This is a genomic window from Kribbella sp. NPDC050241 (assembly GCF_044459685.1).
In the GTDB taxonomy this organism is placed as follows: domain Bacteria; phylum Actinomycetota; class Actinomycetes; order Propionibacteriales; family Kribbellaceae; genus Kribbella.
On the sequence record NZ_JBITJE010000003.1, the window covers coordinates 169787 to 395224 of the forward strand.

Here is a 225438-nt window from a genome sequence, read left to right on the forward strand (position 1 = left end):
CGGCTCACTCATCTCCTCTTTCTGATGCTGCCGTTGCTGACGTCGCCGCACGCAGCGTGGTGTCGTCGGTGTACAGGCCGTACGTGTAGAGCTCGAGCGTCGGCAGCGCCAGCCGACGCAGGACGTCCGGCCCGAATTCCTCGTGACCCAACGCTCGCGCGAGGGCCGGCGGCATGGTCAACGTGGCGAGACTGAGCAGCACATTCAGTACGGCGAGCGCCCGCGGATCCGATGACTCGCGCATGCTGCCGTCGTCCACACCGGCCCGATGGACCGCCTCCGACTCGTCGACGATCTGCTCGACGAAGGTCCGCGCCGCTGGTGAGTCCTCCGCCATCGCGCGCGTCATGTACTGGACGTGCAGCCGGTACTCCTCCGGGTCCGCGAGGTACTCCCGCAACAGATCCGGCGTACCCGCGCCCTGAGCCCGGCGGGTCAGCACCTGCAGGACGAACTCGTCGCAGGCCGCGCGCAGCCCGTCCTTGCTGCCGAAGTGGTGGACAACCAGCCCGGCACTGACACCCGCGGCCGCCGCGATCGCGCGGAGGTTCGTCTTCTGGAAGCCGTCGCGGGCGAACAACTCGACGGCGGCGTTCCGGATCTTCGCCGTCGCCGTGAGGTCCGCAGTGTCGATTGACCGCATGTTCAATATGCTAAACACTTGTTCAATCTCAGGCAAGCAGAAGCGTCGCCCCGGCGGTCAGCGCTAGCGGGCGAGTTGGGCTTCCGCGGACGCCAGCAACTCGACCACCCGGACCCCGAAGGCGACATCGACCGGGTGCGACTCCCCTGATTCCGCCGCTTGGACCAGCTCCTCGACAGCCACCTGGTACACCTCGAGCGGCGGCGTGTACCTCTCCGGCATCAGCCTCGTACCGGCCTCTCCCCAGACGCCTGTCTCGAAGCTGGAGCCGGACGGCGGCGCGGACAGCGTCAGGCTGGCGGTGCTCGTCGCAGCGGATTCGTGGGTGGCGACCAAGTGGACCAGCCCACCCGCGCCGCCGACAGCGCTCAGCTCAACGATCGGTCCGAGCATCGCGGACAGGTTGGACAGTGCGTGCGGCCCGACGTCCCAGAGCGCTCCACGCTCCTCACGCCGCCAGGGCGACTCGGCATTCGGGTCCATCGCGGCCAGCATGCGGGCCCAGCCGCCCTTCCAGCCCTCCTGCGCCTGCACTTCCGCGAAGAACTGCCGCATGATCGGATCGAACCGGCCGGTGAAGAACACCAGAGTCGCGATCCCCTCGTCGGTCGCCTCGTCAGCCAGCGCGCGGGCGTCGTCGAGGGAGTCTGCCACAGGCTTGTCCAGCAGCAGATGCTTGCCGACAGCAGCGGCCTCGAGCGCCATCGACGCCTGCACCTTCGGCGGTACGGCGAACGCGACCGCATCCACTGTCTCCAGTAACTCCGCGTAGTCGCCGTACGCCGGAACCTCCAACTCGGCCGCGAACTCGGCGGTTTTCGCCGCGTTCCGGCCCCAGACGCCGGCCAGCTCGGCCCCGGAGGCGGCTCGCAGCCCTGGTCCGTGCGCCAGACGAGCCCAGGGACCGGTGCCGACGAGACCGAACCGCATGGTGTTCCTCCCGAGCCGGAAAATGTGACCTGCACCGCAATTTCATCGATGGGATTCGATGCCCGACGCACCCATCGAAGCGGTCAGGTGACGAGCCGATATCGCTTTGGCCACGACCCTATCCGGGAACCCCGGATCGGTCGGCTGAGGCCTCCACCGGGTGCGAGACTCCTTAGCCATGGACCTGCGCGACCAGTGGAATCGCCTGCTGCCGCACGCGCAGCCGTTGGGCGACGATCTGCTGGCTCGTTACGCAGAGCAACACCGTCATTATCACGACCAGAGGCACCTGACCGAGGTGCTGCAGACCGTCGACCTCCTGGCCGGCGCCGCGGACGACTCGGACACGGTCCGGCTCGCGGCCTGGTTCCATGATGCGATCTACGACCCGCAGGCCGACCCCGGCGAGAACGAGGAGGTCTCGGCCCAGCTGGCCGAGCTCGAACTGGCCGCCTACGGCGTCCACGCCGAGCGGGTCGAGGAGGTCGGCCGGCTGATCCGGCTGACCGCCAAGCACGACTGCGAGCCGGGCGACGCGAACGGCGCAGTCCTGTGCGACGCCGACCTGCGCATCCTGAGCATGTCGCCGCAGCGGTACGACGAGTACGCCGCGGGTATCCGGCAGGAGTACGGGCACATCGGCGAGCGGGACTTCGCGCGCGGCCGGATGTCGTTCCTGCAGAGCCTGGCCGAGACCCGGCTGTACGCGACCGACCGCGGCCACACCGACTGGGAGCAGACTGCCCGGGAGAACCTCCATCGGGAGGTCGAGTCGTTGGGCCCTAAGGCGGCCCGGCCGATCGGCGGGTTGATCCCGATCGTGTACTTCGGTGCTGCCCTCGGAGTCATCGTCGCCGCCTCGGTCCTGCTCGGCCGTGGCCTGGGCGCGGCCGCCAAGTGGCCGGCCGGTCCGGACGACGCGGCCGGCTTCCCGGTCTGGACACCGATCGCGGGTACGGCGCTCGCCGCCGGACTGTCGTGTGCGTGGTTCCGGCGGACGCAGCAGCGTCTCGTCACCGTCCCGGCTCTGGTCTTCGGAGTGGTCGGGCTGATCGCCGTCGGCATCTGCTGGTGGCGTTGGCCCGCCGCACAGCCCGGCGCGGCGATGTCGGAGCGCTGGCCGTACCTGATGCTCGCGTCCGCCGCGCTGGTGGTCGCCGGTGCACTGCTGGCCTTGGCGAGACGTCTGCGGCGTGCGCCGCCGTACTCACAAGCTCCACCGCGACTGCTCGGCATCGGTGCGACCGTGGTGTGTGGCGCGATGCTGGCCTGGATCGTGGTGTCGGCCGGCGAGCCGTTCGTGCAGGCCCGGCTGGAGACCGCCAACACGGTCAGCACGACGACTACGACCAAGCCCGACCAGATGCCGGTGCAGCTCGACGGAACCCTCGCCTGGAGCCGTGAGGTCCCCGCAGCCGGTGCCATCGCCGGTACTGCGGGTGGCATCGCCGAACTGCGACCGGACGGCGTGGTCATGTCCGACGCCACCACTGGCCAGATCCGATGGCGGTACTCGCGGGCCGACGTCAACGACGCCGCCTCCAGCGGTTCCAAGGGGCTCCTGATCTCCGGCGACGGGCGGACCATCGCCGCGCATCTCCCGTACGCCGGCAACCGTGCACCGGCGGGCATCGACCTGCCGACGTACGCCGTACTCGACGCGGTCAGCGGAGAGGTGCTGACCGAGGTCCACACGGACGGCGTGGCTCTCGCGGTCGACGCGAACCAGTTGCTGGTGGCGGAGGGGAACTACGTGGTGGCCCACGGCGTGAGCAGTCCGACGCACTGGCGCACGCAACTGCAGTGCAAGGTGACGCAGGGCGAGCTCATCGGCGACCTGGCCGTGGTCGTGGACGCGTGCGGTGGGAACGGTGCCGTCGTACGCGGACTGGACCTGAAGGACGGCGACCAGCGGTGGGAGGTCGACCTGGGTCTGCGGTTCGACCTGAGTGCCGAGCTGGACCCGGCCGCCTGGGTCGGCGACCTGGTCGCCGTACCGGACACACGAGAGGTCTCCGGACTGATCTGGACCGGCGCTGCGGGCGGCACGCTCTTCCAGTGGTCCGTCGACGTCGGCGAGGGCCGCGTCATCTGGACGACCCCAGTGCCGGGTACGCCGCGGCCTCGACTCGGGCCGGCCTCGTGCGACGCACAGCTCGCCGCCACCCATGCATCGCTGGTGCTGATCACCTGCCGGAACGCGACCGACCCCGGCCAGCCTCAGACGTACGACGTGTCCGCGGTGAGCCCAGCGGACGGCACACCGCAGTGGCACCACCTCCTGCAGGTCCCACCGAGACTGCAGCAGCCGGAGTACCCGCTTGACGGCTTCGGACTGCTGCCGGACGGGCGTGTCGTCACACTGATGCCGCAACCGAACGGCAGCTGCTCCCCCGTCCTGATCGGCACCACCGGCGTCCAGCCCCGCCCGATCCTCGCCGGCCCCACCGCCACCTCGGTCGCAGCCTCCGAAGAGGTCACCTGCAACAAACCGGCCGTCACCGTAGCCGGTGCCCGCCCCGCCTTCTCCGACGGCACCCGCCTCTTCGCCCTGAACTAGACCCCGGGAATTCTGTTGCCCGAGGCAGCGTTCCTGTTTACCGTGATGCGCATGTTCCGCGTGGTTCTCGAGTACGACCTGTCAGGCACCGGCCTGACGGGCGCTCCCACGTGGGCTGCGTCAGTCGATTCAGCAGCCTTTACCGGCACGCACTGCGTTGCCGACGAGCGAGGGCGACCCTCCTCCTGCTGAGCAGGACCCGCGGAGGAGGGTGGACCGCTCACCGGCCCCCTCCCGTGCGGTGACAGCTGCGGGAGGCCTGCCGGAGGGTCCTGGCTCTTCGAATCTTCTGACCAGCAAAGGAAAACTCATGGCCAAGAGCCAGTTCGTGCGGACCAAGCCGCACCTCAACATCGGAACGATGGGTCACGTCGACCACGGCAAGACCACTCTGACCGCCGCGATCACCAAGGTGCTCGCCGAGCGCGACCCGGCCGTCAACCGGTTCGTCGCGTTCGACGGCATCGACCGGGCGCCGGAGGAGGTCGCGCGCGGGGTCACGATCAACATCTCGCACGTCGAGTACGAGACCGCGACCCGGCACTACGCGCACGTCGACATGCCCGGGCACGCCGACTACGTGAAGAACATGATCACCGGTGCCGCCCAGGTGGACGCCGCGATCCTGGTCGTCTCCGCGCAGGACGGCGCCATGCCGCAGACGCGTGAGCACGTGCTGCTCGCGCGCCGGGTGGGTGTGCCGTACCTGGTGGTCGCGCTGAACAAGGCGGACACCGTCGATGACCCCGAGCTGCTCGACCTGGTCGAGCTGGAGGTCCGTGAACTCCTGTCGGAGTACGGCTTCCCGGGCGACGACGTACCGGTCGTGCGTGTCTCCGGACTGCGGGCGCTGGAGGGCGACCCGCGCTGGACCGCCGCGATCGGTGAGCTGCTGGACGCGGTGGACACCTACGTCCCGGTGCCGGACCGTGAGCTGGGCGAGCCGTTCCTGATGCCGATCGAGAACGTCCTCACCATCAGCGGCCGCGGCACTGTGGTCACCGGTGCGGTCGAGCGCGGTTCGCTGAAGCTCGGCGACCCGGTCGAGGTGGTCGGTCTCGGTCCGACAGTCACCAGTACGGCGATCGGTCTCGAGACGTTCGGCAAGTCGCTGGAGTCCGCGGACGCGGGCGACAACGCGGCCGTGCTGCTGCGTGGCATCAAGCGCGACGAGGTCCGTCGCGGCCAGGTCGTAGCGCTGCCGGGCACAGTGCACCCGCACCGGAAGTTCCGGGCAACCCTGCACGCCCTGTCCACAGCTGAAGGCGGCCGCCACAGCCCCTTCGGAGCGGACTACCGCCCGCAGTTCTACTTCCGCACCACCGACGTCTCCGGCGGCATCGACCTGGGCGAAATCACCCTCGTCATGCCAGGCGACACCATCGACCTGACCGTAGAACTGGAGAAGCCCATCGCCATGAACACCGGCCTGGGCTTCGCAGTCCGAGAAGGCGGCCACACCGTAGCCGCCGGCACCGTAACCGAACTACTCGACTGACCAACGGCCCCCAACCGCACAACGGTTGGGGGCCGCTCTGCTGCTTGTGCTGGACTGTTTGGGTCAGGGGCGTTTGCGGTGGCGGAGGCCTGCTGTGGTTAGGCGGCGGACCAGTTCTCGGCTGGAGACTGGTACTGCGCCGGCGGCGATGAGAGCTTCGTATTGGTCGCTGGGGACGTCGTAGTGGTCTCGGTCGAAGCCTCTCGCGGGGATGCCGGCGGCTTTGGCGAAGGCGTGGAGTTCTTCGTAGGACTCGTCGCTGACGAGATGGGACCAGATGCGGTTCCAGGCCGGCCAGGCCGGTGGGTCGATGAGGATCATTCGCGCGGATCCACGGCGTCAAGATCACGATCGTTCTGGTGGCCGCGGGCGTCTTGGGCGTCCAACAGGTTGCGCCAGGATCGGACGAAGCCGGGGTTGACGTAGGCCTTGGTCCAAGAGCCGTCCTGCCGGACCGAGGAGCCGACGTGGAAGCGCCGTACGCCGGACTGGTGGAGCCACGGGACGTGCTCCGGACGGAGTGAGCCGCCGGCCATCATGACGCCGGCGATCGCGGGGTCTTCTTTGGCGAGCTTGCACAGGTCGTCGAGGCCGTGCGTAACACCAAGAGACGATCCGGCCGTGAGTACGCAGTCCAAACCGGGCAGCGATCGCAATGCGCGCCACGCCTGAGCTTGCTCCAGTACGGCGTCAATCGCGCGATGGAAGGTCCACGGCGTACTGGCGAAGGTGCTCGCCAACGCCGCCACAGACTCGACGTCCACCTGGTTGTCCGGGGTCAGGAAGCCCAGCACGAATCCGTCGGCACCGGCCGCCAGGTAGGACTGCGCCGACGCGGTCAGACGATTGAGTTCGGCGCCGTTGGTGACGAAGGAGTCGGACAGCCGCAGCATCACCCGCAGCGGGAGATCGGTCGACCGCCGGATCGCGCTGACCGTGGACACCGACGGGGACAAGCCATCGGCCTCCATCGACGCGCACAGTTCCAGCCGGTCCGCCCCGCCCTCCTGCGCCGCCTCCGCATCCGCCGGATGCAGCGCGATCACCTCCAGCAACGAACCCATGCCCGCCATCATCCCGCACCCGGGACGACAGGCCGGGATGGACACAGGCAACGAGCGCCAAGGACAGGAGGTCGGCAGCGCGAGAAAAGGGTGTTGCACTCTCGCGGAGCCTTCTGTATCGTTTTTCTAGAACGATCTAGAAGAACGATACAGAAGACTGTCACCAGGCAGTCCACGACCAGGAGGCGGAGAGATGGCGGGAGTCACGCTCAAGACGGTGGCCAAGGCCGTCGGCGTATCACCGTCGACTGTGTCCAACGCTTACAACAAGCCGGATCAGCTGTCCGTCGCCCTGCGTGAGCGGATCCTGGACACCGCCCGGGAGCTGGGGTACTCCGGACCCGACGCGTCTGCACGGGCTCTGCGCAGCGGCAAGGCGGGGGCAGTCGGGGTGCTGTTCACCGACAAGCTCGCCTACGCGTTCTCGGACCCGTACGCGGTCGGCTTCCTGGCCGGTCTGGCCGAGGTCGCCGAGGAGTTCAGCACCAGCCTGCTGCTGATGCCGCTCAGCTCGACCGACATCGCCGGCGGCAGCAACGCAGTGCAGCAGGCGGCCATCGACGCGGCGGCGATCTTCTGCGTGCCCGGCGGCCACCCGGCGCTGGACATCCTCGCGAACCGCGGCATCCCAGCCGTGTCCACCGACCGAGGCGACCACCCGGATCTGTCCTGGGTCGCCATCGACGAGGTGGAAGCGGCCGCCCAGCTGGGCGAGCACCTGGCCCGGCTCGGCCACCGCGACGTGGTCGTGCTGGTCGACAACGCCGAGGCGGCCGGCGGCAATCCGGTCGAGCTCAGCGTGGACGAGGTCGGCTACACAGACTGCGAGCTGCGGATCCAAGGCCTGCAGAAGGCGATGCCCGATGCCAGGCTGCGGATCGTGTCCGGCGGTCACAACGCGTTCAGTTCCGGCCGCACGGGCGCCGAATGGGTGCTCGACTCACAGGACCGGCCGACCGCGATCGTCGGACTGAGTGACGTTCAGGCGCTCGGCGCACTGGAGGCGATGAGGGTACGCGGACTGATCCCGGGCCGGGACCTGACGCTGGCCGGATTCGACGACATCCCGGCGGCCGAAGCGGCTGGACTGACCACGGTCCACCAACCGATCAGGGAGAAAGGCCGTGCGGTCGGCAGGATCCTGCTGGACCCGGCGGTCACCGAGCGACAGCTCCTGATGCCGACAGAGCTGATCGTCCGCGCCAGTAGCGGACCAGCCCCGAAGGCCTGACAACCACACATCACCACCCAGGACCCACGAGGGTTCCCGGGCCGATACCGCACGATTTCCGACGGCCGCCCGGCCGCCGGCCGACCCAACACGCTCTCAGGAAGGGAGCAGAACCATGACGTACTTCGTCGCCGGCAACACCGCAGTCGAGAACGCCCGCGCCCTGGCGCAGTCAGCACTCCCGAACGCTCCCCAGCAGCCGTACGACGAGCCGGTCGCACGCCACCGCATCACGGTCCGGCTCAGCGCAGTACTTCGGTCCGCCGCCCAGCGCCAGCTCGGTCTCGCGGAGCGCCTCGACCCAACCCCGACTTGCCCGACCACTGGCTGACCCGGACCTGCAGCACTCACCAAGCAGGCACGCCGCGGGCGGTTCACGCTCATCGCGGGCCTTGCACAGCCCGGACAGCCGGGTTGGTGAGTGCTGCAGGTCCGCCATCACGAAACCCCACGCCCGGCACCGGGCGTGGGGTTTTGTCGGTGCGGTCTGGCACTCTGTAGGGCGATGAGTGAGCCAGGGGTGTTGCTGACCGCCCGTGCCATGGTCCTGCATGACCTGGCCGTGCGGGGGTTCGACGACGCGGTGATGGTGTCGGTGCTCGAGGACGCCGTGGCCGGCCGCCAGTGGTGGCTGGACCAGTGGCCGGACGGCGCCGAGCACATCGCCGGCCTGGTCGCGCAGGACGTGCAGGACCGCCTGGTCGACTCCGGTGTGCGCTGGCCGCGTTGTACGGCGTGCGACGACCTGCACGATCACGAGCTCCGGATCGAGCCCGAGCTCGGCCCCGACCCGCACTGGGTCTGCGAGCGCGCCGGCATCTCGGTCGCGCCCCTCGGCCACCTCACCTGACCCCGATCCGTCCAGCGAAGGCACGCTGACCGGTCATATTCCCCTTGACCTCAAGAATCCTTGAGGTTTGACGGTGAGGTCCATGACTTCACCTGATCACACCCAGAGCGGCACCCCAGGGATATACCTGATTGCACTACATGTAGACAGACTACTATTGTCTGTCGACATGAAGGCTCTTGTCCCTCTCCGGCTGGTCGCCGGCCTGCAGGCCGTCGCGATCTGCCTGCAGCCCGTCCTGGCCGGCGCCTACCTCAACGGCGAAGGTCCCGCGTTACGAATGCATGAGCCGATCGGTCTCTCCCTCGCCGGCCTCGGACTCCTCCAGTTGCTCATAGCAACGGCCTGGTGGCGCACCGGCGGCCGTGGGATCGCGCCCGTGGTGGCCCTGCTGATCCTGGCCGGTGAGGTGCTCCAGATCGCGATGGGCTACAGCCGCCAACTGGCCGTCCACATCCCACTTGGCGTCGCCCTGGTGGCCGGCACGGTCGCGTTCGCCGTCTGGATCAACCGGCAGCGAACCCCGGCCCGCCGCCGCACCGAGCAGACGGAGGTCAACGCGTGACCACGCTCGTCACCGAGAAGCCGGTACGGCGTCCCGGCGCGACTCTGTGGACCCTCCGGATCACACTCGTCCTGCACGCGGCACTCGCGATCGCCCAGCCGATCTTCGCCGGCTACTTCCTGTCCGGCGACGTCGATGCGATCACCACGCACGCCGCGATCGGCGGGACCATCTGGATGGTGGCGATGATCCAGATCGTCGTCGCGGTCCTCTACTGGCGCCCCGGCGGCGGGCGGCTCTGGCCGACCTGGTTCACGGTCCTGCTGTTCTTCGCCGAGTTCGCGCAGGCCATCTTCGGCTACCAGCAGAACTTCTCCCTCCACGTCCCACTCGGCACCGCCATCGTCATCAGCATCGTCTGGATGGCCGTCTGGTCGTTCCGCCCCACCGCACGCCTGAGTCGCCAGGAGGCCAAGAAGTGAAGCTGTCCCGCCGTGGTTTCCTGGCCGTTGCCGGCGGCACCGGTGCTGCCCTGACGCTGACCAGCTGCGGCCTCGAGGCAAGCCCTGGGCAAGCGGGCGAACTCCTCCGCAGCAAGGCACCGCTCCCCGAGCCGTTCCAGGTCCCGCTCCCGATCCCGCCGGTGAAGAAGCCGGTCCGCAGCGACGCCCGCGCCGACTACTACCGCGTCGTACAGAAGAAGGCGAGCGTCGAGATCCTGCCCGGTCTCAAGACCGAGGTGATGGGGTACGACGGCCTCCTGCCCGGGCCGACGTTCGACGTGCGGAGCGGCCGGACCACTGTGATCGAGCAGGTCAACGAACTCGACGTGTCGACCGTCGTCCACCTGCATGGCGGTCACACCCCGGCCGCGAGCGACGGCTGGCCCCTCGATCTCCTGATGCCGACCGGAGGCCAAGGGGAACACGCCGGGCACCACACCATGACTGGTGGTGACATGAAGATGGGCAGCCGGACGTACACGTACCCGAACACGCAACGCGCCGCCATGCTCTGGTACCACGACCACACGATGGACTACACCGCTCCACAGGTGTACCGCGGCCTGTTCGGACTGCACATCGTGCGCGACGACGAAGAGGACCGTTTGCCCTTACCCAGAGGCGATCGCGAGATCTCGCTGGTGATCGCGGACCGCGCGTTCGACGACAACGGCGCGTTCCTCTACCCCGTGGCCAAGGACGGCGTCGGCGTCGAATCGCAGTACATGGAAGGTGTCATCGGCGACGTGACGCTGGTGAACGGTGCGCCGTGGCCGGTGCACGAGGTGGACGCGGTCCGCTACCGGCTGCGCTTTCTCAACGCGAGCAACGCCCGTCGCTACGAGCTCGCCTTCGACAACGGACCGGCGAAGTTCGTACAGATCGGCAGCGACGGTGGACTGCTGGACAAGCCGGTCGAACACAAGACGCTGGTGATCGCGCCCGCGGAACGCTTCGACGTGATCGTGGACTTCTCGCAGTACCAGCCGGGCGACGACGTCACGCTGGTGAACAAACTCGACGGCAGTACGAACGTGATGCGGTTCAAGGTCGCCCGCAAGGCCGCCGACGAGAGCCGCCTCCCGGACAAGCTCTCCTCGTACGCCGCTGTCCCCGAACCGGCCGGCCTGACCAAGCGGCTGTGGCGGTTCCGGCGCGGTGACGCGGGCGGGCACAAGGGGTGGACGATCAACGGCAAGGCGTTCGACCCGAAGGTGATGCAGGCGCAGGTGAAGCTCGACCAGTACGAGGTGTGGTCGTTCGTCACCGACGTTCACCACCCGGTCCACGTCCACCTCGCGCCGTTCCAGGTACTGCGGCGTGGCGGCAGCGACCCCGGCGAGTACGACGGCGGCTGGAAGGACACCGTCGACATCCGGCCCGCCGAGGTGGTCGACGTACTGGTCAAGTTCACCGCCCACAAGGGCAAGTACCTGATCCACTGCCACAACCTCGAGCACGAGGACATGGCGATGATGGCCGCCTTCGAGACGATCTAGCTGCCTCGGCCGGGACGTTGGTCAGCTGCGGGCACTTAGTGGTCGCCTGCGGCGAGGGCTTCGGCGGCGCGGGTGCGGAGGGAGGCGCGGTCGACGCCGGCGGCCTGGAGCGCACGGGCGACCCGGCCGCGTTCGGTGTCGAGGATGCCGACCAGGATGCGCAGAGGGCCGAGCCGGCCGGCCAGCTTCGGGGGTGCGTCCATGGCGCGCTTGAGCAGCAGCCGGGTGGAGTCGCCGATGTGCGGGTTGCGACTCTCATCTGGCGTTGCCTCGGGCAACAAACCGATCCGGACCGCGATCCCGGCGACGGCCAGGCTCTGCTCCCACTCGCGGTCCAGGGCGGCCCGGATCGTCTCCTCGGTCAGACCGGCCTCGGCCAGCATCCGGGCCGCGGACGTGGTCCGGGTCGCGGCCAGCGCGAGCAGCACATGCTCGGCCTCGATCGACCGGGAACCGTCCCGCCGCGCCACCGTGCGGGCTTCGCGCACCAGCAGCGCGCGCACGTCTTTCGCATCCGACGCCATCAACGCCTCCTCAGGGCGACGCCCGCGGCGACCAGCCGCCGGGCGTGTTTCTTGTGCACGGCCTGCCGGGTGACCCCCAGCACCTCGGCCACGTCGGACCAGCTCCAGCCGGCCCGCATCGCCTGCTCCACCTGGCTGTCCTCGAGCCGGTCGGCCAGCCGGCGCAACGCGACCACCGCGGCAAGACCTGCCGCGGGGTCCTCGGGATCCACCAACTCGGTCATATAAGCAACTTAGGTTGACACCTTCGATCTGTCAACCAAAGTTGCTAAAACCTGGCCCTTGACGCCCGGCGCCGATCGTCCCTATATTCAACACATCAGTTGATCAAAGGAACGGTTGATAAAGATGTCAGTTGACGACGAGCAACTCGACCGGGCGTTCACCGCCCTCGGTGACCCGGTCCGGCGAGCGATGATCGCGCGACTGTCCCGCGGTCCGGCCACCGTGAACGAACTGGCCGAACCGTTCCCGATCACCAAGCAGGCGGTGTCGCGCCACATCCAGGTGCTGGAGACCGCCGGGCTGATCACCCGGACCCGGGACGGTCAGCGCCGTCCCTGCCACCTGGTGCCGGCCGCCCTCGAAGCACTGACGAGCTGGATCGACGAGTACCGGTTGGAGACCGAACGTCGCTTCCGCCGGATGGACGCCTTGCTCCAGACAGTGCGAGAGCAGGAGCAGTGAGGAAAGCAAAGAGAAGTGATGAGAGCGAACCGCAAAGGAGCAGGAAAGATGAGCACCACGATCAACACCCCCGCAGGCACCCCGTTCGTCGAGGTCACCCGCGAGTTCGACGCCACGCCGGCGCAGCTGTTCAAGATCAGCACCGACCCGGACCTGGTCGCCCAGTGGATGGGCCCGCGCAACCTCGAGATGACCGTCGAGAAGTACGACGTACGCCCCGGCGGCAGCTACCGCTACATCCACCGCGACGACTCCGGTGAGTACGCCTTCCGCGGTGTCTTCCACACCGTCGAGCAGGACAAGCTGGTCATCCAGACCTTCGAGTGGGAAGGCGCTCCCGGCGAGGTCTGCCTCGAGAAGATGACCTTGGAGCCGACCGAGACCGGCGTGCGGCTGCACCAGCAGTCGGTGTTCCCTTCGGTCGAGGCCCGCGACCAGTCGATCGAGTACGGCATGGAGCACGGCATCCGCGACTCGATGGACCGGCTGGCCGAACTGCTCGCGAAGGAGGCCTGACCGATGAGCCAGGTCGTCATCGACATCTCGGTGTCCCTGGACGGCTACGTCACCGGGCCCAATGTCGGCATCGACAACGGGCTCGGCGACGGCGGCGAGGCCCTGCACCACTGGGTCTTCCAGGGCAACGCCGAGGACAACGCCGTACTGGACGCCGCGTTCGAGGCCACCGGTGCGGTCATCCAGGGCCGGAACCTGTTCGACGTCATCGACGCTCCGAAGGGCTGGAGCGACGAGATGGGGTACGGCGCGAAGCCCACGGGCGAGGTCAATCCGCCGGTCTTCGTCGTCACCCACTCCGCGCCGGCCAAGACCCGGCTGGGTGACCGGTTCCGCTTCGTCGGTAGTCCGGAGGAAGCCGTCGCACAGGCCAAGGAAGTTGCCGGGGACAAGGATGTCTTCGTGATGGGCGGCGGGCAGGTCTGTTACGAGGTCCTCGCCGCCGGGCTGGCCGACGTACTGCGGTTGCACGTGGCATCTGTCGTGCTGGGCGGCGGGACCAGGTTGTTCCCGGCCGAGCCGACTCAGGCCGTCGAGGTCGAGCTGGTCGAAGCGGTGTCCACGCCGGCCGCACAGCACCTCACCTACCGAGTCCTGAAGGGAAAGTAGCCATGGGCAACGTCATTGCCTCCGCCGTGGTGTCACTGGACGGGTTCGTCGCGGACACCGAGGACGGCGTCGGGCCGTTGTTCGACTGGTACAACAACGGTCCGGTCGAGATCTACGGCACCGACCCGGGGCGGCCGTTCCACGTCAGCCAGGCCAGCGCGGACTACATGAAGTCGACCTGGCCGAACATCGCGTCGTGCGTGATCGGGCGACGCCTGTTCGACATCACGAACGGCTGGAACGGCGTACCGGCGGTCGGCGACCACGTCTTCGTGGTCACCCACGAGCCGCCGACCGACTGGCCCTTCCCGGACGCGCCGTTCACCTTCGTCAACGGGATCGAGAACGCGATCGCGCAGGCCAAGGAACACGCCGGTGACCGCGACGTCAGCGTGACCGCCGGCAACCTCACCGGCCAGGCGATCACGGCCGGACTGGTCGACGAGATCGCCTACAGCCTCGTCCCGGTGCTGTTCGGCACCGGCCGCAAGTTCTTCGGCGACTACATCGGCCCGCAGGTCATGCTCGACGATCCGCGCGTGGTCCAGGGCGACCGCGTCACCCACCTGCACTACCGCGTGAGCAAGGGATGATCCGCGATGACGGTCCGGGACCCGGGCTCCACTTCAGTGAAGCCCGCGTCCTGGACCACCGGTAGTCCACTGGCCAGCAAGCTCTCCCACTGCGCAGCGCTCGCAGTGCGCACCGCCAGCGCGAAGTCCGCAGCAGCCCAGGCCTTCCGCCCCACCGTCGACAGCGCCCACCAGGCGAGCTGCGCACCATGACCGCACTGCGCCATCGCCTTGCCGCTGGACATCTCCAGTTCCGGATTGATCCACAGGACGGGTACGCCGGGCTCGGGCGCCGTTGGGTCCTCGGGGTCCTCGAAGTCGGTGCCACTCACCTGCAGGTTGGCAAGCTCCGACGGTACGGCGTCCAGCGGGGTCGGCGGGAAGACACGGACTTCCGCGGTCACACCGGTCACGGTGATGCCGGGAACGGATTCGGCCCGGCGCCACTCGACACCACGGCACCGTTTGACGATCTTCCGGATCCGATCGTCCTGCCAGGCGGTCATCGCCTCGGCCCACTCCCCCTCACCGGTCGAGCGGTCGTCAGCCAAGATCGCCAGGACCGCGCGCGCCGCCGTCTCCAGCGCGTCGGTCTGCGCCGGCCGAGCGTTCTTCTCCACTCGAACCACCAGCGTCATCACATGCTCCACGCTGTGAGTCTTTCAAACTTCTTGCCGGTCGATCAGGGTAGGTTGGCGGCATGCAGCAGTACCTGGATCTTCTACGGCACGTGCTGGACAACGGGGTGCAGAAGGGCGACCGGACCGGGACCGGCACGCTGAGCGTGTTCGGCTACCAGTCGCGCTACGACCTCCGCGCCGGATTCCCGGCGGTGACGACGAAGAAGCTGCATCTGCGGTCGGTGATCGGCGAGCTGATCTGGTTCCTCAGTGGCTCGACCAACGTCAAGTGGCTGCACGAGAACAACATCTCGATCTGGGACGAATGGGCCGACGCCGACGGCGAGCTGGGACCGGTGTACGGCTACCAGTGGCGGTCCTGGCCGACGCCGGACGGCCGGCACGTCGACCAGATCGCCGGCGTGATCGAGGCGATCAAGAAGAACCCGGACTCCCGCCGGCACATCGTGAACGCGTGGAATGTCGCGGACGTGGACAGCATGGCGTTGCCGCCCTGTCACACCATGTTCCAGTTCTACGTCGCCGACGGCCGGCTGTCCTGCCAGCTCTACCAACGCTCCGCCGACATCTTCCTCGGGGTGCCGTTCAACATCGCGTCGTACGCGCTGCTGACCCACATGGTGGCCCAGCAGACCGGGCTCGAGGTCGGCGACTTCGTCCACACGCTCGGTGACGCACACCTGTACCTGAACCACCTGGACCAGGCCCGCCTGCAGCTGACCCGGGAGCCCCGCGCGCTGCCGACCTTGAAGCTGACGCCACGCGACTCGATCGACTCCTACGAGATCGCCGATATCGAGCTGACCGGCTACGACCCGCACCCCGGCATCAAGGCCCCGATCGCCGTCTGACCAGGTCGTTGAGCCGTCAGCGACAACGACTACGCAACGGGACCGTCACTTGGGCCTGGAACCGCGTAGATTGTGTGCGCGTCACGGAGGTGACAGTGCGCGCGGGTGACGGGGACGCCGCGCGGAGGCCACCGGAGGGGAACGACGATGACCGAAGCCGACAACACACCAGGTACGCCGGCAGCCGCGGCCGCCGCACAGCCGGCGATGTCGCCGCTGCAGCCGCCGACCGCGACCGCGCCGGGGCTGATACTGACCGCGCCGCCGCCGTCACAGCCGGTTGCCGCGACGGCCGCACCGAGCCTGGCGCCGGCCGTTGACGCTGCCGCCCTGCCCGGCCTCGATGCGAAGGTGGACACCTTCCTGACCGCGCTGATGTCGGCCGAGCCGCGCTCGCCGGAGTTCGCGGCCAAGGCCAGTGACGTCCGCAGCATGGGCGATGTCGACATTCGCGCCGCCGCCGACAGCTCGAACCGGCTGCTCAAGTCGCCGGTGCGGGCGCTGCAGGAGGGCGGCCTGTCCGAGGGTTCGACCGTCGGCAAGACGCTGCTCGAACTGCGCCGTACGGTCGAGGACCTGGACCCGAAGGACGCGACCGGGCCGAAGAAGCTGCTCGGGATGATTCCGTTCGGCGACAAGATCGAGAACTACTTCCGCAAGTACCAGAGCGCGCAGAGCCACCTCGAGGGCATCCTGCACGCGCTGCGCAACGGCCAGGACGAGCTCGGCAAGGACAACGCCGCGCTGAACCTGGAGAAGCAGCAACTCTGGGACGCGATGACCCGGCTGAACCAGTACGTGTACGTCGCCGAGCGGCTGGACGCGAGGCTGTCCGCGGCCATCGCCGAGCTGGATGCGACCAACCCAGACAAGGCGAAGGCGTTCCGCGAGGACGTGCTGTTCTACGTCCGGCAGAAGCACCAGGACCTGCTCACCCAGCTGGCCGTGTCGATCCAGAACTACCTGGCCATCGACATCGTGATCAAGAACAACATCGAGCTGATCAAGGGTGTCGACCGCGCGTCGACCACCACCGTCTCGGCGCTGCGTACGGCGGTCATCGTGGCGCAGGCCCTGAGCAACCAGAAGCTGGTGCTGGACCAGATCAGTGCGCTGAACACGACCACCAGCAACATGATCGAGCGCACTTCGCAGATGATGAAGGACAACTCGGTCGCGATCCAGCAGCAGGCCGCGTCGGCGACGATCGGGCTGCCACAGCTGCAGGCCGCGTTCGCGAACATCTACGCGACCATGGACGCGATCGACACGTTCAAGGTGGAGGCGCTGGACAACATGGCCGCCACCATCGGCACGCTGGAGACCGAGGTGACCAAGTCCAGGAGCTACCTGGAGCGGGTCGCCCAGCAGGACCAGCGGGTCGTTCACGGCAGCCTCGATCTCGACCTCGGCCGCTGAGTCGCGGCCGCCGGGGACGACAGCTAGCGAGGGGACTGCATGGCGCTCGGTGACTTCTTGGCGCGGCTGACCGGCCGCAAGCAGGAGCCCGAGCCTGCCCCGACCCCCCGCGCACCGACGAACGACGACCTGCTGGTGGCGCTGGTCCGCGTCGAGCAGTTGGTTGCGGACGGCGCCGTACCAGCTGTGGTCGCGTCGCGGGTCGGACGGGTGGTCCGAGTGGTGCGGGAGACGATCCCGCGGCTGGGGAACCTCGGCGGGAGCGCCCAGGCGTACTCCGTGATGGCGACCGCGACGGACTACCTGCCGGAGGCGATCGGCGGCTACCTACGACTGCCACGGCAGTGGGCGGACACGCGGCCGGTGGACCGGGGCAAGACGTCGCTGATGATCCTGATCGACCAGTTGGACCTCCTGGGCGCAACGATGGACAAGGTGTTCGACGCGGTGAACCGGGCCGACGCGGCGGCGCTGATCGCCCATGGCCGGTTCCTGCAGGAGAAGTTCGGCACCGGCTCCACCGGCGGCGGCCTGGCCCTCGGTCCGACGGCCTCGACCCCGCCACCTGACATCACCGGACCACTACAACCACCATCCGGACGAGGAGAGGCATGAGCGGCGAGGGGGGACTCCGCGAGGCGCTGACCGAGCTGCTGGCCGTGGCCGGCCGGGCCGGTGTCGCCGAGGACCGCGCCCGCTCCGAGGCGCTGTCGCTCGCGGCCGCGCTGGCCGAGTCGGCGCCGGGCGCACCGGCTGACTGGGGCAAGGTGGTCGAGGGCGCGACGACGCAGGACTTCTTCGACGCCGCCGTCCGCGGTCGTCGCTGGCGCGGTGCGCCGACCGGCGCGCTGAGCGAGCTGATCGCCGACGGCTCGGCAGAGAAGGTCGCCTACGCGAAGGCACTCGCGGAGGTGGCATCAGCCGCGTGCACGCTGGGCGAGCCGACGATGCGGGTCGTGGGCAACGCCTCGGTCGCGGCGGCAGCACAGCTGCAGGCTGCTGGTGCCCGACCGCTGCAGGTTGGCACGGCGCCGTCCACTCCACCGACCGGCAATCCGACGTCGCCCGCCGCGGGCCAGGCACAGGCAACTGCGCAGACGGCGACGCAACCGGCTGTGGAGGAGGCCGAGCCGCCGAAGACAGTGGAAGAACTGCTGGCTGAGCTGGACGAGTTGACCGGTCTCGAGCGGGTCAAGCGGGAGGTGCACCGGCAGGTCGCCGTACTGCGAGTGGAGAAGCTGCGGACCGAGGCAGGACTGAAGAGTCCGACCATCACGCGGCATCTGGTGTTCGTCGGCAACCCTGGCACGGGCAAGACCACGGTGGCGCGGCTGGTGAGCGGGATCTACAAGGCGCTGGGCCTGCTGTCGAAGGGGCAGCTGGTCGAGGTCGACCGGTCCGAGCTGGTCGCCGGGTACCTGGGCCAGACCGCGACGAAGACCGCCGAGGTGGTCGCGTCCGCAGCCGGCGGGGTGCTCTTCATCGACGAGGCGTACAGCCTGACCGCAGGAGACACCGGCGCCGATCAGTACGGGCGTGAGGCGGTCGACACGCTGGTCAAGGAGATGGAGGACCGGCGCGACGACCTGGTCGTGATCGTTGCCGGTTACCCCGAGCCGATGGAGACCTTCATCGCCGCGAACCCCGGACTGGCCAGCCGGTTCCGGACCACGATCGCGTTCGACGACTACAGCGACGACGAGCTGACCGACATCCTGACCGGGCTGTCGGAGGGCGCCGACTACGAGTTGGTGCCGCAAGCACTCGAACGGTTCCGGGAGATCCTGGCCGGCACGCCGCGGGATCGCTCGTTCGGCAACGGGCGGTTCGCCCGGAACGTGCTGGAGGCCGCGATCGGCAGGCATGCCTGGCGGCTGCGCGACGTGACGGCACCTACCAAGGACCAACTGCGTCAGATCCTCGCCGAGGACCTCAGCGACGAAGCCGAGGACCACACCGACGTACCTGAGCAGGTCGAGCAGGACGAGCAAGGAGACGAGGCGTGACCCAGACACAGAGTGCGCCGCAGCCCGCGACCTGGTCGCCGCCGGCCCAGCAGTCCGGTACGCCGGCTGTGCAGCCGCCGGCCTCTCAGACCGCGAGCCGGCGGAACGCGATCGCCCGGTGGTTCGACGGCACGCCCGGCCGGATGCGCGCCATCTTGATCCTGGCCGCGGTCATCAGCGTCGTCTTCGGCTTGTGCGCGGCGCAGGGGTTCCGTCAGTCCGACGGTGCCCTGAAGCGCGCCGAGGAGAACGCTGCCCAACTCGTCCGGATCCAGGAGATCCACACCAACCTGGTCAGCGCCAACGCCGACGCGACGAACGCCTTCCTGGTCGGCGGCCTCGAGCCACCGGCGCAGCGCCAGCACTTCGTCGACTCGATGGCGTCGGCCGCGGGCCTGATCGCCGAGGCTGCCACCGCGCAACCCGCGGACCAGGAGGCGCTCGGCGCGCTCAACAAGACGCTGCTGACGTACCAGGGTCTGATCGAGCAGGCGCGGGCGAACAACCGCCAGGGTCTCCCGATCGGATCGCAGTACCTGAGGGACGCGAACGCGGTCCTGCAGAACGACTCGCTCCCGCTGGTCCAGGCGCTGGTCCAGGCCAACGAGGACCGGACCGCCGACGAGTTCGGCGCCGTCAGCGACGGCACCATCTGGGTCCTCGTGAGCGGCGTCCTCACGCTCCTCGTGTTCGGCCTCACTCTCCGCTGGCTGGCCCGGCGTACGCACCGCTACATCAACGTGCCGATCGCGGCCGGCGCCCTCCTCGTCCTGGTGACCGTGATCGTCGGCAGCGTCGCCCTGTCCTCCGCGGCCGGCGACGCCTCCGACACCGAGGCCGATGCCTACGCCGACACCCTGGCGATGTCCCGGGCCCGGATCGCGGCGTACGACGCCCGCTCGAACGAGAGCCTCACGTTGATCGCCCGCGGCTCGGGTGATGCCTTCGACAAGGCGTACCAGGCCGCGGCCGGCCGGGTCGAGGAGCAACTGAGCAAGCTCTCGGGTACGGCGGCCGACGGCATCCGCACCGACTGGGATGCCTACCGGGCTGTCCACGCCGAGGTCCGGAAGCGGGACACGGCCGGCCAGTGGGACAGCGCCGTGGACCTGGCCATCGGTACGTCGAAGGACCCGACGAACTCGGTCAAGACGTTCCAGGCATTCGACCAGGGCTCGGCCGACGAACTGACGAACACCAGTGCGGCGGTCACGTCCAACCTGTCCGACTCCCGCAACGGCCTGCCGCCGATCGGCTGGCTCGGCCTGCCGATCGGCATCGCGGCCGCGCTGCTGGTCGCGTGGGGCATGTCGCAGCGACTGGAGGAGTACCGATGAAGAAACTCACCCCGGTCGCCGTCGTGGCCGCTCTCCTCCTGACCGCCTGCAGCTCAGGCAACTACGACGCCACCCAGATCCCCGCCGAGCCCGCCCCGAAGGCCACCACCGCCGCACCGCCCGCGGAGCCCAAGCCGTGCGCAGACGGCCAGGATCCCTTGGCGTCGTACGCACCGGACGCCAACGTGCCCGCACCCGGAAGCGCGATGCCGGCCGGGACGATCCTGGAGAAGATCCAGAAACGCGGTCGCCTGATCGCCGGAGTGTCCGCGGACAGCCTGAACCTCGGCTCGCGGAACCCGATCACCGGGCAGATCGAGGGCTTCGACATCGACATGATCAACATGGTCGCGGACGCGATCTTCGGCGCACCCGCGCCGGGCGAGCCGCACAAGGTCGAACTGCGGGTGATCTCCAGCCCGCAGCGAATCCCGTTGCTGATGGACGGTGCGGTCGACATCGTCGCCCGGAACATGACCATCAACTGCGCGCGCTGGGACCAGATCGCCTTCTCCGCCGAGTACTACCGCTCCGGCCAGAAGACGCTGGTGCAGTCCGACTCGACGGCGAAGAGCGTTGCCGATCTGTCCGGCAAGACGATCTGCGCGCCGGCAGGGTCGACCAGTCTGGACAACCTGAAGCGCAAGAACCCCGCGGTCAAGCCGATCACCGCCGACTCCGACACCGGCTGCCTGGTGCTGTTCCAGCAGGGCAAGGCGGCCGGGATCTCCGGCGACGACACGGTGCTGGCCGGCGATGCGGCACAGGACCCGTACGCCAAGATTCTCCCGGAGCGGTTCAGCGACGAGCCGTACGGTCTCGGCTTCCAGAAGGGGCACCCCGAGTTCGTCAGGCTGGTGAACAAGGCGCTGGCGGACATGAAGGCCGACGGCCGCTGGCAAACCTCGTACACCAAGTGGCTCGGCAAGCTGGGCAAGACGAATCCGCCGGCACCGATCTACGGCCGGACCCAGGGCCTGTCATGACCGTTCGTACGCCGACTGCCTCGGCGCCGGCGCCGCCGGGGAAGATGGGGAGCAGCGTTCCGGCGACGGAGCTGCTCTCGTTCCTCGACGCGCTGGGGACGTGGCGCGACCGACGCAAGGCCGAGCTGGATGAGCTCGACCAGGCCGCGCTGCACTCCCCCGAGTCCGACGCGCTGAGTGCGGACGTCGTACTCGCGATGGCGGTCTGGAAGGCGGTGTCGGATCGGTACGAGCTGATCCTGATCACCTGGGACTCCGGCCGGGTCGGGTCGAAGGAGACCGAGCGGATCAGCACCTTGATCTGGGGCGGCCTGGACACCGGCGGCGCGGGCGGGTCACTCGCGGTTTCGTTGCCCGAGGCATGTAAGTTGTCGGATGCGCTGGCGTCCAGTCTGCGGGCCAAGCTCGCGCTGGAGCCGGGTGACGCCGACCTGGCCGCCCGGCTGCGGCAGTTGCGCGCCCAGGTCGAGCGGATCAACGACCTCGTCAAGCTCGAACCGGCCGGCACCCGCAACGCCGCGATCGCGGAGCACCACGACCTCGATCGCCGGGTGACCGACCTGGCCGATCGGAACAAGCGCGGCGCGGACATCGGCGGGCTGATCGGCCCGCTGGAGATCGACCTGGCCCGGAGCGAGCGGGACCTCATCGTCGGTGCGGCGACCCGCAAGGAGCGCGCGGCCGACGTCGCGCGTGCACGGTCGCTGCGCAGCGAACTGGAGGCACAGGGCCAGGCGGTGCGGAGTCTCGCCGACAAAGCGGTCGCCACGGTCATGCCGGCCCCGCGTCTCGCCGTACCTGATGTGACTGCGCTCGGACCGGTGCCGAACACGCCGTCCGAGCTGGAGAAGTACCTGGCCCGGCTGGACGCCGTACGTCGTGCGCTCGGTCAGGCACAGGCGGCGTACGGCGCCGTACTGGAGCGTCGGGACGAGCTGGCCGCCCGGCTGGACGCGTACCAGGTGAAGGCGGCGAGTATTGCTCCAGGCAATGAAGATCTCGCCGAGCTGTACCGGCGCGGCCGTGCGGTGATCGAGTCGGAACCGGTGGAGCTGGCCCGGCTGGGTGCACTGGTGACGGCTTACCAGGCCTACCTGGAAGCCACAGGAGGGACGAAATGACGACGACCATTGCCTGTACGCAGCCCGGCTGCACCGGGAGCATCCAGGACGGGTACTGCGACGTGTGCGGCTCGCCCGCGTCTACAGCCGCGACCAGTCCATCGACCGGTCCGAGCCCATCGACCGGTGCCTGCACGCAGCCCGGCTGCACCGGCACGTTCGTGGACGGCTACTGCGACGTCTGTGGCACACCGGCGCCCTCTGGTGCGGTCAGCCCGTCCGCTGTTGCCGGAGCCGCTAGCGTCACCACGCCTGACATGCCGGACCCGATCAGCAGCCCTTCAACGGTCTCGCGCGCATCCAACCGGCTCGCATCAACCCCGCTCGGCTCGGCCCGCGCGGGCGCGGCCGGTTCGAAGCTGACCCGCAAACTGGGTACGTCGTCCACGCGACTGCGCGGAGCGCGGCTCGGCGCCGGCCTGACCCAGGTGCCGTCGATCCCCGCGATCGACGCCAGCAAAGCGATCCTGGTCAACCCTATGGTTCCCGAGGACCGCCGGAACTGTCCGAGCTGCGGCCATGAGGTCGGCCGCGCCCGCGGCGACCAGCCCGGCCGGACCGAGGGTTTCTGCCCGACGTGCCGCAGCAAGTTCTCGTTCTCGCCGAAGCTGCACGCGGGTGACCTGGTCGGCGGCCAGTACCAGGTGGCCGGCTGCCTGGCGCACGGCGGCTTCGGCTGGATCTACCTGGCCCGGGACAAGAACGTGTCCGACCGGTGGGTGGTGCTGAAGGGCCTGCTCAACTCCGAGGACCCGGACGCGGTCGCCGCCGCGATCGCCGAGCAGCAGTTCCTGGCCCGCGTCGAGCACCCGCTGATCGTCGAGATCTACAACTTCGTCACCCACGACGGCGCCGGCTACATCGTGATGGAGTACGTCGGCGGCACCTCGCTGAAGACGTTGCTCAAGCAACGGATGGCCGCGAACCACGGGCAGTACGACGCGCTGCCGATCGACCAGGCGATCGCGTACCTCCTCGAGATCCTGCCCGCGTTCTCGTACCTGCACGACCTCGAACTGCTGTACTGCGACTTCAAGCCGGACAACATCATCCAGGTCGGCGACGCGGTCAAGCTGATCGACCTCGGCGGGGTCCGGCGGATCGACGACCTCGACTCGGCGATCTACGGCACGGTCGGTTTCCAGGCCCCCGAGGTGGCCGAGGTCGGCCCGTCGGTCGCGTCCGACATCTTCACGCTCGGCCGGACGTTGTGCGTGCTGGCGATGGAGTTCCGCGGCTACCAGTCGCGGTACGTCGATTCGCTGCCGCCGGTGAACGACGTACCGCTGTTCCAGAAGTACGACTCGGTGTACCGGCTGCTGGCCAAGGCCTGCGCGAAGGACCCGGCGGACCGGTTCCAGTCGGCGGACGAGTTCCGCGTGCAGCTGCTCGGCGTACTGCGGGAGGTCGTCGCGGACAAGCAGGGCGACAAGGCGGCGCAGCACTCGGCGTCGTCGCTGCTGTTCGGCACGCCTGGTGACAAGTTGGCAGGGCTGGTAGACCAGGCTGAGCCCTGGCAGCAGTTGCCATCGCTGGCGCCGGACGACAGCGACAAGATGGCCGGCTGGCTGAAGACTGTGAGCGTTCCAGACGCCGCCAAGCGGCTCGAAGTGCTGGTGGACGCGCCGGAGTCGTCGGCACAGATCCTGCTGGAGATTGCGGAGGCGGCGCTCGAGGTGGGCGAGGAGCGCTACGACATGGTCGACACCGCGGTGTCCGACCTGCTCGCCGAGGACCCGTGGGAGTGGCGGGCGGTCTGGATGGCCGGACTGGTCGCTCTGGCCCGCGGCGACGCGCCCGGTGCGCAGTCGGCTTTCAACGCCGTTTACGGCCAGGTACCGGGTGAGCTCGGGCCGAAGCTGGCGCTGGCGATCGCCTGCGAGCAGAGCGGCGAGTACGACGTTGCCGAGGGCCTTTACCTCACCTGCGCCCGCACGGACGCCAACTACATCGCGCCCTCGGCGTTCGGTCTGGCCGCCATCCGCACACAGCGGAACGACCTCGACGGAGCCCTGGCCGCACTCGACCTGGTGCCGCGAACCAGCGGCGCGTACGTGCGGGCCCGTCGCCAGCGAGCCGGTCTGCTGGCAGGATCGGGGCGTGGCCTGCCCGCGCTTGCTCAGGCGATGGACAGCATCGACGCGCTGACCATCGACCCGGTCGACCGGGCCAACCTGGCCGCGGACGTGTTCCGGACCGCGCTGGCCGAGGTCCAGCAGTCCGGTCCGCAGGAAGGACTGCGGATCGACGGACGGGAGGCGACCGAGCCGGACCTGCGGGACGGGCTCGAGGCCACCTACCGGCAATTGGCCGACCAGGCCGAGAGCCGGCCGGAACGGATCGCCCTGGTCGACCAGGCCAACGAGGTTCGAGGATGGACGTTGCGATGACGAGTACGACCCAGACGGTCTGCCCCAGCTGTGGCGGGCAAGTGTCCGAGGCCGATCGCTTCTGCGAGGCCTGCGGCGCCGAGCTCAACCCGACGGCCGCCCCCGCCAGTCCTGCCTTGGACACCGACACCGAGCCCACGGTCGAGATCAGCACCGCCCCTGCGGCCGAGCCGGTCGGGCCGTGCCGGTCCTGTGGTGGTGCGATCGGCGCCGAGGGCTACTGCGAGACCTGCGGCACGAAGGCGAGCAAACCGCGCGACCACTTCGACGAGCACCCCGCACCGTGGGTGGCCGGAGTGTGCGACCGCGGCATCCGGCACAGCCGCAACGAGGACGCACTGGCCATCGCAGCCGACGCGGAGCCGGGCAGCCGGGCGCTACTGGTCGTCTGTGACGGTGTGAGCTCGTCACTCGACTCAGACGTCGCCAGTCTGGCCGCAGCACGCGCCGCACGCGAGGTGCTGGTGGCTGGGCACGCCCAGGGCATCGGCACCGAGTCGTCGCACAGCAATGCGATCGTGGCCAGGCTCAAAGCGGCTGCCGACGCCGCCAATGACGCCGTACTGGACAACACGAGTCCTGACAGTCCGAACCCGGCGTCGTGCACGTTCGTGGCGGCCGTGCTGGAGGACGGTCTGCTGGTGGCCGGTGCGGTCGGGGACAGCCGCGCGTACTGGTTCCCGGACGAGGACGAAGCGGTGCCACTGACCGTGGACGACTCGTGGGCCGCGGAGCTGATCGCGACCGGTATCCCCCGCGCCGAGGCCGAATCCGGACCGCACGCACACGCGATCACCCGCTGGCTCGGCAAGGACGCACCGGACCACACCCCCCGGACCACCACGCTCCGCCCGGCCGGACCGGGCTGGATCCTGGTCTGCTCGGACGGGTTGTGGAACTACTGCTCCGAGGCGGCACCGCTGGCCGACCTCGTACGTCAGACCGCTGCGGCGCACGGTGGCGAGCCGCTGGCCACCGCGTCCGCCCTGGTCGACTGGGCCAACGCCCAGGGCGGTCAGGACAACATCACCGTCGCGCTTGCACGGATCTAAGGAAAGGACGCCGAGATGGCAGAGTTCTCCGCCACCGTCTACCAGAACGAGTTCCTGCCCGACGGCGGAACCGACGTACACGCGATCGTCACGGTGAACTGCAGCGGCGCCGGTGCGGCCGGGCAGTCCGGCAGCGGTGACGCCGGCGAGATCATCATCGTCGACACCTCCGGCTCGATGGGCGCCGATGGCGTCCGGGCCGCCGGGTTCGCCGCGCAGACCGCGCTCGACCAGATCCTCGACGGTGTCTGGTTCGCGGTGATCTCCGGCAACGACCGGGCCCAGCTGGCGTTCCCGCCGTCGCCGGAGCCGGTGATGGTGAAGATGGACCAGTTCACCCGGCAGGCGGCCAAGGACGCGGTGGCCCGGTTCTACGCCGACGGCGGGACCGCGATGGGCACCTGGCTGCGACTCGCGTCGCGGTTGTTCGCGACCGTACCGTCGCTGACCCAGAAGCACGCGATCCTGCTCACTGACGGCGAGAACCAGCACGAGACGCCCGAGGTACTGACCGAGACGATCAAGGCGGTCACCGGCCAGTTCCAGTGCGACACCCGCGGTGTCGGCGTGGCCTGGCAGGTCGACGAGGTACGGCGGATCGCTCAAGCGCTGCTCGGCACGGTCGACATCATCCCGGCGCCGGACCAGCTCGCGGCCGAGTTCTCCAAGCTGATCCAGAACGCGATGAGCCGCGGTGTCGCACAGGCCGACCTGCGGGTCTGGGCTCCGCAAGGTGCCGAGGTGCTCTTCGTCCGGCAGGTCGCGCCGACCGTCGAGGACCTGACGTCACGCCGTACGGCGATCAATCCGCTCACCGGGTCGTACCCGACCGGTTCGTGGGGTGACGAGTCGCGTGACTACCACGTGGCGATCCGGCTGGCCGCCAAGGGGATCGGGCAGGAGCAGCTGGCCGCCCGCGTGCAGCTGGTGATCGGTGACGACGTGGTCGCACAGGGCCTGGTCAAAGCGCTGTGGTCCGCGGACGAGGCGCTCACCACGCGGATCAGCCCGGAGGTCGCGCACTACACCGGGCAGACCGAGCTGGCCGACGCGATCCAGGAAGGCCTGGCCGCGAAGGCCGCCGGCGACACCGAGACGGCGACCACCAAGCTCGGCCGGGCAGTCCAATTGGCGGCGCAGACCGGCAACGAGGAAGCGACCACCCGGCTGCGCAAGGTGGTCGACATCGACGACCAGGAGGCCGGGACTGTGCGGCTGAAGCGGACCGTCGAGAAGGCCGACGAGATGGCACTCGATACGGCCTCCACCAAGACCACCCGGGTGAAGAAATGACGACGGTCACCTGTCCGAGCGGACACCCGTCCACCTCGAGCGACTACTGCGACGTCTGCGGCCTGCCGATCGGCACCGCGGCAACCCCGGCGGCCGCCTCGGTGCCGGCACCGGCCGTCGCCGCGCCGGCGCCTGCGCCCGCTCAGGCCGCCCAGACCTGCCCGAACTGCTCGGAGCCGGCCGCCACCGACGCCTTGTTCTGCGAGAGCTGCGGCTACGACTTCACCACCGGCACCATGCCGCGCGCTGCCTCCTCACTCGACCTGTCCGCGCCTGGCGCGCCGGTCCCGCCTATGCCCCCGGCACCGGCTGCCGAGGTCGCCGAATGGGTCGTTGAGCGGTGGGTCGATCCGGACTGGTACGCCGTACAGCAGAGCGACGACCCGTGTCCGTCGCCCGGCCTGCCGGTTGTGATCCCGCTGAACGACAAGAGCGTGCTGGTCGGCCGCCCATCCCGCAGCCGCGGCATCACGCCCGAGGTCGACTGCGGAGACGACACCGGCGTCAGCCGCCGGCAAGCGCAACTCACGACCGACGGTCAGCGTTGGTGGGTCGAGGACCTCCAGTCCTCGAACGGGACCTACGTAGGGCCTGCGTCCGGGCCGCTTCCCGAGGACCCGATCTCCCCTGGGCAGCGACGTGAGCTGAACCCGGACGACCGCGTGTACGTCGGCGCCTGGACCCGTCTCGTCGTCCGCAAGTCCACCCCGGAAGAACAAGCCGGCCAAGCCTGAGGGTGCTCGCCTGGCTTGTCGGGTGCGGCGGGTGGGTGGTGTTGTGAACGCATGAGTGAATTCGAGCGCTTCCTGGCTCAGCTCCCGGCGGCCGAGGCGGCGCGCGGTCGCGAGGTGTTCCGGCCTGCGCGGGTCGAACGGGGTGAGCTGATGGTCCGGGCCGGCGACCGGCCCGACCGGGTCGGATTCGTCGAGCGTGGGCTCTTCCGGCTGTATGCCACCGACCCGGCGGGGACCGAGCGGACGATGGGATTCCGTGCGGAGGGCGAGCTTGTCTGCGCCTACAGCGCGGCGCTGCGCAAGGAGGCCTCGCAGCTCACGATCGAGGCGCTCGAGCCGGCCGAGCTCATGGTCGCCCCGCGGTCCGGATACGACGCGATGGTCGCGGCGAACCCGGGCTGGCAGCGGCTCGTCGCCCGGCTCACCGAGGAGCTCTATCTTCGCGTCGAACAGCGGCAGAGCGAACTGCTGCTGACCGACGCGACCGCACGGTACCGGCAGTTCCTGGCCGACCACGGCGCCCTCGCGACCCGGCTGACCCAGCGCCAGATCGCGTCGTACGTCGGTGTCACACCCGAGGCCCTGAGCCGGATCCGGCGACGATTGATCTCGATCAACGACGACCGGCCCGACAGTGCCTACGGTCGGGAACATGACGACGATGCGCGTGATGGCGACCGATCGAGTCGGCCCCGGAGCGGCCCTTCGGCCGCACGCCCTTCCGGTGAGGCGACCGGCTGACGGCGAGGTCCTGATCAAGGTCATGGCCGCGGCGGTCAACCAGGCCGACCTCGGCATGGTGGCCGGGAACTACCGCTGGTACGACGAACTCCGGCTGCCGCTCGTCCCCGGGTACGACGTGGCCGGCGTGGTCGAGGCGGGCGACTGGGAGGCCGGGGCCGCGGTGATCGCGAGCACCGGTCATTCCCGGACGCAGGTCGGCGGCTATGCGGAGTACGTGACGCTCCCGGCAGGCCACGTGGCCGCGGCGCCGGCGAACCTCGACTGGGTCGAGGCCGCCACGCTGCCGCTGGCCGCACTCACCGCCCACCAGGCGCTGGACCTCCTCGATCTCGGAGCCGGCCAGACGCTCTTGGTCAACGGAGCGCGTGGTGCGGTCGGACGGTTCGCGGCCGAACTCGCTGTCGCTCGGGGAATCACCGTCCTCACGCCGGACTCGACGACCACGCCCGCGCCCGCCTCGGCCGACGCCGCCCTGGACGTCGTCGGCGGCCCGCGGGCCCGTGCGGCGTTCGCCGCTGTCCGCGACAGTGGCAGGTATGTCACGGCAGTCCCGGAGTTCTGGGTCCCCGGCGGTCAATTCACCCCGGCGCGTGGCATCGAGCCCACGATCGTCCGGGCCGAGCCCGACGGCCGGCGCCTGGATGAGATCGCGCGCGCCGCCGAGGCCGGCCGCATCACCACGACCGTCGCCAAGACCCTCGCCCTCACCGAAGCCGCCGCTGCCCTTGACCTGCTGAGAGCAGGAGGCGTCCGCGGCAAGCTGGTCCTGATCCCCTGACCTTCTTCCTCAGAAAGTCTTCCATTGCGGAAGGGAACTCGCCGCAATGGTTCATAGCGTGTGGGTATGACGACGAACACGGACATCAGGCCCTTCCGGATCGAGATTTCGCAGGCGGAGGTGGATGACCTCAAGGCGCGGCTGACCAACGCACGATGGCCCGCGACGCCGCCGCTGGACGACTGGAGCCGCGGGGTTCCTGTCAGCTACCTGAAGGAGCTGGCCGAGTACTGGGCCAACGACTACGACTGGCGGGCCGCTGAGGCCGCGCTGAACGAGATTCCGCAGTTCACGACCGAGATCAACGGTCAGCGGATCCACTTCTTCCACCAGCGGTCCGCGTCGCCGGACGCGTTGCCGCTGATCCTGACCCACGGGTGGCCGGGGTCGCCGGTGGAGTTCCAGCAGATGATCGGGCGACTGACCGATCCGGCGGCGTACGGCGGTGATCCGGCTGACGCCTTCCACGTCGTCGTACCGTCGCTGCCTGGCTACGGGTTCTCCACTCCCCTGGGATCCGGTGGATTCAACCTGTTCGGGGTGGCGCAGATGTGGGCCGAGCTGATGAGCCGGCTTGGGTACGAGCGGTACGCCGCCCATGGCACGGATGCCGGATCGGGTGTGGCGGGGATGCTGGCGATGGTGGATCCGGCGCACGTGGTCGGCGTACACCTGGCGGGAGTGACTGCGGGTACGCCGTTCGGGGATCCGTTGCCGCTGGACGGGTTGTCGGAGTCGGATCGGGCGCGGGCTGAGCGGTTCAACACGATGCTGGACGAGGGCTTCGGTTACCTGGTGCTGCAGTCGACGCGGCCGCAGACGCTGGCGTATTCGCTGAACGACTCGCCGATCGGGCAGCTCGCTTGGATCGTGGAGAAGTTCGCGGAGTGGACCGACCCGATCCACCCACTGCCGACCGAGGCGGTCGACCGGGATCAGTTGCTGACCAACATCAGCCTGTACTGGTTCACCGGTTCCGGCGCATCGTCGGCGCATGCGGTGTACGACGGTATGCGGGCCTGGAAGGCGATGGTCGCGCAGCAGGGACAGGGTGACTCCGAAGGCTGGGGCGGCCACGAGGTCAGCGGGCCTCCGACCGGAGTGGCGGTGTTCGGTGCCGAGAGCGCGATCCGCAGCCTGGCGGACCCGGCCGGCAAGATCGAGCACTGGAACGAGTACGAGCGCGGCGGCCACTTCGCCGCGATGGAGGTCCCCGACCTCCTGGCCTCCGACCTGCGATCCTTCTTCACACCACTTCGCTGAGACCCCTAGTTGCCGGGCTGGGCCTCGTGGGTCCAGTCCGGCGACGGCTTGAAGCAGAGCCATTCGACGACGGCGGAGCCGACCACGATCGGGATCACCCAGGACCAGGCCTGATGCGGCAGGCTCACCACCACAATCGCTGTCCACAAGGCGATCCAGCCACCGCCGTAGCCGCGCAGCACACCGCGGTACCACAGACCGCCGGGTGCTTCGGCGGCCCGCTGGCCGAGGTACACGAACAGGTACGTCGCGACCGAGATCGGCCAGAACACCCACAACTGCGCCCAGTCGTACGGCACCAGCACGAGGGCAGTCAGGCAGACGAGTGCGATCGCCCAGTGGTAGACCTCACCGGCCCAGGTCAGCCCGTGCCGCCGCAACGTGAGCACGATCGCGAGCGGTCCGAACACCACCGCCACCACTCCCGCGACGACGTGCAGGACGAGCGCGACGTCACGCATCGCCGGGCCTCCCCGACTCCGGGCAGGCACCGGAGCTCTCTGACATGTCACGGAGCATAGGGGCCGGAACGGCGGCCGTCTGCCCCTCGGCTCACCCAATTGGGAGCGCCGAGGGGCAGTGCTCAGACCTCCGGGAAGGACAGGACTCTGCGGACCGCGAAGTTCCGGTATCCCAAGCGTTCGAAGCTCTTGGCCATCGGGACGTTGCCGAAGTCGGTGTCCGCGCGGATGTGTTCGGCACCGGTCTCGGCCAGCAGGTGGGTGATCTCGGCAAGCAAGTCGTCGATGTACCCGTGCCCGCGGTGCTCGGGCACCACACCCAGGTAGCCGACGACCGGGCCGCCGGCATTGGCCGACGGGATCGCGAACCCGATCAGCTTGCCGTCGGCGTCGTACGCGAGCCGCCACCAACTCCGGTCACCCGGCATCGACTTGTACACGGCGAGGTCGTCGCGGGCCGCGCCCTCGACCCCGAGGCGGGCGATCTCCCGCGCAGTCGCGGCGTCCAGGCTGCCCTCACTGACGCGGGCGAACACCTGGACGAACGTCTCGTCATCCGCCGGTTCGAACCGCACTCGGGTGGACCGCTCAGGCAGTCCGTACTCCGGCTTCCACTCGTACCGCAGCCGGTCGGTGATCTGAGTCAGCCCGAGCGCGGCGACCGCACGCGAGCGCGGCTCGAGCGCGGCGACGACGTCGGGCTGGTCCTGCCAGTCGCTGTCCAGGAAGAAGTGGTACTCCGGCGGCTCGGCGTCGGCCGGCCGCGCCTTGATAGCTTGCTCGATCAGCGCCGTCCAGACCGGCACCGGGTCGCCGTCGCCGGCGTAGTACAAGCCGTCGATGCTGAACGGGTGGTCCTCGTCGGGCGCGCCCCACCAGATGGCGAGCGCCTGGATCTCGCCGTTCTCCTCGGCGACCCAGGTCCAGTCGTCGCGATACATGCCCTCGGCAACGTACTCGCCGTAGCGCTCGGCCGTCACGGTGTTGACGGACTTCTGCTCGATCAGAGTGCGGATGGTGTCGAGGTCGGCCTCGACGATGGTGCGGATGGTCACAGATCCTCCAGCAGGAGGCGCGCTTCCGCTCAGTGCGAGCTGTGCGAGCGGATCGGTCGCGCCGGGAAACAAGTCAGTGTGCTCATCGGTCGCTCCTTCCGCTCCGGAATGTACTCTCGCCGGGCCAGACACTAGAGCCTGTCCGGGGTCATAGTCCAACTGTTATTCACAGTTGGGATGTACCGCGGTCGCCTGAGCAGGGAAGCCTCCGGGCATGAGAACCCTCATCGCCGCCCTCACCCTCGTCGCCGCGACCACCCTCGGCTCCACGGCGTACGCCGTACCGACGCACTCCCAGACCATCCCTGCGCAGTCCGTCGCCGCCATTGCGGACTGTGCGCTCAGTTCGTTGCCTTCGCAGGCCTCCGACACGCTCGAACTCATCCACTCCGGTGGGCCGTTCCCGTACTCCCAGGACGGCACCGTGTTCCAGAACCGGGAGGCATCCTGCCGGACGAGTCGACCGGCTACTACCACGAGTACACCGTCAAGACGCCTGGATCGCCCGACCGCGGCGCGCGCCGGCTGATCGGCGGCGGCGCGACCACCGACCCCGCGCATGTCTACGACACCGCCGACCACTACGCGTCGTTCTGCGAGGTCGACGAAGAGAGCTAGTCCCCACTCCGACGGTAGTGTCATCGACACGTTGAGTAACCATCCCGCCCTTGACGGAAGGACTCATCCACGATGTCGACCCTGCGCACGGTCGTGATCGGCCTGCTCGCCGTCGGACTGGTCGCCGGCGGCCGGCCCGCACCCGGGCTGGCCGTTGCGACCGGCAACCCACTGAAGCTGACCAGCGGTTTCTACGTCGATCCGGATTCCAGCGCGGCCAGCTACGTACGGCGGCACCCGGGTGCGACCGAGATCAAGACCAAGATCGCGGACCAGGCGGGTGCGCGGTGGTTCGGTCGTACGAGCGGTGACGTCAAGCAGGCTGTGACGGCGTACACCGCGGCCGCCGACAGGCTGGACAAGCTGCCGGTGCTTGTCGCGGGCAACATCTCGGGCCGCGACTGCGGTGGTCGCTGGAGTGGCGGGGCCGAGTCGCCATCGGCGTACCGGACCTGGATCAGCCAGTTCTCCGACGGGATCGGTGCCCGGCCGGCGATCGTGGTGATCGAGCCTGACGCGCTGGCACGGCTCGACTGTCTGCCGGCGAAGGACCGGCCGGCGCGGATCGCGCTGCTCAAGTACGCCGCCAACCAGTTCGCGACGCAGAACCCGAACACCTGGGCCTACATGGACGCCGGTACGGCGACCACGCTCGAGACCAAGGAGATGGCACGGCGGCTGCGGCTGGTCGACATCGGCAAGATCCGCGGCTTTGCGCTGAACACGTCGAACTACTACACGACCGAGGAATCTGCGGCGAAGGGCACCGCGATCAAGGCGGCGCTTGGCGGCGCCGGTGAGTTCGTCATCGACACCAGCCGCAATGGCAACGGCTCCAACGGCACGTGGTGCAACCCCACCGGCCGAAAGCTGGGCGCCCCGACTCAGGTTGGCGCCGCACCAGACGAGTCCACCCCCACAACCAGCACACCCGCCGATCTGCTGCTCTGGCTCACCACACCCGGAACCTCCGACGGGCTCTGCGGACTCACCCCGACCGTCCCTCTCGGCACCTTCTCCCCCGTCCTCGCCACCCACCTGATCACCGGCACCTGACACACAACCCCCCACCGACAACGGAAAGCGGTCCCGGGTGGGGACCCGGGACCGCTTTTGTCCTGCTTATATGCCGTCGGACTTCCTAGCTCAGAAGTCCATGCCGCCCATGTCGGGCGCGCCACCCGGAGCGGCCGAGGCCTTCTCCGGCTTGTCGGCGATGACGGCCTCGGTGGTGAGGAACAGGGCCGCGATCGACGCCGCGTTCTGCAGCGCCGAGCGAGTCACCTTGGCCGGGTCGATGATGCCGGTCGCGATCAGGTCGACGTACTCGCCGGTCGCGGCGTTCAGGCCGTGTCCGGTCGGGAGGTTGCGGACCTTCTCCACCACGACGCCGCCCTCGAGGCCGGCGTTGATCGCGATCTGCTTCAGCGGGGCCTCGACGGCGTGGCGCACGATCTGCGCTCCGGTCGCCTCGTCACCCTCGAGCTCCAGCTTCTCGAACGCCGCCACGGACGCCTGCAGCAGAGCCACGCCGCCACCGGCGACGATGCCCTCCTCGACGGCCGCCTTCGCGTTGCGAACAGCGTCCTCGATGCGGTGCTTGCGCTCCTTCAGCTCGACCTCGGTGGCCGCGCCGACCTTGATCACCGCAACGCCACCGGCCAGCTTGGCCAGCCGCTCCTGCAGCTTCTCGCGGTCGTAGTCGGAGTCCGACTTCTCGATCTCGGCGCGGATCTGGTTCACCCGGCCGGAGATCTGGTCGGCGTCACCCTCGCCCTCGACGATGGTCGTCTCGTCCTTGGTGACGACGATCTTGCGGGCCTGGCCGAGCAGCTCCAGGTCGACGGAGTCCAGCTTGAGGCCGACCTCCTCCGAGATGACCTCGCCGCCGGTGAGGACGGCGATGTCGACCAGCATGGCCTTGCGGCGGTCACCGAAGCCCGGCGCCTTGACGGCGACGGCCTTGAAGGTGCCCTTGATCTTGTTGACGACCAGGGTGGCCAGCGCCTCGCCCTCGATGTCCTCGGCGATGATGGCCAGGGCCTTGCCGGTCTGCATGACCTTCTCCAGCACCGGGACCAGGTCCTTGATGCTCGAGATCTTGCTGTTGACGATCAGGATGTACGGGTCGTCCAGGACCGCTTCCATCCGCTCCGTGTCAGTCACGAAGTACGGCGAGATGTAGCCCTTGTCGAAGCGCATACCCTCGGTGAGCTCGAGCTCGAGGCCGAAGGTGTTGCTCTCCTCGACGGTGATGACGCCTTCCTTGCCGACCTTGTCCATCGCCTCGGCGATGATCTGGCCGACCTGGTTGTCAGCGGCCGAGATGGACGCGGTCGACGCGATCTGCTCGCGGGTCTCGACGTCCTTGGCCAGCTTGAGCAGCTGCTCGCTGACCGCCTCGGTCGCCTTCTCGATGCCCTTCTTCAGGCCCATCGGGTTGGCGCCGGCGGCGACGTTGCGCAGTCCCTCGCGGACGAGAGCCTGAGCCAGCACGGTGGCGGTGGTAGTGCCGTCACCCGCGACGTCGTCGGTCTTCTTGGCAACTTCCTTGACGAGCTCGGCCCCGATCTTCTCGTACGGGTCCTCGAGCTCGATCTCCTTGGCGATCGAGACACCGTCGTTGGTGATCGTGGGGGCGCCCCACTTCTTCTCCAGGACGACGTTGCGGCCCTTCGGGCCAAGCGTCACCTTGACGGCATCGGCGAGGGTGTTCATACCCCGCTCGAGGCCGCGGCGCGCCTCTTCGTTGAAAGAAATCAGCTTGGGCATTCTCCGCGAGTCCTCCCGCGTCGAGTCTTGGTGGTTCAGCCGGCCGGATGCCCGCGACGGACGGCACCGGCAGCGTGGCGGTCACGTCCCGCCACAGTCCCAGCACCTCATCGAGGCCGTCTTCTGTCCCACTCCACGAGCACGAGCCTTATCACTCTCACCCATGGAGTGCTAACCAAGTATTAGCACTCGCCCCAAACGAGTGCAAGCCAGCCCCTCGCTACCGTAAGCGCATGGTGGAGGTGCGACCGGCGGGTCCGGACTCGTGGCGGGACGTGGCAACGGTGATGGGTGAGCGCGGCGATCCGTCGCGCTGCCTGTGCCAGTATTTCCGTCTCCGCGGCCGTGCCTGGTCCGACGCCACCCCGGACGAGAATCGCCAGGGCTTGCGCTCCCAGGTATGTCACGGTGAGCGACCACCCGGCGTCCTTGCGTACGACGGCGATACGCCGATCGGCTGGTGTGCAGTCGCCCGACGTACGTCGTACCCACGGGTCCTGGCCTCACCCCACTGGCGGACGGATCACCCCGACTCGTGGGTGATCACCTGCTTCGTCGTACCGGTCGGGAAGCGCCGGAAGGGCGTTGCGGGTGAACTGGCGGCCGGCGCCGTCGCCATGGCCCGCGAGTACGCCGCTCCGTCCGTGGAGGGCTGCGCGGTCGACACCACACTGGCCGGCCGCACTCCGTCAGCGGATCTCTACCGCGGCCCGCTGTCCGTCTTCCTGGACGCCGGCTTCACCGAGGTGAGCCGCACCAGCCCGCAGTGGGTCCTGGTCCGCAAGCTCCTCGACTAGACCCTGGACTCGAGTCGACTAGACCTTGGACTCGAGTTGGGCGACCAGGAACTTCGGTGCGGTCAGGCGCCAGGCCTCGGTGATCAACTCCTGCACCTCGTCGTCGTCAGCGGCGGCCAGGTCGATCTCCAGCCAGGCGAACCGGCCGCCCTCCCAGGAAGGTGAGTAGACCTCTGGGTTCTCCGCGACCAGCGCCTGTTGCTCCTCGCGGAGCGCCTTGAGCATCAGCCTGCTCTCGTCCTCGGACATGTAGGCGAAACCCTTCTTGCGGACCTTGAAGGCCGGCTGGCCGGCCCAGCCCTCATGCTCCTCCGCCCCCGGCAACCCCTGCATCACCTTCAGCACCGTCTGCGCGTCCATCCCCCGACGGTAAATGCGGCCACCGACAGTCCGAAGGTCCGCTGATCCGGGCCGAAAGTGGTAAGGGCCGCCGGGTCAGGGACACCGGGGTCAGGCCAGGGGTCGGGTCGGTACCGATCCTGATGTGGCGGACCGCCTCCGGGCGGGAGAGTAGAGCCATGACGAACTCCAACGCACCGTTCCAGAACCTCTCCGGCAAGGTCCTCCGCCGGTCCAAGTCCCAGCGGATGCTGTCGGGTGTCTCCGGCGGGCTCGCGGAGTACTTCAACATCGACGTGACCCTGGTCCGCCTCGCCATCGTCGGCCTGACCCTGATCACCGGCGGCACCGCGCTGCTCGGCTACGCGGTCGCGTGGATCGTGATCCCCGAGGCCGACGGCAAGGCGGTCTGGCAGAACGTCCAGCAGTCCGTGAACCAGCCCAACTCCCCCGAGGCCGACATCGCCTCCCGCATCTACGACGACAACAACAGCAAGCCCCCGGCGGCGTGACCACCCCTGCGCCGTACCCCGGCGCAGCCACCCCCGGACCCAGCGCGGCAGGGTGACCACAACCACCGTCACCCTGCCGCCCTGCATCGGCGACCGACTCCCGTCATGACGAGTTCTCGCCAGCCGGATCGATTGCCGGTATCCCTCCGGGCTCCTTACGTTCCAAAGCGTGCTCCCACGACTACTTCCCGCCGTCGCCCTCGCCGGATCGCTGGCCCTCGCACCAGTGACAGCAACCGGCAGCGCCGCGACCGCGCCAACCGCCGCGTACGAACAATCGGCCGCCGTCACCAAGACTGACCTGGTCACACTCGTGACCGGTGACGTCGTACGCCTCGACACCCTGGCAGACGGTAAGCAGCAAGCCACCGTCGTCACCACCACGCCCGGCAGCTCCAACGCCGGCACCCACATCTATCTCCAGGACGGCGACGTGTACGTCGAGCCGGCCTCGGCGCTGGACCTGATGGCCGCCGGCAAACTCGACCGGCGGCTCTTCGACGTCAGCGCCCTCGTGCGCCAGGGGTACGGCGACAACGACCGGAGCACGCTTCCGCTGATCGTCTCGTACCGCACCGGCGCGACCTTCAAGGCCGTCAGCCAGCCGAAGGACGCCAAGACCGGCTTCCTCGCCGATATCCAGAAGCGGTCCGACGTCGAGAAGGTCTGGCTGGACGCCCGCACGCGGCCGGTCGGCACGCAGCTCACCGAAGGCACCAAGGACTCTGCTGCAACGAAGACCACCAGCGCGTACGACGGAACGGGTTCCCTGGTCGCAGTCCTGGACACCGGCATCGACGCGTCTCACCCGGACTTCGCCGGCCGGATCGACCTGACCCGCGACTTCACCGGCGGCAACGACACCACCGATCGGTTCGGCAGTGGCACACACTCCGCATCGCTCGCCGCCGGCAGCGGCGCCGCGTCCGACGGACAGTACGCCGGTGCCGCCCCGGGCGCTCACCTCGCGGTCGGCAAGGTCTTCGACGACACCGGTGCCGGCTACGAGTCCTGGGCCATCGCCGGGTTGCAGTGGGCAGTGGACTCGGGGGCCGACGTCATCGACGTCAACGTCGCCGGCAGCATCACCCGTGGCGAGGATCCGCTGACCCAGGCGGTCGACGACCTCGGCCGGCAGTCCGACGCCCTGTTCGTCGTACCGACGAGCTCCAAGAGCTATGCCGAACCAGGTACGACGAACGTGGTCGCACCCGGTGCGGCTCCAGCCGCCCTCACCGTCGGCGGCACCAATCGTGGCAACTGGTGGGACCAGGCGAGGCACGGCGTCATGGCGGACCGCGGGGCCATCAAGCCTGAGCTCGTCGCACCCGCATTCGGCGTCATCGGCGCCTACCCCGGTGGCGGTTACGCGTCTGCTGTCAGCACCTCTGCCTCTGCTGCGTACGCCGCCGGTGCGGCTGCCGTCCTTCACCAGGAGCACCCGGAGTGGTCGCCGGGCTTGCTCAAGGCAACCCTTGCCTCCACCGCCGACCCGGTCGAGGGCAGCACGGCCTTCACCGTCGGCGCAGGAGCGGTCGACCTCGCTCGGGCCACCGCCCAGCAGGTCAGTGTCGACCAAGGCGTGATGAGCTTCGGGCACATCACTCGGCCCTACCGCGCCGACCAACTGCGGCAGCAGAAGACGCTGACCTATCAGAACCACTCCGAGACTGCGGTGACCCTCGATCTGGCCACCGAGCTGGCCGGCGTGACCGTCACACCAACCACGACCACCATCGCGGCGGGCGCATCGGCCGACGTCACGCTGACGCTGGATGCGACCGCACTGGAGGCCGACGAGTACAGCGGACGGGTCACCGCGACCGGTCCCGGCGTAGAGCTCGCAACGACCGTCGGCTTCGTCAAACAGGACGACACGGTCGACGTGACCATCCGCATGCTCGACCGGAACGGCAAGCCGGCGAGCGGCCGGGCCCGCATCGCGCCGTACCAGGAGAGCGACGGACGGTACTACGCGGAGGAGCTGCTGTTCTCACCGAACCAGACGGAGTGGACGCTGCGGCTGCCTGAGGGCAACTACAACGTCTTCGGCCTCATCACCACACCGGACGGCTCCGGCGACACGACGTCAGAGATCAGCATCGTCGGACTGCCCAAGATGTCCGCCCACGCGCCGAACTACACCGTCACCCTCGATGCCCGCACGGCGAGGCCGATGACTCTGACGACCTCGAAGCCGTCGGCACCGCACTCCGTCTCGGTGCGGTGGAACCGGGGCGATCCGGGCGACACCCATGCGATCTATGACGAGTGGGCGACCGACATGACCACGGGCACGCCGCTGCGGCTGTCCATGTCACCGACCGAGCGGGTCACGGATGCGGGCTTCTCGGTCATGACGACGTGGGACTCCGGCGTGCCGCTGTTGCAGGCGCGGTCCGGTGGAGGGCGGGTGAGCGCGTCGTACGCCGGAGGTCCACTCACCGACGGGAAGCGGCGGTACCGGCTGGTCGACGCCGACGCCCAACCGAAGCAGGTGGCCGGGGCGGTGGCGCTGGTCCAGCAGCCCGGAGACCGGTCGGTCGATGAGGTGGTCCAGCAGTTGGCCGACGCCGGGGCGGTCGCTGTGGCCGTCTATCCCGCGAAGAGCGGAGACCTGGTTCCGCATCTGTACGGTCCTGGTGTCGTGACGATGGCGCTGTCGCGGTCCGACGGTCTCGAGTTGCGGTCCGAAGCCCGCAGCCCATGGGCGTGGATGGAGCTGACCGAGACACCGCGTTCGCCGTACGCCTACGACGTGAGCTTCGTCGAGAAGGGTCAGGTCGGGCGCGATCTGACCTACCGCTCGTCCGACCTGGCGACGGTCACGACCCGGATCTATTCCTCCGGGACCGGCGAAGCGGGAGCCGGCTGGGTCCTGAACCAGCACTCGGACGCGTCCTGCGGCTGTTCCACGTCGCCTGTCGGGGACTGGGTTCCGACGACCGGTTACACGCGGACCCAGTACGTGACGGCCGACCGGGACGTGAAGGCGACGACGGCCTGGGAGTTCTACGCCAAGAAGACCCTGGTCCGGCCGCGGGTGTTCCCGACGTACCGCCCGGGTGAGCACGCCGATCTGGAGTTCCTCAAGGCGCCGTACTCACCCGGGGTCGCAGCCGGCGCCCGGAACGACAGCCAGGGCACGACCAACCGGCGGGGCGACGTCATCAACTTCGACTACGCGCCGTTCACCGACGCCGCCGGGAACTGGGCGCGGTCGCTGCCTGGCACCTCGGTGAACACCACGCTGTACGCCGACGACACCGAGGTCTACAACAGCGGCTTCACGGTCGGCAACGTGCCGGTCCCGGCAACCTCCAGCCGCTATCGGCTCGTGTCCGACGTGGCCAACAACCGGAGTGTCGTCGGACTGACGACCAACGCCCACACCGAGTGGACGTTCGGCTCGACAACCGTCGCAGCGGGCAGCAAGGTCCTACCGCTGCTCGACGTCGACTACACCGATGTCACCGACGCCCGCTCCGGCCACACCGCCCTCGACCTCGCCAACACCGCACGCCTCGGTCAGCGCGTCTCGCTCAACCTGTCGGTCGGCCACCAGCCCGGCGCCACCGCAGGCCCGATCCGCTCCCTGACCGTCGAAATCTCCACCGACGAGGGCGCCACCTGGCAACCCACCTCGATCCGCAACCTCCCCAACGGCCGCTACCAGGCCACCTACACCCACCCCCACAAGGGCCAGTCCGTCTCCCTACGCATCAACTCCACCGACACCGACAACAACGCCATCACCCAGACCCTCACCAACTCCTACAACCTCCGCTGACCCCCCCGACCAGGCGGCAGGGTGAGAGCCCCCACCCTGCCGCCTCCCCTCTGCTAGACGTTCAACGCTGTTTGTTTGAGGGTGGCGGTGGCTATGTCGGGGTGGTCGGCGAAGACGCCTTGGATGCCCAGGGCGGCGAAGCGGCAGAGTTCGGCGGGGAGGTCGAGGGCTGTGGGGAGGAAGCGGCGTTCGGCCCGGAAGGTCCAGATCTGGACGTTCAGGCCGACGCGGTGGGACTGGTCGACCAGTCGGGTCGGCTCACCCAGATTGCCCGCCGCGGTGCGCGGGATGACCAGGTCCTTGTGCGGCGCCAGCACCTGAGCGTACGTCGACACCTCGCGCAGCCCAGCCGGCTCGATCAGGTCCGCGAAGGTGCGGCCGTCGCCGGTACGGCGGAAGTCGTTCGGGGCACCGTCGGCATCCACCAGCTGCACCAGCGGGACCCGGGTCATCACCGACAACCGCCTCAGGCTGGTCGGCTCGAAGGACTGCACCATGATCTCGTCGTCGCGCAGCCGCAGGGCCAGGATCCGCTCGGTCAGCAGCTCCTCCAGTGGCAGTCCGAGCCGCCGGAAGTACGCCGGGTGCTTGATCTCCGGGATCACGCCGATCGGTCGTCCGTACCGGAGCGACTCCTCCCGGGCCAGCGCCACCACGTCGTCGAGCGTGGGGATCTCCTCGTGCCCGTCGTACGCCGTGTTGGCCGCACGCAGCCCGGGCATCCGCTCCCGCGTCCGCAGCGTCCGGAGCTCGTCGTAGGTGAAGTCCTCCACGAACCAGCCGGTCACGGCGGTCCCATCGACGATCTTGGTGATCCTCCGGTCCGCGAACACCGGGTGGTCCGCGACGTCCGTCGTACCCGAGATCTCGTTCTCGTGCCGGCAGACCAGGACGCCGTCGAGAGTGGCGACCAGGTCGGGTTCCAGATAGTCGGCCCCCTGGGCCGCAGCCAGGCGGTACGCCGCCGGCGTGTGTTCCGGGCGGTAGCCACTCGCTCCCCGATGCGCGATCACCAGCATGGATCCAGGACAGGCGGCGGACATGGCCCGTCGGGAACTCGTTGCCCAACGCAAGGTGAAGGTCTTTTGATGCGCGGGCAGATACGAAAGCCGTACCGACCGTCACCATTCCAGCGGGCTGGTGCCAACCGTGCCAGCCGTACGCGACCAATCAGGCCGCTCCTTCGCATCCTCCGATGGCGTCGCCCGCGGGGTTCATACCTGCGATTAATTCGCATGCGGCTGTCGGTGGCGACGCCTAGCCTGAAAGCGCTATGAGACAACTTCCTGTCGCCGATCCGGGCGTCCCCGATCACCGCTCGCCGACCCGCTATCTGTTGTGGGTCGCGCGCGGTCAGTCCCGCACGCTCGCGGGCGGTATGGTGTTCGGCATTCTCTGGATGGGCGCGCAGGCGTTCATCCCGGCGATCCTCGGCCTCGCGATCGACGAGGGCATCGCGGCGGGCGACGGCAAGCGGCTGCTCCAGTGGACCGCGGTGCTGTTCGTGGTCGGCGTGGTGCAGGCGCTGGCCGGCATCATGCGGCACCGGTTCGCGGTGACGAACTGGCTGACCGCCGCGTACCGCACGGTCCAGGTGATCACGCGGAAGTCCGCCGACCTCGGCGCGACGCTACCGAAGCATCTGGCCACCGGTGAGGTGGTCAGCATCGGCGCCGGCGACCTGTCCTACATCGGCAACCTGATGGAGATCTCGGCCCGCTTCACGGGCTCGATCGTCGCCTTCGTCGTGGTCGCGTCGATCCTGCTCTCCTCGTCGACCACGCTCGGGCTGGTGGTGCTGATCGGCGTACCGGTGATGCTGTTCTGCCTCGGCCCGATGCTGCGGCCGCTGCACAAGCGGCAGTCCGCGCAACGTGAGGCGGTCGGTGAGCTGAACTCGCTGGGCTCCGACATCGTGGCCGGTCTGCGGGTGCTGCGCGGCATCGGTGGCGAGGACTCCTTCTCGCGCCGGTATCGCGGCGAGTCGCAGCAGGTCCGGCAGGCCGGTGTTCGGGTCGCGCGGATCCAGTCCGTGCTGGATGCCGCACAGGTTCTGCTGCCGGGCATCTTCGTCGTGCTCGTGGTCGGCCTCGGCGCGCACTTCGCGCTGCGCGGTGACCTCAGTGCGGGCTCACTGGTCGCCTTCTACGGCTATGCGACGTTCCTCGTACTGCCGCTGCGCACCGCCACCGAGTTCGCCAACCAGCTGATGCGCGGTCTGGTCGCGGCGGGACGGGTGATCCGAGTGCTGGAACTGCGGTCCGACATCACCGAGCCGAAGACGGCGGTGCACCTGCCCGACCACGGCGACTTGGTCGACCCGGTGTCCGGCATCCGCGCCCGCGACGGCCTGCTCACCGCGATCGTCTCCGCCGAGGCGGACAGCAACGGCGAGCTTGCCGACCGCCTCGGCCGGTACGACGACACCAGCGAGGTCCGGTACGGCGGGGTCACCCTGGCCAGTGCGACGCGCGAGGACGTGCGTGCGCGCATCCTGGTCAGCGACACCGGCTCACAGCTGTTCACCGGCACACTGCGCCAGGAGCTCGACCCGGACAACCGTCGTACCGACGAGGAAGTGATGGCGGCGATGCGGACGGCGTCGGCCGAGGACGTCCTGGTCGCGCTGTCCGACGGGCTCGACTCCGAGGTCGAGGAGAAGGGCCGGTCGTTCTCCGGTGGGCAGCGGCAGCGACTGGTGCTGGTGCGTGCACTGCTGGCCGACCCGTCTGTACTGGTGCTGGTCGAGCCGACGTCCGCGGTCGACGCACACACCGAGGCGCGGATCGCGGAGCGGTTGCGTGATCAGCGTGCCGGCCGCAGCACGGTCGTGCTGACCGCGAGTCCGCTGCTGCTGGACCACGTCGACGAGGTCATCTTCGTCGCCGCCGGCCGAGTGGTTGCTTCCGGCAAGCACCGCGAGCTGCTCGCGACCGAACCGCAGTACCGCAGGACAGTGACCAGGCAGACGGAAGAAGAGGAGGTGCTCGCATGAGGCAGATCCTGCCTGTGGCGGGCCCGACCGAGATCCGTCGGCACGCGCGCCGGCTGGCCCGGCAGCATCCGCGCACCCTGTCGGTCGCGCTGCTGCTGCACGGGCTGGCGGCGATCAGCGGTCTGGCCGCGCCGCGGCTGATCGGCGGCCTGGTCGAGGACGTCCAGAACGGCACGACCGTGGCCAAGGTCAACCAGGTGATCCTGGTGATCGCGGTGTTCATCGTGGCGCAGTCGCTGCTGACCCGGTGGGCCCGGTTCAAGTCGTTCGCACTCGGCGAGCAGGTGCTCGCCGAGCTGCGTGAGGACTTCGTCGACAACGCGCTCGCGCTGCCGATCGGCACGGTCGAGCGGGCCGGCACGGGTGACCTGCTGTCCCGCACCTCGCGTGACGTCGACACGCTGTCGCGGACGGTGCGCTTCGCCGTACCGGAGACGATCATCGCGTTCGTCACGGTGCTGTTCACGGTCGTGGCGACGGTGCTGGTCGGCGTCTGGGTGCTGGTGCCGCTGCTCGCGATGACTCCGCTGCTCTGGCTCAGCACGAAGTGGTATCTGCGCCGCGCCAAAGACGGATACCTGCGTGAGAACGCGGCGTACGCGCAGATGACCAGCTCATTGGCCGAGACGGTCGAGGGCGCCCGGACGGTCGAGGCACTACAGCGGTACGACGAACGGGTCCGCCGCGGCGACGCGGACATCCGGGGCTCCTACCTGGCTGAGCGGTACACGCTGTTCCTCCGGACGGTCTACTTCCCGGTCGCCGAGGTCAGCTACCTGGTGCCGGTCGTCGGGACCTTGCTGTTCGGCGGCTGGCTGCACCTCAACGGGCACGTCTCGCTGGGTGCCATCACAGCTGCGGTGCTGTACGTCAACCAGCTGATCGATCCGGTCGACCGGTTGCTCTCCTGGCTGGACGAGTTGCAGTCCGGTGGCGCCGCGTTCGCCCGCTTGCTGGGGATCAGCGACGTACCGGACGACCGCACGCCGTCGGGCCGGATGCCGTCCGGCGACCTGGTCGAGGCGCGCGACGTACGGTTCTCGTACGTCGACGGCCGCGACGTACTGCACGGTGTCGATCTCACGGTCCAGCCCGGCGAGCGGATCGCCATGGTCGGGCCGTCCGGTGCCGGGAAGTCGACGCTGGGCCGGCTGGTCGCGGGCATCCATCCACCACGGACGGGTTCGGTGACGGTCGGCGGCGTCGGGATGACCGAGCTGCCGCTGGACGAGCTGCGCAAGCAGGTCGCGCTGGTCACCCAGGAGCACCACGTGTTCGTCGGGACGTTACGCGACAACCTGTCGATGGCACGCCCCGGCGCGTCGGACGCGGAGTTGCTGGACGCTCTGGCTGCCGTTGACGCGCGGGAGTGGGCGGATGCGTTACCTGACGGTCTGGACACGCGAGTCGGCTCCGGTCAGCTCGCGCTGACGCCGGCGCAGGCGCAGCAGTTGGCGCTGGCCAGGTTGGTGCTGGCGGACCCGCACACCTTGGTACTGGACGAGGCGACGTCGTTGATCGACCCACGGGCCGCGCGGCACATGGAGCGCTCGCTTGCCGCCGTACTCGAGGGCCGGACGGTGATCGCCATCGCCCACCGCCTCTACACCGCGCACGACGCCGACCGCATCGCGGTGGTCGAGGACGGCCGTATCAGTGAGCTCGGCAGCCACGACGAGCTGGTCGCCCGGCAGGGCTCGTACGCGGCGCTCTGGACCTCCTGGCACGGGTGACAGTTGCTGACAGCAAAGACCCCTTGCCGGTCACCTCTGACCGGCAAGGGGTCTGCCCTTTCTACCGTTTGCGCAGCAGCAGTACTGCGGAGTCGACCTGCGGAGGTGGGGTGAAGGCCTTGCGGGGAAGACGTAAGCCGATCGACAGGTCGTAGTGCCGGAACCACCGGTTCGCCCCCGGTGCGTCGCCACGGATCCACCGGTTCGCCACCTGCCGCTGCAGCACGAGATCGGCCGACACCAGGCGGGATCCTGGCGCCAGCAAACGCTTCAGCAGTGCGGTGGAGACGTTGTACGGCGGACTCGACACCACCCGGAACGGCCGGGACGGCAACCGCAGATCAGCGGCATCGGTCCGGACCACCGTCACCGGTGCGTCCGCGAACCTCCGCCGCAAGCGGTCGGCCCGACCAGGGTGGAGTTCGACAGCGACCACCCGGGCTCCGGCCCGGACCAGCGGAGCGGTCAGCGCACCGAGTCCGGCTCCGATGTCGAGAACGAGTTCGCCGGGCTGCACCCCGGCTGCGTCCACGACCCGTTGGGCCCAACGACTATCGAGCGGATGCCATCCCCAGGCACCCCTCGCCTGCCCGGAGCCGGGCACGACGGACCATCACAAAGTACGTAATCATGCGGCCGACCATAGACCCTCGTACCGCAAGCCCTCAAAGCATTTTCGTCACCGTGCGACCGAACCCGGTACGCGGCCGTCGTACTTCGCGACCAGCGGGTACGACGGTCGCCTGGTAACCGTCGTACCCGCGTCCCGGAGGTCGCACGCGCGCCTCCCTGCCACCCAGGCGCGGTGGCCGTTGGCGCTCACTATTCCAGTGCCTCCGGAGCAGGCAAGCCTTTCAACCGAGATGGAAATATCGTTGTCTCATAGGCTTCTCGGGCTCGCACCGAGTGATCGGACAGTCATCGACGTACGGCGCTCAGCCAGCTCGAGGCGCTCCCTGCGGGCTGCTGTCACACCGTCCTTGGCGAGTTCACGGCGTACGTCGAGAACGCGGACAGGCAGCGCATCGGTCATCAGCAACGGCGCGTACTCGGCCTGGTCGGTGTTCCAGCGGTCGCCGTCGCGGGTGAAGGTGAAGCGGACCAGGAGGCCTTCGGCCTTGGTGCTGTTGGGTTCGCGATGCGCGGCGACGAGGTTCCCGAGGCCGTACGCGACCCACTTGCCGTTGTGCTGCTCCATCGGCTGCACCACGTGGGCATGGTGTCCGATCAGCAGGTCGATGTTGCTGTCGGCAAGCAGTTGCGGCGCGACCTCACGCTGCTGGTCGTTGAGCTTCGGCGAGTACTCCGTGCCCCAGTGGCAGCTGACCACGACGATCTCGGCGCCGCGGTCGCGGGCGTCCTGGGCGCGCAGTGTGATCGTGGGAACGCTGATCTTGCCGGCTCGCCAGGTCTCACCGTTCGGATACGGCAGGCCGTTGAAGCCGAACGTGAAGCTCAGGAACGCGACCTTCACCCCGTGGACGTCGACGATCGTGGGCGTCTCGGCCTCGGCCCGGGAGCGGGCAGTGCCGGCGTGCTCGAGGCCGGCCTGCTCGAGGGTCTTCAGGGTGCGATCCACGCCGGGCGCGCCGCCATCGAAACTGTGATTGCTCGCCGTGGTGCAGACGTCGTACCCAGTCTGTTTGAGGGCGGCGGCCATCTGCGGCGGGCCTTGGAAGAGTGGGTAGCCGTGGTACGGGCCGCCGAGCGGCGCCAGTGGCGTCTCGAGGTGTGCGACCGCGATGTCGGCCTGTTGGACGAGCGGCTTGACGCTGCCCATCAGCGGGGCGAAGTCCCAGGCGCCGTCGCGGCCATCGCGGCGGGCTGTTGTCCAGAGGCGCTCGTGCAGCAGTACGTCGCCTGTGGCGACCAGGGTGATCCGGTCGGGTCCGTCTGTCGGCTTCGCCTTCTGTGGCGGCGCCTCGACACCACTGCTCTCGCCTTGGCCGCTGTCTTGGCCGCTGCCAGCGCCTTGGCCTGTGTCCGCTGCCGTATCGGCGATGCAGCCCGCTGTTGCCACCGCTCCGGCTCCGGCCAGCATCGCGCCGAGCACCGTCCGCCGTCGTACCGCCATCGCAACCCCCAAGCCCTCAACCCCAGTCGGACAGGAGACGCCTCCACCCCAGGTTTGGTTGCCGCATGGGCTCGATCGTGTTCTACGTCATCTCCGGCGCCAACTGCCGGTGGCTCTAGGCGATCAGGTTGTTGCTGTCCGGGCGATCGGCCTCGGCCGCCGGGCTGTCCTGGCAGGCGCCGACGAGTGCGTCGAGGGACAGGTCGAGGGTGGCCGCGACGGCGGCGACCGTGAAGAGGGCCGGCGTCGGGATGCGGCCGGTCTCGATCTTGCGGAGAGTATCGACGGAGACCCCACAGGCCGCCGCGACGTCGACCATGCTGCGCTCGCCCCGGGCTTCGCGGAGCAGGCGGCCGAGCTGCCGGCCGCGTTCGCGATCCCAGCTGGAAAGAGGTGGTCGGACCATAAGCGTGATAATAGTACCGGTATAACTATCCGGGAAGACGAAGGAAGCATCCGATGGTCGAGCTGAAGACGCCCGCGGAGATCGAACACATGCGCGCGGCCGGCCGAGTCGTCGCGAACGCACTCGCCGCAGTGAAGAAGGAGGCCGCGGTCGGGGTCTCGCTGCGCGAGCTGGACGAGGTCGCACGCGACGTACTGCGATCCGCCGGAGCGGTGTCGCTGTTCGAGGGCTACCAGCCCGGGTTCGCCGGCAGCCCGTTCAGCGGCGTCATCTGTACGTCGGTCAACGACGCGGTGCTGCACGGACTCCCCAACGACCAGAAACTCTCCGACGGTGACCTCCTGAACGTCGACTGCGGCGCCTCGATCGAAGGCTGGTGCGCTGACGCCGCCACCAGCTTCTGCGTCGGCACACCGCGACCCGAAGACCTGGAACTCATCGCCACCACTGAACAGGCCCTCGCAGCCGGCATCGCCGCCGCCGTCCCCGGCAACCGCCTCGGCGACGTCGGCGCCGCCATCGGCCGCATCGGCCGCGCCGCCAACCTCGGCACCAACCTCGACTTCGGCGGCCACGGCATCGGCCGCCGCATGCACGAAGACCCGCACATCCCCAACGGCGGCCGTCCCGGCCGAGGCCTCAAACTCCGCGCCGGCCACGTGTTCGCCATCGAGCCTTGGTTCTGGTCAGGCCCCGGCACCACCTACGTCATCGACGAAGACGGCTGGACCCTCCGCTCCGCCGACCAAACCCGAGGAGCCCACGCCGAACACACCGTGGCCCTCACCGGCAACGGCCCCGAAATCCTCACCCTCCCGTAGCGACGGTGGTTGCTAGTCTCTTCGGGATGTCCGCCGAAGAGAACGCCGCGTTGGCGGAGATCGCACGGCGCTTGGTGCGGACGACGCTCGGGGAGCGCGCGACCGAGCCACGCGCGCTGGCGTCGGGCGAATGGTCCCAGGCGTTCGAGTTGACCCTCGACGGCGCGGAGGCGGTGCTGCGCATAGGTGCCTACGGCACGGACTTCGCGAAAGACGAGCTGGCCGCGCGCTTCGCCGGACCCAATCTCCCCGTTCCGGCGGTGCTGGCGAGAGGGATGGTCGAGGGCTGGCACTATGCGATCTCGGCGCGCGCGCCCGGGACCGGGCTCGACGATCTGTCCGCCACCGACGTCGCGCCGGCGCTTCCAAGTCTGCTGACCGCGATCGACGACATCGGCAGGATCGACGTTACGGACACCGTGGGCTACGGCATCTGGACAGCTGATCGGCGAGCGCCGTACAGCTCCTGGGTGGACGCACTCGTGGCTATCGGCACCGAGACCGCGCGGGTACCTGGCTGGCGGGCGGCGCTGGCCGACTCCGACATCGGACTGGGACCGGTAGAGGCCGGACTGACCGCGATCGCCGCGCTCGCGCCGTACCTGCCTGCCGAGCGTCGCATGATCCACGGGGACCTGCTCAGCCGCAACGTGCTTGTTGCCAGCAGCAACGTCAGCGCCGTGCTGGACTGGGGCAACGCGATGTACGGCGACAGCCTGTACGACGCCGCTTGGCTCATCTACTGGTGGCCTTGGTACCCAGACTGGCGAGCCATCGACATCAACGCCGCCCTGCTGGCCCACTGGCGCGCCAACGGACCGCTCCCGGCCAATCTCCGCGAGCGGTTGCACGCCTACCTCATCCATATCGGCCTCGATGCCATCGCCTACTGCACCTTCCAGCGTCGCTGGGACGAGGTACGGACGAACGCCGAGAGCGTGGTCGCGCTGGCCAAGAGCGCGCCGGGCGAGATCGGCCTCGAGTAGCGCCACCCGACGGGTGAGGTGAGGCTGGGCGGGAGTTGGACTTCGTGGCGAACATGTGTTCGACTGTAGTGCATGAGGTGGGCAGGTCAGCAAATCGATGTGGAGACTCCGGGGACGTTGCCGGGGCTCGGGTCGATCGCGGGTCTGGTTCGGTCGGTGACGACGCCGGAGTTCCGCGGGATCACGTTCCATGAGGTGCTCGCGCGGTCCGCGCTGAACTCGGTGCCGGGGACGATGCTGCCGTTCAACTGGACGATCAACCCGTACCGCGGCTGCACACACGCCTGCCGGTACTGCTTCGCCCGCCCGACACACGAGTATCTGGAGCTCGACCAGGGCGAGGACTTCGATCAGCAGATCGTGGTGAAGACCAACGTCGCGGACGTACTGCGACGTGAACTCGCGCGACCGTCGTGGACCCACGAGCAAGTTGCCCTGGGCACCAATACCGACCCGTACCAGCGCGCCGAGGGGCGCTATCGCCTGATGCCCGGGATCATCGAGGCGCTCGCAGGTTCGGGTACGCCGCTGTCCGTGCTGACCAAGGGCACGCTGCTGCGGCGCGATCTCGATCTCCTGACAGCGGCCGCCGAGCAGGTGCACGTCGGCGTCGCGATCTCCCTTGCACTGCTGGACGAGGAGCTGCGGAAGACGCTCGAGCCCGGCGTGCCGTCAGTGCGCGGACGTCTCGACCTCATCCGTGCGGTGCGCGACGCCGGCCTACCGTGCGGGGTGATGGTCGCTCCGGTCCTGCCGTGGCTGACGGACTCGTCCGAGCAGTTGGATCAGCTGTTCGCCGAGCTCTCCGCAGCCGGCGCGACCGGCGTCACTCCGCTCGTCCTTCACCTCCGCCCGGGTGTGAAGGAATGGTTCATGGACTGGCTGGCGCGCGAGCATCCCGAGCTGGTCGCCCGCTACGAGTCCCTGTACGGCCACGGCACCAACGCGTCCCCCAGCTACCGCAATGCCTTCGAATCCAAGGTCCGCCCGCTACTCAACAAACACGGCTTCGGCCGCACGTCGAGCCACAGGTCTCACGAGCCGAGCCGCCCACCGCGACGTACCACCAAACGATCCGACACTCAGCAGGAGGCTTTGTTCTAGCCATCCCGGAGTGTGGCCGTGCGCCTGTTCGTCGCGGGCCGATTGAGATACTTCGGCAGTGGATGGTGAGGCGATGGAGGTTGGAGTGCGGTCGGACGTGCTGCCTGGGCGGAGTGCGTTGGCGGACGGCTCCGGATGGGTGTTGCGGGCTGCGGTGCTTGAGGACGTCGAGGCGATCGCGGAGTTGCGGGCCGAGGTGATGCGCCCGGACCTGGAACGCCTTGGGCGCTACGACGAGCACCGCGTACGGCAGCGGTTTCGGGACTCCTTCTCAGCGCAGTACACGTCGATCATCGTGATCGATCACGAACTCGCCGGATGCATCACGCTCCGGACCGCCGAAGGTCGGCTGTGGCTGGAGCACTTCTACCTCGCACCGCGAGTTCAGGGGCGAGGTCTTGGGTCCGCTGTCTTGCGCGCGGCACTGGACGAGGCCGACGCCCAGGGCGCGACCGTTGCCTTGAACGTCTTGCAGGGCAGTAATGCACGTCGCCTCTACGAGCGCCACGGATTCGTCCTGGAATCCGAGGACCCGATCGACGTCTTCATGATCCGCCCGCCGGTGAACTCGACCTAGCCGTCGAGTCGTGGGCTGGATTCAGCGGAAGGTGTTGGCGTTGGCGCGGGCCCATTCGCGGTAGGGCAGGCGGGGCGGCCGAGAATTTGAGCGACTGTGGGCTCGGGGGTCATGGGGTGTTCCGCCATCATGCGGAAGCCGTCCAGTAGCCACCGGGCTGTCTCGAGGCCGATCAGCGGAGCGAGGCGATCGAGGTAGGCCTGAGGAGTCAGCTCCTCGTACTTGAGCTCCCGACCGATCGCCGCGGAGATGTGCTCGACCTGCTCGGGTGCGGTCAGACCTTCAGGTCCGCTCATCATCAGCTTCTGGCCAGTGAAGGTCTCGTCGAGGAGTACGACGCGCGCCACCGCGGCGATGTCGCCGAGGTCGATCGGTGTCTGCACTGCACCGGCGTACGGCGTCCGGACCACGCCTGAGGTCTTGATCGACTCCGCCCAGTCGAGCGTGTTGTTCATGAACTGGCCCGGCCGCAGGAAGGTCCACTCGAAGCCGCCGGCCTCGATCGCGCGCTCGATCCGGTAGTAGTGCCACGTCGACGGATCCCCGTGCGCCTCGTACTCCGCAGGTTCACCGGACAGTACGACGACCCGCCGTACGCCGGCGTCCTGCGCGCAGCGGACGAAGTCGTCCACGTACGCCGGAAGCGGCGCGAGGTAGACGCTGTCGACACCAGCCAGCGCGGCAGGCAATGTCGCCGGCTTCCCCAGGTACCCGTGAGCGATCTCGACCCCGTCGGGCAGCGCCGCCCGGGCCGGGTGGTTGGTGAGCGCCCGCACCGGAGCGCCGGCCGTCAGCAGTTCGTCCACCAGCAGCCGCCCCACACTCCCGGTCGCGCCGGTCACCAGGATGGTCACGCCGTTCTCCTCACCTCCGAACCCAATTTCCGTAGGGTATACGAGAATTGTGCGGAGCGCCTATGGTTGGCCTGTGACGGAGCGGCGAAGCGGTGAGGGACAGCCAGAGCGAACCCTGGCGCTGCTGTGGCGGAACCACCGCAAATCCGCCGCGGACAAGCAGCCGACCGTCCTTCGCGGACGCGGCGCCGGACGACGGCCGTCGCTCGACGTCAACGGAGTCGTCGCGGCGGCGATCCGGCTGGCGGACACGCAAGGTCTGGCGTCGATGGGTGGGGTCGCGAAGGAACTCGACGTCGGCACGATGACGCTCTACACCTACGTGCCGTCCAAGGAGGAGCTGCTCGACCTGATGGTCGACCAGGTGCTGGGGGAACGTGAACTCCCCGGCCCCGGCGCGCCCAGGCCGCACGACTGGCGCGAGCAGGTGGAGATCTACTCCGACCAGACGCGCGCGATGTTCCAGCGCCACCCCTGGCTGTCGCAGGTGTCCACGATCCGCCCGCCGGTGGGCCCGAGCATGCTGGCCGGACGCGAGTACCTGCTGTCCGCGCTGCTCGAGATCGGACTCACCCCCCGCGGGACCAACCTGGCCGCGCTCGCCATCACGACGTACGTCGACTCGGCCGCCGGGCTGGAGGCGGAGAGTGAACTGATCGAGCAGTCGACCGGCCGGACGAACGACGCCTGGTGGTACGAGCGCAACGACCTCTGGGAGACGTACTTCGACGTCGATCAGCACCCCGCGATGACGGCGATCTGGAATGCGAACGGCTACCAGGGCACGACCCGCGAGGCGGCAACCGAGTCATACCGCTACGGCCTCGACCGCCTCCTGGACGGCATCCAGGCGACGGCCCTCGAGAGCTGAGGCAGCGCCGGGGTTCAGCGGCGGCGGAAGATGCTCCTTCGTTTCTTGGGAGGTTCCGCGGGCTGCTCTTCAGGTACGTCGTCGTCCGCACTGAGGATGTCGCGGGCCAGGCCCGCGACGTCCGGGTTGAGACCGGGCGTGGCCAGCGTGATGGTCGCCAGCGATCCCAGGATGGTCACCGGCCGCTCCCGCTGCGCCTCGACCGCTGCCAGCAAACGCCAGCCCATCAACTCGGCGACGTCAGCCCGCGCCGACGGATCGACCCAGGCAGTGGTCGCCAACGCGAACAGAGCCGACTCGGTGATCCAGTCCTCCGGCCCGTAAGCGAGGTCAGCCAGCACCTGTCGCCGAACCGACTGCGCCCACAGCTGGTCGGTCCGGTGATGCGCGATCCCCAGACAGGCCCACGTCTGCACAGCCCGGATCCACCCCGGCCAGTCCCCCGCCGCTCCGGTCGGCGACGCCGGCGGATGCACCAAGACACCCAGCAGGTCTTCCAGCGGAGTGCTCGCCAACAGCACCGCATGGTCGTAAGCAGCCGGCACGCTCGCCCACCCGGAACGAGCCCTGACGCCGGACGACTCACCGAAATCGGCAACGCGAGCGACCGCCGCAGCACCCTCCGCACTTGGCGGAGCGACTGCGGGTCGCGCGGCGCTGCCGTCGTACTGCCAGACGACGGTCTCGACCGGCCGGTACTGAGAGCCCTGCAGAGACACCGGGAGCCGCGGGTCCGGCGGAAGGATCTCGCTGACCATCACCTCAGAGCCCGGCACCGCCAGGCCGAAGGCGAGCAAAGCACTCGGCGGCTCGATCGCGGACACAGTCAGCGATGCGCCCTGAGCAGAGATACCCTCCGCCAGCATCTGGTCGAGGACGTTGATGACAGCCTCGGTCGGGTCCGGGATGCCGCCGAGCCAGACCTGCCGTGACCGGTCGGTCAACTCGCCGGCGGCGTGCTGCTGCTCGTGGCTGCCAGGCTCCGCCGAGCGGAGCAGGTCGGCGATCGCGACGAGGTCGTCGACAGCACCGTCCCGCCGGAACAGCAGACTGTGCCGCTCAACCAACGAACAGTCGTGGACGGGGTCGATCGCGAGGCTCCGCTCGGCCCACGAGATCCCCTCGTCAAGCCGGCCCGCATCGCCCAGCATCCCGGCGATGTCGGCGTACACCGCGACGTTGCCGGGCTGATAGCCGAGCGCGCGTTCCAGCGCGGCCAGTGCCTCGTCGGTGCGGCCCTGGCTCCGCAGGGCGTAGCCGACCGCGATGGCCGCGCGGTCGGTCGGTTCGACCCGTTCCGACTCGATCGCGTGCGACGTCGCCTCGTCGAGCAATCCGAGTCGCCGGGTCAGGACCGACGCCAGCCAGAGCAGGTTCCCGGAGCCCGGATACGCGGCGACCAGGTTCCGCACCAGCTGGACGTACGGCGCGAATGCCGGAGCCAGCTCCTCCGGGCACGGATCGGGGACGGCCTTGAGCAGCTGGATGAACACGTTCAGCAGCTCGTCCGGATCGAGTTTGGCCGCCAGCTCGGAGTCGAGCACCCACGGCACATCGGCCCACGCCATGCCTGGTTCGTGCTCTTGGACCGAGACCAGCAGGCTGAGGGCTTCGGCGTACTCACCGCGGAAGGCGAGAGCGTGCGCACGCGCCACCGCAGTGCCGAGGTACACGTCGCCATCCAGCGTCCACAGATCGACGCCGCCCTCGGGATGGGCCAGCAAGGTCGCCAGGACCGCATGCGCGTCCGGCAGCGACGGTGCCGTCGCCAGTGCGGTCGCCACGTGGTCGGCCGCGTGACCGACCTCGTTGTCGTCCAGCGCCAGCCGGGCCAGACTCAGTTCACCCTCGGCCGCCAGCCGCGGATCTCCCACCCCTTCATTCATCGCGCCAGTATTGTGACCCTCCGGGGTCATTCCCACTCGATGGTGCCCGGCGGCTTGCTGGTGATGTCGACGGTGACGCGGTTGATCTCGTCGACCTCGTTGGTGATCCGGGTCGAGATCCGCTCCAGTACGTCGTACGGCAGCCGGGCCCAGTCGGCCGTCATCGCGTCCTCACTGGTGACCGGACGCAGTACGACGGGGTGGCCGTAGGTCCGGCCGTCGCCCTGGACGCCGACCGAGCGAACGTCGGCGAGCAGTACCACCGGGAACTGCCAGATGTCGCGATCCAGGCCGGCCGCGGTCAGCTCGGTGCGGGCGATCAGGTCGGCGGCGCGCAGGATGTCGAGGCGCTCCTTGGTGACCTCGCCGATGATCCGGATGCTCAGGCCGGGGCCCGGGAACGGGTGCCGGTAGACCATGGTCTCGGGGAGCCCGACCGCCAGGCCGAGCTCGCGGACCTCGTCCTTGAACAGCGTCCGCAGCGGCTCGATCAGGCTGAACTGCAGGTCGTCGGGCAGACCGCCGACGTTGTGGTGCGACTTGATGTTCGCCGCCCCCGCGCCGCCGCCGGACTCGACCACGTCCGGGTAGAGCGTGCCCTGGACCAGGAACTCGATGTGCCGCTCGGCGTCCACCTTGCGCGCGGTCGCCTCGAAGGTCCGGATGAACTCGCGGCCGACGATCTTCCGCTTCTGCTCCGGGTCGGTCACCCCGGCCAGCGCGGACAGGAACTGGTCCTCGGCGTCGACCACCTCGAGCCGGATCCCGGTCGCGGCGACGAAGTCCTTCTCGATCTGCTCCGACTCACCCGACCGCTGGAGGCCGTGGTCGACGTACACGCAGGTCAACTGGTCGCCGATCGCCTTGTGCACCAGGGCCGCGGCGACCGCGGAGTCGACACCGCCGGACAGCGCGCACAGCACCTGCTTGTCGCCGACCTGCTGCCGGATCAGCTCGACCTGCTCGTCGACGACGTTCGTGGTGGTCCAGTCGCCCGAGCAGCCCGCGATGTCGTAGAGGAAGTGCTCCAGCACCGCCTGCCCGGCCTGCGAGTGCAGCACCTCCGGGTGCCACTGCACGCCGGCCAACTTCCGGTCCAGGTCCTCGAACGCCGCCACCGGCGCGCCGCCGGAGGCCGCGAGTACGGCGAAACCGGCGGGCGGCGCGTGCACCGCGTCACCGTGGGACATCCAGACGTTGAGGTCCTCCGGGATCCCGGCCAGCAGCGTCCCGGCCGAGCTCACCGTCACCGGCGTACGACCGAACTCGCGCAGCCCGGTCCGGCGTACCTCGCCACCGAGCGTCTGCGCCATCGCTTGGAAGCCGTAGCAGATCCCGAACGCCGGTACGCCGGCATCGAACAGCCCGGACTCGACTCGCGGCGCGCCCTCGGCGTACACCGACTGCGGACCGCCGGACAGGATGATCGCCTTCGGGCCCCGCGCCAGCATCTCCTCGACCGGCATCGAGTGCGGCACGATCTCGGAGTACACCTTGGCCTCGCGAACCCGGCGCGCGATCAACTGCGCGTACTGCGCCCCGAAGTCGACGACCAGGACCAACTCATGCTCAGTCACCTGCAAAGGGTATCGGTGCAGGTCAGCCGGGCTGTAATCCGACCAGCAACCGTTTCGGCGCGCGGAACGACAGGAGCTCGATCATCGGCGGCTTCTCCACCAGCCTGACGGTCGCCAGCAGGTCCGCCGCACACTCCAGCGCTACCCTCGCCTCCAGCCGAGCCAGCCCGGCCCCCAGACAACGGTGGATCCCGATCCCGAACGCCAGGTCCGCCGGTCCACCATGTCCCGTCAACCCCAGCAGCACCGGCGCTCCCGCCGGGACCTCAACGTCACCGATGACCGCAGGCCTGGAGGTCACCCGCCGCCAGGTCGGCACCGACGAGGCCTCCCGCAGCACCGCCTCCACACCATCTGCCGAACGCCTGCCGATAGTGCGGTGGAAGGCAGTGGAAATCAGTTGGGTGGTGGTCTCCTGGCCCGCGATCAGCAGGAAGTACGCGACCGCGCACACCTCCTCATCGGTCAGCCCCAGCCCAACCAGTACGCCGAACAGGTCATCCCCAGTCGCCTGGACGACCCGCTTCCTCAGCCAGCCGTAGAACTCCGCGGCACTGTGCGCGAGTTCCAACTGCCGATCCTCGTCGGGCCAACCCCAGAACAGCTCCAGCGAATCCAGACTCCACGCCTTCAACGCCGGTACGTCGACATCCGCCAACCCAAGCATTTCGAGCACCACCTGCGCCGGCGGCTCTGCGGCCACCGCCTGCACGAGATCGACGTGCTCACCGTCAGCGAGGGCTGTGGTCGCAGCAGCCACCCGCGCAGCCGTCAGCTCTCGGGCGAGGGGCTCGACGGCGGCCACTCGTGCCGGGCTGAAGAAGCGAGCGACCGCGGCCCGGATCGGGCGGTGCGACTCCCCCGCGTTGTTGGCCAACGTCGGCGGCAACGCGAACCCGACCGCCGACAGCACCCGCAACGCCTTCACGGACAGCGGTGTGTGAGCCAGTACGGCGTTGTCCGGCCGGAACGTCGCCGGATCCAGCAGCACCTCACGCGCCTCGGCCGGATTGTCGACAACCCAGTACCCGAGCTCCTCGTCGTACCGCGCCGGGCAACCGCTCATCCGAACCAGCCGGGCGCGGCGGCCGTGAACGCCTCCCGGTCCAGTCGCCCCGCGCCGGCCGGAATCCGCCCGATCACTGGCACCCCGGTGGTCACCGGAAGGTCCTCCAGGTTGCACTGCTCAGCCAGGTCAGGCTCCGCAGGCCAGGACCCGATGATCAGTCCCTGGATGGGAAGCCCGCGGCTCCGGAGCGCCTCGACCGTCAGTCCGGTGTGATTCAGCGTGCCCAGACCCGAGCGAGCAACCACCACAAACGTGAAGGGCATGGTGAGGTGGGAAGCCAGGTCGGCCAGGTCATGGCCCGCGTCGTCGAGCCCAACCAGAAGCCCACCGGCCCCTTCCACCAGAACGGTGTCCCAAGTCGCGGCGAGGTCGTCGATGGACTTGGCCTGCGACTCCACGGATGGGAGGGGCACCTGTGCGCGGCGCGCCGCTGTCGTGGGAGCGAGCGGATCGCGCAGGCGGACCCCCTCGTGCAACTCGGTGAGCCCGGTCAACCGGCGAACCTCGGCCAGGTCGCCCGGCTCATCCGGCCCAACCCCGGTCTGGGCCGGCTTGACCACCGCGACAGACCCGGTAACCCGGGCAGCCAGGGCGGCGGTGGTGATGGTCTTGCCTACTTCTGTGTCCGTGCCGGTGATGAGGATGATCATGAGACCTGGCCGATCGCGGCGAGGATGACGGCGCAGGCGCGGTCCAGGTCTTCGTCGGACAAGCCTGCGTGGGCAGTGAGGCGGAGGCGGCTGATCCCGTCGGGGACAGTCGGCGGACGAAAGCTCCCGACGCGTACGCCGTTGTCCAAGCAGAGCTCGGCGGCACGGACCGCCTCACGTGGACCAGGCATCGGGACGGAGACAACCGCACCGGACGAGGGCGGCACACCACAAGCTGACGCCAACCGGGCTGCCGCGGAGTGGATCGCGGACGGCCGATCGGGCTGGTCCTGAAGTACCCGCAGAGCAGCAAGGGCAGCAGCACACGCCGCCGGGTTCAGACCGGTGTCGTAGATGAAGGGCCGCGACCGGTTGATCAGATGATCGCGAAGAAGCGCAGGCCCGAGCACAACGCCCCCTTGCGCGGCCAGCGCCTTGGACAGCGTCATCGTGACGATCACATGCTCCAGACCAGCCAGACCAGCGGCATGCACCGAACCACGCCCACCACCGGTCACCCCGAGCCCATGCGCCTCGTCCACCAGCAGTACGGCGTCCTGCTCGCGGGCAACCGCAGCCAACTCGACCAACGGCGCCTCGTCGCTCAGCACGCTGAAGACCGACTCCGTCAGCACCAGGGCATGCGGTTCGTTGCGCTCAGCAAGCACCTTGCCGACAGCATCCACGTCATTGTGCGGAACGACCTCGACCCGCGACCGCGACAGCCGGCTCCCGTCGATGAGCGACGCGTGCACGTGATCGTCCGACACCACGAGCGTCCCTGGCCCACCGAGCGCCGTGACCACACCGAGGTTGGCGAGATAGCCGGACGAGAACACGAGTGCCGTCTCCTGGCCGACGTACGCCGCCAGCGACGACTCGAGTTCCTCGTGCAGGGCCGTCGTACCAGTGACCAAGCGGGACGCGGTGGATCCGGTCCCCCATCGGCAGACGGCATCGGCTGCGGCCTCGATCACCCGCGGATCGGACGCCAGGCCGAGATAGTCGTTGCCGGCAAGATCGATCAGCCGCTCGTCGGCCGCGCGAACCCGGAGCCGGCGGGTCAGACCGCGAGCCTCCAACGCAGCCGCTTTGGGGCCGAGCCAGTCTTCGAGCATCAGCCGACCTCCTCCACTGCCCCGGTGATCGCGGCCGCGATGGTGGCGATCTCCTCGTCGGTGCAGACGTACGGCGGCATCGTGTAAACGAGATCGCGGAACGGCCGCACCCACACCCCGCGCCGCAGCGCCGCCTCGGTCATCCGCGGCAGGTCGACCGGCCCACCCAGCTGTACGACGCCGACCGCACCGATCACGCGGACGTCCTTGACCCCAGGCAACGAGGCCGCCGGCGCAAGTCCCGCTGACAATCCTGCCGAGATCTGAGCGACTCGGCCGGCCCAGTCCTGGGACAGCAGGAGGTCGATCGACGCGAGGGCGGCCGAGCACGCCAGGGGGTTCGCCATGAAGGTCGGGCCGTGCATCAGCGCACCGCCGGGTCCGTTCGACACCGTGTGCGCGACATCCGTCGTACACAAAGTGGCGGCCAACGACAGGTAGCCGCCGGTCAGCGCCTTGCCGACGCAGAGGATGTCCGGGTCGATGCCCGCGTGCTCGGAGGCGAAGAGCGTGCCGGTCCGGCCGAAGCCGGTGGCGATCTCGTCCAGGATCAGCAGGAACCCGTGCCGGTCCGCGATCTCCCGCAGTACGCGCAGACAGGCTGGGCTGTAGGGGTACATGCCGCCCGCACCCTGCAGGATCGGCTCGACGATGATGCCGGCGATCTCAGCAGCGTGCCGCTCCGCCAACGCCGACACGGAAGCGGCCCACGCAAGGAACTCCGGATCGTCGTCCGGGCGGTCGAAACCGGCCGGCGGCTGCGGGCCGAAAACCTGCTCCTTCAGTGCGCCCGTGAACAGCGAGTGCATCCCGTTCACCGGGTCGCAGACGCTCATCGGCGCGAACGTGTCGCCGTGGTACCCACCACGGACCGTCAACATCCGGGTCCGGCCGTTGTTGCCTCGGGCAACCTGGTACTGGAGCGCGAGCTTGATCGCGACCTCGACCGACACCGAGCCCGAGTCGCAGAAGAAGACGTGCCGCAACGGTTCGGGGCTGATCTCCACCAGCCGGTCGGCCAGCCGGATCGCCGGCTCGTGGGTCAGCCCGCCGAACATGACATGGCTGAAGTCGTCCACCTGGCTCTTCACCGCCGCGTCCAGCACCGGGTTGCGGTAGCCGTGGATCATGCACCACCAGGACGCCATCGCGTCGATCGCCTCGACGCTGCCGCCGTCCCCGTCGTCCAGGTGCAGACGTACGCCGGACGCGCCCCGGACCATCCGCACCGGTGACGGATCGCTGAGGGAGGAGTACGGATGCCACAGCAGCTCCGCGTCACGCGCCAACATCCCGGACATCAGGACGAGACCTCACCGTGCACCGAGCACCTGGCGGTCCAGCCCATCGGGTGGACCTGGACGATCATCCGACGGTGGCACTGGTCGCAGTACCGGGGCGGCTCCAGCGTCAGCGCTTGGCGGCAGGCGTCGTGGTGTCCGTCAGCGGCCTCGCGGCCGCAGCGACCGCAGTAGACGAGTGTGGTCATAGCGTCTTCTGGAGCTCTTTGACCGGCATCTTGAGCTCGGCCAGCAGGTCGAGGTCCGCGGTCGCCGGGCGGCCCAGCGTGGTCAGGTAGTTGCCGACGATGACGGCATTGATCCCGCCGAGCAGACCATCGCGGGTGCCCAGGTCTCCCAGGGTCAGCTCGCGGCCGCCGGCGTACCGCAGGACCGTGCGCGGCATCGCGAGCCGGAACGCGGCGATGGTCCGGAGCGCATCCTTGCCGGCCATCACCTCCATGTCGCCGAACGGCGTCCCCGGGCGCGGGTTGAGGAAGTTCAGCGGTACCTCGTGCGGGTCCAGCTCGGCCAGCTGCGCGGCCAGCTCGGCGCGCTGCTCCAGCGTCTCGCCCATCCCGACCAGCCCGCCGCAGCACAGCTCCATGCCGGACTCCCTGATCATCTGGCAGGTGTCCCAGCGCTCCTCGAAGGAATGGGTGGTGACGACGTCACCGAAGTACGAGCGGGCCGACTCGAGGTTGTGGTTGTAGCGGTGCACGCCCATCGCCTTGAGCTCGTCCACCTGCTCCTGCGTCAGCATGCCGAGCGAGCAGGCGATGTTGATGTCGACCTCGGCGTTGATCGCCTCGATGCCGGCCTTCACCTGCGCCATCAGCCGCTGGTCCGGGCCGCGGACGGCGGCCACGATGCAGAACTCGGTCGCACCGGTCTTCGCGGTCTCCTTGGCCGCCTCGACCAGCTCCGGGATGTTCAGCCAGACCGAGCGCACCGGCGAGGTGAACTGACCGGACTGGGAGCAGAAGTGACAGTCCTCCGGGCAGCCGCCGGTCTTCAGCGAGATGATGCCCTCGACCTCGACCTCCTCGCCGCACCACTTCACCCGTACGTCGTGGGCGAGTGCGAGCAGCTCGGGCAGCCGGTCGTCGGGCGACCGGAGAACCGCGACCAGTTGTTCCTGGCCCAGACCGACGCCCTGTTCCAGAACCTGCTCACGTGCCACGTCCAGGATGTCGCCCATGGTTCTCCCTGCCTCATCGAACGGTCGGCTCACAGTAGGACAGCCCAGTACGTCGGCACTGCGGTGGGCGTCACGTGAAACACCTGGGGGCGACCTGCCTCAGCCACTCTCCGCACACCCGGGGAAACTTTTTGGATTTTTCTCCGGAACCTCGTAACCCCCTGTAGAAGGGCTCGTTGATGTGTACAGAGGCGGTTACCGCAAGGAAGACCGCCACTCGATTACAGGCAGCGACGAAAAGCTGATCATTACGATCAGCACGCAGAGTGGTCACAACCACTCGCGACAGCTCGAAACTCCTGGAATCGGATGTAGAGTGGGGTACCAAGAGCTCGGGTCGCCAGCTGTGGCTGGTGACCCGATCCCAAAGCGCCGGGCGCCTCACCCCGGCTTGAGTGGGTCCCTCGGGAAACGATTTGGGCGGAAACGTTCCCGAGGGACCTGCTCCCTTTTCCGGGCCTTTTCGCCGAGCCTCAGCACGGACAGTGCTGAGGCTTTCTCATTTCCTTGGGCTCACTGCGGTGGGTTACGCGGGCGCCTTCTGGGGACCTTGACCAAGAACCGGGGGCCTTGAACAGGCAATTCCCTGTCCGAGGTCCCGAGTTCCCGTCCGAGGTCCCGAGTTCCCGTCCGAGGTCCCGAGTTCCCGTCCGAGGTCCCGAGTTCCCGTCCGAGGTCCCGAGTTCCCGTCCGAGGCCCCGATTCTTCGCCGGGGCCGCGTGGTCGGTGTCCTGGGCAGCGCCGACGGCGGGCGCGGGGACTGCGCCGGCCATTGTCGTGTTTGCGTTACGGCTCCGTCACAGACTGCTTCGGTACGATCGGCAGCCGTAGAGCCCCGGGCGCCTCCGCCGGTACGACGGGATGCGCCGGCCGGACCGGCTGGATCCGCTGGTACGCCGATCCGGGGGCCGGCCGGGCGTCGTCCTCACCCTTGTTCGGCCAGAACGCCAGCGCCCGCTCCGCCTGGGCCGTGATCGTCAGCGACGGGTTGACGCCCAGGTTCGCCGAGATCGCCGACCCGTCCAGGATGTGCAGGCCGTCGTACCCGTAGACCCGGTGGTACGGGTCGACCACGCCGGTCTCCGCGGAGTCGCCGATCGCGCAGCCGCCGATGAAGTGCGCGGTCATCGGCACGTTGAACGGCTCGCCGATGGTGCCGCCCGGCGTACCGCGCATCAGTGTCGCCATCCGCCGGACCACCTGGTTCGCGACCGGGATCCACGACGGGTTCGGGGCGCCGTGGCCCTGCTTCGAGGTCAGGCGCCACCGGCCCAGCCGGTCCCGCTTGCCGAACGTGGTGATCGAGTTGTCCGCGGTCTGCATCACCAGCGCGATCACGGTCCGCTCCGACCAGTGCTTCAGGTCGTACAGCCGGCGGATGTTCTTCCGCTGCACGCGGAGCTCCCGCAACCAGGTCCGCCAGCGCGGCCGGTCGCCGTCGCCGTCGGTCAGCACGGTCTGCAGCAGCGACATCACGTTGCTGCCCTTGCCGTACCGGACCGGTTCGATGTGGGTAATGTCGTCCGGGTGGAACGACGACGTGATCGCGACGCCACGGCTGTAGTCGACGTCACGGTCCCTCGCGATTGCCCCCAGCAACGACTCCGAGTTGGTCCGGGTGAGCACACCGAGCCGGTCGGACAGTCGCGGCAGTTTGCCCTCGTCGCGCAATCGGTGCAGCAGTTTCGCCGTACCCAGGGCCGACGCGGCGAACACCACCTGCTGGGCCGTGAAGCGCTTGGTCTGCTTGCGATTCGAGGTACGCCGTACGTCGACGGCGTACCCACCACCTGGAAGCGGCTCGACCGAGGTCACCGTGGTCATCGGATGGACCACGGCGCCGGCCTTCTCGGCCAGGTAGAGGTAGTTCTTGGTCAGCGTGTTCTTCGCGTTGTGCCGGCAGCCGGTCATGCACTCGCCGCAGTCGATACAGCCGGTACGCCGCGGGCCCGCACCACCGAAGTACGGGTCGTCGACCTCGACGCCGGGCTCGCCGAAGAAGACGCCGACCGGGGTCGGGTGGAACGTCTCCCCCACGCCCATGTCGTCGGCGACCTGCTTCATCACCTTGTCGGCCGGGGTGAAACCGGGGTAGGTGGTGACGCCGAGCATCCGCTTGGCCTGGTCGTAGTACGGCGCGAGCTCGGCCTTCCAGTCGGTGATGTGCGCCCACTGGCGGTCGGTGTAGAACGCCGGCAGCGGCTCGTACAGCGTGTTGGCATAGACCAGGCTGCCGCCACCGACGCCGGCTCCGGACAAGATGATCACGTCGCGGAGCGCGCTGATCCGCTGGATGCCGTACCAGCCGAGCTGCGGCGCGAACAGGAACCGCTTCGTGTCCCACGAGTTCTTCGCGAACCCGGCGTCGTCGAACCGCGCGCCGGCTTCGAGTACGGCGACCTTGTATCCCTTCTCGGTCAGCCGCAGCGCGCTGACGCTGCCGCCGAAACCCGACCCGATGATCAGGACGTCGTAGTCGTAACTCATGCACGGCCCAGTTTCTTGAGCACGCGCAGGGCGCCGGTCATCAGTTCGGCGTACGTCTGGTCGGACAGCCCGTGCGAGGCCGCGATCGGCAGGACCCGCTGGGTCGCGATCGCCTGCGAGTCGACGTACCGGCGGATGCCCTCGACGCCCTGGCGGCGCCCGAGCCCGGAGGACCGCATGCCGCCCATCGGGGTGTCGATCGAGCCGAACGTCGCCGCGTAGCCCTCGTTCACGTTGACCGATCCGGCCGTCAACTGGGCCGCGACCGCGCGGCCACGCTTGCCGTCCCGGGTCCAGACGCTCGCGTTCAGGCCGTACTCGCCTTCGTTCGCGCGCTGGATCGCCTCGGACTCGTCGGAGAACCGGTAGATCGACACCACCGGGCCGAAGGTCTCGTTGTCGAAGCACTGCATCTCCGGCGTCACCCCGGACAGCACGGTCGGCTCGTAGAACAGCGGGCCGATGTCCGGCCGCGCCTTGCCACCGGCCAGTACGACGGCGCCCCTGGCCCGCGCGTCCTCGACGTGCCGGGTCACGGTCTCCAGCTGAGCCTTCGAGATCAGCGAACCCATGTCGACGTCCCAGCCGGTCCCCGCGGACAGCCGGATCTTCTTCACCCGGTCCAGGAACGCCGTCACGAACGCGTCGTACACCTGGTCGGCGACGTAGAGGCGCTCCATCGAGACGCACAGCTGCCCGGCGCTGGCGAAGCACGCCCGGACGGCGCCGTCCGCCGCACGGTGCACGTCGGCATCACGCAGTACGAGCATCGGGTTCTTGCCACCGAGCTCGAGGCTGCAGCCGATCAGCCGCTCGCCTGCCTGCCGAGCCACCAGCCGGCCCGTCTTGGTCGAGCCGGTGAAGCAGATGTAGTCGGCGTTCTGGATGATCGCGCCGCCGACGGTCGGGCCGTCACCGTTGACCGGCTGCCACGCCTCCCGCGGCAGACCCGCCTCGTAGAGCAGTTCGATCGCCCGGAGCGCAGTCAGCGGGGTCTGGCTGTCCGGCTTGTGTACGACGGTGTTGCCCGCGAGCACGGCCGGCAGACCATCGGCCATCGCCATGCTGAGCGGGTAGTTCCACGGCGAAATGATGCCGACGACACCCTTCGGCACGAACCGCTGCTCGGCCCGGGTCAGGACCGGGAACATGCCCAGCTTGCGCTGCGGCTCGAGCAACTCGGCCGCCTTGCGCCCGTAGTACCGAGCGGTCAGCGCGACGTGCGCAACCTCCTCGAACGCCTGCTTGCGCGCCTTGCCCGACTCGCGGATCACCAGATCCACCAGCTCGTGCCGGTGGTCGAGGACCAGATCGTGGTACCTCAGCAGGATCGCGGCCCGCTCGGCCAGCGGCACCCGCCGCCAGGTCTGCTGGGTCCTCCGCGCCGACCGGACGGCGGCTTCCACGTCGTCCGGGGCAGACAGGGGCAGATCCGCGATCGGCTGACCGGTCGCCGGCGCGTACGACGTCCGGGTGCCGGCGGTGGCCCGCAACAGCCCCGAAAGCCGCCGGATCACCGACTGATCGGTCGCGTACGACGCAGTCGGATCGAGCTCGGGATCCGCCGGAATCGAGGTCTGCTCACTCATTCATCCAGGCTACCTGCCGGTAATAGCCGTGTCAGCCCTAGGGAATTCCCTCGTGTCTGCCCTGCATCTGCACGTGCATCGCCCAGTAGGGTGATCCGTTGAACCTGCGAAGGGGTGGAACGTCAAGATGGTTGACAGCGGGGGGCTTTGGACGCCTCCTGAGGACGAGCTCGGCGAGGCTCTGCAGACTGCGCAGTTGCTGATCGAGGAGGGCCGCGCCGACGAGGCCGGGCCGTATCAGCAACGCGTCATCGAGCTGGCCAGGGAGCGGGCCGGGGAACACCCGGACCACTACGAGGCCAAGCACCTGATGGCGGCGACGCAGTACGAGTTGGCCGGCTCCCTGAACGCATCCGGCCGGCACGAGGAAGCGCTTGCCGCCTTGCACGAGGCCCAACTCGGCTACACCGAGCTCAGCGACGCAGGCGTCCTCGACGCGACGTCGTTCCTGGCCGACGTGCGCGCGCGGCGGGCGATGACCCAGGCGCATCGCGGTCACGGCGCGACCGCCGTACTGGAGATGGACGGCGCGGTGATCGCGTACGGGCAGCTGGTTAGCGGCCCGGACGGGCCGAAGTATCAGCCGGACTTCGCCCGGGTGCTCGCGATGAACGCGCTGATCCTGCGGCGGTACGGCGATCCCGCGCTCGCGGTCGCCTCGGCGGACGCGGCGACCCAGCTCTTCCTGCAGCTGGCCGATCAGATCAACGACAGCCCCCAGTCGCTGTCGTACGCGCGGTACCTCTGCTCGGCGACCGCGGTCTCGGCCGACGTGCACGCCGCGGAGGGCAGGCTCGACCTCGCGCTCGAGGCGGACGAGATCGGCCTGACCACGGCCGACACCCTCGCGGACTCCGAGTCGGCGACGGACCTGCGCACGCTCGTCGCCGCACTGACCCGGAAGGGCAAGCACCTCGGCATCGTCGGCCGGATCATGGACGGTGAGGCCTGCCTGCGTACGGCGTTCGACACCGACGCGGAGACGGCCGCGCGGGTGACCGAGGAACTGGACCGTGGTCTCCCGCTGAATCTGGTCTCGGCGCTGGAGAACGCGGAGATCAAGCTCGGGCCGTTCGAGCAGTACCACCGGCTGGTGGCGCTGAGCGAGCCTGCGCCGGGGATGACGCTGGCAACGGTGTCCGGGCGGACCGATCCCGACTCGGCCGCCGTACGGGCGAGTGAGCTGGCTGAGCTGGTCGGGCCGTTGTTGCTGCAGGATGTGGACGCGGCGCTGACGCTGGGCTTGGAGTCTCACTACCTGTTCGCGATCTCGTCAGAGCGCGAGTCGCTCCGGATGCGGTACGAGACGAGCACCTATGCGCCGATCTGGGCGAAGGTGCTGCTCGACATCTCGGCGGCGTACCACCAGGCGGGCCGGAGCGAGATGGCCCTCGACCTGGCCGGCTGGTGCGCGGAGGTCGCGACCGCGCTGATTCCGTTCACCGACGACGACACGGTGATGAAGGACCTGGCCGGCTCCTGCTACCGGCATCACGGCGACCTGCTGGCCGCCACCGGCGACCTGATGGCCTCCCAGCACGCCCACGACGCCGCCGAGCAACTCCAGTTGGGCCTGTAACCGCCGGGTCATTGACGGCCCATCTCCCCGGGCGGACGCTGACGCTTAGTGCTCCGTCACGGAGTACTCAAAGGGGGAGATGGTCATGGATGTGGTGGAACTGCACCGGCGGACGACCGACAACTTCGTCCGGCTGGTCAACGAGGTCGGGGCAGATCAGTGGACCGCACCGACGCCGTGCGAGGACTGGGACGTGCGGACACTGGTCAATCACGTCGTCGGTGAGGCGCGCTGGACCGTACCGCTGATGGAGGGCCAGACGATCGCCGAGGTCGGCGACTCGCTGGACGGCGACCTGCTCGGCGACGATCCCGTCGCGGCCGCCACTGCTGCCGCCCGGGCCGCCAAGAGCGCCGCGAACCGGCCGATCGACAAGGTGCACCTCTCGTACGGCGAGGAGGATTCGTCGGAGTACCTGCGCCAACTGGCTGCCGACTACCTCGTGCACGGCTGGGACCTGGCCGCGGCGCTCGGTACGGACGCTCAACTCGATGCCGAGGCGGTCGACGACGTCGCCACCTGGTTCGCGGAGCGCGAGGACATCTACCGCTCGTCCGGCGCGATCGCCGACCGGGTGGAGGGGTTCACCGAGCCGGCCGACGTACTGATCGGCGCGTTCGGGCGCGATCCGCGCTGGTCGACGGCCGGCGGCACCATCGCTCGCTTCGGCGCGGCGTTCGACCAGCAGGACCTGGAGGCGGTGATGGCTCTCGTGACCGACGACTGTGTGTTCGAGTCCACCTCGCCGTCGCCGGATGGCGCGCGGTTCGAGGGAGCGGCCGCCGTACGGGCGGAGTGGGAGAAGCTGTTCGCCGGGACCGAGGATCCGCGGTTCGAGACCGAGGAGACGGTGGTTCTCGGCAATCGTGCCGTGGTGCGGTGGCGGTACTCGTGGCGGGAGGCGTCCGGTGAGCGCGGTCATGTGCGCGGGGTCGACGTACTGCGGCTCCGGGACGGGAAGGTGGCGGAGAAGCTGTCCTACGTGAAGGGCTAGCTGTCCTGGATTTCGGTTTTCAGGGCGCCGACGAACAGGCCGGCTTCGAGTTCGGTCATGCCGGTCTCGGAGACGACCAGCGCAGTCGCCTGGTGGAGTTCACCTGCGGCCTTGAGGGCGCGGGTGCGCTCGGCCAGGTTCGTGCCCGGCCTGCGGACGAGCGGCGTCCCGGTGGTGGGCGGCACGTACCGGCCGAGGCGGATGTCGTCGACGAGTTCCTTGGCTGCTTTCAGGTCCAGGCCGGTTCGGTCCCGGATCAGTTTGACCGCGTGCACCGTCTTCTTGGTGGTGATCAGGAAGCGCACCTGGTCCACATCGTCTGCGGAGAGTCTGGCCCGCGCGGCGGCGAGGGCAACGTTGTCTGCGTCCTGGCTGCTCCGTCGGCTGAACCATCCCATGCGGCAATCCTTCCAGAACTCCCCAACCAACGAGCACCCGACGCACGTCGGCCTACCCGGCGAGCGTTCTCCTGATCTCGGGCCAGGCGAGGGCTCCGAGTTGGCGGTCGGCCTCGACCGTTCCGCCACGGGCCATCCGTTGCCCGCCGGTCTTGGCCTGCTCGCCGGGGAACAACGGCCGGTGCCCGGCTCGCGCCGCGAACACGGTGCGCGTACCGAGTTCGCCGCGCGACCTCGCGATCTGCTCGGCGAACTCCACCGACGGCCAGACCTTGTCGTCCCCGCCAGCAACCAGCAGCACCTCGCCCCGGATCCGTTCCACTGGAATCCGGGCCGCCTCCGCCTCAGCGGCGTACCGCTTGAGACTCCCGCGGTACCAGCCGACGAAGCTCGGCGGGTCGTCGTCCGTCTGCCAGTCCGGGTCGTACGGCACGAACGGCAGCGGTTCGCCCCGCCAGGTCCACGCTGACGTCTGCCGACCGGCATCGTTCCAGCCCCAGACGTAGGCGCTCGGCGACAACCCGATCACTGCGTCGATCCGCTCGTCGCGCGCACCGAGCAGCAGCGCTGCCTCCGCCCCGCGGGACACGCCCATCACGACGAGCCGGTCGTTGCGGGCCGCCAGTTCGTCCAGCGGGAACGACTCCAGCGCGATCTCGCTGATCGGTCCGTCGAACCACTGCGGCGCCAGTACGTCGTACCCCTCGGCCTCGAGGATCCGGGCGCGCCCGAGGTCCGGTGTACCGCTGGATCCGTGCAGGAGCAGGACGCCCGTACTCAACCGACGACGACCTCGACCCGCTGGAACTCCTTGAGCTCCGTGTAGCCGGTGGTGGCCATCGCGCGCTTGAGCGCGCCGACCAGGTTCATCGTGCCGTCCGGCACCCAGGAAGGGCCGAACAGGATCTGCTCGAGCGTCCCGGTGACGCCGACCTCGACCCGCTCGCCGCGGGGCAGGTCCGCGTGCCAGGCCTCGGCACCCCAGTGGAAACCGCCGCCCGGTGCGTCGCTCGCCCGGGCCAGCGGCGAACCGACCATGACCGCGTCGGCACCACAGGCGATCGCCTTCGCCACGTCGCCGGACCGGCCGACTGACCCGTCCGCGATCACGTGCACGTAGCGACCGCCGGACTCGTCCATGTAGTCGCGCCGCGCGGCCGCGACGTCAGCCACCGCGGATGCCATCGGCACGGCGACACCGAGCACCTTGCGCGTGGTGTGGGCCGCACCGCCACCGAAGCCGACCAGTACGCCGGCTGCCCCGGTCCGCATCAGGTGCAACGCAGCCTGGTGCGTCGCGCACCCGCCCACGATCACCGGTACGTCGAGGTCGTAGATGAACTGCTTCAGGTTCAGCGGCTCCGCCTGGCCCGACACATGCTCGGCGGAGACCGTCGTACCGCGGATGACGAACAGGTCGACGCCCGCATCCACGACATGCTTGGCGAACTGCTTGGTCCGCTGCGGCGACAGCGCGCCGGCCACGGTGACACCGGAATCGCGGATCTCCTGCACTCGCTGCGAGATCAGCTCGGGCTTGATCGGCGCCGAGTAGATCTCCTGCAACCGGGTGGTCGCCTGCTGCAGGCTGATCGAGGTGATCTCCTCGAGCAGGCTGGTCGGGTCCTCGTACCGGGTCCAGAGGCCCTCGAGGTTCAGTACGCCGAGGCCGCCGGCCTTGCCGATCGCGATCGCGCTGGCCGGCGACATCACCGAGTCCATCGGCGCGGCCAGGATCGGCAACTCGAACCGGTACGCGTCGATCTGCCAGGCCACCGAGACCTCCTCGGGGTCCCGCGTCCGCCGCGACGGCACGATCGCGATGTCGTCGAACGCGTACGCCTGCCGCCCCCGCTTCGCGCGGCCGATCTCGATCTCGGTCATGCCCGCAGCCTACCGGCCGCCCCACCCCAGGTCAGGACGCGCCCAGCCCCGGCCCCCCGGTGGCCGCCTACGAGCGACCCTCTCCACGTCGGCTCTCACGCGGTCGGCTCCGGCGGCGGGTCAGGCCAGCTGCGCTGCCGCTCCAGCTCCGCTCGCAGCTTGGGACCGAGGAGGCTCTCAATCTCCGCGCCGCGGTCGCCTCGGTTCGGCAGCATTTCGACGAACGACACCGCGATCACGTTGTCGACATCCGCATCAGCGCCGTACTCCGCCTCCAGAAAATCGAGGAGTGGCCGGACGACCTGACCACGGCCGGAGGCGACGAGGTCGGCAGCCTCCAACACGATCTCGCCCATGAACGCGTGCGGCAGCGGGCGCCCCCGGTGTTCCTCCGCATGCGATACGACTCGACTACGGAGTCCTGGGACGGCGTCACCCAGCCGGTAGAGAAAGTCCACCGTAGCCGCAGGTACCGACTGGATATCGGCTTGGAACCGACGCAGGCGAGCCGCTCGGAGCCGGGGCCCGAGGAGCTCGAGAACGCGCGCGTATCTGCTATCCGGCTCCGGAAGATTCGCCAGAAAGGTCGTTTCGATCAACTCGTCGATCTCAGGATCGTGCCCGAACTCCGACTCGAGGAATGCGAAGAGCTGACGCATGGTCGCGACATCCTCAGGAGGGCCCTCCATCGCACGTCGTCCGCAGTCCAGCGCGAGATCCAGCAGGAATCCTTGGAGGTCCGGTGCTTCGAGTCCAAGTTCGGCGTACTCCTGAGCGTTGGTCTGCCGAAACAACTCCATTTCACCGTGGAGACTCGGCACCGCCGAGTACAGTCGTTGTTCCAGTGCATCCTCGGCTACGGACATCAGTTCGGCCTCTTCGTATTCAGTGCGTTGGTCAATCGCTTCATCAAAGCCCGGGCGATCCTGATGTCACGAGCGGAGGCATCGGGATGCCGCTCGACCCAGTTCGCCAGGTCTCTCTTGGTCTGCTCAGCCTTCTGGATATGACGCGTCCAATGGGTCCGGCGACCGGTCAGGAGCTCGTTCCGTACGGCGTCCATTGTGGTGCCATCACCCGTCCGTTTCGGATTGGCGGTCCCTTTGTAGAGGTTCTTGATGATGTCCTGGAGCTTGCCGTCGGCTACGACAGGCATCTCGGCCGGCGGCTGCTGCTCGAGCCCGCTCGGCTCGCTCTCAGGTTGTCGAGACGATCCGCTGGAGCTGCCGCTGGTGGTGCGGCTTCGGGCGCCGGCGGTCATGAGGAGGATGCCGGAGAGGCCTAGGGCGGTGGCGGCTTCGGTGGTGATGGCTGTCGTGGCGATGCCGCCGGTGGCCAGGGCCAGGGCGCCGGGCGGGAAGAGGGCGAAGAGGGCCAGGACGGTGAGCGTGAAGCCGACGATCAGGAGTACGTCGTCCAGTGCGTCCAGGAGATGGGCGTTGAGGGCCACGTGGTCGTCGAGTTCGGTGCCGGTGAGGCGGAGGTAGAGGAGGAGGGTGCCGATGGAGAGCCCGCCCAGAGCCACCAGGACGCGGAAGCGGGCTGCGGCGATCAGGTCGCCGCGAGGCGACTTGGCGGTACGGCGTACTTCGAACAAGCCTGCGATGAGTCGCCAGAGGATCCAGACGAGGGCAACGACTGCGGACCCGAGCATCAGCTTGGCGCCAACGCCCGTGGCGAACGATTGCTGGAGGCCTGCTCTGGAGGGGGAGGATCCGACGATCGCGAGTAGCAGGGCTGGGATCATCAGGGCCAGCCAGACGATGACCAGTAGTGCTCGGCGTTTCCACCTGATGGCCGCGAGGAGGGTCTGCCGGACGTGGAGGCCGCGCCAGGCCCGACGATCCCCCGCTGCTTGCATCTCGGTGACGATCTCGCTGACGACTCCACGGAGCGGCTCGGCCGTGGCGGGTGTGGTTCGAGCGGCGAGGAACCACAGCGATCGGCGTACGAGGATGAAGCGCAACGCGATCCAGCCGGTCCACGGGAGGGCGGTCAGGCTGAAGCGGAGTATGGCGAGTCGACCGCCAGGGAGCAGGGGTACGGCGGACTTGACCCAGCGGAAGGTCTTCAGATCAAGGGCCATCGCGATCGCGAGACCGGTAAGAGGCACCAGCCAGAGCACGTTCTCCAGCGCGCTGTTGAAGGGCTCGGCCGACGACTTCGAGTTGACCGCCACGTAGTTGTGCAGGGTGTGCAGACCGCACGCGACGCCGATCGGAAGTAGACCGAGCAGCTTGGCCCAACGTCGCCCCCGGAGCAGGAGCCCAACGCCCAGGGCGGCGAGCGCTGACCACGCCAGATGGATGCTCGTTCCTGACGAAAGAGAGCTGAGCTTCATCAGGTCGGAGACGTCGAGCGAGCCGGCCGGGGCTGGGAACGCCGTCGACAGGACCTGCCTGATCCCTGGGATGTACGGCGAGCTGAAGCCCGGCAGGATCCAGCCGCCGCCCGAGATCGGGATGGCCTGATCAGAGTCTGTCCCGAAGCGGCCGAAGGCTTCGAGCAAGCCGAAGCCTGCACCCAGGGCGGCGCCGAGGACGACGTAGTCGGTCAGGCCATGCTGGAGACGCGAGCGGACGTTGATGCCGATCAGCAGCAGCGGCACGATCTTGACCAGCTCTTCGATGGTCGGATCGATCGTGTAGCTCGCCTGCCGGATCGCGTCCGACAGTTGCACGTCAGAGCTGGCCGCGAGGCTGTGCGCCGCAAGTAGTTCGAGCGCGAGCCCCAGGGCGCCGCATGCGTACACGCCAACTGCGACGGCCAGGAATGCTGTCGGAAGTCGGACTGTGCGCGTAGGCCAGGCGAGGACGAGGAGTTGGAGGACGCCGTACAGCGTGGCGGCCAGCATCAGCAGAACCATGGAGCCCCAGCCATCCGGTACGCAGAGTCGCCGGAACATAACCGACTGAAGGGTCAGTGGACGCGGAACAGCCCCACACGGTCTGTGTGGGGCTGTTCGGGGTTGGTCAGTGGCCGGAGTAGTTGGGGGCTTCGACTGTCATTTGGATGTCGTGGGGGTGGGACTCCTGGAGGCCGGCTGAGGTGATGCGGACGAAGCGGCCCTTCTCCTGGAGCTCCGGGACGGTGCGGGAGCCGCAGTACCACATCGACTGGCGGAGGCCGCCGACGAGCTGGTGGGCGACGGCCGCGAGCGGGCCGCGGTACGGGACCTGGCCCTCGACTCCCTCGGCGATCAGCTTCTCGTCGCTGCCGACGTCGCTCTGGAAGTAGCGGTCCTTGGAGTACGACTTGCGCAGGCCGCCGGACTGCATCGCGCCGAGCGAACCCATCCCGCGGTACGCCTTGAACTGCTTGCCGTTGATGAAGACCAGGTCGCCCGGGGACTCCTCGCAGCCGGCCAGCAGCGAACCCAGCATCACGGTGTCCGCGCCGGCAACGAGCGCCTTGGCGATGTCACCGGAGTACTGCAGGCCGCCGTCCCCGATCACCGGTACGCCGGCCGGCTTGCACGCCAGCGAGGCCTCGTAGATCGCGGTGACCTGCGGTACGCCGACGCCGGACACGACCCGCGTCGTACAGATCGACCCCGGTCCGACGCCGACCTTGACGCCGTCCGCGCCCGCGTCGACCAGCGCCTGGGCGCCGGCCCGGGTCCCGACGTTGCCGCCGACGACGTCGACGCCGCGGGTGGCCGGGTCGGCCTTGAGTTTGCGGATGATCTCCAACTGGGCCTGGGAGTGACCGTGCGCGGTGTCCACGACAAGCACGTCGACGCCGGCCTCGACGAGCGTCATCGCCCGCTTGTAGGCCTCACCGAAGAAGCCGATCGCGCCACCGACCCGCAGCCGGCCCGAATCGTCCTTGGTGGACAGCGGGAACTTGTCGCGCTTGACGAAGTCCTTCAGCGTGATCAGGCCGGTCAGCTTGCCGGCGTCGTCGACCAGCGGCAGCTTCTCCACCTTGTGCTTGCTGAGCAGCGCCATCGCGTCGTCGGCGGAGATGCCCTGCTTGCCGGTGATCAGCGGCTGCTTGGTCATCACCTCGTGCACCGGCCGGGACAGGTCGTTCTCGAACCGCATGTCGCGGTTCGTCACGATGCCGACGAGTACGCCGGCGTTGTCGACCACCGGGACGCCGGAGATCCGGTACTGCGCGCAGAGCGCGTCGGCCTCGCCGATGCTGGCGTCGGGGCCGATGGTGATCGGCTGAGCGATCATGCCGGATTCGGAGCGCTTGACCAGGTCGACCTGCTGAGCCTGGTCCTCGATCGAGAGGTTGCGATGCAGGACACCGAGGCCGCCCTGTCGGGCCATGGCGATCGCCATCCGCGCCTCGGTGACGGTGTCCATCGCGCTGGACAGCAGCGGGATGTTCACCTCGATGTTGCGGCTGACCCGGGACCGGGTGCTCGCCTCGGACGGGATGACGTCGGACTCGTTGGGCTGCAGCAGCACATCGTCGAAGGTGAGGCCGAGGACGGCGAACTTGTCGGGAACTCCAGCGGGTGTGATGTCCATGGGGGAAACAGGCACCTTTGCACGGCGAGATCGGAACCCCATCCTAGCCGCGCCGCACGAGTCCCCCGAACCGCCCGGTCACACCACCCGCCGCGGACCGGCGGCGGGTGGTGTGCGGGTCAGTTCGTCCGCTTGTTGACCACGCCCAGGATCTGCAGGACGGTCTGGTCCTCCAGCGAGCCGTGGGTGCGCTCGATGGCGGCGTGCTTGCCCTCGGCGTACTGGCCGGTGGAGTGCTTGCCCTGGGGGTACGTCGCCTTCACGGAACCGCTCGAGACCTCGCCGCTGGAGTGCTTCGCGTCCGCAGTGGCGCTGAAGAACGTCTCGGCACTCTTCAGCTCGGCCACGACCCCGGTCGGGGTCGGCAGCACCGGCAGGACCTTCTCCAGCAGGTCGGTCAAGGCGCCGCCCGCAGGCTCCTGGTTGTCACCAGGCTGCTCGGGCGCCGGGTTCGTGTCGCCCGGGACCGTCTGGCTGCCGCTGTCCGAGCCGGCGTCGCCGGTGCTCGAGTCGCCTGAGCCCGTGCCGGTGTCGCCGCTCGGCGCCGTACTCGGCGGCGTCGTCGTGTCGCCGTTGTCCGTCCCGGTCTCGCCGTTGTCCGGCGGGGTCGACGGCGGGTCGGTCGGCTCCGTGGCCGGCGGCGTCGTCGGGTCCGTCGGCGGCGCAGTCGGGTCCGTCGGCGGCGCAGTCGGGTCCGTCGGCGGCGCAGTCGGGTCCGTCGGCGGCGCAGTCGGGTCCGTCGGGGGCGCAGTCGGGTCCTGCGTCGGGTCCGACGTGGGCGGATCCGTCGGGGCGGAGCCCGGCTCGTCGGTCTGACCGTTGCCCGTCTGGCCCGGCGGCTGCGTCGCCGGCGGCACCACCGGCTGCTGGATGATGCTCGGCAGCTCCTTCGGGAGCGGCCTGGCCAGCGGCGGGTTCACGTCGGTGGTCGCCTGCGGGAGCTGGTCGGCCGCGACGGTCCCGTCGGACTTCGCCTTCTCCTCGGCGGCCTTCTCTTCCTGCTTCTTCTGGTAGTCCTTGGCGACCTTGACGATCTTGGTCTTGTCGACCACCGGCATACCGTCGAGCTGTTCCTTCGGGAAGCTGGTCTGCGGGCGGACCGCGTCGACCATCTTCTCGATGACCTTCTCGTACGGCGACAACGGGTCGCCGGTGACCGCGGCGGCCACTCCGGAGACCGACAGCGCGGCCACGGCGGCGACACCGAGTGCCAGACCGCGGGCCGCCACCTTGCGGGCGAACGGGTCCGTCACCGGGTTCAGAGCCGCGCAGCGCGCCAGGAAGCTCTCCGGGTCGTCGATCGTCTCGACCGGGAGTTCGTCCTCCACCTCCACCGCGAGCCGTAGCTCTGCCAGCAGCTTGACGGCCGGGTCGTGCTCTCCCGCGCCGAGCGCGGTCTCCCCACCAACGGCCAGTAGGTCGAGCAGTGCGTCATCAGCGTCGATCGCGTCGAGATCGAAACGGTCAGCCATGATGCCCCTCCCCTGCTCCTCTTTCCAGCTGTGCCTCATGCCCCACAAACCCCCTGAGCGTGTTCAACGCTCGATGTTGTGCGACCCTCACCGCCCCCGGTGTCATCCCCAGTGCCCGGCCGGTCTCCTCGGCTGACATCCCCGCTACCACCCGGAGCCGCAGGATCTCCCGCAGCTTCACCGGCAACTTGTCCAGCAGCCCCATGATGTGCTGGACCTCCGAATGCCGGACCGCGTGCTCCTCCGGCGTCGGTGACTCGTCCGCGCCGTCCGGCAGGTCCGGCGTCGAAACGTCGGCCACCGCGAACGCACGCTGGGCATCGGCGACCTTGCGGGCCGCGATGCCGTAGACGAAAGCCTCGAAGGGCCTCCCCTCGTCGCGGTACCGGCCGAGTGCGCCGAACACCGCGACACAAACCTCCTGCGCGACGTCGTCGACCATGTCGGCGCCGCCCGGATAGGTCCACAGCCTCGACCGCACATAGCGGTGGGCGACGGCACGCACCCTGGTGAGCAGGTCGTTCAGAGCTGTCCGATCGCCTTCGCTCGCGCGAGCGGCAAGATCTCGAAGCTCGACCCGGTCGTGGGTGTGTGGTACTTGGACCTCGGTCACCCTCGCCCCCTCGTGTCGGACCGGTCAGCCTGAAAGATGGTACGGCTCTCACCTTCCGTTGCCTAGTGGCAATTCGTGATCACCACCAGATTCTGGTCACGATCTGTCACTACTGGCCCGTACGGATTTCCTACCGCTCGATCCTCGTCCTTAGCTGGGGGCGTCGAAGTGGATCAGCTCGGAGGCCTGGTCGCCACCCCAGTCGATCGGCGTGCGGCCGGTCTCCAGCCATCCGGCCCGCCGGTACAGCCGCTCGGCCGCGCCGCGATTGTCCACGACCTCCAAGGACAGCTTCCGCCCGAGCTCAGCCGCCGTCTTCACCGAATGATCCAGCAACTGCCGTCCGATCCCCGCGCGGGTCGCCTTCGGATCCACGAACAACCGCTCCACGCACACCCCGTCAGACCCGTTGGCGGTCAGCGCCACGTGCCCCACCACGCGCCCGTCGCTGACAGCCACCCAGCACCCGAGCCCGTCCTCCGGCGTCAACCACTTCCGCGCATCCGCCGGCCAGTTCACCGGGTACCCGGCCACCTCGTGCACATCCCGCAACAGCCGGACGCAGATGTCCAGGTCCTGCTTGCCACGTTCTCTGATCAGCGTCACAAGCCCATCCCAACAGAACACCGCCCCGGCAGGACTGCCGGGGCGGTGCTGTGGAACTACTACCTGAGGATCAGTGACCGTGACCGTGGCCGTGACCGGCTGCGGCGGGCTCCTCTTCCTCGGGCTTGTCGACCACGAGGGTCTCGGTGGTGAGCAGCAGCGCGGCGATCGAGCCGGCGTTGGCGAGCGCGGACCGGGTCACCTTGACCGGGTCCAGCACGCCCTGGGCCAGCAGGTCGCCGTACTCGCCGGTGGCGGCGTTGAAGCCGCTGCCGACCTCCAGCTCCGCGACCTTGGCGGTCACGACGTAGCCCTCGTAGCCGCCGTTCTCGGCGATCCAGCGCAGCGGCTCGACGATCGCCTTGCGGACGATCCGGACACCGGCGAGCTCGTCACCCTCGAGGTCCAGTCCCTTGTCCAGGACGGCAGCCGCGTGCACGAGGGCGGAGCCGCCGCCGGCGACGATGCCCTCCTCGATCGCGGCCCGGGTCGCGGACACAGCGTCCTCGATCCGGTGCTTCTTCTCCTTCAGCTCGACCTCGGTGGCCGCGCCGACCTTGATCACGCAGACGCCACCGGCCAGCTTGGCCAGCCGCTCCTGCAGCTTCTCGCGGTCCCAGTCGGAGTCGGTGCGCTCGATCTCGGCCTTGATCTGGTTCACCCGGCCGTCGATGTCGTCGGACTTGCCGGCGCCGTCGACCACCGTGGTGTTGTCCTTGGAGACCACGATCCGGCGCGCCGAACCGAGCACCTCCAGACCGACCTGGTCCAGCTTCAGCCCGACCTCCGGAGCAACGACCTGCGCGCCGGTCAGCGCGGCCAGGTCCTCCAGCATCGCCTTGCGGCGGTCACCGAAGCCCGGCGCCTTGACGGCGACGGAGGTGAAGTTGCCGCGGATCTTGTTGACCACGAGGGTGGACAGGGCCTCGGCCTCGACGTCCTCGGCGATGATCAGCAGGGTCTTGCCGGACTGTACGACCTTCTCCAGCAGCGGCAGCAGGTCCGCGATCGCGGAGACCTTGCCCTGGTGGATCAGGATGTACGGGTCCTCCAGCACCGCTTCGCCGGCCTCGGCGTCGGTGATGAAGTACGGCGAGATGAAGCCCTTGTCGAACTGCATGCCCTCGGTGAACTCGAGCTCGGTCCCGAAGGTGTTCGACTCCTCGACGGTGATCACACCGTCCTTGCCGACCTTGTCGAACGCGTCCGCGATCAGGGCGCCGATCTCGGCGTCCCGGGCGGAGATGGTGGCGACGTGGGCCATGTCGCCCTTGTCGTCGACCGGCCGCGCGGTCTCGATCAGCTTGGCCGACACGGCCTCGACGGCCGCCTCGATGCCCTTCTTCAGGCCCATCGGGTTGACCCCGGCCGCGACGGCCCGCAGGCCCTCGTGCACCAGTGCCTGCGCCAGCACCGTCGCGGTGGTGGTGCCGTCACCGGCGATGTCGTTGGTCTTGGTGGCGACCTCCTTGGCCAACTGCGCACCAAGGTTCTCGAACGGGTCGTCCAGCTCGACCTCACGGGCGACGGTGACACCGTCGTTGGTGATGGTCGGGGCGCCCCACTTCTTGTCCAGGACGACGTAGCGGCCCTTCGGCCCCAGCGTCACCTTCACCGTGTTCGCGAGCTTGTCGACGCCGCGCTCCAGCGCGCGCCGAGCGTTCTCGTCGAACTCGAGGATCTTCGGCATGAAAAATCCAGTCCCTCTCTGAAATTCGCGCTTCGTAACAGCAGTTCCGAGCTCGCTGCCCCGGACCGACTCCGCCCCGGCGCCGGGAGGGCACCAGGGCGGTGTCAGTCAGGAACAGCGAGCGGCCGTCACTTGCTGACGACTGCGAGGATGTCGCGGGCGCCCAGGATCAGGTAGTCCTGGCCGTCGTACTTGACCTCGGTGCCGCCGTACTTGGAGTAGATGACCTTGTCGCCGACGGCGACGTCCAGCGGGACGCGGTTGCCGTTGTCGTCGATGCGGCCGGGGCCGACGGCGAGGATCTCGCCCTCCTGGGGCTTCTCCTTGGCGGTGTCCGGGATCACCAGGCCGGACTTCGTGGTCTGCTCGGCTTCGAGCGGCGCGACGAGGACGCGGTCCTCGAGCGGCTTGATCGTGACCGACACTTGCTGACCTCCACGGTCGATTTGCTTGTCTGCAGTTCAGGGTGGTCGCGCTCCCCTGCCGTCGCGGGGGTCAGAGGCCGGACCGCTGGCACCCTCGGGTGGAGAGTGCCAACACCGAATCTAGGCCGCGATTAGCACTCGGTCAACTCGAGTGCCAGACTTCCTCTGTCGGCGGAGTCTGTGACCGGCCGGGTACGGATTGTGGCCGAACGCTGGGCCTGACCCCGGTCGCCGTGCGACCGTTTCCCCAGGAGGGCTTCCCACCGGGTCCGAGGAGAGACCATGGCCATCAGCTTCCCGTCTCTACCCAACCTGTCCGGGCGCACGATCGCGGTCCTTGCCGCAGTGGGCGTGGTGGCCGTCGGAGCGGTCGCCGCCGGAGCGTCGAAGGACCAGCCGGCCACCCCGAGCGTTGGAGCTCCCGCCGCAGATCAGCCGGCGGAGCAGGCTCCGGCCGATCAGTCGACCGACCCGACCCGCACCTCCGCCGAGGCAGAGACCAAGGCCGCGGCCGCACTGCCACAGTGCCGCGCGGCCATCCTGGTGCCGGTCAACAGCAGCTGGGGCATCCCGATGCCGTCGATCTACGCGAGCAAGAGCACCACCTGCAACCTCATGTACGGCGACGACCCACACCGCGGTTCCACCGTGTACGGCGACCCCGACACCGCCATCCAGGTCCTGCAGCGCAACCTGAACTTCTGCTACGGCACCCACCTCGCAGTCGACGGCATCTACGGCAGCAACACCCGTGCAGTGGTCAAGACGGTGCAGCGCAAGCACAAGCTCGTGGTGGACGGCATCTACGGCCCCAAGACCCGCGCGGCCATGAACTGGCGCCTCTACTCCTCCGCCACCAACAGCTGGAGCAGGAGCTGCTCGAGCCCGCTCTAGGGTGTGTGGGTGACTGTCACCGCGTTGCTGGACGGGTCGGGCGCCGAGGTGCTCGCTGAGGCCTGTGCGGCGTACCAGCCCGGCAAGGAGCTGCAACTGGTCGAGAGGCTGCGGCGCAGGTACGACGCGACGCTTGTGACGATCGCGGTCACTCAGGCATCGCTGCGGCACCGGGCGGTCGCCAAGTTCGGAGCGGATGCGGCCCGGATGTACTTCACCCCGGACGGTCTGGAGCAGGCCACCAGGACCACGGTCGGCACGCACCGGGCCGCACGCATCGCGGCGGCGTTGCCGGGCAGCAGTGTGGTCGACCTGGGCTGCGGGATCGGTGGCGACCTGATCAGTGCGGCCCGCGCCGGTCTACGGGTCACCGGCGTCGAACGCGACCCGGAGACCGCAGCTACAGCCCGCGCCAACCTGGCCGCGCTCGGTCTGCCCGGTGAGGTCATGGTCGGCGACGCCGAGTCCACCGAGCTCACGCCATACGACGTCGTGTTCGCGGACCCCGCTCGACGCGCTGATGGTCGACGCGTGTTCGACCACAATGCCTACTCACCGCCGTGGACCTTTGTCGCCGAGCTCTTGCAGCGCACTGCCTGCGTGAAGGTCGCGCCTGGCATCCCGCACGACGCCGTACCCGAGGGCGTCGAGGCGGAGTGGATCTCCGACGCCGGTGAGGTGAAGGAGGCCGCGCTGTGGTCCGGGGCGCTGTACACCGGCACCCCGCGGCGGGCGACGTTGCTACCCAGTGGCGTGAGTGTGGCGGATGCGCCCGAGGCTGAGAGCGGTCCGGTCGAGCGGTTCATCTATGAGCCGGATGGTGCCGTTGTGCGGGCCGGTCTGGTGACCGCGGTGGCCGCTGCGGTTGACGGGTGGCTGCTCGACCCGCGGATCGCGTACGTCACCGCACCGAAGCTCGTGCCGACCCCGCTCGCGTCGGCGTACGAGGTGGTGGAGGAGCTGCCGTACAAGGAGAAGGCACTGCGATCCTGGGTCCGCACGCAGGGCATCGGCACGCTCGAGATCAAGAAGCGCGGGGTGGACGTCGACCCGGCCCAGCTCCGGAAGAAGCTCGCTCCGAAGGGCTCGGAGTCCGCCACGCTGATCATCACGCGCATTGGTCGCGACGCCGTCGCCTACTCCTGCGGCCGGGTCAAGATCGAGCCCTGAGCCATTCGAGCGCTGCCAGGCCCAGGCCCTGCTTGTACTCCTCGATCAGCGCACGCACGGGCTCCGGGAGGCCCTCCCATCGGAGTCTGTCCTTGCTGGCTGGCATGCTGTGAACTCCCTTCGGGCCGGACTTGCATTGTGAGTGCATTCGAACATATGATCGATCTCGCGAGCGGGTCCCCGGGCGACCTGCCGGTAGGCGAGGTGCTGCGTCTGCTGCTGCACTCCCCGGGGATCCGCCACTAAACGGGCGACGTCCGGTCTGAGGAGACGGACGTCGACTGAGTGTCATGCGGGTGCAGTCAGGCGTTCACCTGGGTTCGGCAGGGTGGGTGGCAGAAACCGGTTGGCCGCTGACCGTTCACCTGGGGAGCAGGCGGCGAAGTCACCCCAGGTCTCTGCCCGCTGCCGTGCTCTTCCCCGCACTGCAGTGCGCTTCGAACCGTTCCACGACCGGCAGCCGGAAGCGTGCCACCGCAATCGATCCGACCGCGATCGGCAACAACGCCTTCGGACCGTACTGCGGGAGTGACTCGATGCGCGGGCCGTCCGTGCCACGGGCCGGTGCTGTGGCGTTCAGGGCAGTGATGGTGAAGTTGGCGACCACGGTGTTCCAGTCGGTCGACCGACGGAGCATGGCGTGGCCCTCCCCGGCGAGCGCATACATCGTGACGGGAGTGCCGGCCGCGCGAAGGCGCTCGGCGTACGCGGCGGTCGCGCGCGGATCGGTGATCGTGTCGTCCGTGCCATGGGCGAACGTCACCGGCGGACGCAGCGCGGTCAGCGGCTCACCCTCGGGCAGCCAAGGAGCCAAGGCCAGTACGCCGGCCACCCGAGGATGATTGCCTGCGGCCACGACCGCCCGGCCACCCATCGAGTGCCCGATCAGCACCACCCGGCGGATCACCGGTGGCAGCTCGTCGAGGACCGCCCGGAGGTCAACGGCAGAGTCGGCGGCGGACCCGTTCCATCCGCGATACCGATAGCGCAGCATGCCGACCGCAGCAGTGGGAACCGCCGATCGGGCGGCGAGGGCGAACGGCCACATCCGCAGGATCGGCGCCCGCCACAGATGAGGAACCGCGGTCGAATGCTCCTGCCCGCCATGAGCCAGCACCACCAGATCCGTCGCCCCGGCAGGATGCCAGACCAGATCCACAGCAGGACCGGTCATGGTCATGGGCGGCCGTAGATGTCCGCGGGGTCGCGACGGATGCCCATCATGCGGCCGTCGGCGGCGAGCTCGGTGAAACCGTGCCGCCGGTAGAGCTCGTGCGCGTCCTCGGTCCCGAGCATGACGCGACGAACACCCTGCAACTCGGGATGGTCGAGCAGCGTGGCCACGACGAACTTCCCCAGCCCATGCCCGCGCTGCTCAGGCACCACGAACACATCCGCGATCCACGCGAACGTCGCCCGGTCCGTCACCGCGCGAGCGAACGCGACCATCGCCCCGTCCGCCGTGAACACTCCGACGTTCAGCGACCCCGCGATCGACCGCGCCACGACCTCCCACGGGATCCCTGGCGCCCAGTACGACGTACTCAGGAAGCCGTGCACCACGTCGACGTCGATCCGGGACGTGTCGTCGTCGGCCTCGAACCCGTGCGGGTGTGTCCACTTCATTTGTTCAGCACCTCGGTGATCGGCATCGACGAGTCGGCCGGCAATCCCAACGGCGACGGAGACTTCCCGGCCCGGACCAGCTCCGAGCCGAGCGCCGCGACCATCGCGCCGTTGTCGGTGCACAACCCCGGCCGCGGCACCCGTACGGCGATGCCTGCCGCCGAGCACCGTTCTTCGGCCATCACGCGCAGCCGTGAGTTCGCCGCGACACCGCCACCGATCAGCAGGTGCTCGAAGCCGCGGTCCTTGCACGCGTCGATCGCCTTGCGGGTCAGCACGTCGCAGACCGCCTCCTGGAAGGCCGCGGCAACGTGGTTCACCGGCACGTCCTCACCGTCGCGACGCCGCGCCTCGACCCAGCGCGCGACCGCGGTCTTCAGCCCGGAGAAGGAGAAATCGAACCGGTGCCGCTCGAGGTCGCGCTGCGACGTCAGGCCACGCGGGAACGTGACGTAGAGCCGGTCGCCACCGTCCCGTGCCGCCTTGTCGACATATGGACCACCCGGGAACGGCAGCCCCAGCACCCGCGCGACCTTGTCGAAGGCCTCGCCCGCGGCGTCGTCGATGGTGCTCCCCATCGGCAGCACGCCCTCGGTGATGTCCTCGACCGCGAGCAACGACGAGTGCCCGCCCGACACGAGCATGGCGACACAGCCCTTGGGCAGATCGCCGTGCTCCAAGGTGTCGACGGCGACATGCGCCGCGAGGTGGTTCACGCCGTACAGCGGCTTGTCGAGCGACAGCGCAAGCCCCTTGGCCGCAGCCACGCCGACCAGTAGCGCACCGGCGAGGCCTGGCCCGCTGGTGACCGCGACGGCGTCGACGTCGGTCGGTTCGATCCCGGCGGTCTCACAGGCACGCCGGATCGTCGGCACCATCGCCTCCAGGTGCGCGCGACTGGCCACCTCCGGTACGACGCCGCCGAACCGGGCATGCTCCTCGACACTGGACGCGATCGCGTCGGCGAGCAGCGTCTGCCCGCGGACGATCCCGACCCCGGTCTCGTCGCACGACGTCTCGATCCCCAGGATGAGGGGCTCGTTCGCCATCACAATTCCTCCCGCCACCGCATGATCACCGCATCCTCGCCGCCGGCGTAGTACCCGCGCCGCCGGCTGATCTCCTGGAAACCAAAGCCTTCATAGAGCCCACCAGCCGATTGATTGCCCGCAGCAACTTCCAGCAACACGGTCCGGCCGGCACAGCGCGCCAGCGCCGCCGCCATCAACTGCCGGCCGATCCCGGTACGCCGCTCGGCCGGGGTCACCGCGATCCGCAGCAACTCGACCACGTCCAGCCTGACCGGTGGCACCAGGAGTACGACGTACCCGACGGCCACACCCTCGTCCGCGACCAGGATCACCCGATCCTCGGACAACCGGTCGAACTCGGTCGTCCACGAGACCGTACTCCAGGCCTCCGACCCGAAGCACACCTCGTCCAACGCGACCAGAGCGGGCAGATCGTCCGCGGTCGCCGGTCGAATGGCTGGCCTCACTTCGGCAGCACGCTCTTCGGCCCGGCGGACATCGTCACGTCGGGCCGGCGCAGGTACAGCGGGTCGGGCTCGACGACATCGAGGGTGCCGGTCGCAACGCCCGTCGCAAGCACCTCGGCCGACGGGTACTCGGCGACATCGACGTCCGTCACACCGAGCGCCTCGGCGTACAGGACCGCGCCCCGGCCGATCACCGGCAGACCCGACAGCACGTGCGCGACCTCAGCCGGACGATCCACCGCCGGCCCTTCCAGGCGACGCCGGCTTCCGTCGGCGGCCGGGCCGTCGTACAGAGCCCAGTAGATCTCCTTGCGCCGCGCGTCGGTCGCGACGGCCACCGGCAGCGTCAGCGACGACTGCCGCGCCAGGATGTCCAGGCTGCAGACGCCGGCGACCTCGATCCCGAGTACGTCGGCCATGGTCCGCGCAGTCACCAGTCCGACCCGCAATCCGGTGAACGGGCCAGGACCGACTCCGACCGCGATCCGCGTCAGGTCGCGCGCCGTACAGCCGGCGGTCTCCAGCGCCGCGGCGATCGCGGGCGCGAGCAGCTCGCCGTGCCGCAACGCGTCGACGGTCGTCGAGGACGCGACGATCTCACCGCTCAGCGGATCGGCCAGCGCAACGGTGACGGCCGCACTCGAGGTGTCAAAGGCAAGCAACATGTCAGTTCTTCTCCAGTACAGACACCCGAACACCGGATGCGGCCCAGCGCGGTCCCACCGGGATGATCCGCAGCTCGCGGGTCTCGTCGGTGTCGTCGTCGCCACGGGTGACCACGATGTCCAGCCGGTCCGGCGCCAGCGACTCGGCCAGACCGTGGCCCCACTCGACCACCGTGACCGCGTCGTCGAGGCTCGCGTCCAGGTCGAGGTCGTCCAACTCGGCGATCCCACCCAGCCGGTACGCGTCCACGTGCACGAGCGGCGGACCGCCGGCCAGCGACGGGTGCACCCGCGAGATCACGAACGTCGGCGACGTGATGTCACCGCGCACCTTCAGTCCCGCACCGAGACCTTGAGTGAACGTCGTCTTGCCCGCGCCGAGGTCGCCGGACAGCACGAGTACGTCGCCCGCGCGCAACTGGCCCGCGACCTCCTCGCCGATCGCCCGCATGTCGTCGGCCGTCGGCACGATCAGCTCGATCGGCATCGCCTTCGCGAGGATCAGGTTGTGGTCCTGCTGCTCGACCAGCGAGTACCCGCGGCGCCGCCAGAACTCCACGGTGTCGGGCAGTTCGATCCGAGCGATCAACTGGACCCGATTCAACCCACGCTGTACGGCGACCTCCTCGGCGCACCCGACCATCGCGGACGCGACCCCGTGACCCTGGTGCCGCGGGTCGACCGAGACGCGGCGCAGGTTCAGCACGTCGCCGGTCTCCTCGAACAGCATCGCGCCGGCCGGAACACCGTTGCTGCGAACCAGCAGACCGCCGTACTGCGCGATGGTGTCGGCCACTGTGGTCGCGTTCTCGGACAGGGCGGTGGACGGCGGGTCGAGCACCCGCCGGGCGGAGAACGCGTGGTGGATCACCGCAACGAGCTGGTCGACGTGGTCGGACGTCGCGTCCATTACGTGCAGGTCGGTCATGTGTGTCCCAGGGATTGTTCGGCTCGCTCGATCATGCCAAGGAGGGCGGCGGTGAACTCATCGTGGTGCTCGATCAGGCCCAGGTGACCGCAGTTCTTCACCTCGACCAGCTCCGCGCCGGGCACCCGCCGGACGATCTCCTCGGCGTGGACGAACGGGGTCAGGTGGTCGCGGTCGCCACCGATCACCACGCACTCCACCTTCTGCAACGGCTCCAGGGAGTCGAACTTGTCGTGCAGCGCGAAGATCGGGTAGAACTCCGCGATCACCGAGATCGGCGTCGCCGCGATCATCTCGTTGACGAACTCGGTGTACGCCGGCGGTACCTCCGAGCCGAACGAGTACTTCCGGGTCAGCAGGTAGCTGATGTCCGTCCCGGCCTTCCGGCTGCGCTCCACCACGTCGGGGATCCGCGCCAGCACCGACACCGTCGGCGTGGCCAGTGAGCGGAGCATCATCCCGAGCTTGCCCGGCACGATGATCGGGACCTGGTCCAGGCCGCCCGCGCTGGTCGAGCACAGCCCGACCCCGATGATCCGGTCAGCGAACAGCTCCGGATGCTGCTCGGCCAGCGCCATGATCGACATGCCACCCATCGAGTGGCCGATCAGGATCACCGGACCCGTCGGCGCGAACTCCTCCATGATCCCGTACAGGTCGCGGCCGAGCTGCTCGATGCTGACGTGCTCCTTCGGCGACCGCCCGGACCGGCCGTGCGAGCGCTGGTCGTAGAACACCAGCGTGCCGATGCCGGCCAGGTCGCGGCGCTCGAAGTGCCAGCAGTCCATGTTCAGGCCGTAGCCGTGCGCGAAGATGACGGTCAGGTCCTCCGGCGGCAGCGGCAGCTTCCGCCCGAACCGGCGCTTCGGTTGCGCGGGCCGGCGGGACCGCTTCAGCTCGTCGACCTCGACGTACAGCTCGACGCCGTCGTCGGCAGTGAAGACGTGTGGAGTACCGCGCATCGAGCCGAACGGCTCGGCCTCGAGCTGCGCGCGCTGACTGGACCGTCGGCCGATCACCTGCCGCTCGACGGCAACGCCGGCTGCCGCTCCCGCGGCGAGCACTCCGACCGCGGCCCCGATCAGACCAGCAGTCCGTCCTGCTTTGGACATACCGGTCTACCTTTCGACTGGGGTGGTGGGGTGGGGAAGGTCTTGAGCGCTGTCGACGTACCGGCGGGGAATCCGGGCGCCCAGCCGGGTCACGATCTCGTAGTTGATCGTCCGCGCGGCGTCGGCCCAGTCGTCCGCCGTCGGCTCACCGTTGGTCCCGGGGCCGAAAAGCACGACCTCGTCGCCCGCGGCCGCCTCATCGTCCTCGAGGTTGACCACGCACTGATCCATGCAGATCCGGCCGACGATCGTCCGGCGATGTCCACCGGACAGGACCGGTGCTCCATTCGACGCGTGCCGCGGCAGGCCGTCGCCGTACCCGAGCGGAATCAGGCCGAGCGTCGACGGCCGCGGCGCGGTCCAGGTCAGGCCGTACGAGACGCCCGCACCGGCCGGCACCCGCTTCACCATCGCGAGCCGTGCCTTCAGCGTCATCGCCGGGCGCAGCCCCAGCTCCGCCGACGGCAGCGCATGCCCGAACGGCGAGAGCCCGTACGTCGCGACGCCTGGGCGGACCAGGTTGAAGTGGGTCTCGGGGAGCGCGAGCGTGGCACCCGAGTTCGCCAGATGCTTGAACTCGGCGTCGATGCCGAACGACTCGGCGACCTCGATCGCCTCCTGGAACGTGGCCAGCTGAGCCTCGTTCGCCGGGCTCTTCGGCTCGTCCGAGGACGACAGATGCGACCAGATGCCCCGCACTTCGATCCGGCCCGACTGCTGCTCGCGGACGGCGGCGCGGATCAGCGCGGGCCACTCTTCGGGTACGGCGCCACCGCGGCTCATGCCGGTGTCGATCTTCAGGTGCACCCGGGCCGCCCGGTCGGTCACCCCGGCGGCCAGCTCATCGATCTCCCAGGGCGCGCCGGCGGACAGGTCGATGCCGGCGGCGATCGCGTCCGACAGCGGCTCGCCCGGCGTGGTCAACCAGCAGAAGATCGGACCGGTGTCACCGGCCTCGCGCAGCGCGAGCGCCTCCTCGAGTACGGCGGCGCCGATCCAGTCGGCGCCGGCCTCGCGAGCGGCCCGGGCGACCGGGACCATCCCATGCCCGTAGCCGTCGGCCTTGACCACGGTCATCAGCTGCGCGCCGCCGGCACGAGCACGCAGCGTGGCCACGTTATGGCGGATCGCGGCCAGATCAACGACCGCCTCGGCGCGGACCGGGCGGTCGCCGCTAAGTGACTGGAGGGTAGACATAGCCCTTCCAGTGTCTCAGGCGCCGTCGATCAGGTCGGCAAGGGCGGCCATGTCGTGGAAAACCGCGTCCGCCGCGGCCAGCTTCACGGGGTCCGTCATCCCGGCGTACCCGAAGACCTTCATGCCGGCCGCGTTGGCCGCGGCGACGCCCAGCGGACTGTCCTCGACGACCACGCAGTCGGCCGGTTTCACGCCCAGCTCCTGGGCAGCGTGCAGGAACAGATCAGGCGCGGGCTTGCCGTGGGCAACGTCCTCGGCGCTGAAGATGCGGCCCTCGAACCGGTCCAGGAACCCGACCGCGGTGAGCGCCGTACGGATCCGGCGATGCGTGCCCGACGACGCCAGGCAGTACCTGATTCCCTCTGCGTCGAGGTGGTCGAGGACAGCCTCGACGCCCGCGATCGCCTGCAACTGGGCGAACCCGTCGAACAGGCGCTGGTGGTACCTGTCCTCCAGGTCCGCCGGCAGCGGCCGCCCGAGCTGCGCCTCGGCCTTCTGCCGCATGGACGCCATACTGCCGCCCATGAAGTCACGCACCGCTTCCTCGAACGTGTAGGGCAACCCGGCCTCGGTCAGCAGCTCGGCCAGGATCGAGTTGGCCAGCCGCTCGGAGTCCACCAGTACGCCGTCGTTGTCGAAGATCACCAGACCGATCACCCCAGCACCCTACGCAATGCGGCCGCCGCGACCTGAAGGGTCGCGGCGGCCACGTGCGTTCGCGCGAGCGCGGATGGGGTCCTGCTGCTCAGTTCTCCTGGATGGAGAAGTCGGTGAAGTCGAACCGCTTCTTGGCGTTGGCGGTGGACACGACCTCGATGCCGTAGTCGACCTGCCAGGTCGTCGCCTTCGGCGCCCAGCCACGGTTGACCATGTCACTGAAGAAGCTCGCCAGCGGCATCGTGCCGGACTTCTGCGTCACCTGCGACACGTAGGCGGTGTAGCCGTCCTCGTGCCACACGTCGTAGGTGAAGCCACCGAAGTTCACGGTGCCCACCTTGCGGCCGGCCGGGACCTGGCCCTTGTTCTCGGTCCAGATCATCAGCTCGTTGTTCAGGCCGTCGCCGATCCACGCGTCGAACGCGACGTTGTAGATGCAGCCGTCGCAGCTGGCCGGGGTCGCCGCCGCGAACTTGGCCGACTGGATCTTCGACAACGCGACGTCGTCGTAGTCCTTGTGCACGTTCGGGTACGCCTGAACACCCTTGTCGCCGGGCAGCGGCTGGGTGACCTCGACGTACCAGCTGTTGTAGTTGCAGGCGCCCAGCGTGTAGGTGCCGTTGTCGTTGTTCCACATGTTGTTGTGGACGTAGTACGCGCCGAAGGTCCGCCCGTCACCCTGGTTGTTCGTCGAGGTGGTGAGGAACGACGGATTGGTGCAGGTGCCCGCCGGCGACGAGGTCGGTGTCGCCGTACTGGGCGCGGTGGTCGTCGGAGCCGTCGTCGTGGGGGTCGACGTCGGCGGCTTCGTCGGGGTCGACGTGGTCGTCGGCGTGCTGGTCGGCGGCTTCGTCGGGGTGGTGGTCTGGGTCGGCGTCGGGGTGGTCGGCTGTGCCGGTGCCGCCACGAAGTCGTAGTGCGCGGTATAGGTCAGCTTGGTGCCGGCGCGGTACCTGTTGCCGTCGTAGCGCAGGGCACGCAGCCGGTAGGACTTGTCATCGGTCCGGCTCGGGTCGATCGAGAGGATTGCCGGTCCGGAGGCCGTGGCGGTGATGGCGACGGGCTTCTTGCCGAAGCCGTGCAGCACCGTACAGCCGGAGTTCGCGTCCAGGACGCAGGTTTCGATGCGTCCGACGCTCGGGAGGTCGGTGACCGTGCTGTCCGCGGCGCTGGCCGTGGTCACTGCTTCAGGGGATCCCTTGGCCGCTTGTACGGCGATCGGCGCTGCGATGAGTGCGCCGATGGCAAGGAATACCGCTGGAATGACCACGCGGCTCCGGGCAGTTCGGGTGGGGGGCATGGAAAAGGTTCCTTCGTTGCTCGACGGACCTGCACTGACTGCCCCAGAACTCCAGCGTGGCCCACGACTGTTCGATTGAATCCCCAGTGGGGCCGGCACTGCCGGCCTTGGCGTTCACATTCGCTCTCGCGGGTACGACGCGCCTGACGTTATCCAACCGTGATGTGAAAGGCCAACCCCGAGGTCCCGACTTTACGCGCAGTTAGCGTGCAACAGGCGGACCCACAAGCGCGTCCGTAGAGTGTGAAGATGCGGATGATCGCAGTGGCCGGCGCCGGTCTGCTGCTCGCCCTGACCGCCTGTGGGAACGAGTCGACCGCCGGTGGAACGCTCACCGGCAAGTCGTGGCTGTCGACCGCCGTGACCGAGAACGGCGCCCCGAAACAGCTCGCCCAGAACACCCGGGTCCGGCTCCAATTCACCGATGACGGACGTTTGATCGCCGACGCGGGCTGTAACTCCATGCAGTCGAAGGTGTCGACCGGTGACGGCAAGCTGTCGCTGAAGGACAGCCTGGTGATGACGGACATGGGCTGCCCCGGCCGGCAGGACCAGGACGGCTGGCTGTCCGGCATCCTGTCCAGCAAGCCGTCCTGGAAGCTCGACGGCGACACCCTCAACGTGACGTCCGGCGGTACGACGATCGCCCTCCAGGACCGCGAGACCGCGGAACCGGACCTGGCCCTCGACGGCACCAAGTGGGCGTTGAACACCGTGATCACCGGCGAGGTCGCCTCCCACCAGGCCGGCTCGGAGAAGGCGTGGATGACGCTGAACGGCGAACGCGTCACCGGATCGACCGGCTGCAACGAGTTCCAGGGCATGGTGGCGCAGGCTCCCGGCAAGCTGACCTTCGGGGAGCTCGCGACCACTCGCCGCGCCTGTGCCGGTGACGCGGCGAAGCTCGAGTCCAGTCTCCTGAATGGTCTGAAGGGCGAGGTCTCCTACGAGATCGACTCCAGCAAACTCGAGCTTCGCAACGCCGCCGGCGGCTTGGACTTCACCGCCGTCCGCTGAGTTCGAGGTCGAAGGCCTGGACCTCGTTCTGTGGTGTCTCGTAGGAGACGAGCAGGCGACCGTCCTTGGCGAGCGTCGCCCGCTGGGCAGCGGTCAGCGGGATCGACCAGTGCTGGACACCGTGGGTGACATTCTGTGTCGCCTGCTTCACCAGGTGACCGCTCATGTCCGGTGACCACGGCGGGATGCCACCGTCGGTGACCGCACATGGTGTCAGGCCGTAGTCGGGTGGCGGGTCCGCGGCGAGTGTGCAACTCGTTGTCCACAACGGGATCGCCCCGAGCTCACCGGTGGTCAGGAACGCACGCGCCGTACCGCTACCGCTGGAGTTCGTCACCACGTCCACGCTGCTCCCGCGGAGTGCGGCGGACAGGATCTTGAGGTCGGTCGTGGGAACCCGGCCGGAGATCGGTACGCCGTTCCGCGCGGACTGCGCGATGGTCTGCGGTGACAGGGCGCCGTTGAGGTTGGGGTTGGAGACGTTGGGCGGCGCCGGTGTGGTCGGGCGGTCGGCCGGAGGCGTGTAGCCCGGCAGCGTCGCGAGACCCCAGCGGTACGGGTCGGACTGGACCGACCCGAGCGCCGACCAACCGAGTCGCGTGCTCATGTCGATGTGCCTGAGCGTCGTCGTACCAGCTGCTGACGTGTCGTCGTTGTCGTACGGCGTGATGTTCAGACCGAGGCGCGACGGGTCGACCGCCGCGGGGAGGTCGGCCAGCGGGATCTTGACCTCGAGGTCGTAGCCGCCACCGGCGTACGCGTGCGGCACGGTCGTCTCGTTGCTGCCGACCCACTGTGCGGTCGACGCGACCTGTACGCCGGGTGCGTTACCGGTGTCGAGCGAACCGCTGGAGTAGCCCTGGTGGTTGTCGGCGTCGCGCTCCCAGCACGGGCCGCCGCTCTGACTGAACGGGAAGATGCCGAGCTTGAACGTGTTCGCGGTGTCCATCAGCGCCTGCGACGCGTTGCCGCGCGGGTCGAGCAGGATCTCCACCGAGTCCGCCTGCCAGTGGCCGACACACTCGGCCGGCGTGACGGCGTACGACTGGTAGTCGTCGCGGACGTGGATGAAGAAGTACAGCGCGTCGTCCGACCAGCTCACCTTGGCCGTACTGCCTTCACCCGTTGGGGAAACGCCACAGTCGTCGACGCCGGTGCAGGTGGACGCGCCCTGCCAGATCCGGCCGAGGTCGAGCGTCGGCCCCGGGTACTCGCCTGGGTCCGCCGTTCCGTCGACGACTGGGGTTGCCTGCGGGATCACGGTGGTCGGGACCAACGTCAGCGTCAACGTCTCGCCGCCGGCACCACCGGCGTACGTCGTCCTGATCGGGATCGACACGTTCTGCTGAACGGGCAGGGAGGTGTCGGTGTTGGTGACCTTGAACGTGACTGTCGTGTCAGCGCCTGGCTGAGCATCGTAGGGTTTCGAGGCCGCGTCGACAGTGAAGTTCGCTGGGAGCTCGAGCGACACCGCGCCACTCTGCGGCTCGGCGGACCAGTTGTGCACGACGACCGGTACGTCGATCGTCTGACCGATCCCCATTGACTGGATCGCCGGGGACCGACCGAGCCGGTTGGCCTGCGGTGCGGTCGTCGACAGCCATTCGTCGTACTCCTGCCAGTTGCCCCACCGCTGGAACCGGCCCTCGGCTGCGGACACGATCCGTACGACGTTGTCCGTGTAGCCCGTTGCCTTCGCGGTGGTGTAGGTGGCGGCGACCTTCGCGTTCTGGTCGACTGTTGCGGTGGCCGACGGGGTCACCGTGAAGGTGATGTCGGCACTGGCATTTGCCGGCACCGGCTTCGGGGCGTCGACCGTCCAGCCCGCCGGGACCTGGAGGCTTACGTTGCCTTCGGCAAGCTCGCCCTTGGGTGCCTTGAGGTGGACGGTCGCGTGGAAGGGTTCACCGGCGACGTTGTAGAAGCGGTCGAACGTCAGGTACTCCAAGGTGCCGAGTGGGAGTCCGCCCGGATCAGGTTTGGTCGCGCCGAACAGGATCGCGTCATCGCGGCCTGCGGCTGGATTGGCGTTCGGCTGGAACGGGACGAACGACTGCGTCATCCCGAACCGGGGACAGGCCGGCACTGAACTGCCCTTGAACATCACCCGGCTCTGCGTCGGGTAGGCGGCCCGGCCCTCGTCGGCCACCTGCTGCCAGATCTTGGGTGTCCCGACCGGTTTGCCCTGGACGTTCCCAGCCGGCCACTTGTACGGCGAGTCGTACCCGGTCCACACGCCCGCGACGGTGTCCACGCCGGTCGGCGTGAACCCGGTGGTGCAGTTCGCGGCCGTCGTCGTACCGCCAGTGCCCGCTGTGGTGCCGCCAGAGAAGACCTTCTTCACCTGCCACGTGCTCAGCGCGTGCGGGCCCTTCAGTTGCTCGGGGAACTTGGTCGGATCGGCGGCTGCGAGCACGCCTTCCCAGATCAGCCGCCCGGCCTGCTGGTGGTTGCCGTGTCCCGCGGCGAGCGTCGGCGTGAACCCGATGTAGACCTCAGGCTGCGTCTCCCGGATCACCCGGGTCACCCGGCGCAGCGTCTCCTGCTCGTCCCAGAAGTACTGCGTCAACGGCGCACTCTGGTTGTAGAAGAAGTCGATCCGGTCCAGGTTGAAGATGTCCACGGTGCCGGAGCGGTAGTGCGCGACCCGGTCCTCGTTCTCGCGCCGAAGCCCCAGGTCCGGGCCGAGCTCGGTGCCGGCCGCGTTCCCGCCGCCCTCACCGCGCGTCACCATGATCACGCCGCACTTCACGCCGTACTGCTGATGCCAGACACCACACGGCCCGATGATGCTCGTGTCGTCGTCCGGATGGGCCCACTCCCCCATCACGTCGATCTTCGTGTTCCGATCAGCCACATACGGCGTGCCCGCCGAGTCCTCGGCCGAGGTTCGCGCCTGGGCCGGCAGCGGCAACGCTGCAATCAGAGCAAGAGCAGCAACCACAACAATTCGCTTCACAGCGCACACTCCAAAGGCGGCGGAGTTCACCAGCAACCCCTTTCCTACCCACAACCAGCCAATCCCACCCCGCTTCACGCACCCCGCTTCGTGGCTTGCGCGTTCTCGTGCTTCGTGCCGGGTGATCTCGTGCCCGATGATCTGTGGGAGCGTGGAGCTCCTGTTGCGGAGGGCGAGTGGGGATGATCGAGAGGTCCGGCGAGGACGAGCGCCGGCTCCGGAGAGCGGCAAAGCGCTGGGTCCATCGGGGGCGGCGCTATCGACACCTCATGATCGGGGCGTTCGTGATGCCGCGGTTTCGGCAACGCTGGTTCCAGTGGCGGTTGCGGCGGGCAGGCCGCCGGGCACCGGCCGAAGATCTTGCTCTGCTGCTGCGAGCTGGGTGGCGTGAGCGGCTGACCGCAACCTGGCTCATCGCCGCCGGCCGGCGAGCGGATCTGCGGCCGGTGATGGAACGGGGCATCCTCGGCGACGAACCGTCCGGGGACCGCTGGAGCTACTGTCCGGCGTTCGCCAGCCTGGGTACCGAGGACGACGCCCGGATCCTCGTCACCTACCTGGTCCGGGCGCTCTCCCTGCCGCCCGAGGACGAAGGTTTCGTCACCCAGTGCCAGCCCGAGGCCCTGGCGACACTCATGTACCTCGACCAGCAGCTCGGCACCGACCATGCCCAGCGTTTCCTCGCCGACGGCGGGCCCTGGGAACGCTGGCCGGGTTCCGTGAACGTCTCGTTGGCGGACCTCCAGGACGGCGTCCGTCGTGAGGTCGTCTTCGCGGCCGGCGGCAACCCAGGCATCCGACGGATGGTGAAACTCCAGCGCGGATAAGCAGGTCTCATCACGAGGCGGCGTGCAGCTCGACAGGAGGTGTCGGGCGGATCATGGTGCACCTGAGCGTGAGCACGCCCTCGTGTACGGCGTCTCGCAGGTGCACTACCTGTTGATCCGTACATCGTCGAGGTGTGGGCTACTACCCCTGGAGGATCTGGCGGGTGGCTTCGGGGAGGGCTGCGGCTACTGCGAGGGCTGTGATGGGGCCGGAGGCGGAGGCGAGGGTGGCTGCGGCCGCGTGGAGGTAGGCGGCGACAGCTCCGGCATCGGTTTCGTCGAGGCCGGCGGCGGCCAGGGCGCCGCAGAGGCCGGCCAGGACGTCGCCGGAGCCGGCGGTGGCAAGCCAGGGGGTGCCGTTCGTGTTGACGAACGCCGTGCTGCCGTCCGCGGGTGCGATGACCGTCGTCGAGCCTTTGAGCAACACGATCACCTGGTGCTCTTCGGCGGCGTACCGGGCGTAGTGCAGGCGCCGTGCCTCGATCTCCTCGCGGGGTACGCCGAGCATCAGGCTGAGCTCACCCGCATGCGGCGTGATCAGGACCCGGCCAGCCCGGTCGGTGTCGAGTACGTCGATGGCCCCGGCATCCACCACGACGGGCAGGTCCTGCTGTTGTGTCACGCGGTCGAACAACTCGCGGTCGATGATGTCCTTGTTCAGACCCGAGCCGACGGCCCAGGCCTGGACCCGACCCTCGCCGACGACCACCTCGGGATGCACCGCGAGCACCGCGCGGGCGACCTCGTCGGGGCCGACGTACCGGACCATGCCGAGGGGGCCGGAGAGGGCGCCGGACGTGGCGATCACCGCGGCGCCGGGGTACTGGGTGGAGCCGGCGATGAGGCCGAGGACGCCGCGGGAGTACTTGTCGGACTCGCCGGTGGGGACGGGGTAGAGGGCGCGGATGTCGGCGGGTTGGAGGGCTGCGACGGCGGCGGGTGGGAGGTCGAGGCCGATGTCGACCAGGTGAACCGGGCCGCAGGCGCTGGCGGCGGGGTCGATGAAGTGGCAGATCTTGTGCGTGCCGAAGGTGACGGTGAGGGCGGCGCGGACGTGCGGCTCTGGGGTCTCGCCGGTGTCGACGTCGACGCCTGAGGGGGTGTCGACGGCAACGATCGGTACGCCGTACTCGTCTGCCAGCTTGACCGCGGCGAGTGCGTCGGGGCGGAGACCGGGGCGGCCGCCGATGCCGACGATGCCGTCCACCACCACGTCGGCGTCGGGGATGTCGTCGGTCGAGCCGATGCGTCCGCCGGCTGTCAGCAGTCCGTCGAGGCCGGCTTCGTGAGCTTTGGAGGAGAGCAGCACGGCGGTCACCTGCGCGCCGCGACGCGCCAGGCGGACACCGGCGTACAGGGCGTCGCCGCCGTTGTCGCCGGAGCCGATCAGGAGTACGACGCGGGCGCCGTACGTGCGGCCGAGGAAGTTGCTGATGGCAACGGCGAGGCCGGTGGCGGCGCGTTGCATCAGGGTGCCTTCGGGGAGGCGCGCCATCAGGTCGGCCTCGGCGGCGCGGACCTGCTCGACTGTGTGTGCGCGACGCATGCGTTCAGCCTTCCAGGACGACGACCGCTGAGGCGATGCCGGCGTCGTGGCTCAGGGAGAGGTGCAGGCTCTGGACGCCGAGACGGCTCGCCTGGGCGGCGACGGTTCCGCTGATCTCGAGCCAGGGGCGGCCGGTCTCGTCGGTCTGTACTTCGGCGTCGTGCCAGTGCATTCCGGCTGGGGCGCCGAGGGCTTTCGCCAGAGCTTCCTTCGCTGCGAACCGGGCTGCCAGTGATGCGGGCGGTTTCACTGCCTCGGTCGCCGTGAACACACGGTCCCGCAGACCGGGCGTGCGATCCAGCGTCTTCATGAACCGCTCCACGTCGACCACATCAATACCCACGCCGACGATCATGTTCCTCACCCTAACCGGAGGGTGGGGACGTGGATTGGCGGACTCGCATTTCTACGGCCAGGTCCATTCGGAGGGCGGCGGGTTGGATGCCTCTGGCGAGGTCCAGGACCAGGCGGGTGGCCAGTTCGGCCATTTGGCGGAGGGGTTGGTGGACGGTGGTGAGGGTGGGGCCTACCCATTGCGCCACCGGGAGGTCGTCGTAGCCGACGACCGAGAGGTCGCGCGGGATGTCGAGGCCGAGTTCACGCGCTGCCTGGTAGACGCCGAGGGCTTGCATGTCGCTACCGGCGAAGATCGCGGTCGGCCGGTCCTTCCGACCCAGCAGGACTGTGGCTTCCCGATGCCCGCTCGCGACCCCGAAGTCCCCCGACCGAATCAGCTCTGGATCAACCGGCACACCGGTCGACCGCAGTGCGTCCGTGTACCCGTCGACCCGCTGCCGCGAGCAGAGCGTCTCCACCGGCCCACCGATCATCCCGATCCGCCGGTGCCCGAGCTTCAGCAGATGCATCGTCGCCATCCGCCCGCCGTTCCAGTTCGCCGAGCCGATGGACGGTACGTCGTCCCCCTCGTCGCCGACCGGATCGACGACCACGAACGGGATCCGCCGCGCCTCCAGCTGCGCCCGCTGGTCGGGGTCGAGATCGGAGAACACCATGATGACGCCGAGCGGCCTCCGGCTCAGCACCGACTCGATCCACTCCTGCCGCGGCCGCCGGGAGGCGCCGCACTCGGACAGGACCAGCTCGACACCCTCGGCGCGAACCACTCCCTCGACACCGTGGATCAGCTCGACCGCCCAGTCCCCACCGATCTGGTGGAAGACGAGATCGATCATCGGACTGCTCGCCGTACCGCTCGTACGCCGTCGATACCCGTGCTCCTGGATCAGACTCTCGACCTTCGCCCGGGTCTCCGCGGACACGTCGGCACGACCGTTCAGCACCTTGGACACGGTGGGCACGGAGACCCCGGCCTGCTCAGCAATCTGCGCAATCGTCACCCGCTCGCCCACAACGAGCACGATACAACTCGACCCGAAACTTTCGATCCAGCGGCAGATCCAGCGATAGATCCGGCGGTAGCTCTAGCGGTAGATCGTGCGGCCCTCGGAGTCGGGGATCCCGCTGAGGCGGTAGAAGTACGTGTTCACCTGATCGCGCCACTCGCGCGCGTTGGCAAGCTGCCCCTCGAGGCGAGCGCTGATGTTCTCCCGCGTGACGGGCTCGAACCGATCGGCGATCGCCTTCCAGCGGGTCAGCATCGTCTCGACCTCGTCGTACCCCTGGAAGTGGTTGTCGTAGATCTGCTGGAGGACCGTCCGCCCGTTCTGCAGCACGTGGTCGTAGGGAACGTGGTGGAAGAACAGCAGCAACTCGTCCGGGCAGGTGTAGACGCTCTCGTAGCGACCGGCCAACGGTTCCGGATACTGCCCGGTGAACCCTGACCCCGTGGCGACCGTCCGGTCGACGCCGACACCGTTGCGGTCCGCGAAGTGGTACGTCCCCCACGTGGAGTACTCGTACCCGTTGACGCTCGGCCCGTAGTGCGACCCCGGCGACACCATGAGGCCGACACCGAGCGGCGCGGTGTAGCGCTCGTACGTCGGCCACGAGTCGGCCATGATCGACACCAGCTCCGACCGGGTCCGGTCGTCCATCGCGAACGTCGCCGCCGCCCACTCGTGCAACAGGCTGACCGGATCCGCCGACGGATCCCAGGCGAGCCGGCCGTACGCATACAGATTGCTCTGGGCAAGTTTATGCCCGGTCCAGTTCGCATCGTCACCAACGTTGGACACGGCAACGATCGCCTTGGTGCGGTCGGCAACAGTCGCCCCACCGGCACCGGTCGTGTCGAACTGCAGGATCTCCCGCCACCACGGGCCGAGGTAGCACAGGTCCTTCTGCTGCCCGGTGTACTCCTGCGTCACCTGCAACTCGAGCGCGAACCGCGTCTCCTGCAACTCGCCCAGCAACGGCGACACCGGCTCGCGCGCCTGGAAGTCCAGCGGCCCGTGCTTCACCTGCAGTACGACGTTGTCCTCGAACCGCCCGTCCAGCGGGATGAAATGGTCGTACGCCGCCCGCGCCCGGTCGGTACTGCGATCACGCCAGTCCTGGTCGGAGTCGTACACGAAACACCGCCAGAAGACGGTCCCTTTGTACGGCGCCAGGGCCCGGGCGAGCAGGTTCGCACCATCGGCGTGGGTCCGCTCGTAGACGTGCGGTCCCGGCCGGTTCTCCGAGTCCGCCTTGACCACGAAACCGCCCAGATCCGGTACGGCGTCGTACACCCGGCTGACCGCGGCCGACCACCACCGGATCACTCGCGGGTCGAGCGGGTCGGCGGTGTCGAGGTCGCTGAGCTCCATCGGCGCCGCGAAGTTCACCGAGAGGTACACCGCGATCCCGTACTCACGGAACACCGCGGCCAGCCGGGACACGTCCGGCAGGTGGTCGGTGATCAGCCGGGTCTCGGCCGCGTGCACGTTGACGTTGTTGATCGCCACCGCGTTGATGCCGATCGAGGCCAGCAACCGGGCGTACCCGCGGACCCGGGTGAGATCCGCCACGACTCGGCCGTCGCGGAAGAAGATCGATCCACCGGAGTACCCGCGCTCGACCGCACCCATCCGCGGATGCGGCACCAGGTTGTCCCAGTGGTCCAGCATCCGGATCGCGATGGCCGGCCGTTCGACCACGACGAACTCGCTGGTCATCCACTCGAAGTACCGCAGCACGTAGAAGTAGCCGTACAGCAGGCCGCGCCCGGCTTCGGCGGCCACGACGAGATTGTTGCCGCGTCGCGCCGCTACGAAGCCCTCGGCTCCTAATCCCTCGTCGGGGAGCGCGGCCTCGACCTCTTGCCACAAAGGCGTCTCGCGCACCCGGCCAAGGGTGCACAGGGCAACTTCCACATCGTTGCGGATCCGCCGGGTCTGCCGGAGCTCGGCGCGGATCGTCTGCGCCAGCGCGCCGGACGCATGGATGGTGACCTCGGGCAGCCGCTGGGTCCCGAGCCAGCAGGGGTCAACTGTCATGCCTCGACCACGCTCCCGAGCGACCCCTCACTCATCCCGAAAGTTTCGATGTCACTTCCGGTGCTGGACTGCGAACACACCGTACGGATCCAGCCACGGACCGTCAAGAGCCGAGTAAACGGTTTCCCGGCGCTCCGCCGGATGCCTGGTTGAGACGAAGCCCACTCCGGCCCGGTGTGGGTGCACCGTGCGTGGATGGGAAGAATGGGGCTCATGCTGCAGCCGTCGCGGGAGGTGACTCCCTATACCGAGCTGGACCGGGCCGCCTGGGCGCAACTGGCCGAGACCACCGTGTCCCCGCTCACCGTCGAGGAGATCGAGCGGCTGCGCGGTCTCGGCGACGAGATCGACATGGACGAAGTGCGCGAGGTCTACCTCCCGCTGTCCAGGATCTTGTCGCTGTACGTCCGGCACGCCCGTGCGCTGCACGCGGACACCGAGAGCTTTCTCGGCAAGCCGGCCGAGACGCGGACGCCGTTCGTGATCGGCATCGGCGGCTCGGTTGCCGTCGGCAAGTCGACCACCGCCCGGTTGCTACGCGAACTGCTGGCCCGCTGGCCGGAGCACCCGCGAGTCGCGCTCGTCACCACCGACGGCTTCCTCTGGCCGAACGCCGAGCTCGAGCGCCGGAATCTGATGATGCGCAAGGGCTTCCCGGAGTCGTACGACCGCAAGTCACTACTGCGCTTCGTCGTCGAGGTGAAGTCCGGGATGGACACGGTCGAGGCTCCGGTCTACTCCCACCTGCACTACGACCGGATGCCCGGCGTCCGGACGACCGTCGAGCAGCCCGACATCCTGCTGCTCGAGGGCCTGAACGTCCTGCAACCGGCCCCGCGGCACGCGGACGGCAAGAGCGGCCTGGCGGTCAGCGACTTCTTCGACTTCTCCGTGTACGTCGACGGCGCGGCCGACGACATCCGCAGCTGGTACGTACACCGCTTCCTCAAGCTGTGGGAGACGGCCTTCCGCAACCCAGAGTCCTACTTCGTCCGGTACGGCGAGCTGAGCCGTGAGGAAGCGATCAAGAAGGCCGAGTCGCTCTGGGACGGCATCAACGGCCCCAACCTGCGCGAGAACATCCTGCCGACCCGCTCCCGCGCCACCCTCGTCCTCCGCAAGGGCGCGGACCACGCCGTCCGCTGGGTCCGCCTCCGCAAGCTCTAGTAGCCGCGGGACAGGTGGCGGCTGAGGATGCGGATGGTCTCGGCGGTGGCGATGGCGTCGCTGCGGGCGTTGCCGTGGCGGCCGTCTGAGCTGTAGAGGCTGGGATCGGTCGACAACGGGTGGTCCGTCAGGTGGACGTGGATCGTGGCGAGCTTCTCCGCGAGTACTGCGGTCCGGTCGGAGAGAGTCCGCATCCGTTGCCTCAGCCCCGGCCGTAACCACTCGGCGACCGCGGGGCTGTAGGAGACGTCGAACATGCCGAGCGTCATCACGTCAGCGCCCGCGTCCTGCAGTGCCGTGATCATCAAAGTCAGCTCGCGGTCGACTCGCTCCGGGTCGTACGTCGCCGGGAAGGCATCGTTGCCACCGCCAACGACCAGCGCGAGATCCGGACCGAACGCCAGCGCCCGCTCCAACTGGGTGCTGAGAATCTCGCGAGTGCGCAGACCGCTGGCGCCAAGGTTGAGATACTCCAGTTCAGGGCGGCTCTGCTTCAGCTCGTGGGCGATTCGGTCGGCCCACTGGAGTTCGCTGTAGCCCTCGACCGGTTCGCACAGCCCTTCGGCGACACTGTCGCCGAGTACGACGAAGCGCCGCCACGGGTGACCGGCGAGCAGCTCAGCGCTCTCGCCGGGCGCTAGACAATAGGGATCGGTCTCCTCGTTCATCTCGCCTCCACCGCGGTGGTCGGTGCATCGAGGACGCGGCCCGGCCCTCGGCGTACGAGTGGGAAGACACTGACGAGCAGGCACACGATCCCGGACAGGACCAGCGACGGGATCAACCCGAACCAGCTGACCAGCTCACCGGCGAGCAGTGCGCCGAGCGGGAGCCCGGCGAACGATGTGGCCGCGACCACTCCGATCACTCGCGCCTGCAAATCCTTCGGGACGTGTTCGTAGAGCGCGGCGCCGAAGACCGGGTTGATGGCGGCCATCCCGATCCCTGACAGGAACGTCACCGCCATCACCAGCAGCAGGTCGTCGCTCAGTCCCAGCACCAGCAGCCGCGGGCTGCCGCCGACGACCGCGCCGACGGCGAAGGTGAGGTAGCGCGGCAATCTGGTCGCGAGGACGGCGAATCCGATGCTGCCGAGCAGGGCGCCGGCCGAGAACGCGCCCAGCGTCAGACCGAGACCGGCAGCCGTGCCGAGTTGTTCCTTCACCCACAACGGGATGAACACCGCCGTACTCGCGCTGCTGAAGACGTTCAACGTGAAGGTGGTGATCAACATCGTCGCGAGCAACGCGTCCCTGCGCACGAACGCGAATCCCACGCGGAGTGAGCGGAAGTACTTCTCCCGTACGGCGGACGCCGGCACCGCCGGCGGGTTGACGAATCCGGCGACCAGCAGGCCGCAGACGAGGAACGTCACCGCATCGATCCACAGCACCGACGCAGCGTCGGTCCAGTAGATCAACAGGCCGGCGAGCGGTGCGGCGAGCAACGTCGCGCCCCGCGCGAAGGCCTCGTGGAGTGAGGTGATCCGGATCAGTTCGACTTCGGCAGCCTCGGCCATCGGCCGCACGAGCAGGTCCTTGGCGCGATCCGAGGCGCCGCGCAGGCCGCCCGCGATCGCGACGAGGACGAGCAAGGCCGCGAACCCGAGCCCGGTGGTGGCAGCGATCGCCGCCACCGCGACCGCGCTCGCGAGGTTGGCCAGGACCGACGTACGCCGTGCTCCGAGGTTGTCGATCACCGGACCGGCCATGATGCTGGCCACGATGTACGGGATCATCTCGACCGCCGCGACCACGCCCATCCGGGCGGCACTGCCCGTGGTCACCAAGACCAGCCACGGGATCGCGACCATCGAGATCCGGCTGCCCACGGCGGACAGCACGTCCGCGGTGAACAACACCACCAGCCCACGACGAGGCGTCATCGCACCGTCATTCCGTCCGGGTGCAGTTCTGCGTGGAGCTTGCGGAGGGCAACCTTGTCGACCTTCGCGATGCGGGTCAGGGGAAGTTCGTCGACGAAGTCGATCGTGGCGGGCGTCCACATGTCGTTGAGGGTGGTGGTGACGAGGTCCTGCAGTTCCTCCGCGGAGACCGGCGTACGGGCGACGACGAACGCGTGCACGGCCTCGCCGACAACAGGATCGGGTACGCCGATGACGGCGGCCGTCCGGACGGCGGGGTGGCTACCGAGGACATCCTCGATCGGGCGGCAGAAGATGGCCCAGTTGCGGCGGGTGGTGACGATCATGTCGTGCGCGCGATCGACCAGGAACAGATAGCCGTCGTCGTCGACGTAGCCGAGATCGCGCGTCCGCAGCCAGCCGTCGACCAGAGTCTCCGCGGTCAGCTCGGGCTTGCCGAGATACCCGGCGAACGTGAGGTTGCTCCGCACCCACACCTCTCCGGTCTGTCCCGGCGACAACACCTTGCCGTCGTCATCCCGGATCTCCAGCTCGACATCGCCGTATGGAGTACCTGCCGAAGCCAGCCGCTCGGGATGCTGAGGATCCTCGGTGAGTCCAGGTTGTGCGGTGACGACCACGGCCTCACTCAACCCGTAAACGATCCGCAGCACAGGCCCGAACCGCGCGATCCCCTGCCGCAGCCGCGCGGGCGTAGCCGGCCCGGCGCCGACGTTCAGCATGAACAGGCTGCTGCAGTCGAAATCCTCACCACCGGGATGATCGAGCACCTCGTACAGCATCGGCGGCGTCACGTACGTCGACGTGATCCGCTCGGTCGACACGGTCCGGTAGAACTCCTCCGGTGACCAGCTGTCGGTGAGGAACAGCACGCCACCGGTGAACAGGTTGAAGAAGCTGGTGATCTGCCCACTCGCCAGCCACAGCGGCGATCCCGAGTAGTGCCGCAGCAACGGGAAGCCGCCATCGACGAACGCGTCTGCCAGCGAGAGGATCTGCTCGTAGAACGCCTGCGTGTGGTGCACCAGCTTGGGATCGCCCGTCGTACCACTCGTCTGCAGCACCGAGTCCGGCGCAGGCACGAAGGCATCGATCACGTACGACGCTCCGTCTCCGGACAACTCGGCGACGCGGAACACCGGCATCGGTGCCAGCGACGCCGCAAGCTCACGACCCAGATCCCCCGTGCCATCAGGGTCGTAAACGAACGCGTCCGCATCGGCGAGCGTCGCGAACCGGTCGATCTCGCGCCGGGACGTGATCGGCGCGCTCCAGAGCACGCGGCACCCGTGCAGGTGCAGAGCCAGTTGCAGGGCCGGGGCATCGAAGCAGTTCGCCGCCATCACCAGCACCTTGCCGCCCGGCCGGATCCCGGCGTCGCGCAGCCCCGCCGCGATCCGCAGTACGTCGGCGATCAATTCGCCGTACGTCGCCTTCCGGGCACCGCGAACCAGTGCGAGCCGGTCGGCGAATCGGTGGAACAGCGTGAATACCCGCAGCACATAATTACTGCTGTTTTCGGGCACGGCGAATTCAGGCGGCATTTCGTCTGCTTTCCCTCGACTCCGGCCACCCCCAGCCGTGGCGGTGACTCTACCGGAGCCGCGGACGGCTGCAAAGAGCCTGGAAACCGCTCTACCGCGGCGGATCCGTCGCTCTCCGGAGTCGGTCGATCACTCCGTCCGTCAGGTGAAGGAATACCCCTGCGAAACCGGAGTGCGAGATCGCCGCTAACCGCTGCCCATGAATTTCTGGAAATGCAATTCCGGTGCATTGACCGGATTCCTCGCGGCGTATTACGTTCCGTCCGCATCCATTCCGCCGGGAGGTCCGTCCATGCACATTTCCAGCAGTTGGCGCACAGTCGCGGTGACCGCCGCTCTCACTCTCGCAGGTTCGACTCTGGCCGGCGCGAGCTACGGGGGCGACCGCGACAGCGAGTGGGTCGGCACCTGGGCGACCGCGGTCACCCACGGCAACGCCACCGGCTCGACCAACCTCGGGCTGACCGACCAGAGTGTCCGGCTGGTGGTGCGCCCGACCGTCGGCGGCGACCGGATCCGGATCCGGCTGTCGAACATCTACGGCGAGAAGTCCGTGACCGTCGGCGCCGCGACCGTTGCCAAGCCCAACAAAGCGACGCCCGAGTTGTCCGACATCGACCCGAACACCCTGCGGACGTTGACGTTCGGCGGTTCGGGGAGCGCGTCGATGGTGAAGGGCAGCGAACTGCTGAGCGACCCGGTCAACCTGCGGCTCGGTACTCTCGACGACCTCGTGGTCAGCCTGTACTTCCCGGAGAACACCGGCCCCACGACGTTCCACGGCTCGTCGATCCAGGACAACTTCGTTGGCCCGTCCAACCTCGTCACCGAGTCCGGCGGCGCGGCGTACACCCTGACCCGGCGCTGCTGCTGGTTCTTCCTGTCCGGCGTGGACGTGCAGACCGACGACTCGGACGGCTCGATCGTCGTACTCGGCGACTCGATCACCGACGGCACCAACAGCACGCCGAACGCCAACAACCGCTGGCCGGACCAACTGGCCGAGCGGCTCGCCGCGAGCGCCGGGCACGAGCCGTTCCCGAGCGTGCTGAACGCCGGCCTGGCCGGCAGCCGGCTCAACCACGAGGGCAGCGAACCGTCCGACAACGGTGCGTTCCCCGGGTTCAACGAGGTCGGGGTCAACTCGCTGGCCCGGCTGAACGAGGACGTGTTCGCCCAGACCGGCGTACGGACCGTGATCACCGAGCTGGGCGTCAACGACATCTGGATGTCGGATGACTCCGCGGCCGAGATCATCGGCGCGCTGCGACAGGTGAACGCACAGGTGACGGAGCGCGGGCTGCGCAGCCTGGTCAGCACGATCACGCCGTTCGAGGGACTCAGTGGCACGGACAGCTGGACCCCGGCCAAGGAGGCCACTCGGCAGGCGGTGAACAGCTACCTGCGGTCGAGTCACGAGTTCGACGGCGTCCTCGACTTCGACAAGGTCGTACGCGACCCGGCCCAACCGAGCCGGCTGAACCCGGCGCTCGATTCCGGCGACCACATCCACCCGAACGAGGCCGGCTACCAGGCGATGGCCGCCTCGGTGCCGCTGAACCTGGTGCGCTGACTCGTGCGCACCGCCAACGAGATCCTTGCCGCACTGGGATCCGAGGACGGTCGCCGCGATCCGATGCCGCTCTTCGCGGAGCTGCATCGGATCGGCCCGGTCTGCCGGCTCGCCCCCGGCAGTTCGCCGTACGCCGTGGTGGTGAACGGGTACGAAGCCGCCCAGGAGGCACTGAAGGACACCAGGTTCCACCGGCTGCTGTCGGCGGATCCGAACCCGAAGGAGCTGGTACTGCGCCGGCTCGGTGGGTCGATGATGTTCCGCAACGAGCCGGACCACCTGCGCATGCGCAAGGTGTTCCAGGCCGTGCTGACCCCGCGCCGGCTGACCGGGTTCGAACCGGTGGTGGACGCCCTGGCCGAGGAGTTGCTCGACGACCTGGGCAAGGCCGGCGCGGACCGGAAGGTGGTGGACTTCGTCGACTTCGCCTACCGGCTGCCGATCACGGTGATCGGGACGTTCCTCGGCATCCCGCGCTCCGACCTCGGCTGGTTCCGGGACCGGACGCAGCGCATCGACGAGTACCTCGACCTCGGCGGCAAGGCACCGGAGAAGCTGGCAGCCGCGAACCAGGCCGCCGGCGAGCTGAACGACTACTACGCCCGGATGATCGCCGAGCGCCGGATCCGGCCGCGCGACGATCTGGTCGGATCCCTTGTGCACGCACTGGATTCCGGTACGTCGGGGATCGACGAGCAGGAGCTGATCGACAACCTGCTGGTGCTGGTGAACGCGAGTTTCGTCACCACGATGAACCTGCTCACCAACGGGCTCGAGCTGTTGCTGAACAAACCACGGCTCGTCGAGGCGGTGCGTGACGATCCCGGGCTGGCATCGGACTACGTCGAGGAGATCCTCAGGCATCAGAGCTCGGTCCAGCTGATCAGCCGGAAGGCGTCGACCGACATCGAACTGGCCGGCGAGACGATCACCGAGGGCAGTCTGGTCCTCATCCTGCCCGGCGCGGCGAACCGCGATCCGGCCAAGCACCCCGACGCGGACACCTTCGATCCGCGGCGCGACGACCTCCAACATCTATCCTTCGGCGCCGGACCGTTCTACTGTGTCGGCGCCGCACTCGCCCGGATGGAAGGACGCGCGGCGTTCGCCCAGCTGTTCCAGCGGTTCCCCGGTCTGCAACTCGCCGGGGAGCCGGTGCGCAGCCGCAGCCTGCTGCTGCGTGGGCATCAATCCATGCCGATCCGAATGGGGTGATCCGGATGCCGTTGGACCCGCAGGTCGAGGCAATGCGTGCCGAGCGCGAGGCCGCCAACGTGCCGCAGCTCTACACCCAGACCCTGGCCGAGGCGCGCGCCGCCGACCTTGCCTCGATCCAGGCCGCGGGTGGTGAGGCCGAATCGGTCCACCATGTCGAGGACCTCAGCACCGATGCCGGCCTGCCGCTACGGGTCTATCGGCCTGACCTCACGGGTCCGCTGCCGACGCTGGTCTACTTCTTCGGCGGCGGCTGGACGCTCGGCAGCATCGAGACCGCCGACGGCATCTGCCGCAGGCTCGCCAACGCCGTTCCCTGTCAGGTCATCACGGTCGGCTACCGACTGGCACCGGAGCACCCGTTCCCGGCCGCGGTGCACGACTGCCGCGACGCCACCCAGTGGATCGCCGCGAACGCCGACAAGCTGCAGGTCGATCCGGCGCGGATCGCGGTCGGCGGGGACAGTGCCGGCGGCAACCTCGCGATCGCGACCACCTTGCTTGCCCGTGACAACGGTCCGGCGCTGGCCGGGCAGTTGCTCGTGTACCCGAACACGCTCTACGGCTCGGACACGATCTCGATGCGGAACGGCAACGACTCGTACCTGTTCAACAAGACGTCAGTGGGCTGGTACTGGGACCACTACCTGACCGACTCGGCCGACGGTCTCGACCCGCTCGCCTCACCGCTGCTGGCCGAGTCGCACGCCGACCTCCCGCCCGCGCTGGTGATCACCGCGGAGTACGACCCACTGCGCGACGAGGGTGAGTACTACGCCGAGAAGCTGCACGCCGCCGGCGTACCGACCACGCTCAGCCGGTACGACGGGATGGTGCACGGCTTCTTCGCGATGTCCGGCATCCTCGACGGCGGCAAGAACGCGATGGCCGAAGCGGCGACCTGGCTCGGCGGGATCTTCCGCGATGCGTGACGCCCGGCGACACGATGGCTGAGTCGCTGGCCGACTACGAGCAGCTCGCGGCGACCGCTCTGCCTCGCTCGGTCCACGACTTCGTCGCCGGAGGCAGCGGCGCCGAAACCACCCTCCGGCGCAACCGCGCCGCCCTGGATGCGCTGACCCTGACGCCGCGCGTCCTCGCAGGCGTCGACGAGCCCGACACCTCCACCACCCTCCTCGGCACCGAGCTCGCCATGCCGGTCGCCGTGGCCCCGATGGCGTACCAGCGCCTCGTCCACCAGGACGGCGAGCTCCTCCTCGCGCAGGCCGCCGCCGAAGCCGGGATCCCCTACGTCATCAGCACCCTGAGCAGCTACCCGCTGGAGAAGATCGCGGCGATCGCACCGTCGTGGTTCCAGCTGTACTGGCTGCGCGATCGCGGGCTGGTCGAGTCCCTGGTCGAACGCGCCGCCACAGCCGGCTGCCAAGCGCTCATGGTCACAGTCGACGTACCAGTCATGGGCCGTCGCCTCCGCGACGTACGGAACTCGTTCACACTCCCACCCAGCGTGGTCGCGGCGAATCTTGTCGACATGGCGACAGAGGCGCACTCCGAGGTGCCCGGTCTGTCGGCCGTGGCGACGCACACTGCCTCGGCTTTCGATCCGACGTTGAGTTGGCGAGACCTGGCGTGGCTACGGGCGCGATGCCCGCTTCCCCTGCTGGTCAAGGGGATTCTCGATCCCCGCGACGCCTCCCGAGCTGTCGCGGCCGGCGCGGACGGGCTGGTCGTTTCGAATCACGGTGGCCGCCAGTTCGACGGTGCGCCGGCGTCGATCGATGCCCTCGGCCCGATTGTCGATGCGGTCGGCGACGACTGCACCGTACTGCTGGACAGCGGCGTCCGCAGTGGCACCGATGTGGTCAAGGCGTTGGCGTCGGGCGCGTCCGCCGTACTTGTCGGGAGACCGTTGCTGTGGGCACTGGCTGTGGAAGCTGTGGATGAGGCACTGGGCCTGTTGAGACATGAACTGCGGGATGCCATGCTGCTGGCCGGATGCGCTGATCTGACCGCGGTGACGGAGTTGACGACGGGGAGAACGCCGTGGCAGATCTCAGGTTGACCGAGTTGCACAGTTCACTGACCGACCGGGCGCTGAACTCGATGAACTTCCTCAACGAGGTCTCGCACCACTACCCGGAGGCGATCTCGCTCGCCGCCGGCCGTCCGACCGAGGAGTTCTTCGCGCTCGAGGACCTCCACCGCTACCTGGACCTGTTCGCCGATCATTTGCGCTCGCAGGGGTACGGCGAGCCGTCGGTCCGGCGGATCATCTTCCAGTACGGCCGGACCAAGGGCATCGTCCACGACCTGGTCGCCCGCAACCTCGCCGTCGACGAGGACATCGACGTCGACCCCGAGGCGGTCGTCGTCACGGTCGGCTGCCAGGAGGCGATGGTCCTCACTCTCCGCGCACTCCGCGCCGACCCGTCCGACGTACTGCTGGCCGTCTCCCCGACGTACGTCGGAATCACCGGTGCTGCTCGCCTCGTCGACTTACCCGTGCTGCCTGTCACCGAAGACGAGGATCTCGCCGCCGTGGTGAAGGCGGCCCGAGCAGACGGCCTGCGACCGCGGGCGTGCTACGTGATGCCGGACTTCGCCAATCCGTCCGGCCTCAGCCTGGACCTGGACGCCCGGCTTCACCTGCTCGCAGTCGCCGCCGAGCAGGACCTGCTGCTGATCGAGGACAACCCGTACGGCCTGTTTCCGGCCGAAGGCGTCGACCGGCTGCCGACGCTGAAGGCGCTCGACACCGAACGTCGCGTCGTCTATCTCGGCTCGTACGCCAAGACCGGGCTGCCGGGCGCCCGGGTCGGGTACGTCGTCGCCGACCAGACGGTCGAGGCGCCGGACGGGACCACCGGGCTGCTGGCCGACGAACTGTCGAAGCTCAAGAGCATGGTCACCGTGAACACCTCCCCGGTCGCCCAGGCGATGATCGGCGGCAAGCTGATCGCGAACGACTTCAGCCTGGTCGCGGCGAACCGGCGCGAGCGGGAGCTGTACGCCGCCAACCTGCGCGCGATCACCGACGGCCTGGCGGCGCGGTTCCCGGCCGGCGAGATCAGCTGGACCGTGCCGTCCGGCGGGTTCTTCGTCGTCGTCACGGTGCCGTTCCCGGTCGACGACGGACTGCTGGAGAAGTCCGCCCACGAGTACGGCGTGCTGTGGACCCCGATGAGCCATTTCTACGACGGCGACGCCCCGATCCACGCGCTGCGGCTGTCCTGCAGTGCGGTCACCCCGATGCAGATCGAGGCGGCTCTGAACCGATTGGCGGCGTTGATCACCGATCAACTTCCGTAACTGGTCCTCTCGTGCGGGCTGAAACTGGATCTGTAGGGGATACCGATCCGGCCCTAGCGTGAAGGTATGACCACGGCATGCGAGTTCCCCACAGTCCAGGTGACCACTGCGCCCCGACTGGTGACCGGCCAGTTCGGACGGTTGCTGGTGATGGTGTTCGGGTCCGGGCTGAGCATGTACCTGCTCACCTCGGTGGTCCCGCTGTACCTCGCCGCGAACGGGTCCGGCGGGATCGGCGCCGGGCTGTCGACCGGCGCGATGATGCTCGCCGCGGTCGGGACCGAGCTGCTCGTCCCGCGGATGCTGGCCCGCTGGGGCTACCAGGTCGTCCTGGGTCTCGGGCTGATCCTGCTGGGTGCGCCCTCACTGCTCCTGCTGGTCACCGCATCGCTGCCCGTCGTCCTCACGATCTGCGTCGTGCGCGGAGCCGGCCTGGCGATCATGGTCGTCGGTGCGGTCGCATTGGTCGCCGACGTGACCCCCGACGGGCGGCGCGGTGAAGCATTCGGTATCTACGGGCTGGCCGTCGGAGTGCCGGCAGTGATCGGACTGCCTCTGGGTGTCTACCTCACCAACCTGGTCGGCTTCAGCGCTCTGTTCGTGCTCGCCGCGGCCAGCTCCCTCCTGGTCCTCGGCATGCTGGCCGGGATGCCCAAGGCGACCAGCGAGGAAGAGCAGCACGTCAAGGTGCTGGGCGGACTACGCGGTAGCGGCCTGATGATGCCGACCTTCGTCTTCGCCGCGGTTACCGTTGCCGCGGGCATCAGCGTGACGTTCCTGCCGCTGGCCGTTGCCGAGGACAAGCACTCACTCGTCGCGACCGCCCTGCTGATGCAGGCGATCACCGCTCCCGCCGCACGCTGGCTGGCCGGTCGGTACGCCGATCGCGTCGGTCCGGCCAAGTTGCTGGCACCGGCGCTGATCCTGGCAGCCTCGGGTGCGGGCGCCCCCGTCCTGATCGGCAGCACAACCGCGATCCTCGTCGGTTCGACGCTCTTCGGCCTCGGCTTCGGCGCAGCTCAGAACCTCACGCTGACGATGATGTACGACCGCGTGCCGAAGTCCCGCTACGGCCAGGTCAGCGCCCTGTGGAACCTCGCGTACGACGGCGGCTGGGGCGTCGGCGCCATCGTCTTCGGCGCCGTGGTCGCGGGCACCGGCTACTCCGTCGCCTTCGGTCTGACCGCCGCCATCGTCGCGCTCGCGATCGTCCCGGCGGTCAAGGCGTCAGTAGCAGCCCGCTCGTGAGCGCTCCCTGCGCGACGTTGACCACCGGCCCGGCCCCGGGCACGGCGAACCGGACGTAGGCGCCGGCCGGACTACCACCGAACAGGTAGGGCGCGATGCAGAACGGTACGGCGTCCTCGTGGACCTCACCGGTGGCGATCTCGACGAACTGCATGGTGAGCCGGTCGACCGGAACGTACCGCTGCAGGACGTATCCGCCCTCGACCAGCGCGGTATCCAAGGCCTCCTGCCAGGTCTGCGCGGGCACCTCCGGCCCGACGACGACACCGACACCGCCGTAGGAACCGGACGGTTTCAGAACAAGTTCGTCCTGGTCCGCGATCGCCCGGTCGCGCAGGTCCCGCGACAACACCTCCGTCCGCGGGACATGCCGACGTACGACCTCGGCATCGTCGGGGGACATCGAGTCCAGATCCGTCCAGAGCCAGGCGAAGATGGACTTGCTCGCCAGCAGCCAGCTCGCGGTCGGGGTGAAGACCCGGACCGTCTTGGTCCGTATGGCGGTGCCTAGGGCGTCGAGGCCGGCGCTCGGCGTCGTGCCCTGCGGGACGAACATCCGCAGTACCGCCTCGATCGGCCCATCGTCGACGAGCAGCCGACCGGCATCGTCCAACGTCAGCCACTCGACTGGGAACACTCGCATGTCCAGCCCGAGTTCGCGACCGCGCTCGCTGAACGGCTCGAGGAGCTTGATCATCGCCAGCCCGTCCTGGGAGCCCGGATACGTGCCGCCGGTGGTGAAGATCATCGCCAACCGGTCCGTCCCGGTCAGCTCGAGCGCCGACCGGACCGCCTCGTACCGCGCATCGACCGCGGACGGCGGCGCTGCCAGCCCGATCCCGTCCAGCACCGGATCCCCGTCGTACGCCGCCAGGAATCGCTGGGCGACCCCATCGGAGTCGTGGGCACCACCGAGTGCGCTGTCGATGTTGGCCTCGACCACGTACGGCGTTCCGTCCGCGAGCAGGATGTCCGCCCGGACACCGCCGAGCAGGTCCTCGGTCAGCGGGAGATCCTCGTCGAGCAAGTCGATGTAACCGGCCGGCATGCCGAGCGCCTTCCGCAACTCCCCCGCGGTCGAGGCACGCTGCAGGCACGCGGACAGGATCAGCCGGGCGACGGTCGCCGAGATGTCGGTGAACCGGCTATACGCGACCGCGGACATGATCGGCGGCCGCAGCGGCCGCCACTCCTTGTTGTGCGTCGCCACGCCGTCGTACACCTGCTGCCACGCGTCGAGTCCGCGCGCGACCAGCGCCGTACGCACCGCCGCGGGCAACTCGTGCCACCTGTCCGTCATTGTTCCTCCAGTACGGCGTGGATCGCGGTGACCAACTGGTCCCGGCCGGGTTGCACGGCCCGGTCCAGCGCGAGAGCGAAGGGGAGCACGGCGCCATCCGGCCGGGTCACGCGGCGAGGTGGTGCGGCGAGGTCGAAGCGTTCGGCGGCGATCGCGAGGATCTCGGCGGCGAACCCGCTGGTCCGATTCGAGTCGTCGATCACCACGAGCCGGCGGGTCTTGGCGACCGATGCGGCCAGGCCCTCCACATCAAGGGGATAGACCGTACGGGGATCGAACACCTCGACGGAGATCCCGAGGCCGGCCAGCTCGTCGGCAACCGTCAGCGCGTCCTGCACGAGGTGGCCGAGGGCAACGACTGTGATGTCGGTGCCGCTGCGGGCGATCCGTCCGACGCCTAGCGGTACGGGTGCGAGGGTGCTGAAGTCGAGGTCGTCGCGGACGCCGAGGGCACCGGACGGCGCGAAAAAGACGACCGGGTCGTCGTCCCGGACCGCCGAGACCAGCAGACCGTACGCATCGGCCGGCGTGGCCGGGACCACGGTCTTCACACCGACGTGCGCGAACAGGGTGTACGGATGGTCGGAGTGCTGGCCGGCCCACCCGGTCCGCGAGCCCGAGCCCGGGACGACGTACGTGACCGGGACCTTGCATTGACCGCCGGTCATCAGCGAGAACTTGTGGGCCTGGTTGGCGATCTGCTCGAAGACCAGGAACAGCAACGACGGGATCTGGAACTCGATCACCGGCCGCATCCCGGCCAGTGCGGCACCGGTGGCGAAGTTGGTGAACGCCTGCTCGGACAGTGGAGTGTCCAGCACCCGGTCGGGACCGAAACGCGCGAACAGTCCGGCCGTCACGTTGGACGCGGCGGACCGGATGTCCTCGCCGAGCAGGAACACTGACGGATCGCGCTCCAGTTCGTCGCCGAGCGCGCGGTTGAGTGCCTTCAGATAGGACAGTTTGGGCATCAGCGCGGCACCTCCGGCGCGGCGTACAGGTACTCGAGAGCGGCCGCCGGATCTGGGTGGGCGCTCCCCAGAGCGATCACGGCGGCCGCATCGAGCAAAGCCTCGACCTCGGCATCGACTGCGGCCCGGTCCTCGGCCGCCAGTCGTGCGCCCTGAATCTCTACTGGGTCCCGCGACCGCCCAGCGGAGATCTCCTCGGTCGAGCGGTACGTGAGCCGGGCTCGGTGCTCGAACGTGTGGTGCGCGTCGAATCGGTACGTGGTGCATTCGAGGAACGTCGGGCCCTGACCGGACCGGGCCCGCTCGACCGCGACTCTGGTTGCCTCCAGCACCTTTTCCGGATCCTGGCCGTCGACCGTGACGGCCGGGATCCCGAAGGCTTCGGCACGCGCGGTGATGCTGCCGGCGACCGCGGACGCCACCGGCATCGTGGTCGCGTATCCGTTGTTCTCGCAGACGAAGATCACCGGCACCTGCCACAGGGCGGCCAGGTTGAACGCCTCCAGCAACATGCCCTCGTTCATCGCTCCGTCGCCGAAGAACGTCGCGGCGACGGTGTCCCGGCCCAGGCGGCGATGCGCCCAGGCGGCACCGGTCGCGATCGAGCCGGCCGCGCCGACGATCGCGTTGGCACCAAGGATGCCGAGACTGAAGTCGGCCGCGTGCATCGAACCGCCGCGGCCCTTGTTCAACCCGGTCTCCCGCCCCATCAGTTCAGCGAGCAGCCGGGCCGGGTCGACGCCTCGGGCCAGCACATGCCCGTGGCCTCGATGCGTGCTGGTGATGACGTCGGTATCCGTCAGAGCCGCGCACACCCCGGCCGCGATCGCCTCCTGGCCGATGTACGGGTGGATGCCACCGACGATCTCCCCGGACCGGACGAACTCGATCGCCCGCTCCTCGAAGCGGCGGATCAGGCGCACAGTCCGGTAGAGATCGCTCATCGGTCAGCCCTTCACCGCGGCCAGGATGGCGTCCCACAGGCGAGCACGCGCGGCCAGCGCGGTGTTGATGGTGTCGGCACAGGCCTCCCACTTCGCCTCGTCGTCGCCGCACAGGTCGCTGACCATCTGCATCGCCATCGGCGTGTGCTGCTCACCGTCGACCTCGATGTGCCGCTCGAGGTAGTCGACGAACGTGTTGAGCTTGTTGGAGCGCTCGTTCACCGCGACCACCTGGGTGAACATGTCCGGGATCAGATCCTCCCGGCCGAACGCGAACGCGGCCGCCTGGCAGTGGACCGGTGCGTTCTCGATGATGTCCCAGGTGGTGCCGGCGAAGTCGACCGACGCCTGCGGTACGCCGGCCTCGCGCAGCGACTCGACCACCGAACCACCGGCGCGCAGCAGGTCGACGAGCCGCGAGATCGCCGTGGTGTCGGCCCCGGCCTCCGCCATGCCGTTCACGTACAGCTCGAAGTGGCTGATGAACCCGTCGCCGAGTTCGTCGCTCTCCTCGACCATGACGATGTCGTTGATCAGCCGGCGACTGCTGGTGTGCGCGGTGGGGATCCACGGCACGGTGACACAGGTGAGCTCACGCTGCAACGATTTCAGCAAGGACATGAAGTCCCACACGGCGAACACGTGGTGCTCCATAAAGGTGACCAGAGCCTCGTGCGTGTCCAAGTTGGCGTAGAGCGGATGCTGCACGACCTTGTCGCGAGCCTCGGTAACGGCCTTCTCGAGCCGTTCGATGCCAGGATGGGTCTGACCCCAGTCGTAACGGGACATGGCGGTTCCTCTCAGCGGTCGGCCCACAGGGTCGGGCAGTAGTCGGGGTCGGCGTAGTCGGGGTGGCCGTCGGCGGTTCGGCGTACCAGGACGTCGTGGTTGTACGCCGCCAGGGTGCCGTCGGACAGGGGGAACTCGCGGTAGTGATTGGCGCCGTCCTGCAGGTGCAGGGAGACCGCGCGGCGCGGGCGGTCGCTGACGTTCGCACCGCTGCCGTGGTAGGTCCGGCAGTGGTGGAAGTTCATGTGACCGCGAGGGATCGTGATCGGGACCTTCACCACTTCCGCGGTGTTGTACGCCGCGTTCTCGGTCAGCATCTGGTCCAGCTGGGACCGATCCCGCTCGGCGAAGTGGCGTACGACGGTGTCGTCCGAGCCGATCTCCCGCCAGCGGTGGCTGCCGTCGACCATCGTGATCGTGCCCATCTCCGGCGGGCAGTCGTGGAACGGAATGAACGCGGTCAGCATCCGGTCCGACGACGACGACGACCAGTAGTGCTTGTCGAAGTGCCAGGGCACGATGTTCGACGGCTCGCCCTCGATCGGCGGCTTGTGGATCAGCGTGGACTGGAAGATCCGGATCGCGTCGGCCTGTGCCAGCCGGGCCGCGACCGCGCCGATCAGCGGCTTGCGCAGGATCTTCGCCAGGCCGTCGTGCTCGTAGTGCACGTAGTCGTTGTGCCGCTGGACGTCACCCTTCGACGGATCCCAGTACGCCAGCTTCGGCGGGGCCGTCGGCAGGGTCCGGTCGCGTTCGCCGGCGTAGTACCGCTCGCTGGCGTTGACCAGTTCCTCGGTCTCATCGTCCGTCAGCAGCTTCTTGGACAGGTACCAGCCGTGCTGGTTGTAGAAGGCAACGTCTTCGTCGGTCGGGAGCAGGTCCAACTCTTCTTCGGACAGCTTGAACTCCAGGCTCATGCGTCAGCTCCCGCCAGCTCGCGTTCCTTGGCTTCGTAGAGGGCCTTGATGTTGCCGCTGCCGAACGTCATCGCGCCGCGCCGCTCGATGATCTCCAGGAACAGGGTGCGGCGGACGTGCATCGACTCGGTGAAGATCTGCAGCAGCTGACCCCAGTGGTCCCGGTCGACCAGGATCCCCAGTTCCTCCAGTTCCTCGATCGGTGTCTCCACCTCGCCGACGCGCTCCGGCAGCGCCTGGTAGTACGTCGACGGAGTACCGAGGAAGTTGACGCCGCGGCCCGCCAGCGTGCTGACCGCCTCGACGATGTTGCTGGTGCGCAAGGCGATGTGCTGCACTCCGGCGCCGGCATGCCAGCTGAGGAAGTCGTTGATCTGGCCGGGACGGCGGTTCGCGTCGGGCTCGATCAGCGTGAACGTGACGTGCTTCGACGGACTCTGGACGACCTTCGAGTCCATCCCCTGGCCGGCCACCTCGATGTACTCCTCGAAGATCCGCGGGAACCCGAACACCTCCTCGTAGAACGTCGCCGTCGGCTCGAGCTCACCGGACGGCACACAGATCGCCAGGTGGTCGATCTCGCTGAACAGCTTCTCGTCCGGGCCACTCGCGGGCTCGGTGATCTGGAACGCGCCCGGTGCGAACTCCCGCCGTGGGCCGTGCCGCTCGACCAACCGATGGATCACATCGCCGAATCCGGCCACCTCGGCGATCACGACGGTGGTCTCCCGGCCGTCGGTGTACGTCACCGGCTCGCTCACCGGCTCGGCACCCCGCGCCAGCAGCTCTGTGTAGGCGACCGACGCGTTGTCCACTTCCAGCCCGACCACGGCGACCCCGTCACCGTGGCGCCGCACGTACTCCGCCGCCGGGTGGTCCGCGGCCAGCCCCGAGGTCAGCACGATCTGTACGGCGTCCTCGCGCAGCAGCAGCGACCGCTGATCCGGCAGACCGGTCTCCGGACCGCCCTGGCCGTGAATCTGCAGGCCGAACGCGTGTCCCAGGTAGAACGCGGCCTGCCGAGCGTCGCCCACGTACATCTCCACGTGGTCGATCCCGTAGATCTCCATCACACCCTCACCTCACTGTTCATCTGTCGCCGCTTCGGCGTGGTGGCGGTGCCGAGGAGCAGGCTCACGTTCTGGCCGCCGAACCCGAACGAGTTCGACAGTGTGTACTCCGGCCGCAGGTCGCGGGGTTCCTTGCGGACGTGGTCCAGCGGGCAGGCCGGATCCGGATCGTCCAGGTGGTACGTCGGCGGCACCAGACCGGTCGTGATCGCGAGGGCCGCTGCCGCAGCCTCGACCACTCCGGAGGTGCCGAGCATGTGTCCGGTCAGCGCTTTGGTAGAGCTGACTGCCGGGGCGCGGTCGCCGAACGCGAGCCCGATCGCGACCGACTCGGCCACGTCGCCGAGCTTCGTGCTCGTGCCATGTGCGTTGACGTAGAGGACCTGACTCGGTCGTACTCCGCCGCTCGCCAGGGCTCGCCGCATGCACTCGGCGGCGCCCATTCCGTCGGGCCGGGGAGCAGTCGGGTGGTGTGCGTCGGAGTTCACGCCGTACCCGGCCACATCGGCGTAGCCGCCGGCCCCTCGGGCTGCCGCATGCGCTGTGCTTTCGAGGACGAGCAGACCGGCGCCTTCGGACAGCACGAACCCGTTGCGGCGTAGGTCGAACGGGCGGCTCGCCTCGGCCGGATCGTCCCAGCCCCGCGCCAGCGCTCGTGCGTTGGCGAAGGTTTCGGCGAAGGTCGGGAACAGTGGGGCTTCGCTTGCGCCGCACAGCACCACGTCCGCTTCGCCGGATCGGATCAGCCGAACCGCGTCCGCGATCGCCTGAGCACCCGAGGCGCACGCCGTACCGACTGCTGAGGTGTAGCCGCGGAGACCGAACCGGATCGCGATCCGAGCAGCCGGCATGTTGGGGAGGATGCCGGTCAGGAGGTAGGGGCTGACGGCGGCACGACCTCGTTCGGCCCGGGCCAGGACCTGTTGCTCGAGCGTCGCCATACCGCCGACGCCGCCGATGATGACGCCGATGCGGTCGGGATCGACGTTGTCGCCGACGACCAGGCCGGCGTCGTTCAGTGCGTCCTCGGCCGCCAGCTGTGCAAGGACAACCGTCCGATCCATCACCTTGCCGTCAGGGCCGGAGGTGATCTTGCCCGTGTCGATCGGCGGGAGGATGCCGGCGAGCTCGACGGAGTTCGCGATCGGGTGGTCCGCCGGTGGTTTGACGATGCCCGATCGCCCGTGCAGCAAGGCGTCGTACACCGTCTCCACGCCTCGGCCGACGGGCGTGATCAGACCCATCCCGGTGATCGTCACGCCGCTGCCCGGCGCGGTCATGCCTCTGCCCCGGTCAGGCGTGCTTCGCGGAGTGCGACCTTGCGGACTTTGCCTGTCACCGTGACCGGGACCTCCTCCGCGCCGACCACGGTCACCGTGCGGATGATCGTTGCGACTTCCTCACCGACCGCGGCCTTCACCGCGTCCACGCGGTCTTCTTCGGCCGCGTCCGGCGTGAGTTCGAGCAGGATGTCGGCGACGTACTCGCCGTCGCCCGGCGTGATGATCACCGTGCAGTCGAGGACTTCGGGAAGGGCCGCGAGGATGCGTTCCTCGGACAGCGAGGTGAACAGTTGCGGGCCGTCGAAGCCGGCGACCGCGTCGGGGATGCGGTCGAGGTGGAAGTAGTGGCCGGTGTCGTCGCGGTAGGCCAGGTCGCCGGTGAGGAACCAGCCGTTCAGGCGGAAGCGGTACGTGTTGACCGAGTCGTTCCAGTAGCCGGGTGAGACGCTCGGCGACCTGAAGCCGAGCAGGCCGGGCTTGCCTGGTGGCAGTTCGTCGCCGGTCTGCGTGAGCACGGCCGCCTCGGCGAACTCGTACGGCTTGCCGATGCACCGGCCGTAGTGGTCGCTGTCGCTCGTGTGCGTGATGTGGAAGCCGTTGTGGCCCATCTCGCTGGACCCGAGACCGTCGATGAAGTGCGAGCCCTTGACGGTCAGGCGACCGGCGCGGGTGACGGTCTGCCGGGTGCCGACGGCAACCAGTTTGCGGATGTGCGGTTCGTGCGCACAGTCGCCGGTGTTGAACCACATCCGGACCGAGTCGAGGTCGTGGCGATTCAGGTCCTCGCGGGCCAGGCCGGCCCAGGTGACGGCGAATCCATAGACGGAGTGCGGTTTCCAGCGTTCGATGTGGTGAAGGACGTTCGGGGCATCCTGGCTGGACACCAGCAGCATCTCGGCCCGGTTCCCGAGGACCTGGTTCACCATCAGGACCGTGGCGGTGTGCGGGATCGGGAGGGCGTTCAGGATCCTGTCGGTGCCTTGCGCCTGCGGCATCGTGAGCAGGTGCTTCAGAGCGGCGTACAGCGTGGTGTGGGTGTGCATCACCGCCTTCGGTACGCCGGTCGTGCCGCTGGTGTGGGTGATCACGACAGGGTCGTCGGCGTGGTGCCGGTAGTGCTCCGGCGCCATGGCCGGGTCCGCCGTCCCCAGGTCGCGCGGCTCGGCAAGAATCGGTGCCTCGTGCAACAACTCGCGATGTGCCGCGTCCGCGAGTACGCCGGTTGCGCGGAGGCGGCGGACGAACTCTTCGGCGATGGGTGGGCTCATCTTGCCGTTCATCAGCGCGGGGATCGCGCCGACCCGGGTCAGCGCGAGGAAGCTCAGGACGATGTCCTGCGCCTCGGTCGCCCAGATCGCGACCACGTCCCGGCGTCCGATGCCGTGCTCGTGCAGCCACGCGGTACGGGCCTGGACCCGCTCGTCCAGCTCGCCGAGGGTCAGTGGGTGCTCGGCCGGGTAGTGGTCGACGGGTGTGTCGAACGTCAGGCCGGGGCCGCTCAGGTCGGCGCCGTGGGCGATGACCCTCGCCAGGACGTTGCCGGTTCCGATCGCCGGGTCCGCGGCGAGCCGGGCTCTCAGGCTCTTCATATCGGGTCTCCCCCACTCACGATCCGGGCGGACGCCTGGTCGGCACCCACCTCCACGATCAGCACCTGGTCGGCGTCCCCATCGCCGATCAGCAACGCGGCCTCGTTCTCGCCACCGTCGGTCACACACACGACCGGGCCGCGCAGGTCCCACTTCGCCGCGATCCAGCCGGCGATGCTGTTCGGCACCGACTGGAAGAAGAACAACGGACCGATGCGCTTGCCCTCAGCAACAGCTTGGCGTACGTGCTCCGCGCTCACGCTGTCCCCGTCACTCACCAGCACGATCCCCGTCGGGGTTTTGCGTGGCTCCGTCAGCCGGCTCATGCATCGCTCAGCCACCACCGCGGCCAACGGGTTGAACACCGACAACACGAACCCCGGCACCACCGGCGGCCCTGCCGCGACGTCATCACCCGGCTCCGGCCAGTAGCCCTCGCCACGCACGACGAGGTCATGAACTTCCAGCAACTCGCTCATCCCGCCCGCACCACCAACGCGGTATTGGCGCCGCCGAACGCCGAGTTCACCGTCATCCCATACGCCGACGTGGCCGGCCGAGGCGCATCCAGAATCAGATCCACCGAACACGCGGGATCGGGCTCGAGGAACCCCGCGTTCACGGGCAACTTTCCCTCCCGCAAGGCCTGCACAGTCACCACGAACTCCACCAACCCCGAAGCCTCCAACGCATGCCCATGCAGCCCCTTCGTCGAACTCACAGATGGGCTACTGCTGAACACTGTGGTGATGGCGGCGGCCTCGGCTGCGTCGGCGAAGGGGGTGCCGGTGGCGTTGGCGTTGAGGTAGCTGATCGCGTCTGGTGGTACGCCGGCCTTCACCAAGGCTGATCGGATCGCAGTGGCCAGGCCCCGGCCGTCCGGGGATGGCTGGCAGGGGTGGTACGCGTCGCCGGTTCGGGACCAGCCGAGGAGTTCGGCCAGGCCATCGCCGGCTTGGAGGACTACTGCGGCTACGCCATCGCCCAGGAGCAGGCCGCGGCGGTTGAGGCTGAACGGGCGGACTGTGTTGTCGTCGGCCAACGCCCGCCCGGCGTCAAAGAGGGCGAACTGGTGTGGTTCGACCAGATACGCGGCTGCTACGACGATGCGATCGGCGCGGCCTGTGCTGATGAGGGTTCCGGCGGCGGCGAGCGCCGTACTGGCGGAGACGCAGGCGCTGGTGTAGATGCGACGTTGCCCGAAGTCGCAGGCCGGCGCGGAGTGGAGTGCGAGCAGGAGTGGCGTCGTACTGCGGTCGACACCGGCTTGTGCGCAGGCGGTTGCGATCGCCAGGTCCAGTTCTTCTTCCAGCGTGCCGGTTTCGGCGGCCATCGCGGCGTACCGGACCCGGCGGTTGCTGGTGTCGAAGCGCCGTACCTCGGTGAACGCCGGGGCGCCGGTGAGCTGCGCCTCCGGACCGCGGCCGAGCGCGGTCAGGATCGAGAGGCCGGTGACGGAGACCGGTCGCGCTTCAGACATGGCTGGTCAGCACCTCGGCGATCACGGTGACTGCGTCGTCGACGGTGGTCATCCGCTCGAGTTGGTCGTCGTCGAGCTGTACGCCGTACCGCTGCTCGACCTGATGGACCAGCCAGGCCAGCTCCATCGAGTCGATCCGGTCCGTGCCGGGTGGCCGCTCGCCGAGGCCGGCGAGCCAGCTGATGATCTCGTCCCGCCCGGGCGGTGGTGGGTTCGAGTTCATCAGACCTGCTGAGCTACCCGGCCGGCCACCTCGGTGGTGAACTCGCCGACCGTCATCAGCGCGAGCTGCTCGGACTCGTCGTCGGAGAACCTGACCCCGAACCGATCCTCGACCCGCACCGACAGATCCGCCAGCGCCAGCGACTCCAGGTCCACGCCGGCCGGGCCGAGCGTGGTCTCGTCATCGACGCCCTCGGTGTCGTAGTTCATGTCCTGCAGTTGCGCGATGACGAAAGCGCGAACCTCGTCCTTCATCTTGTTACCTTCTTTCGGTGGGTGATTCGGTACATGTCTGGGTGGCTCCGGCCGGCGCCGAGTCGCGCGCCACGGCCCACGCGCTGCTGCTCGACCTCGCGAGCACCCTCGTCAGGAGGCCGTCGCTTCGTCACGCGGACAACGGGCAGCCGTACGTCGACGGGCTGGCCGTGAGCCTCAGCCACAGCCGCAATCTCGTGGTGGTTGCCGCGTCCTTGTCGGGTCCGCTCGGCGTGGACGTCGAGGACGTCCACCCCCGCGAGGTCAACGCCCTCGCGCACCGGTGGTTCGACCCCGCCGAACTCCACTGGATGTCCGAGCAGCCCGACCACCTGATCGCCTTCCTCCACCTCTGGACCGCCAAAGAAGCAGTAGGCAAAGCCCTCGGCCAAGGCCTCAGAAACTCCGGCCTCCGCCGCCGCATGCCACTCGGTGGTGGCGCGGTCGAGTCGGAGCCGGGGCTGGTGGTGACGTACGTGCCGTGGGAGGGGGCGGTGGTCGCGCTTGCTGCCGGTGCCGGTCTCACGGAAATCGTGCTGACCGCGCATCACGGGGTGGCCTTGCGGAGGACTGTGACGTCTCGGACTAGTTTTCCGGTGGTGGTTCGGGGGAGTTGATCGAGGACGCGGAGGGTGCGGGGGCGTTTGTAGGAAGCGAGGAGTTGGGCGAGTTCGGCTTCCAGGTGGGCAGCGTCGCGCGGGCGGTTGAGTTGGAGGTAGGCGGTGATCGCGCCGTCGAACACGACAACGGCCGCCTCGACACCGCGGAGGGTGCCCAGGGTGTACTCGACCTCCGTCAGGTCGACCTTCAGGCCGCCGACCGAGACCTGCGAGTCGAGGCGCCCCTTGATGCTGACCAGACCGGTTTCGGGATCGACCACACCGGCGTCACGGGTACGGAGCCAGCCGTCGGACCATCGCGCCGGATCGGACAGCCCGAGGTACGGCGATTCAGCCCGCCGGACCTGGAGTTCGCCGTCGACAGCACGGACCTCGATCCCCGGTGCCGGACGGATCGCCGGGCGATGTTCGCCGTACAGATCGGTGCCGATGACCCCGACCTCGGTCATCCCGTACATGTTCCCGAGCGGTACGCCGTACTTGTCCTCGAACGACTGTGAGACCGCGGCCGGTACCAACTCGCCACCCGTCGTCATCCGCTGGAACTGCGGCAACTTCGGTGGCTCCTGGACCGACGCGAGCAGCCCGATATGGAAGGGCACCCCGAGAACCGTCGCCGGCGACGTCCCCGCAGCGATCGCCTGCACGATCGCGTCACCCGTCAACCGCGCCGGCGGCACCAGCTCGACCCCTGCATGCAGGCCGTAGAGCAGACCTCCGACCAGTCCGAGCACATGCACCATCGACGGCAGCAGAATCAACCGCTCACCCCGCACCGGCACCCCGTCGATCCGCGTGTACCGCAGTACCTCCTCGACGAGATCCTCCGCCGTCCGGCCGATCACCTTCGACGGCCCCGTCGACCCGGAGCTCAGCTGTACGACGGCGTGTGCGGTCCCGGCCGGATGACCCGAGTAGCTGGCCACATCGGTGTGCACCTCGACGAACGTCCGCAGTCCCGACCGCACCGGCCGCTCCGGCGACACCACGACCTGCGGAACCAGCCGCTCGATCGCCCGCCGGACCTCGTAGTCGGTCAGCCGGTGATCCAGCAGGATCGCCTGCCCGCCACTGCGCCAGACCGCCAGCAAATGCGTCACGAAAGCCAATGAGGGCGGTAATCGTAAAGCCGCGGCACCACCGGCACGAAAACCCGCGTTGCGGAGTTCCGATTGACGATCCCGGACCAATCGGCGCAGTTTCGCGCGATCAACAGGTTCCGGAAGACGAAAGCAGACATCGGTGGCCGGGCCGGCGAGCAGGACGTCGTCGACCCACTGCGCGCCCTGGGTGGTTCCGGGCACCACGACAGTACCGTGATTGGTCATCCGAGCTCCGAAGTTCGTTGCACACAAAGGATTCGAAGACCAGGACCTCCACCAAGGTCTGGCGATGACGCGACGATACGACACGATCACACAACTGCGCTATGGACCAGAAGTGATGATCCAACTACCGTTCGCAACCTCTTGCGGAGGCTTACTCAACCGCCGAAAAGACACCGGAAACAATGCATCGAGAGGTTAGGAATCTGTGCAGACTCAAGCACAGTGAGGGTTTACCCCACGCACAAAGAAACAGTCCGGCAGACCGCACCGGACTATGCCGCAGAGATTGTGGCACGCAGGTGCGCCGAGCTGACGCCGCTACAGTGATGGCGTTGAAGCTGGCGTGCGGAGGGGCCGATGACAGCAGGTACGCAGGAGACGCCAAGGGACTGGGTTCCGGTCGAGCACCGGTGGTTCGGACTCGACCGACGGACCTTCCCGGCCGGGCTGACCAGCCTCGCCATAGCGCTGGTGCTGATCTACGGCTTGCCGGCGCTCAACGCGGCGATTCCGTGGCACAACCAGATCAAGGCCGGTCAGGTGCTCGAGCTCGGCGACGGTGCGACCGCGGTGCCACCGGTCGGCTGGCAACTGGAGAGCGGGAGCCTGACTGGCGGGAACGCGACGAGCCTGCAGGTGAAGCTGGCCAGCGGAGGCGCCACGATCGAGCTGACCGGTACGTCGTACGACGGCACCGCGACAGCGTTCCTGGATCAGGTGGATCGGTCGGAAAGCGACGCCCCGGGCGTGAGTGGGCGGCGCGGAACGCTGACGACCGGAGGCGGCCTGGTCGGAGTCGTGGAGAGCCGAACCTCCACCGGCGGTGACGGCATCGATGCTGCCTTCAAGATGGCCACCGGCACACCCGAGGCGGTGGAGGCTGCGCCTGCGCTGCTCGTCCGCGTCCGCACCGCGCCCGGTCAGTTCGAGCAGTACCAGGACGAGGTGGCAGCCCTGCTGCGCAGCATCACACCGGGGCCGGCCCGATGACCGACACCGCAGTGCCCGAAGGCAAGGCCGCTCAGCTCAGCGCGATCGAGGAATCGGGCTGGGGGCAACCGTTCCGGTTCCTGCAACCGCACAACCTGGCGTTCTGGGTCTACGTCCTGGGCGTCGGCGGCGGCGCCCTGACGATGCTTCGGTACTTCGGGCCGCGCGCCTCGTTCTACTCGCCGGCCCTGGCCGGCGGCATCCTCCTCTTCGCGCTGTACCTCGTGCCGTGGCTGCTGCTCCTGCGCCATCACAACCGGTTCACCGCTCAGCCTGCCGGGCTGCTGGCGACCGGCTTCGTCTGGGGTGGCGTCGCCGCGACGTTCTGGATCGCACTGCCGGCCAACCAGGCGTTGCTGGAGATCTGGGCGAAGGCCGGCGGCAGCTCCTTCGGCGCGGACTGGGGCGCCGGACTCACCGCGCCGATCAACGAGGAGTGGGGCAAGGCACTCGGGCTGGTGCTGCTCATCGGCCTCGCGCCACGCCTGGTCCGCAGCGCGTACGACGGGTTCATCATCGGCGCGTACATCGGTCTCGGCTTCCAGGTGTTCGAGGACGTGCTCTACGTCTACAACGGCGCGACGCAGTTGTACGGCGTGGACCAGCTCGGCTCGTCGTTGCGGGTGTTCCTGGTTCGGGGCGCGGCCGGCATCGTGTCACACGCCCTGTTCAGTGCGATCTTCTGCGCCGGCCTGATGTGGGTCCTCGGCAGGACCCGCGGCGAGCGCAACGTGGTCAGAGGCGTACTCACCATGCTGATGGCCATGCTGTTCCACTTCGCCTGGGACGACATGGCCGGTCTCAGCGGCGGTGGTGTCGCCGCGGCCGGCTTGCCGTTCGTGATCGCGGCCATCGAACTGACGGCGCTGTTCTACGTCCTGCGGCACGCCGCCCGGCAGGAACGCGTCTGGACCCGTGCCCTGCTCGCCCCCGAACTCGCGACCGGTGCCCTCGACCCGGCTCTGCTGGACGCGGTCAGCGGCCTGAGAAGAGATCGCAAGGCCTACCGCAAACACCTCCACAGCCGCAGGAAGGCCCGGCACCTGCTGGAAGCCGCCACCGATCTGTCCCGCGAGCTGGCCCAGGCCCACGGCGCCGAAACTCCCGGTGTAACCCACGCCCGATCCGAACTCCTCCGCCTCCGCTCCCCCGCCTGAGTGGCAGTGCGGCTGTGCTCAGGCGGAGGCGGTGCGCTGGGGCGAGGCGCCGAGGGTGGCCAGGGCGTCGGCTACTCGGCCGTGGGCATCCTCGAGCGCAGCCCGGGCCGCCGGGATGGTGGCGCCGGTGAGTAGGTGGACGAGGGCCGGCTTCAGTTCGCCTTCGGCCGCGGCCAGTGCGGCTTCGCACGCCTGCTCGTCAGCGCCGGTTGCCTCGGCGAGGATGCGCAGCATCCGGCCGCGGAGCTTCTTGTTGGTGGCGACCAGGTCGACCATCAGGTTCGACCAGGTCCGGCCGAGCTTGATCATCAGCGTGGTGGAGAAGGAGTTGAGGATCAGCTTCTGCGCCGTGCCGGCCTTGAGTCGCGTCGATCCTGCGATGACCTCAGGCCCGGTGTCCGCGGCGATCACGATGTCGGCCAGCGGCGCCAGCGGGGCGTTCGGGTTCGACGTCACCAGCACGGTGGTCGCACCGGCCGTCCGGGCCGCCTTGAGGGCCCCAGCGACGTACGGCGTACTCCCAGAGGCAGCGAGGCCGATGACGATGTCCTGGCCGGTCACAGTGGCCGCGTCCGCGGCACCGCCATCCTCGGAGTCCTCGACGTTCTCAACCGCGCGGAACAGCGCGTCCATCCCGCCGGCGTGGTGCGCGACCACCAGGTCCTCGGGCGTATGGAACGTGGGCAGCAACTCGGCGGCGTCCAGTACGGCGAGGCGTCCCGACGTCCCGGCGCCGAAGTAGTGCACCCGACCACCGCCGCGGACCGCCTCGACGGCGGCATCCACAGCCTTGGTCAGCTCGGGGATGACCAGTCCGACGGCGCCCGCGACCCGCGCATCCTCGTTGTTCACCAACTGCAGGATCTCGGACGTCCCCACCGCATCGATGGCGAGCGTCCTCGGGTTGCGCTGCTCTGTCGGTGAGGTCACAGATCCGATGTTAGTTTCCTACTGAAGGATTTTCAATTCCGTTCATCCTTGACAGAAAACTGTTGACGTCACTCAGAGCCCTTGAGCCGGTGACCACGGACCGAGGTGGCCGTCTCCTCCAGCGCCTTGCGCGCGTCCGGCAGCACCTGCTGCGCGACCCCGATGAACAGGCAGTCGATCACGGTCAGTTGCGCGATCCGGCTGGACATGGCCCCGGACCGGTACGTCGTCTCCCGGGCGGCCGTGGTCAGCACCAGATCCGCCGTCTTGGCCAGCGGCGAGCGGGGGAAGTTCGTCACCGCGACCGTGGTGGCGCCGTGCTTGGCCGCCTCCTCGAGCGCCTCGACGACCTCGACCGTCGTACCGGTGTGGGAGATGCCGATCGCCACGTCGCCGTCCCCGAGCAGGGCGGCGCTGGGCAGCGCGACGTGGACGTCGGACCAGGCGAACGCGACCCGCCGGATCCGGTGCAACTTCTGCTGCAGGTCGAGCGCCACGAACGCGCTCGCACCGAAGCCGTACAGGTCGACGCGAGGCGCGTTCACGACCGCGGTCACGACCTTGGCCAAGGAGTCCACGTCGACCTGCTGCGCGGTCTCACGGACCGCCCGCTCGTCGGCGAACGCAACCTTGCTGACAACGTCGGCCAGCGAGTCGCCGGGCTCGATGTCGCCGCCCACCTCGGGTCGCGCACTCTCCTGCGCCGACTGGGCCGCCAACTGCAGGCGGAGCTGCGGATAGCCCGGGACGCCGATCTGCTTGCAGAACCGGATGACCGTGGTCTCCGAGGTGGATGCCACCTCGGCCAGTTCGGAGATCGTCATCGCGGCCACTCCGCCCGGGTCCGCGAGGACCGCGTTCGCGACCCGCTGCTCGGCCGGGGCCAGCGCGGGCATCACCGCGCGGACCCGGACCAGCAGCGGCCCCGTGGGTTCTGGAGAGGTCGTTGAATTCATGACAGCCACGGTACGGCGCCTATGCACGAAGTGGGGTCACCGACGCGAAAGTCTCCAACCTGAAGCGACAAATGATTCAGGCGTTCGCTCTCCGTCGAGAAGAACATCGCGTCCGTGCGTGATCTTCACACCGTCGACGTACACACCGCGGCCCTGGTACAGCGGATCGGAGGCGTACCGCCAGCGGATCGTCTGCGCACCCTCGCCGAGTTCGGCCGACACCTGGTGCCAGTGCCGGTCGCCGGAGCCGCTGATCGACCCGTCGGTGTCGATCACGGTTCCGCGGTCCCGCACGGTGAACGGCAGCTTCGTCCAGGTGGTCCCGTCCGTCGACGTCTCCAGGTACAGCAGATCCGTGTCCTCGGTGTCGACGAACAGGTCGAAGGCCAGCTTCGCTCCCCCGGCCGGTACGGCGACCTGCGTGGCCAGGGTGGTCGTCGCGTTGTCCGTCGTACCGGAGAACCAGGCGTCCTTGCCGTGCTGCGGACCGACGCCGAGCGCCAGGGCAAGCCCTTGCACGACGGCCCGGCGAGCCGGGTTGTTGCTGCCCCAGTTGCGGCTCGGGTGGACCCGGTTGGTCAGCAGGATGGCGAACGAGCGAGAGTCGAAGTCGATCACGATCGACGTCCCGGTGTAGCCGGTGTGCCCGGCCGTCCGCGGCCCGGACAGGCCGCCCATGTACCAGCGCTGGTTCAGCTCGAAGCCGAGGCCGTGGTCGTTGCCCGGGAAGGCCTGGTTGAAGTTGGTGATCATCGCGGTCACCGAGGATTCCTTCAGGATCCGGGCACCACGGTAACTGCCGCCGTTCAGAAAGGTCTGGGCCAGAACGGCGAGGTCGTCGGCGGTGCTGAAGACGCCGGCGTGACCGGCCACGCCGTCCAGCGACCAGGCGTTCTCGTCGTGCACCTCACCCCACACCATGCCCCGCGGCGGCGCGGTCTGATACTCCGTCGCGGCGATGCGCGGCTTCTTCTTCGGGTCCGGGTTGTAGCCGGTGTCGCGCATCTGCAGCGGCTTGGTGATGCCGTCGGCAACCAGCTTGTCCAGCGTCTTGCCGGTCACCCGGTGCGCCACCTCGCCGAGCGTGATCAGGTTCAGGTCGCTGTAGAGGTAGGTGCTGCCGGGCGGGTTCTGCAGCTTCGCGGTGAGCGCCAGCTGGAGCCGTTCCTCCGGCGTCTTGCCGGTGCTCCACAGCGGCAGCCAGGCCGGGAACCCGGTGGTGTGCGTGAGCGCCTGCCGGACCGTGATGGCTTCCTTCCCGTTCGCGGCGAACTCCGGCACGTACGTCGCGATCGGGGTGTCGAGGTCGACCTTGCCCTTCTCGACCAGCTGCATCACCACGATCGAGGTGAACAGCTTGGACACCGAGGCCATGTCGAAGATCGTGTCGGTGCGCATCGGGATCTGCTGGTCGGCCGGCAGCTCGGTGCCATTGCCGTCGGCGTACTTCAGCGCCATCCCGGTGGCGGTCCGGGTCACGACCTTCCCGTCGTGGCCGAGCAGTGTGACCGCGCCGGCGTACAGGGGTTTCGCCGTACCGTTCGGGCGGGTCCAGCCGTCGACCTGGGCGAGCGCCGCGTCGATCGGTGCCGGGTCCAGTCCGGCCTTCGCCGGGGTCGAGTCACGCAACAGCGTTCCCTTCGGTGCGTAGCCGTCGTACGGCTGGTCGAACCGGCCAGATCTGTTGCCGTCGGCAACTGCAGGGCTTGCCATCGTCAGCATCACCGCAGAGGCTATCGTGAGCGCCGCGACTCGTCTCACCGGTGGGCTCCCTTGTAGAGCAGGTACTTGGCGCGGCGCGCGGTCCATGCGTCGGTCTCAGACTTCCATGCCGCGACGATCTGCTCCGCGGTCGCGTCGGCCATCAGCATGGTGCGGAACCGGTCCGACCCGGTGAGCAGGTCGATCCACCGGCCGGGCGGGTTCTCGGCCCGCCAGGTGAAGTCCGGGTAGAGCTTGCGGGCCTCGACGATCATGTGCGTCGCCGCGGTGATCGCCTCGACCCGGGACGGATCGGTGATCTGCACCTGGACGCCGCCGCAGAGCAGGTTCGCGTTCTTGCTGATCGTCGGGGTGAAGTACGCCTCCCGGAACTCCACGCCCGGGATGGTCTTCTGCTGCAGCGCCTGCGCCCACTTGTAGTCGACGTACGGCGCGCCGATCAGCTCGAACGGCCGGGTCGTACCGCGTCCCTCGGACATGTTGGTCGCCTCGAACAGGCACAGGCCCGGGTAGACCAGCGCGGTGTCCGGGGTGGGCATGTTCGGGCTCGGCATCACCCAGGGCAGCCCGGTGTCGTCGTACAACTGGTCCCGCGTCCAGTTCTGCACCGGGATGACCTTGAGCTCCTTGAGCCGTGCGCCTCCTGCGTCGAGCGGCAGGTACTCGGCGTTGAAGAGCCGGGCGAGCTCGCCGACCGTCATGCCGTGCTGCTGGATGATCTCCTCCTTGCCGACCCCAGAGGTGAACCCGGGCTTCATCATCGGGCCGCGGGCGTACCCGCCGACCGGGTTCGGCCGGTCCAGGACGACGAACCGCGAGCCCGTGGTGATGGCCGCTTGCATCGCCGAGTACATGGTCCAGATGTAGGTGTAGAACCGCGCGCCGACGTCCTGGATGTCGAAGACGACCGTCTCGACGCCCGACTTGGTGTAGAGATCGACCAGTTTGTCCACGGTCGCGCCGTACGCGTCGTACACCATGATCCCGGTGCGGGGATCGACGTGGTCGCCCTCGGATCCGCCGGCCTGCGCCGACCCGCGGAAGCCGTGCTCCGGGCCGAAGACCGCGACGATGTTGACCTTCCCGGAGGCGTGCATGGTGTCGACGATGTGGTTGAAGTCGGGCAGGATGCCGGTCGGGTTGCTGATCACCCCGACCTTCTGACCGGCCAGCGCCCGCCAGTCGTCCTTGGCCAGCACCTCAGCGCCGGTCATCACCGCCTTGCCCCCGGCCGAACCGCCGGCGTGAGCGGCGGGTACGTCGATCAGCGGGGCGGCGGCGAGTGCACCAGCGCCCGCCAGCAAACTGCGTCGCTTCATCAGATCTCTCCTTCGGGCAGGGCGTCAGGGACGGAACGACAGGTCGGCTACCACGGGGCGATGGTCGCTGGCCGCTTGCTCAGGAGGCACCGCGACCCGCAGGACGTGCAGTCCCGTGCCGACGGTGACGAAGTCGATCCGCTTGACCGGATCGACCGCAGGATAGGTGTTCGGACCGCCGGAGGTCGTGCCGGTGGCGGTCCAGCTGTCGGTGAGCCGGGTCCACAGTCCCGCCAGCTCCGGAGCGGTCGCCTCGGCGTTGAAGTCACCGGTGAGGATCTGCAGATCCTTGCGGCGGTCGCCGGCCAGGATCTTCATCGTGTCGCGGACCTGGGCCTCCCGGACCGACGGATCCGCCCGGTAGTCCAGGTGCGTGCAGTAGACGTGCACCCGGCGGCCACGGACGTCGATCTCGGCCTCGAGGAATCCGGGCGCCGGGGCCGGCACCGGGTTCGGGTCCTGGGTCGACAGCCTGGTGATCGGGTGGTTCTCTGTCCGCACCAGCGGGAAACGGGACAGCACGCCGACGCCGTACTGGCGACGCGGCTGACCGGGCGTGGGCGGGTCGAGGTCGTAGATCGGCGCGAACCCGGCGTACATCCCGAGCGTGGCGGCCAGCTCGGCGATGGTGTCGCGCCACTGGCTGCGCGCGTCCCAGTGAACGTCGACTTCCTGCAACCCGATCACGTCGGCGTTCAGCGCCTTCAGGGCCTGGGCGGTCCGGTCGAGATCGAACACGTTGTCCTCGCCGGCCCCGGCATGAATGTTGTACGAGGCAACAGTCAGCCGGGTCTGCCGCGGGTCGAAGCCGAGCCCGTGACCGAACGGGTACAACGTCACGGACGGATCGGGCTGCGCCGGGATCGCCACCGGCAGCTTGCCGGTGGGCGCCAGCTCGCCGTACAACACCTTGGCCAGCGCCTCCATCGAGACCGCCGCGTAGCCGTAGGTCGCTAGCGTGGTCGACGCGGACGGGAAGTAGGCGACGTCGTACGGATCGCGAACGGCGGCCAGGATCACCGGCCGGCCGGTGGCGAGCAGGGCGTTGACCAGCTTCTGCTGCTTGGCCTGCTTGTCAGTGACCTCGGTGTCCCAGGCCTTCATCGTGAGTACGACGGTGAGATCCGCGTCCGCCGATGCGGCGACGGCATCGTCGATCTTGGCGTCGGTCGGCGTCGCTCCCGTGTCCTTCACGACCGCCGTCGCGCCGCGGCCCTGCAGTGCGGTCCCGAGCGCCGCCGGGCTGTAGCCGGCGACCAGGATCTTCCGCGGCGCCGGGGACAACGGCAGCAGGCCGGCGTCGTTCTTCAGCAGGGTCGTACTGCGATCCGCGATCCGCTGGGCGGCGGCGTAGTTCGCCGGTGTGCCGACCACCTTCGCGACGCGAGCGAGGTCGACGTACGGCTGGTCGACGACACCGGTCCGGAGCTTCAGCTTCAGGATCCGCTCGACGCTCTGGTCGATCCGGGCCTCGCTGATCCGCCCGCCACGCACCGCGTCCAGCACCGAGTTGTACGCGAGCCCCGGGTCGACCGGCATCAGCAACTGGTCGACACCGGCCTCGATCGCCCGGAGCGGGATCTCGGCGTCGCCGTACTTGTCCCGCACGCCCTTCATGCCCAGCGAGTCGGTGATCACGACCCCGTCGAACCGGAGCTGCTCACGCAGGATCCCGGTCAGGATCGGCTTGCTCAGCGTCGCCGGGTCCTCGGCCGGGTCGAGGGCCGGTACGACGATGTGCGCGGTCATGATCGATTCGATCCCGGCCCGGATCGCCGCCTCGAACGGCGGCCGGTCGATCCGCGTCCACTCCTCCAGCGTGTGGCTGATCACCGGGATCCCGGTGTGGCTGTCGGTCGCGGTGTCACCGTGGCCGGGGAAGTGCTTGGCGGTGGACACGATCCGCCCATCCCGCTGGTACCCCTTCACCTGCTCGGCGGTCAGGGCGGCGACTACCGCAGGATCAGATGAGAAGGACCGGACGCCGATCACGGGGTTCAGCGGGTTGACGTTGACGTCCGCGACCGGGGCGAAGTCGGTGGTGATCCCGACCGCCTTCAGCTCCCGGCCGCCGATTCCGGCTGCCTGCCGCGCGTACTCCGCCGACCTGGTCGCGCCGAGCGCCATCGCGCCCGGGAACTGGGTCGCCGGTGGTCCGACCCGGAACACGACGCCGTGCTCCTGGTCGGTGCTGATCTGCAGCGGTACGCCGGTGTCGCCCAGCGCAGCGCCCTGTAGCCCGTTGGACAGCCGGGCGATCTGCTGCGGGTCCTTCACCGAGTCGGTCCAGGCGAAGTAGATCACCCCGCCGAGGTGGAACTTGCGCACCACTTCGGCCGGCGTCGCGACGCCATACAGGCTCGTGTTGCGGGCATCGGCCGTGTCGGCCGTCGGCCCGTAGGCGTAGCAGACGAACAGCTGGCCGACCTTCTGTTCCAGCGTCATCCGGCGCAGGGTCTCGCGGACCCATCGGTCGGTACCTGCTTGGGCGGTGGTTGTTCCGGCAACCGTCGTACCGGCGACTGCTGCCGCCGCGAGTCCGAGGGTCTGACGTCGGGTCAGGTGCAAGGCGAAAACCCCCACAAGTAATTGAATTACAGGCGCTCCCCCGCGACGCGAAAGTTACCCACATGCCCACGGTGGGTCAAGACTTAACTACGAAACTGACGCTGCTCCTACGTACAGATGAACAGGTAGTACCGGGTGAGGGGGTAGTGCACCTGCGCTTGGGGGTGCGGCGTGTACGGCGTATCGGGGGTGCACTACCTGTCCGTCTGCACGCCATCCACCGGTCAGACGGAGATGTCCACCGAGGGGCGGAGCTTGGCGGCCGCGGCGAGGGCCTCGTGGGCGGGGTTGCCGAGGAACTGCTCGACCAGGGCCTGGTCGGCCGGCTCGTGGACGCGGGGCAGGGCGATCTGCTCGTACGCCGCCTGGAAGCGCGGACCCCAGCGACGGGTGCCTAGCCGGGCGGTCCGTGAGCAGTTGTCGACCATGTAGGCGACGTCGCGGGCGTGCATGTAGGGCAGCAGCGAGTCGACCGCCTCGATGACGGATTCGTTCACGATCTCGGACCAGGCGTGGCCGCGGGCCGCGAACTCGTCGAGTTGCGCGACCATCGTGGCCACGAACAGTCCGGCGGTCAGCGGGTCGATCCCGGTCCGCACCGACGTACGGCGGGCGTGCACCGCCGTACTGTGCGACCACATCGGGCTGCCGGCGATCGGGGACATCGGGCGGGCGGCGAGACGCTGCTCGGCCAGGATCACGCTGCGGAGTTCGGTGCCCTCGGCAACTTCGTCGTAGATCTCGGCGACCAGGTCGCGAGCCGGCCGGTAGGCGACGGAGTAGGCACGGTCGAACAAGTCCTCGTCACCCGTGGCGCCCCGTACCGCCGACAGGCCCGAGTCCGAGATGGTGCGGGCGATCGGGCCGGTGATCGACTCGGTGGATCGCTCGTACGCCGTCACCGGATCGGCGCCCGCGATGACGAAGTGGCGATAGAGCGCCTCCACCAGACCGTGGACCGCGCCGAGCAGGATGGCACGCTCGCCGACGATGTCGGACCGGTACTCGTCGGCCAGTGTGGTGGCGAACGTGTACGGCGATCCCAGGCCGATCGACCAGGCCAACGCCCGGTCCGTCGCGTGACCGTCCGGGTCCGCATGGACGGCGATGCTCGCGTTGATGCCGGCGCCGTTGACCGTCGCGCCCTGCTGGTACAGGCGGCGTACCGAGTCACCCATTCCCTTCGGGCACACGGCGATCACGGGATGCCCGGCGGGGAAGTCACTGCCGATCGACTGCAGATGACCCAGCAGGAAGCCGTGCGAGAGCCCGATCGTTGCGCCAGGCTTGAGCACCGCGAAGATCTTCTCGTGCTCGGCCGCCAGCGCTGCGTCGGCGATGAGCAGGATCACCAGGTCCGATTCCGCGGCGACCGCCAGCCAGTCCCCGAGCGTGCCGTTCTCCTCGGTGAAGCCGTGCGCGCGGGCATCGTCCGCCGATCGCGAACCTGGCCGCAGCCCGACGGACACGACCACCTCGGTCCCGGCCAGCGAGTCCCGCAGGTTCTGGGCCTGGGCGCTGCCTTGCGGCCCCCAGCCCAGGACGCCGATCCGCCGTACGCCGTGCAGGGCCTGCGGCAGCAAGGGGAACAGGTCACGGCCGCCACGGACGATCGTTTCCGTCCCTCCCGGAACCGTCATGGTCTCGGTCCGGAAGACCGACGAGGTGAGGGTGCTCATGACCTTCAGTTAAGGTCGATCAGAGGCGTTGCAGCAAGCGCAACATCTGCACCGGGCCGTTGCAGGAGATGAAACATGGAGCATCGCGAGCTGGAGCTGTTCCTGCATCTCGCCCGCACGCTGAACTACGGGCGCACCAGCCTCGAGTGCCACGTCAGCGCCGCGACCCTGACCCGGACGATCCAGCGACTGGAGACGCGGGCCGGTGCCCGCCTTCTCGACCGTGGACCGCGTGGCGTCGTACTGACCGCTGACGGTCGCCGGTTCACGGCGTACGCCGAACAGGCCCTGGCACTGTGGGACGACTATCGCGCCGGCGCGGGTGAGGCCGCGGATCTCACCGGCGAACTGCGGATCTTCGCCACGGTCACCGCCTGCCAGGCCCTACTGCCCGACCTGCTCGCTCCGTTGCGCGCAGCGCATCCCCAGATCCGGCTCGATGTCCGGACCGGCGACGCGGCCGCCGCGCTGGCGAGGCTCGACGAGGGCGAGGTGGACGTTGCCGTGGCTGGCATCCCGAAGCGGTTGCCGCAGTCCATGGTGATGCGCACCGTTGCCGTCACCGACCTGGTCCTGGTCACCAGCCGCGACGGTACGCCGGACGGACCGTTCGTGGTGCCGGCGCGCGGACTCGTGCGGGATGCGGCGTACCGCTGGTTCCGCAAGACCGGGGTGAAACCGGTCATCGCGGCTGAGCCGGACGGTCACGAGGCCCTGCTGGCCCTGGTGGCACTCGGTTGCGGCACAGGCGTCGTACCTCGCCTGGTGTTCGAGTCATCGGCGGTCCGCGACCGCCTGGTCGAGCGGCCCCCGAACCCGCCGCTCGAACCCCTCACGATCGGGCTGTGCGCGCGCCGCGCTGATCTTCACCGCCCTTTGATCAGCGCCCTCTGGGACCTGCGACCGTAGCTCCGGGGCTGAGCTCGGCCAGCCGCCGTTCCGGGGCGGGCGCCGCGTCCGCGAGCAGTTGGGTGTACTCGTGCTGGGGATTCAGGATCACGTCGTCGGCCGGGCCGTGTTCGACCACCTCACCGCGGTACAGCACCATGATCTCGTCGCTGAAGTGCCGCGCGGTCGCGAGGTCGTGGGTGATGTAGAGGACCCCGAGGTTCTCCTCGCGCTGCAGGGTTGCGAGCAGGTTGAGAACGCCGAGTCTGATCGAGACGTCGAGCATCGAGACGGGCTCGTCGGCGACCAGGATCGCAGGCTCGGGTGCGAGCGCCCGGGCGATCGCGACGCGTTGGCGCTGGCCGCCGGACAGCTCGTGCGGCTTGCGCCGGGCGAAGTCCTCGGACGGATCCAGCCGGACCCGGCGCAACAGGTCCAGCACGCGCTCGGCGACCTGTTCACGGGTGAAGTCGGGGTGATGGATCCGCACGGGACGGGCGAGGTGATGGCCGATCGTGTGGTACGGGTTCAACGACGAGAACGGGTCCTGGAACACCATCTGCACGGCCTTGCGGTACGCCGCCGCGGGCGATCCGCGGTACCGCATGGGTTCGCCGTCCACGAGGATCGCTCCGGAGGTCGGCCGCTCGAGCTGCATCAGCAACTTGGCGATCGTCGACTTGCCCGACCCGGACTGCCCGACCAGTGCGACCGTACGGCCCGGCTTCAGCTCGAAGCTCACCTTGTCGACGGCGCGAAGCCTGGTGATCTGCAGACCGTCGCGCAGCCGGTACTCCTTGACCACGTCGCGCATCTCCAGGACGGTCATCGGGCCTCCAGCTCTTCTGCCATGGCGGCATCCACGGTCTGCTCGGTCTCGTCCAGCGCGACATCGTCACCGAGGCTGCCGTCCCGCACGAAGCCGCCCCGCTCGCCGGTCAGGCTGGGGAACGACGACAGCAGACGCCGGGTGTAGGGATGCTTGGGTCGTGTGTAGAGCGTCAGCGCGTCGTCCAGCTCGACGATCAGCCCGGCCCGCATGACCGCGATCCGGTCGCTGATCTCGAGGAGCAGCGGCAGGTCGTGGGTGATGAAGACGACGGCGAACCCGAGTTCCGACCGGAGCCCGGTGATCTCCTGAAGGATCTCTCGCTGGACGACCACGTCCAGCGCGGTGGTCGGCTCGTCCATGATGAGCACCTCCGGCTCGAGAGCCAGCGCCATCGCGATCATCACGCGTTGCCGCATGCCGCCGGACAGTTCGTGCGGATACGCGCGGAGCCGGTTGCGGTCGACGCCGACGCGTTCGAGCAGCCCGGCACAGCGTTGGCGGCGCTCCGTCTTGCCCACCTCGGGCCGGTGCGTGATGAACACGTCCTCGAGCTGCTCGGAGATCCGCAGTACCGGGTTGAGCGAGTTCATCGCGCCCTGGAACACCATCGCGATCTTGTCCCAGCGGAACGTGCGCAGCTCCTCACCGGCCAGCGCCGACAGGTCGATGTCGTCGCCGTCGTTCGCTGCGAACAGGACGCGTCCGGAGGTGATCATCGCCGGCGGCTTCAGCAGCCGGGTGATGCCGTAGGCAAGCGTCGATTTGCCGCAGCCGCTCTCACCGGCCAGGCCGAGGATCTCGCCGCGTCGCAGGGTGAGCGAGACCTCGCGGACGGCATGCACGGTCGTCTCGGCCAGGTAGTCGATGCTGAGGTTCTCGATCCGGAGAACTTCCGCAGCCTTCATGGTTTCACCTCGCGGCTCATGGTCCACTTGGTGCGTTCGGCGCGCGTCTGGGAGCGCAGCTTCGGGTTGATGATCTCGTCGATCGAGAAGTTGATCAGGGACAGCGCCGCGCCGAAGAGCGCGATCGCCAGTCCCGGAGGTGCGAACCACCACCAGGCGCCGAGCCGGAGCGCGAGCCCGTTCTGGGCATAGAACAGCATCGTGCCCCAGGTGAAGGACCCGGACGCGCCGAGACCCAGGAACGACAGGCCTGCCTCGCCGAGGATCGCGAAGATCACCGCGAACACCACCTGCGACGCGAGCAGCGGGATCAGGTTCGGCAGGATCTCGACGAGCAGGATCCGCCAGCGCTTCTCGCCGCTGATCCGCACGGCGAGCACGTAGTCGCGACCGCGCACGCTGAGAGTGAAGCCCCGCAGTACCCGCGCGGAGCCGGCCCAACTGGTGATCGCGAGGACGGCGGCGACCAGCCAGATCGACTTGTTCGGTACATAGCTGGAGATCACGATCACCAGCGGCAGGCCGGGGATCACCAGCATGATGTTGGTGAGCAGCGAGAACGCCTCGTCGGTCCAGCCGCCGACGAACGCGCCGACGATGCCGAAGAACGACGACAGCAGGAGCGTGAGCGCACCGACCACGGCGCCGATGATCAGTGAGCCGCGCGTCGCGTAGGCGAGCTGGGCGAAGATGTCCTGACCGTTCTGCGTGGTGCCGAGGACGAAGCCGTTGCCCGGACCGGTCAGCCCGATGTCTCGCACGGTCGACGGGTCGCCGACGAGCAGTGGGGCGAGGACTCCGAACAGGACGATCAGGCCGGCGATCGTCAGACCGACGGCCAGCTTCAGGGTCATCGGCGGCAGCCGGCGCCGGGCCGTCCTGACCGGCGACGGTCCTTGCGCGGTGGCCGCTTGCGCCGCCCCTTCAGTGGTGATGGCCAATCGTGTTCACCTCAATTCCTCTGAGTGCAGAGCTAGGAGCGCGCACGGGTGCGGGGATCGATGACGCCGTACAGGAGGTCGACGAGCAGGTTCGCGCCGAGTACGGCCAGCGTGATGATCAGGAAGACTCCCTGCATCAGCGCGTAGTCGTTGTTGCCGACGGCAAGCAACAGCGCGGAGCCGATCCCGGGATAGGAGAAGACCGCCTCGGTGACGATCGAACCGGCGACCACGAAACCGAGGGAGATCGCGAACCCCGAGATGGACGGCAGGACCGCGTTCCGGGCCACGTAGCGGGAGCGGATCCGGCGCGGGGTGAGTCCCTTCGCCTCGGCGGTGACGACGAAGTCCTCGGACAGCGTCGACACCATCATGTTGCGCATCCCGAGCATCCAGCCGCCGATCGACGACACGACGATGGTCAGCGCCGGGAGTGTGCCGTGGTACAGGACCGACCGGGCGAACGGCAGGTTCCAGCCCGGCGTCACGGAGTACACGTCGTACCCGCCGTTGAGCGGGAAGAGCGGCCAGGTGCTGCCGAGCAGGAACAGCAGCAGCAGCGCGAGCCAGAAGTACGGCACCGACTGCAGCATCGTGGTGACCGGGATCAGGTTGTCGATCCAGGATCCACGCCGCCAGCCGGCCGCGCGGCCCAGCAGGATCCCGACGAGGAACGAGATCACTGTCGCGATGCCGATCAGGCCGACGGTCCAGGGCAGCGTCTGGCCGATGATCTGCGAGACCGGCGCCGGGAAGTACGCGACCGACGTGCCGAGATCGCCGGAGACCAGTTGGTGCAGGTACTTCCCGTACTGGACCCACAACGACCCGTTCGCATCCGTCCCGAGCAGCGCCTCGATCGCTGCCCGGGTCGTCGGGGTGACCGGGCCCTTGGTCGCCAGCTTCGACAGCATCAGGTCGACCGGGTTCCCCGGCATCAGCCGGGGAATCAGGAAGTTCAGGGTCAGCGCCGCCCAGAGGGCGACGACGTAGAAGGCGAGCTTTCGCAGCAGGTAACGCACGGTCGGCCCGGCCCGCGGCTACTGGGCGGGGGTGATCGTCTTGAGGACGATCCCGGCGTCCCAGGCCTTCCAGGCCGCGGGCAGGACGTAGGGGTTGTCCTTGGTCGGCCAGCCGGTCGCCCGGGAGGTGTTGAACTCGGTGAGCATCGAGTTCACGTAGACCGGGATGTAGGGCAGCTGGTCGTCGATGACGGCCTGGATCTTCCCGTACTCCGCCTTCTGGACAGCCTTGTCCGTCGTACCGGCCGCGGTCGTGAGGGCCGCATCGACAGCCGGGTCGGAGAACCGGGACTGGTTGCCGGCGCTGGCGGACTTGCCGACCGGTGCCGTGTTCGGGGTCGCGAGCTTGCTGTTGTACGTGAAGTACGGGTTCGTGGACGCGCCCAGGCCGACGGAGTCCAGCGACAGCTGGAACTTGCCGTTCGTCTGCGCGGCGTTCCACTCGTTCCACGAGACCTGGCTGGGCTTCAGCTCGATGCCGATCGCGGCCAGCTGCTGCTTGAGGGTGTCGTTGATCAGGATGTAGTCGCTCCAGCCCGTCACGGTCTGGATGGTCAGCGAGAGGCGCTTGCCGGCCTTGGTCCGTACGCCGTCACTGCCCTTGGTCCAGCCGGCCGCGTCGAGGAGCTTGTTCGCCTCGTCGGCGTCGGCGCTCTGCGGAAGCTTGGCGGAACCGGTGTCCGCGATCCAGTCGTCGTCGCGGCCCGGGAGCAGCAGGGTCGGCGATCCGACGCCCGCGACTCCGCCGCCGGCCAGCTTGGCGAGCTGTTCGCGGTTCATCGCCAGGTAGACCGCCTTGCGTACCGCCGGGTCGGTCTGCGGTCCGGTGCACCCGAGGCCCGAGTTGGCGCAGGTCACGATCACGGTCGTCATCACGGGGGTGTTGACGTAGGTCAGGTTCTTGCCGGCCTTCATGATGTTGTCGATCCCGGGCAGGTAGGCGCTCGCCCAGTCGACCTTGCCGGCGACCAGTGCCGCACTGGCGGCGTCCGCCGACTGCAGCGGGATGTAGCGGACCTCCTTGACGGTGGGTTTGCCCGCCTCCCAGTACTGGTCGTTCTTCGTCAGCACGTAGCTCTGCGGCGTGAACGACTTCAGCTTGAACGGGCCGGTGCCGACCGGATTGTCGTTCAGGTTCGTCGTCGGGTCCTTGATGTCCTTCCAGATGTGCTCGGGCACGATCGCCTGGTTGGCGAGTACAGCGGGCTCCTGCATGAAGGACTTCGACTTGAAGGTGAGGACGGCGGTGTCGTCCGCGGTGGCGCTGGCCGTGGCGGCGAGGCCGGACGGGTTCAGCGCGGGGGTCTTCGCGACCAGGTTGAAGGTGAAGGCCACGTCCTTCGCGGTGAACGGCTGGCCGTCGTTCCACTTGACGTCGTGGCGGAGCTTGATGGTGAGCTCGGTTCCGGCCGCGTTCCAGGAGTAGCCGGTGGCGAGGACCGGCGTCGGGTCGGACTGCTTCGCGAAGTTGTACCAGTACAGCGGCTCGTAGATGACGCCCAGCGTCGACTGGAGGGCAGTGCTGCTGAACGGATTGAAGTTCTTGGTGGTGATGTCACCGGCCGCGACGGTGATGGAGGCGTCCTTGGCGGCCGGCTGGCCGCCGTTGGCGGCGCCGGAACAGGCGCCGAGCAGGAGTGCTGTGGCGGTCACGGCCGCGGCGCTCACCAGGCGTCGCGTCCTCGTACGGTTCGTCGAATTCCGGAGCATCGATCGATTCCTTTCCGGGCCATGGTCCGCACCAACGCGGTCCTTGGAACGCGTCACCCGGCACCCGGCCAGGGAAGCTGGCCGTAACTTAGTTGGCCTAACAAACTCCGCGCAAGGGGTTGTATCCGTAACGATTCGGCAGCGGAGCGTGGAAAGGACGGGCCGAGTATGGGCCTGGCGCCGCGCGGGTGGCCGCCCTACGCGGAGATGGCGAGGCCGGACCTGAGCATCATCAGCGCGGCGCCGATCGCGGCTGCGTCGTGGCCGCGCTCGTCCAGGACGACCTCGGTGGCCACGCTGCGCCCGAAGGCGGAGCTCATGATCCGCTCCTGCAGGATGGGCAGGTAGATCGTCCCGGCGACGGCGAAGGCCGGACCGGTCAGCACCAGGAGTTGTACGTCGTACATGTTGGTGATCACCTGGGCGCCGAGCGCCAGCCAGGACGCGGAGTCCCGGATGATGGCCTCGGCCCGGGAGTCGCCGGTCAGCGCGAGGCGCGCGATGGCGGCGAAGGCCGCGACCCCGGTACGCCGGTGCGAGCCGAGGTCGAGCCCCGCCGCGCGGGCCTTGGCGACGACCGTGGCGGGACCGGCGACCGCCTCGAGGCAGCCGGTGCTTCCGCACCAGCACTGCGGGCCGCCGATCTGGACACAGACGTGTCCGACCTCGCCGGCGTTGCCGTGCGCTCCCTGGTAGACGTTGCCGTTCAACCGCAGGCCCGAACCGATGCCTTCGCTCATGAACAGCGCGGCCATCACCGAGACGTCGTGGCTGGTGGTGAGCCGGGTGCCCGCGGCGGCCGCGGTCGCGTCGTTCTCGAGCAGCGCCGGCAGCCCGAGGCGTTCCTCCAGGCGGCGGTGGATCGGGAAGCCGACCCAGTTCGCCATCGACGGCGGGGCCGAGGCCACACCGCGGTTGCGGATCAGCGGCCCGGGACAGACGAAGCCGAGTCCGAGGACGAGGGACAGGTCGACTCCGGCACGCTCGATCAGTTCGCCGGTCTCCTGCGCGATCCGCTCCACGACCTGCTCCGGATCACTCTCGTCGCCCGGCCCGTCCCGTCGCCAGCGGGCCACCACACCGCCGGCGTAGTCGACCAGCACGTACGTCAGGCTGTCGTTGCTGAGGTGGACGCCGACGACGTACCGTGCCGTTGCCCGGATCCGGAGCATCGTGCGGGGCTTGCCGCCGGTCGACGTGCCGCGACCGGCCTCGTCGACCAGGCCGTCGTCGATCAGCCGACGGACCAGCGTGGTGACCGACGGCGCGGTGAGGCCGGTGATCTGGGTGAGTTCGACCCGGCTGAGCGTGCCCGCGGAGCGGATGCTGTCCACAATGAGGGCGCGGCTGTTCGTCGGTGCCGGGTCGTAGCCCGGTGATCGCGACGAGTCGCTGACCTGCTGCATCGGAACGTCCGCTTTCTGCCAGTTAGTTAGGTCTGTGAATATAGTGGTTACGGTGGCCTTGGAGGGCAGTGTATGCAGGACATGACGCCGAGGGAGCGCATCGCCGGGCTGGTGCTGGAGCGTCCCAGACGGCTGCTCGGGATGGAGCCGTTCATGGCCGACGTCGCCCAGGGGGTCGAGGAGGTCTTCGCGGGGCGGCGCTGCAGCCTGCTGATCCAGTTCGCCGCCGACATCGCCGACGAGATCGAGATCTGGCGCCGGTGGGTGGCCAACGACCACGTCGACGGCATCGTGATGGTGGACCTCCGGACGGCGGATCCGCGGCTCGCCGAGCTCCAGCGCCTGCAGGTGCCCGCGGTCCTGCTCGGCGGTCCCGAGTTGCAGGTGCCGATCACCAACGTGCTGGTCGACAACGCCGAGGGGGCTCGCGCGGCCGTTCGGGCACTCGCGGATCTCGGCCATCGCGATATCGCCCGGGTCAGCGGCCCGCGCGACATGCTCCACTGCCAGGCCCGCGACACCGCGTTCATGGAGACGTGTGCACAGCGAGACGTGCATGGCCGGGTCATCGAGGGGGACTACTCCGAGGACTCCGGCCGCGACGCGACCCGGCAACTGCTCACCGGCAGCCAGGTCCCGACGGCCGTTGTCTACGACAACGACCTGATGGCGATCGGCGGCCTGGCCGTGGCGAAGGAGCTGGGCGTCGCGGTCCCCGACCAGCTGTCCGTCATCGCCTGGGACGACACCGCGGTCGCCCGGTTGGCGCACCCGCCCTTGAGCGTGGTCACCGTCGACGTCCATGGCCTCGGCACCATCGTCGGCGAGGCGATCCTTGCGGTCATGGACGGCGGCGAGGCGACGACCTACCAGGTCCCGAAACCAACCATCCGCCTCGCACAGTCCACCGCACTCAGGACCGGCGAGGCCCGGCCGTCGTAGCGCCTGGGTAGAGCTTCGCCGGGACCAGTTGCGGCGGCAGTGGATCGGCGCCTTCCAGTTGGCGAATCAGTGCCTCGGTGCCCAGCTGGCCGAGCTCCGGTCCGGGGGTTCGCATGATGGTGAGCGCCGGGTTCGTGAGGGCCGCCATTTCCGGTGCCATCAGCAACGGCAGGACCGAGATGTCGTCGGGAACCTGATAGCCGAGGCGATTCAGGCCGGCGACCGCGCCGAGCGCGGCGAACTCGTTGACGATCAGGACGGCGGTGGTGTCCGGGTGGTCTCGCAGCAGGCGCCCCATGGCGTCCTGACCGGCGAGGGTCGATCCGGCGCATTCCAGCACGACTGTCTCCAGGCCGTACTCCGGTGCCACCCGGCGAAACGCTGCTTCGGAGCGCACGTACGGACCGTAGGTGCTGAAGAGGGGATCGTTGAGGTTGCCCGAGATCAGTGCCAGCCGTCGATGGCCGAGCCCGTGCAGGTAGCCGACCGCGTCCTCGACGGTCCTGTCGAAGTCGATGTCCACATGCGCCAGGCCCTCCAGCGAGCTGGTCCGCCCGATGAGGGCGAACGGCGTACCCATTTCCTGCAGAACGGTGACGCGGGGGTCGTCCAGTTGGACCTCCATCAGGACGACGCCGTCGGCCAGACCTTGGCCGACCAGCTCGGTCAGTTCGCCGCCGTCGTTGCCGACCGGCCAGAGGACCAGGTGGTAGTCCTGTTTGCGGGCCGCGTCGGCGGCACTCGTGAAGAACTCGGCGGCGGAGAAACCGAACTTGTGGTCGAGCGCCGGATAGGCCATCGCGATGATGTGCGTCCGCCGGCTGGCCAGCGCGCGGGCTACCGCGTTGCGGCGGTAGCCGAGCTCAGCCATCGCCTGCTCGACCCGCGCCCGGGTCGCCGCGGTCACCGGCTTCGTGTCGTTCAGCAGGAACGACACGGTCGCGATCGACACGCCCGCACGGTCCGCGACGTCCCGCATGGTGACCATCGAATTCCTCCACGTCTGAACCCTTGACAGCAGTGTGACCCAAGGAACATAGTCCTGTGACATCTCAGTTAAGCGGTTTACTCCCCCTTAGAGCAAGCGATCGGAAATTATCCACAGCCCGTGGTTAAACGCTTTGATCGAAGGAGCCCGATGTCATGATCAGCAAGCGGATCGCCGCCGTGCTGGCCGGTGCGACGACCGTGTCGCTCGTGCTGGCCGCCTGCGGCAGCAACGGCGAGGACTCCTCGTCGTCCTCGTCCGGGGACAGCGTCAAGAGCCTCACGATCCTGGACTACTACAACAACGACCCGGACAAGTCGCTGGTGCAGAAGGGTCTCGACACCTGCGCGAGCCAGCTCGGCATCACCATCCAGCGGGAGACGGTGCCTGGTGACACCTTGATCCAGAAGGTGCTGCAGCAGGCCTCGTCCAAGACGCTGCCCGACGTCCTGATGCTCGACAACCCCGACGTACAGCAGATCGCCGCCACCGGTGCGCTGGCGCCCTTGAACGACATGGGTCTGAATGGGGACGGAGTCATCCAGGGCATGGTCGACGCGACGTCGTACCAGGGCAAGCTCTACGGACTGGCGCCGGTGACGAACACGATCGCGCTGTTCTACAACACGCAGATGTTGCAGGAGGCCGGCGTACAGCCGCCGAAGACGTGGGAAGAGTTGAAGGCAGCGGCCACGAAGCTGACCAAACCCGGCCGGTACGGGATCGCGTTCAACGCCAACGCGACGTACGAAGGCTCCTGGCAGTTCCTGCCGGCGATGTGGACCAACGGCGGCGACGAGACCGACCTGAATACCCCGCAGGTGACCGAAGCCCTGCAGTTGTGGACGGATCTGGTGAAGTCGGGGTCGGCGTCGAAGAGCGTGATCAACTGGACCCAGGGTGACGCGAAGGACCAGTTCGTGGCCGGCAAGGCCGCGATGATGGTGAACGGGCCGTGGCAGATCCCGGCGCTGGAGAAGTTCCCGAACATCAAGTGGGACGTGGTCAAGTTCCCGGTGAACAAGCCGGACCAGACGCCGGTCGCACCGCTCGGTGGTGAGGCCTGGACGGTCCCGCTGAACAAGGACCAGGCCAAGCAGCAGAAGGCCGCCGACTTCGTGAAGTGCCTGAACTCGGACGAGAACGAGCTGGCCTGGGCGAAGGCCCGGTTCACGGTGCCGACCAAGATCGCGCTGCTCGACCAGTACGTCAAGGACGTGCCGTCGATGAAGGCCTTCACCGAGCAGGTCAAGACCGCTCGGTCGCGGACCGGCAAGCTGGGCGACAAGTGGCCGGATGCCGCGAAGGTGATCTATCAGGCGATCCAGTTGGCGCTCACCGGTAAGGCCGCACCCCAGGACGCCTTCAAGCAGGCGTCCGGCGGCTGATCGCGATGGCGGCATCGACAGTGCTGCAGGACGACACCAAGGTGGCCGGCCCGAAGCCTGCTCGCAGGCCTCGTGGCCGGCGCCACCGGGGTGAGGATCTGACCAGGATCCTCTTCGTCCTGCCGGCCGCGGTCGCAATGATCGCGCTGTTCGGCTATCCCGTGGTGAAGAACCTGCTGATGAGCCTGCAGGACTACGGCCTGCGGACGTTCTTCACCGGGGACGCCCCCTGGGTCGGACTGAAGAACTACAGCACGGTGGTGAACGACAACCTGTTCTCGCAGGCGATGGTGAACACCGCGCTGTTCACCATCGGCTCGATCGCCTTCCAGTTCGCCATCGGCCTGGCGCTGGCGCTGTTCTTCCACCGGCGCTTCCCGCTCAGCGGCGTCCTGCGGTCGCTGCTTCTGCTGCCGTGGTTGCTGCCACTGATCGTGTCGAGTGCGACCTGGCGCTCGATCCTCGAGCAGGACAGCGGCATCCTCAACCGGACCTTGACCGGGCTGCACCTGATCGACGATCCGGTGCCGTGGCTGAACTCGCCGTCGGTCGCGCTGATCGCGGTGATCGGCGTGAACATCTGGATCGGCATCCCGTTCAACGTGACCCTGCTGTACTCCGGCCTGGCCGAGATCCCGGACGAGCTCTACGAGGCCGGTCAGCTCGACGGCGCGACCGGGTGGCGTGCGTTCTGGTACATCACCTGGCCGAACCTGCGGGCGGTGGCGGGCGTGGTGCTGATGCTCGGGGTCGTCTACACGATCAAGGTGCTGGACATCATCCTCGGCCTCACCGGCGGCGGACCCGCGAACGCGACCCAGACGCTCGCAACGCAGTCGTACGAGCGGTCGTTCATCGACTTCAAGTTCGGTGAAGGTGCGGCGTTGAGCAACATCCTGATCGCGATCTCGTTCCTGTTCGCGATCTTCTACCTGCGCAGCACCCGCCGCGCCGTCGACGAATAGGGAGCGCAGCATGCGACGTACGGCGTACACCGTCATCGGTGTTCTCATCCTTGCTGTGATGCTGTTCCCGGTCTACTGGATGCTCAACGCCTCGCTTCAGCCGTCCGGCAACACCCTGACCGCGGGCTTCCTGCCGCTGCACCCGACGTTCGCCGGCTACAAACGCGCTCTCGACGAGCAGGGCGGCAACCTCGTCACCAGTCTGATCATCGCGACCGGGACCGTCGTACTCAGCCTGGCCATCGCCACCCCGTGCGCCTACGCGCTCTCACAGTTCCGGTCCCGCTGGGTGTCGGTCGGGCTGCTGGCGATCCTGATCTCGCAGATGATCCCGGGCATCGTGATCGCCAACGCGCTCTACACGGCCTACGAACGGATCGGGCTGCTGAACTCGATCCCGGGCCTGATCGTGGCGAACTGCGCCAGCGGTATCCCGTTCGCGATCCTGATCCTGCGCTCGTTCATGCTGTCGCTGCCGCCGTCGCTGGTGGAGGCCGCGCGGGTGGACGGCGCCGGGCTGTTCCGGGCGTTCGTCGCGATCGTGCTGCCGATCAGCAAGAACTCCCTGATCACCGCGGGACTGTTCAGTTTCCTCTTCTCCTGGAGCGATTTCCTCTTCGCGCTGACGCTGACCACCAAGGGCGGCGTGCGACCGGTGACGCTCGGGATCTACCAGTACCTCGGCACCCAGGTGCAGAACTGGAACGCGGTGATGGCGACCGCGGTGCTCTCGGCGATCCCGGCCATCGTGCTGCTGGTCGCCGCGCAGAAGTACATCGCCGCCGGCGCCATCGGCGGAGCCGTCAAATAACCCCTTACGGACAAGGACTTTCACACTATGACGATTCGCGTACTCGTCTGGGGCGAGAACCGGCACGAGCAGGTCGAGCCGCACGTCGCCGAGATCTACCCCGACGGCATGCACAGCACGATCGCGGCCGGCATCGCGGAGAACCTCGGCGACGCCGCCAAGGTCGGCACGACCACGCTGGACGAACCCGAGCACGGCCTGACCGAGGAGGTGCTGGCCGACACCGACGTACTGGTCTGGTGGGGTCACGCGGCCCACGGCGAGGTCGACGACAAGGTGGTCGAGCGCGTCTACCAGCACGTGCTGTCGGGGATGGGCCTGGTCGTGCTGCACTCCGGGCACTGGTCGAAGATCTTCGGCAAGCTGATGGGGACCTCGTGCACGTTGCGCTGGCGCAGCGAGCGGGACCGCGAACTGGTCTGGACGGTGAACCCGACGCACCCGATCGCGCAGGGCGTGCCGCACCCGATCGAGATCGAGCAGCAGGAGATGTACGGCGAGTTCTTCGACATCCCGGTGCCGGACGAACTGATCTTCGTCTCGTCGTTCTCCGGCGGTGAGGTGTTCCGCTCCGGCTGCACGTTCCGCCGCGGGCACGGCAAGATCTTCTACTTCTCCCCCGGCGACCAGGACTTCCCGGTCTACCATCACAAGGACGTCCGCAAGGTCATCGCGAACGGCGTCGCCTGGGCGATGACCGACCGGCCGGAGCGGGCGGTCCCGACGCTGCTGCGCTACGAGACCGGCGACTTCTTCAACGGCCAGGGCTACAAGGGCCCGATCGAGGAGCCCGCGGATGCCTGAACCCCTGCGACTGCTTCAGGTCGGCGCCGGCGGCATGGGCCGGGCCTGGCTTCGCACGATCTCGGAGAACCCTGACGTCGTACTGATCGGCCTGGTCGACCTGGACGTCGACGTTGCCCGGGCGGCCGCCGACGAGCACGGGTACGGCGACCTTCCGGTGGCGACCTCGATCGGCGAACTGGCCGACGGGGCCGATGCGGTGATCGACGTGACCGTGCCGCTCGCGCATCCGAAGGTCAGCGTGGATGCCTTGCTGCGTGGGCTTCCCGTGCTGTGCGAGAAGCCGCTGGCCGAGTCGGTCCGCGAATGCCTGGCGATGGTCGCGGCGTCGGAGGTCAGCGGGAAGCTGCTGATGGTTTCGCAGTCCCGCCGCTACTTCCGGGCCGCGTCCGCGTTCGGCCGCCAGATCGCCGAGCTCGGCACCATCGGTTCACTGTCGTGCGAGTTCTTCAAGGCCCCGCACTTCAGCGGCTTCCGGGAGCGGATGGCCGAACCGCTGCTGGTCGACATGGCGATCCACCAGTTCGACCTGGCCCGTAAGCTGATCGGCTCCGAGCCGGTGACGGTGTACTGCGAGTCGTACAACCCGGAGTGGAGCTGGTTCGACGGCAACGCGGCCGCCAGCGCGGTGTTTGCCTTCGCCAACGGAACTCGCTTCGCCTTCACCGGCAGCTGGTGCGCGCCCGGTCTGGAGACGTCGTGGAACGGTCGCTGGCGGGCGAGCGGCCGCGACGGTACGGCGACCTGGGACGGAGACAACCCGCCCGTCGCCGAACTCGCCTCCGGCGAATCGCTGCCGGCCGTCCTCGTGGACGACCCGGAGCAGATCGCCGGATCCCTGGTCGAGTTCGTCGACGCGGTCCGCGGCTCCACGATCCCGCAGTCCGAGGTGCACTCCAACGTCATCAGCGTCGCCATGGTGGAGGCCGCCGTACGCTCAGCCTCCCTAGGTACGCCGGTCCGCGTCGCCGACGTCCTGGAGTCCGCGTACGCCGAAGCCCTGACGACAGTCCAGGACGCCCGGCTCCGGACAACCCTGGAAAGCTGGCCCACCGTCCTCAAGACGGTCGGCCTGACCCCACCCTCCGACTGATCCGGCCACCACAACTCGCGGCCTTGAACAAGAACCGGCGGCCTTGAACAGGGTATTTCCTGTTCAAGGTCGCCAGATGGTGTTCAAGCAGCTCAGAGCTTGAGAGACGTGGCCACTACGTCGGCGAGGGAGTGGGCGATCTCGTGGGCCGCGTCGGACGACTCGGCCTCGACCATGACCCGGACCAGGGGCTCGGTGCCGGACGGGCGGAGCAGGACGCGACCGGTGTCGCCCAGGCGGTTGGTGGCTTCGGCCACCGCCGTCTGGACAGCCAGGTCCGTGCCGGCGCGGGTCTTGTCGACGTTCTTCACGTTGACCAGGACCTGCGGCAGGCGGGTCATCGCGCCGGCCAGATCGCTCAGGGACTTGCCGGTCTGGGCGAGCCGGGCGAGCAGCATGACCGCGGTCAGCGTGCCGTCGCCGGTGGTGGCGTGGTCGGACAGGATCACATGCCCGGACTGCTCGCCGCCGAGCTTGTGACCGCCCGCTTTCATTGCCTCGAGCACGTACCGGTCGCCGACCTTGGTCTGCTCGACCGCGATCCGCTCCCGGACCATCGCCTGGACGAAGCCCAGGTTGCTCATCACGGTGGCGACCACGGTGTCGTTCGACAACCGGCCGCTGTCGCGCATGGCCAGGGCCAGGATCGCGAGGATCTGGTCGCCGTCCACGAGCTCGCCGTTGGCGTCCACGGCCAGGCACCGGTCGGCGTCACCGTCGAGGGCGATGCCGAGGTCGGCACGGTGACCGAGCACCTCGCGCTGCAGACCCTCCAGGTGGGTGGATCCGCAGTCCAGATTGATGTTCAGGCCGTCGGGTGCGGCGGCGTACGTGATCACCTCGGCGCCGAGCCGGCGCAATGCCTCCGGCGCGGTCTGCGACGCGGCACCGTTGGCACAGTCGATGACGACCTTGATGCCGTCGAACCGGTTCGGCGCGGAGCGGACCAGATGCGAGACATAGGTCTCGAAGCCCTGGCCGTCCTCGAGCACCCGGCCGACGGCCGCGCCGGTCGGGCGCTGCCACTGCTCGTTCATCCGGGCCTCGATCGCGTCCTCGATCACGTCGTCGAGCTTGATCCCGCCGCGGGCCAGGAACTTGATGCCGTTGTCCGGCATCGGGTTGTGGCTGGCGGACAGCATCACGCCGAGGTCGGCGCCGGTCGAGCCGGTCAGGTACGCCACGGCCGGAGTCGGCAGTACGCCGAGCTTGACCACGTCGACGCCGGCGCTGGCCAGACCGGCCACCACCGCGGCTTCCAGGAACTCACCACTGGCGCGTGGATCCCGCCCCACAACGGCGCGTGGCCGGTGCCCTTCGAAGGCACCGGCCTCGCCGAGTACGTGAGCTGCCGCGACCGAGAGGTCGAGCGCCAGCTCCGCGGTCAGGTCCACGTTCGCCAGGCCACGGACTCCGTCCGTGCCGAACAAACGCCCCATCAGGTGATCAGCGCTTGCTGTACTGAGGCGCCTTACGGGCCTTCTTGAGTCCGGCCTTCTTGCGCTCCTTGATCCGCGCGTCGCGGGTCAGCAGGCCGGCCTTCTTCAGCCCCGGGCGGTTCGCCTCGAGGTCCGCCGCGTTCAGGCAGCGGGCCACGCCGAGCTGCAGCGCACCGGCCTGGCCGGTGATGCCACCGCCGTTGATCCGGGCGATCACGTCGTACGAGCCCTCCAGGCCCGCGACGACGAACGGCTCGTTCACGTGCTGCTGGTGCACCTTGTTCGGGAAGTAGACGTCCAGCGGCTTGCCGTTGACGGTCCACTGTCCCGTGCCGGGCACCAGGCGGACGCGGGCGACGGCCTCCTTGCGGCGACCGGTGGCCGCGGCCGGGTTGATCACCGCGACGCGACCCGTCTCGGCGCGCTGCTCCGGAGTCGGGTTCGTCTCGGAGGTGTAGGCGACCGGGCCCTCGTTGTCGATGGGGACCTCGGCGTCGAACTCTTCGGTCTCGGTGGTGATGTCGCTCACGCTGAAATTCCTCGTTTACCTGGCTCGTCGATCGCTTACTGGGCGATCTGGGTGATCTCGAACGGCTTCGGCTGCTGGGCGGTGTGCGGGTGCTCCGGACCGGCGTACACCTTCAGCTTGGTGAGCAGCTTCCGGCTCAGGCGGTTCTTCGGCAGCATGCCCCAGACAGCCTTCTCGACGGCCTTGCGAGGGTCCTTGTCGAGGATCTCGCCGATCGGCGTGGCCGTCAGACCACCCGGGTGACCCGAGTGGCGGTAGGCCAGCTTGTCCGTCCGCTTGGTGCCGGACAGGGCGACCTTGGAGGCGTTGATGACGACGACGAAGTCGCCGCCGTCCACGTGCGGCGCGAACGTCGGCTTGTGCTTGCCGCGCAGCAGGGTGGCGATCTGGACGGCGAGCCGACCGAGCGTGACGTCGGTGGCGTCGATCACGTGCCACTCACGGATGACGTCAGCAGGCTTCGGGCTGTACGTGCGCACGGTCGTTGACCTTCGTTTCTCAGAGGTTGACAAAACTGGGACGTCGGCGAGCGGTCCGCCGACGTGGCAAGGACCTGGAACGCACAACAGCAGCCCAGAATACCGGCGTCGGCACCCTGGGGTCAAAGCGAGCCCAGACCCGCAGGAGACCCCGGCTTGGAAGGAGTCGAGGACAGCACTAGTTTAGCCGTGAAGAATCAAGTCCGAACCCGCGTCCCGCCGGCTGACGATAACCCTCACTCACCAGGCGATGACGCCAGCTTCCGAAGAGGGCATTGTGACCGAACAGTCGCTCACCGTCCGGGACAACCGGACCGGCAAGGACTTCGACCTTGCCATCACCGATGGCACAATCCGTGCCGCCGACCTCAAGAAGATCAGCGCCACCGACGGCGACGGTGGCCTGGCCACCTACGACCCGGGATTCGTCAACACCGCCTCCTGCCGCTCCTCCGTCACCTTCATCGACGGCGACAAGGGCATCCTCGAGTACCGCGGCTACCCGATCGAGCAGCTCGCCGAGCAGTCGAACTACCTCGAGGTGGCCTACCTGCTGGTGAACGGCAAGCTGCCGAACAAGGCGGAGTACGAGGCCTGGGCGCACGACGTGACGTATCACACGTTCGTGCACGAGAACCTGAAGACCTTCATGCAGGGGTTCCGGTACGACGCCCACCCGATGGGCATGCTGCTGGCCTCGGTCGGCGCACTGTCCACCTTCTACCCCGAGTCGCGCAACATCTTCGACGAGGAGTCGCGGGCGCTGCAGATCCGGCGGCTGATCGCGAAGATGCCGACGCTGGGTGCCTTCGCGTTCCGGCACGCCCAGGGCAAGCCGTACGTGTACCCGGACAACGAGCTGAGCTACACGGCGAACTTCCTGTCCATGCTGTTCAAGATGAGCGAGCCCAAGTACGCCGCCGACGACCGGCTGGTGCGGGCGCTGGAGATCCTGTTCATCCTGCACGCCGACCACGAGCAGAACGCCTCCACCAACGCGGTCCGGGCGATCGGCTCCACCCAGGTCGACCCGTACACGGCCGTTGCCGGCGGCATCGGTGCGCTCTACGGCCCGCTGCACGGCGGCGCCAACGAGGCGGTCCTGAAGATGCTCCGCCGGATCGGCTCGGTCGATCACGTCCCGTCGTTCATCGAGGGCGTCAAGAACGGCGACGAGCGGCTGATGGGCTTCGGCCACCGGGTCTACAAGAACTACGACCCGCGGGCCAAGATCATCAAGAAGGCCGCCGACGACGTGTTCGAGGTGACCGGGATCAACCCGTTGCTGAAGATCGCCGTCGAACTGGAGAAGATCGCGCTGGAGGACGAGTACTTCGTCTCCCGCAAGCTCTACCCGAACGTCGACTTCTACTCCGGCCTGATCTACGAGGCCCTGCAGTTCCCGCCAGAGATGTTCACCGTCCTGTTCGCGATCCCGCGGACGTCGGGCTGGCTGGCCCAGTGGCTGGAGATGCTCGGCGACGGCGACCAGAAGATCGCCCGGCCCAAGCAGATCTATACCGGCGAACGTGGCGTCCAGTACGTCCCCATCGGCGACCGCTGACCTCTGCACCACCGCACAGCCCTCGGCCCCCGGGTCGAGGGCTGTCCCATCTCCGGCCTCCACGGATCGAACGGCGTACCGTGACCGTCGCGTCGTACCCCGGCGTGCGGGACCGGGGCCGCTTCGCCGAGACCACGGTACGACGGCTGAAGCTGGACGGCCGCCGGCTCGAGTGACCTACTCCCCCAGGCCTCAGGGTCACCCTGAGGCCTACCGCGGCTGGGGTAGCGGAAGTGTCCTCGGCTGCCCGACGCGGTAGGTGGGTGGTTTTCGGGAGTCTGTTCGTGACATCGAACACGACAGGGAGACCACCATGAATGCCTTGCTGTACAAGGGAAATCGACTGGCCGACTGGCTCGGCCGGCAGAGTGTCGACATCCTGCGGGTCAGTCTCGGACTGATCTTTCTCATCTTCGGCGTACTGAAGTTCTTCCCGGGTGCGAGCCCGGCGGAGGCGCTGGTGATGCGGACCATCGACACTCTGACTCTCGGCGTCATCCACGGCCGCTCCGCGGTGCTGCTGACCGCGGTGATGGAGTGCTTCATCGGACTGACGCTGGTCTCCGGCCGGTTCCTGCGCACCGGGCTGCTGGTGCTCGGGTTCTCGCTGGTCGGGATCATGTCGCCGCTGGTGCTGTTCTTCAGCGACCTGTTCCCGGGTGCTCCGACGCTGGAGGCGCAGTACGTACTGAAGGACATCGTGCTGGCGGCTGCCGGCCTGGTGATCGCTGCGAAGGCTCTGGCCGCCTCGCCAGTACGGCTGCGGGTGTGAAAGGGCGTCTGAGAGTTGGAGATGGCCCCGGGCGGGCTCAGTTGCCTCGGTCCGGGGCCATCCGGCGCCTCTGCGGACTACGACGCGGCGGGGGAGCCGGCCGGTTCCCGCAGAGTTGCTATCAGTGCTTCGGACTGACCGCGGGCCCGGATGTTCGTGACATGGTCGATGTAGTCGCGAGACTCGACGATCAGGCCGTCGCGGATCCGCAGTACGAAGATGCACGGCGTGCGGTACGGCTCCCCGGTCGCCAGCACCGTGCCGGCGTAGTCGAACTCGGCGACGATCACCTCGGGGTCGGTGGTCTGGTGGACCCGGATGTTCTCCGGCTGGAACCGCACCGCCTCCATCACCTTCGGACCGAGGCCGCCGAAGTGCTGCCGCAGCTCCTCCCGGGACCGCAGCGGGTGGTCACCGAACGGGTTCATCGGATGGCGTACGTCGGTCTGCTCGGCGTACAGCTCGGGGAGCGCGGCGAAATCCCGGTCGGCGACGCCGTGCACCAGCTTCAGGAAGATCTCTTCGGGTGTCATCACTGTCCTCACGCTTAAATGGAGTGTTGACTCCGAATATACGAAGTTGCGACTTCGTTTACAACCCCCGGTCGCCGGGCGGCGTCTCCTAGGCTGAAGGCAAGGAAAGGGAGCAGGGTGCGAGCAGACGCGCGGGACAACCGGGCCCGGATCATGACCGCGGCGGACGAGGTGTTCGGCCGGTCGCCGAACGCGTCCACCGACGACGTCGCGAAGCTGGCCGGTGTCGGCATCGCGACCGTGTTCCGGCATTTCCCGACCAAGGTCGATCTGCTCGAGGCGGTGCTGGCGTTGCGGCTGGAGCGGCTGCGCGACCGGGCACTGGAGCTGGCCGCGAGCGACGATCCCGGGCCTGCGTTCTTCGGGTTCTTCAGCCAGGTCGTGGCGGAGTCGGCGACGAAGTTGGCGATCGGCGAGGCGCTGATCGCTGCCGGACCGGCCGTCGGCACGGGTGTGCGGGAGGCGGGGGCCGGCATGCGCGAGGCCTTCGACAAGCTGCTCGCCCGGGCTCAGAGCAGCGGCGCAGTGCGGGCGGACGCGCAGTTCGCTGAGGTGTATGCCCTGCTGATCGGGGCCTCACGCGGTGCGACGGCGGTCGGGCTGACGCCGGAGGTGCGCGATCGGATGCTTGTCCTGGTCTATGACGGCCTGAAGCCTTGTTCGTGAGGCGCTGGTCGCGGAGGCGCCGGGTCCTGGTGGTCATCGCGCTGGCGCTGGTCCTACTGCTGTCGGCGTACCCGGTGTCATTGCGCCTGCAGTACGTCGGTGAGCCCGCAGCCGACACGCGGACGCGGAACCACGACGCTCTGTGGCTCGGCCATGCCTGGGTCGACGGACGCAAGACGGCGGCCGATGTCACCGCGTTGGCCCAGCAACTGAAGGGCACAGGCATCCGGGATCTCTACGTCCACACCGGTCCGCTGGAGCACGACGGCTCACTGCCGTTGGCCAAGGTCTCACCGAAGGCCCGCTGGTTCACGGAGGCGGTGCGGACCGCGGCTCCCGACGTACGCGTGCAGGCGTGGCTCGGGGACGTCGTACAGCCGGGGAAGGACCCGGGGATGGATCTGGACGACGCTGCGGTGCGCACCCGAGTGGTCGCGTCGGCGAAAGCTGTTCTGGACCAGGGCTTTCAGGGCATCCACTACGACTTCGAGCCGGTGAAGTCCGGCTCCAAGGGCTTTCTCGCGGTGCTGGATGCAACCCGTGCCCTCGGAGTACCTCTGTCCGTCGCGGCTGCCCAGATCGACCCGCTCTGGCAGCTCCATAGGATCCCGATCGACAAGCGGTGGTCGCAGGAGTACTTCGGTGAGGTCTCGCGCCGGGTCGAGCAGATCGCCGTGATGTCCTACGACACCGCCATGCCACTGAAGTCTTTGTACGGCGGCTATGTCGCCAAGCAGACCAAGCTCGCGCTGGAGGTGACTCCCGCGTCCACCGACCTGCTCATGGGCCTCCCGGCGTACTGGGAGAGCAATCCGTCGCACTGGGGCCATGCGGAGACCGTCGAGGCCGCAGTCCGAGGCGCCCGGCTAGGACTGGGCACCTCGGACCGTCAGAACTTCGGTCTGGCCATGTACGTCGACTTCACCGCCACCCCGGCCAACTGGGCCGCCTACCGCGACGGCTGGTCCACAGCGCCTTAGCGGGCGCGTTCTACCCGGCCCTCGTCCCACACCGGTTCGTCGGACTCGTAGACGGTGCCGTCGGCACCGAAGACGAGGTGGCGGTCGAAACCGCGGGCGAACCAGCGGTCGTGGGTGACCGCCAGCACCGTGCCGTCGAAGGAGTCCAGGCCTTCCTCCAGCGCCTCGGCGGACTCGACGTCCAGGTTGTCGGTCGGCTCGTCGAGCAGGAGCAGCGTCGCACCGGACAGCTCGAGCAGCAGGATCTGGAACCGCGCCTGCTGACCGCCGGACAGGCTGTCGAACGTCTGCTCGGCCGCGTGCGCCAGCTCGTACCGGTCCAGCTTCCGCGACGCCAGCTCGCGGCCCATCCCCTCCCGGTGCTCGTCGCCCCGGTGCAGGATCTCCAGCAACGTCCGGCCGACCAGCTCCGGGTGCTCGTGCGTCTGCGCGAACCATCCCGGCCGGACGCGGGCACCGAGCTTGGCCTTGCCGGTGTGCGCGACCGGAGCGATCTGCACGTCGCCGATCGGCTGGTGCTCGATGTCCGGGTCGGAGCCACCGTTGGCGAGCAGCCGGAGGAAGTGCGACTTCCCGGACCCGTTGGACCCCAGCACGGCGACGCGTTCGCCGTACCAGACCTCCAGGTCGAAGGGCTTCATCAGGCCCGTGAGCTCCAACGCGCTGCACACCACCGCACGCTTGCCGGTGCGGCCACCGGTCAGCCGCATGCTGACCTTCTGCTCGCGTGGCAGCGCCTGCGGCGGACCGGCCTCCTCGAACCTGCGCAGCCGCGTCTGCGCGGCCCGGTAGCGCGACGCCATGTCGGAGTTGTACGCCGCCTTCTGCTTGTACATGAGCATCAGCGCGCGGAGCTTCGCGTGCTCCTCGTCCCAGCGCTTGCGCAGCTCCTCGAACCGTTCGAACCGGTGCTGCCGGGCCTCGTGGTACGTCCGGAACCCGCCGCCGTGTGTCCAGGCGGTGTTGCCGGCGGCTCCCAGCTCGACGGTGACGATCTGGGTGGCGGTGTTGGCCAGCAGCTCGCGGTCGTGGCTGATGTAGAGCACGGTCTTGTCGGTGCCGCGGAGCTGCTCCTCCAGCCAGCGCTTGCCCGGTACGTCGAGGTAGTTGTCCGGCTCGTCGAGCATCAGGACCTGGTCCGGACCGCGCAGCAGGGCCTCCAGCACCAGGCGCTTCTGCTCACCGCCGGACAGCGTCTTCACCTCACGCCAGCGACAGCGGTCGAACGGTACGCCGAGGGCGGCCGTCGTACAGACGTCCCACAGGACCTCGGCGTCGTACCCGCCGACCTCACCCCAGTCGGACACCGCCTGCGCGTACTTCAGCTGGGTCTTCTCGTCGTCGGCGTCCATCATCGTCAGCTCGGCCTTGTCCAGCTTGGCCGCGGCGTCCTGGATCGCCTGCGGTGCGACACCGAGCAGCAGGTCGCGCACGGTCGACGAGTCGCGCACCGAGCCGACGAACTGGCGCATCACGCCGAGCCCGCCGGACCGCGCGATGCTGCCGGAGTGCGGCTTCAGGTCGCCCGCGATGATCCTGGTCAGCGTGGTCTTGCCGGAACCGTTCGCCCCGACCAGCGCGACCTTGGCCCCGTCGGCCACCCGGAACGTGATGTCGTCCAGCAACACCCGCCCGTCCGGCAGTTCGTAACCGATCCCGGCGACATCTACGTGGCCCATCCCACCAGTCTGACCGTCGTACCCACCGACAGGCGAACCCTTATCGTCACCAGTCCCCGAGAGCGCTCAGGAAGGTGCCTCCGGTCGGTCTGACCGAATCGACCATGAACAGCTTGAGGGGAGCGGCGAACAGGCCGTAGGTGTGGGTGCCGGTGAAGAAGCCGGCCGAGTCACAGCCGTCGTACTCGACCCACACCTCACGGACGCCGTCAGCGGTGTCGAAGCGCAGCACGATCGCCTCGGACGGCTGGGCCGACTGTGGAGTGCACTTGAAGACCGGCAAGGACGGGTTGCGCTCCGGCAGCACCTTGATCGCGTCGACCACCTGCTGCGCCACGTCCGCGTTGAACCGCTGCTGCCCGAGCAGTCCGGTCGCGTCGGGCGTGAGGCGGTAGCGGCACGCCTGCAGTCCGGTCACCGGCGTTGCCAGGTCCAGGCCGGTCCCGGCCGGGACTGTGTTGTGACCGCCGGCCTTCAGGATCGGGTGGTCGGGCGGACAGGCCGCATCCTCCTTGTTCGGCAGGATGCCTGGGCTCGGCCGGCTTGGAGCGGCGCCGGATCCGGCCGCCTCCTTCCCGCCAGTGTCGCTGGCGTTCGATGCGGTCGGCACCTCGTTGCCCACCGCGTTCCACACACCGCCGATGGCTATTGCCACCACGGCCGCCGCCGCGGCCATGGTGAGTGTCTGGCGCCTTTTCCGGACGCGCCGGCGCGCTTCCCTCGCCATCCCGCTGCCAGTCAGCTCACTGGCGTCGGCCTTGTTCTGGAACGCTGAGGAGATCTTGGGGCCGAGCTCCTGCTCAGGGTCGTGCTCAGGCATCCTCGGCTCCTTCCTTGCTCAGCGTGGTTTTCAGTGCGGCCAGTGCTCGGTGTACGTGCGATCGGGCGGTCGCCTCCGCGCAGTGCAGCAGCGCACCGATCTCGGCGTACGAGAGCTCCTCGTAGAACCGCAGTACGACGGCTGCCCGCTGCTTGTCCGGCAGCGTCGCGCACAGTGCCCAGACCGCATCGGACTCGGCGCGCGCGGTCGCACCGTCCGAGGCGGACGGTGCGGTCCGGATCGGGTCGGGCGACGGTGCCTCCCGGCGGCGGAACCGGCGCCACCACGAGATGTGTGCGTTCACCACCATTCGCTTCACGTACGCCTCGGGGTCGTCGGCCCTGCTGACCCGGCTCCACCGGGCGCAGGCTGTCGTCAGGGCATCCTGGACGGCGTCCTCGGCCAGGGCCTTGTCCCCGGTCAGGACGTACGCGAACCGCAGCAGCGCGTCTGCCTTCTCGGTGACCCAGAGCTCGAACTCGATCGGGCTCGTCCGTGCCTCTGCTGCCGCCAAGGCTGCCTCCATACCCTCAGGACGGCGACGGGCCCGCGTTCGTTGCACGCAGTACCCGGAACCCCTTCGCGCTGCCGGTCCGGTCGCAGGGATAGCCCTGCTCGGTCAGCCAGCGCTGCAACGAGTCACCGCCCAGGTTCTTGCCGACGACGAAGCGTGCCACGCCACCGGGGGCAAGACGGCCCAGCCAGAGCAGCAGCATCTTGTGCAACTCCGCTTTGCCGATGTGGATCGCCGGATTCGACCAGATCTCGTCGAACCGCACCTCCGCGGGTACTCCGTCCGGCAGCACCGGGTGCACGCGGTCCGCAACCCCTGCGGCCTTGGCGTTCTCCGCGGTCAGCTCCAGCGCCCGGGTGTTCACGTCGACCGCCCACACCTGCGCCTCGGGTGCCTCCACCGCAATGGCACAGGCGATCGGGCCGTAGCCGGTCCCCAGGTCGAGAAACGTCCCGGAACCGGCCGGAGGGTCCACCTCGCGCAGCAATACCGCCGTACCGATGTCCAAGCGGTCCCGGGAGAACACACCGGTCGCGGTCGTGAAGGTGTACTCGCGACCCCAGATCCGCGCCTCGACAGTACGTCGTACGTCCGCGGAACCGGGCTCTGCCGAGAAGTAGTGGTCAGCCACGCTGGTGCACCTCTCCCCTCACTTGGCGGGCCTGCAGCGCCCGTGCGGCCAACTCGTCATCCGCCGGGTAGCGCACTTCCTCCAGTGTGAGGCCGTGCGCGGGCAGCACCGATACGGCCGAGTCCCGGACCTTGCCGGCCAGTACGGCGGCCGGCCAGTCGATGTCACGGCGTCCGTCACCAACAGGGATCATGGAGCCGACCAGAGCCCGGACCATCGAGTGGCAGAAGGCGTCGGCGATCACCGTGCCTTCCAGCCGTCCCACGGCGGTGCGTTGCCAGGAGAACTCCAGTAAGGCGCGCACTGTGCTGGCGCCTTCGCGCTTCTTGCAGAACGCGGCGAAGTCGTGCTCGCCGAGCAGACCGGCCGCGGCGGCGTTCATCCGGACCACGTCCATCGGGCGGCCGACCCGCAGTACATGCCCGCGGGTCAGCGGGTCCCATCCGGCCGGATCGTCACAGAGCCGGTACACGTAGCGACGGGCCAGCGCGGAGAAACGGGCGTCAAAGCCGTCTGGAGCGGCTGTGACGGCCGTGACAGCTACATCCTCGGGTAGGACGCCATTGAGGCCTCTGAGGAGCCTGAGCGGCTCTACAGCGCCTTCGACGTCCACATGGGCGACCTGACCGCGGGCGTGGACGCCGGTGTCCGTCCGGCCGGCGCAGGTGACCGTCAGCGGCTCGGGCAGCCGGAGGACGACCCGGAGCGCCTCTTCCAGAGCTCCTTGCACGGTCCGGAGACCCTCCTGCCGGGCCCAGCCGTGGAAGGCCGTTCCGTCGTACTTGAGGTCGATCCGCCAGCGCACACGGCAATCTAACGCAAACAGCGCCCCTCACCGTGCGGTGAGGGGCGCTGTGCAGTGCTGGGTGTTACTTGTCCTCGGTCTCCGGAGTCTCGTCCTGGACCTTCTCGTCCACGACGTCCTGGACCTTGGCCTCGTCGTCGACCTTGTCGTCGGCCTTGTCCTCGGCGACAGCCTGCTTCGCCGCCGCCTTCTTGGCCGGGGCCTTCTTCGCGGTCTTCTTGGCCTTCGGCGAGTCGGCCAGCGCCTCGACCAGCTCGATCTTCACCATCGGGGCGTTGTCGCCCTTGCGCGGCCCGAGCTTGGTGATCCGGGTGTAGCCGCCCGGACGGTCGGCGTACCGCTCGCCGATCTCGGTGAAGAGCACGTGCACGACGCTCTTGTCCTTGATCCGCTTCATCACCTGGCGGCGCGCGTTCAGGTCACCACGCTTCGCCTTGGTGATCATCGACTCCGCCAGCGGCTGCAGGCGCTTGGCCTTGGCCGCGGTGGTGGTGATGGCGCCGTGCTCGAACAGCGACGTCGCGAGGTTGCTGAGGATCAGCTTCTCGTGCGCCGGGCTGCCGCCCAGCCGGGCACCCTTGGTGGGGGTTGGCATCTCTTACTCCAGGAATCTCAGGCCCGCTCGGACCCGGGGTGGGTTGGGCTCGGTAGCTCAGTACTGCTCGGTCTCGGCGAAGCTCTCGTCCTCGTCCTCGGCCTCGGTGCCGTAGGCCTCGGCGGCCGCACGCAGGTCGAAGCCAGGAGGCGAGTCCTTCAGCGACAGGCCCATCTCGGCCAGCTTCAGCTTGACCTCGTCGATCGACTTGGAGCCGAAGTTGCGGATGTCCAGCAGGTCCTGCTCGCTGCGCGAGATCAGCTCACCCACGGTGTGGATGCCCTCGCGCTTGAGGCAGTTGTACGACCGGACGGTCAGCTGCAGGTCCTCGACCGGCAGTGCCAGGTCGGCGGCCATCTGCTCGTCCACCGGCGACGGGCCGATGTCGATGCCCTCGGCCTCGACGTTGAGCTCGCGGGCCAGGCCGAACAGCTCGACCAGCGTCTTACCGGCCGACGCGACGGCGTCGCGGGGCAGCATCGACGGCTTGGTCTCGACGTCGACGACCAGCCGGTCGAAGTCGGTGCGCTGCTCGACACGGGTCGCCTCGACCTTGTAGGTGACCTTGAGCACCGGCGAGTAGATCGAGTCGACCGGCATGCGGCCGATCTCGGCGTCGGCGGACTTGTTCTGGATCGCGGAGACGTAACCACGGCCCCGCTCGACGACCAGCTCCATCTCGAGCCGGCCCTTCTCGTTCAGGGTGGCGATCTTCAGGTCCGGGTTGTGCACCTCGACACCGGCCGGCGGCGCGATGTCGGCGGCGGTGACGTCACCAGGGCCCTGCTTGCGCAGGTACATGGTGACCGGCTCGTCGTGCTCGGAGGAGACGACCAGGTCCTTGAGGTTCAAGATCAGCTGGGTGGCGTCTTCCTTGACCCCGGCGACGGTCGAGAACTCGTGCAGGACACCGTCGACCTTGATGCTGGTCACGGCGGCACCGGGGATGGAGGACAGCAGGGTCCGGCGGATCGAGTTGCCGAGGGTGTAGCCGAAGCCCGGCTCGAGCGGCTCGATCACGAACCGCGAGCGGTGCTCGCCGACGACCTCTTCGGTCAGGGTGGGGCGTTGTGCGATAAGCACTGTGGTTTTCCTTGTCTGTCGCGACGACCACTATTTGAGGTCGCGATGGGTGAAGCACAGAACCGGTCCCGCCGGCGGCCACCAGACCGCCGGCGGGACTGAGATCAGTTCTTCGAGTAGAGCTCGACGATCAGGTGCTCGGCGACCTGGGTGTCGATCTGCTGCCGGGTCGGCAGCTGGTGGACGAGGATCCGCAGCCTCTCGGGCATCACCTCGAGCCACGCCGGGACGACGCGCTCGGAGTGCGTCTCCCGGGCGATGATGAACGGGGTCGTCTCGGCCGACTTCGCCTTGACATCGATGATGTCGTGGGCAGCCACCCGGTACGACGGGATGTTCACCTTGACGCCGTTCACGGTGAAGTGACCGTGTACGACGAGCTGACGGGCCTGCCGCCGGGTCCGGGCCAGGCCGGAGCGGTAGACCACGTTGTCCAGCCGGGACTCCAGGATGATCAGCAGGTTGTCACCGGTCTTGCCGGAGCGCCGCGAGGCCTCCTCGTAGTACCGGCGGAACTGCTTCTCCAGGACGCCGTACGAGAAGCGGGCCTTCTGCTTCTCGCGCAGCTGGAGCAGGTACTCGCTCTCCTTGGGACGGCCGCGGCCGTGCATACCCGGCGGGTACGGACGGCGCTCGAACGCCTTGTCGCCACCGACGAGGTCGACCCCGAGACGGCGCGACTTCTTGGTCATCGGTCCGGTGTAACGGGCCATGTTCGCTACCTACCTCTCTGGATCAGACCCGGCGCCGCTTCGGCGGGCGGCAGCCGTTGTGGGCGGTCGGGGTGACGTCCTGGATGGTGCCGACCTCGAGGCCGACCGCACCCAGGGAACGGATCGCGGTCTCACGGCCGGAGCCGGGACCCTTCACGAACACGTCGATCTTGCGCATGCCGTGCTCCATCGCGCGACGGCCGGCAGCCTCGGCTGCCATCTGCGCGGCGAACGGGGTGGACTTGCGCGAACCCTTGAAGCCGACGGTGCCCGCGGAAGCCCACGAGATGACCGCGCCGGTCGGGTCGGTGATCGTCACGATCGTGTTGTTGAACGTGCTCTTGATGTGCGCGTGGCCGGCGGCCACGTTCTTCTTCTCCTTGCGGCGCACCTTCTTCGCGCCGGCCGCTGTGCGGCTCTTGGGAGGCATAGGTCAGTTGCTCCTGGGGTGGTCGAAAGTCATCCGGGTCATCACTTCTTCTTCTTACCGGCGATCGCCTTGCGACGACCCTTGCGGCTGCGGGCGTTGGTCCGCGTGCGCTGACCACGCACCGGCAGGCCGCTGCGGTGCCGGCGACCCTGGTACGACCCGATCTCGATCTTGCGGCGGATGTCCGCGGTCACCTCACGGCGGAGGTCACCTTCGATCTTGTAGTTGGCTTCGATCCAGTCCCGGAGCTTCACCAGTTCGTCGTCGCCCAGTTCGTGGACGCGCTTGTCACCGGAAACCCCGGTGTTCTGCAGCGTCTCCAGGGCGCGAGTACGGCCTACACCGAAGATGTAGGTCAGAGCGACCTCGATGCGCTTGTCGCGCGGAAGGTCGACTCCTACGAGGCGTGCCATGTGGCGGTGTTCCTTTCGTCGGCAGAGGTGTGGTGGCGCGCCGCGTCCTTGCCCGCCTCGGTGAGTTTGTTGTCACCGGCAAGGCCCCGGCCTCTGTTCCGGGGGCGACGTCCGGCCTGTGTTTCCTGGCCGGACGAGCATGCGCGCTGTGGTGCGAAAGTGCTGTGTGCTGCTCGACTGGGGGCTGTCAGCCCTGCCGCTGCTTGTGCCGCGGGTTCTCGCAGATCACCATGACCCGGCCGTGACGGCGGATCACCTTGCACTTGTCGCAGATCTTCTTGACGCTCGGATTGACCTTCATCGAGCTTCTTTCTTCGACAGGTGTTGGTGGTGGTCTTACTTGTACCGGTAGACGATGCGACCCCGGGTGAGGTCGTACGGCGACAGCTCCACGACGACCCGGTCCTCGGGGAGGATCCGGATGTAGTGCTGCCTCATCTTGCCGCTGATGTGCGCGAGCACCTTGTGCCCGTTGGACAGCTCAACACGGAACATCGCGTTCGGCAGGGCCTCAACGATGGTGCCCTCGAGTTCGATGACTCCCTCTTTTTTGGGCATGTCCTCGCACTTCTGTAGACGTCGTACTGAATGATGGTTAACGCATGGCTCCAGCCCGGGCTCAAGGCGCCCTCCTGACCAGGTCAGGCAGCCGCGGGCAGCACGAGACAGAGGCTACAAAGAGCCAAGGAAAGAGTGTACGCCACTCTCCCACACGAAACCCAATCGAGACCCCGTCACCCCGCCCGCGAGGCCTCCAGTACGGCCAGGTGGTCAGCACCCCAGGCATCCAGGGGAGCCAGCGCGACGTTGAGTGAGCGGCCGAGGCCGGTCAGTGAGTACTCGACCTTCGGCGGGACCTGGTGGAACACCTCGCGGTGAACGATGTCGCGGCTCTCCAGTTCGCGCAACTGCTGGATCAGCATCTTCTCCGTCACGCCGGCGATCGCCCGGCGCAACTCCCCGAACCGCATCGGCCCATGGTGCAGCGCCCACAGGATCCGCGGCTTCCACTTCCCGCCGATCACGTCGGCCGCGGCGTCCAGGCCGCAGGTGTAGGGGATCATCACTTACCTTTCGGTCAGTACCTCACAAATTAGTGGGTACTTGTCCATCCTAAAGTCTCCGGGCCAGGGTTGACGCCATGAAGACACCTGTGACCGTGCTCGGGCTGGGCGCGATGGGGACCGCGCTCGCCCGCACCTTCCTGGCCGCCGGCCACCCGACCACCGTCTGGAACCGAACCCCTGGACGCTCTCCCGAGCTGGACGCCCTCGGCGCCGTCCGCGCCACCAGTCCGGCCGAGGCCGTCGCCGCCAGTCCGCTCGTGGTCGTCTGCCTGCTGGTCGACGCCACGGTTCGGAGCACGCTCGACGGACTGGACCTCTCCGGCAAGGTTGTCGTCAACCTGACCAACGGCACTCCCACGCAGGCCCGGGACACCGCGGCACGAGTCGCGGCGGCGGGAGCGGAGTACCTGGACGGCGGCATCATGGCCGTCCCCGCGATGATCGGCGGACCCGGTGCTTTCGTCTTCTACAGCGGCTCGCCGGTTGCCTTCGAACGGCACACCGCGGATCTCGCCGTACTGGGCCGGCCCGAGTACGTCGGCAGTGACGCCGGGCTGGCGTCGTTGCACGACATCGCCCTGCTCAGCGCCATGTACGGGATGTTCGGGGGTGCCCAGCATGCGCTGGCCCTGGTCGGCAGCGAGAAGATCCCGTACACACGGTTCACCGAGGACTTCCTGATTCCCTGGATGACGGCCATGCTCGGGAGCCTGCCCAGGATCGCCAAGGAGCTGGACGAAGGTCCGGAACCCGGTGCGGCAGGGTCGAACCTGGCGATGCAGGCGGCGGCCTACGACAACCTGATCGACGCGTCGGTTGCCCAGGGCATCGATCCCGGCCTGCTCGCCCCGATGGGCGAACTGCTCCGGCGAGCCGTCGCGACCGGCCACGGCGACGAGGATCTGGCCGCCCTGGTCCCGTTGCTCAGGAGGAGTGCGTAGCGGCCCACTGTTCGCCTTCGCGCCAGATTTGCTGGGGCATCAGGTCCAGAAGGTCACAGGCTGCATCCAGTTGGGCAAGTGCGGTGACGGAATCGCGGTACGCCGGGAGGATCGCGACGAAGCGCCGTCCCTCGCAGCTGAAGCCGAACGGCGGGACCTGGGCGAGCGCCTCGACCGCACGCGGGTGCAGCACGGCCTGCGCGTGGTCCTCGCGACCGTTGAACAGGCAGTAGCGACCGGGCAGGCGGTCGACCGTCAGGTCCAGCGGCAGCAGGCTGGCCGCCGCGACCTGCGACAGCGATGCGGGCAGCACCTGGAGCGGCGGGAGCGGCCGATCCACCTGCAGATCGAGGAAGTCGAAGCCGAGCTCACGGCGCCCTACCCTGTGCCGGAAGCGCCCGGTCCAGAACTCTCGGCCCCGGTGCCGGCCCGTCGTCACATCGGACACCTCGGCGTTCGGGTCGAGGTCGAACGGCGGGAACGGCCAGCGCTCCCGCAGTTCGGGCTCGGTGGCCTTGATCCGCCAGCCCAGCTGGGTCACCGCGTCGGCCCAGGACTTCCGCAACCGGCCGTCCGCGACCCGCATCGCCAACGTGAACAGGATCAGCACCAGGAACCAGCCGAGCATCATCCAGCCGACCCAGCGCGGCTCGAGCAGCAGCCCGGCCACCACCAGCGGGATGGCCACGGCGAACCAGATCACGTACACGAGGGCCGAGCCCCGCCGCAGCTGCCACGCCAGGTCTGGACGCAGACGCGGACCCGCGGGGCGACGGGTGACCGGGGCGGCTGTCAACGGCGCCTGCCGCGGCTGCCCATCGCGATCAGGGCCCACGGGATCAACAGCCAGACCGGCCAGAAGTGCGGCCAGTGCCCGCCGTTGGCGAGTCCGATCACGAACCAGATCACCACGTTGACCATCACGACACCGGTGAAACCACCGATCGCCCCACGCCGGTCCGGCTGCGCGTCCTTCTTGCGCTCCGGGAACTCGCCCGGAGCCGGCGCCGGCTTGCTGTCCTGCACCACCGCCGGGGTCTGGTACGTCCGCACCGGCGGCAGGTCACGCACCAGTGGCTCGAGTTCGCCGTAGGTCTGGACGGCGTACAGCTGGTCCAGACGGGAGGAGAACTCGGGCTGGTCCAGCCGGCCGTCCGCGAACGCGTCCCGCAGCCGCCCGGCGATCTTGTCCCGGTCGGCTTCGGTGAAACGCTGGTGCGGCTGGTACTGAGGCATGTCTCAAGTGTGCCTCAGCCCGGGGTTCGGCGGCGTCCCCCGATGGGCTGACCCCAGATGTAGTTCTTCTAGTCGGCGAGGGCGCCGCAGGCGATCCCGAGCTCCGCGAGCTTGGCCTCGCCTCCGTCCAGGGCGGTGAGGATCCACGGACCCTTCGGAGTGAGCGTGAAGGTGTGCTCGGTGTGTGCCGCGGACCGGCCGTCGTCGGTGACGACGGTCCAGTCGTCCTCGAGCGTGTGGTTGTCCTGCTTGCCGAGCGTGAGCATCGGCTCGACGGCGAGTGCCATCCCCTCGACCAGCTTCGGCCCGCGGCCCGGGCGCCCGAAGTTCGGCACGTTCGGCGGCTGGTGCATCGCCGAACCGATCCCGTGCCCGACGAAGTCCTCGACGATGCCGTACGACGAATGGGCCTGGACATAGGCCTCGACGGCGGCCGAGATGTCGGTGAGCCGGCCGCCGAGCTTCGCGGCGGCGAACCCACGCCACATCGACTCCTCGCAGATCCGGGCCAGCTCGAGCAGATCGGCACCGACCTCGCCGACACCGACGGTAATCGCCGCGTCACCATGCCAGCCGTCCACGATCGCACCGCAGTCGATCGAGATCAGGTCGCCGTCGGCCAGCACCCGTTCGCCGGGGATGCCGTGCACGATCTCGTCGTTCACCGACGCGCAGATCGAGCCGGTGAAGCCGTGGTAGCCCTTGAACGACGGGACCGCACCGGAGGACCGGATGTGGTCCTCGGCGATCGCGTCCAGCTCACCGGTGCTGATACCGGCCTTGACCTCACCGCGGAGCAGCTCCAGCGTGCGGCCGACCACCAGGCCGGCGGCACGCATGGACAGGATCTGCTCGCGGGTCTTGATCTCGATGCCGCGGTCCCTGAACATCACACCCCGTGTCTTACTCCGTGATCGACTTCAGCGCGACGAGCACGCGCTCGCTCACCTCGTCGATCTCGCCGACGCCGTCCACCTCGCACAGCAGGCCGCGCTGCGCGTACACGCGCAGCAGTGGCTTGGTCTCGGCCGTGTAGACGTCCTGCCGGTGCCGGACGACCTCTTCGGAGTCGTCCGTGCGGCCCTCGGTGTGGGACCGCTTCATCATCCGGTCGACCAGTACGTCGATGTCGGCGATCAGCGCCACCACCGCGTCCAGCTTGTGACCGTGCTCGGCCAGGATGTCGTCCAGCGTGCCTACCTGGGCCAGGGTCCGCGGGTACCCGTCCAGCAGGAACCCTTCGCCGGCGTCCGCCTCGGACAGCCGGTCGCGGACCATCGCGTTGGTGACCTCGTCCGGGACGTAGTCACCGGCGTCCATGTAGCGCTTCGCTTCGAGCCCGAGCGGCGTCTCGTCCTTGACGTTCGCACGGAAGATGTCGCCGGTGGACACGGCCGGGATATTCAGGCGTTCCGCAAGCACCTTTGCCTGCGTGCCCTTGCCCGCCCCGGGCGGACCCATCAGCAACATTCTCATCAGCGCAGGAACCCTTCGTAGTTACGCTGCTGCAGCTGACTCTCGATCTGCTTCACCGTGTCCAGTCCCACGCCGACCATGATCAGGATCGACGTACCACCGAACGGGAAGTTCTGGCTCGCGTTCAGCAGGACGAGCGCCACCAGCGGGATCATCGAGATCGCCGCCAGGTAGAGCGCGCCCGGCAGCGTGATGCGGGACAGCACGTAGCCCAGGTACTCCTCGGTCGGCCGTCCCGCCCGGATCCCGGGGATGAAGCCGCCGTACTTCTTCATGTTGTCTGCAACTTCCTTCGGATTGAAGGTAATCGAGACGTAGAAGTAGGTGAAGAAGATGATCAGCGCGACGTACGTCACCATGTAGATCGGGTGGTCGCCCTTGACCAGGTTGCCTTGGATCCACTGCGCCCACTTCTTGTCCTGCTGGAACTGACTCACCAGCACCGGCAGGTAGAGCAGGCTCGAGGCGAAGATGACCGGGATGACACCGGCCTGGTTCACCTTCAGTGGGATGTACGTCGAGGTGCCGCCGAACATCCTGCGGCCGACCATGCGCTTGGCGTACTGCACCGGGATCCGGCGCTGCGCCTGCTCGATGAAGATGACCGCGGCCATGATCACCAGGCCGATCGCGACCACCACCACGAAGGTGGGGATGCCCTTCTCCTTGCGGATGTTCCACAGCTGGGTCGGGAAGGTGGCGACGATCTGGGTGAAGATCAGGATCGACATGCCATTGCCGACGCCGCGGTCGGTGATCAGCTCGCCCAGCCACATGATCACGCCGGTGCCGGCGGTCATGGTGAGCACGATGACGGTGATCGTGAACCAGTCGTCACGGTGCAGCAGCGGCTCCTGGCAGCCCTGGAACAACCGGCCCGGGGTGCGGGCCAGCGCCACGAAGGCGGTGGACTGCAGGATCGCCAGACCGACGGTGAGGAACCGGGTGTACTGGGTGATCTTGGCCTGGCCCGCCTGGCCTTCCTTCTTCAGCGACTCCAGCCGCGGGATGACCACGGTGAGCAGCTGCAGGATGATGCTGGCGGTGATGTACGGCATGATGCCGAGCGCGAAGATCGCGAGCTGCAGCAGCGCGCCGCCGGAGAACAGGTTGATCAGGTTGTACAGGTTCGCGTTCGCGCCACCCTGCGCCTGCTTGAGGCAGGTGTTCAGCGACTGGACGTTGACGCCAGGCGCCGGCACGACCGAACCGAGCCGGAAGATCACGACGATGAAGAGCACGAACAAGATCTTCCGGCGCAGGTCCGGAGTCTTGAACGCGTTGGCAAAGGCGCCTAACACCCTGTCCTCCCACATGTTTCCTCTGCCCGCTCAGGGCAGGGGCCTAGCAAAGCAGCTGGGCAAGAGACGAACCAGGGCTCGTCCGAACTCCAGCGCACGATATCAAGCGCCGGCTCGCACGAGCCCTGGACCTCGTTACACCTCGGTGGTGGTTCCTCCGGCCGCCTGGATCTTCTCCAGGGCGGACTTCGAGAACTTGTGCACCGAAACCTGCAGTGCCACGGTCAGTTCGCCGTCACCCAGTACCTTCACCGGCTGACCGCTGCGGACCGCGCCCTTGGCGACCAGGTCGGCCACGCCGACCTCGCCACCTTCGGGGAACAGTTGTCCGAGCTTGTCCAGGTTAACGACCTGGAACTCCACCCGGTTCCTGCTCTTGAAACCCTTCAGCTTCGGCAGCCGCATGTGCAGCGGCATCTGGCCACCCTCGAACCACTCGGGGATGTTGTTGCGCGCCTTGCTGCCCTTGGTACCGCGGCCGGCCGTCTTGCCCTTGCTGCCCTCACCACGACCCACGCGGGTCTTGGCGGTCTTGGCACCGGGCGCCGGACGCAGGTGGTGAACCTTCAGCGCCATGTCAGTCGACCTCCTCGACGGTGATGAGGTGGCGAACAGTGCGGACCATGCCACGGATCTCCGGGCGGTCGTCGTGAACGGCGACGTCGCCGATCCGCTTCACGCCCAGCGTGCGCAGGGTGTCGCGCTGGTTCTGCTTGCCACCGATGCCGGAACGGGTCTGGGTCACCTTCAAGCGTGCCATCAGGAAGCCGCCTCCGCCCGCGCCTTCAGCAGTGCCGCCGGGGCGACGTGCTCGACCGGCAGGCCACGGCGCGCGGCCACGGCCTCCGGGGTCTCCAGGCTGCGCAGCGCCGCCACCGTCGCGTGCACGACGTTGATGGCGTTGGACGAGCCCAGCGACTTGCTGAGGATGTCGTGGATCCCGGCACACTCCAGTACGGCGCGTGCCGAGCCACCCGCGATCACACCGGTACCGGGAGCGGCCGGACGCAGCATGACAACGCCTGCGGCCTTCTCGCCCTGGACCGGGTGCGGGATGGTGCCCTGGATCCGCGGCACCTTGAAGAACGCCTTCTTGGCCTCCTCGACACCCTTGGCGATCGCCGCGGGCACCTCCTTGGCCTTGCCGTAACCCACACCGACGGTGCCTTCACCGTCGCCGACGACCACGAGGGCGGTGAAGCTGAAGCGACGACCACCCTTCACGACCTTGGCGACACGGTTGATGGCTACCACGCGCTCGATGTAGGCGGTCTTGTCAGCTGCCTGACCGCGACCACCGTCGCGACCACGGCGCTCACCACCGGCGCCGCCTCCGCGACGCTGCTGGCCTCCGCTCATTTCGAACTACCTCTTCCTGTGTTTTGTGTCGCCATGTCAGAAGCCGAGCCCGCCCTCGCGAGCGGCGTCGGCCAGGGCCGCGATCCGGCCGTGGTACTTGTTCCCGGCCCGGTCGAACACGACCGAGTCGATGCCGACTGCCTTGGCCCGGTCGGCGATCAGGCCGCCGACGGTCTTGGCCTTGTCGGTCTTGTTCGCCTCCGCGCCACGCAGGTCGGCCTCCATGGTGGAGGCGGACGCCAGCGTCTTGCCGGCCACGTCGTCGATGACCTGTACGAACAGGTGCCTCGACGACTTGGTGACCACCAGCCGCGGCCGGTCGGCCGTGCCGTTGATCTTCTTCCGGACCCGGATCTGGCGACGCAGTCGCGACGCCGTCTTCTTGGCGGAGTGCTTGTGCGGACGCAGTCCGATCGCCATGGTTACTTACCAGCCTTTCCGACCTTGCGGCGCACCTGCTCGCCGGCGTACCGCACACCCTTGCCCTTGTACGGCTCGGGCTTGCGCAGCTTGCGGATGTTGGCGGCAACCTCGCCGACGGACTGCTTGTCGATTCCCTGCACCGAGAAACGGGTCGGCGCCTCCACCGTGAACGTGATGCCTTCCGGCGCGTCCACCGTGATGGTGTGGCTGTACCCGAGCGAGAACTCCAGCTGGGCCGGGCCCTTGGAGATGACGCGGTACCCCACGCCGACGATCTCGAGCTTCTTCTCGTAGCCCTCCGTCACTCCGGTCACCAGGTTGGCGATCAGGGTGCGGGACAGGCCGTGCAGTTCCTTGCTCTTGCGCTGGTCGTCCGGGCGGCTGACGGCAATGGCGCCGTCCTCGTCCCGGTTGACCGCGATGGGCTCAGCCACGACGTGCGAGAGCTGACCCTTGGGACCCTTCACGGTGACCGTCTGGCCGTCGATCGTGACGTCGACGCCGGACGGGACCGAGACCGGGAGCTTACCGATGCGAGACATTTCTGTGGTCCTCCTTCCGGTTCTTCGTCACCAGACGTAGGCGAGGACTTCCCCGCCAACGCCCTTGTTCTTTGCCTGTCGGTCGGTCAGCAGTCCCTGGGACGTCGAGATGATCGCGACGCCCAGGCCACCGAGGACCTTGGGCAGGCCGGTCGACTTCGCGTAGACCCGCAGACCCGGCTTGCTGATCCGGCGGACGCCCGCGATGGAGCGCTCCCGGCTCGGGCCGAACTTGAGGTCGACGACCAGGGTCTTGCCGACGGCGCCCTCCTTGGGCTCCTCCACCTTGTAGGAGGAGATGTAGCCCTCCTGCTGGAGGATGTCGGCGATGCCCTGCTTGATCTTGCTGTACGGCATCGAGGTCGACTCGTGGTACGCCTGGTTGGCGTTGCGCAGACGCGTCAGCATGTCTGCGATCGGGTCGGTCATCGTCATGGCCTGGGGCCTCTTTCCCGCCGTGGTTTCGCCGGCCGGCGACCTACGGTGACTAGATGGTGAGTGGAGAAAAGATCGGGGGTGGAGACGGTCACCAGCTGGACTTGGTCACACCGGGCAGCTCGCCCCGGTGCGCCATCTCCCGCAGGCAGATCCGGCACAGGCCGAACTTGCGGAAGACCGCCTTCGGCCGGCCGCAGCGCTGGCAGCGGGTGTAACCGCGCACCGCGAACTTCGGCTTCCGGGCCTGCTTGACCTTGAGTGCTGTCTTCGCCACGTCAGTTCTCCTTGAACGGGAAACCGAGCTGCCGTAGCAGGGCCCGGCCCTCGTCGTCGTTCTTCGCGGTGGTCACCACGGTGATGTCCATGCCCCGGACCCGGTCGATGCGGTCCTGGTTGATCTCGTGGAACATCACCTGCTCGGTCAGGCCGAAGGTGTAGTTCCCGGTGCCGTCGAACTGCTTCGGCGACAGACCGCGGAAGTCACGGATCCGCGGCAGCGCGAGCGCCAGCAGCCGGTCCAGGAACTCCCACATCCGGTCGCCGCGCAGCGTCACGTGCGCACCGATCGGCATGCCCTCACGCAGCTTGAACTGCGCGATCGACTTGCGGGCCTTGGTCACCTGCGGCTTCTGCCCGGTGATCGCGGCCAGGTCCTTCACCGCGCCCTCGATCAGCTTCGAGTCGCGAGCCGCCTCGCCGACGCCCATGTTCACCACGATCTTGGTGAGGCCGGGCACCTGCATGACGTTCTCGAACTGGAACTGCTCCTGCAGCTTGCCGACGATCTCCTCGCGGTACTTCGTCTTCAGCCGCGGCTGGACCCTGGTTTCGGTCACTGCGGTGGTCATCAGATCTCCTCGCCGGTACGCCGCGCGACCCGGACGCTCCGGAAACCGGTGTACGTCGAGCCGTCGGGGCGCCGCTTCTGCACCTCGACGCGGTTGTAGCCGACGCGGGTGGTCACCTTCTGCTTCTTGCCGTCCTTCTCGACCTCGACGACGAGCATCACGTTCGAGACGTGGATCGGGGCTTCCTGGGTGACGATGCCACCCGTGGTGCCGCCGCGCTGGGCCTGCTGCACCTTGGTGTGCTTCTTGACCCGGTTCACGCCCTCGACGATGACCTTCTCGGCATCGGGCAGGACCTGGATGATCTTGCCCTCGAGGCCCTTGGACTTGCCGGCGATCACGCGGACGAGATCACCCTTCTTCACGTGCAGTTTCCTCTGCGCCATCTCAGAGCACCTCCGGGGCGAGCGAGATGATCTTCATGAAGCGCTTCTCCCGCAGCTCCCGGCCGACCGGCCCGAAGATGCGGGTACCGCGGGGCTCGCCGTCGGCCTTGAGGATCACCGCGGCGTTCTCGTCGAAGCGGATGTAGGAGCCGTCCGGACGCCGGCGCTCCTTCACGGTCCGCACGACGACCGCCTTGACGACGTCACCCTTCTTCACACCGCCGCCCGGGATCGCGTCCTTGACGGTGGCGACGATCGTGTCACCGACACCGGCGTAGCGCCGACCGGAGCCACCGAGCACCCGGATGCAAAGGATCTCCTTCGCACCCGTGTTGTCGGCGACCTTCAGTCGCGACTCCTGCTGGATCATCTGTTGATCTCCTGGTTGTCTCGCTGGTTCTCACTCACGTGAGCCTTGCGGAACGAATAAATTCGATGGGTTGCCCGACGTGCGGGCAACTACTTGGCCTTCTCGAGGATCTCCACGACGCGCCAGCGCTTGGTCGCCGACAGCGGCCGGGTCTCCATCAGGAGGACGCGGTCGCCGGTACCGGCGGCGTTCTGCTCGTCGTGCGCCTTCAGCTTGCTGGTGCGACGGATGACCTTGCCGTACAGCGCGTGCTTGACCCGGTCCTCGACCTGGACCACGACGGTCTTGTCCATCTTGTCGCTCAGCACCAGGCCCTCACGGGTCTTGCGGCGGCCTCGCGTCTGGGTGGTCGTGCTCACGGTCTCGTCCTTCGCGTTCTCGGTCATGCCTTGCTCCCAGCCTTCTCGCTGTCGTCCGCGGTCTCCTCGACGTCGACCTCGGCCTCAGCCTCGGCCTCGGCGGCCGGGGCATCGACCTCGTCGGTGATGCCGAGCGCCCGCTCGGTCAGCACCGTGTAGATGCGGGCGATGTCCTTGCGGACGGCGCGCAGCCGGCCGTGGGACTCCAGCTGGCCCGTGGCAGCCTGGAACCGGAGGTTGAACAGCTCCTCCTTGGCTTCGCCGAGCTTGCTCATCAGCTCGTCCCGGCCCAGGTTCCGCAGCTCGGCGGCAGTCTGGATAGCCATCAGTTCTCACCTGCCTCTCGGGCGATGAAGCGGCACTTCATCGGCAACTTGTGGATCGCACGGCGGAGGGCCTCGCGAGCGATGTCCTCCGGTACGCCGGACAGCTCGAACAGGACCCGGCCGGCCTTGACGTTGGCGATCCACCACTCCGGCGAACCCTTACCGGAACCCATCCGGGTCTCGGCCGGCTTCTTGGTCAGCGGGCGGTCGGGGTAGATGTTGATCCACACTTTGCCGCCACGCTTGATGTGCCGGGTCATCGCGATACGCGCGGCCTCGATCTGCCGGTTGGTGACGTAGTGGTTCTCCAGCGCCTGGATGCCGAAGTCACCGAAGGCCAGCGTCGTACCACCCTTGGCAGCGCCGGAGCGCTTCGGGTGGTGCTGCTTGCGGTGCTTGACCTTGCGGGGGATGAGCATGGTTCAGCTCTCCGTTCCGGTCGTCTCAGCGGGCTTGTCGGCAGCGGGGGCCGTCGCCTCGGCCCGCGGGGCCTCGGCGCGGTCTCCACCACGGCCACCGCGGTCACCACGGTCGTCCCGACGGTCGTCGCGGCGGCCACCACGGCCACCACGGTCGTCGCGACGGGCCGGCCGGCGCTGCTGAGTGGCGGCACGGGCCGCGGCCTGTGCCTCGCGCTCGGCCCGGGAGCCGGCCACGTCACCCTTGTAGATCCAGACCTTCACGCCGATCCGGCCGAAGGTCGTACGGGCCTCGTAGAAGCCGTAGTCGATGTCCGCGCGGAGCGTGTGCAGTGGCACCCGGCCCTCACGGTAGAACTCCGACCGCGACATCTCCGCGCCACCGAGCCGGCCGGAGCACTGGATCCGGATGCCCAGGGCGCCGCCACGCATGGTGGTCTGCATCGCCTTGCGCATCGCGCGGCGGAACGCCACGCGGCCGGACAACTGCTCGGCCACGCCCTGCGCGACCAGCTGGGCGTCGACCTCGGAGTTCTTCACCTCGAGGATGTTCAGCTGCACCTGCTTGCCGGTGAGCTCCTCCAGGCTGCCCCGGATCCGGTCCGCCTCGGCGCCACGGCGACCGATGACGATACCCGGACGGGCGGTGTGGATGTCGACCCGGACCCGGTCACGGGTGCGCTCGATCTCCACGCGGGAGATGCCGGCGCGCTCCATGCCCTTGCTCAGCAGGCGGCGGATCTTGACGTCCTCGCCCACGTAGTCCCTGTACAGCTTGTCGGCGTACCAACGGCTCTTGTGATCGGTGCTGATGCCGAGACGGAACCCGTGCGGGTTAACCTTCTGGCCCACGTCAGGACTCCTTCTTCTCAGCGGTCTTCTTGGCAGCCGTCTTCTTGGCGGTCGCCTTCTTGGCCGGCTTGTCGGCGTCGGCCTTGTCGGCGGCAGCCTTCTTGGCCGGAGCCTTCTTGGCCGTGTCCGCCTTCTTGGCAGACTTCTTCGCCGGGGTCTTCTCGGCCGGCTCTTCCTCGACCCGCGGCGCCACGACCACAGTGATGTGGCTGGTCCGCTTGTCGATCCGGGTGGCCCGGCCCTGGGCACGCGGGCGGTGACGCTTCAGCGTCGGGCCCTCGTCCACATAGGCCTTCGCCACGACCAGGTCGGCCCGGCTCAGGTGCTCGGTGCCCTCGGCGTTCGCCGCGGCGCTGTCGACGACCTTGTACACGGTCGCGGCAGCGGCCTGCGGGGCGAACTTCAGAGTGGCGAGTGCGTCGTCGACGCCCAGACCGCGCACCAGATCGACCACGCGGCGCGCCTTCATCGGCGTCACGCGGACGAAGCGCGCGACCGCGAAGGCCCCGGGCTCGTCGCCCAGCAGGCCCTCGCGACGGGCACTGACGGCCCTACGCTCTTGAACGCTCATGATGTTCGAATCTCTCCGTAGGTTGCTATCGCTTCATCACTGACCTAGGTCAGCGACGCCGTGACTTCCGGTCGTCCTTCTCGTGACCCTTGAACGTGCGGGTCGGGGCGAACTCGCCGAGCTTGTGCCCGACCATCGCGTCCGTCACGAACACCGGCACGTGCTTGCGGCCGTCGTGCACCGCCAGCGTGTGGCCGATCATGTCCGGCACGATCATCGATCGGCGGGACCAGGTCTTGATGACGTTCTTGGTGCCCTTCTCGTTCTGCACCTCCACCTTCTTCATCAGGTGGTGGTCGACGAACGGGCCCTTCTTCAAGCTGCGTGGCATTCTGGCCGGCTCCTATCAGCGCTTCTTGCCGGCCTTGCGGCGCCGGACGATCATGCGGTCGCTTTCCTTGCGGGTGCGGGTACGCCCCTCGGGCTTGCCCCACGGGGACACCGGGTGGCGTCCACCCGAGGTCTTGCCCTCACCACCACCGTGCGGGTGGTCGACCGGGTTCATCGCGACACCGCGGACGGTCGGGCGCTTGCCCTTCCAGCGCATCCGGCCCGCCTTGCCCCAGTTGATGTTCGACTGCTCGCCGTTGCCGACCTCACCGAGGGTGGCGCGGCAGCGTACGTCGACCATCCGGACCTCGCCGGACGGCATCCGCAGGGTGGCCATCCGGCCTTCCTTCGCGACCAGCTGGATGCTGGCACCGGCCGAGCGGCCCATCTTGGCGCCGCCCCCCGGACGCAGCTCGACGGCGTGCACCGTGGAGCCGACCGGGATGTTGCGCAGCGGCAGGTTGTTGCCGATCTTGATGTCGGCGGCCGGGCCGTTCTCGACGATCGTGCCCTGCTTCAGGTTCGACGGGGCGAGGATGTAGCGCTTCTCGCCGTCGACGTAGTGCAGCAGCGCGATCCGCGCGGTGCGGTTCGGGTCGTACTCGATCTCGGCGACCTTGGCCGGCACGCCGTCCTTGTCGTACCGCTTGAAGTCGATCAGCCGGTACGCCCGCTTGTGACCGCCACCGTGGTGCCGGGTGGTGATCTTGCCGGTGTTGTTCCGGCCGCCCTTCTTGGGCAGCGGACGCAGCAGCGACTTCTCGGGGGTCGAACGGGTGAGCTCGACGAAGTCGGCCACGCTCGAGCCACGGCGGCCCGGCGTTGTCGGCTTGTATTTGCGGATACCCATTACGACTGGCCTCCGAAGATGTCGATGCGGTCGTCACCCTTGAGGGTCACGATCGCCCGCTTGGTGTCCGGGCGCTTGCCCCAGCCGGCACGAGTCCGGCGGCGCTTGCCCTTGCGGTTGATGGTGTTGACGTCGCTGACCTTCACCTTGAACACCTTCTCGACCGCGAGCTTGATCTCGGTCTTGTTGGCGTTCGGGTCCACCTCGAACGTGTACTTCTGCTCGTCCAGCAGGCCGTAGCTCTTCTCGCTCACGACCGGCCGCAGCAGCACGTCCCGCGGATCCTTGTTGACTCCGTGGCTCATGCCTCAACCTCCTGCTCGGCCTCGGTCGACGTGGCGACGGCCTTGACGGACTTGCCCTGGGGCGCGCCGGCGACGAAAGCGTCGAGGGCACCCTGGGTGAACACGACCGCGTCGCTGCACAGCACGTCGTACGCGTTCAGCTGGTCGGCCGCGATCAGGTGCACGTGCTGCACGTTGCGCAGGCTCAGCCAGGTGAGCTCGTCGGCCCGCTCGACCACGACCAGGACCTTGCCCGGCTCGGTCGCCGCGGCCAGCACGTTCAGCGCGGCCTTGGTGGACGGCTTGTCACCGTCGACGAACTTCTCGACCACGTGCACGCGGCCGTCACGGGCCCGGTCCGAGAGCGCACCGCGGAGCGCGGCGGCGATCATCTTCTTCGGGGTCCGCTGGCTGTAGTCGCGCGGCACCGGGCCGTGGACGACGCCACCACCGGTGAACTGCGGCGCGCGGATCGAACCCTGGCGGGCGCGACCGGTGCCCTTCTGCCGGTACGGCTTGGTGCCACCGCCGGAGACCTCGCCGCGGGTCTTGGCCTTGGCCGTGCCCTGGCGGGCCGCGGCCAGCTGGGCCACCACGACCTGGTGGATCAGCGGGATGTTGACCTGGACGTCGAACAGCTCGGCCGGAAGCTCGGCGGAGCCCTTCTTACTGACCTTGTCGCCCTTCACGACGACGACGTCGACCGAGCTCATTTCTGGGCTCCCTTCACAGCTGCGCCCTTGGCGGCGTTGCGGATCAGCACGAGGCCGCCCTTGGGACCGGGCACCGCACCCTTCAGCAGGATCAGGCCGCGGTCGGTGTCGATCGCGTGCACGGTGATGTTCTGCGTGGTGACCTGCTCGGCGCCCATCCGGCCCGCCATCCGCAGGCCCTTGAAGACCCGGCCCGGGGTGGCGCAGCCGCCGATGGAACCCGGCGAGCGGTGCTTCTTGTGGACACCGTGGGTGGCGCGGAGGCCGTGGAAGCCGTGCCGCTTCATCACACCGGCGAAGCCCTTGCCCTTGCTGGTGGCGGACACGTCGACCCGCTCACCGGCCTCGAAGGCCTCGGCCTTGATCTCCTGACCCAGCGTGTACTCGCTGGCGTCGGCGGTGCGCAGCTCCAGCAGGTGGCGCCGCGGCGTCACGCCGGCCTTGTCGAAGTGGCCGCGCATCGGGCTCGTGACCTTGCGGGGGTCGATGTCGCCGAAGGCGATCTGGACGCCGTCGTACCCGTGGCTGTCCGAGGTGCGAACCTCGGTCACCACGCACGGGCCGGCCTGGATCACGGTGACGGGGACGACACGGTTGTTCTCGTCCCAGGTCTGGGTCATGCCGAGCTTGGTGCCCAGCAGACCGCGCGTGTTCTTGGTAGAAGTGCTCATTGGTTGTTCGCGTCCCTCAGAGCTTGATCTCGATGTCGACACCGGCCGGCAGGTCGAGCCGCATCAGCGAGTCGACGGTCTTCGGCGTGGGGTCGATGATGTCGATGAGCCGCTTGTGGGTGCGCATCTCGAAGTGCTCGCGGCTGTCCTTGTACTTGTGCGGCGAGCGGATGACGCAGAACACGTTCTTTTCCGTCGGCAACGGCACCGGGCCAGCAACCTTCGCACCAGTACGCGTCACCGTGTCGACAATCTTGCGTGCCGAACTGTCGATGACCTCGTGGTCGTAGGCCTTCAGCCGGATGCGGATCTTCTGTCCCGCCATCGCTTCGCTTCGTCCTTCTCTATCGTCAACGTCTGTGTTGCTCCGACCCCCGCGGTCGGGTGTGTCGCGTGCGCGGCACGCACGTGACTCACCGCTTCATCGACCTGGAATGGTGATCGGGGCCCGGTCTCGGACCGGAACCTCGGCATGGTCTCCGGTCCGGCGCACTCGCCAGACGCAAGTCTGGGGCGCGCCCCGGCGGCCTCGCCTGAGCAACCTGAATATTGTGCCAGAGATCGGCGTCGAAACGCCAATCGGGTGGCTTCACGCCCGATCCGGCCCCACCTGAGCGCCGGATCGAGGCGCAAAGCAGAGGTCCGCGGGGCTCAGGATGCGAGCCCTCGCGGACCTCGTGAGATCACTTGATGATCTTGGTGACCCGGCCGGCGCCGACGGTGCGGCCACCTTCGCGGATCGCGAACTTCAGACCCTCTTCCATGGCGATCGGCTGGATCAGCTCGACCGACATGTCGGTGTTGTCGCCCGGCATGACCATCTCGGTGCCCTCGGGCAGCGTGACGACGCCGGTGACGTCCGTGGTGCGGAAGTAGAACTGGGGCCGGTAGTTCTGGAAGAACGGCGTGTGACGGCCGCCCTCCTCCTTCGACAGGATGTAGACCGACGCGTCGAAGTTGGTGTGCGGGGTCGTGGTGCCCGGCTTGATGACGACCATGCCGCGCTCGACGTCCTCGCGCTTGGTGCCACGAAGCAGCAGACCGACGTTCTCACCGGCCTGGCCCTCGTCCAGCAGCTTGCGGAACATCTCGATACCGGTGACCGTGGTGGTCTGCTTCTCCGGACGGATGCCGACGATGTCGACGGTCTCGTTGATCTTGACGACACCGCGCTCGATCCGGCCGGTGATGACCGTACCGCGACCCGTGATGGTGAAGACGTCCTCCACCGGCATCAGGAACGGCTTGTCGATCTCACGCACCGGCTGCGGGATGTAGGAGTCCACCGCGTTCATCAGCTCGATGATCGACTCGCCCCACTTGGCGTCGCCCTGCAGCGCCGGGTGAGCGGCGACGCGGACGATCGGCGCGTTGTCGCCGTCGAACTCCTGCTCCGAGAGCAGCTCGCGGACCTCGAGCTCGACGAGCTCCAGGATCTCCTCGTCGTCGACCATGTCGCACTTGTTCAGCGCCACGACCATGGCCGGCACGCCGACCTGGCGGGCGAGCAGAACGTGCTCACGCGTCTGCGGCATCGGGCCGTCGGTGGCGGCGACGACCAGGATCGCGCCGTCCATCTGAGCCGCACCGGTGATCATGTTCTTGATGTAGTCCGCGTGACCCGGGCAGTCGACGTGGGCGTAGTGCCGGGCCTCGGTCTGGTACTCGACGTGCGCGATGGAGATGGTGATACCGCGCTGACGCTCTTCGGGCGCCTTGTCGATCTGATCGAAGGCCGATGCCTCGTTGAGCGTCGGGTACTTGTCGTGCAGCACCTTGGTGATCGCCGCGGTAAGAGTGGTCTTACCGTGGTCGATGTGACCGATGGTGCCGATGTTGACGTGCGGCTTAGTCCGCTCGAACTTCGCCTTCGCCACTGGGGCCCTCCTAGTTAAATGTTGACTACGCCGTACGCCGACGCGCTTGGGGTGTGGTGGTCAGGAGCGAGAGATTACTCGCCCCGGGCCTTCTTGATGATCTCTTCCGCCACGTTCTTCGGAACCTCGGCGTAGGAATCGAACTGCATCGAGTACGACGCGCGGCCCTGCGTCTTGGAACGCAGGTCACCGACATACCCGAACATCTCCGACAGCGGCACCAGGGCCTTGACGACCCGGCTGCCACCGGGGCCCTCGTCCATCGACTGGATCTGGCCACGGCGGGAGTTGAGGTCGCCGATCACTTCACCCATGTAGTCCTCAGGGGTGGTGACCTCGACCGAGAACATCGGCTCGAGGATGACCGGAGTCGCCCGCCGGGCAGCGTCCTTGAAGGCCATCGAACCGGCGATCTTGAACGCGAGCTCGGAGGAGTCGACATCGTGGTAGGCGCCGTCGGTCAGCGTGACCTTGACGTCCACCATCGGGTAGCCGGCCAGTACGCCGAACTCCATCGCTTCCTGCGCGCCCTCGTCCACCGACGGGATGTACTCCCGCGGGATCCGGCCACCGGTGACGGAGTTGACGAACTCGTAGCCGCCTTCGCCGCCGGCCTCGACCGAGGTCGGCTCGATGTTGATGATCACGCGCGCGAACTGACCCGAACCACCGGTCTGCTTCTTGTGCGTGTAGTCGACCTTCTCGACCTTCTTCTTGATCGTCTCGCGGTAGGCGACCTGCGGCTTGCCGACGTTGGCCTCGACGCGGAACTCGCGCTTCATCCGGTCGACCAGCACCTCGAGGTGCAGCTCACCCATACCGGCGATGATCGTCTGGCCTGTGTCCTCGTCGGTCCGGACCTGGAAGGTCGGGTCCTCCTCGGCCAGCCGCTGGATCGCGACGCCCAGCTTCTCCTGGTCGCCCTTCGACTTCGGCTCGATGGCGACCGAGATGACCGGGGCCGGGAACTGCATCGACTCCAGCACGACCGGCTTGCCCGGGTCGGCCAGCGTCTCACCGGTGGTGGTGTCCTTCAGACCCATCACGGCGACGATGTGGCCGGCGCCGATCGACGCGATCTCCTCACGCTTGTTCGCGTGCATCCGGTAGATCTTGCCGATCCGCTCCTTGCGCCCCTTGGTGGGGTTCAGGACCTGGGTGCCGGTCTCGAGCTTGCCCGAGTACACCCGGATGAAGGTCAGCTTGCCCAGGTGCGGGTCGGCCGCGATCTTGAACGCCAGCGCCGAGAACGGCTCGCTGTCGTCCGGCTTGCGCAGGACGACCTGCTCGCTGTCCTTGACGTCGTGGCCCTCGATGGCCGGAACGTCGAGCGGGCTCGGCAGGAACGCGTTGATCGCGTCGAGCAGGGGCTGCACGCCCTTGTTCTTGAACGCGGTGCCGGTCAGCACCGGGGTCAGCTTGCTCGCGATCGTCGCGCGCCGGATGCCGGCCATGATCTGCTCCTCGGTGGGCGCTTCGCCCTCGAGGTACATCTCCATGATCTCGTCGTCGGCCTCGGCCAGCGTCTCGATCAGCTTGTCGCGCCACTCGGCGGCGATCTCGGTGTGGCTGGCCGGGATCTCCTCGACCGTGTAGTCCTCACCCATCGTCGTCTCGCCGCGCCAGGTCAGCGCACGCATCCCGACCAGGTCGACGACGCCGATGAAGTCGGACTCGGCACCGATCGGCAGCTGCAGCACCAGCGGCACCGCGGCCAGCCGGTCGACGATCATGTCGACGCAGCGCATGAACTCCGCGCCGGTCCGGTCGAGCTTGTTGACGAAGCAGATCCGCGGTACGCCGTACCGGTCGGCCTGACGCCACACGGTCTCGGACTGCGGCTCGACGCCGGCAACGCCGTCGAACACCGCGACGGCACCGTCCAGGACGCGCAGCGAGCGCTCCACCTCGACGGTGAAGTCGACGTGCCCGGGGGTGTCGATGATGTTGATGGTGTGGTCTTTCCAGGTGCAGGTCGTCGCGGCGGACGTGATCGTGATGCCGCGCTCCTGCTCCTGCTCCATCCAGTCCATCGTGGCGGCGCCGTCGTGGACCTCACCGATCTTGTAGGTGATACCGGTGTAGAAGAGGATCCGCTCGGTCGTCGTCGTCTTGCCGGCGTCGATGTGAGCCATGATCCCGATGTTGCGGACCTTGGCCAGGTCGGTGGTGATTTGTACGGCCACCTCGGTGGTCTACCTCTCGATTCTGTACTGCTGTCAAAGGGTGAGCGCTGGGGTCCGGATCGGACCCCGGATCACCAGCGGTAGTGGGCGAAAGCCTTGTTGGCTTCGGCCATCTTGTGCGTGTCCTCGCGGCGCTTGACCGAGGCTCCCAGGCCGTTGGAGGCGTCCAGGATCTCGTTCATCAGGCGCTCGGACATGGTCTTCTCGCGACGCGCCCGGGAGTACGTCGTCAGCCAGCGCAGCGCCAGCGTGGTGGACCGGCCCGGCTTGACCTCGATCGGCACCTGGTAGGTCGCACCACCGACGCGCCGGCTCTTCACCTCGATGCTCGGCTTCACGTTGTCCAGCGCACGCTTCAGCGTGATCACCGGGTCGGTGCCGGTCTTGGTCCGGGTGCCCTCGAGCGCGGTGTAGACGATGCTCTGCGCGATCTGCTTCTTGCCGTCGACCAGGATCTTGGAGATCAACTGGGTGACGAGCGGCGAACTGTAGACCGGGTCGATGATGACCGGACGCTTCGGGGCGGGGCCCTTGCGCGGCATTAGCTCTTCTCCTTCTTCGCGCCGTAACGGCTGCGCGCCTGCTTGCGGTTCTTCACACCCTGGGTGTCGAGCGAACCGCGGATGATCTTGTACCGGACACCCGGAAGGTCCTTCACACGACCGCCACGCACGAGCACGATCGAGTGCTCCTGCAGGTTGTGGCCGACGCCGGGGATGTACGCGGTGACCTCGATGCCGCTGGTCAGGCGGACACGCGCGACCTTGCGAAGGGCCGAGTTCGGCTTCTTCGGCGTGGTCGTGTAGACGCGCGTGCACACACCGCGACGCTGAGGGGAACCCTTCAGGGCGGGCGTCTTGTTCTTGGACACCTTGTCCTGGCGGCCCTTGCGGACCAGCTGCTGAATGGTGGGCACCGCGTAGGTCTCTTTCTGTCGTCCGGCTTTCTTCTGCTCTGCTTTTGCTGACCCCCGCGGTCGGGTGTGTCGCGTGCGCACGGGCGTACCGAAGCCGTAATCTTCCAGACTGTCGGCAGGAGTCCCGTGCCACGCGCGCAACCCGTTCGACCAGGGGCACGCATGACGGCCCAGGATGACCCGGGCACGATCGTTAAGACTAGCGGCTGCCTCAAGCACGGTCAAAATGACCGACCGCACGGGCCTGAGGCTGGTCCGCTCGTCCAGTTTACAGGGTCTACGGAGTGGCCCGGCCGGCCAGGAAAGCGGATGCCACCGCCTGGTCCCCCTCGACCGTCAGAACGCTTCCCGGCAACCGCTTCCAGAGGCACAGATCGAGCTCCGCGGCAGTGCCGGAGACGACCGCCTCACCCGCTGCCACACCTCGCTCCACCTGGGGCGGATCCCCTTCTGACACAGGCGTCAGCGTCCACTCGTCGCCCGTATCGGTCGCCCGTACGCCGATCCGCCGGGTGACCGCAGGGGCGACCCGCCGGGCCAGCATCCGCGGCAGGAAGACCCCGAACACTTCGTCCACCCCGTCGGCCGCCAGGGCCGCAGGTACGACGGTCAGACCACTGGTGGCCCGCCCTTCGTCGGAGACGCCGGCCTGGACCGCGTCCACGAGGTGGATGGCTGTCTCATGCATGCGCCGCCGGGACCAGAACCCCGCGTACTGCGCGATCGGCGCGAAGTTCCAGCACGGCTCGTCCGGATCGACGGCCCGGATCGCGGCGGCCAGCGCCGCGGTCGTACCGGCATACCAGTCGCTCCAGGAGATCGTCGTACGCAGGACCTCCGGGACCCTCTGGGAGGTGCCGCTGAGCAGGATCGACGCCGCCCAGCGCTGGCCGGAACCGATGTGCAGGGCCAGGTCGGCCAGCGTCCAGCCCGGGCAGGCGGGCACCTCGGACGCCGGGTCGGCCTGGTCGAGGACGGCCGCGAATTCCGCGGCCGTCCGCTCGAACTCGGCCAGATAGTCGATCGGTCCGTCAGGCACGGAACTCGACGTCGGTGATCAGCCCCTCGGAGACGCGGTACAACGCGATCATCGGGACCCCTTCGCCGGTGTCGTACGCCAGCACATGCTCGACGACCCACTCGCCCAGCATCAGCTTCTGCACGACCTCGGTCTTGCACCGTCCGGCAGCGAACCGTGACCCGTAGTACTCGCGCAGGAACCGGCGGCCCTTCAGCTCGGTGCTGTCGGCGAGGTGGATCCGGGCGGTCGGCGAGTACATCGCCAGGAACGCCTCCAGGTCGTGCGCCGCGTACGCCGCGTGCTCGCGCCCCACCACCCGGGAGGCCGGAGTGTCCACCGGAACGGCGGGAGTGGTCGGAAGAGGATCGAGCGTCGGAACCGGAGCGGTCGGCGCCGGCTGACTGGCAGGCGCAGCCGGAGTCGGGAGATCCATCAGCGGTTCAGCCGCGGCCGGCGTACGCGCAGCGGTCTTTCGGGATGCCGGGGCGCTCTTGGCCCTGGTCTTGGTGGTGGTCGTCGGTGAGGTGGATGCCGTGGTCACGCCGTCCGGGTCCTCGCCCAGGTGGGCGATCGCCCAGTCCAGGGCCTTGGTGACGGCGGCGCGTGATTCTTCGGTGTGGTCGAGCATGTCGAACCCGTGGTGCCCTTTCGGTACGTCGATGATGTCCAGCGCGCTGCCACCTGCGGAGACGAACTCCGCGACCGGACCGGCGAGTTCCTCACGCTCGCGTCCGGCTCGGGTGAGCAGCACCGGCAGATCCTTGTGTTTCCCGATCACTTCGGCGGCGGTGACCAGGTCGTCGACACCGGGCGGGGTGGCGAGCAGGGGGTAGGTCAGGGCCATGCAGCGCAGCCAGTCGGGGCGGCTGTCCAGCCACTCCCCGGCCAGCAGGCCCGCACCGGAGAAGAACCACAACCCGACCCGATCGGGGTCGACCCGTGGATCAGAACGCAGTACGCCGATCGCAGCCTCCACCTCGTCCGCGGCGGTGACCAACTGGTCGAAGCCGCGAATCAGGCTGTGGTCGACGACTGCGGCCACCATGCCTCGCCTGGCGACCGCAGTCGCATAGCCCTTGTAGACCGGCCAGTCCCGTGGTGTGGCCACGAGCTCGGCTGGTCCCGGTCCCCCGTGCACGAACAGCATCGCGCCCGTCCGGGCAGTCCCGGCCGGACGGTAGATGTCGATCTCTCCAAGCCTGTCCACCCGCACGTCGGGCCCGTCCAGTACCCCCAGGACGAAAGGCCGCAGATAGGCCGGGAGATCCGTCATGGACCAATCTTGGCCTATCGCCCGGACACTTTCAGCCCCGCCCCCGAGTGTCTTGCGCAGACCGGCGTACCAACTCGGTCAGAACGCCGGAATCCACGTCTGCCAAGCGTTTGACGTACAGGCATCCGGCGCTGGTCGTATGCGGCCCGAGACGGGCGAGCAATTCGTCGTACCCGTCGAAACCCGCGGTCAGATAAAGCGTCAGTGCTTGTTTCCGGACAGCGAATCCGACGTCGAACCAGTCCAGCTCGCGACCGCTCTCGTAGACCAGGTGGCGGTCGCCGAAACCGACGATCGGCGGTCCCCACAGGGCCGGCTCCAGACCGGTCGCCCTGGTGATCAGCGCGTTGAGCTCGCGGGCGTCGTCGCCCCGGACTCCGGCGATGCCGGCCAGGTAGTCGTCGACGGACGCGTCGGTCTTCCGGGTCTTGTTCTCGGCCATGGTTCATCCTGGCCGGAACGCCGCGAGGGCGGCACCCCCTGGTGGGAGTGCCGCCCTCGGCGGAGTGGACTCGGCTCAGTTCTGGTAGGAACCGAGGTCGAAGTCGTCGAGCGGGACCGACTGACCGGTGGACGGGCCGAAGTCGTAGTCGTACGACTCGTAGCCGACCATCGAGTACATCGCGGCCTTCGCCTCCTCGGTGGGCTCCACCCGGATGTTGCGGTACCGGTCCATGCCCGTACCGGCCGGGATCAGCTTGCCGATGATGACGTTCTCCTTCAGACCGACCAGCGAGTCGGACTTGCCGTGGATCGCGGCCTCGGTGAGGACGCGGGTCGTCTCCTGGAAGGAGGCGGCCGACAGCCACGACTCGGTGGCCAGCGAGGCCTTGGTGATACCCATCAGCACCGGACGTCCCGAGGCCGGCGTACCGCCCTCGGCGACCACGCGGCGGTTCTCCGCCTCGAACATGATCCGGTCCGCGAGCTCACCCGGCAGCAGCTGGGCGTCGCCCGACTCGATCACCGTGACCCGGCGCAGCATCTGCCGGACGATGATCTCGATGTGCTTGTCGTGGATGGCCACACCCTGCGACCGGTACACCTCCTGGACCTCGTCCACCAGGTGCTCCTGCGCCTTGCGGACACCCAGGATCCGCAGAACCTCCTGCGGGTCCGGCGTACCCTGCGTCAGCTGCTGACCGACCTCGACGTGCTGACCCTCTTCGATCAGCAGGCGGCCACGCTTCGACACCGGGTAGGCGACCTCCTCGGAACCGTCGTCCGGGGTGAGCACCAGCTTCCGGGTCTTGTCGGTGTCCTCGATCGAGATCCGGCCGGCGGCCTCCGAGATCGGCGCCTTGCCCTTGGGCTGGCGGGCCTCGAAGAGCTCGACCACACGCGGCAGACCGTGGGTGATGTCATCACCCGCGACACCACCGGTGTGGAAGGTCCGCATCGTCAGCTGCGTCCCCGGCTCACCGATGGACTGGGCCGCGATGATGCCGACCGCCTCGCCGATGTCGACCGGCTTGCCGGTCGCCAGCGAACGGCCGTAGCACTTCGCGCAGGTACCGGTCTTGGCGTCACAGGTCAGCACGGAGCGGACCTTGACCTCCTCGATCCCGGCCTCGACCAGCTTCGCGATCGAGACGTCGCCCAGATCGCTGCCGGCCGTCAGCACGACCTTGCCGCTCGCGTCGGACACGTCGGTGGCCAGCGTCCGTGCGTACGCGCTGGTCTCGACGTTCTCGGCGTGCACGACCTTGCCGTCCGGACCGGGCTCGCCGATCTTCTTCGGCAGGCCCCGCTCGGTGCCGCAGTCCTCCTCGCGGATGATCACGTCCTGCGAGACGTCCACCAGACGACGGGTCAGGTACCCCGAGTCGGCGGTCCGCAGCGCGGTGTCCGCGAGACCCTTCCGGGCACCGTGGGTGGCGATGAAGTACTCGACCACCGACAGGCCCTCACGGAAGTTGGACTTGATCGGCCGGGCGATGATCTCACCCTTCGGGTTGGCCACCAGGCCACGCATACCGGCGATCTGCCGGATCTGCATCATGTTGCCTCGGGCACCCGAGTGGACCATCATCCAGATCGGGTTGGCCTTCTCGAAGTTCTCCTCCATCGCCTTGCCGACCTCGGCGTTGGCGCCGGTCCAGATCTCGATCAGCTCCTGGCGCCGCTCGGACGAGGTGATCAGACCCCGCTCGAACTGCTTCTGGACCTTCTCGGCCTGCGACTCGTACCGGGCCATGATCTCCGGCTTGGACGGCGGCGTGCTGAAGTCGTCGATCGACACGGTCACACCGGACCGGGTGGCCCAGCGGAAACCGAGGTCCTTCAGCGCGTCGAGGGCGTTGGCGACCTCGACCTTGGAGTACCGCTCGGCCAGGTCGTTGACGATCCCGCCCAGCTGCTTCTTGCCGACCTCGACGTCGACGAACGGGTAGTCCGTCGGCAGCGCCTCGTTGAACAGCGCCCGGCCCAGCGTGGTCTCCAGGGAGAACCCGCCCTCGGCCCGCTCGGTCGCACCGGCAGGTACGCCGGACTCGTCCAGACGCAGCGTGATCTTGGCCTGCAGCGACAGCTCGTTGCGGTCGAACGCCATCAGTGCCTCGGCCACCGAGCTGAACGCCCGGCCCTCACCCAGAGCGCCTTCCTTCAGCATGGTCAGGAAGTAGATGCCGATGATCATGTCCTGCGTCGGCATCGTGACCGGACGGCCGTCGGCCGGCTTCAGGATGTTGTTGGTCGACAGCATCAGGATCCGCGCCTCGGCCTGAGCCTCGGCCGACAGCGGCAGGTGCACCGCCATCTGGTCACCGTCGAAGTCCGCGTTGAACGCGGAGCACACGAGCGGGTGAATCTGGATCGCCTTGCCCTCGATCAGCTGCGGCTCGAACGCCTGGATGCCGAGCCGGTGCAGCGTAGGCGCACGGTTCAGCAGTACCGGGTGCTCGGTGATGACCTCTTCCAGCACGTCCCAGACCTGGGCGCGCTGGCGCTCGACCATCCGCTTGGCGGACTTGATGTTCTGCGCGTGGTTGAGGTCGACCAGCCGCTTCATCACGAACGGCTTGAACAGCTCCAGCGCCATCGCCTTCGGCAGACCGCACTGGTGCAGCTTCAGCTGCGGACCGACGACGATGACGGAGCGGCCCGAGTAGTCGACCCGCTTGCCGAGCAGGTTCTGACGGAAGCGGCCCTGCTTGCCCTTGAGCATGTCGGACAGCGACTTCAGCGGCCGGTTGCCCGGGCCGGTGACCGGACGGCCACGACGGCCGTTGTCGAACAGTGCGTCGACGGCCTCCTGCAGCATCCGCTTCTCGTTGTTGACGATGATCTCCGGCGCGCCCAGGTCGAGCAGTCGCTTGAGCCGGTTGTTCCGGTTGATCACCCGGCGGTACAGGTCGTTCAGGTCCGAGGTGGCGAACCGGCCACCGTCGAGCTGGACCATCGGCCGCAGGTCCGGCGGGATCACCGGCACGCAGTCGAGCACCATGCCCATCGGGCTGTTGTTGGTGGCCAGGAACGCGGTCACGACCTTGAGCCGCTTCAGGGCGCGGGTCTTGCGCTGGCCCTTACCGGTCTTGATCGTCTCGCGCAGGTTGTCCGCCTCGGCCTTCAGGTCGAAGGTCTCCAGCCGGCGCTGGATCGCGGCGGCACCCATGGCGCCCTCGAAGTACTTGCCGAACCGCTCCTTCATGGCGCGGTAGAGGATCTCGTCGCCCTCCAGGTCCTGGACCTTCAGGTTCTTGAACCGGGTCCAGACCTCGTCGAGGCGGTCGATCTCGCGCTGCGCACGGTCGCGCAGCTGCTTGACCTCACGCTCGGCGCCTTCCTTGACCTTGCGGCGTACGTCGGCCTTGGCGCCCTCGGCCTCGAGCTGCGCCAGGTCCTCCTCGAGCTTCTTCATCCGCGTCTCGATGTCGTTGTCGCGCCGGTTCTCGAGCTGCTTGCGCTCGACGTCGGTCCGGCCCTCCAACGACGACAGGTCGCGGTGCCGCGACTCGTCGTCGACGTCGGTGATCATGTACGCCGCGAAGTAGATGACCTTCTCCAGGTCCTTCGGGGCGAGGTCGAGCAGGTAGCCGAGTCGCGACGGGACACCCTTGAAGTACCAGATGTGGGTGACCGGCGCGGCCAGCTCGATGTGGCCCATCCGCTCACGGCGCACCTTGGAGCGGGTGACCTCGACGCCACACCGCTCGCAGATGATGCCCTTGAAGCGAACGCGCTTGTACTTGCCGCAGTAGCACTCCCAGTCCCGGGTGGGACCGAAGATCTTCTCGCAGAAAAGGCCGTCACGCTCGGGCTTGAGCGTCCGGTAGTTGATCGTCTCGGGCTTCTTGACCTCGCCGTGCGACCACTGACGGATCTCATCCGCGGTGGCCAGGCCGATCCGAAGCTCGTCGAAGAAGTTCACGTCGAGCACGATGTGTTATCTCCCGATAGTTGCTGTTGCCATCTGGGGGGCGACCCCCAGACCCCCGAGGGGTTTGGTCTGAGTGAGTTGTGTGCTGATCTCAAGCGGCACCCCGCTCAGACCTCCTCGACGCTGTTCGGCTCCCGCCGGGACAGGTCGATGCCCAGTTCCTCCGCGGCACGGAAGACGTCCTCCTCGCTGTCGCGCATCTCGACCCGGCTTCCGTCGGACGAGAGCACCTCCACGTTCAGACACAGGGACTGCATTTCCTTGACCAGAACCTTGAAGGACTCCGGGATACCCGGCTCCGGAATGTTCTCGCCCTTGACGATCGCCTCGTACACCTTGACCCGCCCGACGACATCGTCGGACTTGATCGTCAGCAGTTCCTGCAGCGCGAAGGCGGCACCGTAGGCCTCCAAGGCCCACACCTCCATCTCGCCGAACCGCTGACCACCGAACTGCGCCTTACCGCCCAGCGGCTGCTGGGTGATCATCGAGTACGGACCGGTCGACCGTGCGTGGATCTTGTCGTCGACCAGGTGGTGCAGCTTCAGCATGTACATGTAGCCGACACCGACCGGCTCCGGGAACGGCTCACCCGAACGGCCGTCGAACAGCCGGGCCTTGCCCGATCCGTCGACCATCCGGACGCCGTCACGGTTCGGCAGCGTCGAGCTGAGCAGGCCGGTGACCTCCTCCTCCTTGGCGCCGTCGAACACCGGGGTGGCGACGTTCGTCATCGGAGCAGCCGAGCCGGCGCCGATCTTGATCAGCCGCTGCGCCCACTCCTCCTGGTTCTCCGGGTCGATCTCCCAGCCGCGGCTGGCGATCCAGCCGAGGTGGGTCTCGAGCACCTGACCGACGTTCATCCGGCCGGGCACGCCCAGCGGGTTCAGGATGATGTCGACCTGGGTGCCGTCCTCGAGGAACGGCATGTCCTCGACCGGAAGGATCTTGGAGATGACGCCCTTGTTGCCGTGACGGCCGGCCAGCTTGTCGCCGACCGAGATCTTCCGCTTCTGGGCGACGTACACCCGGACCAGCTGGTTGACGCCCGGCGGCAGCTCGTCGCCGTTGTCACGGTCGAAGACGCGGACACCGATGACGGTGCCCTCCTCGCCGTGCGGCACCTTCAGCGAGGTGTCGCGGACCTCACGGGCCTTCTCGCCGAAGATCGCGCGCAGCAGCCGCTCCTCCGGGGTCAGCTCGGTCTCGCCCTTGGGGGTGACCTTGCCGACCAGGATGTCACCGGTGGTGACCTCGGCGCCGATCCGGATGATGCCTCGCTCGTCCAGGTCGGCCAGCATCTCGTCGGAGACGTTCGGGATGTCCCGGGTGATCTCCTCCGGGCCCAGCTTGGTGTCGCGAGCGTCGACCTCGTGCTCCTCGATGTGGATCGAGGTCAGCAGGTCCTGCTGCACGACGCGCTGGGACAGGATGATCGCGTCCTCGTAGTTGTGACCCTCCCACGGCATGAACGCGACCAGCATGTTCCGGCCGAGCGCCATCTCGCCCTCGTCGGTGCACGGACCGTCGGCGAGCGGGGAGTTCACCTCGACACGCTGCCCCGCGTCGACCAGCGGGCGCTGGTTGATGCAGGTGCCCTGGTTCGACCGGCGGAACTTCGCCAGCCGGTAGGTCTGGTACGTGCCGTCGTCGGCGGCGATCTCGATCAGGTCGGCCGAGACCTCCTTGACCACACCGGCCTTGTCGGCCACGACCACGTCACCGGCGTCGACCGCACCGCGGTACTCCATACCGGTGCCGACCAGCGGAGCGTCGGCCGTGATCAGCGGCACCGCCTGGCGCTGCATGTTGGAGCCCATCAGCGCGCGGTTGGCGTCGTCGTGCTCGAGGAACGGGATCATCGCGGTCGCCACCGACACCATCTGGCGCGGCGAGACGTCCATGTAGTCCACGTCCTCGACCAGGGCGAGCTCGACCTCACCGTGCCGCCGGCGAACCAGCACGCGGTCCTCGGCGAGCCGGTCGTCGTCGGTCAGCGCGGCGTTCGCCTGCGCGATGACGAACCGGTCCTCCTCGTCCGCGGTCAGGTAGTCCACCTGGTCGGTGACCTGACCGGACACGACCTTGCGGTACGGCGTCTCGACGAAGCCGAACGGGTTCACCCGGCCGTACGACGCGAGCGAACCGATCAGGCCGATGTTCGGGCCTTCCGGAGTCTCGATCGGGCACATCCGGCCGTAGTGGGACGGGTGTACGTCGCGGACCTCGAAGCCGGCCCGCTCGCGGCTCAGACCACCCGGGCCGAGTGCGTTCAGCCGGCGCTTGTGGGTCAGGCCCGCGATCGGGTTGGTCTGGTCCATGAACTGCGACAGCTGGGAGGTGCCGAAGAACTCCTTCAGCGCCGCCACCACCGGACGGATGTTGATCAGGGTCTGCGGCGTGATCGCCTCGACGTCCTGGGTCGTCATCCGCTCCCGGACCACGCGCTCCATCCGGGCCAGGCCGGTGCGCAGCTGGTTCTGGATCAGCTCACCGACGGTACGCAGCCGGCGGTTGCCGAAGTGGTCGATGTCGTCTTCCTCGACCACGATCTCGCCGGTCGGGGCGGGCAGCTCGGTCTTGCCCTCGTGCAGCGCCACCAGGTACTTGATCGTGGCGACGATGTCGTTGATCGTCAGCACCGCGGTGTCGTGCGTCTCGTCCCGGCCGAGCTTCTTGTTGATCTTGTACCGGCCGACCTTGGCCAGGTCGTAGCGCTTGCCGTTGAAGTAGTAGTTGTCCAGCAGCGCCTGAGCGGCCTCCCGCGTCGGCGGCTCACCCGGCCGCAGCTTGCGGTAGATGTCCAGCAGCGCGTCGTCCTGCCCGGAGGTGTGGTCCTTCTCCAGGGTGAGCCGGATCGACTCGTAGTCGCCGAACTCCTCCAGGATCTGCGCGTCGGTCCAGCCGAGCGCCTTCAGCAGCACGGTGACGTTCTGCTTGCGCTTGCGGTCCAGCCGGACACCGACCATGTCGCGCTTGTCGACCTCGAACTCCAGCCACGCGCCGCGCGACGGGATGATCTTGGCGGTGAAGATGTCCTTGTCCGACGTCTTGTCCGGGGTGCGCTCGAAGTACACACCGGGCGAGCGGACGAGCTGGGACACGACGACCCGCTCGGTGCCGTTGATGACGAAGGTGCCCTTGCGCGTCATCAGCGGGAAGTCACCCATGAAGACGGTCTGGCTCTTGATCTCGCCGGTCTCGTTGTTCATGAACTCGGCGGTGACGAACAGCGGAGCGGAGTACGTGACGTCCCGCTCCTTGCACTCGTCCACCGTGTTCTTCGGAGGCTCGAAGCGGTGGTCGCGGAACGACAGCGACATGGTGCCGCTGAAGTCCTCGATCGGGGAGATCTCCTCGAAAATCTCTTCCAGGCCGGAGGGGCCGGACAGTTCGGTCCGTCCCTCGGCCTCGGCGGCGGCCACTCGGGCCTGCCACGTTTCGTTGCCGACCAGCCAGTCGAAACTGTCCACCTGCAGCGCAAGCAGATCCGGAACCTCTAGAGGTTCGGAGATCTTTGCGAAGGAGATGCGGCGTGGTGAGCCGGAAACGTCGGAAATGCTGTCGGACTGGGGGTTGCGCGAGGCGACCAAGGGGCGTCCTTCCACGGGCTCGCAGAAATCACTTCGGTGCTGGGAGCGCACGCCGAACCGCCCTAGTCAAGTCGAGACCCGAACCAGGGTGGAGGTTAAAGGCAGCGCAAAGCACAAGATTACATGATCCAGGCAAGCCTGTCCAATGGGGTCCAACACTATGCCGTCGGACCACCCTTTCCGTCAAGGACCGACCCGGTGTCTCCAGCGAGTAGATCACCCGCGAGACCTCCGGCGCCCTCCTGGTGCGGAGTCACAAAGAGACTACAGTCCGGCGATCTCCTGGACCAGCCATCGGCCGTCCTTTCGGACCATCGTGAACCTCGTCCGGTTGAGGTCGACCCGGGGACTACCCTTCGTGATCGTGCTGGTGGTGGTCTGGTTCACGAAGATGATCAGCGTGACCCGGTCTGCGTTCCCGTCCCGGACCCCGACCTCGCGGACGTCGGCCTTGACCGTCGCCTTGGTCTTGGTGGCCAGTTCGCCGGCCACCTTCGCGGTCTCGTCGAACTTGGCGGCGAAGTCCGGGGTCATCGTCGACCGGGCTGCGGCGAAGCTCTTGTCCAGGTCGCGGTAGTCGTAGCTGAGCGCGGTCTCGGCCGCTTTCCGGCCGGCCGCGGCCGCCTGATCCCGGGCGTCCTCGGCCTGCTTGCCCTGCCACGCCTTGATCCCGAGCACCGCCCCGACGGTCAGCACGAGTACGACGACCACCGCAAGCACCACGGACAGGACCACGCCCAGGCCACGCTTGCCGGTGGCCACCTGATCCTGCACGACCCGGTAGCTGTCCTGCTCGGCCGGCTCGCCCGTTTCCGGGTCCAGGACGGTCAGCTTGAAGGCCTCGTCGTCACTCCAGGTAGCCAATTCGTCGTCATCGGCGACCCGGACGGTGACCTCTGGCCGGTCCGATGTGGCCGGGCTCACACCCTCGGCGCCCGCTTCGGTGTCGTTCGTTGTCAGGTCGTCGCCGGCGGGCGTCGTACCCGGGGTACGGCGCTGGCCCGCGATCCGGGGGCGGTTGCGGGAACGGTCCGGCATCAGCCCACCACCTGGAGGTCGGCGGTCAGCCAGTGGTCGCTGTCGCGCACCATGTCCAGCTTGATCCGGTAGCGGCGCTCCACCCCCTGGGCGGAGGCGGTGTTGGTGACGACCGCGTTCACGATCACCAGCACCTGGGCGGAGTCCTTGTCGTTCGAGACCACCGCGGCCTCCTTCACGTCACCCTTGGAGGTCGCCTTGTTGGTCAGCACCTCGGCCTTCACCGAGTCGGTGCCGGCCTGGAACTCCTGTTTGAACTGACCGGTGGAGTCGTCCAGCACCCGCTTCGCGTCGGCGTCCCAGGTCTTGTAGTCGTACGTCGTGAAGTCCAGCGCCAACTGCCGGGCGGCCTTCATCGCGCCGTCGCGCTGCGAGTCGTCGGCCCGCTGCTTCTGCAGTGCGATCACCGACAGCGTCGTACCCGCCAGCGCCACCACGAGCAGAACGCTCAGCGCCCACGCCAGAATCAGAGGTCCCCGCCGGGACTTACCAGAAGTCACTTGCCGGTCACCGGTCCAAGGATGAGAGCTTTCCAGGAGTCGCTGCCGAGCAGCTCTTCCTGGCCACCGGTCGAGCCGAGGACGATCTCCGGCATGCCGCCGGAGCCGCCGGCGGCGCCGGTGGTCGGGTCGTAGCCGATGCCGTAGCCGGTCCGGTTCCGGTCGCCGCTGGTCGACGGGCTCGGCTTGTTCTGCGAGCCGCGGACGTTCACGTCCGTGGACGGCTTCGCGGTGCAACCCGCCTTGTTGTTGGCCGGGATGTTGGTGAGATCCTGCGGGACCCGCTGGTCCGTGCTGCCGTAGCCGGCTCGGCAGGCGGGCGGGTCGAAGCCGAGAACCAGGCCGAAGTGCGCGTCGTAGTGCCCGTCGCTGTTCTTCGCCGGTACGACGTACCCGCCCATCGACACCGCCGGGTACACCACCAGCAGTTGCTCGACGGCGTCCAGCCGGACCGCGGTCATCTCGCTCACCGTCAGCAGGTTACCGAGCAGCACCGCGATGTCCGCCCGGTTGTCCTGGATCAGCCCGGTGATCTGCTGCGACGCGAGCGAGCCCTGGTCGATCACCTGGCGCAGGTCCGCGTCCGAGCTGACCAGGGTGTCGGACAGCAGCGCGAGATTCTTCGCCCAGGTCTTGATCGCGCCGCCGCTGGCGACCTGGGTGGCCAGCACGGTGTCGCCGTCGTTGATCAGCTTGATCGTCTGCAGGATGTTCGCGTCCGCGTCGTCGATCAACGTGCCGGAGCTGTCGATGATCCGCTGCAGGTCGGTGCCGCGGCCCTTCAGCGCCGCGCCGAGCTCGCGGACCGTGGTCTGCAGGCTCTTCTTGTCGACCGAGTTGACCAGCTGGTCCAGGTTCAGCAGCAGTTCGGTGGTGTCGATCGGGATCGCGGTGTCCGCGCGGGCGATCTTGGAGTTGTCGCGGAGGTACGGGCCACCGTCGCGCCGCGGCTGCAGGTCGACGTACTGCTCGCCGATCGCGGACCGGTTCGCGACGACCGCGAGCAGGTCGCTGGGGATCTTCGTGTTCTTCTCGATGTCGAGGTTCACCTCGACGCCGTCGGACAGCAGCTTGAGTTCACCGACCCGGCCGACCGGCTGGCCGCGGTACGTCACCTCGGCGCCGGTGAAGATGCCGCCGGACTCGGCGAAGCTGGCGCTGACCGTGTAGTCCTCGTCGAAGAACAGCTTGTCCACCTGGGCGTACTTCGCACCCACGAAAGCCACACCGACGACGGTGATCAGCAGGAACACCATCAACTGGATCCGGACCGCTCTGGTGATCACTTCGCCACCCCCGGCATCAGCGCCCGGGCCAGGTCGGGATCGAGCCCGGGCCGGTTCAGCTTCGGCGTACAGACCGGCAGGCCGAGCAGCGTGATGCAGCTCGTCGCCGTCCCGGTCGGGACCGGAAGCGCCGGCAGGCCGTTGCCCTGCGGGTTGGTCGAGTTGTGCAGCGGGATGCTCAGCCCGGGCAACGGGATCGACGCGGGCCCACCGGTCGGCAGCTTGAGACCCAGCAGGCCTTGCAGCGCCTTCTGGGTGTTCACGTCCAGCGTGATCCCGAGGTTGGTGAAGTCACCGCCCACCGCCTTGGCCGCGCCGTCCGGGAACGGGTAGGTGAACAGCAGCTCGAGCGACTTCGGCAGGTCCTCCCCCGCCTGGGCCAGCTTGGTCAGGATCGGGTACAGCGACTGCAGGTTAGCGACCAGGTCCTTCTGGGACGCGGTGATCACCCGGGTCGCCGTGTTCCCCAGCGTCGCCAGGGCCTCCAACGTCTTGACCAGGGCCGCCCGCTGCTTGTCCAGTGTCGCGATCGACTTCGGCAGCGAGTCGATCGCGGTGGCCAACGTCGCTTTCTGGGCGTTCAGCTTCTTGGCGAGCGCATCGACCGCCGTGATCGCGGTGACGATCCGCTGCTTGTTCTGGTCCAGGGTGCCGACGAACGTGTTCAGCTGGGTCAGCACGCTGCGGATGGCCGGCTCGTTGCCGGTCAGCGCCTTGTTCAGCTCCTGGGTGATGATCTGCAGCTGAGCCACACCGCCACCGTTCAGCAGCAGCGACAGCGCCGACAGGACTTCCTCGACCTCGACGTTGCTGGTGGTCCGCGACAGCGGGATGAGCTCGCCGTTGTCCAGCTTCCCGCGCGGCTCCTCCGACCCGGTCGGCGGAGCGAGCGAGACGAACTTCTCGCCCAGCAGGCTGGTCTGCCGGATCGTCGCCCGCGCGTTGTCCGGCAGGTCGAGGCTCTTCGGCAGCTTCAGCCGGACCTTCGCGACGTACCCGTCCAGCCAGACCTTCTCGACCGTGCCGACGGTGACGTCGTCCACCTTCACCGACGACTTCGGCACCAGGTCCAGTACGTCGGCGAACTCGACCGTCACGGTGTACGACGGTCCCTTGATCTTCGCGCCACCGGGCAGCGGCAGCGAGTACACGCTGAAGTCGCACCCGGTCAGCACCATGGCCAGACCGAGCACTCCGGCGACGATCTTCGTACGGCGTCTCATCGGACCAGCCCCCCGAGGGTCGGGTCGACCGGGTCCGGGCTCGACAGCTTCGGGGCCGGCGCCGGCGCCCACGGCGTACCCGCCGGGCCGCCGCTCGGCGGAGCGCCGGTGATCTGGCTCAGCAGCGGCAGCTTCGGCAGCGCGGCGAGGACCGGCTTCAGCGCCGAGCAGGTTGAGAGCGGTTGGTTGGCCTGCAGCAGCAGCGAGCAGATGAACGTCGCCGGGTCGTCCAGCTGGGCCAGGTTGATCCGCTGGTCCAGCGTGCCGAACTGCGGGTTGTAGATCCGGGCCAGGTTGCCCAGGCCGAGCGGAGCCGTGTCGAGGACCTCGGCCAGTGCGGCCTTCTCCTTGACCAGGATCTGCGACAGGTCGGTCGCGCCGGAGACCGTGGTCTTCACCAGCGTCCGGTTGTCCTTCACGAACGTCGCAACCTCGCCGAGTGCGGTCGCCAGCAGCGACAGCGACGAGGCCAGGTCCTTCCGCTCGCCGGCCAGGGTGGTCGAGGTGGCCGCGAAGTTGGTGTTGAACTGCTTCACCAGTTGATCGTTGGCGGCCAGCGCGGACACGAAGGTCTGCAACTGCCGGATGGTCGAGAACAGGCTCTGCGAGTTGCTCGCCAGCGTCCCGGTCAGCTTGGACACGTCCGTGATGGTCTGGTTCAGCTTCGCGCCCTGGCCGTTGAGGTTCTGCGCGGACACGTCCAGGAGCCGGGACAGCGCGCCCTGGTCGTTCGCGCCCTTCGGCCCGAGTGCGACGGACAGGTCGTTCAGGCTCTGGTAGATCTGGTCAAGCTCCAGCGGTACGGCGGTCCGGTCCATCGGGATCTCGGCACCATCGGCCATCACGTCACCCTTGGAGTACACCGGGGTGAGCTGGAGGTACCGGTCGGCCACGATCGACGGCGCGGCGATCACCGCCTTGGCGTTGGCCGGCACCTTGTGCTCGGCCTCCCACCAGAACTTCACCCGGACCGACCGGCCGGCGGGAGTGACGCTCTCCACCTCGCCGACCTTGATCCCGAGGATCCGTACGTCGGAGCCGGGGTACACCGACACCGCGCGCGGGAAGTACGCCGTCGCGGAGACCCGATCGGCCTTCGGCCACAGCGAAACGACGGTGACCGTGACGATCACCAGGACGACCGCCATCGCGACCAGGCGGGACAGTGACGCGAGCTTCATCAGCCGCCACCTCCGACCTTCGGCAACGGGATCTCCGGCACCGGGACCAGGTTCTGCACGTAGGTGTCGAACCACGGGCCGGTGCCCAGGGTGTTCGTGAACAGCTTGACGAACGGCGCCAGGCCGCGGATGCTCGCGTCCAGGTCGTTCTGGTTCTTCAGCAGCGTGGCCAGTACGGCGTTGACCTTCTGCAACGTCGGTGTCAGGTCCTTGCGGTTCTCCCGGACCAGCGCGGTGATCTGCGCGGACAGCTTCTGCGTCGAGACCAGCAACTGGTGGATCAGTGCCCGCCGGGCCTGCACGGCCTGGAAGACCGAGTTGCCGTCCTTGAGCAGCTTGATCAGCTGCTGGTTGCGGTCGGCAAGGACCTTGGTGACCACGTTCGAGTGCTGCAGCAGCAGCTTCAGCTGCTCGTCCCGCTTGGCGACGTTCTGAGACAGCCGAGACAGGCCGGTCAGCGACGCCTGCACCTCGTCCGGCGTGTTCTTGAACGTCGCCGACAGCGTGTCGAGGGCCTTGGCCAGCTGCGTGGTGTCGATCCGCTCGGTCGTGTTCGCGAGATCCGTGAACGCGTCCACCACGTCGTACGCCGAGACCGTCCGGTCCAGCGGGATCTCGGATCCGGCCTTCAGCTCGCCCTTGCCGGCCGGGTTCAGCTTCAGGTACTTCTGGCCCAGCAGGGTCTTGATCTTCATCTCGGCCCCGGTCTGGTCACCGAGCTTCACGCCCTGGTCCACCACGAAGTCGACCCGCACATGCGTGCCCTCGAGCTCGACCTTGCGCACCTGCCCGACGCGGACGCCGGCGACCCGGATCTCGTCGTTCGGCTTCAGGCCACCGGCCTCGGAGAACTGCGCGGAGTACTTCGTCCCGCCACCGATCAGCGGCAGGTCCTGCGCCTTGAACGCGGCCAGCATGATCAGCCCGATCACGGTCAGGCCGATCACGCCGACGGTCACCTGGTTCTGCTCACGGAACGGGGTCACGGTTTGGTGCACCTCGCCGAGTTGTTGTCGTAGGCAACGGGGATGCGGGTCCCGGTCGGCAGGGTGACGTTGCCGTCGAAGTTGCACAGGTAGAAGTTGAACCAGGAGCCGTACGACGCGGTCCGGGTCATCGTGTTCAGCTTCCCCGGCATGTTCTGCAGCGTCTTGACCCAGATCGCCTGGGTGTCGTCCAGGGTGGTGGCGACTGCGCGGATCTTGTCCAGGTCCGCCTTGATCGGCACCCGGGTCTGCTGCAGCAGGCCGGCCGTCTTGGCGTTCAGCGAGTTGATCGAACCGAGCGAGTTCAGGATCGGGTTGATGTCCTGACTCAGCCCGGTGATGAACTGCTGCAGGTTCACCAGCAACTGGGAGAAGTTCTGCTGCCGCTGGGAGACGATCTGCAGTGTCGAGGTCAGGTTGGTGATCAGGTCACCGATCACCTGGTCCGCGTCGGCCAGCGTGGTGGTCAGCGACGCCGTCTTGGCCAGCAGCGACTCGATCGTGCCGCCCTCGCCCTGCAGCACCTTGATCACCTCGAACGCGAACTGGTTCACGTCCGCCGGCGTGAGCGCGGTGAACAGCGGCTTGAACCCGTTGAACAGCACCGACAGGTCCAGCGCCGGAGCCGTGCGCTCCTTGGGGATGACGGCGTTCTTCTTCATCCGGTCGCCACCACCGACGCCGTCGGTGAGCGCGATGTAGCGGTTGCCGACCAGGTTCCGGTAGCGCAGCGTCGCGTGCGTCGAGGCGTCGAGGATCTGGTCGGAATCGACGCTGAAGGTCACCATCGCCAAGGTGTCCTGGTACAGCGCGATCTTGTCGACCTGACCGACCTTCACGCCGGCGATCCGGATGTCGTCACCCTTGTTCAGCCCGACCGCGTCGGTGAACACGGCGCGGTACTTCGTCGCCGCGTTGAACGTGATGTTCCCGATCGTCACCGCCAGCAGCGCGGTCGCCACCGTCGTCACGACCACGAAGATCGCCAGCCGCACGGTGTCGATCGAGGTCTTCTTGTCCAGGAATTTCATGCGAGATTCACCTGGCCTCCCCGGAGGAGGGGGCCGACCATGAGGGTGGTCAGATCGGGTACGTCGGTGGCCGGGACGCCCATCGCGGGGCCGACGACCGAGTCGATCACCTGCTGCTCGGCCGGCGTACCGACGCCGCCGGTGTCCAGGTCGAAGCCGGGCACCGCCCGGTTCAGCTGCAGGTTCACCGGGAAGCGCTGGTTCTTGTTGTGGTCGCCGATCACGCCGTCGTCACCGGTGACGTACGGCGCGGGGTTCTGCTGGTTGTACGGGCCTGGCTTCGCACCGGGGTGGCTGTAGTTCTTGCCGACACACGTCGGCCCACGGTGGTCCTTGTACGCCGGCAGTTCGTTCGGCGCGTACGGCGTCGGCTGGTTGGTGATCAGCTCGAGGTTGATGTTCAGCCTGCCGTCGCGGAACGTGTCGTTGAGCCTCGGGGCGGTCTCGGTCATCACCTTGAGGAAGCACGGCATCTCGGGCGAGTACCGCTCCAGCAGATCGAGCACCGGTCGGCTCACCTCGCCGAGCCGGATCACCTTGTCCTCGTTCTGCTTCAGGAACGTGTTCGTGGTCGAGGACAGGCCCTGCACGTCGACGAAGAACTTCTGCAGCTGCGCCTGCTTCTCCACCACCGTGTTGCCGGTGACGGTCAGGTTGCGCAGCGCCCGGACCAGGTCCGGCGTGGCATCGCCGTACAGCTCGGAGACCTGGGTGAGCTTGGTCAGCGCGTCCATCAGCTTCGGGACGTTCGGGTTCAGCTTCTTCAGGTAGCCGTCCAACTGGGTCAGCGTGCCGCCGAGCTCGGCGCCGCGACCCTCGAGCGCGGTGGCCAGAGTGTTCAGCGTGGCGTTCAGGTCGGCCGGGTCGACCGCCTGCAGGAGCGGCAACGCGTCGTTCAGCACCTTCTCGATCTCGATGCCGACCGCGGTCTTGTCCCGTGAGATCACGTCTCCGGCGCGGATGTGGCGACCCTCGGTGCCCTCCGGCGGCACCAGGGCGACGTACTTCTCACCGAACAGCGTCTTCGGCAGGATCCGGGCGCTGACCGCGCTCGAGATCTCGCCGATCTGGTCAGGCTTGAGCGCCAGGTTCACCGTCGCCTCGTCGCCGTCGGTGGAGACACTGCGGACCTCGCCGACGATGATGCCGCGCAGCTTCACGTCGGCGTGCTCGTTCAGCTGCAGGCCGATGTGGCTGGTCTTCAGCTCGACGTCGACCGTCTTGGTGAAGACCTTGGCGTAGAACGCGTACGTCAACCAGAGCAGGAAGCACAGCACGCCGATGAAGGCGACCCCCAGGACTCGTCTCGTCATGCCGTCACCCCGCCAGCCTGACGGTGGTCGTCGTGCCCCAGATCGCCATCGAGAGCAGCAGGTCGACGACGTTGATGACGACGATGGAGGTCCGGACCGCACGACCGACCGCGACGCCCACACCGGCCGGACCGCCGGTCGCGTGGTAGCCGTGGTAGCAGTGCACCAGGATCACCAGGACGGAGAACACCAGCACCTTGCCGAACGACCACAGCACATCGCCGGGTGGCAGGAAGAGATGGAAATAGTGGTCGTACGTGCCCGTACTCTGCCCGTAGAACGTGGTCACGGTCAGCCGGGTGGCGAAGTACGACGCGAGCAGGCCGACGACGTACAGCGGGATGACCGCGACCAGGCCGGCGATGATCCGGGTGGTGACCAGGAACGGCAGCGACGGGATCGCCATCACCTCGAGGGCGTCGATCTCCTCGCTGATCCGCATCGCGCCCAACTGCGCGGTGAAGCCGCAGCCGACGGTCGCGGCCAGCGCGATCCCGGCGATCAGCGGGCCGATCTCACGGGTGTTGATGTACGCGCTGACGAACCCGGCGAAGGCCGACGTACCGATCTGGTTGAGGGCGGAGTAGCCCTGCAGGCCGACCTCCGTGCCGGTGAAGAAGGCGAGGAACGTGATCACGCCGACGGTGCCGCCGATCACCGCGAGGGCGCCGGTGCCCAGCGTCACCTCGGCCAGCAACCGGAGGATCTCCTTGCGGTACCGGGTGATCGACTTGCCGGACCAAGCGAGCGCCTTGATGTAGAACGAGAGCTGCTCGCCCAGCCGGTCGAGCGAGTGCAGCGGCTTCTTCACCAGGGTGTCGACGAGGGCTGCCATTCTTCAGGCCCCCTTCGGCGGAACGAGCTGGAAGTAGATCGCGGTCATCGAGAAGTTCGCGACGAACAGCAGCATGAAGGTGATCACGACGGACTGGTTCACCGCGTCGCCGACACCCTTCGGCCCGCCGCCCGCGTTCACTCCCTTGTACGACGCCACGACCGCGGCGATGAATCCGAAGACCAGTGCCTTCGCCTGCCCCTGCCACAGGTCGGGCAGGTGAGCCAGCGCGGTGAACGAGGCTATATAACTGCCTGGTGTGCCGTCCTGCAGCACGACGTTGAACACGTAGCCGCCCATCACGCCGACCACGCTGACGAAGCCGTTCAGGAAGAACGCGACCAGCATCGTCGCCAGCACCCGCGGCACGACCAGCCGCTGGATCGGGTCGATGCCGAGCACCATCATCGCGTCCAGTTCCTCGCGGATCTTCCGCGAGCCCAGGTCCGCGCAGATGGCCGATCCGCCGGCGCCGGCGATCAGCAGCGCGGTCGCGATCGGCGACGCCTCCCGGACCACGGCCAGTACGGCGGCCGACCCGGTGAAGGCCTGCGCGCCGAACTGCTTGATCAGCCCGCCGACCTGCAAGGCGATCACCGCACCGAACGGGATCGCGACCAGGGCGGTCGGGACGATCGTCACGCTGGCGACGAACCACGCCTGCTGAAGGAACTCCCTCAACTGGAACGGCCGGCGCACCGAGGCGCGGGCAGTGTCGAGGGCGAAGGAGAACAGCGAGCCGGCGTGCTTCAGCGGGGCGGTCGCGGAAACAGTCACGTCGCGCCCACCCTCGTGTCCGCGAACGAACCGGGTGGCGGGGTGATGCCGTTCTCCCGGCACCACTCACCCGGCGGGCGCTGCGTCGCCCGGAGCATGCCGCTGCTCGGCAACTGCTGGATCGGGATCGGCGGCAACGGCGGAAGCTCCTGGCCGGCCTCGGCGGCCAACTCGTCGGCGTCCTTCTCCTCGGACATGCCGATCGGGCCGATCATCTGCGCGTTCAGGAACTGCCGGATGACCGGCTCCTCGCTGGACAGCAGCATCTCGCGCGGGCCGAACATGGCCAGATGCCGGTGGTACAGCATGCCGATGTTGTCGGGCACCGTCCGCGCGGTGTTGACGTCGTGGGTGACGATCAGGAACGTCGCGCCGAAGGCCTCGTTGAGGTCGATCATCACCTGGTTCAGGAACGACGTACGGACCGGGTCCAGACCGGAGTCCGGCTCGTCGACCAGCAGGATCTCGGGGTCCAGCACCAGCGCGCGGGCCAGGCCGGCCCGCTTGCGCATACCGCCGGAGATCTCGCCGGGCAGCTTCTTCTCCGCGCCGACGAGGCCGACCATCTCCATCTTCTCCATCACGATGGAGCGGATCTCGGACTCGGACTTCTTGGTGTGCTCGCGGAGCGGGAACGCGACGTTGTCGTACAGATTCATCGAGCCGAACATCGCGCCGTCCTGGAACAGCACGCCGAACAGGCGGCGGATCTCGTACAGCTCGCGCTCGCTGCAGGTCGCGATGTCGGTGCCCTCGATGTAGATGTGGCCCTTGTCCGGCTTGAGCAGACCGATCAGCGTCTTGAGGAACACCGACTTTCCGGTGCCGGACGGGCCGAGCATGACGCAGATCTCGCCGGCAGGCAGCGTCAGGGACACGTCGCCCCAGATCAGCTGGTTTCCGAAGGACTTGGTGAGACCTTCGACGCGGACTTCTACGCCCACCGGTCCTCCTCACGGGATGTCTGTACGGCCCCGAACCGACGAGTTTCTGCCCGGTCCAACGAGGCACGGTTGCCTAGGTTACGCACGAGTACGGTTTTGCGTAAACCCCCGTATGTCAAGCGACGGTGACCGCTTGGTCACGCTCCGGTCACGCCGATCACGGTGCGTCGATCGGCCAACACGGAGTGCTGATAGGCACACGGCACCGGCGATCTTAGCGGCTGCCCGAGGTCTGTCCCGACCGCGACCCGAAAGTTAGCGTCGATCAAAGGTTTCGCACTGCCATGGAGGGGACGACGGATGAGCATCGAACGACGAACATTCCTGAAGGGCAGCGCGGCCGTCGCGGGCGGGGTGTTCGCGGCCGGGCCGTTCCAGGGATTCGTGGCCCAGCAGGCAGTCGCGTCGCCGCAGAGCAGTGCGCCGTTCCGGGCGCTGCGGGCGATTCCGGACCGGCGCGACGGCAAGGTCCGGCTGCATCTGCCGGAGGGCTTCAACTACCGGTCCTTCCACGACACCGAGTTCCCGGTCGTGCTGACCGACGGCACGAACCTGCCTGGACGGCACGACGGCATGGGCGCGTTCACCCGCCGCAACGGCAACATCGTGCTCGTCCGCAACCACGAGCTGAACAACCCCGGTACGCCGTTCGGTCCGGGGACGCCGTACGACGCGATGGCACAAGGCGGGACGACGACGATCGAGGTGACGCGATTCGGCGAAGTGGTCGACGCCTACACCAGCCTGAACGGCACGATGATGAACTGCAGCGGCGGAATCATGCCGTGGGACAGCTGGATCACCTGTGAGGAAACGGTGAACGGGCCCGACGTAGGACCCGATTTCACCGGCGCGCCGAACGTGGCGCTGACCAAACCGCACGGTTTCGTCTTCGAGGTCCCGGCCCGCGGCCAGTCCGAGCGCGAGCCGATCACCCACGCCGGCCGCTTCGCGCACGAGGCCGTCTCGTTCGATCCCAGGGACGGGTTCCTCTACCTGACCGAGGACAACTTCGCGTTCCCGTCCGGGTTCTTCCGCTATCGCCCACCGCGCAACCCGATGAAGCATGGGCGGATCGAGGACGGCGGCCGGTTGCAGATGCTCGCCGTCAAAGGCCGTCCGAACCTCAACCTGGCCGCGGAGCAGCCCAGGCGCGCGACGTACGACGTCACCTGGGTCGACATCGACGACCCTGCCCCGGCGTTCCCGTACACACCAGGGCAGACCGCGCCGACGACGAACGACCAGGCGCTCGTGTACGTCGGTGACCAGGGCCGCGCGCAGGGAGCGGCGTACTTCTCCCGGCTGGAAGGACAGGTGTACGACGACAACGTCGTGTACTTCTGCTCGACGCAGGGTGGTGGCGCGGCGGAGACCGGACCGGATCCGGTCGGTGGGTACGGCAACGGGTTCGGCCAGATCTGGGCGTACCACACCCGGGCGCGGAAGCTGCAGCTGATCTACCAGTCGCCGAACCGGGCGACCCTGGACTTCCCGGACAACGTGACGACCAGCAAGCGCGGGACCCTGGTGGTCTGCGAGGACAACACCGAGGACAACTACCTGCGTGGCCTGTCGCGGGGCGGCCAACTGTTCGACATCGCGCTGAACCGGCTGACCAGCAGCACCGGGGTGGACCGCTCCGGGGACGAGTGCGCCGGTTCCACCTTCAGCCCGGACGGCCACACGTTGTTCGTCAACATCCAGGCCAGTCGCGGCATGTCGTTCGCCATGTGGGGCCCGTGGCACCGGATCGGCGTCTGACGGACGTCGAAGAAGACCTCCTGCTCTGGCTGCACGACGACGCGACGGTTGCCCGGCTCATCAGCGACCTGACCGAACTGGAACCACTTGCAATCGTCGCAGTCGTCGTCCTGGTTGTGCTGCTGGCGCTACGCCGGTCGACGGACGCGGTGTTCTTCGCGGCCGGGGTCGGCGTCGTGTGGGCGGTGAATCCGCTGCTGAAGCAGCTCGTCGGGCGGTCGCGACCGGATCTCTGGCCGTTGCCGCCGGACGTGTCGGAGTACAGCTTCCCGAGTGGTCACGCGGCGAACACCGCGGCTCTGGTCGGTGCGCTGGTGCTGATCCTGTACCGACGACCGCCCGCGGTTCTGCTGGGAGGGGCTGTTCTCCTGGCGGTCGGATGGTCGCAGTTGGCGCTTGGACGGCACTATCCGACCGATGTGCTCGCGGCGTGGGTCTGGGCACTGACGTGGGTCTGGGCGCTGACGCGGGTCGGGATGCTCCGGAACGTGACGAAGGGCGGTCCTGGGTAGGACCGCCCTTCGGCGTACTGCTGGGTGTGCGGCTGATGCCGCACAGATCACTTCAGGGTGACGGTGGCGCCGGCGCCCTCGAGGGCCTCCTTGGCCTTCTCCGCGGCAGCCTTGTCGACCTTCTCCAGGATCGGCTTCGGAGCCGCCTCGACGAGGTCCTTGGCCTCCTTCAGACCAAGGCTGGTGAGACTGCGCACCTCCTTGATGACCTGGATCTTCTTGTCGCCGGCGCTCTCGAGAACGACGTCGAACTCGTCCTGCTCCGCGGCCTCCTCGGCAGCGGCGGCCGGGGCACCCGGAGCAGCGGCGGCAACGGCGACCGGAGCAGCGGCGGTCACGCCGAACTCCTCCTCGAACGCCTTAACGAACTCCGAGAGCTCGAGCAGGGTCAGTTCCTTGAACTGGCCGAGCAGCTCTTCGGTGCTGAGCTTCGCCATGGTGGCGGTCCTTCCTGATACTGGTACTGGTGATCACTGATGGGGTGTTACGGGTGAGATCCGCGTCAGCTGTCGGCTGCCGCGGTCTCCTCGGTGCTCGCCTCGGCAGGTGCCTCGACCGTGTCCTGCACGGCCGGCGCCTCGTCCGCAACCGTGTCCTGCACGGGGGCGGCCTCGGCCGGCAGCTTGTCCTGCAGCGCCGCGAACAGGCGCGCGGCCTGCGACAGCGGAGCAGCGAACAGCGACACCGCTTGCTGCGGGGCCGCCTTCATCGCACCTGCGAGCTTCGCGAGGAGGACCTCACGCGACTCCAGGTCAGCGAGCTTGCTGATCTCGTCAGAGCCGAGTGCCTTGCCTTCCAGCACTCCACCCTTGATGACGAGAAGGGGATTCGCCTTGGCGAAGTCACGCAGTCCCTTGGCCGCGGTCACCGGGTCACCCTTGATGAAGGCGATTGCCGATGGGCCCTCGAGCAGCGAGTCGAACGAGTCGACACCGGCGTCCTTGGCCGCGATCTTGGTCAGCGTGTTCTTCACCACGGCGTAGTTCACGTCGTCACCGAGCGCAGTACGCAGTTGCCGCAGCTGCGCCACGGTGAGACCGCGGTACTCGGTCAGCACTGCGCCGTTCGAGCTCCGGAACTCGTCCGTGAGCTCGGCGACAGCGGCTGCCTTGTCCGGCCTCGCCATGGGGTCTCCTTCCAACCTGCTTTCGCAGGGTTTGGCTTCAACGCCTCGACCCCGGGCCGGCCCCTCAGAACGAGAAAACGCCCCTGCGCAGGCGCAAGGGCGTGAACATACTGAATGTCACACTGTCCAAGTCACCTGCGCGGGCCGCCCACTCAATCTGTGGGACCTTCAGTCACTCGAAAGTGACGACCAGCGGTCTTCGGCAATGTTCATTGTGCCTGACCGTTACTCCGGAAACCAAATCGGTTCCGTCAGGCCGGTGCTTCGGCGGTCGGGTGTGGCGGGATCCAGCGATGCATCGCGGTGGCAGCGGCCCACCCCGTCGCGGCCATGATCACGATCGCTGGAGCGAGTCCGAACAGAGCTGTAGCCCCGGCCAGCAGCAACGGCCCGCTGCCGTTGCCGGTGTCGGCGAACAGCCGGAACGCACCGAGGAACTGCGCGCGCCCGATCGGCGGAGAGGCATCCGCACCCAACGTCATGATCACGCCGGCGCCCAGACCGTTGCCGACGCCCATCAGCAACGCGACCGCGGTGAGCGCGACCGTGGTGTGTGTCAACGGCAGCAGCAGATGCGCCAGCCCGAGGACAAGCATGGACGGTACGGCGACCCACTTGCGGCCAAGGCGGTCCATCACCGACCCGGCGGGATAGAACAGCAGCATGTCGACCGCGCCCGACAGTCCGAAGATGATGCTGGTCGCCTGCGGATCGAGCCCGAGGTGCAACGCCCACAGCGGAATGACCACCTGCCGTGACGCACGGACCGCACCGACCAGCAGTGCACCGACGCCGAGAGTCCGCAGTACTGGCAGGTGATCGCGGATCACACCCCAGGTCGACTGCGCGGACACCGGTCGGCTCCCGCGCGTACGTCGTACCGACTCGACGTCGGGGAGACTCAGCAGCACGCCACACGCCAGGACTGCGGCGACCAGGTGGACCCAGTAGGCGCCGTCGGTGCCGAGGAAGCGCATCGCGAACGCGCCGAGGAACGGTCCGATGAAGGAGCCGATGCGCTGTACGCCGCCAAGAGTGGAAAGGGCACGGGCGCGCAACTGGATCGGCACGGCCTCGCTCAAATACGCCTGACGGGCCAGACCCCACACTGCGCCGGCCAGTCCGGTCGCACCGATCGCGATCGCCAGACCCCAGACCGTCGGGACGACGATGCAGGCCGCCAGCGCCAGAGCGACCAGCACGGTCGCGGCGAGCATCGCGCTCCGCTCACCGATCTTGGTGGTGAGCGCACCTGCCGGGATGTCACCGATGACCTGGCCGAGACCGGCCGCCGCCACGACCACACCGGCGACGGCGACCGAGGCGCCGAGGTGGGTGGCGGACACCGCGACCACGGGCGCGATCGCGCCTTGCCCGATGCCGTAGAGCAGAGCGGGCAGATAGACCGACGGTGCGATCTTCCAGAGGCTTGCCGCTCCGGTCATGAGCTGCTGACCGCCGGCTCCGAGGCGCGCGCCGTACCGCGGTCGCGTTCGGCCGGGGTGGCGCCGAGCAGCTCGGACACCGACCACGCGGCGGGGACCACCCGCTCGCCGAACTCGTCCATCCGCTCCATCGGCATCCGCATCTCCGGCCCCGAGACCGACAAGCAGCCGACCGCCTGACCGGAGAAGTCGAAGACCGGAGCGGCCACGGATCTGATGCCGGGCGTTCGTTCGGACAGGGACTTCGCGAAGCCTCGGGTCCGGATCTCGGCCAGCTGAGCGGCCAGCGCGACCGGATCGGTGATGGTCTGCGGCAGCACCTGCTCGAGCGGACCGGCCAGCACCTCGACCTGCCGCTCCCACGGGGAGAACGCCAGCAGAACCTTGCCTGGAGCACCTAGTGGCAACTGCACCGGGATGCCGAACTCCGTGTACGTACGACGTAACTGGTGACGGCTCTCGACCTGCTCGAGGACGACTCGTTGCCCGGACGGGAGCAACTCGTGCACGGCCGCCGTCTCCTCGGTCTCGTCGCGAAGGGCACGCAGTACCGGCATCGCGGCGTCCCGCAAGGTTGCCGGGATCCCGCCGCTGTGCGCCAACTGGGCGACCAGTGGACCGATCCCGTACCGGCGGTGTGCCGTCTGGCGGATCAGCCCGTTCTCCTGCATCGCCAGCAGCAGCCGGTGCACGGTGCTGGTGGACAGACCGGTCGTGCGGGCCAGGTCACTGATGCCGAGATCGGGCGTCCGGCCGTCGAAGCAGCGCAGGATCGCCACCGCCCGATCGATGGACTGCACCGATCCGTGGCGTCCGGGGCTTTCCTGCATGACGAAACCGTATCCCACGATGCGGGAAGTTTGCATCCGCTCCCGATATACGGACAGGACCATGCCTAGGCTGTGGCGCACCTGTCACCCGCGCGTCGAAGGAGCAGCATGGCCGGCCGATTCGTCCAGGTGGGATCCGCGAAGCTTGCTAGTGGCAACGAAGTTCCGGTGGTACTCGATCCGGATCGCGGCGTGGTGCCGATCGCCGACCTCGGCTTCGCTCCGGACCTGCCGGCGCTGTTCGGTACGACGACCCTGGCGGAGCTCGCGCTCGCGGCGGAGCGCGCGCCGGACGACGTGTTCCACGCGTCGGCCGAGTGCGTGGCGCCGTACCGGAATCCGCGCAAGATCTGGGGCATCGGGCTGAACTACCTCGAGCACGCCGGCGACCTGTCCGAGAACGTGCCGACCGAGCCGGCGTCGTTCATGAAGGGCGACCACACGATCATCGGTCCGGGTGATCCGATCCCGGTGCCGTCGCAGAGCCGGCGGACGACGGCGGAGGCCGAACTGGGGCTGGTGATCGGCCGGGAGTGCTACCAGGTCGAGGAGGACGAGGCGCTCGACCACGTCTTCGGCGTCGTCCCGGTGCTGGACCAGACCGCCGAGGACATCCTCGAGAAGAACCCGCGCTTCCTGACCCGGTCGAAGAACTTCCCCGGCTTCTTCTCCTTCGGCCCGTGGATCACCGGCCTGGACGCCGTACTGGCGCACTGGGGCTCACTCGACGCGGTCGAGGTCTCGACGGTCCTGAACGGCGAGGTCCACCGCAGCAACACGATCGCGAACATGGCCTTCAGTCCCGCGTTCCTGGTCAGCTTCCACAGCAAGGTGATGCCCCTCTACCCCGGCGACATCATCTCCCCCGGCACCCCCGGCGCCGTCCACATCACCCCAGGCGACACCGCTGAATCCCGCATCCCCGGCGTCGGCGTCCTCACCAACCCGGTCACCGCCGGCCGCTGAGAGCCGGTGGCACCTGGTGCAACCGGATAGCACCAGGTGCCTTGCCGATCAGCTGAGGACGGCGAGGGCGTCGATCTCTACCAGCATGTCTTCGCGGGGGAGGCCGGTGAAGACGGTGGTGCGGGAGGGGAGAACACCGCTGGGGGTGCGGGTGGAGAGGAACTCGGCGTACGCCTCGTTCATGACGGCGAAGTCCTCGCGCTTGGTGAGGTAGACGCGCATCATCACCACGTCGTCGAAGCTGCCGCCGCCGGCCCTCAGGATCGCCTCGACGTTCTGCAGCACCCGCGTGGTCTGGCCCTTCACGTCACCGGTGAAGACGAACTCGCCGGTGGCCGGGTCGACCGAACCCTGACCGGACACCTGCAGGATGTTGCCCTTGCGGACGCCCTGCGAGTACACCGGCATCGGCGCGGGCGCCTCGGTGGTGGACACGGCGGTCTTGTCGGACATCAGGTCTGACACCTCTCAGTTGTAGTCGGCGCTGATCGCCTTGGTGGTGGCGAGCAACTCGGGCAGAAGCTCGAGCACCTGCCCATAGTCCAGCAGGACGTCGGGTACCGAGATCGAAACGGCCCCCACGATCCGGCCGTGCTGGTCGGCGACGGGCGCACCGATGCAGTTGATGAAGGACTCGTGCTCGGCCCGGTCCTGCGCCCATCCCTGCGCCCGGACCGCGTCCAGTTCGGCGCGCAGAGCGTCCGGATCGGTGATCGTCTGCGGAGTGAACGCGTGGTACTCGATCGACTCGAGCAGCGCCTCCCGGATCCGCTTCGGTTGAGCCGCCAGCAGCACCTTCCCGACAGCCGTGCAGTGCAGCGCGGCCGGTACGCCGATCTGCGAGTACATCCGCACCGACCGCACACTGTCGAGCTTGTCGACGTAGATGACCTCACCGTTCTCCCACGCCGCCAGGTGGACCGTCTGACCGGTCTTCTGGTTCAGCTGCCGCAGATGGGGCGCCGCCACCTCGCGTACGACGTGCTGCTCGCGCGCCGCATCCGCCAGCGCGAACAGCCGCGACCCCAACCGGTAGCGGTGCGCGTCGTCACGCCGTACGAACCGATCTGCCTCCATGGTTCGCAGCAGCCGCAGCACAGTCGTCTTGTGTACGCCGAGCTCCGCCGCCAGCTGGTCGAGCGAGCGCTCCCCCTCGCCCAGACTGGCGAGGATCTGCAGCGCCCTGGCGAGACTCTGACTCATGCCGCCGTCTTCACACCAGCCGGGCCGACGTGCGTCGCGGCCCACTCCTCATCGGAGCAGGTCAGCAGTGCCTGGCGCACGGCAGGGTCTAGCGGAGCAGCGTGGTCCTCCGGTACGGCCAGCACGGCCGCAGCACCGAGGTGCCCCAGCCGGAGCCGCTGCTCCATCGGCAGCCCTTGCAGTGTCGCCGCCAGGAAGCCCGCAGCGAATGCGTCGCCCGCACCTACCGGCTCGACCACCTCGACTGTGAGCGCAGGAACCTCAGTACGACGTCCGTCCGGCTCCAGCACCAGCGCGGTGTGCGCGTCGTCCTTCAGGACCAGCGTCGACCGCGGTCCGAGGAGTTCACGCAGCTCACCGGGGTCCTTGGTGCCGGCGAACACCAGCGCCTCGTCAGCACCGATCAGTACGACGTCCGCCGCGCGCAGCAACCGCCACAGCGGCGCCGGGTCCTTGTCGCGCCACAGAGCCGGGCGCCAGTTGAGGTCGACGCTCAAGGTGAAGTCGTGCTGCTGCTCAGCCAGGCTGTCCAGCATCAGTGCGGCCGTTTCGGAGATCGCTGCGGTGATTCCGGTGGTGTGCACGAGCTTTGCCTGTGCCAGCCGGTCGCGGACCGCCGGCCGGTCCAGGAACGAGGGAGTCATGGCGGAGGCCGCCGAACCGGTGCGGTAGTAGTGCATCCGCGAGCGACCGCCCAGCGACTCCTTCACATACATCGCGGTCGGCCGGTCGGGGTCGATCTCGACTCCACCGACCTCCACACCGCGTTTCTGCAGGTCGCGCAGAACGTGCCGACCGAAGCCGTCGTCTCCCAGCCGCGAGATCCAGCCGGTCGGGATGTCGAGCGCGGCGAGTCCGCCGGACACGTTGCACTCGGCTCCGCCGACCGATCGCCGGAACGTCTCGACGTCCTCGAGCGGTACCTCGGTCTCCCCCGCCAGCATGATCATCGCCTCGCCGACACAGATCGCGGCGGGGGTCTTCGCGGCACGGTCCGGCGCAGGCAGGTCCGGGGCGGCGAGGTCTGGGTTGGCGAGGTCTGGGGCGGCGGCCGTCTCAGGGAGCGGTTCGGCCATCGGCACTCCTCGGGGTGCGAGTGATGGGATGGGAGCTGAGACACGTGTCGTTGACGGGGATTTCGGCGCGATGCTACAACCGTATCGTCAGAATGCGCAATCATCGTTGCGCATTCTGCAATATCGACCACCATCAGGGGAGCAGATGCCAGCCGCCTACGATGCCGACGCCATCGCCGCCCTCGCCGACCAGCCCGTGAGCTGGCGAGACAAGGCTCTACCGCCCGCGTTCTGGGGCCGGACCGTCGCGGAGGTGCTGGCCGACAAGCCCCGGCTGTCCCAGCTGCCCACTCCGGTGATGACGCTGTCCGCGCCCGGTCTGCGCCACAACGTCGACACCCTCGCCCGGTGGTCCGCGCAGCACGGACTCGAGCTCGCACCGCACGGCAAGACCACGATGGCCCCGGCGCTCTGGGCGATGCAGCTCGACGCCGGTTCCTGGGCGATCACGCTCGCGAACGTCTTCCAGCTCGGCGTCGCCCGCGCCTACGGCGTCCGCCGGGTACTGATCGCGAACGCGGTGATCTCCCCGCTACAGCTGCGCTGGATCGCCGACGAGCTCGCCCGGGACCCGGAGTTCGAGGTGCTGTGCTGGGCCGACTCGGTGCGGACCGTGGAGATCATGGAGGCGGCCCGATCGGCGTACGTCGGTCCGGACGCGCGGCCACTCGACGTACTCGTCGAGATCGGTGGACTCGACGGCCGGACCGGCGCCAGGGATGCCGACACCGCGGTGGCCGTCGGTGAGGCGATCGCGGCGGCGTCGACGCTGCGGCTGGCCGGAGTCGCCGGGTACGAGGGCGCCGTCGGGCATGGCGTCGACGAGGCCGGTCTCGCGGGAGTGCGGGCATACCTCAATGAGTTCGCTGGGATCCACCACCGCTTGCAGAGTGTGTACGACGCCGACATCACGCCGGTGGTCAGCGCCGGTGGCAGTCAGTACTTCGAACTTGTGGCGGAGGTGCTCGGGCCACTCGGCGCCGACGGAGCACGCGTCGTACTGCGGTCCGGCGCGTACATCAGTCACGACGACGGGCTCTACCGCCGGGTGTCGCCTCTCGGCGAGACACCGCGGACGGACGGCGAGCGGCTGGTGTCGGCGATGCATACCTGGGTCCGGATCACGTCGCAGCCCGAGCCGGGGCTGGCGATCTTCGACGCCGGCAAGCGCGACCTGCCGTTCGACCAGGACATGCCCGAGCCACAGCTGATCCGGCCGCGGTCCGACGGTGAGCCGGTGCTGCAGGCCACTGGGATGACGGTCACGAAGCTCAACGACCAGCATGGGTTCCTGCACTTCACCGACGTACCGGTGGTGATCGGCGACGAGTTGCGGATCGGGTTGTCGCATCCATGTACGGCGTTCGACAAGTGGGGGCTGATCCCGGTCGTGGACGATCCGGACGCGGCAGATCCCGTGGTCGTCGATCTGGTCAGGACCTTCTTCTGACATGGCGGACCTGCTGATCACCGGCGCGTTCGTGCTGGACGGGTCCGGCGCTCCCGGCGTACGGGCCGATGTGGCGGTCGACGCCGGCCGGATCGTAGCCATCGGCAACGACCTGCCGTCGGCGCGGCGGACGATCGACGCGGCCGGCCTGGCTCTGTCGCCCGGGTTCATCGACATGCACGCGCACTCCGACCTGCAGATCCTGGCCACCCCGGACCACACGGCGAAGGTGAGCCAGGGCGTCACGCTGGAGGTGCTCGGTCAGGACGGGTTGTCGTTCGCGCCGATCGACGATCCGACGCGGGTCGCGGTCCGGCGTCAGATCGCCGGCTGGAACGGCGAACCCGACGACTTCGACTTCAGCTGGTCCACGGTCGCCGGGTACCTCGACCGGCTCGACCAGGGCATCGCGTGCAACGCGGCGTACCTGATCCCGCAGGGCACGCTGCGGATGATGGTCGTCGGCACCGAGAACCGCCCGGCCACCCGAGCCGAGCTGGACGAGATGAAGCGCTTGCTGGCCGAGGGTCTGGAGCAGGGCGCGGTCGGGATGAGCAGCGGTCTCACCTACACACCGGGCATGTTCGCGACCACTGACGAACTGGTCGAGCTGTGTGGCATCGTCGCGCAGTACGGCGGCTACTACGGTCCGCACCAGCGGTCGTACGGCAAGAACGCACTGGACGCGTACGGCGAGATGGTCGAGGTGGCTCGCCGATCCGGGTGCGCGCTGCACCTGACCCACGCGGTGATGAACTTCGAGCCGAACCGCGGCCGCGGCGCCGAGCTCGTCGCGATGATCGACAAGGCGCTCGCGGACGGCGTCGACGTCACCACAGACACCTACCCGTACTTGCCTGGGTCAACGACCTTGGGCGCAATCCTGCCGAGCTGGACCGCCGAAGGCGGGCCGGACGCGCAACTGGCCCGGCTGCAGGATCCGGAGCAGCGGGCCCGGATCGCCGTCGAGATGGAGCAGGTCGGGTCGGACGGTTGCCACGGCTGCGTGACCGACTGGAACACCATCGAGATCGGCGGCGTACGCAACCCGGCGCTGACCGGTGCCGTCGGCAACACCGTCGCCGCGCTCGCGGCGGGGAACGGCCGGGCGCCGGCGGACGTCTTCTTCGACCTGCTGGTCGAGGACAACATGGCGACGTCGATCCTGCAACACGTCGGGCACGAGGAGAACGTGCGGACGATCATGCAGCACTCGAGCCACACCGGCGGCTCGGACGGGATCCTGGTCGGCGGCAAACCGCATCCGCGGTCGTGGGGGACGTTCCCGCGCTACCTCGGCCGGTACGTCCGTGAGCTCGGCGTACTGGAGTTGGCCGACTGCATCCATCACCTCACCGGCCGCCCGGCCCGGCGGCTGCGGCTGCCCGACCGCGGTCTGGTCCGGGAGGGGTACGTCGCCGACCTGGTGCTGTTCGATCCGGCGACGGTTCGCGACACCGCGACCTTCGAGGAGCCGCGGCGGCAGGCCGAGGGCATCCCGTACGTCCTGGTCAACGGCGTCCCCGTGATCGACGCCGGTCAACGCACCGACGCCCTGCCTGGCGGCGCGATCCGCCGTACTCCGACTGCGAGAGGAATCTCATGAACGAGCGAAGCGCGTTCATCATCGAGCACAGCACGCCTAGCACCTCGTCCGCGCCCGGAGCGAAGCGAGGACGCGGATGAGTGTGCTGGACCTGCTGCGCGCGGACCGGGTGCTGACTGTTGTCCGGGCACCGGAGATCGCCGACGCCCGCGACCTGTGCGCCGCGCTAGTTGCCGGTGGCATTCATGTGGTGGAGCTGACCTTCACTACCCCAAATCTCCCCCAGCACCTCGAGCGCGCCGCCTCGACCGCGGCAGAGACTGGCGCGGTGGTCGGGGCCGGCACTGTCCAGACCCGCGCCCAGGCCAAGCAGGCCATCGACGCCGGTGCGCAGTTCCTGGTCACTCCTGGTCAGGGTCCGGACGCTGCGGCGATCGCCGAGGCTGCGCGGTCTGCGGGGATACCGGTGATCCTCGGGGCTTTCACTCCCTCGGAGGTGATGACCGCGCTGGCGCTGGGCTCGGACGCGGTGAAGATCTTCCCTGCGCATCAGCTCGGTCCGAAGTACTTCAAGGACCTCAACGGCCCGTTCCCCGGCGTACCGCTGGTGCCGTCCGGCGGGATCAACGCCGGCAACGCCCGCGACTACCTGACCGCCGGCGCTCTGGCCGTCAGTGCAGGCACCGACGTCGTCTCCCCCGCCGACGTGGCCGCGTCGAACTGGGACACCATCACCACCAAGGCGCAGACCTTCTGCGCTGCGCTTAGGTGACGGGGATGCTCCCGTAGTTGGTGCGTAAGCAGTCGCCGCCGGGCAGGCGGCGTACCTGCTGCACACACGCAACAAGTACGCCGTCCTGACCGCGATGGCCGGCGGAGCTAACCGATCAGCTCCAGGACCGGCCCCTCGTGCAGCGCCCGGTAGACCTTGTCACGCAGGACGTTGGCCTCGGCATCGGTCAACGTACGGTCCACCGGCCGGAGGACCAGTCTGACCAGCAGATTCCGTTGGCCCGGGGTCAGTTGCAGCCGTTCGCGAGCCGCTGGAGGCAGGTCGTCGTACGCCGTCTCCCCCAGGACGTCCAGCGACTCCGCGGCGTCCGCGTCCGGTCCGAGCGCGTCGCGGACCTTGTCGCCGAGCACCTCCGCTGAGACATCGGCAGAGGCGTCCACGACCACGGAGAGGTCGCGACGCACCGACGGCATGGTCGAAACAGGCTTGTACGGCGTCAGATCCAGCATCTGCCCAGCCACCCGAGGATCCGTCGACCTGAGCAGCCGGATATCGCGGATGCCCTTGCGGAGCATCAGCAGGCGATCGAGCCCCGGCCCCATCGCCAGTCCGGTCCAGCGCTCGTCCAGTCCGGCTTGGCGGAGGACGTGCGGAGCAGCCACACCGCACTCACCGATCTCGATCCACTGATCGTCCAGCAACACATCGATCTGACGGCCATGGATCGTGTAGGGGTGCACCGCCGGCACAGTCCGGTACGTCTGGCCGGGCAGGACCGTGTCGACCAGTCGGGCAATCATGTCTTCCAGCTCGGGCTCTCCGAGCGTCACGTTCCGGCTGATCCGCCAGAGGTCGAGCTGGTGCGGCGTACCGGTGTGTTGCCAGTCCACCGAATCGCGGCGGTAACAGATGCCCGCGCACACCATCAGTACGTCGGACGCCGCGGACTCGGCGAGTTCACGCAGTGCCGGCGGGATCATCGCCGACGTGTGACTTCGCAGTACCTCGGTCTCCGACGCGTAGCGGGTGTAGCGGGCCTCCCGGGTCACGGCGTCACCGGCGTACCCGAGGTTGTCGTAGTTGTCGGCCAGGCTGACCACGGGATGGTCGCGCCTGGTCCAGATCTCCGTGTACGGCCAGGCCGCGCCGAGCGCCGTACGGATCGAGTCGACGACCAGCTGGACGGCGTGCGGTCCCTGGGCCGGATCGGTCAGGTCGCGCAGGGACAGGGCAGCGTGCAGTTGTTCAGAAGTGAGTGCAGACATGGGTTTCTCTCCAGGATGACGGTCTCGACGGGGGGACACCCCGGTCGGCCGCGGTCACCTCAGGAGAGAGCGCAGCAGCAGCTCACCCCGTCGGCACCGTCGTGCCGGCCGGGGCGCAGAAATCGCCGCCCGTACTGCGTCATGCCGACCAGTGTACCGACCCGGAATCGAGTCAGCACTCTTCATGCACTCTTCCGGAACTTTCCTCCCGGCTCGACTGTCCAGGTGCAACGATGGGGCGCATGCGATGGATCGACACGTTGGAAGCCGCGGCCGCCGAGAAGTTACCCGAGGCCGTGCACCGCTATTACCGGCAGGGTTCCGCGGGTGGGACCAGCGTCGGCGAGGCCACCGCGGCCTGGGCGTCGTACCGGTTCCGGCCCCGCGTGCTGCGCGACGTGTCCACCGTCGACATCAGCACCACGGTGCTCGGTACGCCGGTGGACGCCCCGGTGCTGGTGGCGCCGTCGACCATGCAGCGGATGGCTGATCCGGACGGCGAGATCGCGATGGCGACCGGCGTCGGAGTGGCCGGTTCGGTGCTCGGGGTGTCGAGCAACGCGGGGACGTCGTTCGCCGACCTCGGGGAGACCGGCGTGCCGTGGTGGCTGCAGATCTACGTCGTACGCAACCGCACCATCACCGAGCGGATGCTGGACGCCGCGGTCGCCGGCGGCGCGAAGGCGATCGTGCTCACCGTCGACACCCCGGTGGTCGGCCGGAAGGAGGACGACGGACAGACGGTGTGGGAGCTGGCTCAGCCTGGCCAGTGGCTGAAGAACCTGCCCGAAGGCGAATGGTCCGACGACGACCTGGACAAGGCCGACGACCTGAGCCCCGATGTGATCGGCTGGCTCGCCGACCGCACGGGTCTGCCCGTGGTTGTGAAGGGTGTGCTGCGCGGTGACGACGCCAAGCGGTGTGCGGACGCGGGTGCGGCGGCTGTGATCGTGTCCAACCACGGCGGACGCCAGCTCGACGGCTCCATCGCCACCGCACAAGCGCTGCCCGAGGTCGCCGAGGCACTCGCCGGCACGAGCACCGAGGTCTATGTCGACGGCGGCATCCGCCGCGGCGAACACATCCTCGCCGCGCTCGCTCTCGGCGCTCGAGCAGTCTTCGTCGGTCGCCCGGCCCTGTGGGCGCTCACGGTCGGAGGCTCGGCCGGCGTGACCCGGCTGCTCACGGACTTGGGCGACGAGCTGAGCCACACTCTCCGCCTCAGCGGCTGCGCACGGCCCGGCGATCTCACGCCGGATCTGGTGATCCCAGGGGAGCCTGGGCTGCTCGGAGGACGGAGGGGCTGACATGAGCCGTCCGGAGCCGCTGCGCATCGTCTGCCTGAATGCGTTCATGCCCGGGTTCCGGGTGCTGCACGACTTCGCCGCCCGGAACGGGCACGAGATCGTGCTGGTCGTCACGCTGCCTCTGACGTCGGGCAGCCGGTACGACGAGGACGCGAACCCGTTCGTGGTGGATCTGCCCGAGCGGACGGATGTGCTGATCACTGGCAAGCTGCGTACGGTCGCGGCGCCGGTTGTCGAGGCGTTGCAGCCGGACGTGGTCATCTCGGCCGCGTTCCCGCGACTGATCCCGGCCGAGATCCTGCAGATCCCGAAGTACGGCGCGATCAACTGCCACCCGTCACCGCTGCCGGAAGGCCGTGGACCGAATCCGGCGCGGCTGATCTACGAAGGCGACGAGCGGGTCGCGGCGAGCGTGCACCGGACCGCGGCCGAGTTCGACACTGGCGCCATCCTGGCGCAGCGGATCGCGCCACTGCCCGCGGATCTGAACGGCAGCGGACTCATGCAGTCCTGGTACGAGCTGCTCAGCGAGTGCCTGGACGAGGCCGTCCCACGCCTGGTCGCCGGAGAGGCCGGTGAGGATCAGGACCCGGCCAGGGCCAGCGAGGCGCCGTTCTTCACCGAAGAGGAGAAGCTGCTCGACCTCGCCGTACCTGCTGCCGAGATCCGCCGCAAGGCCGCCGCCCTCAACGTCACCTCGCCCCAAGCCCAGATCCGCGTCGGCGACACCACTCACGTGATCAGCCGTACCGATCCCGCTGACGGACCACCGGCGGGCACCCCAGGCACGGTGCTTGCCGAGCACGACGACGGCTGGACCATCCAAACCGCCGACCACCCCCTCCGCTTCACCCGCGGCTGAGGCCGCCCGGGACCCCGGACATACAGAAGGGCCTCGGGAGAACCCGAGGCCCTTCTGTGTGCTGACTTGTGGGTCAGTCGTCCGCGTTCTCGTCGGTGAGGTTGCGGGTCAGGTTGGGGTCAACCTGAACGCCCGGCCCCATCGTGGTGGAGATGACGGTCTTCTTGATGTAGCGACCCTTGGAGCTGGCCGGCTTCAGCCGGAGGATCTCCTCCAGCGCGGCGCTGTAGTTCTCCACCAGCTGGTTCTCGTCGAACGAGCCCTTGCCGATGATGAAGTGCAGGTTCGCGTGCCGGTCGACCCGGAACTCGATCTTGCCGCCCTTGATCTCGGTCACGGCCTTGGCCACGTCCGGGGTGACGGTGCCCGTCTTCGGGTTCGGCATCAGACCACGCGGGCCGAGGACGCGGCCGAGGCGGCCGACCTTGCCCATCAGGTCAGGGGTGGCGACGACGGCGTCGAAGTCGAGCCAGCCGTCGGTCACCTTCTTGATCATGTCGTCGTCGCCGACGAAGTCGGCGCCGGCGGCCTTCGC

General features: G+C 68.3%; 229 protein-coding genes (2 of these 229 only partly in view). 75 read left to right on the top strand and 154 right to left on the bottom strand.

All coding sequences use genetic code 11. The features are described 5' to 3' along the window. From ACIBG5_RS15355 to ACIBG5_RS15365, 3 genes are all read right to left on the bottom strand, one after another. On the bottom strand, window position 1 holds a 1-nt sliver of the coding sequence (locus tag ACIBG5_RS15355) for a class I SAM-dependent methyltransferase (protein ID WP_396392177.1). Its footprint begins 821 nt before the window's first position; a 1-nt sliver of its 822-nt coding sequence is all that appears in the window; the start codon is cut by the window's left edge — 1 of its three bases falls inside, at window position 1; its stop codon lies off the left edge, out of view. A gap of 3 nt (window positions 2–4) precedes the next feature. Then, on the bottom strand, window positions 5–643 hold the full coding sequence (locus tag ACIBG5_RS15360) for a TetR family transcriptional regulator (protein WP_396392178.1): 639 nt from the start codon (window positions 641–643) through the stop codon (window positions 5–7). Window positions 644–706: 63 nt separating this feature from the next. Next, the gene (locus tag ACIBG5_RS15365; protein ID WP_396392179.1) at window positions 707–1573 is read right to left on the bottom strand and encodes a Gfo/Idh/MocA family protein; all 867 of its coding nucleotides are present in this window, start codon (window positions 1571–1573) and stop codon (window positions 707–709) included. 178 nt (window positions 1574–1751) lie between these two features. Between ACIBG5_RS15365 and ACIBG5_RS15370 the strand changes: the two genes are divergently transcribed. Next, complete coding sequence (locus ACIBG5_RS15370) at window positions 1752–4133, top strand: hypothetical protein (protein ID WP_396392180.1); 2382 nt, start codon at window positions 1752–1754, stop codon at window positions 4131–4133. A gap of 310 nt (window positions 4134–4443) precedes the next feature. Further along, complete coding sequence (gene tuf, locus ACIBG5_RS15375; RefSeq protein WP_396392181.1) at window positions 4444–5631, top strand: elongation factor Tu; 1188 nt, start codon at window positions 4444–4446, stop codon at window positions 5629–5631. Between the two features lie 63 nt (window positions 5632–5694). Here tuf (ACIBG5_RS15375) and ACIBG5_RS15380 read toward each other — a convergent pair whose 3' ends face one another. Together ACIBG5_RS15380 and ACIBG5_RS15385 are read right to left on the bottom strand one after the other, a co-directional pair. Continuing rightward, entirely contained in the window at window positions 5695–5952 is a 258-nt protein-coding gene (locus ACIBG5_RS15380; RefSeq protein ID WP_396392182.1) for a DUF4031 domain-containing protein, read from the bottom strand. Further along, window positions 5949–6695, bottom strand: coding sequence for a copper homeostasis protein CutC (locus ACIBG5_RS15385; RefSeq protein WP_396392183.1), 747 nt, complete (start codon window positions 6693–6695; stop codon window positions 5949–5951). The genes ACIBG5_RS15380 and ACIBG5_RS15385 overlap by 4 nt, the downstream gene beginning before the upstream one ends. Before the next feature lie 193 nt (window positions 6696–6888). Between ACIBG5_RS15385 and ACIBG5_RS15390 the strand changes: the two genes are divergently transcribed. The 6 genes from ACIBG5_RS15390 (at window position 6889) to ACIBG5_RS15415 (ending at window position 11283) form a co-directional block, all read left to right on the top strand. Further along, window positions 6889–7926, top strand: a complete 1038-nt coding sequence (locus tag ACIBG5_RS15390; protein ID WP_396392184.1) for a LacI family DNA-binding transcriptional regulator — start codon at window positions 6889–6891, stop codon at window positions 7924–7926. Between the two features lie 115 nt (window positions 7927–8041). Then, window positions 8042–8257 (top strand): hypothetical protein, encoded by a 216-nt coding sequence (locus tag ACIBG5_RS15395; protein ID WP_396392185.1) that lies wholly within the window; start codon window positions 8042–8044, stop codon window positions 8255–8257. A gap of 174 nt (window positions 8258–8431) precedes the next feature. Further along, window positions 8432–8776, top strand: a complete 345-nt coding sequence (locus ACIBG5_RS15400; RefSeq protein ID WP_360444915.1) for a hypothetical protein — start codon at window positions 8432–8434, stop codon at window positions 8774–8776. Between the two features lie 169 nt (window positions 8777–8945). Beyond that, a complete protein-coding gene (locus tag ACIBG5_RS15405; protein ID WP_396392186.1) occupies window positions 8946–9341 on the top strand; it encodes a hypothetical protein in 396 nt (131 codons plus the stop codon). Beyond that, a complete protein-coding gene (locus ACIBG5_RS15410) occupies window positions 9338–9763 on the top strand; it encodes a hypothetical protein (RefSeq protein ID WP_396392187.1) in 426 nt (141 codons plus the stop codon). Before ACIBG5_RS15405 ends, ACIBG5_RS15410 begins: the two co-directional genes overlap by 4 nt. Continuing rightward, complete coding sequence (locus tag ACIBG5_RS15415) at window positions 9760–11283, top strand: multicopper oxidase domain-containing protein (protein ID WP_396392188.1); 1524 nt, start codon at window positions 9760–9762, stop codon at window positions 11281–11283. The genes ACIBG5_RS15410 and ACIBG5_RS15415 overlap by 4 nt, the downstream gene beginning before the upstream one ends. A 35-nt stretch (window positions 11284–11318) precedes the next feature. Here ACIBG5_RS15415 and ACIBG5_RS15420 read toward each other — a convergent pair whose 3' ends face one another. Beyond that, the gene (locus tag ACIBG5_RS15420) at window positions 11319–11807 is read right to left on the bottom strand and encodes a Clp protease N-terminal domain-containing protein (protein WP_396392189.1); all 489 of its coding nucleotides are present in this window, start codon (window positions 11805–11807) and stop codon (window positions 11319–11321) included. Then, window positions 11807–12031 (bottom strand): hypothetical protein, encoded by a 225-nt coding sequence (locus ACIBG5_RS15425; protein ID WP_360444900.1) that lies wholly within the window; start codon window positions 12029–12031, stop codon window positions 11807–11809. Before ACIBG5_RS15425 ends, ACIBG5_RS15420 begins: the two co-directional genes overlap by 1 nt. 124 nt (window positions 12032–12155) lie before the next feature. Here ACIBG5_RS15425 and ACIBG5_RS15430 point away from each other — a divergent pair, with 124 nt between their 5' ends. The 4 genes from ACIBG5_RS15430 to ACIBG5_RS15445 are packed head-to-tail and all read left to right on the top strand — an operon-like array spanning window position 12156 to window position 14212. Beyond that, window positions 12156–12494: a metalloregulator ArsR/SmtB family transcription factor gene (locus ACIBG5_RS15430; protein ID WP_360444897.1), complete on the top strand. Its 339-nt coding sequence runs from the start codon at window positions 12156–12158 to the stop codon at window positions 12492–12494. A 48-nt stretch (window positions 12495–12542) separates the two neighbouring features. After that, window positions 12543–13010 carry an SRPBCC family protein gene (locus ACIBG5_RS15435; protein WP_396392190.1) on the top strand — a complete coding sequence of 156 codons (468 nt, stop codon included), beginning with the start codon at window positions 12543–12545 and terminating at the stop codon, window positions 13008–13010. Window positions 13011–13013: 3 nt separating this feature from the next. Next, the gene (locus ACIBG5_RS15440; protein WP_396392191.1) at window positions 13014–13619 is read left to right on the top strand and encodes a dihydrofolate reductase family protein; all 606 of its coding nucleotides are present in this window, start codon (window positions 13014–13016) and stop codon (window positions 13617–13619) included. A gap of 2 nt (window positions 13620–13621) precedes the next feature. Further along, complete coding sequence (locus ACIBG5_RS15445; RefSeq protein ID WP_396392192.1) at window positions 13622–14212, top strand: dihydrofolate reductase family protein; 591 nt, start codon at window positions 13622–13624, stop codon at window positions 14210–14212. Here ACIBG5_RS15445 and ACIBG5_RS15450 read toward each other — a convergent pair. After that, window positions 14191–14829 carry a peptidyl-tRNA hydrolase gene (locus ACIBG5_RS15450; RefSeq protein WP_396392193.1) on the bottom strand — a complete coding sequence of 213 codons (639 nt, stop codon included), beginning with the start codon at window positions 14827–14829 and terminating at the stop codon, window positions 14191–14193. The two genes, ACIBG5_RS15445 and ACIBG5_RS15450, sit on opposite strands and share 22 nt — an antisense overlap. Window positions 14830–14891: 62 nt before the next feature. Here ACIBG5_RS15450 and ACIBG5_RS15455 point away from each other — a divergent pair, with 62 nt between their 5' ends. The 14 genes from ACIBG5_RS15455 (at window position 14892) to ACIBG5_RS15520 (ending at window position 30806) form a co-directional block, all read left to right on the top strand. After that, window positions 14892–15683, top strand: coding sequence for a thymidylate synthase (locus ACIBG5_RS15455; protein WP_396392194.1), 792 nt, complete (start codon window positions 14892–14894; stop codon window positions 15681–15683). A 147-nt stretch (window positions 15684–15830) separates the two neighbouring features. After that, window positions 15831–17102, top strand: a complete 1272-nt coding sequence (locus tag ACIBG5_RS15460; RefSeq protein ID WP_396392195.1) for a toxic anion resistance protein — start codon at window positions 15831–15833, stop codon at window positions 17100–17102. Between the two features lie 39 nt (window positions 17103–17141). After that, on the top strand, window positions 17142–17717 hold the full coding sequence (locus ACIBG5_RS15465) for a hypothetical protein (RefSeq protein ID WP_396392196.1): 576 nt from the start codon (window positions 17142–17144) through the stop codon (window positions 17715–17717). Further along, window positions 17714–19108 carry an AAA family ATPase gene (locus tag ACIBG5_RS15470; protein WP_396392197.1) on the top strand — a complete coding sequence of 465 codons (1395 nt, stop codon included), beginning with the start codon at window positions 17714–17716 and terminating at the stop codon, window positions 19106–19108. The genes ACIBG5_RS15465 and ACIBG5_RS15470 overlap by 4 nt, the downstream gene beginning before the upstream one ends. Beyond that, on the top strand, window positions 19105–20445 hold the full coding sequence (locus ACIBG5_RS15475; RefSeq protein WP_396392198.1) for a hypothetical protein: 1341 nt from the start codon (window positions 19105–19107) through the stop codon (window positions 20443–20445). Before ACIBG5_RS15470 ends, ACIBG5_RS15475 begins: the two co-directional genes overlap by 4 nt. Continuing rightward, complete coding sequence (locus ACIBG5_RS15480; RefSeq protein ID WP_396392199.1) at window positions 20442–21431, top strand: transporter substrate-binding domain-containing protein; 990 nt, start codon at window positions 20442–20444, stop codon at window positions 21429–21431. Before ACIBG5_RS15475 ends, ACIBG5_RS15480 begins: the two co-directional genes overlap by 4 nt. Next, complete coding sequence (locus tag ACIBG5_RS15485; protein WP_396392200.1) at window positions 21428–22552, top strand: hypothetical protein; 1125 nt, start codon at window positions 21428–21430, stop codon at window positions 22550–22552. Before ACIBG5_RS15480 ends, ACIBG5_RS15485 begins: the two co-directional genes overlap by 4 nt. After that, window positions 22549–24942 carry a tetratricopeptide repeat protein gene (locus ACIBG5_RS15490; protein ID WP_396392201.1) on the top strand — a complete coding sequence of 798 codons (2394 nt, stop codon included), beginning with the start codon at window positions 22549–22551 and terminating at the stop codon, window positions 24940–24942. Before ACIBG5_RS15485 ends, ACIBG5_RS15490 begins: the two co-directional genes overlap by 4 nt. After that, window positions 24927–25994 (top strand): protein phosphatase 2C domain-containing protein, encoded by a 1068-nt coding sequence (locus tag ACIBG5_RS15495; RefSeq protein WP_396392202.1) that lies wholly within the window; start codon window positions 24927–24929, stop codon window positions 25992–25994. The genes ACIBG5_RS15490 and ACIBG5_RS15495 overlap by 16 nt, the downstream gene beginning before the upstream one ends. Before the next feature lie 15 nt (window positions 25995–26009). Further along, entirely contained in the window at window positions 26010–27287 is a 1278-nt protein-coding gene (locus tag ACIBG5_RS15500) for a VWA domain-containing protein (RefSeq protein WP_396392203.1), read from the top strand. Continuing rightward, window positions 27284–28021, top strand: a complete 738-nt coding sequence (locus tag ACIBG5_RS15505) for an FHA domain-containing protein (RefSeq protein WP_396392204.1) — start codon at window positions 27284–27286, stop codon at window positions 28019–28021. The genes ACIBG5_RS15500 and ACIBG5_RS15505 overlap by 4 nt, the downstream gene beginning before the upstream one ends. A gap of 51 nt (window positions 28022–28072) precedes the next feature. Next, a complete protein-coding gene (locus ACIBG5_RS15510) occupies window positions 28073–28762 on the top strand; it encodes a Crp/Fnr family transcriptional regulator (protein ID WP_396392205.1) in 690 nt (229 codons plus the stop codon). After that, window positions 28674–29543 carry an NADP-dependent oxidoreductase gene (locus ACIBG5_RS15515; protein WP_396392206.1) on the top strand — a complete coding sequence of 290 codons (870 nt, stop codon included), beginning with the start codon at window positions 28674–28676 and terminating at the stop codon, window positions 29541–29543. The genes ACIBG5_RS15510 and ACIBG5_RS15515 overlap by 89 nt, the downstream gene beginning before the upstream one ends. A gap of 66 nt (window positions 29544–29609) precedes the next feature. Continuing rightward, on the top strand, window positions 29610–30806 hold the full coding sequence (locus tag ACIBG5_RS15520; RefSeq protein WP_396392207.1) for an epoxide hydrolase family protein: 1197 nt from the start codon (window positions 29610–29612) through the stop codon (window positions 30804–30806). Between the two features lie 5 nt (window positions 30807–30811). Here ACIBG5_RS15520 and ACIBG5_RS15525 read toward each other — a convergent pair whose 3' ends face one another. Both ACIBG5_RS15525 and ACIBG5_RS15530 read right to left on the bottom strand, forming a co-directional pair. Beyond that, the gene (locus tag ACIBG5_RS15525; protein ID WP_396392208.1) at window positions 30812–31267 is read right to left on the bottom strand and encodes a hypothetical protein; all 456 of its coding nucleotides are present in this window, start codon (window positions 31265–31267) and stop codon (window positions 30812–30814) included. Between the two features lie 122 nt (window positions 31268–31389). Next, on the bottom strand, window positions 31390–32322 hold the full coding sequence (locus ACIBG5_RS15530) for a GNAT family N-acetyltransferase (RefSeq protein ID WP_396392209.1): 933 nt from the start codon (window positions 32320–32322) through the stop codon (window positions 31390–31392). A gap of 214 nt (window positions 32323–32536) precedes the next feature. On the opposite strand from ACIBG5_RS15530, the gene ACIBG5_RS15535 reads away from it, so the two are divergent. The 3 genes from ACIBG5_RS15535 (at window position 32537) to ACIBG5_RS15545 (ending at window position 33996) form a co-directional block, all read left to right on the top strand. Next, window positions 32537–32851, top strand: a complete 315-nt coding sequence (locus ACIBG5_RS15535; RefSeq protein ID WP_396393015.1) for a hypothetical protein — start codon at window positions 32537–32539, stop codon at window positions 32849–32851. After that, window positions 32770–32940, top strand: a complete 171-nt coding sequence (locus tag ACIBG5_RS15540) for a ribonuclease domain-containing protein (RefSeq protein WP_396392994.1) — start codon at window positions 32770–32772, stop codon at window positions 32938–32940. The genes ACIBG5_RS15535 and ACIBG5_RS15540 overlap by 82 nt, the downstream gene beginning before the upstream one ends. 72 nt (window positions 32941–33012) lie before the next feature. Further along, a complete protein-coding gene (locus tag ACIBG5_RS15545) occupies window positions 33013–33996 on the top strand; it encodes a glycoside hydrolase family 6 protein (protein WP_396392210.1) in 984 nt (327 codons plus the stop codon). Between the two features lie 90 nt (window positions 33997–34086). Here the strand turns inward: ACIBG5_RS15545 and groL (ACIBG5_RS15550) are convergent, their stop codons facing one another. Then, window positions 34087–35712 (bottom strand): chaperonin GroEL, encoded by a 1626-nt coding sequence (gene groL / locus ACIBG5_RS15550; protein ID WP_360444828.1) that lies wholly within the window; start codon window positions 35710–35712, stop codon window positions 34087–34089. 233 nt (window positions 35713–35945) lie between these two features. On the opposite strand from groL (ACIBG5_RS15550), the gene ACIBG5_RS15555 reads away from it, so the two are divergent. Further along, entirely contained in the window at window positions 35946–36509 is a 564-nt protein-coding gene (locus ACIBG5_RS15555) for a hypothetical protein (protein ID WP_396392211.1), read from the top strand. A gap of 18 nt (window positions 36510–36527) precedes the next feature. Here ACIBG5_RS15555 and ACIBG5_RS15560 read toward each other — a convergent pair whose 3' ends face one another. After that, on the bottom strand, window positions 36528–36869 hold the full coding sequence (locus ACIBG5_RS15560) for an MmcQ/YjbR family DNA-binding protein (RefSeq protein ID WP_396392212.1): 342 nt from the start codon (window positions 36867–36869) through the stop codon (window positions 36528–36530). A gap of 158 nt (window positions 36870–37027) precedes the next feature. On the opposite strand from ACIBG5_RS15560, the gene ACIBG5_RS15565 reads away from it, so the two are divergent. Both ACIBG5_RS15565 and ACIBG5_RS15570 read left to right on the top strand, forming a co-directional pair. Next, complete coding sequence (locus ACIBG5_RS15565) at window positions 37028–37360, top strand: PspC domain-containing protein (RefSeq protein WP_396392213.1); 333 nt, start codon at window positions 37028–37030, stop codon at window positions 37358–37360. Window positions 37361–37529: 169 nt separating this feature from the next. Beyond that, window positions 37530–41150, top strand: coding sequence for a S8 family serine peptidase (locus tag ACIBG5_RS15570; protein WP_396392214.1), 3621 nt, complete (start codon window positions 37530–37532; stop codon window positions 41148–41150). A gap of 53 nt (window positions 41151–41203) precedes the next feature. Here ACIBG5_RS15570 and ACIBG5_RS15575 read toward each other — a convergent pair whose 3' ends face one another. After that, complete coding sequence (locus tag ACIBG5_RS15575) at window positions 41204–42169, bottom strand: glycerophosphodiester phosphodiesterase family protein (protein WP_396392215.1); 966 nt, start codon at window positions 42167–42169, stop codon at window positions 41204–41206. A gap of 254 nt (window positions 42170–42423) precedes the next feature. On the opposite strand from ACIBG5_RS15575, the gene ACIBG5_RS15580 reads away from it, so the two are divergent. Together ACIBG5_RS15580 and ACIBG5_RS15585 are read left to right on the top strand one after the other, a co-directional pair. Beyond that, window positions 42424–44145: an ABC transporter ATP-binding protein gene (locus ACIBG5_RS15580; RefSeq protein ID WP_396392216.1), complete on the top strand. Its 1722-nt coding sequence runs from the start codon at window positions 42424–42426 to the stop codon at window positions 44143–44145. Beyond that, window positions 44142–45878, top strand: coding sequence for an ABC transporter ATP-binding protein (locus tag ACIBG5_RS15585; RefSeq protein WP_396392217.1), 1737 nt, complete (start codon window positions 44142–44144; stop codon window positions 45876–45878). Before ACIBG5_RS15580 ends, ACIBG5_RS15585 begins: the two co-directional genes overlap by 4 nt. Window positions 45879–45939: 61 nt before the next feature. On the opposite strand, the gene ACIBG5_RS15590 is transcribed toward ACIBG5_RS15585, so the two are convergent. The 3 genes from ACIBG5_RS15590 to ACIBG5_RS15600 all read right to left on the bottom strand — a co-directional run bounded on the left by ACIBG5_RS15590 (window position 45940) and on the right by ACIBG5_RS15600 (window position 48358). Next, window positions 45940–46482 (bottom strand): rRNA adenine N-6-methyltransferase family protein, encoded by a 543-nt coding sequence (locus tag ACIBG5_RS15590; RefSeq protein WP_360444804.1) that lies wholly within the window; start codon window positions 46480–46482, stop codon window positions 45940–45942. 276 nt (window positions 46483–46758) lie between these two features. Next, a complete protein-coding gene (locus ACIBG5_RS15595; protein ID WP_396392218.1) occupies window positions 46759–47964 on the bottom strand; it encodes a CapA family protein in 1206 nt (401 codons plus the stop codon). A 103-nt stretch (window positions 47965–48067) separates the two neighbouring features. Further along, the gene (locus ACIBG5_RS15600) at window positions 48068–48358 is read right to left on the bottom strand and encodes a helix-turn-helix domain-containing protein (RefSeq protein ID WP_396392219.1); all 291 of its coding nucleotides are present in this window, start codon (window positions 48356–48358) and stop codon (window positions 48068–48070) included. 53 nt (window positions 48359–48411) lie between these two features. On the opposite strand from ACIBG5_RS15600, the gene map (ACIBG5_RS15605) reads away from it, so the two are divergent. From map (ACIBG5_RS15605) to ACIBG5_RS15620, 4 genes are all read left to right on the top strand, one after another. Continuing rightward, the gene (map, locus tag ACIBG5_RS15605; RefSeq protein WP_396392220.1) at window positions 48412–49179 is read left to right on the top strand and encodes a type I methionyl aminopeptidase; all 768 of its coding nucleotides are present in this window, start codon (window positions 48412–48414) and stop codon (window positions 49177–49179) included. A gap of 26 nt (window positions 49180–49205) precedes the next feature. After that, window positions 49206–50165, top strand: coding sequence for a phosphotransferase family protein (locus ACIBG5_RS15610; RefSeq protein WP_396392221.1), 960 nt, complete (start codon window positions 49206–49208; stop codon window positions 50163–50165). 72 nt (window positions 50166–50237) lie between these two features. Then, window positions 50238–51269 carry an Rv2578c family radical SAM protein gene (locus ACIBG5_RS15615; RefSeq protein ID WP_396392222.1) on the top strand — a complete coding sequence of 344 codons (1032 nt, stop codon included), beginning with the start codon at window positions 50238–50240 and terminating at the stop codon, window positions 51267–51269. A gap of 73 nt (window positions 51270–51342) precedes the next feature. Next, complete coding sequence (locus ACIBG5_RS15620) at window positions 51343–51846, top strand: GNAT family N-acetyltransferase (protein WP_396392223.1); 504 nt, start codon at window positions 51343–51345, stop codon at window positions 51844–51846. On the opposite strand, the gene ACIBG5_RS15625 is transcribed toward ACIBG5_RS15620, so the two are convergent. After that, window positions 51843–52700 (bottom strand): SDR family oxidoreductase, encoded by an 858-nt coding sequence (locus ACIBG5_RS15625; RefSeq protein ID WP_396392224.1) that lies wholly within the window; start codon window positions 52698–52700, stop codon window positions 51843–51845. The two genes, ACIBG5_RS15620 and ACIBG5_RS15625, sit on opposite strands and share 4 nt — an antisense overlap. A 73-nt stretch (window positions 52701–52773) precedes the next feature. Between ACIBG5_RS15625 and ACIBG5_RS15630 the strand changes: the two genes are divergently transcribed. After that, window positions 52774–53571, top strand: coding sequence for a TetR/AcrR family transcriptional regulator (locus ACIBG5_RS15630; protein ID WP_396392225.1), 798 nt, complete (start codon window positions 52774–52776; stop codon window positions 53569–53571). Between the two features lie 14 nt (window positions 53572–53585). Here ACIBG5_RS15630 and ACIBG5_RS15635 read toward each other — a convergent pair whose 3' ends face one another. The 10 genes from ACIBG5_RS15635 to ACIBG5_RS15680 form a co-directional block, all read right to left on the bottom strand. Continuing rightward, complete coding sequence (locus ACIBG5_RS15635; protein ID WP_396392226.1) at window positions 53586–55457, bottom strand: tetratricopeptide repeat protein; 1872 nt, start codon at window positions 55455–55457, stop codon at window positions 53586–53588. A 26-nt stretch (window positions 55458–55483) separates the two neighbouring features. Then, window positions 55484–57034: a glutamine-hydrolyzing GMP synthase gene (gene guaA / locus ACIBG5_RS15640; protein ID WP_396392227.1), complete on the bottom strand. Its 1551-nt coding sequence runs from the start codon at window positions 57032–57034 to the stop codon at window positions 55484–55486. Window positions 57035–57056: 22 nt separating this feature from the next. After that, the gene (locus ACIBG5_RS15645) at window positions 57057–58100 is read right to left on the bottom strand and encodes a hypothetical protein (protein WP_396392228.1); all 1044 of its coding nucleotides are present in this window, start codon (window positions 58098–58100) and stop codon (window positions 57057–57059) included. Continuing rightward, the gene (bioD, locus tag ACIBG5_RS15650) at window positions 58097–58753 is read right to left on the bottom strand and encodes a dethiobiotin synthase (protein ID WP_396392229.1); all 657 of its coding nucleotides are present in this window, start codon (window positions 58751–58753) and stop codon (window positions 58097–58099) included. The genes ACIBG5_RS15645 and bioD overlap by 4 nt, the downstream gene beginning before the upstream one ends. Beyond that, window positions 58750–59871, bottom strand: coding sequence for an 8-amino-7-oxononanoate synthase (locus tag ACIBG5_RS15655; protein WP_396392230.1), 1122 nt, complete (start codon window positions 59869–59871; stop codon window positions 58750–58752). Before ACIBG5_RS15655 ends, bioD begins: the two co-directional genes overlap by 4 nt. Then, window positions 59871–61172, bottom strand: coding sequence for an adenosylmethionine--8-amino-7-oxononanoate transaminase (locus ACIBG5_RS15660; RefSeq protein WP_396392231.1), 1302 nt, complete (start codon window positions 61170–61172; stop codon window positions 59871–59873). The genes ACIBG5_RS15655 and ACIBG5_RS15660 overlap by 1 nt, the downstream gene beginning before the upstream one ends. Further along, window positions 61172–61360 (bottom strand): hypothetical protein, encoded by a 189-nt coding sequence (locus ACIBG5_RS15665; RefSeq protein WP_396392232.1) that lies wholly within the window; start codon window positions 61358–61360, stop codon window positions 61172–61174. The genes ACIBG5_RS15660 and ACIBG5_RS15665 overlap by 1 nt, the downstream gene beginning before the upstream one ends. Beyond that, complete coding sequence (bioB, locus tag ACIBG5_RS15670) at window positions 61357–62352, bottom strand: biotin synthase BioB (RefSeq protein WP_396392233.1); 996 nt, start codon at window positions 62350–62352, stop codon at window positions 61357–61359. The genes ACIBG5_RS15665 and bioB overlap by 4 nt, the downstream gene beginning before the upstream one ends. 786 nt (window positions 62353–63138) lie before the next feature. Beyond that, window positions 63139–64839, bottom strand: a complete 1701-nt coding sequence (locus ACIBG5_RS15675; RefSeq protein ID WP_396392234.1) for a GMC oxidoreductase — start codon at window positions 64837–64839, stop codon at window positions 63139–63141. Then, window positions 64836–66428 carry a succinic semialdehyde dehydrogenase gene (locus tag ACIBG5_RS15680; protein ID WP_396392235.1) on the bottom strand — a complete coding sequence of 531 codons (1593 nt, stop codon included), beginning with the start codon at window positions 66426–66428 and terminating at the stop codon, window positions 64836–64838. The genes ACIBG5_RS15675 and ACIBG5_RS15680 overlap by 4 nt, the downstream gene beginning before the upstream one ends. Window positions 66429–66555: 127 nt before the next feature. Between ACIBG5_RS15680 and ACIBG5_RS15685 the strand changes: the two genes are divergently transcribed. Together ACIBG5_RS15685 and ACIBG5_RS15690 are read left to right on the top strand one after the other, a co-directional pair. Beyond that, window positions 66556–68007, top strand: a complete 1452-nt coding sequence (locus ACIBG5_RS15685; protein WP_396392236.1) for a hypothetical protein — start codon at window positions 66556–66558, stop codon at window positions 68005–68007. A gap of 85 nt (window positions 68008–68092) precedes the next feature. Further along, a complete protein-coding gene (locus ACIBG5_RS15690) occupies window positions 68093–69001 on the top strand; it encodes a TIGR03086 family metal-binding protein (protein ID WP_396392237.1) in 909 nt (302 codons plus the stop codon). Here ACIBG5_RS15690 and ACIBG5_RS15695 read toward each other — a convergent pair. The 11 genes from ACIBG5_RS15695 to groES all read right to left on the bottom strand — a co-directional run bounded on the left by ACIBG5_RS15695 (window position 68998) and on the right by groES (window position 80573). Next, a complete protein-coding gene (locus tag ACIBG5_RS15695) occupies window positions 68998–69399 on the bottom strand; it encodes a hypothetical protein (protein ID WP_396392238.1) in 402 nt (133 codons plus the stop codon). The two genes, ACIBG5_RS15690 and ACIBG5_RS15695, sit on opposite strands and share 4 nt — an antisense overlap. A gap of 52 nt (window positions 69400–69451) precedes the next feature. Further along, a complete protein-coding gene (locus ACIBG5_RS15700) occupies window positions 69452–70180 on the bottom strand; it encodes an acyl-CoA thioester hydrolase/BAAT C-terminal domain-containing protein (RefSeq protein ID WP_396392239.1) in 729 nt (242 codons plus the stop codon). Beyond that, window positions 70177–71283: a GuaB3 family IMP dehydrogenase-related protein gene (locus ACIBG5_RS15705; protein ID WP_131360821.1), complete on the bottom strand. Its 1107-nt coding sequence runs from the start codon at window positions 71281–71283 to the stop codon at window positions 70177–70179. Before ACIBG5_RS15705 ends, ACIBG5_RS15700 begins: the two co-directional genes overlap by 4 nt. A 95-nt stretch (window positions 71284–71378) precedes the next feature. After that, on the bottom strand, window positions 71379–72083 hold the full coding sequence (locus ACIBG5_RS15710) for a hypothetical protein (protein ID WP_396392240.1): 705 nt from the start codon (window positions 72081–72083) through the stop codon (window positions 71379–71381). Between the two features lie 65 nt (window positions 72084–72148). Next, window positions 72149–74149 carry a hypothetical protein gene (locus tag ACIBG5_RS15715; protein WP_396392241.1) on the bottom strand — a complete coding sequence of 667 codons (2001 nt, stop codon included), beginning with the start codon at window positions 74147–74149 and terminating at the stop codon, window positions 72149–72151. A gap of 106 nt (window positions 74150–74255) precedes the next feature. Then, complete coding sequence (gene guaB / locus ACIBG5_RS15720; protein ID WP_396392242.1) at window positions 74256–75767, bottom strand: IMP dehydrogenase; 1512 nt, start codon at window positions 75765–75767, stop codon at window positions 74256–74258. Between the two features lie 119 nt (window positions 75768–75886). Continuing rightward, a complete protein-coding gene (locus ACIBG5_RS15725) occupies window positions 75887–77239 on the bottom strand; it encodes a hypothetical protein (protein ID WP_396392243.1) in 1353 nt (450 codons plus the stop codon). Continuing rightward, window positions 77232–77852: an RNA polymerase sigma factor ShbA gene (gene shbA / locus ACIBG5_RS15730; protein ID WP_396392244.1), complete on the bottom strand. Its 621-nt coding sequence runs from the start codon at window positions 77850–77852 to the stop codon at window positions 77232–77234. Before shbA ends, ACIBG5_RS15725 begins: the two co-directional genes overlap by 8 nt. A 150-nt stretch (window positions 77853–78002) precedes the next feature. Then, on the bottom strand, window positions 78003–78458 hold the full coding sequence (locus ACIBG5_RS15735) for a GNAT family N-acetyltransferase (RefSeq protein WP_396392245.1): 456 nt from the start codon (window positions 78456–78458) through the stop codon (window positions 78003–78005). Between the two features lie 70 nt (window positions 78459–78528). Further along, a complete protein-coding gene (gene groL, locus ACIBG5_RS15740; protein WP_360444713.1) occupies window positions 78529–80148 on the bottom strand; it encodes a chaperonin GroEL in 1620 nt (539 codons plus the stop codon). A 128-nt stretch (window positions 80149–80276) separates the two neighbouring features. Further along, a complete protein-coding gene (gene groES / locus ACIBG5_RS15745) occupies window positions 80277–80573 on the bottom strand; it encodes a co-chaperone GroES (protein WP_130384566.1) in 297 nt (98 codons plus the stop codon). A gap of 282 nt (window positions 80574–80855) precedes the next feature. Between groES and ACIBG5_RS15750 the strand changes: the two genes are divergently transcribed. Both ACIBG5_RS15750 and ACIBG5_RS15755 read left to right on the top strand, forming a co-directional pair. Continuing rightward, window positions 80856–81467 carry a peptidoglycan-binding protein gene (locus ACIBG5_RS15750; RefSeq protein ID WP_396392246.1) on the top strand — a complete coding sequence of 204 codons (612 nt, stop codon included), beginning with the start codon at window positions 80856–80858 and terminating at the stop codon, window positions 81465–81467. Window positions 81468–81476: 9 nt separating this feature from the next. Further along, entirely contained in the window at window positions 81477–82637 is a 1161-nt protein-coding gene (locus ACIBG5_RS15755) for a methyltransferase domain-containing protein (protein ID WP_396392247.1), read from the top strand. A 385-nt stretch (window positions 82638–83022) separates the two neighbouring features. On the opposite strand, the gene ACIBG5_RS15760 is transcribed toward ACIBG5_RS15755, so the two are convergent. The 10 genes from ACIBG5_RS15760 to ACIBG5_RS15805 all read right to left on the bottom strand — a co-directional run bounded on the left by ACIBG5_RS15760 (window position 83023) and on the right by ACIBG5_RS15805 (window position 91590). Further along, a complete protein-coding gene (locus tag ACIBG5_RS15760) occupies window positions 83023–83817 on the bottom strand; it encodes an alpha/beta hydrolase (RefSeq protein WP_396392248.1) in 795 nt (264 codons plus the stop codon). Next, window positions 83814–84263: a GNAT family N-acetyltransferase gene (locus ACIBG5_RS15765; protein ID WP_396392249.1), complete on the bottom strand. Its 450-nt coding sequence runs from the start codon at window positions 84261–84263 to the stop codon at window positions 83814–83816. The genes ACIBG5_RS15760 and ACIBG5_RS15765 overlap by 4 nt, the downstream gene beginning before the upstream one ends. Beyond that, complete coding sequence (gene tsaD / locus ACIBG5_RS15770) at window positions 84260–85312, bottom strand: tRNA (adenosine(37)-N6)-threonylcarbamoyltransferase complex transferase subunit TsaD (protein ID WP_396392250.1); 1053 nt, start codon at window positions 85310–85312, stop codon at window positions 84260–84262. The genes ACIBG5_RS15765 and tsaD overlap by 4 nt, the downstream gene beginning before the upstream one ends. Then, a complete protein-coding gene (locus ACIBG5_RS15775; protein ID WP_396392251.1) occupies window positions 85312–85761 on the bottom strand; it encodes a GNAT family N-acetyltransferase in 450 nt (149 codons plus the stop codon). The genes tsaD and ACIBG5_RS15775 overlap by 1 nt, the downstream gene beginning before the upstream one ends. Beyond that, window positions 85758–86426 carry a tRNA (adenosine(37)-N6)-threonylcarbamoyltransferase complex dimerization subunit type 1 TsaB gene (gene tsaB, locus ACIBG5_RS15780; RefSeq protein WP_396392252.1) on the bottom strand — a complete coding sequence of 223 codons (669 nt, stop codon included), beginning with the start codon at window positions 86424–86426 and terminating at the stop codon, window positions 85758–85760. The genes ACIBG5_RS15775 and tsaB overlap by 4 nt, the downstream gene beginning before the upstream one ends. A gap of 1 nt (window position 86427) precedes the next feature. Then, window positions 86428–87354 (bottom strand): tRNA (adenosine(37)-N6)-threonylcarbamoyltransferase complex ATPase subunit type 1 TsaE, encoded by a 927-nt coding sequence (gene tsaE / locus ACIBG5_RS15785; RefSeq protein ID WP_396392253.1) that lies wholly within the window; start codon window positions 87352–87354, stop codon window positions 86428–86430. After that, the gene (locus tag ACIBG5_RS15790; RefSeq protein ID WP_396392254.1) at window positions 87351–88466 is read right to left on the bottom strand and encodes an alpha/beta fold hydrolase; all 1116 of its coding nucleotides are present in this window, start codon (window positions 88464–88466) and stop codon (window positions 87351–87353) included. The genes tsaE and ACIBG5_RS15790 overlap by 4 nt, the downstream gene beginning before the upstream one ends. Before the next feature lie 6 nt (window positions 88467–88472). Continuing rightward, complete coding sequence (gene alr / locus ACIBG5_RS15795; RefSeq protein ID WP_396392255.1) at window positions 88473–89663, bottom strand: alanine racemase; 1191 nt, start codon at window positions 89661–89663, stop codon at window positions 88473–88475. A gap of 15 nt (window positions 89664–89678) precedes the next feature. After that, complete coding sequence (locus tag ACIBG5_RS15800; RefSeq protein WP_396392256.1) at window positions 89679–90320, bottom strand: HAD family hydrolase; 642 nt, start codon at window positions 90318–90320, stop codon at window positions 89679–89681. Window positions 90321–90408: 88 nt separating this feature from the next. Continuing rightward, the gene (locus ACIBG5_RS15805; RefSeq protein ID WP_396392257.1) at window positions 90409–91590 is read right to left on the bottom strand and encodes a hypothetical protein; all 1182 of its coding nucleotides are present in this window, start codon (window positions 91588–91590) and stop codon (window positions 90409–90411) included. 279 nt (window positions 91591–91869) lie between these two features. On the opposite strand from ACIBG5_RS15805, the gene ACIBG5_RS15810 reads away from it, so the two are divergent. Further along, window positions 91870–92637, top strand: a complete 768-nt coding sequence (locus tag ACIBG5_RS15810; protein WP_396392258.1) for an META domain-containing protein — start codon at window positions 91870–91872, stop codon at window positions 92635–92637. On the opposite strand, the gene ACIBG5_RS15815 is transcribed toward ACIBG5_RS15810, so the two are convergent. Beyond that, a complete protein-coding gene (locus tag ACIBG5_RS15815; protein ID WP_396392259.1) occupies window positions 92621–95596 on the bottom strand; it encodes a PIG-L family deacetylase in 2976 nt (991 codons plus the stop codon). The genes ACIBG5_RS15810 and ACIBG5_RS15815 overlap by 17 nt on opposite strands. Window positions 95597–95778: 182 nt before the next feature. On the opposite strand from ACIBG5_RS15815, the gene ACIBG5_RS15820 reads away from it, so the two are divergent. Continuing rightward, a complete protein-coding gene (locus ACIBG5_RS15820; RefSeq protein WP_396392260.1) occupies window positions 95779–96423 on the top strand; it encodes a DUF6000 family protein in 645 nt (214 codons plus the stop codon). A gap of 142 nt (window positions 96424–96565) precedes the next feature. Here the strand turns inward: ACIBG5_RS15820 and ACIBG5_RS15825 are convergent, their stop codons facing one another. The 4 genes from ACIBG5_RS15825 to ACIBG5_RS15840 all read right to left on the bottom strand — a co-directional run bounded on the left by ACIBG5_RS15825 (window position 96566) and on the right by ACIBG5_RS15840 (window position 101367). Then, on the bottom strand, window positions 96566–97969 hold the full coding sequence (locus ACIBG5_RS15825) for an NAD(P)H-hydrate dehydratase (protein WP_396392261.1): 1404 nt from the start codon (window positions 97967–97969) through the stop codon (window positions 96566–96568). Between the two features lie 4 nt (window positions 97970–97973). After that, a complete protein-coding gene (locus tag ACIBG5_RS15830; protein ID WP_131360863.1) occupies window positions 97974–98324 on the bottom strand; it encodes a holo-ACP synthase in 351 nt (116 codons plus the stop codon). A gap of 10 nt (window positions 98325–98334) precedes the next feature. Continuing rightward, entirely contained in the window at window positions 98335–99339 is a 1005-nt protein-coding gene (locus ACIBG5_RS15835; protein ID WP_396392262.1) for a LacI family DNA-binding transcriptional regulator, read from the bottom strand. A 72-nt stretch (window positions 99340–99411) separates the two neighbouring features. Then, on the bottom strand, window positions 99412–101367 hold the full coding sequence (locus ACIBG5_RS15840; protein ID WP_396392263.1) for an alpha-glucuronidase: 1956 nt from the start codon (window positions 101365–101367) through the stop codon (window positions 99412–99414). A 213-nt stretch (window positions 101368–101580) separates the two neighbouring features. Here ACIBG5_RS15840 and coaA point away from each other — a divergent pair, with 213 nt between their 5' ends. Beyond that, on the top strand, window positions 101581–102534 hold the full coding sequence (gene coaA / locus ACIBG5_RS15845) for a type I pantothenate kinase (RefSeq protein ID WP_396392264.1): 954 nt from the start codon (window positions 101581–101583) through the stop codon (window positions 102532–102534). Here coaA and ACIBG5_RS15850 read toward each other — a convergent pair. Genes ACIBG5_RS15850 through ACIBG5_RS15860 form a run of 3 tightly spaced genes read right to left on the bottom strand, consistent with a single transcriptional unit; the run spans window position 102531 to window position 105963 of the window. Next, window positions 102531–103202: an SGNH/GDSL hydrolase family protein gene (locus tag ACIBG5_RS15850; RefSeq protein ID WP_396392265.1), complete on the bottom strand. Its 672-nt coding sequence runs from the start codon at window positions 103200–103202 to the stop codon at window positions 102531–102533. The two genes, coaA and ACIBG5_RS15850, sit on opposite strands and share 4 nt — an antisense overlap. Further along, window positions 103199–104419 carry an MFS transporter gene (locus tag ACIBG5_RS15855; RefSeq protein ID WP_396392266.1) on the bottom strand — a complete coding sequence of 407 codons (1221 nt, stop codon included), beginning with the start codon at window positions 104417–104419 and terminating at the stop codon, window positions 103199–103201. The genes ACIBG5_RS15850 and ACIBG5_RS15855 overlap by 4 nt, the downstream gene beginning before the upstream one ends. After that, window positions 104416–105963 carry a class I adenylate-forming enzyme family protein gene (locus ACIBG5_RS15860; RefSeq protein ID WP_396392267.1) on the bottom strand — a complete coding sequence of 516 codons (1548 nt, stop codon included), beginning with the start codon at window positions 105961–105963 and terminating at the stop codon, window positions 104416–104418. Before ACIBG5_RS15860 ends, ACIBG5_RS15855 begins: the two co-directional genes overlap by 4 nt. 292 nt (window positions 105964–106255) lie before the next feature. Between ACIBG5_RS15860 and ACIBG5_RS15865 the strand changes: the two genes are divergently transcribed. From ACIBG5_RS15865 to ACIBG5_RS15890, 6 genes are all read left to right on the top strand, one after another. Then, the gene (locus ACIBG5_RS15865) at window positions 106256–107536 is read left to right on the top strand and encodes an SGNH/GDSL hydrolase family protein (protein WP_396392268.1); all 1281 of its coding nucleotides are present in this window, start codon (window positions 106256–106258) and stop codon (window positions 107534–107536) included. Window positions 107537–107539: 3 nt separating this feature from the next. Continuing rightward, window positions 107540–108751, top strand: coding sequence for a cytochrome P450 (locus ACIBG5_RS15870; RefSeq protein WP_396392269.1), 1212 nt, complete (start codon window positions 107540–107542; stop codon window positions 108749–108751). Between the two features lie 5 nt (window positions 108752–108756). Beyond that, window positions 108757–109683 (top strand): alpha/beta hydrolase, encoded by a 927-nt coding sequence (locus ACIBG5_RS15875; protein ID WP_396392270.1) that lies wholly within the window; start codon window positions 108757–108759, stop codon window positions 109681–109683. A 14-nt stretch (window positions 109684–109697) separates the two neighbouring features. Beyond that, complete coding sequence (locus tag ACIBG5_RS15880) at window positions 109698–110774, top strand: alpha-hydroxy acid oxidase (protein ID WP_396392271.1); 1077 nt, start codon at window positions 109698–109700, stop codon at window positions 110772–110774. After that, the gene (locus tag ACIBG5_RS15885; protein WP_396392272.1) at window positions 110756–112021 is read left to right on the top strand and encodes a PLP-dependent aminotransferase family protein; all 1266 of its coding nucleotides are present in this window, start codon (window positions 110756–110758) and stop codon (window positions 112019–112021) included. The genes ACIBG5_RS15880 and ACIBG5_RS15885 overlap by 19 nt, the downstream gene beginning before the upstream one ends. Window positions 112022–112087: 66 nt before the next feature. Beyond that, complete coding sequence (locus ACIBG5_RS15890; RefSeq protein ID WP_396392273.1) at window positions 112088–113269, top strand: MFS transporter; 1182 nt, start codon at window positions 112088–112090, stop codon at window positions 113267–113269. On the opposite strand, the gene ACIBG5_RS15895 is transcribed toward ACIBG5_RS15890, so the two are convergent. From ACIBG5_RS15895 to ACIBG5_RS15950, 12 genes are read right to left on the bottom strand one after another with little or no spacing between them, the layout of a single operon-like run. Next, on the bottom strand, window positions 113241–114569 hold the full coding sequence (locus ACIBG5_RS15895) for a hypothetical protein (RefSeq protein ID WP_396392274.1): 1329 nt from the start codon (window positions 114567–114569) through the stop codon (window positions 113241–113243). The genes ACIBG5_RS15890 and ACIBG5_RS15895 overlap by 29 nt on opposite strands. Continuing rightward, on the bottom strand, window positions 114566–115540 hold the full coding sequence (locus ACIBG5_RS15900; protein WP_396392275.1) for an alpha-ketoacid dehydrogenase subunit beta: 975 nt from the start codon (window positions 115538–115540) through the stop codon (window positions 114566–114568). The genes ACIBG5_RS15895 and ACIBG5_RS15900 overlap by 4 nt, the downstream gene beginning before the upstream one ends. Next, window positions 115540–116484 carry a thiamine pyrophosphate-dependent dehydrogenase E1 component subunit alpha gene (locus ACIBG5_RS15905; RefSeq protein WP_396392276.1) on the bottom strand — a complete coding sequence of 315 codons (945 nt, stop codon included), beginning with the start codon at window positions 116482–116484 and terminating at the stop codon, window positions 115540–115542. The genes ACIBG5_RS15900 and ACIBG5_RS15905 overlap by 1 nt, the downstream gene beginning before the upstream one ends. 3 nt (window positions 116485–116487) lie before the next feature. Further along, the gene (locus ACIBG5_RS15910; RefSeq protein ID WP_396392277.1) at window positions 116488–117273 is read right to left on the bottom strand and encodes a DUF3050 domain-containing protein; all 786 of its coding nucleotides are present in this window, start codon (window positions 117271–117273) and stop codon (window positions 116488–116490) included. An 11-nt stretch (window positions 117274–117284) separates the two neighbouring features. Beyond that, a complete protein-coding gene (locus ACIBG5_RS15915) occupies window positions 117285–118190 on the bottom strand; it encodes a phytanoyl-CoA dioxygenase family protein (protein WP_396392278.1) in 906 nt (301 codons plus the stop codon). Next, window positions 118187–119260, bottom strand: coding sequence for a 4-hydroxyphenylpyruvate dioxygenase (gene hppD, locus ACIBG5_RS15920; RefSeq protein ID WP_396392279.1), 1074 nt, complete (start codon window positions 119258–119260; stop codon window positions 118187–118189). The genes ACIBG5_RS15915 and hppD overlap by 4 nt, the downstream gene beginning before the upstream one ends. Beyond that, window positions 119260–120540, bottom strand: coding sequence for a beta-ketoacyl-[acyl-carrier-protein] synthase family protein (locus tag ACIBG5_RS15925; protein WP_396392280.1), 1281 nt, complete (start codon window positions 120538–120540; stop codon window positions 119260–119262). Before ACIBG5_RS15925 ends, hppD begins: the two co-directional genes overlap by 1 nt. Then, window positions 120537–122132 (bottom strand): class I adenylate-forming enzyme family protein, encoded by a 1596-nt coding sequence (locus ACIBG5_RS15930; RefSeq protein ID WP_396392281.1) that lies wholly within the window; start codon window positions 122130–122132, stop codon window positions 120537–120539. Before ACIBG5_RS15930 ends, ACIBG5_RS15925 begins: the two co-directional genes overlap by 4 nt. Further along, window positions 122129–122611, bottom strand: a complete 483-nt coding sequence (locus tag ACIBG5_RS15935) for a hypothetical protein (protein WP_396392282.1) — start codon at window positions 122609–122611, stop codon at window positions 122129–122131. Before ACIBG5_RS15935 ends, ACIBG5_RS15930 begins: the two co-directional genes overlap by 4 nt. After that, complete coding sequence (locus ACIBG5_RS15940) at window positions 122608–123612, bottom strand: beta-ketoacyl synthase N-terminal-like domain-containing protein (RefSeq protein WP_396392283.1); 1005 nt, start codon at window positions 123610–123612, stop codon at window positions 122608–122610. The genes ACIBG5_RS15935 and ACIBG5_RS15940 overlap by 4 nt, the downstream gene beginning before the upstream one ends. After that, window positions 123605–123835, bottom strand: a complete 231-nt coding sequence (locus ACIBG5_RS15945; protein WP_396392284.1) for an acyl carrier protein — start codon at window positions 123833–123835, stop codon at window positions 123605–123607. The genes ACIBG5_RS15940 and ACIBG5_RS15945 overlap by 8 nt, the downstream gene beginning before the upstream one ends. Beyond that, window positions 123835–124089, bottom strand: coding sequence for an acyl carrier protein (locus ACIBG5_RS15950; RefSeq protein WP_131512895.1), 255 nt, complete (start codon window positions 124087–124089; stop codon window positions 123835–123837). The genes ACIBG5_RS15945 and ACIBG5_RS15950 overlap by 1 nt, the downstream gene beginning before the upstream one ends. Before the next feature lie 17 nt (window positions 124090–124106). Between ACIBG5_RS15950 and ACIBG5_RS15955 the strand changes: the two genes are divergently transcribed. After that, window positions 124107–124706 carry a 4'-phosphopantetheinyl transferase family protein gene (locus ACIBG5_RS15955; protein WP_396392285.1) on the top strand — a complete coding sequence of 200 codons (600 nt, stop codon included), beginning with the start codon at window positions 124107–124109 and terminating at the stop codon, window positions 124704–124706. Here the strand turns inward: ACIBG5_RS15955 and ACIBG5_RS15960 are convergent. Next, window positions 124637–126037 carry a class I adenylate-forming enzyme family protein gene (locus ACIBG5_RS15960; RefSeq protein ID WP_396392286.1) on the bottom strand — a complete coding sequence of 467 codons (1401 nt, stop codon included), beginning with the start codon at window positions 126035–126037 and terminating at the stop codon, window positions 124637–124639. The genes ACIBG5_RS15955 and ACIBG5_RS15960 overlap by 70 nt on opposite strands. A 357-nt stretch (window positions 126038–126394) precedes the next feature. On the opposite strand from ACIBG5_RS15960, the gene ACIBG5_RS15965 reads away from it, so the two are divergent. Both ACIBG5_RS15965 and ACIBG5_RS15970 read left to right on the top strand, forming a co-directional pair. Then, window positions 126395–127027, top strand: a complete 633-nt coding sequence (locus tag ACIBG5_RS15965) for a hypothetical protein (RefSeq protein WP_396392287.1) — start codon at window positions 126395–126397, stop codon at window positions 127025–127027. Further along, a complete protein-coding gene (locus tag ACIBG5_RS15970; protein ID WP_396392288.1) occupies window positions 127024–128184 on the top strand; it encodes a PrsW family intramembrane metalloprotease in 1161 nt (386 codons plus the stop codon). The genes ACIBG5_RS15965 and ACIBG5_RS15970 overlap by 4 nt, the downstream gene beginning before the upstream one ends. 18 nt (window positions 128185–128202) lie before the next feature. Here the strand turns inward: ACIBG5_RS15970 and murQ are convergent, their stop codons facing one another. The 6 genes from murQ to ACIBG5_RS16000 form a co-directional block, all read right to left on the bottom strand. Further along, window positions 128203–129114, bottom strand: coding sequence for an N-acetylmuramic acid 6-phosphate etherase (murQ, locus tag ACIBG5_RS15975; RefSeq protein ID WP_396392289.1), 912 nt, complete (start codon window positions 129112–129114; stop codon window positions 128203–128205). 68 nt (window positions 129115–129182) lie between these two features. Further along, the gene (locus tag ACIBG5_RS15980) at window positions 129183–130070 is read right to left on the bottom strand and encodes a MurR/RpiR family transcriptional regulator (RefSeq protein ID WP_396392290.1); all 888 of its coding nucleotides are present in this window, start codon (window positions 130068–130070) and stop codon (window positions 129183–129185) included. Between the two features lie 36 nt (window positions 130071–130106). Beyond that, window positions 130107–131792: a serine hydrolase gene (locus tag ACIBG5_RS15985; RefSeq protein ID WP_396392291.1), complete on the bottom strand. Its 1686-nt coding sequence runs from the start codon at window positions 131790–131792 to the stop codon at window positions 130107–130109. Between the two features lie 35 nt (window positions 131793–131827). Beyond that, complete coding sequence (locus ACIBG5_RS15990) at window positions 131828–133111, bottom strand: exo-beta-N-acetylmuramidase NamZ domain-containing protein (RefSeq protein ID WP_396392292.1); 1284 nt, start codon at window positions 133109–133111, stop codon at window positions 131828–131830. Between the two features lie 24 nt (window positions 133112–133135). Continuing rightward, on the bottom strand, window positions 133136–135679 hold the full coding sequence (locus ACIBG5_RS15995) for a glycoside hydrolase family 3 N-terminal domain-containing protein (RefSeq protein ID WP_396392293.1): 2544 nt from the start codon (window positions 135677–135679) through the stop codon (window positions 133136–133138). Window positions 135680–135903: 224 nt separating this feature from the next. Then, window positions 135904–137358 (bottom strand): ketol-acid reductoisomerase, encoded by a 1455-nt coding sequence (locus tag ACIBG5_RS16000; RefSeq protein ID WP_396392294.1) that lies wholly within the window; start codon window positions 137356–137358, stop codon window positions 135904–135906. 75 nt (window positions 137359–137433) lie between these two features. Here ACIBG5_RS16000 and ilvY point away from each other — a divergent pair, with 75 nt between their 5' ends. After that, window positions 137434–138267 (top strand): HTH-type transcriptional activator IlvY, encoded by an 834-nt coding sequence (ilvY, locus tag ACIBG5_RS16005; RefSeq protein ID WP_396392295.1) that lies wholly within the window; start codon window positions 137434–137436, stop codon window positions 138265–138267. Here ilvY and ACIBG5_RS16010 read toward each other — a convergent pair. From ACIBG5_RS16010 to ACIBG5_RS16035, 6 genes are all read right to left on the bottom strand, one after another. After that, complete coding sequence (locus tag ACIBG5_RS16010; protein WP_396392296.1) at window positions 138239–139075, bottom strand: ABC transporter ATP-binding protein; 837 nt, start codon at window positions 139073–139075, stop codon at window positions 138239–138241. The genes ilvY and ACIBG5_RS16010 overlap by 29 nt on opposite strands. Continuing rightward, window positions 139072–139983: an ABC transporter ATP-binding protein gene (locus tag ACIBG5_RS16015; RefSeq protein ID WP_396392297.1), complete on the bottom strand. Its 912-nt coding sequence runs from the start codon at window positions 139981–139983 to the stop codon at window positions 139072–139074. The genes ACIBG5_RS16010 and ACIBG5_RS16015 overlap by 4 nt, the downstream gene beginning before the upstream one ends. After that, window positions 139980–140924, bottom strand: a complete 945-nt coding sequence (locus ACIBG5_RS16020; protein ID WP_396392298.1) for an ABC transporter permease — start codon at window positions 140922–140924, stop codon at window positions 139980–139982. The genes ACIBG5_RS16015 and ACIBG5_RS16020 overlap by 4 nt, the downstream gene beginning before the upstream one ends. A 32-nt stretch (window positions 140925–140956) precedes the next feature. Beyond that, window positions 140957–141946, bottom strand: a complete 990-nt coding sequence (locus ACIBG5_RS16025; RefSeq protein ID WP_396392299.1) for an ABC transporter permease — start codon at window positions 141944–141946, stop codon at window positions 140957–140959. A gap of 18 nt (window positions 141947–141964) precedes the next feature. Beyond that, window positions 141965–143614 carry an ABC transporter substrate-binding protein gene (locus ACIBG5_RS16030; RefSeq protein ID WP_396392300.1) on the bottom strand — a complete coding sequence of 550 codons (1650 nt, stop codon included), beginning with the start codon at window positions 143612–143614 and terminating at the stop codon, window positions 141965–141967. Between the two features lie 239 nt (window positions 143615–143853). Further along, complete coding sequence (locus ACIBG5_RS16035) at window positions 143854–145062, bottom strand: ROK family transcriptional regulator (protein ID WP_360446613.1); 1209 nt, start codon at window positions 145060–145062, stop codon at window positions 143854–143856. Between the two features lie 72 nt (window positions 145063–145134). Between ACIBG5_RS16035 and ACIBG5_RS16040 the strand changes: the two genes are divergently transcribed. Further along, window positions 145135–146004: a LacI family DNA-binding transcriptional regulator gene (locus ACIBG5_RS16040; RefSeq protein ID WP_396392301.1), complete on the top strand. Its 870-nt coding sequence runs from the start codon at window positions 145135–145137 to the stop codon at window positions 146002–146004. Here the strand turns inward: ACIBG5_RS16040 and ACIBG5_RS16045 are convergent. Further along, a complete protein-coding gene (locus ACIBG5_RS16045) occupies window positions 145976–146992 on the bottom strand; it encodes a LacI family DNA-binding transcriptional regulator (protein WP_396392302.1) in 1017 nt (338 codons plus the stop codon). The genes ACIBG5_RS16040 and ACIBG5_RS16045 overlap by 29 nt on opposite strands. A 155-nt stretch (window positions 146993–147147) precedes the next feature. On the opposite strand from ACIBG5_RS16045, the gene ACIBG5_RS16050 reads away from it, so the two are divergent. From ACIBG5_RS16050 to ACIBG5_RS16070, 5 genes are read left to right on the top strand one after another with little or no spacing between them, the layout of a single operon-like run. Continuing rightward, window positions 147148–148380, top strand: a complete 1233-nt coding sequence (locus ACIBG5_RS16050; RefSeq protein WP_396392303.1) for an extracellular solute-binding protein — start codon at window positions 147148–147150, stop codon at window positions 148378–148380. Between the two features lie 5 nt (window positions 148381–148385). Further along, the gene (locus ACIBG5_RS16055) at window positions 148386–149345 is read left to right on the top strand and encodes a carbohydrate ABC transporter permease (RefSeq protein ID WP_396392304.1); all 960 of its coding nucleotides are present in this window, start codon (window positions 148386–148388) and stop codon (window positions 149343–149345) included. A gap of 10 nt (window positions 149346–149355) precedes the next feature. After that, window positions 149356–150156 (top strand): carbohydrate ABC transporter permease, encoded by an 801-nt coding sequence (locus ACIBG5_RS16060; protein ID WP_396392305.1) that lies wholly within the window; start codon window positions 149356–149358, stop codon window positions 150154–150156. A gap of 27 nt (window positions 150157–150183) precedes the next feature. After that, a complete protein-coding gene (locus tag ACIBG5_RS16065) occupies window positions 150184–150960 on the top strand; it encodes a ThuA domain-containing protein (RefSeq protein WP_360446619.1) in 777 nt (258 codons plus the stop codon). Then, a complete protein-coding gene (locus tag ACIBG5_RS16070; RefSeq protein WP_396392306.1) occupies window positions 150953–152053 on the top strand; it encodes a Gfo/Idh/MocA family protein in 1101 nt (366 codons plus the stop codon). Before ACIBG5_RS16065 ends, ACIBG5_RS16070 begins: the two co-directional genes overlap by 8 nt. Before the next feature lie 92 nt (window positions 152054–152145). Here the strand turns inward: ACIBG5_RS16070 and glmM are convergent, their stop codons facing one another. The 3 genes from glmM to rplM are packed head-to-tail and all read right to left on the bottom strand — an operon-like array spanning window position 152146 to window position 154500. Continuing rightward, window positions 152146–153492, bottom strand: a complete 1347-nt coding sequence (glmM, locus tag ACIBG5_RS16075) for a phosphoglucosamine mutase (RefSeq protein WP_396392307.1) — start codon at window positions 153490–153492, stop codon at window positions 152146–152148. Between the two features lie 7 nt (window positions 153493–153499). Further along, complete coding sequence (gene rpsI / locus ACIBG5_RS16080; protein ID WP_131360939.1) at window positions 153500–154021, bottom strand: 30S ribosomal protein S9; 522 nt, start codon at window positions 154019–154021, stop codon at window positions 153500–153502. A 35-nt stretch (window positions 154022–154056) separates the two neighbouring features. Next, window positions 154057–154500, bottom strand: a complete 444-nt coding sequence (gene rplM, locus ACIBG5_RS16085) for a 50S ribosomal protein L13 (RefSeq protein ID WP_360446622.1) — start codon at window positions 154498–154500, stop codon at window positions 154057–154059. A 277-nt stretch (window positions 154501–154777) separates the two neighbouring features. Here rplM and ACIBG5_RS16090 point away from each other — a divergent pair, with 277 nt between their 5' ends. Continuing rightward, complete coding sequence (locus tag ACIBG5_RS16090) at window positions 154778–156064, top strand: citrate synthase (RefSeq protein ID WP_238162916.1); 1287 nt, start codon at window positions 154778–154780, stop codon at window positions 156062–156064. Window positions 156065–156377: 313 nt separating this feature from the next. Next, a complete protein-coding gene (locus tag ACIBG5_RS16095) occupies window positions 156378–156836 on the top strand; it encodes a DoxX family protein (RefSeq protein ID WP_360446627.1) in 459 nt (152 codons plus the stop codon). A gap of 77 nt (window positions 156837–156913) precedes the next feature. Here the strand turns inward: ACIBG5_RS16095 and ACIBG5_RS16100 are convergent, their stop codons facing one another. After that, window positions 156914–157369, bottom strand: coding sequence for a nuclear transport factor 2 family protein (locus ACIBG5_RS16100; RefSeq protein WP_396392308.1), 456 nt, complete (start codon window positions 157367–157369; stop codon window positions 156914–156916). Between the two features lie 117 nt (window positions 157370–157486). Here ACIBG5_RS16100 and ACIBG5_RS16105 point away from each other — a divergent pair, with 117 nt between their 5' ends. Both ACIBG5_RS16105 and ACIBG5_RS16110 read left to right on the top strand, forming a co-directional pair. Continuing rightward, the gene (locus ACIBG5_RS16105) at window positions 157487–158035 is read left to right on the top strand and encodes a TetR/AcrR family transcriptional regulator (RefSeq protein WP_396392309.1); all 549 of its coding nucleotides are present in this window, start codon (window positions 157487–157489) and stop codon (window positions 158033–158035) included. Then, on the top strand, window positions 158032–159015 hold the full coding sequence (locus ACIBG5_RS16110; protein WP_396392310.1) for a hypothetical protein: 984 nt from the start codon (window positions 158032–158034) through the stop codon (window positions 159013–159015). Before ACIBG5_RS16105 ends, ACIBG5_RS16110 begins: the two co-directional genes overlap by 4 nt. On the opposite strand, the gene ACIBG5_RS16115 is transcribed toward ACIBG5_RS16110, so the two are convergent. The 13 genes from ACIBG5_RS16115 to ACIBG5_RS16175 form a co-directional block, all read right to left on the bottom strand. Continuing rightward, a complete protein-coding gene (locus ACIBG5_RS16115; RefSeq protein WP_396392311.1) occupies window positions 159012–160694 on the bottom strand; it encodes an ABC-F family ATP-binding cassette domain-containing protein in 1683 nt (560 codons plus the stop codon). The two genes, ACIBG5_RS16110 and ACIBG5_RS16115, sit on opposite strands and share 4 nt — an antisense overlap. Before the next feature lie 46 nt (window positions 160695–160740). Then, complete coding sequence (locus tag ACIBG5_RS16120; RefSeq protein ID WP_396392312.1) at window positions 160741–161514, bottom strand: hypothetical protein; 774 nt, start codon at window positions 161512–161514, stop codon at window positions 160741–160743. Continuing rightward, the gene (locus ACIBG5_RS16125) at window positions 161507–162028 is read right to left on the bottom strand and encodes a SigE family RNA polymerase sigma factor (protein ID WP_396392313.1); all 522 of its coding nucleotides are present in this window, start codon (window positions 162026–162028) and stop codon (window positions 161507–161509) included. The genes ACIBG5_RS16120 and ACIBG5_RS16125 overlap by 8 nt, the downstream gene beginning before the upstream one ends. Before the next feature lie 16 nt (window positions 162029–162044). Further along, window positions 162045–162659, bottom strand: a complete 615-nt coding sequence (locus ACIBG5_RS16130; RefSeq protein ID WP_396392314.1) for a class I SAM-dependent methyltransferase — start codon at window positions 162657–162659, stop codon at window positions 162045–162047. Further along, window positions 162652–163464 (bottom strand): tRNA pseudouridine(38-40) synthase TruA, encoded by an 813-nt coding sequence (gene truA / locus ACIBG5_RS16135; protein ID WP_396392315.1) that lies wholly within the window; start codon window positions 163462–163464, stop codon window positions 162652–162654. Before truA ends, ACIBG5_RS16130 begins: the two co-directional genes overlap by 8 nt. 64 nt (window positions 163465–163528) lie before the next feature. Further along, window positions 163529–164059 (bottom strand): 50S ribosomal protein L17, encoded by a 531-nt coding sequence (gene rplQ / locus ACIBG5_RS16140; RefSeq protein WP_396392316.1) that lies wholly within the window; start codon window positions 164057–164059, stop codon window positions 163529–163531. Window positions 164060–164116: 57 nt separating this feature from the next. Next, window positions 164117–165142 carry a DNA-directed RNA polymerase subunit alpha gene (locus ACIBG5_RS16145; RefSeq protein ID WP_131360975.1) on the bottom strand — a complete coding sequence of 342 codons (1026 nt, stop codon included), beginning with the start codon at window positions 165140–165142 and terminating at the stop codon, window positions 164117–164119. 104 nt (window positions 165143–165246) lie between these two features. Then, window positions 165247–165855, bottom strand: coding sequence for a 30S ribosomal protein S4 (rpsD, locus tag ACIBG5_RS16150; protein WP_131360977.1), 609 nt, complete (start codon window positions 165853–165855; stop codon window positions 165247–165249). 22 nt (window positions 165856–165877) lie between these two features. Beyond that, complete coding sequence (gene rpsK, locus ACIBG5_RS16155) at window positions 165878–166285, bottom strand: 30S ribosomal protein S11 (protein WP_012923659.1); 408 nt, start codon at window positions 166283–166285, stop codon at window positions 165878–165880. Window positions 166286–166326: 41 nt separating this feature from the next. Continuing rightward, window positions 166327–166698 (bottom strand): 30S ribosomal protein S13, encoded by a 372-nt coding sequence (gene rpsM / locus ACIBG5_RS16160; RefSeq protein WP_131360979.1) that lies wholly within the window; start codon window positions 166696–166698, stop codon window positions 166327–166329. Window positions 166699–166885: 187 nt separating this feature from the next. Continuing rightward, window positions 166886–166999, bottom strand: coding sequence for a 50S ribosomal protein L36 (gene rpmJ, locus ACIBG5_RS16165; protein ID WP_008361054.1), 114 nt, complete (start codon window positions 166997–166999; stop codon window positions 166886–166888). Window positions 167000–167034: 35 nt separating this feature from the next. Further along, window positions 167035–167256 carry a translation initiation factor IF-1 gene (gene infA / locus ACIBG5_RS16170; protein ID WP_012923661.1) on the bottom strand — a complete coding sequence of 74 codons (222 nt, stop codon included), beginning with the start codon at window positions 167254–167256 and terminating at the stop codon, window positions 167035–167037. A 176-nt stretch (window positions 167257–167432) separates the two neighbouring features. Next, entirely contained in the window at window positions 167433–167762 is a 330-nt protein-coding gene (locus ACIBG5_RS16175; RefSeq protein ID WP_396392317.1) for a winged helix-turn-helix transcriptional regulator, read from the bottom strand. Window positions 167763–167839: 77 nt separating this feature from the next. Between ACIBG5_RS16175 and ACIBG5_RS16180 the strand changes: the two genes are divergently transcribed. Continuing rightward, on the top strand, window positions 167840–168706 hold the full coding sequence (locus tag ACIBG5_RS16180) for an NAD(P)-dependent oxidoreductase (RefSeq protein WP_396392318.1): 867 nt from the start codon (window positions 167840–167842) through the stop codon (window positions 168704–168706). Here ACIBG5_RS16180 and ACIBG5_RS16185 read toward each other — a convergent pair. The 46 genes from ACIBG5_RS16185 to ACIBG5_RS16410 form a co-directional block, all read right to left on the bottom strand. Beyond that, complete coding sequence (locus ACIBG5_RS16185; RefSeq protein ID WP_396392319.1) at window positions 168690–169502, bottom strand: hypothetical protein; 813 nt, start codon at window positions 169500–169502, stop codon at window positions 168690–168692. The two genes, ACIBG5_RS16180 and ACIBG5_RS16185, sit on opposite strands and share 17 nt — an antisense overlap. Next, window positions 169499–169942, bottom strand: a complete 444-nt coding sequence (locus ACIBG5_RS16190; RefSeq protein WP_396392320.1) for a DUF1707 domain-containing protein — start codon at window positions 169940–169942, stop codon at window positions 169499–169501. The genes ACIBG5_RS16185 and ACIBG5_RS16190 overlap by 4 nt, the downstream gene beginning before the upstream one ends. A gap of 68 nt (window positions 169943–170010) precedes the next feature. Further along, window positions 170011–170832, bottom strand: a complete 822-nt coding sequence (gene map, locus ACIBG5_RS16195; RefSeq protein WP_396392321.1) for a type I methionyl aminopeptidase — start codon at window positions 170830–170832, stop codon at window positions 170011–170013. Window positions 170833–170845: 13 nt separating this feature from the next. Then, a complete protein-coding gene (locus ACIBG5_RS16200) occupies window positions 170846–171418 on the bottom strand; it encodes an adenylate kinase (protein ID WP_131360987.1) in 573 nt (190 codons plus the stop codon). Continuing rightward, the gene (secY, locus tag ACIBG5_RS16205; RefSeq protein ID WP_360446656.1) at window positions 171418–172719 is read right to left on the bottom strand and encodes a preprotein translocase subunit SecY; all 1302 of its coding nucleotides are present in this window, start codon (window positions 172717–172719) and stop codon (window positions 171418–171420) included. The genes ACIBG5_RS16200 and secY overlap by 1 nt, the downstream gene beginning before the upstream one ends. A 135-nt stretch (window positions 172720–172854) precedes the next feature. Continuing rightward, window positions 172855–173295 carry a 50S ribosomal protein L15 gene (gene rplO / locus ACIBG5_RS16210; RefSeq protein ID WP_131512858.1) on the bottom strand — a complete coding sequence of 147 codons (441 nt, stop codon included), beginning with the start codon at window positions 173293–173295 and terminating at the stop codon, window positions 172855–172857. A 1-nt stretch (window position 173296) separates the two neighbouring features. Continuing rightward, window positions 173297–173479, bottom strand: coding sequence for a 50S ribosomal protein L30 (gene rpmD / locus ACIBG5_RS16215; RefSeq protein WP_012923669.1), 183 nt, complete (start codon window positions 173477–173479; stop codon window positions 173297–173299). Then, window positions 173479–174078 carry a 30S ribosomal protein S5 gene (gene rpsE / locus ACIBG5_RS16220; protein ID WP_360446659.1) on the bottom strand — a complete coding sequence of 200 codons (600 nt, stop codon included), beginning with the start codon at window positions 174076–174078 and terminating at the stop codon, window positions 173479–173481. The genes rpmD and rpsE overlap by 1 nt, the downstream gene beginning before the upstream one ends. Before the next feature lie 36 nt (window positions 174079–174114). Continuing rightward, a complete protein-coding gene (rplR, locus tag ACIBG5_RS16225; RefSeq protein ID WP_396392322.1) occupies window positions 174115–174498 on the bottom strand; it encodes a 50S ribosomal protein L18 in 384 nt (127 codons plus the stop codon). 2 nt (window positions 174499–174500) lie between these two features. Next, the gene (rplF, locus tag ACIBG5_RS16230; protein ID WP_396392323.1) at window positions 174501–175043 is read right to left on the bottom strand and encodes a 50S ribosomal protein L6; all 543 of its coding nucleotides are present in this window, start codon (window positions 175041–175043) and stop codon (window positions 174501–174503) included. A gap of 27 nt (window positions 175044–175070) precedes the next feature. Continuing rightward, complete coding sequence (gene rpsH, locus ACIBG5_RS16235) at window positions 175071–175478, bottom strand: 30S ribosomal protein S8 (RefSeq protein ID WP_396392324.1); 408 nt, start codon at window positions 175476–175478, stop codon at window positions 175071–175073. 91 nt (window positions 175479–175569) lie between these two features. Then, the gene (locus ACIBG5_RS16240; protein ID WP_012923674.1) at window positions 175570–175755 is read right to left on the bottom strand and encodes a type Z 30S ribosomal protein S14; all 186 of its coding nucleotides are present in this window, start codon (window positions 175753–175755) and stop codon (window positions 175570–175572) included. A gap of 1 nt (window position 175756) precedes the next feature. Next, window positions 175757–176329, bottom strand: coding sequence for a 50S ribosomal protein L5 (gene rplE, locus ACIBG5_RS16245; protein ID WP_131360999.1), 573 nt, complete (start codon window positions 176327–176329; stop codon window positions 175757–175759). Next, window positions 176329–176715 (bottom strand): 50S ribosomal protein L24, encoded by a 387-nt coding sequence (gene rplX / locus ACIBG5_RS16250; protein ID WP_131361001.1) that lies wholly within the window; start codon window positions 176713–176715, stop codon window positions 176329–176331. Before rplX ends, rplE begins: the two co-directional genes overlap by 1 nt. Window position 176716: 1 nt before the next feature. Continuing rightward, window positions 176717–177085, bottom strand: coding sequence for a 50S ribosomal protein L14 (gene rplN, locus ACIBG5_RS16255; RefSeq protein WP_012923677.1), 369 nt, complete (start codon window positions 177083–177085; stop codon window positions 176717–176719). Window positions 177086–177174: 89 nt separating this feature from the next. Further along, window positions 177175–177471: a 30S ribosomal protein S17 gene (gene rpsQ, locus ACIBG5_RS16260; RefSeq protein WP_131361003.1), complete on the bottom strand. Its 297-nt coding sequence runs from the start codon at window positions 177469–177471 to the stop codon at window positions 177175–177177. Beyond that, window positions 177468–177770, bottom strand: a complete 303-nt coding sequence (gene rpmC, locus ACIBG5_RS16265; RefSeq protein WP_396392325.1) for a 50S ribosomal protein L29 — start codon at window positions 177768–177770, stop codon at window positions 177468–177470. Before rpmC ends, rpsQ begins: the two co-directional genes overlap by 4 nt. Next, entirely contained in the window at window positions 177770–178189 is a 420-nt protein-coding gene (gene rplP / locus ACIBG5_RS16270) for a 50S ribosomal protein L16 (protein WP_131361007.1), read from the bottom strand. Before rplP ends, rpmC begins: the two co-directional genes overlap by 1 nt. A gap of 3 nt (window positions 178190–178192) precedes the next feature. Further along, complete coding sequence (gene rpsC, locus ACIBG5_RS16275; protein WP_396392326.1) at window positions 178193–179041, bottom strand: 30S ribosomal protein S3; 849 nt, start codon at window positions 179039–179041, stop codon at window positions 178193–178195. Between the two features lies 1 nt (window position 179042). Then, a complete protein-coding gene (gene rplV, locus ACIBG5_RS16280) occupies window positions 179043–179612 on the bottom strand; it encodes a 50S ribosomal protein L22 (RefSeq protein ID WP_396392327.1) in 570 nt (189 codons plus the stop codon). 49 nt (window positions 179613–179661) lie between these two features. After that, window positions 179662–179943: a 30S ribosomal protein S19 gene (gene rpsS, locus ACIBG5_RS16285; RefSeq protein WP_131361012.1), complete on the bottom strand. Its 282-nt coding sequence runs from the start codon at window positions 179941–179943 to the stop codon at window positions 179662–179664. 15 nt (window positions 179944–179958) lie between these two features. Next, window positions 179959–180792, bottom strand: coding sequence for a 50S ribosomal protein L2 (rplB, locus tag ACIBG5_RS16290; RefSeq protein WP_131361014.1), 834 nt, complete (start codon window positions 180790–180792; stop codon window positions 179959–179961). Then, window positions 180792–181097 carry a 50S ribosomal protein L23 gene (gene rplW, locus ACIBG5_RS16295; protein ID WP_131512847.1) on the bottom strand — a complete coding sequence of 102 codons (306 nt, stop codon included), beginning with the start codon at window positions 181095–181097 and terminating at the stop codon, window positions 180792–180794. The genes rplB and rplW overlap by 1 nt, the downstream gene beginning before the upstream one ends. Continuing rightward, window positions 181094–181789, bottom strand: a complete 696-nt coding sequence (gene rplD, locus ACIBG5_RS16300) for a 50S ribosomal protein L4 (RefSeq protein ID WP_360446668.1) — start codon at window positions 181787–181789, stop codon at window positions 181094–181096. Before rplD ends, rplW begins: the two co-directional genes overlap by 4 nt. Beyond that, window positions 181786–182460 (bottom strand): 50S ribosomal protein L3, encoded by a 675-nt coding sequence (gene rplC / locus ACIBG5_RS16305; RefSeq protein WP_360446670.1) that lies wholly within the window; start codon window positions 182458–182460, stop codon window positions 181786–181788. Before rplC ends, rplD begins: the two co-directional genes overlap by 4 nt. A gap of 16 nt (window positions 182461–182476) precedes the next feature. Continuing rightward, the gene (gene rpsJ / locus ACIBG5_RS16310) at window positions 182477–182785 is read right to left on the bottom strand and encodes a 30S ribosomal protein S10 (RefSeq protein WP_012923688.1); all 309 of its coding nucleotides are present in this window, start codon (window positions 182783–182785) and stop codon (window positions 182477–182479) included. Between the two features lie 358 nt (window positions 182786–183143). Beyond that, window positions 183144–184337, bottom strand: a complete 1194-nt coding sequence (gene tuf / locus ACIBG5_RS16315) for an elongation factor Tu (RefSeq protein WP_360446672.1) — start codon at window positions 184335–184337, stop codon at window positions 183144–183146. Between the two features lie 74 nt (window positions 184338–184411). Beyond that, complete coding sequence (gene fusA / locus ACIBG5_RS16320) at window positions 184412–186472, bottom strand: elongation factor G (protein ID WP_396392995.1); 2061 nt, start codon at window positions 186470–186472, stop codon at window positions 184412–184414. Between the two features lie 122 nt (window positions 186473–186594). Next, on the bottom strand, window positions 186595–187065 hold the full coding sequence (gene rpsG / locus ACIBG5_RS16325) for a 30S ribosomal protein S7 (protein ID WP_131361025.1): 471 nt from the start codon (window positions 187063–187065) through the stop codon (window positions 186595–186597). Further along, window positions 187065–187439 (bottom strand): 30S ribosomal protein S12, encoded by a 375-nt coding sequence (rpsL, locus tag ACIBG5_RS16330; RefSeq protein WP_012923692.1) that lies wholly within the window; start codon window positions 187437–187439, stop codon window positions 187065–187067. The genes rpsG and rpsL overlap by 1 nt, the downstream gene beginning before the upstream one ends. Window positions 187440–187716: 277 nt before the next feature. Continuing rightward, window positions 187717–188478: a maleylpyruvate isomerase N-terminal domain-containing protein gene (locus tag ACIBG5_RS16335; RefSeq protein ID WP_396392328.1), complete on the bottom strand. Its 762-nt coding sequence runs from the start codon at window positions 188476–188478 to the stop codon at window positions 187717–187719. After that, the gene (locus ACIBG5_RS16340; protein ID WP_396392329.1) at window positions 188471–189733 is read right to left on the bottom strand and encodes a nuclear transport factor 2 family protein; all 1263 of its coding nucleotides are present in this window, start codon (window positions 189731–189733) and stop codon (window positions 188471–188473) included. The genes ACIBG5_RS16335 and ACIBG5_RS16340 overlap by 8 nt, the downstream gene beginning before the upstream one ends. A gap of 31 nt (window positions 189734–189764) precedes the next feature. After that, window positions 189765–190175 carry a DUF1801 domain-containing protein gene (locus ACIBG5_RS16345; protein ID WP_396392330.1) on the bottom strand — a complete coding sequence of 137 codons (411 nt, stop codon included), beginning with the start codon at window positions 190173–190175 and terminating at the stop codon, window positions 189765–189767. A 75-nt stretch (window positions 190176–190250) separates the two neighbouring features. Then, a complete protein-coding gene (locus tag ACIBG5_RS16350) occupies window positions 190251–194111 on the bottom strand; it encodes a DNA-directed RNA polymerase subunit beta' (RefSeq protein WP_396392331.1) in 3861 nt (1286 codons plus the stop codon). 107 nt (window positions 194112–194218) lie between these two features. Further along, window positions 194219–197704 (bottom strand): DNA-directed RNA polymerase subunit beta, encoded by a 3486-nt coding sequence (rpoB, locus tag ACIBG5_RS16355; protein ID WP_360446684.1) that lies wholly within the window; start codon window positions 197702–197704, stop codon window positions 194219–194221. Between the two features lie 264 nt (window positions 197705–197968). Next, window positions 197969–198742, bottom strand: a complete 774-nt coding sequence (locus ACIBG5_RS16360) for a hypothetical protein (RefSeq protein ID WP_396392332.1) — start codon at window positions 198740–198742, stop codon at window positions 197969–197971. Further along, window positions 198742–199242 carry a hypothetical protein gene (locus ACIBG5_RS16365; protein ID WP_396392333.1) on the bottom strand — a complete coding sequence of 167 codons (501 nt, stop codon included), beginning with the start codon at window positions 199240–199242 and terminating at the stop codon, window positions 198742–198744. The genes ACIBG5_RS16360 and ACIBG5_RS16365 overlap by 1 nt, the downstream gene beginning before the upstream one ends. After that, on the bottom strand, window positions 199239–200528 hold the full coding sequence (locus tag ACIBG5_RS16370; RefSeq protein WP_396392334.1) for an MCE family protein: 1290 nt from the start codon (window positions 200526–200528) through the stop codon (window positions 199239–199241). The genes ACIBG5_RS16365 and ACIBG5_RS16370 overlap by 4 nt, the downstream gene beginning before the upstream one ends. After that, window positions 200525–201751: an MCE family protein gene (locus tag ACIBG5_RS16375; RefSeq protein ID WP_396392335.1), complete on the bottom strand. Its 1227-nt coding sequence runs from the start codon at window positions 201749–201751 to the stop codon at window positions 200525–200527. The genes ACIBG5_RS16370 and ACIBG5_RS16375 overlap by 4 nt, the downstream gene beginning before the upstream one ends. Beyond that, window positions 201748–202932, bottom strand: a complete 1185-nt coding sequence (locus ACIBG5_RS16380; RefSeq protein WP_396392336.1) for an MCE family protein — start codon at window positions 202930–202932, stop codon at window positions 201748–201750. Before ACIBG5_RS16380 ends, ACIBG5_RS16375 begins: the two co-directional genes overlap by 4 nt. Beyond that, window positions 202932–203918, bottom strand: coding sequence for an MCE family protein (locus ACIBG5_RS16385; protein WP_396392337.1), 987 nt, complete (start codon window positions 203916–203918; stop codon window positions 202932–202934). The genes ACIBG5_RS16380 and ACIBG5_RS16385 overlap by 1 nt, the downstream gene beginning before the upstream one ends. Beyond that, the gene (locus ACIBG5_RS16390; protein WP_396392338.1) at window positions 203915–204949 is read right to left on the bottom strand and encodes an MCE family protein; all 1035 of its coding nucleotides are present in this window, start codon (window positions 204947–204949) and stop codon (window positions 203915–203917) included. The genes ACIBG5_RS16385 and ACIBG5_RS16390 overlap by 4 nt, the downstream gene beginning before the upstream one ends. After that, window positions 204946–206262 (bottom strand): MCE family protein, encoded by a 1317-nt coding sequence (locus ACIBG5_RS16395; protein WP_396392339.1) that lies wholly within the window; start codon window positions 206260–206262, stop codon window positions 204946–204948. The genes ACIBG5_RS16390 and ACIBG5_RS16395 overlap by 4 nt, the downstream gene beginning before the upstream one ends. 4 nt (window positions 206263–206266) lie before the next feature. Beyond that, window positions 206267–207097: an MlaE family ABC transporter permease gene (locus tag ACIBG5_RS16400; RefSeq protein WP_396392340.1), complete on the bottom strand. Its 831-nt coding sequence runs from the start codon at window positions 207095–207097 to the stop codon at window positions 206267–206269. Between the two features lie 3 nt (window positions 207098–207100). Next, a complete protein-coding gene (locus ACIBG5_RS16405; protein WP_396392341.1) occupies window positions 207101–207874 on the bottom strand; it encodes an MlaE family ABC transporter permease in 774 nt (257 codons plus the stop codon). Next, window positions 207871–208818 (bottom strand): ABC transporter ATP-binding protein, encoded by a 948-nt coding sequence (locus tag ACIBG5_RS16410; protein ID WP_396392342.1) that lies wholly within the window; start codon window positions 208816–208818, stop codon window positions 207871–207873. Before ACIBG5_RS16410 ends, ACIBG5_RS16405 begins: the two co-directional genes overlap by 4 nt. 300 nt (window positions 208819–209118) lie before the next feature. Here ACIBG5_RS16410 and ACIBG5_RS16415 point away from each other — a divergent pair, with 300 nt between their 5' ends. Next, complete coding sequence (locus ACIBG5_RS16415) at window positions 209119–210582, top strand: PhoX family protein (protein ID WP_396392343.1); 1464 nt, start codon at window positions 209119–209121, stop codon at window positions 210580–210582. Beyond that, window positions 210561–211094 carry a phosphatase PAP2 family protein gene (locus ACIBG5_RS16420; protein WP_396392344.1) on the top strand — a complete coding sequence of 178 codons (534 nt, stop codon included), beginning with the start codon at window positions 210561–210563 and terminating at the stop codon, window positions 211092–211094. The genes ACIBG5_RS16415 and ACIBG5_RS16420 overlap by 22 nt, the downstream gene beginning before the upstream one ends. 47 nt (window positions 211095–211141) lie before the next feature. Here the strand turns inward: ACIBG5_RS16420 and rplL are convergent, their stop codons facing one another. The 4 genes from rplL to ACIBG5_RS16440 form a co-directional block, all read right to left on the bottom strand. Beyond that, window positions 211142–211531, bottom strand: coding sequence for a 50S ribosomal protein L7/L12 (rplL, locus tag ACIBG5_RS16425; RefSeq protein WP_396392345.1), 390 nt, complete (start codon window positions 211529–211531; stop codon window positions 211142–211144). Window positions 211532–211596: 65 nt separating this feature from the next. Further along, the gene (gene rplJ, locus ACIBG5_RS16430) at window positions 211597–212220 is read right to left on the bottom strand and encodes a 50S ribosomal protein L10 (RefSeq protein WP_360446711.1); all 624 of its coding nucleotides are present in this window, start codon (window positions 212218–212220) and stop codon (window positions 211597–211599) included. Window positions 212221–212471: 251 nt separating this feature from the next. Next, window positions 212472–213665 carry an MFS transporter gene (locus ACIBG5_RS16435; RefSeq protein ID WP_396392346.1) on the bottom strand — a complete coding sequence of 398 codons (1194 nt, stop codon included), beginning with the start codon at window positions 213663–213665 and terminating at the stop codon, window positions 212472–212474. Further along, entirely contained in the window at window positions 213662–214495 is an 834-nt protein-coding gene (locus tag ACIBG5_RS16440) for an IclR family transcriptional regulator (protein ID WP_396392347.1), read from the bottom strand. The genes ACIBG5_RS16435 and ACIBG5_RS16440 overlap by 4 nt, the downstream gene beginning before the upstream one ends. Window positions 214496–214603: 108 nt before the next feature. Here ACIBG5_RS16440 and ACIBG5_RS16445 point away from each other — a divergent pair, with 108 nt between their 5' ends. Beyond that, window positions 214604–215461, top strand: a complete 858-nt coding sequence (locus tag ACIBG5_RS16445; RefSeq protein WP_396392348.1) for a fumarylacetoacetate hydrolase family protein — start codon at window positions 214604–214606, stop codon at window positions 215459–215461. 48 nt (window positions 215462–215509) lie between these two features. Here the strand turns inward: ACIBG5_RS16445 and ACIBG5_RS16450 are convergent, their stop codons facing one another. The 3 genes from ACIBG5_RS16450 to ACIBG5_RS16460 are packed head-to-tail and all read right to left on the bottom strand — an operon-like array spanning window position 215510 to window position 217740. Then, the gene (locus tag ACIBG5_RS16450; RefSeq protein WP_396392349.1) at window positions 215510–215914 is read right to left on the bottom strand and encodes a RidA family protein; all 405 of its coding nucleotides are present in this window, start codon (window positions 215912–215914) and stop codon (window positions 215510–215512) included. Between the two features lie 15 nt (window positions 215915–215929). Continuing rightward, window positions 215930–216664 carry an IclR family transcriptional regulator gene (locus ACIBG5_RS16455; protein ID WP_396392350.1) on the bottom strand — a complete coding sequence of 245 codons (735 nt, stop codon included), beginning with the start codon at window positions 216662–216664 and terminating at the stop codon, window positions 215930–215932. Further along, window positions 216661–217740 carry a sugar kinase gene (locus tag ACIBG5_RS16460; RefSeq protein ID WP_396392351.1) on the bottom strand — a complete coding sequence of 360 codons (1080 nt, stop codon included), beginning with the start codon at window positions 217738–217740 and terminating at the stop codon, window positions 216661–216663. Before ACIBG5_RS16460 ends, ACIBG5_RS16455 begins: the two co-directional genes overlap by 4 nt. A 145-nt stretch (window positions 217741–217885) precedes the next feature. On the opposite strand from ACIBG5_RS16460, the gene ACIBG5_RS16465 reads away from it, so the two are divergent. The 3 genes from ACIBG5_RS16465 (at window position 217886) to ACIBG5_RS16475 (ending at window position 221508) form a co-directional block, all read left to right on the top strand. After that, window positions 217886–219190, top strand: a complete 1305-nt coding sequence (locus ACIBG5_RS16465; protein ID WP_396392352.1) for an amino acid deaminase — start codon at window positions 217886–217888, stop codon at window positions 219188–219190. Between the two features lies 1 nt (window position 219191). Beyond that, window positions 219192–220796 carry an amidohydrolase family protein gene (locus ACIBG5_RS16470; protein WP_396392353.1) on the top strand — a complete coding sequence of 535 codons (1605 nt, stop codon included), beginning with the start codon at window positions 219192–219194 and terminating at the stop codon, window positions 220794–220796. A 76-nt stretch (window positions 220797–220872) separates the two neighbouring features. Continuing rightward, window positions 220873–221508 carry a bifunctional 4-hydroxy-2-oxoglutarate aldolase/2-dehydro-3-deoxy-phosphogluconate aldolase gene (locus tag ACIBG5_RS16475; protein WP_396392354.1) on the top strand — a complete coding sequence of 212 codons (636 nt, stop codon included), beginning with the start codon at window positions 220873–220875 and terminating at the stop codon, window positions 221506–221508. A gap of 107 nt (window positions 221509–221615) precedes the next feature. On the opposite strand, the gene ACIBG5_RS16480 is transcribed toward ACIBG5_RS16475, so the two are convergent. Then, window positions 221616–222734: a hypothetical protein gene (locus tag ACIBG5_RS16480; protein WP_396392355.1), complete on the bottom strand. Its 1119-nt coding sequence runs from the start codon at window positions 222732–222734 to the stop codon at window positions 221616–221618. A 242-nt stretch (window positions 222735–222976) separates the two neighbouring features. Between ACIBG5_RS16480 and ACIBG5_RS16485 the strand changes: the two genes are divergently transcribed. Beyond that, a complete protein-coding gene (locus ACIBG5_RS16485) occupies window positions 222977–224041 on the top strand; it encodes an alpha-hydroxy acid oxidase (protein ID WP_396392356.1) in 1065 nt (354 codons plus the stop codon). 1 nt (window position 224042) lies between these two features. Continuing rightward, the gene (locus ACIBG5_RS16490) at window positions 224043–224903 is read left to right on the top strand and encodes a methionyl-tRNA formyltransferase (RefSeq protein ID WP_396392357.1); all 861 of its coding nucleotides are present in this window, start codon (window positions 224043–224045) and stop codon (window positions 224901–224903) included. Window positions 224904–224976: 73 nt separating this feature from the next. On the opposite strand, the gene rplA is transcribed toward ACIBG5_RS16490, so the two are convergent. After that, window positions 224977–225438: the 3' portion of a 50S ribosomal protein L1 gene (gene rplA, locus ACIBG5_RS16495; RefSeq protein WP_360446745.1), read on the bottom strand. Its footprint extends 261 nt past the window's final position; 462 of the gene's 723 nt are visible here — the last part of the coding sequence; its start codon lies beyond the right edge, outside the window; its stop codon occupies window positions 224977–224979.

Coding starts and splice junctions, on each gene's coding strand:
- ACIBG5_RS15360 (WP_396392178.1), bottom strand. CDS start 643: ATGCGGTCAATCGACACTGCGGACCTCACGGCGACGGCGAAGATCCGG.
- ACIBG5_RS15365 (WP_396392179.1), bottom strand. CDS start 1,573: ATGCGGTTCGGTCTCGTCGGCACCGGTCCCTGGGCTCGTCTGGCGCAC.
- ACIBG5_RS15370 (WP_396392180.1), top strand. CDS start 1,752: ATGGACCTGCGCGACCAGTGGAATCGCCTGCTGCCGCACGCGCAGCCG.
- tuf (WP_396392181.1), top strand. CDS start 4,444: ATGGCCAAGAGCCAGTTCGTGCGGACCAAGCCGCACCTCAACATCGGA.
- ACIBG5_RS15380 (WP_396392182.1), bottom strand. CDS start 5,952: ATGATCCTCATCGACCCACCGGCCTGGCCGGCCTGGAACCGCATCTGG.
- ACIBG5_RS15385 (WP_396392183.1), bottom strand. CDS start 6,695: ATGGGTTCGTTGCTGGAGGTGATCGCGCTGCATCCGGCGGATGCGGAG.
- ACIBG5_RS15390 (WP_396392184.1), top strand. CDS start 6,889: ATGGCGGGAGTCACGCTCAAGACGGTGGCCAAGGCCGTCGGCGTATCA.
- ACIBG5_RS15395 (WP_396392185.1), top strand. CDS start 8,042: ATGACGTACTTCGTCGCCGGCAACACCGCAGTCGAGAACGCCCGCGCC.
- ACIBG5_RS15400 (WP_360444915.1), top strand. CDS start 8,432: ATGAGTGAGCCAGGGGTGTTGCTGACCGCCCGTGCCATGGTCCTGCAT.
- ACIBG5_RS15405 (WP_396392186.1), top strand. CDS start 8,946: ATGAAGGCTCTTGTCCCTCTCCGGCTGGTCGCCGGCCTGCAGGCCGTC.
- ACIBG5_RS15420 (WP_396392189.1), bottom strand. CDS start 11,807: ATGGCGTCGGATGCGAAAGACGTGCGCGCGCTGCTGGTGCGCGAAGCC.
- ACIBG5_RS15425 (WP_360444900.1), bottom strand. CDS start 12,031: ATGACCGAGTTGGTGGATCCCGAGGACCCCGCGGCAGGTCTTGCCGCG.
- ACIBG5_RS15430 (WP_360444897.1), top strand. CDS start 12,156: ATGTCAGTTGACGACGAGCAACTCGACCGGGCGTTCACCGCCCTCGGT.
- ACIBG5_RS15435 (WP_396392190.1), top strand. CDS start 12,543: ATGAGCACCACGATCAACACCCCCGCAGGCACCCCGTTCGTCGAGGTC.
- ACIBG5_RS15440 (WP_396392191.1), top strand. CDS start 13,014: ATGAGCCAGGTCGTCATCGACATCTCGGTGTCCCTGGACGGCTACGTC.
- ACIBG5_RS15445 (WP_396392192.1), top strand. CDS start 13,622: ATGGGCAACGTCATTGCCTCCGCCGTGGTGTCACTGGACGGGTTCGTC.
- ACIBG5_RS15450 (WP_396392193.1), bottom strand. CDS start 14,829: ATGACGCTGGTGGTTCGAGTGGAGAAGAACGCTCGGCCGGCGCAGACC.
- ACIBG5_RS15455 (WP_396392194.1), top strand. CDS start 14,892: ATGCAGCAGTACCTGGATCTTCTACGGCACGTGCTGGACAACGGGGTG.
- ACIBG5_RS15460 (WP_396392195.1), top strand. CDS start 15,831: ATGACCGAAGCCGACAACACACCAGGTACGCCGGCAGCCGCGGCCGCC.
- ACIBG5_RS15465 (WP_396392196.1), top strand. CDS start 17,142: ATGGCGCTCGGTGACTTCTTGGCGCGGCTGACCGGCCGCAAGCAGGAG.
- ACIBG5_RS15470 (WP_396392197.1), top strand. CDS start 17,714: ATGAGCGGCGAGGGGGGACTCCGCGAGGCGCTGACCGAGCTGCTGGCC.
- ACIBG5_RS15480 (WP_396392199.1), top strand. CDS start 20,442: ATGAAGAAACTCACCCCGGTCGCCGTCGTGGCCGCTCTCCTCCTGACC.
- ACIBG5_RS15485 (WP_396392200.1), top strand. CDS start 21,428: ATGACCGTTCGTACGCCGACTGCCTCGGCGCCGGCGCCGCCGGGGAAG.
- ACIBG5_RS15490 (WP_396392201.1), top strand. CDS start 22,549: ATGACGACGACCATTGCCTGTACGCAGCCCGGCTGCACCGGGAGCATC.
- ACIBG5_RS15495 (WP_396392202.1), top strand. CDS start 24,927: ATGGACGTTGCGATGACGAGTACGACCCAGACGGTCTGCCCCAGCTGT.
- ACIBG5_RS15500 (WP_396392203.1), top strand. CDS start 26,010: ATGGCAGAGTTCTCCGCCACCGTCTACCAGAACGAGTTCCTGCCCGAC.
- ACIBG5_RS15505 (WP_396392204.1), top strand. CDS start 27,284: ATGACGACGGTCACCTGTCCGAGCGGACACCCGTCCACCTCGAGCGAC.
- ACIBG5_RS15510 (WP_396392205.1), top strand. CDS start 28,073: ATGAGTGAATTCGAGCGCTTCCTGGCTCAGCTCCCGGCGGCCGAGGCG.
- ACIBG5_RS15515 (WP_396392206.1), top strand. CDS start 28,674: ATGACGACGATGCGCGTGATGGCGACCGATCGAGTCGGCCCCGGAGCG.
- ACIBG5_RS15520 (WP_396392207.1), top strand. CDS start 29,610: ATGACGACGAACACGGACATCAGGCCCTTCCGGATCGAGATTTCGCAG.
- ACIBG5_RS15525 (WP_396392208.1), bottom strand. CDS start 31,267: ATGCGTGACGTCGCGCTCGTCCTGCACGTCGTCGCGGGAGTGGTGGCG.
- ACIBG5_RS15535 (WP_396393015.1), top strand. CDS start 32,537: ATGAGAACCCTCATCGCCGCCCTCACCCTCGTCGCCGCGACCACCCTC.
- ACIBG5_RS15545 (WP_396392210.1), top strand. CDS start 33,013: ATGTCGACCCTGCGCACGGTCGTGATCGGCCTGCTCGCCGTCGGACTG.
- groL (WP_360444828.1), bottom strand. CDS start 35,712: ATGCCCAAGCTGATTTCTTTCAACGAAGAGGCGCGCCGCGGCCTCGAG.
- ACIBG5_RS15555 (WP_396392211.1), top strand. CDS start 35,946: ATGGTGGAGGTGCGACCGGCGGGTCCGGACTCGTGGCGGGACGTGGCA.
- ACIBG5_RS15560 (WP_396392212.1), bottom strand. CDS start 36,869: ATGGACGCGCAGACGGTGCTGAAGGTGATGCAGGGGTTGCCGGGGGCG.
- ACIBG5_RS15565 (WP_396392213.1), top strand. CDS start 37,028: ATGACGAACTCCAACGCACCGTTCCAGAACCTCTCCGGCAAGGTCCTC.
- ACIBG5_RS15575 (WP_396392215.1), bottom strand. CDS start 42,169: ATGCTGGTGATCGCGCATCGGGGAGCGAGTGGCTACCGCCCGGAACAC.
- ACIBG5_RS15580 (WP_396392216.1), top strand. CDS start 42,424: ATGAGACAACTTCCTGTCGCCGATCCGGGCGTCCCCGATCACCGCTCG.
- ACIBG5_RS15585 (WP_396392217.1), top strand. CDS start 44,142: ATGAGGCAGATCCTGCCTGTGGCGGGCCCGACCGAGATCCGTCGGCAC.
- ACIBG5_RS15600 (WP_396392219.1), bottom strand. CDS start 48,358: ATGGTCCGACCACCTCTTTCCAGCTGGGATCGCGAACGCGGCCGGCAG.
- map (WP_396392220.1), top strand. CDS start 48,412: ATGGTCGAGCTGAAGACGCCCGCGGAGATCGAACACATGCGCGCGGCC.
- ACIBG5_RS15610 (WP_396392221.1), top strand. CDS start 49,206: ATGTCCGCCGAAGAGAACGCCGCGTTGGCGGAGATCGCACGGCGCTTG.
- ACIBG5_RS15615 (WP_396392222.1), top strand. CDS start 50,238: ATGAGGTGGGCAGGTCAGCAAATCGATGTGGAGACTCCGGGGACGTTG.
- ACIBG5_RS15620 (WP_396392223.1), top strand. CDS start 51,343: ATGGAGGTTGGAGTGCGGTCGGACGTGCTGCCTGGGCGGAGTGCGTTG.
- ACIBG5_RS15635 (WP_396392226.1), bottom strand. CDS start 55,457: ATGAATGAAGGGGTGGGAGATCCGCGGCTGGCGGCCGAGGGTGAACTG.
- ACIBG5_RS15645 (WP_396392228.1), bottom strand. CDS start 58,100: ATGAGCGGTTGCCCGGCGCGGTACGACGAGGAGCTCGGGTACTGGGTT.
- bioD (WP_396392229.1), bottom strand. CDS start 58,753: ATGATCATCCTCATCACCGGCACGGACACAGAAGTAGGCAAGACCATC.
- ACIBG5_RS15655 (WP_396392230.1), bottom strand. CDS start 59,871: ATGCTCGAAGACTGGCTCGGCCCCAAAGCGGCTGCGTTGGAGGCTCGC.
- ACIBG5_RS15660 (WP_396392231.1), bottom strand. CDS start 61,172: ATGTCCGGGATGTTGGCGCGTGACGCGGAGCTGCTGTGGCATCCGTAC.
- ACIBG5_RS15665 (WP_396392232.1), bottom strand. CDS start 61,360: ATGACCACACTCGTCTACTGCGGTCGCTGCGGCCGCGAGGCCGCTGAC.
- bioB (WP_396392233.1), bottom strand. CDS start 62,352: ATGGGCGACATCCTGGACGTGGCACGTGAGCAGGTTCTGGAACAGGGC.
- ACIBG5_RS15675 (WP_396392234.1), bottom strand. CDS start 64,839: ATGAGTTACGACTACGACGTCCTGATCATCGGGTCGGGTTTCGGCGGC.
- ACIBG5_RS15680 (WP_396392235.1), bottom strand. CDS start 66,428: ATGAGTGAGCAGACCTCGATTCCGGCGGATCCCGAGCTCGATCCGACT.
- ACIBG5_RS15685 (WP_396392236.1), top strand. CDS start 66,556: ATGGTTGACAGCGGGGGGCTTTGGACGCCTCCTGAGGACGAGCTCGGC.
- ACIBG5_RS15690 (WP_396392237.1), top strand. CDS start 68,093: ATGGATGTGGTGGAACTGCACCGGCGGACGACCGACAACTTCGTCCGG.
- ACIBG5_RS15695 (WP_396392238.1), bottom strand. CDS start 69,399: ATGGGATGGTTCAGCCGACGGAGCAGCCAGGACGCAGACAACGTTGCC.
- ACIBG5_RS15705 (WP_131360821.1), bottom strand. CDS start 71,283: ATGACCGAGATCGAGATCGGCCGCGCGAAGCGGGGGCGGCAGGCGTAC.
- ACIBG5_RS15710 (WP_396392240.1), bottom strand. CDS start 72,083: ATGGAGTTGTTTCGGCAGACCAACGCTCAGGAGTACGCCGAACTTGGA.
- ACIBG5_RS15715 (WP_396392241.1), bottom strand. CDS start 74,149: ATGGTTCTGCTGATGCTGGCCGCCACGCTGTACGGCGTCCTCCAACTC.
- guaB (WP_396392242.1), bottom strand. CDS start 75,767: ATGGACATCACACCCGCTGGAGTTCCCGACAAGTTCGCCGTCCTCGGC.
- ACIBG5_RS15725 (WP_396392243.1), bottom strand. CDS start 77,239: ATGGCTGACCGTTTCGATCTCGACGCGATCGACGCTGATGACGCACTG.
- groL (WP_360444713.1), bottom strand. CDS start 80,148: ATGCCGAAGATCCTCGAGTTCGACGAGAACGCTCGGCGCGCGCTGGAG.
- ACIBG5_RS15750 (WP_396392246.1), top strand. CDS start 80,856: ATGGCCATCAGCTTCCCGTCTCTACCCAACCTGTCCGGGCGCACGATC.
- ACIBG5_RS15760 (WP_396392248.1), bottom strand. CDS start 83,817: ATGACCATGACCGGTCCTGCTGTGGATCTGGTCTGGCATCCTGCCGGG.
- ACIBG5_RS15765 (WP_396392249.1), bottom strand. CDS start 84,263: ATGAAGTGGACACACCCGCACGGGTTCGAGGCCGACGACGACACGTCC.
- tsaD (WP_396392250.1), bottom strand. CDS start 85,312: ATGGCGAACGAGCCCCTCATCCTGGGGATCGAGACGTCGTGCGACGAG.
- tsaB (WP_396392252.1), bottom strand. CDS start 86,426: ATGTTGCTTGCCTTTGACACCTCGAGTGCGGCCGTCACCGTTGCGCTG.
- tsaE (WP_396392253.1), bottom strand. CDS start 87,354: ATGACCGACCTGCACGTAATGGACGCGACGTCCGACCACGTCGACCAG.
- ACIBG5_RS15790 (WP_396392254.1), bottom strand. CDS start 88,466: ATGTCCAAAGCAGGACGGACTGCTGGTCTGATCGGGGCCGCGGTCGGA.
- alr (WP_396392255.1), bottom strand. CDS start 89,663: ATGTCTACCCTCCAGTCACTTAGCGGCGACCGCCCGGTCCGCGCCGAG.
- ACIBG5_RS15810 (WP_396392258.1), top strand. CDS start 91,870: ATGCGGATGATCGCAGTGGCCGGCGCCGGTCTGCTGCTCGCCCTGACC.
- ACIBG5_RS15820 (WP_396392260.1), top strand. CDS start 95,779: ATGATCGAGAGGTCCGGCGAGGACGAGCGCCGGCTCCGGAGAGCGGCA.
- ACIBG5_RS15825 (WP_396392261.1), bottom strand. CDS start 97,969: ATGCGTCGCGCACACACAGTCGAGCAGGTCCGCGCCGCCGAGGCCGAC.
- ACIBG5_RS15830 (WP_131360863.1), bottom strand. CDS start 98,324: ATGATCGTCGGCGTGGGTATTGATGTGGTCGACGTGGAGCGGTTCATG.
- ACIBG5_RS15840 (WP_396392263.1), bottom strand. CDS start 101,367: ATGACAGTTGACCCCTGCTGGCTCGGGACCCAGCGGCTGCCCGAGGTC.
- coaA (WP_396392264.1), top strand. CDS start 101,581: ATGCTGCAGCCGTCGCGGGAGGTGACTCCCTATACCGAGCTGGACCGG.
- ACIBG5_RS15850 (WP_396392265.1), bottom strand. CDS start 103,202: ATGAACGAGGAGACCGATCCCTATTGTCTAGCGCCCGGCGAGAGCGCT.
- ACIBG5_RS15855 (WP_396392266.1), bottom strand. CDS start 104,419: ATGACGCCTCGTCGTGGGCTGGTGGTGTTGTTCACCGCGGACGTGCTG.
- ACIBG5_RS15860 (WP_396392267.1), bottom strand. CDS start 105,963: ATGCCGCCTGAATTCGCCGTGCCCGAAAACAGCAGTAATTATGTGCTG.
- ACIBG5_RS15865 (WP_396392268.1), top strand. CDS start 106,256: ATGCACATTTCCAGCAGTTGGCGCACAGTCGCGGTGACCGCCGCTCTC.
- ACIBG5_RS15875 (WP_396392270.1), top strand. CDS start 108,757: ATGCCGTTGGACCCGCAGGTCGAGGCAATGCGTGCCGAGCGCGAGGCC.
- ACIBG5_RS15880 (WP_396392271.1), top strand. CDS start 109,698: ATGGCTGAGTCGCTGGCCGACTACGAGCAGCTCGCGGCGACCGCTCTG.
- ACIBG5_RS15890 (WP_396392273.1), top strand. CDS start 112,088: ATGACCACGGCATGCGAGTTCCCCACAGTCCAGGTGACCACTGCGCCC.
- ACIBG5_RS15895 (WP_396392274.1), bottom strand. CDS start 114,569: ATGACGGACAGGTGGCACGAGTTGCCCGCGGCGGTGCGTACGGCGCTG.
- ACIBG5_RS15900 (WP_396392275.1), bottom strand. CDS start 115,540: ATGCCCAAACTGTCCTATCTGAAGGCACTCAACCGCGCGCTCGGCGAC.
- ACIBG5_RS15905 (WP_396392276.1), bottom strand. CDS start 116,484: ATGAGCGATCTCTACCGGACTGTGCGCCTGATCCGCCGCTTCGAGGAG.
- ACIBG5_RS15910 (WP_396392277.1), bottom strand. CDS start 117,273: ATGTCCCGTTACGACTGGGGTCAGACCCATCCTGGCATCGAACGGCTC.
- ACIBG5_RS15915 (WP_396392278.1), bottom strand. CDS start 118,190: ATGAGCCTGGAGTTCAAGCTGTCCGAAGAAGAGTTGGACCTGCTCCCG.
- hppD (WP_396392279.1), bottom strand. CDS start 119,260: ATGGAGATCTACGGGATCGACCACGTGGAGATGTACGTGGGCGACGCT.
- ACIBG5_RS15925 (WP_396392280.1), bottom strand. CDS start 120,540: ATGACCGCGCCGGGCAGCGGCGTGACGATCACCGGGATGGGTCTGATC.
- ACIBG5_RS15930 (WP_396392281.1), bottom strand. CDS start 122,132: ATGAAGAGCCTGAGAGCCCGGCTCGCCGCGGACCCGGCGATCGGAACC.
- ACIBG5_RS15935 (WP_396392282.1), bottom strand. CDS start 122,611: ATGAGCGAGTTGCTGGAAGTTCATGACCTCGTCGTGCGTGGCGAGGGC.
- ACIBG5_RS15940 (WP_396392283.1), bottom strand. CDS start 123,612: ATGTCTGAAGCGCGACCGGTCTCCGTCACCGGCCTCTCGATCCTGACC.
- ACIBG5_RS15945 (WP_396392284.1), bottom strand. CDS start 123,835: ATGAACTCGAACCCACCACCGCCCGGGCGGGACGAGATCATCAGCTGG.
- ACIBG5_RS15950 (WP_131512895.1), bottom strand. CDS start 124,089: ATGAAGGACGAGGTTCGCGCTTTCGTCATCGCGCAACTGCAGGACATG.
- ACIBG5_RS15960 (WP_396392286.1), bottom strand. CDS start 126,037: ATGACCAATCACGGTACTGTCGTGGTGCCCGGAACCACCCAGGGCGCG.
- ACIBG5_RS15965 (WP_396392287.1), top strand. CDS start 126,395: ATGACAGCAGGTACGCAGGAGACGCCAAGGGACTGGGTTCCGGTCGAG.
- ACIBG5_RS15970 (WP_396392288.1), top strand. CDS start 127,024: ATGACCGACACCGCAGTGCCCGAAGGCAAGGCCGCTCAGCTCAGCGCG.
- ACIBG5_RS15980 (WP_396392290.1), bottom strand. CDS start 130,070: ATGAATTCAACGACCTCTCCAGAACCCACGGGGCCGCTGCTGGTCCGG.
- ACIBG5_RS15985 (WP_396392291.1), bottom strand. CDS start 131,792: ATGCTGACGATGGCAAGCCCTGCAGTTGCCGACGGCAACAGATCTGGC.
- ACIBG5_RS15990 (WP_396392292.1), bottom strand. CDS start 133,111: ATGAAGCGACGCAGTTTGCTGGCGGGCGCTGGTGCACTCGCCGCCGCC.
- ACIBG5_RS16000 (WP_396392294.1), bottom strand. CDS start 137,358: ATGAGCACCCTCACCTCGTCGGTCTTCCGGACCGAGACCATGACGGTT.
- ilvY (WP_396392295.1), top strand. CDS start 137,434: ATGGAGCATCGCGAGCTGGAGCTGTTCCTGCATCTCGCCCGCACGCTG.
- ACIBG5_RS16010 (WP_396392296.1), bottom strand. CDS start 139,075: ATGACCGTCCTGGAGATGCGCGACGTGGTCAAGGAGTACCGGCTGCGC.
- ACIBG5_RS16015 (WP_396392297.1), bottom strand. CDS start 139,983: ATGAAGGCTGCGGAAGTTCTCCGGATCGAGAACCTCAGCATCGACTAC.
- ACIBG5_RS16035 (WP_360446613.1), bottom strand. CDS start 145,062: ATGCAGCAGGTCAGCGACTCGTCGCGATCACCGGGCTACGACCCGGCA.
- ACIBG5_RS16040 (WP_396392301.1), top strand. CDS start 145,135: ATGCAGGACATGACGCCGAGGGAGCGCATCGCCGGGCTGGTGCTGGAG.
- ACIBG5_RS16045 (WP_396392302.1), bottom strand. CDS start 146,992: ATGGTCACCATGCGGGACGTCGCGGACCGTGCGGGCGTGTCGATCGCG.
- ACIBG5_RS16050 (WP_396392303.1), top strand. CDS start 147,148: ATGATCAGCAAGCGGATCGCCGCCGTGCTGGCCGGTGCGACGACCGTG.
- ACIBG5_RS16055 (WP_396392304.1), top strand. CDS start 148,386: ATGGCGGCATCGACAGTGCTGCAGGACGACACCAAGGTGGCCGGCCCG.
- ACIBG5_RS16060 (WP_396392305.1), top strand. CDS start 149,356: ATGCGACGTACGGCGTACACCGTCATCGGTGTTCTCATCCTTGCTGTG.
- ACIBG5_RS16065 (WP_360446619.1), top strand. CDS start 150,184: ATGACGATTCGCGTACTCGTCTGGGGCGAGAACCGGCACGAGCAGGTC.
- ACIBG5_RS16070 (WP_396392306.1), top strand. CDS start 150,953: ATGCCTGAACCCCTGCGACTGCTTCAGGTCGGCGCCGGCGGCATGGGC.
- glmM (WP_396392307.1), bottom strand. CDS start 153,492: ATGGGGCGTTTGTTCGGCACGGACGGAGTCCGTGGCCTGGCGAACGTG.
- ACIBG5_RS16095 (WP_360446627.1), top strand. CDS start 156,378: ATGAATGCCTTGCTGTACAAGGGAAATCGACTGGCCGACTGGCTCGGC.
- ACIBG5_RS16100 (WP_396392308.1), bottom strand. CDS start 157,369: ATGACACCCGAAGAGATCTTCCTGAAGCTGGTGCACGGCGTCGCCGAC.
- ACIBG5_RS16115 (WP_396392311.1), bottom strand. CDS start 160,694: ATGGGCCACGTAGATGTCGCCGGGATCGGTTACGAACTGCCGGACGGG.
- ACIBG5_RS16120 (WP_396392312.1), bottom strand. CDS start 161,514: ATGCCTGAGCACGACCCTGAGCAGGAGCTCGGCCCCAAGATCTCCTCA.
- rplQ (WP_396392316.1), bottom strand. CDS start 164,059: ATGCCAACCCCCACCAAGGGTGCCCGGCTGGGCGGCAGCCCGGCGCAC.
- rpsD (WP_131360977.1), bottom strand. CDS start 165,855: ATGGCCCGTTACACCGGACCGATGACCAAGAAGTCGCGCCGTCTCGGG.
- rpsK (WP_012923659.1), bottom strand. CDS start 166,285: ATGCCTCCCAAGAGCCGCACAGCGGCCGGCGCGAAGAAGGTGCGCCGC.
- rpsM (WP_131360979.1), bottom strand. CDS start 166,698: ATGGCACGCCTCGTAGGAGTCGACCTTCCGCGCGACAAGCGCATCGAG.
- rpmJ (WP_008361054.1), bottom strand. CDS start 166,999: ATGAAGGTCAATCCGAGCGTCAAGAAGATCTGCGACAAGTGCAAGGTG.
- infA (WP_012923661.1), bottom strand. CDS start 167,256: ATGCCCAAAAAAGAGGGAGTCATCGAACTCGAGGGCACCATCGTTGAG.
- ACIBG5_RS16175 (WP_396392317.1), bottom strand. CDS start 167,762: ATGATCCCCTACACCTGCGGCCTGGACGCCGCGGCCGACGTGATCGGC.
- ACIBG5_RS16180 (WP_396392318.1), top strand. CDS start 167,840: ATGAAGACACCTGTGACCGTGCTCGGGCTGGGCGCGATGGGGACCGCG.
- ACIBG5_RS16190 (WP_396392320.1), bottom strand. CDS start 169,942: ATGCCTCAGTACCAGCCGCACCAGCGTTTCACCGAAGCCGACCGGGAC.
- map (WP_396392321.1), bottom strand. CDS start 170,832: ATGTTCAGGGACCGCGGCATCGAGATCAAGACCCGCGAGCAGATCCTG.
- ACIBG5_RS16200 (WP_131360987.1), bottom strand. CDS start 171,418: ATGAGAATGTTGCTGATGGGTCCGCCCGGGGCGGGCAAGGGCACGCAG.
- rplO (WP_131512858.1), bottom strand. CDS start 173,295: ATGGCGCTGAAGGTTCACCACCTGCGTCCGGCGCCCGGTGCCAAGACC.
- rpmD (WP_012923669.1), bottom strand. CDS start 173,479: ATGGCACGCTTGAAGGTGACCCAGACCCGTTCCGGCATCGGTGGCAAG.
- rpsE (WP_360446659.1), bottom strand. CDS start 174,078: ATGAGCGGAGGCCAGCAGCGTCGCGGAGGCGGCGCCGGTGGTGAGCGC.
- rplR (WP_396392322.1), bottom strand. CDS start 174,498: ATGGCGATCGGACTGCGTCCGCACAAGCACTCCGCCAAGAAGACGGCG.
- rplF (WP_396392323.1), bottom strand. CDS start 175,043: ATGTCTCGCATCGGTAAGCTCCCGGTCTCGGTCCCGTCCGGCGTCGAC.
- rpsH (WP_396392324.1), bottom strand. CDS start 175,478: ATGACGATGACCGACCCGATCGCAGACATGCTGACGCGTCTGCGCAAC.
- rplE (WP_131360999.1), bottom strand. CDS start 176,329: ATGACCACCGCAGTGACCGAAACCAGGGTCCAGCCGCGGCTGAAGACG.
- rplX (WP_131361001.1), bottom strand. CDS start 176,715: ATGGCGCAGAGGAAACTGCACGTGAAGAAGGGTGATCTCGTCCGCGTG.
- rplN (WP_012923677.1), bottom strand. CDS start 177,085: ATGATCCAGCAGGAGTCGCGACTGAAGGTCGCCGACAACACGGGTGCG.
- rpsQ (WP_131361003.1), bottom strand. CDS start 177,471: ATGACCGAGAACGCGAAGGACGAGACCGTGAGCACGACCACCCAGACG.
- rpmC (WP_396392325.1), bottom strand. CDS start 177,770: ATGGCTATCCAGACTGCCGCCGAGCTGCGGAACCTGGGCCGGGACGAG.
- rplP (WP_131361007.1), bottom strand. CDS start 178,189: ATGCTCATCCCCCGCAAGGTCAAGCACCGCAAGCAGCACCACCCGAAG.
- rplV (WP_396392327.1), bottom strand. CDS start 179,612: ATGAGCGTTCAAGAGCGTAGGGCCGTCAGTGCCCGTCGCGAGGGCCTG.
- rpsS (WP_131361012.1), bottom strand. CDS start 179,943: ATGCCACGCAGCTTGAAGAAGGGCCCGTTCGTCGACCACCACCTGATG.
- rplB (WP_131361014.1), bottom strand. CDS start 180,792: ATGGGTATCCGCAAATACAAGCCGACAACGCCGGGCCGCCGTGGCTCG.
- rplW (WP_131512847.1), bottom strand. CDS start 181,097: ATGAGCCACGGAGTCAACAAGGATCCGCGGGACGTGCTGCTGCGGCCG.
- rplD (WP_360446668.1), bottom strand. CDS start 181,789: ATGAGCTCGGTCGACGTCGTCGTCGTGAAGGGCGACAAGGTCAGTAAG.
- rplC (WP_360446670.1), bottom strand. CDS start 182,460: ATGAGCACTTCTACCAAGAACACGCGCGGTCTGCTGGGCACCAAGCTC.
- rpsJ (WP_012923688.1), bottom strand. CDS start 182,785: ATGGCGGGACAGAAGATCCGCATCCGGCTGAAGGCCTACGACCACGAG.
- fusA (WP_396392995.1), bottom strand. CDS start 186,472: ATGGCTCACATCGACGCCGGCAAGACGACGACGACCGAGCGGATCCTC.
- rpsG (WP_131361025.1), bottom strand. CDS start 187,065: ATGCCGCGCAAGGGCCCCGCCCCGAAGCGTCCGGTCATCATCGACCCG.
- ACIBG5_RS16340 (WP_396392329.1), bottom strand. CDS start 189,733: ATGACGGATCTCCCGGCCTATCTGCGGCCTTTCGTCCTGGGGGTACTG.
- ACIBG5_RS16345 (WP_396392330.1), bottom strand. CDS start 190,175: ATGGCCGAGAACAAGACCCGGAAGACCGACGCGTCCGTCGACGACTAC.
- ACIBG5_RS16360 (WP_396392332.1), bottom strand. CDS start 198,742: ATGCCGGACCGTTCCCGCAACCGCCCCCGGATCGCGGGCCAGCGCCGT.
- ACIBG5_RS16375 (WP_396392335.1), bottom strand. CDS start 201,751: ATGAGACGCCGTACGAAGATCGTCGCCGGAGTGCTCGGTCTGGCCATG.
- ACIBG5_RS16380 (WP_396392336.1), bottom strand. CDS start 202,932: ATGAAGCTCGCGTCACTGTCCCGCCTGGTCGCGATGGCGGTCGTCCTG.
- ACIBG5_RS16390 (WP_396392338.1), bottom strand. CDS start 204,949: ATGAAATTCCTGGACAAGAAGACCTCGATCGACACCGTGCGGCTGGCG.
- ACIBG5_RS16395 (WP_396392339.1), bottom strand. CDS start 206,262: ATGACGAGACGAGTCCTGGGGGTCGCCTTCATCGGCGTGCTGTGCTTC.
- ACIBG5_RS16400 (WP_396392340.1), bottom strand. CDS start 207,097: ATGGCAGCCCTCGTCGACACCCTGGTGAAGAAGCCGCTGCACTCGCTC.
- ACIBG5_RS16415 (WP_396392343.1), top strand. CDS start 209,119: ATGAGCATCGAACGACGAACATTCCTGAAGGGCAGCGCGGCCGTCGCG.
- rplL (WP_396392345.1), bottom strand. CDS start 211,531: ATGGCGAAGCTCAGCACCGAAGAGCTGCTCGGCCAGTTCAAGGAACTG.
- rplJ (WP_360446711.1), bottom strand. CDS start 212,220: ATGGCGAGGCCGGACAAGGCAGCCGCTGTCGCCGAGCTCACGGACGAG.
- ACIBG5_RS16435 (WP_396392346.1), bottom strand. CDS start 213,665: ATGACCGGAGCGGCAAGCCTCTGGAAGATCGCACCGTCGGTCTATCTG.
- ACIBG5_RS16440 (WP_396392347.1), bottom strand. CDS start 214,495: ATGCAGGAAAGCCCCGGACGCCACGGATCGGTGCAGTCCATCGATCGG.
- ACIBG5_RS16445 (WP_396392348.1), top strand. CDS start 214,604: ATGGCCGGCCGATTCGTCCAGGTGGGATCCGCGAAGCTTGCTAGTGGC.
- ACIBG5_RS16450 (WP_396392349.1), bottom strand. CDS start 215,914: ATGTCCGACAAGACCGCCGTGTCCACCACCGAGGCGCCCGCGCCGATG.
- ACIBG5_RS16455 (WP_396392350.1), bottom strand. CDS start 216,664: ATGAGTCAGAGTCTCGCCAGGGCGCTGCAGATCCTCGCCAGTCTGGGC.
- ACIBG5_RS16460 (WP_396392351.1), bottom strand. CDS start 217,740: ATGGCCGAACCGCTCCCTGAGACGGCCGCCGCCCCAGACCTCGCCAAC.
- ACIBG5_RS16465 (WP_396392352.1), top strand. CDS start 217,886: ATGCCAGCCGCCTACGATGCCGACGCCATCGCCGCCCTCGCCGACCAG.
- ACIBG5_RS16470 (WP_396392353.1), top strand. CDS start 219,192: ATGGCGGACCTGCTGATCACCGGCGCGTTCGTGCTGGACGGGTCCGGC.
- ACIBG5_RS16475 (WP_396392354.1), top strand. CDS start 220,873: ATGAGTGTGCTGGACCTGCTGCGCGCGGACCGGGTGCTGACTGTTGTC.
- ACIBG5_RS16480 (WP_396392355.1), bottom strand. CDS start 222,734: ATGTCTGCACTCACTTCTGAACAACTGCACGCTGCCCTGTCCCTGCGC.
- ACIBG5_RS16485 (WP_396392356.1), top strand. CDS start 222,977: ATGCGATGGATCGACACGTTGGAAGCCGCGGCCGCCGAGAAGTTACCC.
- ACIBG5_RS16490 (WP_396392357.1), top strand. CDS start 224,043: ATGAGCCGTCCGGAGCCGCTGCGCATCGTCTGCCTGAATGCGTTCATG.